We start from the raw sequence: 230,686 nt of genomic DNA on the forward strand, positions 1-230,686 counted from the left end.
AAACATCGAAGCTAAATTCTTTAATCATTATTTAAAAGGAAACTCAAAAAATGCGGTAGCTCTTCCAGAAGCTTATATGTTTGACACTGGAAAAAAAGAATGGGCAGAATTTTCAAATTGGCCACCAAAAAACAATACTAAATTAAATTTTTATCTAAACTCAGACGGAAAAATAGCGAATCAAAAACCTACAAATTCATCATACTCTGAATATTATAGCGATCCAAACAAACCTGTTCCAAGCAGTATCAATTACAGTGATATGACTGGTTTTACACCACGAAATTATATGTCTGAGGATCAAAGATTTGCTTTAAACAGACCAGATGTTTTAACTTTCACAACTGAATACCTAACGGAAGACATCACGCTTGCTGGAGAAATTATGGCTAAATTAAAAATTGAATCAACTTCTTCAGATGCTGATTTTATTGTGAAAGTAATTGATATTTATCCTTCAGATGAACCTCAAAACAAAGACAAACCAAATGTTTTGTACGCTAATTACCATCAAATGGTTAGAAGTGAAGTAATGCCAGCTCGTTTTAGAAACAGCTTTGAAACACCAGTAGCATTAACTCCAAATACAGCTACTGATGTAAATTTCAGATTACAAGATGTTTTACATACTTTTAAAAAAGGACATAAAATTCAAATACAAATTCAAAGTACTTGTTATCCGTTATTTGCAGTTAATCCTCAAAAATTTCTAGAAAACCCTTATTTAGCTAATAAAGAAGACTATACAAAATCATTCATAAAAGTTTTAAATGAGAGTTTCATTGAAGTAGAAATAGTAAAATAATACAAAAGCCGTCCTAATCGACGGCTTTTTATTTACTTGTAAAAGATTGCTTCGTTCTATTCAATAACCTATTTTTGCAATTCGAAAAATGAACTTCGAGTTTAGCATTAAGAAAATGAATTACCTTTCAGTAGAAAACATATCAAAATCATACGGAGAACGTGTACTTTTTAAAGACATTTCTTTCGGAATTAATAAAGACCAAAAAATTGCTTTTATAGCGAAAAATGGTTCGGGTAAAACCACCATTATGAATATTATTAATGGTTTTGATGAACCAGATACTGGGCAAGTTGTAATTCGTAAAGGAATTAAAATGGCATTTTTGAGTCAGAATTTTAATTTACAAGATGAATTAACAATTGAAGAAAGCATTTTTGCATCGGATAATGAAGTTTTACAAGTTATTAGAAACTACGAAAAAGCGTTAGAAAATCCGGAAGACGAAGAAAAATATCAGAAAGCTTTTGATGATATGGATCGTTTTAATGCTTGGGATTTCGAAACACAATACAAACAAATTTTATCGAAATTAAAGTTAGAGGATTTAAAACTGAAAGTAAAAAAACTTTCAGGTGGACAAAAAAAGCGTTTGTCATTAGCGATCATTTTAATTAATAGACCCGATTTATTAATCTTAGATGAGCCAACCAATCACTTGGATTTAGAGATGATTGAATGGTTAGAAGATTATTTCGCCAAAGAAAATATTACGTTATTTATGGTTACGCACGACCGTTTCTTTTTAGAGCGTGTTTGTAACGAAATTATTGAATTAGATAACGGAAAACTATACCAATACAAAGGAAATTATTCGTATTATTTAGAGAAAAAAGAAGAACGTCAAATTTCTGAAAACTCTAGTATTGATAAGGCTCAAAACCTTTTCATTAAGGAATTAGCTTGGATGCGCCGTCAACCAAAAGCAAGAACTACCAAATCGAAATCGCGTCAAGATGATTTTTACGTGATTAAGGAAAAAGCGGAAAGTCGTCGTAAGGAAAATGTGGTGGAGCTTGAGATTAATATGGAACGAATGGGAAGCAAGATTATCGAAATGGTAAAATTGAACAAAAATTTCCCTGACAGAACCATTTTAAAAGACTTTACATACGCTTTTCAACGTGGTGAACGTATTGGAATTATTGGTAAAAATGGAACTGGAAAATCAACTTTCTTAAACATATTAACCAAAACTATGGAACCAGATTCTGGTAAAGTAATTATTGGTGATACGATTAAAATTGGGTATTACACACAAAGTGGAATTAATCCAAAACCGGGACAAAAAGTTATTGATATTATTAAAGAATACGGAGAATATATTCCGTTAACGAAAGGAAAAATTATTTCGGCTTCTCAATTGTTAGAGCGTTTCTTATTTGATGCAAAAAAACAATATGATTTCGTTGAAAAATTGAGTGGTGGTGAATTAAAACGTTTGTATTTATGTACAGTTTTAATTCAGAATCCGAATTTCTTAATTTTGGATGAACCAACTAACGATTTAGATATTGTTACGTTAAATGTATTAGAAAGTTTCTTACTTGATTTCCCTGGATGCTTACTTGTTGTGAGTCATGACAGGTATTTTATGGATAAAATTGTAGATCACTTATTTGTATTTAGAGGTCAAGGTGAAATTGAAGATTTCCCAGGAAATTACTCTGATTTCAGAAGTTATGAAGATTCTGCAGAACCGAAGGTTTTAAATAGCGTTAGCACAGATAAAGGAAGTTGGAAAGAAAAAACGGTTAAAGCGGGTTTAAACTTCAACGAGCAAAAAGAATTCAATAAAATTGAAAAAGAAATTAAAGATTTAGAATACCAAAAGAAACAAATTGAACTAGAATTCGCTGACGGAAAAGTGGCCGATGATAAAATTGAAGCGAAAGCGAATGAATTGCAAAAAGTGATTCAAACTTTGGAAGAGAAAGAAGAACGTTGGTTTGAATTATCAAGTAAAATTGAGTAGTTAGTTGTCATTTCGACGTTAGGAGAAATCTCATAAAGAAATTCAGAATATGGGATTTCTCCTAACGTCGAAATGACAAAACTATTTTTATATTATGTTGAAAATGTTACAACAAATTAAATCCTACATAAAATTCCTTTATCACTCCAAAAACGAACACGGCGTGCATTCGCCATTTGTGTTTAATTTGATTACGAAATGCTTTTACGATAAAGTAAAATTTCCTGAATATTCAACATTAAAAAATTATAGAAATGCGCTTTTAGCAAACAAAAACACGATTGAAGTCACCGATTTTGGAGCAGGTTCACGCGTTTTTAAATCGAATACTAGAGAAATATCAAAAATTGCAAAAAACGCTGGAATTTCTCCAAAAAATGCCGAATTATTATTCAGAATTGTCAAGTATTTTCAACCAGAAAGTATTTTAGAAATTGGCACATCTTTAGGATTGGCGACTTCTGCTCTATCTTTAGGAAAAAAAAATTCTAAAATAATTACTTTAGAAGGTTGTCCGAATACATTGGCTATCGCCGAAAAAATGTTTCAAGTTTCAAGTTTCAAGTTACCAAAAAATACGATTCAATTTGTAAATACAGAATTTTCAAGCTATTTCAAAAACCTGAAACCTGAAACTTTAAACAAACCACAAATCTTCGATTTGATTTACTTCGATGGAAACCATTCTCAAAAAGCTACTTTAGAGTATTTTGAATTATTATTACCAACAATTACAAATGATTCTGTTTGGATTTTTGACGATATTCATTGGTCGGAAGAAATGGAAAACACTTGGGAAACCATAAAAAAACATCCCAAAGTAAAAGTTACTATTGATACCTTCCAATGGGGAATTGTGTTTTTTAGAGCCGAACAAGAAAAAGAACATTTCGTAATAAATCCTGACAAATCCTTTTTATCTAGATTCTACGAATTTTGTAGGTTGTAAATAAATTAAAAGCTCGAATAAAATCGAGCTTTTAATTTATTACTTATTATTTATTTTTTTAAAACTTTATATGTTTTAGTAGCATTCTCTGTTTTAATTTTAATAAAATAAATTCCAGACATAAAATCTGATAAATCAATACTATTATTTTTAGCATCTGAAATTTTCATTTTTTGACCACTAACATTATAAACTTCAATAGAATTTATAAGATTATTATTAAGTCTAGAAATAGTAATATAATCATTTGTTGGATTAGGATAAAGACTAATATCTGACAACCCATCTGTGCTTTCAAGACTTAAAACTGCAATCGTTGAAACTGCTGTATTAGTTACTATTGGAGAATTATAATCAAAAAATATGTTTGCCGTATTTGAAAATGTATCGCCAATATTTAAATCATTTTTCAATTTAATTTTATATACAAAATAACCATCATTATTAGCATCATCAAATGGTAAATTAATTCCGTTAAAAATAAATTCAACTTTATTAACTTCTGAAATTTTCACAACCATAGGATGACTTGAATTCACAGGTTTTAATGTTGAAATATCAAACTTATTTGTATCAATATAATCTAACACTCTTACTGTTTGAGCAGGAAAAGTACCCGTGTTTTCAAAACGTATTAAGTAATTCACGTAGTCGCCAATTTTTTCAGGACCAACAACACTTCCCTCTAAACAAGTTTTATCATTTGGATCGTAAGAATTAACAACCACTTGATTTAAACTAAATTCATTATTATTCGGAGTGAAATCAACGTCATTTGTAATATTAGAAACAAAAGTTAAAACATCATTTGAATTTAATGGAGGATTAGCTGTTGGTGTATTTAGCAAAAACATAACATCAATTGTTCTTTGTTCTTGTGGTAATAAATTAACAAAATTCCATTTAATTTGATTTGGAAGGATTGCAGTTTGAAGAAAATTTGTTGAACTAAAACTCATTAAGTTACCATTAAAATTCAACATAATTTCACCAGTTCTAGGAATTGTACCCTCATTCTTAAAAACTATTCTATAACGAGCTTGAAATCCTGGAATTGCATTATTTAAAGGGATAATTACAATATTTAAATCATTAATAAGTCCATTTACACTACTCAAACAATAGTCTTGATTGAAATATGTATTTTGAGTTGGGAATTGAACAGTAATACTTGGAGGAGAAACAGTAAATTGAGAAGTAACTATTGGTGAAATTGTATAATTACCTGCATTTAAATCTAATTTATAATTACCTGAATAATCTGCAAAAAAATCAAAGTTTTCAATACCATTATTAATATTAAACTTCATATTAGGAAATACAACATCATTCACATCACATCCACCATTGTTATTTACATCTAATTTTGTGCTTCCTGTAACTGAATAATTTCCACCACCAATTAAGCGAATTAAACCAGAAGCTACATAATTATTATAATATGAAAATTGAAATCCTCCTAATAAAATTTTATTATCAGCTTGTATAAAAATTTTATTTACACCTTTATTAGAAAAGCCTTTACCAACATTAAATGAATAATCTAATGATCCGTCTTGATTTAATCGTAATAAACCTTTTGAGTTTAAATTATTATATGATAAAAAATTACCTCCAATTAAAATTTTTCCACCACTTAAACATTTTAATGTGTAGGGCGCACCATTAAATCCTGTACCAACAGATAAAGAATTATCAACTATTCCATTTTCAGTTAATCTAATAACTTTATTAGAAACTATGGAATTTACTTTTCCAAAAGCACCAATTGCAACTATCTTATTATCTTCAGTAATATCTAAATCATATACTGATTCATTATGAGTTGACGTAGTTGTAGTATATGAAAAAAATGGACTTGTAAAAGTTGCATCAGTTGTTCCGTTTTCATTTCTTTTAAATATTCCGCCACTTTCATTACTTAAATTACTCATAAATAAATCTATAAGAAATCCGCATGAATATATAAACTTATCATTTGGTAATACTTTAATTTTAGTTACATTATTTGTTGAAACATTAATTACAGAAAAAGAAGAATCGGTTTGACCATTTGGTAGAATTCTAATTATTGTTCCTTTTCCAGAAGAACCTGTTGTAGATGAACTTTGATAAGAAACACCTATTACAAAATTATTTGTTGATTGTATATCTAAAGCAGTAATAACTTGACCAGTATAATTAATCGTATGTACAAATGTTGGGTCTACACTTCCATCTGAGTTTAAAAGCACTAAATCTTTATAGACAATAGAATTTGAAGTTATTGTAAATTTTCCTCCAATTAATATTTTCCCATCTTGCAATAGTTTAATAACATAAACAAATCCACTAAAATCCCCAACATTAAAACTTGTATCAATTGTTCCGTCTAAATTAAGTCGAATTAAATCCTTAACAGCATTTTCATTATAAAACTGAAAATAATCTCCTCCAATTAATAACTTCCCATCTGTTTGCTGTTCTATTACATTAACCAAAGCATAATAATTAAGCCCTAACATTTTTCTGTTAAAATCATTAGTTAATGCCCCGTTAGAATCTATCTTAGCAATATGATTTATTTGTTTATACGTATTTGCTGCATCCCTTAAATAATCGAAACTACCTACTAAATAAATATTATTAGATGAGTCTAAAGCTATATTATTTATTTTTAAAATATCTGGTGTTAGTTTTGTAGTATTTGTTGCACCAGTATTTGTCAAATAAAACAATCCTTTTGGATTATTATTAAAGCTAGTAATAGAATTATCTGCAGAATATATAATATTTATATCTCCATTTGGTTGAGATAAAATTTTTCTTATATAATTGGAAGAACTATTGAATAAAGTAGTTTCTACGACAAAATCCAAATCTCTACTTCCTGTATTTGTTAACCTTATTAATTTTGAATTATTAGTAGTAATAGAATTATAACTAGTAAACTTACCTCCAACTAAAATTAAACCATTGTTATCAATTTCAATATCATAAATAATATTATTACATCCTGTACCAATGTTAAAAGATGTATCTAAAGAACCGTCTGTATTTAATCGTACTAACCTATTGAAAGTTTGTCCATTAAAAGTAGTAAAATTTCCTCCTACAATTATTTTATCATCTGATTGAACTTCAAGACAATAAATTGCTAAATTAAAACCTGAATTTACTGAAAAACTTGAATCTATTGATCCGTCTAAATTCAATTTAACGATACCATTAACCAACTGATCATTAATATCATAAGAAATAAATCCTGAAATAATTATCTTTCCATTAGACAAAACTTCAACATCAGAAATTGCATTTGATAAATCTGGAGAAACAAAATTTTGATCTAAAGTACCATCTTCGTTGAATACTAATATTTTTTTTATATCAATATTAATATCTGAAAAGGTAAAACTACCAATCATTATTAATTTATTATTGTATTCGATAATTTTTGTTACCGAAATACTTGAAAAAACATCAAAATTTTGGTGAAAACTTTGGTCAACACTACCGTCTGTATTTAATCTTAAAATCTTTAAATCATGAAACTCATTATATCTAAAATTGTTAGGCGAAAGCTGTCTAGAAACAATTACTTTCCCATTACTTTGAAGAAATACCGATTCTGGAAATGAAGTCCCAAAATTATTTTGGGTTGTTGCCAATCCTCCCGAAGGATTAATAACATTATTGATATTAAATGTGTTATCTACACTAGCTGCAAATTGAGCACAAATTAAGTTAGTAAATAAGAAACCAATTAAAAGTAGGAAATTTCTTTTCATTATTTTTTTATACAAATATAACAATTCAAAATTATTACGAGGTTTTTAAAAAAAAATTCGAAAAATTATTCTTTAATAAACTTACAATTTAAAATATTTGAATCTGTTTCCAACTTCATAAAATAATGTCCTGAACTTAGCATTGACACATCAACAGGTTCATTATTTTTAAAATTTGAATTAGTTAAAACTAATTGCCCTAAACTATTATAAATATAAACACCTTTAATATTTACATCATCTTTTGAATAGATTGACAACAAATTTTTGACTGGATTTGGATATATACTAAAAATAGTACTTCTTGAAAAATCTTCAGAAGCAAGTGTAGCAATTGTTGAAGTAGCAGTATTAGTTACTATTGCTGAATTAAAATCAAAATAGATATTTGCAGTATTACTAAAAGAATCTCCAACTTGTAGTGTAGATTTTAATTTAATCTTATACATAACATAACCATCATTATTAGCATCATCAAACGGTAAGTTTATATTATTAAAATAAAATTCAACTTTATTACCATTTGATATTTTAGTAATAAACGAATGGCTCCCATTTAATGGTTCTAATGTAGAAATATCATACTTAGACAAATCTATAAAATCTTCAATTCTAATAAATTCTGCATTTGCAGTTCCGTTATTTTCAAAGCGAATTAAATAATGTACAAAATCACCAATTTTATCAACACCTACAACATCACCTTCTAGACAAGTCTTATCATTAGGATCATATGAGTTTACAACATTTTGATTTAATGTGAAAATATTGTCATTTGGAGTATTATCAGATAGAACATTAATTATATTCGCTTCAAAACTTAATAAACTTCCTATATTTAGTGGCGGAGTTTCAACTGGAGAATTCAAATTAAATTCCACGACAATTGTTCTAACTTCTTGTGGGTTTAAATTTGTAAAATCCCAAGATAAAGAATTTGCACTTTGATTTGAAAAATTAGGGGTTGAATTTACCAAGTCTATAACGTCGTCTTGAAAACTTAAATTAATATTTCCAGATTGAGTAATAATACCTTTGTTTTTATAAACTATTTTATATTTGGCATTAAATCCAGGTCTTGCTGTATTAAGTGGTATAATTTGTACATCTAAATCCGAATAATTACTATTTAGTGGTGTAATACAATAATTTTGTACTAACGATGTAAATTGTGAAGGAAATATTGCAGAAATACTTGTTGGAAGTATAGAAAAATTCGGATTTACAATTGGTGTAATAGTATAACTACCTTGAGCTAATAAAAACGAATAATCTCCTGAATTATTTACAAAAAAATCATAATTAGAAAAGCCATCGTTAAAATTCATTTTTAAATTTGAAAAAGGGAAATCACTACTCTCACAACCATTTAAATTGGTATCAATTTTATTTTGACCTGAAAGATTATAAAATCCGCTACCCAATAATCTTACTAATCTACCAACAGTATAAGTCGCATAATTAACCATTGAACCCCCAACTAAAATTTTACCATCAGACTGTAAACTAACATCATATACAACTCCAATACCCTCTCCAGTATTAAATGAGTTATCAATACTATAATCAACATTCAATTTAATAAGACCTGGTGATACATCAGAAGAATTAAAAGCACTAAATGTTCCACCAACCAATAATTTATTATCTGGTTGTATATAAATGGTATTTACAATTCCATTAAAACCTGTACCTACATTAAAAGTTGCATCAACAGTTCCTGTTGATGTTAATCTCATGAAATTTTTTGAAAGTGTATTAAAATTACCACCTACTAAGATTTTTCCATCAGCAAATGGAATAATTTTTATAAACCCCACTTCATTACCTAAATATGAGTTTATATAACTATTACTATGAATGCAGTTAAATGCCGAAAAAGAACCATTTGCATTAAATCTTTTAATATAGGAAGTATTATTACTAGTGTCATTATAAGCCACTAATAATTTCCCGTCTTGCTGTAAAGCAATTGCAGTTGGCGGATAATTTATTCCTGAAAATGTAGAGTTAAAAGTTCCATCTGCATTTAACCTCACAACTCTAATTGCAGAAGGATGGTTATTATATGTAGTAAATTTACCTGAAACAATTATTTTACCATCTGGCTGAATTAAAACATTTTTTGCATAATTATTTAGTCCCGTACCAATGATAAATGAAGAATCTATAGTTCCATCTTCATTTAATCTTATTATTCTATTTGCAGGAACTCCATTAAACTCAGTAAATTCTCCAACTACAATGATTTTACCATCTGGCTGTATTTCAAAACTATAAACAATCTTATTGAAACCACTCCCGATATTAAATGAGCTATCGATAGTACCATCTTGATTAAGTCTTCCAAAAAATTTAAAAGGAACATTATTGTAAAGAGTAAAACTTCCACATACAAGTATTTTACCTCCACTTGTTTCTTTTACTTTATTTACAATAAAATTAAACCCGACACCCATTGCAAATGATGTATTTACGGTTTCGTCACTATTTAATTTTGCAATACCATTAACTACTGTATTTCCAACTGATGGAAATCCACCAACTAGTATCATTTTATTATCATTTTGAATAGAAATATCATTTATATGATAAGTAGATGTAATAACTGAATTTGATTGAACCTGTCCAAGATTATCTAATTTGATATTAAATAGAAATGTGCTACCATTATATTCGTAAAAAAAACCTAATACAGCAATATTTCCATCAGGCAACAAAAGAATTTTACTGACTTCAGAATCAAACCCCGAACCACTAACAAAAGAATTATCTATACTCCCATCAAGATTAATTTTTACTATTCTATTGTTTGCTACTCCATTATAACTAGTAAAATATCCACCAACATATAATTTATTATCAGATGAAACACATAATGTATTAACATTTGTATCAAACCCAGAACCAGATACAAAACTAGAATCAATAGTTCCATCAGAATTCAACGAAACTATTCTGTTTGCAGTAATAGCATTATAGCTCGTAAAGCTTCCACCAATTATAATTTTATTATTTGGTAATTGTAAAATTGAAGCCACAATTCCATTAAAACCTGTACCTATATTAAATGAAGAATCTACAGATCCATCAGTATTCAATCTCAAAATTCTGTTAAAAGTAACTCCATCATTAACAGTAAAAACTCCACCAATAAGAATTTTCCCATCTGTTTGTACTAAAATTTCGGAAACACTTCCGTTAAGATTTGTTGAAAAAGATGTATCAATAGACGCGTCACTATTTAGCATCACTAAACCAGTAACACTCACGCCATTATATTGAGTAAAACTCCCTGAAACTAAAGCTTTACCATCGGAAAAAAAATGTATATCAGAAATTTTATTATTAAATCCTGAACCTCCAATATTATAAGTTGTATCTAAAGTTCCATCAATATTTAATCTTTCCACTCTTCTAACTAGCACATCATTTAACCAATCACTAGGATAATCAAAATTCAAAATTATCTTTCCATCTAGTTGAGAAAAACACTTTGTCACAGAAAATGAACCTCCGCTTACATTAGATATATTATTGATATTAAAGGTGTTTTCTATAGTTGCACCGTTTTGTGCATTTAATAAAAAAGAGAAAAAGAAAGTAAATAGTAATAAATGATATTTCATTTTTTTGATTTTTTTTCAAATATACTGAAATTTAACAATTTTTAAAGTCTACTGTAACAAATCTATCTTTTCCGCTACTTATTAGAAACATTTAACTGAAAACTGTTTACTAAAATGAGTACTCCAATAATTGACATTAAAGCCATTACACGTGATTTCCAATTAGGAAGTGAAACGGTAAACGTATTAAAAGGAATTGATTTACTAATTAACAAAGGTGAATACGTAGCGCTAATGGGACCATCTGGTTCTGGAAAGTCGACTTTAATGAATATTTTAGGTTGTTTAGACACACCAACTTCTGGAAGTTACATCTTAAACGGAAAGCAAGTTAGCGAAATGCACGATGATGAATTAGCTGCAATTCGTAATAAAGAAATCGGATTCGTATTTCAAACGTTCAACTTAATGCCGCGTACAACGGCATTAGATAACGTAGCCTTGCCAATGGTTTATGCAGGTTTCTCTAAAAGTGAAAGAATCGAACGTGCTACTGAAGTTTTGACTCAAGTTGGTTTAGCAGACAGAATGGATCACAAACCAAATCAACTTTCTGGAGGACAACGTCAGCGTGTGGCAGTTGGTAGAGCTTTGGTTAACAAACCTTCTATTATTTTAGCCGATGAGCCAACAGGAAACTTAGACAGTAAAACTTCTGTTGAAATCATGAAATTATTTGGCGAAATTCATGCGAATGGAAACACAGTGATTTTAGTAACTCACGAAGAAGATATTGCTGATCACGCCCACAGAATTATTCGTTTACGTGACGGAGTTATTGAAAATGATTTCAAAAACGAAAATATCGTTTCTTATTAATTAATTTACAAATAGACTTGAATTTGATGCCGATTTGTAACTATTTCTTAATAATGAAATAACACGCAACTATTTATTGAAGTGTAATATTGCTTTTAAATATTACACCCAGATGAAATCGAAAAAAATCTACTTTATTCTATTCTTATTCAGCGTTTTATTGCTGTTTAGTTTCAAATCTAAATTACAAGGAACTTCCTCTGAATTTGAATCTAATTTTGCTTTAGAATTAAAAAACGAAATTGATGAATTAGAATTCAATTCGAAAGCATTTAGAGAAAATAAAATCACAATTGATTCGCTACAAAAAGTCTTTTTAAACTGTAGAAAAGCGTATAAAAAAGTCGAATTTCAACTGGCCTTTCAATTTCCAGAATATGTTTCTTCAAAAATTAATGGTGCGCCTTTATTGCATATCGAAAAGGAAAACTCCCGACCAATTCTTACCAATCCGGAAGGTTTACAAGTTTTAGACGAACTTATTTTTTCTGATGAAAGCGCTGAAAACAAAAACGAAATTGCCAACTTAGCAATTAGATTAAACAACAATTACAAAACTATTTACAACAAAGTTAGCGTTGCACCTTTAAATGCTACTGATGCCATTTTGGCTATCCGAATTCAACTTATTAGAATTTTCACATTAGGAATCACTGGCTTTGACACGCCAGGTTCACTAAATGCCATTGACGATTCCTGCAATTCGTTAATCGGGATTAAAAACTATCTTGAAAACAGTTCGAATTTAATGCCTGAAAAAGACAAAAACTCAATCCTAAATAAAATTAACAACACAATTGCGTTTTTAAAACAATCCAATTTCGAAAATTTAAATCGATTAACATTAGTTAAAAATCATTTAGACCCAATTTATGCGGAATTATTACCATTTCAAAAAAATCAAGCATTAAAATTTGTCACTTCTTGGAATCCAAATAGCACATCTTTATTTGATAGCGAATTTTTAAATCCGTATCAGTTTACCAATTTAAAAAAAGAAGAGGATTCAGAGGGATTGAGAAGTTTAGGGAAATCACTTTTTTTCGATTCGATGTTGAGTCACGATAATAAAATGAATTGCGCCAGTTGTCACCAACCAGAAAAAGGTTTTGCAGATGGAACTCCAAAATCGATGAGTAATAAAAATGGAATTACTGTTTTTAGAAACTCACCTACTTTATTAAATAGCGCATATGCCGATAGATTTTTTTACGATTTACGAGCGTATACTTTAGAACAACAAGTGGAACACGTTATTTTTAACAATTTAGAATTTAATACTTCGTATGCTGAAATTCTTAACAAATTGAATTCAAATAAAACATACCGTGAAAAATTTAAAACAATCTTTAAGAAAAAATCAATTACTCGAGAAGATTTCACAAAAGCATTGGCTTCTTATGTTTTGTCTTTAAAATCGTATAACAGCTCTTTCGATCAATATGTTAGAGGAGAAACTTCAAAAATTGATGCTTCAGTTGCAAATGGTTTCAACTTATTTACAGGAAAAGCGAATTGCGCTACATGTCATTTTTCACCAACATTTAGCGGATTGGTTCCGCCTTTATATGTAGAAAACGAAAGTGAAATTTTAGGTGTTTTTTCGAAACCCACTTCAAAAGAATTAGATGAAGATGAAGGCAGAAACAATAATGGCGTTTTATATGAAAAATCGTGGATTTATGAAAAATCATTTAAAACCGTAACCGTACGAAATGCAAATGAAACCGCACCTTATTTTCATAATGGCGCTTATACAAATTTAGATGATGTATTAGAATTTTACAACCAAGGCGGTGGCGAAGGAATGGGAGTTGCAACCAGAAATCAGACTTTAGGAAGTGACAAATTAAACTTAACAACTGAAGAAAAAAATGATATCGTTGCGTTTATTAAATCGTTATCGGATAATAAACACACAAGATAACATTTACTTAAAACTGGTAACTTTTTTATAAACATATTATAACTTCAAACGCCAAATTTCATTACATAACCGTGTTAGTTTTGCTTCAAATAATTAAAACAACACACAAATGAAAAAAGGTTTACTTTTAAGTACTCTTTTAATTTCTCTTTTAGGTTTTTCGAAAAACGAGAGCAAATTAAATTCTAAAAATCCGGTTACAGTTCCACCAACTGTATTAATCGAAAAAGGTTCGTCTTGGAAATTCCTTGACAATGGTTCAGACCAAGGTACAACTTGGAAAGACAATGCATTTGACAATACAACTTGGGTTTCAAACTTAGCTCCATTTGGATATGGTGATCCATGTAAAACAACTGTTTCTTTTGGAGGAAATGCTGCAAGTAAGTACACAACTACTTATTTTACTAAAGACATCAATATTGCTGATATTACTTCTTTAACTACTGATTTAGAATTTGGAATTAGAAGAGATGATGGTTTTGTACTTTATGTAAATGGCGTAGAAGTTGTTAGAAACAATATGCCAGCTGGAACTATTACTTCTGCTACTTTTGCAAGTACAGCAATTAGTACAGCTGATGAAAAAAGATATCAAACGTTCTTCATTCCAAAATCATACTTTACAACTGGTGTAAACAGAATTTCTGTAGAAATGCACCAAAGTGATTTATCTAGTTCTGACTTAGGTTTCGATTTATTTTTAAAAGAAAAAGATCCAAGTTATGTTTGTGAAGATGGACATATCGGATGTTTTACTTCAATCAACCCAACAACACAAACAAATGTGTTAATTATGCCAACAGAACAACGTTTCCAAATGTTATTTAAAGAAGGAAGTACTTATGGAGATGGTTCTGGAGCAGTTCCTGGAACACATGATTTTACTGGATATATTCCTTCATTAGGTGTAAACGCAAGTACAATTGGACATTTATCTGTAAACCATGAAAACAATCCTGGTGGCGTTTCTATACTTGATTTAAATTTAAATACAAACACGAGTAATCCATTATGGGATGCTACTAATTCTAAAAAAGTAGATTTATACAACACTAATTTAGTTACTACTATTAGAAACTGTTCTGGAGGTGTAACACCATGGAGAACAATTGTTACAGCAGAAGAAAACACAACTGCTGGTGATGCGAATAGTGATGGATATCAAGATGTGGGCTGGTTAGTTGAAATTAATCCAACTACAGCAAGTGTTGTAGATTATGACAGCAATGGTACTAAAGACAAATTATTTGCCATGGGAAGAATGAACCACGAAAACGTTGTAGTAAGTAACGATGGAACCGTAGCATATTATGGTGAAGATGGTGGAACACACTGTGTTTATAAATTTGTACCAACTATAGCTAATAATTTATCTGCTGGAAATGTTTATGTTTTAAAATTAGATACAGCTTTATCTGATGACGAACCAACTTCTGCAACAGCAACTTGGATTCAAGTTCCAAATACAACTCAAGCAGATAGAAACAACTTGGCATCAAATGCAGGAGCATTAGGAGGAACAAACTTTAATGGTGTTGAAGATTGTGAAATTGGTCCTGACGGAATGGTTTATTTTGCTTCAAAAGGTAAAGATAGAGTTTACAGATTTAAAGATAATGGAACTACAATTTCAAACTTTGAAACTTTTGTAGGTGCAATGACTTACCCAATTCAAACGGCTTCAGGAACTGTAAACGAAGCATGGTCTGACGGAAATGACAATTTAGCTTTTGATGATAAAGGAAACCTTTGGGTAGTTCAAGATGGTGGAAGAAACTACATCTGGGTAGTAAGACCAAACCACAGACAAACTAGCCCACAAGTTTTAATTCATAGTTCTGCGCCAGCAGGTTCTGAACCAACTGGATTAACTTTTACACCAGATTTTAAATACGGATTCTTTTCAATTCAACATCCAAGTGGTTCAAATGCTTTTCAAGCTGATGCAACTGGCTTAAACGTTAAATTTGACAAATCTGCTGCTTTAGTATTTTCACATGAAGATTATTTAGGACAACAACCTCTTTCTAACGAATCATTTACAAATAATAATAACATTAAAATTTACCCAAATCCAACAAATGGAATTGTAACTTTAGATTTTAATGAATTGAATACTTCAGAAATTCAAATTAACGTTTACGACTTCGTTGGAAGAAAATTAATTGATAAAAAAGTAAATTCTTCATTATCAAAAACAACAGAAATTGATTTAACAAATTTCAATGGTTCAAACGTTTACTTTTTTGAAATTATTTCAGAAAATCAAAAACAAACTATCAAAGTTTTAAAATCAAAATAATAAAAATATCAAGTAATTAAGGTCGGATGAAATACTCCGACCTTTTTATATTTTCACTTATGAACAAATATTTACTTTTCATTTTCCTTTTTCCGATTCTAGTATTTTCTCAAAATATAAATCCTAAGAAAGAAAAAATTTTTCAAGATTTAGTTGTTTCATCTCAAACTCCTGATGAAGTCAAAAATTTAAATTTAAGAGCGAATAATTTGTTTGAAATGCCTTCCGAAATTCAAAATTTTAGGAATCTTAGACATTTGAATGTCATGAAAAACAATATTGAGTTTTGGTCAGATTCGGCTACGAATTTTCCAAAATTAGAAGTACTATTATTCAATGAAAATGAATTGAAACAGATTCCAAATTCCATTGATCTATGTCAAAATCTTCGAAAAATTGATTTATCTGCCAATAAACTGAATGAATTACCTGAAAATTTCACCAAACTAAAAAAATTAAAACATCTTACTTTTTCAGTAAATAATATTTCTATTTTACCTGAAGATTTGGGAAGCTGCAAAAATATTGAAGTCATTGAAATGGATAATAACCAACTGAGTTTTTTACCAGCAACCATTTCTAAATTAAAAAAACTGAGTTTTTTAGATATTTCATACAATCAATTTAATGAATTGGATGAAAATTGGCTTCATTTTCCGAAACTGAAACATTTCAATTTAGATTATAATAAATTAAGTACGATTCCTGCAGAAGTATATAACTTGAAAAAGTTAGAAGTGCTTCAAATCAATTTTAATAATTTAAAAGAATTACCAGAATCGATTGTGAATTTACAAAACCTAAACACGCTTACTATTGCGCAAAATCAGATTCAATTTTTACCGAAAGAAATTGGCAAACTAAAAAATTTGAAAACCTTAATTTTAACTGGAAATCCAATTTCACAAGAAGAGTTATTACGTATAAAAAAAGAATTGCCTAATTGTGCGGTTTATTTTTAAAATTATTTGGTTAAATTTGATTGATAATCTACTAATCAAAACATTACAGCAATATGAAAAGAAAAATTTCTAAGAAATGGATTGTCTTCATATTATTTTGTGGCTACTTATTGTTTTCTCAGTCTTGCATGCGAATGCGATTGTCTGTTAAAAAAACGAATGAATTTTTCTCTCAATCCAATACTGCTTTTAAAGATGACACCTTTAAAATTTCTGAAGCACATCAAATCCATTATATAGAAACGGGCGATTCTTCCAAATCCACACTTTTTTTCTTACACGGTTCACCATGAAGTTGGGATGCCTATAAAACTTATTTATCCGACTTAGACTTACAGAAAAAATACCGCTTAATTGCGATTGACAGACCGGGTTTTGGATATAGTAATTTTGGCGAAGCGGAAGATTTAGAAACACAAGCCAATTTAATTTTACCGTTTATACTATCTAAAAACAACAACCAACCAATTACATTAATTGGGCATTCTATGGGCGGACCAGTCGCTGTGAAATTGGCGACAAAAAACCCAAAATTATTTAAAAACTTAGTCATTTTATCGGGTGCAATTGACCCAAAAGCAGAAAATCCTGAAAATTGGCGACCAATTTTACTTTCGAAACCCATTAGATATTTAATTCCAGGCGCATTTAGGATTTCTAATGATGAACTTTGGTGGTTGAAAGAGGATTTAAAAATTATGAAACCTCAGTTAGGAAAAATCACCTCCAACGTAATTATTATTCATGGTACAGAAGATTCGTTAGTACCTTATTCTAATGTGGGTTTTATGAAAAAAGAATTTATAAACGCAAAGAATATCGAGACCATTCCAATAGAAAAGGCCGATCATTTTATTCCTTGGACACATTATGAGATTATAAAAAAAAGTTTATTGAATTTGGAGAATTAAACCTCTAAACTTCCACCAAAAACCAATTCCGCAGGACCAGTTAAAAACACGTTTTTATAGGTATTATTTTCCACATCAAAACTAATGGTTAATTTTCCGCCTAAAACATTAATATTAACTCGTTTGGCATCTGTTTTATAAGTCGAATGCATCGCAATTGCTACTCCAGTCGCACCAGTTCCACAAGAAAAAGTTTCATCTTCTACGCCACGTTCGTAAGTACGAACTGAAAAAGTGTCAGCATCTAATTGTTCTACAAAATTAATGTTGCAACCACTTTCATCGTATAAATCGGAATATCTTAATTTGGCACCAATATTTTTTACATCAAACTGCTGTATATCTTTCACCATTTGCACGTGATGTGGTGAACCTGTGTATACAAATTCGTGCGTGTCAAAATGCTTCACATCCGTCACATCAATCATTTGTAAAGCAATTAAATTATTTTCAATTTTTGCATAATGATAACCATCTGAAGCTTCAAAATGGGCTTCATTGTCAATTATACCTAATTGTTTTGCAAAAGCTACTAAACAACGTCCGCCATTACCACACATCGTGCTTGTGCTACCATCGGAATTATAATACACCATTGTAAAATCGTACTTATCATGATTTTCAAGCAATATTAAACCATCGCCACCAATGCCAAAACGTCGGTCGCATAAGAATTCAATTAGTTTGGTATTATTTTTGGGAAATGTGTTGTTACGATTATCAATCATAACAAAATCGTTTCCGGTTCCTTGGTATTTGAAAAAATTTATTTGCATAGTACAAAGATATTTATTTTTTTGCACAAAATTGCATTAGGGATTGCAGCGGCATCCTTTTTTACAAGTTGACTGAAGCTCGCGAAGGTAACTTGTAAAAAAGATATAGTGGAAAGCCCGACCTGTAAGGAAATGCCCAAATGCTAAAAAGGTGTTAAACATTGTTAATCGTGCGTTAAACGGAATTTGAATTTTAAAAAACCTAGTTATATTTACATTATAAACAAATTAAAAAATGAACAAAATGAAAAATTTAGGAAGTCTATTTATTGTATCATTAATGAGTGGTGCCGTTACTTTGGGTGCCTATAAATTCATTGAAAGCAGAAAAAGCGATTCGGATTCATTTATCACAACATCCCCAAATTATGCCAAAGCCGTGAATTATAACGGTGCGGAAAATGTAGATTTTACAACTGGTGCCGACAAAGCCATTCACAGTGTGGTGCACGTAAAAAATGTTTCGGTACGAACCGTTTATGATCCGTTTGCGAGTTTTTTCTACGGGCAAAGTGGTAGTCAGCAACAAGAGCAAATTGGAACGGGTTCTGGAGTAATTGTTTCGGAAGATGGTTACATTGTGACCAATAATCACGTAATTCAGGATGCAACAGAATTAGAAGTGACATTAAATAACAACAAAGCATACAAAGCCAAATTGATTGGAACCGACAGCAAAATGGATATCGCGTTACTAAAAATTGATGCTGATGAAAAATTGCCATTTATAGTTTTTGGAAATTCAGATAATATTAAAGTCGGCGAATGGGTTTTAGCTGTTGGTAATCCATATCAATTGAATTCTACGGTTACTGCTGGAATTATTTCGGCGAAAGCTAGAAATTTAGATAAAGCAAGTATTCAATCTTTTATACAAACAGATGCAGCTGTAAACCCTGGAAATAGTGGTGGTGCATTGGTGAACACAAATGGAGAATTAATTGGAATTAACACGATGATTTCTTCGCCAACAGGAAGTTATGCGGGATATTCTTTCGCAGTTCCTTCAAACATTACTAAGAAAATCATTGAAGATTTAATGAAATTTGGAAACGTACAACGTGGAATTTTAGGCGTTGAAGGTGGCGAATTAAATGCCGAAGCTGCTAAAAAATACGGAATTAAACAAACAGAAGGATTTTATGTGAGTAAAGTCAACAGAAATTCTGGAGCAGAAAAAGTAGGAATTGAAAAAGGTGATATTATTGTAAAATTAGATGATAAAAACATTGCTTCATCTGCAGAAATGGCAACAGTTATCAACACGAAAAGACCAAATGATATTGTAAAAGTTTCGCTTATTAGAGATGGAAAAAACATGGCTTTAAATGTGCCGTTAACTAAAAAAGAATTAATTACTTATGAATTTAATGGTATTGAATTTGAAGATTTAGATGCCAACGACAAAAAACGTTTCAATTTGAAAAGCGGTATAAAAATCAAAGAAGTAACTAATGCTGATTATGCGGAATATGCGAACGATTTGAAAGGTTCTATTGTAACACAAGTTGATAACATGAGAGCAACAGATATGGAAAGCGTTTCGGCGTATTTAGCTAAAAAAGAAGCTACTGAAAAAACAAGATATCAAATCATTGCCAAAAACGGTCAAATGTATCGTATCTTTTTATAATTAATCTAAGTCATATTTACTTAACCGAAAAATTCGCAAAGCATAATATTATGTTTTGCGAATTTTTATTTTAATTCAATTCATAATATGCACCAATTTCAAAACCAGATGAATTTAAGCCATAGTTTGGTTTTTGTAAATTGGCATTTGAAGCATGTCTGAACATAAATTTCGCATCAAAAGAAAGTTTTTTGATTCTATAATTATATCCAACAGAAAGCACATCACTAAAAGCAAATCCTTTTTTAAGTCGTTCTGTATCGGTATCAATATACATCGGACCTGTATTTAATGTGGCAAAAATCGATGAATTCAAGTTGAAATATCTTCTATAAACCAATCCTAAATGTAAAGCATACTCATTAATTGTTTTTAAACGCATATATTTTGCTCTAAGTTCATCACCATTTTCTTCAGTATGACTAATAAACCAATAATTTATCATTTGATGTTTGGATTGGTAATAACTTGGTTCTACTAAAATTTCCCAGCTGTGTTTTCTTTTTTTCGACCAATTAAAGTGATTGGTAAATTTAACAATCTGATTTTCATAAGTATAATCAGATTCTTGTTTTATAAATGTATTTTGAGAAGCATAACCAATAACGACACCAGTTCGTAGCCATTTAAATTTAGAAATTGTATCTTGAGAATAGGCGAATACTGAGAAAAGCAAACTAATAATGATTAGATATTTTAATTTCATTTTTATTTTTTGATAAATTTTCGGCAAAATTAGAAAAAGTAAATTTATGTAGAAGCATATCTAATTGTCTATTTTACAAAACTAATAGTTAAAAAATAGAAAAAAGTTTTATGAAAACAATTGAAATATCTACTTTTGCATCAAATTAGTAACACAATCTATATTTTCATGAACAACAACACTATTTACGAAAAAGAATTAGCTTTTCAAGCAGACAGAAGAAAAGCATGTGTAGAATTTGTTAGAATTATAAGCGATTTATGGTTCGACAAATCTATTGAACTAGTATTATTTAGAAATCAATTGATTGATAGAAATGTTAGTGACATCATCAACTTACACGAATATGCTGGTGCTTTTGTAGAGAAACCAATTAATATTTTTGATTCGGTTGAAATTGCTAGAGCTATTGAAAATTTAGATTTACCACCATCTCGTATCGATATTGGAAAATTAACTTACGAATTTCACTTAGAAGACGATAAATATAACGATGCAACTGCTTTTGTAATTGACAAATTGAAAAATGCAAAAGATACTTCTGAAATTGTTCCTAAAGATGTAGTTCTTTACGGATTCGGACGTATTGGGCGTTTATTAGCTCGTGAAATGATGAGTAAAATTGGTAAAGGACAACAATTACGTTTACGAGCGATTGTAACTCGTGATAAAAATGATGCGGTTTTACTAGAAAAACGTGCTTCTTTATTACGTTACGATTCAGTTCATGGTGATTTTGAAGGCTCTGTTTCTGCAGATCCAGAAAACAATGCTTTAATTATCAACGGAACTACGGTTCATATTATTACAGCGAATTCTCCAGAAGAAATTGACTATACAGCATACGGAATTAACGATGCTTTAGTAATTGACAACACTGGTGCTTTTACATCTGAAGAAGCTTTAGCAAGACATTTAACTTCTAAAGGTGCAGATAAAGTTTTATTAACTGCTCCAGGAAAAGGTGTTCCAAATATTGTTTATGGTGTAAACCACGAAGATTACAATCCAGATACCGTAAATATTTTCTCTGCAGCATCTTGTACAACTAACGCTATTACTCCAATTTTAGCTGTTGTTGAAGAAACTTTAGGTGTTGTTAAAGGACATTTAGAAACTATCCATGCTTATACTAACGACCAAAACTTGGTTGATAACATGCATAAAAAATACCGTCGTGGAAGAGCAGCTGGTTTAAATATGGTAATTACTGAAACTGGTGCTGGTAGTGCGGTTGCAAAAGCTTTACCAAGTTTAGCAGGTAAATTAACTTCAAACGCTATTCGTGTTCCTGTTCCAAATGGTTCATTAGTAGTTTTAAATTTAGAAGTTGGTAGAGAAACATCTGTTCAAGAATTAAACGAAATCATGAAAAAATATGCTTTAGAAGGAAATTTAGTAGAGCAAATTAAATATTCAATGAACAACGAATTAGTTTCTTCAGATATTGTTGGAACAGCACAACCTTCAATTTATGATAGTAATGCTACAATCGTTTCTGGAGATGGTAAAAATATCGTTTTATACATTTGGTATGATAACGAATATGGTTACAGTCACCAAGTAATTCGTTTAGCAAAATATATTGCTAAAGTAAGACGTTACATGTACTACTAGTAGATAGCAACATCAAATTTAAGAATCCGTCTCGATATAAATTGGGACGGATTTTTTTTATAAAATATTTTGTAACTTTACTTTACTAACTAAAACTATTACATATGAGAATTTTAAAAAAATTACTGATTTTTATTCTGGCATTAGTGGGATTGTTCTTGCTAGCAGGCTTGGTTATGGATAAACAATATACCGTATCACATACGCTAACCATTAACAAACCACAAGAAGAAGTTTTCAATTATATGAAAATGTTCAAAAATCAAGAAAAATATAGTGTTTGGGTAATGGCCGATCCAAATATCAAATTAAAATATGAAGGTGAAGACGGAACGGTTGGCGCTAAAGTTTCTTGGGATGGAAATGATGATGTTGGAGCAGGTTCTCAAACCATCACAAAAATCACCAATGACCGAATGGATATCGATTTACATTTTATCAGACCAATGGAAGGTGATCAAAAAGGTGCTACAATCGTAAAAGCAATTGATGCTAATTCTTGTACAGTTACCGAAGAGTTTTACGGAAACGATCCGTATCCAATGAACGCTTTATCTTTCGTTGGAAAATATTTCATTAAAGATGCTTTCACTAAAAATGGTGAAAATGTAAAGAAAATTTTAGAGAAATAATTATTAAACCTGTCAGGTTTCAAAAACCTGACAGGTTTTTTTTTATCTATTCTGATTTTCTTTGTGTGAAATAATAAATCGGAATTCCTAATAACACAATTCCTAAGCCTAAACCTGTATTTCTTGTATCGTAAATCAATAAAGTAATACAAATTAAAGATGTCATTACGATATATAAAATTGGAACAAATGGATAACCAAAAGCTTTATATGGTCTTTCTGCATTTGGTTCTTTTTTACGAAGAATGAAAATTCCGTAAATGGTTAAGATATAAAACAACAATGATGCGAAAGTCGCGTACGTTAACAAATCACCATATTTTCCCGATAAACACAATACTGAAGCCCATAAACATTGAAACCATAAGGCTTTTTCAGGAACATTATTTTTGTTTAATTCACCAGCTTGTTTAAAAAACAAACCATCTTGACTCATCGCATAAAACAAACGGCCACCCGCTAAAATAATTCCGCTATTGCAACCAAAAGTCGAAACCATAATTAAACCCGCCATTACAAAAACACCCACATTTCCTAAAATGATATTCGCTGCTGCAGCACCTACTCTATCATCTGTGGCAAACATGATTCCTTTTCCTAAAACACTAGCATCTTCTGGACTTCCGCCTACTGGTAACAAAGCCAAATAAGCTAAATTCGCTAAAATATAAATTACGGTTACAATCAAAGTCCCTAAAAACAAACTTCTTGGAATGTTCTTTTTTGGATCTTTAATTTCCGCAGCAATAAACGTTACATTATTCCAAGCATCACTAGAAAATAACGAATTAATTATCGTTGCTCCCATCGCACCTAATAAGGCAATTCCGCTTAATTTAGTTACGGTTAAACTTCCATCTTCTTTTAAAACGGTTTTAGAAGCTTCCCACATATTTTCAAAATTGTGACTTAAAATATCGGTTTGTAAACCCACGTATAATCCCAAAATAATTAAAGCGAACAAAGCAAATAACTTCGCAACTGTAAATAACAATTGAATTTTCTTACCACTATTCACCCCTTTTGTGTTGATGAAAGTCAGCAAAACAATACTAACAATGGCTAAAACTTGTTTTAAATTGATTGTGTACGAACCAACTTCAAGAAGTGTTTTATCTAATTCTGGAATAAAAACGGCGGTATAATTGGCAAAAGCTACAGCAACGGCAGCAATTACACCTGTTTGAATTACTGAGAAAACGGTCCAGCCGTATAAAAAAGACATTAATTTACCATAAGCTCTTTGAATGTAAACGTATTGTCCACCAGCATTTGGCATCATTCCGGCTAATTCGCCATAACTTAATGCGGCCGACATCGTTAACAAACCTGTAACTAACCAAATAACTAATATCCAAGCTGCTGAACCAACATCTCGCGCCATTGCGGCAGTTACAATAAATATTCCGGAACCTATCATTGAACCAGCGACTAAACTGGTTGCATTTAACAATCCTAATTCTTTTTTAAACTCAGTTTTCTCTTTCATTTGTGTTTTTTATTGTTTTAAATTGTCAAATGCAATCGCTTTATAAATTGGATTTGCTTACGCAAACTTTACTTAATGCGATTTCATAGTAAAATTATAGTTTTGCTAAAGATAAAAAAAGAAAACGATTTTCAATGAAGAATATAAACTTGTGTATTATTGAGGAATAACTCGGTTAATTTGAACGAATCGCTTGTCGTAATATTCTTCTGTGATGGAAGAAATTACAACACCCAAACTTGTTGAAGAATGAACAAATTTGATATCATTTTCTGAAACTTCTGTGATTAAACCCACATGATTAATATGAGAAGAACCATTTGTTGCAAAAAAGATTAAATCGCCTTTTTGAGCGGAATTTTTATCAATTTTAATTCCGTAATTTGATTGTTCCGAAGAAGTTCTTGGCAGTGTAATATCAATAGCTTTAAAAGAAGAAAACATCAAACCAGAACAATCAAAACCATCTGAATCTGTTCCACCAGTTCTATATTTTGTACCAATATTATTTGAAGCTGTTGAAATTACCGATTCTGCTTTAGATAAACCTTCTGCTGAAACTATTTTAATTTCTTTTGGAATCATAACTTGCTGTTCAATTCTATCACTCTTTTGAGAAGTTTGAATCACTAATCGCGTTCCAACTGATAATTCGTTTTTGATTTGAGGATTTAGTTGTTCTAAATCGGCAATGCTGATTTTATATTTTTTTGAAAGTCCATATTTGGTTTCCTTTGGTAAAACCGTATGATATACTTCTTGAAGTTCCTGATTTTTTTCTTTTTTCCATTTTGGTTTTTCAACTATCACTTCTTCAGAAATTGAATAATTTTTCGAGTTAGAAAGTTGCAAAACTTGACCAACTTTCAAACCTTCCGATTCAATACTTGGATTCAATTGCTTCAATTTATCAATACTAATATTGTATTTTTTCGATAATCCGAATAACGTTTCTTTTGGCATAACTTTATGCATTTCCACTCCAACTTCTGATTTATTATTTACAGAAATTTGTAAAATGGAATTGACCGATAAACCTTTTTTTGAAGCTGGATTAAGTTGTTCCAATTGAGAAACCGAAACCTTATATTTCTTTGAAATACTATAAAGCGTTTCACCTTTTTGTACAGTATGCGTTAGGTTTTCCTGAGAAAAACCCAAACTTATAAAAAGAGAAAAAAGGACAGTTATAAAAAATTTCATTTTATAGTAACGTAAAAAATCGACAAATAGTATAAAAAATCAGGTGTAAGCATTAATTTTAACACTTACACCTGATTTAAATTATTTTAAAAACTTATCTTTTGTAATTCTGTTTAGCAACCCAATCAGCATATTTTGCTGCAACTTTTAAATGTTCGCTATAGTCTGTTGCAAATTCATGGTAACCGAATCTTTCTACACTTGCACAGAAATATAAATAATTATGTTTTTCTGGACTTAAAACCGCATCAATAGCCGAAACATCTGGCATAAAAATTGGTCCTGGAGGCAATCCTGTATTTCTGTAAGTGTTATAAGGAGAACTTGTCATTAAATCGTTGTGCATCACACGTTTTACGACTAAATCCCAATTGTTTGATTTTTGTTTTAAAGCATAAATTACCGTCGGATCCGCTTGTAATGGCATATTTTTGTTCAAACGATTTAAATATACACCAGCAACTTTTGGTCTTTCGTCTGCTTTTGCTGTTTCTTTATGTACGATTGAAGCTAAAGTATATACTTGAGCTGGTGTTAAATTCAAAGCTTTGGCATTAGCTAATCTGCCGTCATTCCAAAATCTCTTGTATTCTTTTGTTAACTTTTCAGATAATTCTTCAGGAGAAATGTTCCAATAAAATTCGTAGCTATTCGGAATGAAAAACGACATTACGTTGTCTTTATTCAAACCATTTTCTTGTAAAAAAGTATCGTTTGTGAAAATTTCTTTCAATTTTGTAGTATCTGGTTCAATTTGCGAAGCCAATCTCACAAATAAATCTTGCACTTTTTCCTGATTGTTAAAAGCTAATTTCACAGGAACATTTAATCGTAACGCACGAACAATACTGAAACTGCTCATTCCTTTTTTCAATAGAAATTTACCCGCTTTTACATTCGTATCGTATTCTCTTTTTGAAGCCACCCAATCAATTTTATCCTGATTTTTTACATATGGTGCTAAAATTTTCTTTACATCTTCGTATTTAGAATCAGTTGGCACGTATACAAACACTTCCTCTTCTTCAAATTTTGTGTTTCCAGTAAAGGCTTTATATATTACATATCCACCACAAATCATTATGAATATAGCTCCAATAACGATAATTCTTCCGAATAATTTTTTTGCTCCCAAAATTTTTATTTTTTATGTATTAGTTGAAAAAGTACTTCATCTACAAAAGTACCATTTATTTTATTCCAGTCTTTTTTTATGCCGATTTTTTGAAAACCAAAATTACTAAAAAGCAATAAACTAGCTTCATTATTTGTAGTAATATTTGCAAATAATTGGTACAAACTTAAATGTGTGAAAGCGTAATTAGAGATCAACTGTAAGGATTCTTTTCCAATTCCTTGATTTCTAAAGTTTTCAGAAATAATAATTCCAATTCCAGCACGACTATTTTTTGCATCAAAATCGAATAAATCTATTAATCCCACTTTTTCATTGGTTGCAGACAAAACAATCATCAATCGCAATTGCTTGGCTTCAAAAATATCTTGATGAGCATTTTCTAAATATTGCTTCAAAACCCATTTACTATAAGGCGTTTGCGTGTTGCTCACTTCCCAAACCGATTCGTTATTTTCTAATTCGTATAGAAAATCTAAATCTTCGGGTTCGAGTGCTCGCAAATGGATATTTTGTCCTTTTAATGTCATTTTTATTTTTTTAATTACCTAATGCTTCTGCAATTTTTAAAGCACATTTTTCACCATCGATGGCTGCAGAAATAATTCCACCAGCGTAACCAGCTCCTTCTCCGCAAGGATATAAACCTTTAATTTGAACGTGTTCCAAAGTGAAATTATCTCTTGGAATACGAACTGGAGATGAAGTTCTACTTTCTGGAGCATGCAAAATGGCCTCATTAGTTAAATAACCTCGCATGGCTTTTCCGAAAGCCGAAAAACCTTCACGCATGGTTTGTGTTAAAAACGAAGGAAAAACTTCACCTAATTCTACCGAAGTTGTTCCTGGAACGTAAGATGTTTTTGGAATAAATCCAGAAACTTTGGTTTGTGTAAAATCAATCATTCTTTGTGCTGGAACTTTTTGCGTTTTACCCGCTAAATTCCATGCTTTTTGCTCAATTTGTTTTTGAAATTCCATTCCTGCTAAAGGTCCGAATTTTTCAAAAGGTTTAAAATCTTCTAATCGTAATTCGACAACAATTCCAGAATTGGCTGTTGCTTGATCACGTTTACTTGGACTCCAACCATTCGTAACCACTTCTCCATCAGCTGTGGCACAAGGTGCAATTACGCCACCTGGACACATACAAAATGAGTACATTCCACGACCATTGACTTGTTTTACGATTGAATATGGTGATGGCGGCAAAAATTCGCCACGGAAATCGCAAGAATACTGAATTTTATCAATTAATTCTTGAGGATGTTCCGCTCGAACACCTAATGCAAAAGGTTTCGCCTCGATGAAAATATCTTTTCTATGTAATAATTCGAAAATATCACGAGCTGAATGTCCGGTTGCTAAAATGATTTTTTTAGAATGAATTGTTTCTCCGTTTTGAGTCACAATTCCGTCTACTTCATTATTTTTCACTAAAATATCCGTCACACGCGTTTCGAACAAAACTTGTCCGCCACATTCGATAATTTTATCTCGAATATCTTGAATAATTTGTGGTAATTTATTCGTTCCAATGTGCGGATGAGCTTCTACTAAAATTTCTTCCGTAGCACCAAAAGCTACTAATAATTGTAAAATTCTATCTACATCACCACGTTTTTTAGAACGTGTATATAATTTTCCGTCAGAATACGTTCCTGCTCCGCCTTCTCCAAAACAATAATTCGAATCTGAATTTACAATTCCGTCAACATTTATCGCTTTTAAATCTCTTCTTCTGCCACGAACGTCTTTTCCGCGTTCTAAAACTATCGGTTTTAAACCTAATTCGATTAATTGTAAAGCAGCGAATAATCCGGCTGGACCAGCTCCAACTACAATAACTTCTTGTTTATTGGTAACGTTTGGGTAATTTGGTAATTCAATTTTAGAATCTGTAAACACCTCATCTTTAAAGTAAATATTTAATTTTAAATTGAATTTTATAGCTTTTTGGCGGGCATCAATAGAGCGTTTTACCACCACAATTTTTTGTAAATCAGCAACAGAAGTGTGTACTAATTTAGAAACATGTTGGTATAACATTTCTTCGTTATTCGCCATTTCTGGAGAAACTTGAATGAGTAATTCGCGTGGCATACAATAAAAATTTATCCTGCAAAAATAGTCAAAATAGTTTGTTTAGTTAGTAAACCTATTATTTTTCTAATTTGTAAAAGGCTTTATTTATTCTCCAATTAAAATTCCAGAAACATTCCAAGCACTAAAGCTTTCGCCTTCTGGTTTTCCTTGAGGAATTTTCACTTGAATTGTGTATTCTCCTGCAGGTAAATCTCCTAAATCAATATACGTTGGTGTGGTTACCATTCCTGGACACCAATTGGCTCTACTATAATCTGAAGATGACAATCCGTTAGGGAAATTTCCTGAAGCGGGATTATACAATCGATAAGAACCACAATCTTGACGCCATGGCGTGAATTGGAATACTTCTTTTCCATTGACTAAAATGGTATTCTTTTTCGGAACAAACTCATCACCATTTTCCCAACCACCGTGACCAGTAGTGATGTAACGAATTTTAGCGTTTTTTAAAGGTTGTGATAAGTTAATTTTTGTTTCTAAACCCTTTTCTACATCAAACATAGTTCCGTAATCTTGTCCGGCCATTTCCATAATATTTGTGGTATTAAACAACGGAAATAATTTAGTAGGTTTAAATGTTACATCTTCAGAATGTAAAGTAATATTCATGGTAATTTTATGACCGCCTTTATCGTAATTTCCAATAAAAGTACCAATCCACACTTCTCTACCAGCAAATTGTTGGAATACATCTGTAATTTCCTGACGATAAGAAACCTGATTTTCCCATGTTTTATCTTTTAATTCAATATGATTATATTGTTTGATTCCGAAGGGTGTAAAAAATCGCATTAATTCGGTTAATGGCTCATAAGTTGAAGTGGCAACAACACCCTGATATTTTTTTCCATTACCATTTTCATAAATTGGCAAAGCTTCTTTTCCTTTCTCTAAACCAGATAAAAAGGTTTGTTTCGAGTTCGAAATTGGAATGATAAAAACCGAACCTGTTCTATCATAAGCATCGCCGTTAGATTGTTCAATTACATCTAAAAAGGCAAGATTTGATTTGGTTTGATTAGGAACTTTAATTTTCTTTAAAATAATAGTTCCGTTAGCAAATCTTATAATTGAATCATTTGATTTTGCTTCAGACGAAAAATTAATAATTTCATCTTTAAACACTGGGATAGTTGTAAATCGGCTTTTCCACAACAAATCCTTATAGGTTAATACATCAACTGTGTTATCAATTTTAGTATTAGAAGTGTTTTTCGATTTTCTCTTTTGAATTTTGATGGCTTGAGTTGTACTATTACCATTTCTAGTAATTTCCAAAACCAAACCTAAATTTATTCCTAAAACTGTTGGACTCGCTTTTAAATTTAATTCATTCGTATACCAAATTTCAATCGCATTAGAATTAATTACAGTCTTAGCTTTTTTACACAGATAACCCAATATTTTTTTGGTTTCTGGTAAAAATTCTAATTTTTGATTTTTGATAGCTTCATTGTCTTTATAACTAATCACTTTATTGGAAGACAAAGTCGCAACTTGATAAAAACTTAAGTTTTCGGTGTCAATCAACGTTTTCTCAAATGGTAAAGTCGCTTGATTGGCTTCTATTTTTTCAGTGGATAACACAACTTGATTGTGAGTTGCAAAAACTTTTAGTAAATCTTGGTTTTCGATAATTTTTCCATTGAAACTTCTTTGATAAGAAATTTCATAAGAAGTTTCTTGAGCGAATGAAACTAAGGAAAAAAACACGAAAAATTTTAGTAGGTAATACTTCATTTTAATACTATTTTTGCAACGTTACAACATATTTTTTTGATTGGAGTCAAAATTATAAAATCTATAACAAAATGTCTAGGAAAATAAAATTAATCTGGGATTTTAGAGGTCAAGCTGCTCCTAAAACTGCCGAGCATCATGAAATTCACCTGAAAGAATTTTTAGAAAAAGAAAATTATGCGATAAAAATTACGGGTTTTGAAATTTTAAACGAAATGTATGCCATTGCGTATTTAGTTGTTGAAGAAGCTGATATGATTACTTTTAGAGATGCTTTGCGACCACACAGAGGTGAAGTTTTTGAAGAAAAATCAGAATAAAAAAAATCCAAATTCTAGTTTATCGTACAACTGGAATTTGGATTTTTAGTTTGGGTTTATAATTATTATTTTAGTTTGCGACTTCGCTTATAAATTTAATTCTCATTAATCGTAATTCTTCCGTATCGTAATCGCCGTCAAATTCTTTTAGAGCTTTTTCGATACTATCCGATTCGGATTCCATAAAATATTCGTGAATTTCTTCTTGTTGATCTTCGTCTAAAATATCATCAATCCAATATTTTATATTCAATTTTGTTCCAGAAAAAACAATTTGTTCCATTTCTTTCAACAAATCATCGAATTTCAAACCTTTTGCAGAAGCAATATCATCTAAAGCTAATTTTCTATCAATATTTTGAATAATATATAATTTGTTCGCCGAATTCGCACCTGTAGATTTCACTACTAAATCATCTGGACGAATGATATCATTATCGTCAACATATCTTGAAATCAATTCCACAAAAGGCTTCCCAAATTTCTTCGCTTTTCCTTCTCCAACTCCGTGAACATTGCTTAATTCATCAATAGAAATTGGATATTTCAGCGCCATATCTTCCAAAGATGGATCTTGGAAAACTACAAACGGTGGCACACTATGTTTCTTAGCTTCTTTTTTACGTAAATCTTTCAACATTGCCATTAAAGCTTCGTCTGCTGTTCCTGTAGATTTGGCTGCGGCAATGATGTTTTCATCTTCTTCTTCGCTAAACTCATGATCTTCCGCCACCATAAATGAATATGGTTTTTTGATAAAATCGTTTCCAGCTTTCGTAACTTTTAAAACCCCATAACTTTCAATATCTTTTGAGATTAATCCCGCCACTAAAATCTGACGGATTAAAGCCATCCAATATTTCTCGTCGTGTTCTTTTCCACTTCCGAAAGTTTTAAGCGTATCTATTTTTTGAGCTTTAATAATGGCGTTAATTTTACCCACTAAAGCCAATATAACTTCTTTTGGTTTGAATAATTGTTTCGTATCGTTAATAACTTCTAACAACGTAACAATTTGATCTTGTGCTTCGGTTTTTTTCTTCGGATTTCTAACATTGTCATCCATATCTGCACCATCGCCATTTACTTCATCAAATTCTTCACCGAAATAATGCAATAAATACTTTCTTCTAGACATTGAAGTTTCGGCGTAAGCCACCACTTCTTGTAACAAAGCATATCCAATTTCTTGCTCAGCAATTGGTTTACCCGACATGAATTTTTCTAACTTTTCGATGTCTTTGTATGAATAATAAGCCAAGCAAATTCCTTCGCCATCATCTCTACCAGCTCTACCCGTTTCTTGATAATAACTTTCAAGTGATTTTGGAATATCGTGATGAATTACGAAACGAACATCTGGTTTATCAATTCCCATACCGAAAGCAATAGTTGCCACTACCACATCTACATCTTCCATAAGGAACATATCTTGATGTTTGGCACGTGTTTTTGCATCTAAACCAGCGTGATAAGGAACGGCAGAAATTCCATTTACTTGTAAAACTTGTGCAATTTCTTCTACTTTTTTTCGACTTAAGCAATAAATCACACCCGATTTTCCTTTGTGCTGCTTAATAAATCGTATTAAATCGCCTTGAACGTTTTTCGTTTTTGGGCGTATTTCGTAATATAAATTTGGTCTATTGAATGAAGCTTTAAACGTATTGGCATTCGGCATATCTAAGTTTTTCAAGATATCTTCTTGCACTTTTGGAGTAGCCGTTGCGGTAAGCCCAATAATTGGCACATCACCTAATTGTTTGATAATGCTTCTTAAGTTTCTGTATTCTGGGCGGAAATCGTGACCCCATTCTGAAATACAATGCGCTTCATCAATCGCCACAAAAGAAATTTTCACTGTTTGTAGAAACTGAATATAATCTTCTTTCGTTAAAGATTCTGGAGCTACGTAAAGCATTTTGGTTTTTCCAGATAAAATATCTGCTTTTACCTGATTGACTTCTGTTTTATTTAATGAAGAATTTAGAACATGCGCCACACCAATATCTGAACCCATACTTCTAATGGCATCCACTTGATTTTTCATTAACGCAATAAGCGGAGAAACCACAATTGCAGTTCCTTCCAAAACCAAAGCAGGCAATTGGTAACATAAAGATTTACCACCACCAGTTGGCATAATAACAAACGTGTTATTACCAGATATAATACTCGTAACTACTTTTTCTTGTAATCCTTTAAATTGAGAAAATCCAAAGTATTTTTTTAATTCTTTGTATAAATCTATATTTTGTTCTGTCATAAAAAATGGGTTGAACTTATAAACAAATATTTTTAGCCAATTATTATTTGAATTTTGTCTAAATTTGCAATTATAAAGATACAACTATTCTTTAAAAACAAAAATATAATTCATTTAATTTTGAATACAACACAATCTATCCTAGAAAACGCAAAGCAATCTATACTTTCACAGAGCGAAAGTATCCAAAAACTAACAAATTATCTTACTGATGATTTTGCCAAAACCGTGCAACTTATCTTCGAATCAAAAGGAAGATTAGTCGTTACAGGAATTGGAAAAAGTGCCATAATTGCTCAAAAAATTGTTGCTACTTTAAATTCAACTGGAACACCTTCGATATTTTTACATGCTGCTGAAGCGATTCACGGCGATTTAGGTATGATTCAAAATGGCGATTTGGTACTTTGTATTTCGAAAAGTGGAAACAGTCCAGAAATTAAGGTTTTAGCACCAATTATCAAAAGTTTCGGTACGACGTTAATTGGAATGACGGCAAACACTACTTCGTTTTTAGCGACTTCATCTGATTTAGTTTTACATGCACACGTAGATGCCGAATGTTGTCCAATTGGTTTAGCACCAACAAACAGTACAACTGCTCAATTGGTTTTAGGTGATGCGATTGCCGTTTGTTTGATGAAATTGAGAAATTTTCAAGCGGAAGATTTTGCTAAATACCATCCAGGTGGTGCTTTAGGTAAAAAATTATTGTTGCGTGTAAAAGACATGTTAGACAATACACACGCACCACAAGTTGCTCCAGATGCTTCGATTAAGAAAGTTATTATGGAAATTTCCGAAAAACGTTTAGGTGTTACAGCCGTAATTGAAAACGGTGTAGTTATTGGAATTATTACCGATGGTGATATTAGAAGAATGTTGACAGATAGAGAAACTTTTTCTGATTTAACAGCACAAGATATTATGACAAAAAATCCAAAATCAATTGCTTCAACTGTTTTAGTTTCAGAAGCTTTAGATGTTTTGGAAGATTATAAAATTACACAATTGATGGTTATTGATAATGGAACTTACAAAGGTGTGTTGCATTTACACGATATTTTAAAAGAAGGAATTGTATAATGGCAAAAAAGAATAAAAAGAACATTAACGAAATGACTTTTTTAGATCATCTTGAAGAATTAAGATGGTTATTAGTAAGAAGTTCGGCAGCTATATTAATTGGAGCAACAATTGCTTGGTACTTTAGTGATTTCATTTTTAAAACTATTATTTTCGGACCAATGGAAGGTGATTTTATTACCTATCAGTTTTTCTGTGATTTGGCTCATAAATACGATTTAGACAAAAGTTTTTGCGATGCTACATTAAATTTCAGCATACAAAATACAGAAATTGAAGGTCAAATATCTTTGTTAGTTTGGACGTGTATTACGGCTGGATTAATCATTAGTTTTCCTTATATTTTATTGCAATTTTGGAATTTCATCAGTCCAGCTTTGTATAAAAAAGAAAAGAAAAACGCTGTAAAATTCATCGTGATTTCATCATTGTTATTCTTTTTAGGAGTAGCTTTTGGTTATTTCGTATTAACACCGTTATCGTTAAACTTTTTATCTACTTTCTCAGTTTCTGATGTCATAAAAAATGATATTAATGTGAATTCGTATATCGGAACGGTAAAAACCACAACATTAGCGACTGGATTGGTTTTCGAATTACCAATAATTATTTATTTTTTGTCTTCTTTAGGATTAGTAACTCCATCGTTTTTAAGAGAATACAGAAAATGGGCGTATGTAATTATCTTAATTATTGCAGCGATTGTAACACCGCCAGATGTAATCAGTCAAATTATAGTTACGATTCCATTAGTGATTTTATTTGAAATAAGTATTTTCATTAGTGCTTTCATAAATAACAAAAACAACAAAAAAATAACCACTACATAATGAGCGATTTAATTAAAGAATTCAACGATTATCGTGCTAAAATGAATGAAAAATTATTAGCTGATGATAATAAAGTGATTAAAAGAATTTTCAATTTAGACACCAACACCTATATGGAAGGCGCGCTAGATGTGAAAACAAAAGAATTGTTAGGTTTAGTAGCTTCAGCTGTTTTACGTTGTGATGATTGCATTAAATACCATTTAGAAACCGCTTACAAAAATGGAGTAAATCGTACAGAAATGATGGAAGCCATGAGTATTGCGACTTTAGTTGGTGGTACAATTGTAATTCCGCATTTGCGTAGAGCCTATGAATTTTGGGAAGCTTTAGAAAACAAGGCAATTAAATAATTAGCCTATGTGCCAATTATCCGAAAAGTTAAACTAGTAATAATAAAATTTCAACTTCAAATAAATTTAATATTTTTACAAAATATTGAAACATTGGCATATTGCCAAATTGACAATTGACATATTAAAAACGATGAAATTAAGAGCCGAAAATTTAGTTAAAACGTACAAGAAAAGAAGTGTTGTAAAAGGGATTTCAGTAGAAGTAAATCAGGGAGAAATTGTTGGTTTATTAGGTCCGAATGGAGCCGGAAAAACAACTTCTTTTTACATGATTGTAGGTTTAGTTAAACCAAATAGCGGAAATATTTATTTAGACGATATGAATATTACCGATTTTCCGATGTACAAACGTGCACAAAACGGAATTGGGTATTTGGCACAAGAAGCTTCGGTTTTTAGAAAATTGAGTATTGAAGACAATATTTTGTCGGTTTTACAATTGACAAATCTGACCAAAAAAGAACAAGAAGCCAAAATGGAAAGCTTAATTGAAGAGTTTTCTTTAGGACATATTCGTACAAACCGTGGTGATTTATTATCAGGTGGTGAACGAAGAAGAACGGAAATTGCACGTTGTTTAGCAACCGATCCAAAATTCATTTTATTAGATGAACCTTTTGCTGGAGTTGACCCAGTTGCAGTAGAAGATATTCAGCGAATTGTAGCCCAATTGAAAAACAAAAACATTGGAATTTTAATTACCGACCATAACGTACAAGAAACTTTAGCGATTACTGACAAAACGTATTTAATGTTTGAAGGTGGAATTTTAAAAGCTGGAAAACCAGAAGAATTGGTAGAAGATGAAATGGTTAGAAGAGTGTATTTAGGTCAGAATTTCGAATTAAGAAAAACAAAAATTGATTTCAATACACCTAAAACTGATGCAGAAATAGATTTTTAATATGTCAGATTTAATAACTGTTTATAAAGTTTCAAAACAGAACCAAATTAATGTTATAAAAAAATCGAGATTATATTATCTTCTATTTTTTGCCAGTCCTTTTTCGTGTTTTTTTACAGACATTAAATTTTGCATATATTTTACTTTAGTAATTTTTATTCCAATTTTAATCCAATTTATTATTCATTTAGATTATTACATAAATGATAGAAATAAAGAAATTGAAATAAACTTTTCTGACAGAATTATTACAATAAAGAAAAATAACATTAAGGAATCTTTTAGTTTCAATGATGTTAAATCGATTCTTATTCAAAAAGGTCATATTAACGCTTCAAGTGATCCTAAAGCACTACCGTTTTCTTTTTATAATTATTATACAATTAAACTTTTAAATGACAAAGAGTATGTTTTTACAGATTTACTATGTCAAAGATTAAACGTATTCGAATTAAACAAATTAACTAAATCGAAAGTAAATTTCATAAATATCATATAATATGAAAAATCCATCAAAAGAACAATTAGAAGCATGGCACAAAGATCCAAACAATTGGAAATTTGGCGTATTTTATTATAACCCAGAAGACGAAAGATTATTACCACCTAAAAGAGCTGCTTGGATGGGCTGGACAACTAACTTTGCAAATTCAAAATCTGTTGCATTATTAGTTGCGATTATTTTTCTAATTGTATTTCTAATGGCACTTTTGCCAAAAAAATGGGTTATTTAGTTACTTCATATCAATTCAAATCTGCATAACAAAAGTGAAAAATCCATCAAAAGAACAAATAGAAGCATGGCGTAAAGATTCTAATAATTGGAAATTTGGTGTGTTTTATTATAATCCCGAAGACGAAAGTTTATTACCACCAAAAAGAGAAGCTTGGATGGGTTTTACTGTAAATTTCGCGAATTGGAAATCTATTGGATTACTTATTCTTTCTTTAGGTTTTTTCTCTTTTGTAATTTCAATGATACTACACAAGAATTAAGTTTATTTCAAACAGACTTTCTTTAAATCGTCTACATTTCCGTTGAAAACATTGACATCAACTAATTCGTCAACGCCATGAAGTTGGGCTTTTTCTGTAAATTGCCACATCAAATAATCGTCTTCAATTTTTTCTTTCCACGGATTGTAATTCGCTATCCAAAATTGGTAACTTGGAAAATCTTCTTGTAAAAAATCTTCATAGTATTTTTCTCCTGTGTAAATTATCGGTTTCACTCCATAATGTTTTTCTACAATAGATAACCAATTTTGCAAACCTTCTTTCAGTTTGTCCATTGATTGTCCTTTTGGCATTTTTTCGATATCTAAAATCGGAGGTAAATGACCTTTTCGTAATTTTACGGTTGCGATAAAATTATTCGCTTGATCTGTAGAATTTTCATCCGGTCGATAATAATGATAAGCACCTTGAATGTACATGGATTCCGTTAAATTTCTCCAGTTTTTCTTGAATTTCAAATCGATTTTATTACTTCCAGCTGTGGCACGAACGATAACAAATTTCAGTTCAAATTGTTCTTCAATGGCTTCAATATTATCCCAATCTACTGTTCCTTGATACTGCGAAACATCAATTCCGAAAATTTTTCCTTTGTGCTTATCAACAATATCGTTAATACGCTTATCTTCTAATTTTCGTTGATTCGCAGTTAGTTCATTATTTTTGATTTTAAACCCTAAATAATATAAAACCGCATCTTTTTTTTGATACACAAAAATAATCGTACACAATAACAAAAAAAGTCCAACAATCCATTTTACGGATTTCGGACTAATTATAGATTGTTTTTTACTTTTAGAAGGATATTTTCTTCTGGTTGCTGCCATTAAACTTTCTTAAGAAGCGTATTATTTACAACCGATAAAATCACATATAATAAAATGATAATCGGAATCGCAATAAATTCTAAAAGTCCAATTAAAACTACAGAAAGAATCAAAAACACCACTTGCATTTTATATTTTTCCCAGCTAAAACTCTTCACTTTTAAAGAGAACAAAGGAATTTCTGCATTTAATAAATAAGCACTTAAAGCTGTAATTCCAACTAAAACGTATGGATTACTTAATGTATCAATCACAAAATCTACATCAGTATATTGAAACTGAATCATTGGGATACTCATAATCAATAAGGCATTTGCTGGAGTTGGCAAACCAATAAATGAATCTGTTTGACGCGTATCTACATTAAATTTCGCTAATCTGTAGCAAGAAGCTAACGTAATTAGGAAACCTAAATAAGGAACTACACCCATAAAATAAGTGTCTTCCGTTAAATTATATTGTGATTGATTTTCTTGAATATCACCAAGCATTTTATACATAACCAAACCTGGCACAACACCACTGGTAACCATATCTGCCAAAGAATCTAATTGTAAACCAATTGGACTTTGAACTTTCCAAATTCTAGCAAAGAAACCATCCCAAAAATCGAAGAAAATCCCTAAACAAACCAGAGAAAAAGCTTCTCTGTAACTTCCGTTAAATGCGTGAATTAAAGCGCATAAACCAGCAAATAAATTCAATAAGGTAATAACGTTAGGAATGTGTTTTTTTATGCTCATCTTCTTAAAAATTTCTTAAATGTGATAAATTCTACAACAAATGTAAACAATAAAATGAAAGAATTTGAGTTTATTAAGTAAGAAATTATGATATTTGTGTTAGAATTAAATTTGCTTTGAACTCGCCACTAATAACGAGTTTGTTGTAAACAAACACCTTTTAAAAAAAAGCGATAACATTTATGACCGCTAAAAAAGTCTACTTTGCATAAATGAAAAAGATATTACTATTAATTGTCATTTTGGCTTCCACGTCAATTTCGGCACAAACTATTCGTAAATATTCCAACGAATTTTTAAACATTGGGGTTGATGCTGCTGCGTTAGGGATGAGTAATGCCGTAACCGCACAAACTGCCGATGTGAATTCTGGATATTGGAATCCGGCTGGAATTTTGCAATTAGAAGATAAACAAATTGCCTTGATGCACGCAAATTATTTTGCCAATATTGCGCAATATGATTACGCAGCTTTTGCGATGCCTATTGACGACAGAAGTGCTTGGGGACTTTCCCTAATCCGTTTTGGAGTAGATGATATTTTAAACACAACACAATTAATTGATAGCGAAGGAAATATCGATTACAATAGGGTTTCGCTTTTTTCTACTGCCGATTATGGTGTGACTTTTTCTTACGCGAGAAAATTGCCTTTAGAAGGCTTTAATTATGGCGTGAATGCGAAAGTAATCCGAAGAATTATTGGAGATTTCGCTTCTTCTTGGGGATTTGGATTTGATTTAGGATTACAATTTCAAAACAAAAGCGATTGGAAATTTGGTTTAATGTTACGAGATATTACTACGACTTACAACACGTGGAGTATTAACGAAGAAGAATACGAGAAAATTAAAAATGCGGTTCCAGGTGAAAATCAGGAATTACCTGAAACAAGTGAACTTACCTTACCAAAAGCACAATTTGGATTATCGAAAAAATTCGAATTTCATTACGATTATACCTTAACAACTGCAGCAAATTTGAATATGGAATTTGCACAAACGAACGATATTATTTCAACAAGTGTGGTAAGTATAAATCCAGCTGTTGGATTTGAATTTGGCTATATCGATTTGGCTTTCTTACGTGCGGGTGTTGGGAATTTTCAACAAATTACACAAATTGACAATACAAGTAAAGTGAGTTTTCAACCGAATATTGGTTTAGGATTCAAATACAAAGGTATTCAAGTGGATTATGCTTTAACCGATTTAGGAAATCAAAGTGCGGCTTTATATTCGAATGTGTTTTCTGTAAAAGTGGATTTAGGTATTTTTAGAAGATAAATTATAAGTATTCAGTCTCAACAGTATTCAGTTAAATAAAATCAGTTAAATCCGCAAAATCTGCGTACCTATTATGCTAAAAAAATTACTTTTCTTATTACTTCCTATTCTTAGTTTTTCACAAAACATTATTTTATCTGACAATGCCAAAGTGAGTATTTTAACTTGCGGAACGGCGCCAGTTTCTTACGCGATGTATGGTCATACTGGAATTCGAATTACCGATTTTGTTAACCAAATTGATGTGGTATATAATTATGGTGCGTTCGATTTTAGCACGCCAAATTTCATGATGAAATTCGTAAAAGGTGATTTGCAATATTTTGTGACAAGTGATAATTACTACAATTTTGAATTAGGTTATTTACAAGACGGCAGAAGTATTGTAGAACAAGAATTAAATTTATCACCGCAACAAAAACAACAACTTTTAAACGAACTCAACAACAGCTTGACTTCTGATGAGCGTTTTTATACTTATAAATTTATTGATAAAAATTGCACGACTATGGTTGTCGATAAAATCAATAAAATTTTAGGCTCAGAAGTCTTAAAACAACCAAAATCAGAACAATCATATAGAGAAATTTTATATCCGTATATGACGGATTTTTATATGAAATTGGGCATTCAAATTATTTTTGGAACCAAAGTTGACCAACCTGCTACTCGCCTATTTTTACCTTTAGAATTAGAGAAAGTTTTGAATACTGCTACACAAAACGGACAAAAAATTGCACAGCCAACCAAAGTCTTAAATAAACAAGCGGTTACTGTTCCGTTTTCTTGGGTAAATTCTATCTATTCTTTATTAGCCGCGATTATAATTTTGATTTTGTTAAACAAAAAAGGCATACAAATTACCTATTTCATTTTCGCAGGATTGTTAGGTTTGTTTTTCTTTTTAGTCGGATTTTATTCGCTACACGAAGAAATTTTATGGAATTACAACATCTTATTATTTAATCCATTATTACTGGTTTTTGCCTTTTTCTATTGGAAAAACAATATCCGAAAAATAATTTTATTTGGACAAATCTGCATTGCTTTCACACTAATTTACTTGGCATATATTCTAAGCAAAGTGCAATTACTAATTGTACTTCCAATTGTTGCATTGCATTTGTTTTGGTTGATTAGAATTGTGATGAAGGAGAAGAAAAAACAACAAAACTTAAATTAATATTATGAAAAAATTTCTTTTAGTAGCATCTGTAATCCTGTTTTCATTTGGATTTACAATTCAATCAAAAACAGACACAAGATTAATTGGCACGTGGAAAGGTTCTGAAAAAAGCGGTCAAGTCGCAGGAATGCAAAAATCTTGGATTATGACAAGAAAAGGGAATGGAACTTATAAAATTGAATTTTCAGCTAAAGACGATGAAGGAAAAATAACAACTTCATCTGAAAAAGGAAAATGGTGGACTTCAGGAAATCAATTTTATGAGCAATATGAAGGAAATGAAACTCCAACTGTTTATACATACAAAGTACTTGACGCCAAAACAATTTACTTCAAACTAAAATCATCTGAAGATGATTTTGAAAACGAAAATTATGAATTTGTTGATACTAAAATTGATTAGTATTTGAAATACAGTTAAAACAAAAAACTCCAAGTGAAAGCTTGGAGTTTTTTGTTTTTTATTCTCGATACATTCCGACTCATGCTTCATCGGAACACTCGACTCAAGGCTAAGCCGAACAGAGCGAAGCTAATTAACGAAATTAAATTACGCTTTTCCAGCAGCAATTAAATTTAAAGCTGAACCTGCTACGAACCAACCAATTTGGCTTTCGTTGTAGGTGTGATTCGCTAAAATAATATCTTTTGTACCATCTGCGTGAACAAGCTCTAAGGTTAAAGGTTTTCCTGGAGAAAATTCTGTTAAATCTAAGAAATTGATAGTATCGTCTTCTTTAATTTTTTCGTAATCTGCTTCGTTTGCAAAGGTTAATCCTAACATTCCTTGTTTTTTCAAGTTGGTTTCGTGAATACGAGCAAACGATTTCACTAACACAGCCACAACTCCTAAGAAACGTGGTTCCATCGCAGCGTGCTCACGTGAAGAACCTTCTCCATAATTGTGATCTCCCACAACAATTGAAGGGATTCCGACAGCTTTGTACGCTCTTGCTACTGCAGGAACTTCACCATATTCACCAGTTAATTGATTTTTAACTTTATTAGTAGCTTGATTAAATGCATTAACAGCACCAATTAACATATTATTGGAAATATTATCTAAATGTCCACGGAAACGTAACCATGGTCCAGCCATAGAAATATGATCAGTTGTGCATTTTCCAAACGCTTTAATTAACAACTTCGCACCTTCAATATTTTTCCCGTTCCAAGGTGCAAATGGCGCTAACAATTGTAATCTATCAGAAGTTGGCGAAACCACAACCTCAACCGAAGAACCATCAGCAGCTGGTGCTTGAAAACCTGCATCTTTCACATCGAAACCTTTAGTTGGTAATTCGTCTCCTTTTGGTGGGTTTAATTTGATTTCCATACCTGTATCACTCAATAAAGTATCGGTTAATGGATTAAAATCTAATCTTCCAGAAATTGCAATTGCTGCTACCATTTCTGGCGAGGTTACAAACGCGTGCGTATTTGGATTTCCGTCGGCTCTTTTAGAGAAATTACGGTTAAAAGAGTGAATAATTGTATTTTTCTCACCTTTGTCTGCTCCTGCTCTATCCCATTGCCCGATACAAGGTCCGCACGCATTGGTAAAGACTTTTGTTCCCATTTTTTCGAAAGTGGCGATAATTCCGTCTCTTTCAATCGTATATCTAATTTGTTCAGAACCTGGATTGATTCCGAATTCTGCTTTAGGTGTAATTCCATGTGCTACAGCTTGTTCTACAATAGATGCTGCTCTACTCATATCTTCGTAAGAAGAGTTCGTACAAGAACCAATTAAACCCCATTCGACTTTTATAGGCCATCCGTTTTGAGCCGCTTCTTGTTTCATTTTAGAAACTGGCGTTCCTCTATCTGGTGTGAATGGTCCGTTGATATGTGGTTCTAATTCTGATAAGTTAATTTCAATTAATTGATCGAAATAATTTTCTGGATTGGCATATACTTCTGCATCACCTGTTAAATAATCCGCCACTTTATCTGCTGCATTTACTACATCTTGACGACCAGTTGCTGCTAAATATCTTCTCATCGAATCATCATAACCGAAAGTTGAAGTGGTTGCACCAATTTCTGCACCCATATTACAAATCGTACCTTTTCCTGTACAAGACATTGAAGTGGCGCCTTCACCAAAATATTCTACAACTGCTCCAGTTCCACCTTTTACAGTTAAGATATCGGCAACTTTTAAAATGACATCTTTTGGCGAAGTCCAACCGTTTAATTTACCCGTTAATTTTACTCCGATTAATTTCGGAAATTTCAATTCCCAAGACATTCCAGACATTACATCAACCGCATCAGCACCACCAACTCCTATCGCTAACATACCTAAACCACCAGCATTTACTGTATGAGAATCGGTACCAATCATCATTCCACCAGGGAAAGCATAATTTTCTAAAACAATTTGATGAATAATTCCTGAACCAGGTTTCCAAAACCCAATTCCGTATTTATTGGAAACGGATGAAAGGAAGTCGAAAACTTCTTTAGATTGCTTATTAGCGAAAGCTAAATCTGTTGCAGCGCCTTCTTTGGCTTGAATTAAGTGATCACAATGCACTGTTGTAGGAACAGCAACTGTTTTTTTACCAGCGTGCATAAATTGCAATAATGCCATTTGTGCTGTTGCATCCTGACACGCTACTCTATCTGGAGCGAAATCCACATAATCTGCACCTCTTTTAAAAGTTTCGGTAGGTGTTTTTTCCCATAAGTGAGAATATAAAATCTTTTCTGTTAGGGTAAGTGGACGACCAACTAACTCGCGTGCTTTATCTACACGAGCTGCCATATTTGCGTACACTTTTTCAATCATTTCAATATCAAATGCCATAAGATTTATTTTTTGTGTGTTATTCTATTTTTCAACTTACCAAATTACGAAAATTATAGTTGTCATAAAAGAAAAAGCCCGAGTTTATGACTCGGGCTTTTAAATTATATTTCAGTAAATCAATTTATTAGTTTACTAAAAGTTTATGAGAAGGTGCAAATTTAGTTAAGTTGATACCTTCAACAGCAGTTTTATATTCTTCAATTGTTGGCGTTCTACCAAGAATAGTTGACAACACTACAACTGGTGTAGAAGAAAGTAATGATTCTCCTTTTTTACCTTCTGTATCTTCTACTACTCTTCCTTGGAAAAGACGTGTAGAAGTTGCCATAACTGTATCTCCTTTTGAAGCTTTTTCTTGGTTACCCATACATAAATTACATCCTGGACGCTCTAAATACAACATGTTTTCGTATTCTGTACGAGCTGCACCTTTTGGAGCGTTATCGTCAAATTCGAAACCAGAATATCTTTGTAAAACTTCCCAGTCGCCTTCCGCTTTTAATTCATCTACGATGTTATATGTTGGTGGTGCTACTACTAATGGCGCGTTAAATTTAACTTCACCATTTTGAGCTTCCACATTTTTAAGCATTTGAGCTAAGATTTTCATATCTCCTTTGTGAACCATACAAGAACCGATAAATCCTAAATCTACTTTTTTATCACCTCCGTAGAAAGAAAGTGGACGGATTGTATCGTGAGTATATCTTTTAGAAACGTCTTTGTTATTTACATCTGGATCAGCAATCATTGGTTCTGCAATTAGATCTAAATCTACTTCAACCTCAGCGTAATATTTTGCATTTGCATCTGGAGTTAAAGCTGGTTTTTCACCTGATTTAATCTCAGCGATTCTCTTATTTGCTTTATTGATTAATCCTTGAAGAACTTGTGTTTTGTTGTCCATTCCTTTATCAATCATAATTTGGATTCTTCCTTTCGCAATTTCTAAAGATTCTACCAAAGTATCATCTTCAGAAATACAAATTGAAGCTTTTGCTTTCATTTCAGCCGTCCAATCTGTAAATGTAAAGGCTTGATCCGCAGTAAGCGTTCCTAAATGCACTTCAATAATTCTTCCTTGGAATACATTTTCTCCACCAAATTTGTGTAACATTTGCGCTTGAGTAGCGTGAACCACATCACGGAAATCCATGTAACTTGCCATTTGTCCTTTGAAAGTCACTTTTACAGATTCTGGAATTGGCATTGAAGCTTCTCCTGTAGCAAGAGCTAAAGCAACTGTACCAGAATCGGCACCAAATGCTACACCTTTCGACATTCTTGTATGAGAGTCACCACCAATAATGATAGCCCATTCGTCAATTGTAATGTCGTTAAGTACTTTATGAATTACATCCGTCATGGCATGATAAACACCTTTCGGGTCACGAGCTGTAATTAATCCGAAGTCGTTCATAAATTTCATCAATTTAGGAATATTAGCTTGCGCTTTTTTATCCCAAACCGAAGCTGTATGACAACCCGATTGATAAGCTCCATCAACGATTGGAGAAATAACTGTAGCTGCCATAGATTCTAATTCCTGAGCAGTCATCAATCCTGTTGTATCTTGAGAACCAACGATATTTACTTCAACACGAACATCAGAACCAGCGTGTAATGCTTTTTTAGAAATTGTACCTACAGAATTTCTATTGAAGATTTTTTCAACAGCAGTAAGTCCTTGTCCTTCAATTGAAACTTCTTTTGAAGGTGCATAAACTAGAGGCGCTTCAATCCCTAAAGTTTTAGCAGCAAAAGTTTGAATTTTTTTACCGAAAACAATTGCATAAGAACCACCAGCTTTGATGAATTCCATTTTCTGAGGCGTGAATGCTTTAGAAATGTCAATTAATTCTTTGTCTCCGTTATATAATTTTTTTGTTTTTGTATTGATTGTAAGAACTGTTCCTGTAGCAACAGAATACGTTTCTTCTAAAACTGGATCACCACTTTCATTACGAACTACTTCGCCGTTAGCATCTGTCTTTTTTACCCAGTTTTTCAAATCTAGACCAATACCACCAGTTACATCAACAGTTGTTAAGAAAATTGGAGAGATTCCGTTTGTTCCTGCAACGATTGGCATAAAGTTTACGAATGGCACATATGGACTTGCTTGTTTACCTGTCCAAAGCGCTACGTTATTCACACCTGACATACGAGATGAACCTACACCCATTGTACCTCTTTCTGCAATTAACATTACAGATTTATCTGGATGTTGTGCTTGCAAAGCTTTGATTTCGTCTTGAGCTTGAGGTGTAATCATACATTTACCATGCAATTCACGATCTGAACGTGAGTGTGCTTGATTACCTGGAGAAAGTAAATCTGTTGAGATATCTCCTTCACCAGCGATAAAAGTAACAACTTTAATTTCTTCAGCTACTTCTGGAAGTTTTGTAAAAAATTCTGCTTTAGCATAACTTTCTAAAATTTCTCTAGCTACTTCATTACCATTTTGAAATGCATCTTTTAAACGATCCATATCAGCATCATAAAGATACACTTGAGTTTTAAGAACTTTTGCAGCTTCTTTCGCGATAGCGATATCATTTCCTAAAGCTAAATCAAGTAATACTTCAATTGAAGGACCACCTTTCATGTGTGATAATAATTCAAAAGCGAATGCAGGAGTAATTTCATTTACTACAGATTCTCCTAGAATAATTTCCTTTAAGAATTTTGCTTTTTCACTAGCTGCACTTGTAGTTCCTGGTAATGTATTGTAAATAAAAAACTTAAGAGAATCTTCTCTATTTTCGTTATTTACATCTTTGATTTGCGCAACGATTTCGGTTAATAAGTCGGCGCTATCAATTGGTTTTGGATGAAGACCTTGGCCTTTTCGCTCTTCAATTTCTTTGATGTATTCTTTATAAATATTCATTTCCATATCAAAAGTTATTCTATAAATTTATTAATTTGATTGTACTATTTTTCAAAAGTTGCACAAATTTAGCTAATTCTTTTCAAATTAAAAAATTTTTAATAAAAAACGATAATCAAGAAATTATTATTTGTAATTATTCTATTTTACTGAATATAATTCAATAATAGTAGCGAAAACGAGTGTTTTTTTAGGAATTCTTAATTTTAAGATTTTAAACTACGAATTTCGAAAAAAAGAATATAAAATTTTAATAAATTGACAATATTTACTGGTGTTTCAAACACTGTTTTCTGGCAAAAAAGCTAGAAATAATTTTTAAAAATTACTTCACATATTTAAACATCCAATCGTACATGGCGTTTTGGTGAAATAAATTTTCCACATTTCCATGATTTCCACCTTTAATAATTGTTAGAGTTGCGTCTGCATTTGGGTTGCATTTTTTTATTGCATTATAAACTTTTTGAGATTCTGACATTTTTACGATATAATCTTTATCGCCATGTTGAATCCACATAGGAACTTTAGATAAATTACAACCATCAGAAACATTTCCGCCACCACAAATGGCAACAGCTGCTGTTACTCTGTCTGGATATTTACCCACAAAATGCATGGTTCCATAACCTCCTAAACTCATTCCGCAAACATACACGCGTTTCAAATCGGTTTGATAGGTGTTTTGGACATACGTTAGCACTTCTAAGACTTTATCTGGATTCCAATTTCCTGAAGCAATTTGTGGTGCAATGACAATAGCGTTTATCTTTCGTCCTTTTTCCATAGCACGCAACACACCGTAACGTTTTACTCTATTTAAATCAGTACCAGAAAGGCTTTTCCCGTGAAGAAAAATTAAAACTGGAGGCTTTTCGTCAACACTTACAACTTTTGGAATTTGCAACCAAAACGGATAGGTTGTTTTCCCAATAACGGTATGTAATTTTTCTTCTGGTTGTTGGAAAGCAAATATAACTAGTAAAAACAGTGCACTTAATTTTTTCATTTATGGTGAATTTCTAACAACAGAAATGTTGCTAACCTGATTTCACAAAGTTAAAAATTAATTTATTTTTTAATCACTTTGTAACTATCATTATCAATTTTAACAATATATACACCCGAAGCGAAACCACTTAAATCAACAATTATATTGTTTTCAGTCTTTTCAAATTTCGTAATTTGCTGACCAACAGAATCATAAACAACTCCATCAAATGAAAATTTACTATTAATATAAAATACAGAATCTGTTATAGTTGGAAATATAGCAATATTATCTTGAACAAATACATCTGAATTTAACACATTCACCACAATATTTTTCGTAAAAACTTCAGAACATCCATTTTTAGTCACGGTCAATGTGACTGTTTTTGTACCTAATGAGGTGTAAAAATGTTCTGGATTCGTATCTGTAGAAGTTGTTCCGTCACCAAAATCCCAAAGTAACGATGTGAAATTCGTGGATAAATTAGTGAAATTGACCAAATTATCAGTTTGCGCTGTACTAAACTCGGGATGGAGATCAAAGGTATTTATCCGCCATAATGCTTTGTTATTTAAGACAATATTATCTGCAATTCCTTGGAAATATGTTGCATTAGCTGGAGTAACTCCTCCATTAAAAGCGACTCCAGAGACTGGTTCTTGAAAAATGGTACAAAACATCGCGCAAGCTACTAAATAAGAGCCATTTAAATTTGGATGCACATCATTGTAAGAACCATGTAAAAGTAAATCTTGTTGTGCTAAATAATGTTGTCTAGCACATTCTCCAGCCGCAGCAAAAGAAACTTCCATATTGTCTGCCAATTTTGTAATTGAATCTTTTATTTTTGTTTGAATCTGAAAATAATTGGCATAATTATCAGCAGAAGGTACTCCGTAAGGAATTTGATAAAGCAATACTTTGGCACAAGGACTGTATTTTTTAATAGAATCTTGCATTTGATTTCCTCTTTCTGCTGTTGTTGACACTGGCCAAGACACTCCAGCTGATTCTGATGTTCCAGGTTGTAAAACCACAACATCCCAAACATTGTTTTCAAAAAGGTCGTAAACGTTATTATCAACATGGTGATTAACAAAACCTGTTCCGCCAGGAGCATAAAAATCAACATCAACATTTTTTCCTTTTTCGTTAGCAATGGATTCGAATAAAATAGGCATATCGTTAAAATAGGTCATACTATTTCCGATAAATAAAATTTTTTTCTGAGCTTGTGCATTAGAAAACAACACAGCAAATAATAATACTAGTAGGTAGTTATTTTTCATAAAAATTAGGTTTGAGGGCGTGACAAATATAATAAAAAAAATAAAAAAGCCCTGAAAATCAGAGCTTTTTAAAAAAATTAACTTAAAAAAATTACTTAACTAATAACTTTTCGTTCCAAGTTTTATTTTCGGCATTAATTTTAACTAAATATGTACCTTGATTTAAATGTGGTAATGCAATTTGTGGTACATCACTTTCTTTTTCTAAAACCATTTTTCCAGTAACATCATATAATGCGATTGTAAATTTCCCTTTGATATTGGTTAAATTCAGTTTTTCTCCGTTTTTAATTGGATTTGGAAACAAACTAGTTTCAAAATCATTAATTATATCTTCATTTGAAAGCAATTGATTGTACACAATTTTAAATCTATCATTATAAGTTCCTGCTAACAAATTTAAAGTAATTGGGTTTTCTAAACTTTGAACCGTTCCTGTTAAAGTATCTTTTAAGTAAATTCCGTTTGAATTAAAAATTCCTTCTTTTTGATGAATCGAAATTTTATAATCTCCACTTTCTAATACATTAAAACCAATTGGAACCTCATCATTTACATTGAAATTTCCTCTTCCTTGAATTACAAGCGCTTCATTATTTAAAACCGAATACATAATCGTTTTGTCTGTTTCTAGAACTTTACCATCGATACTTTGATCAAAATTCAATGAAGAATTTTCTGTATAACCAATTAAGATTTGATTAAACGGCATACTTTCAGAAGTCAGATTTAACCAATATCTATTTATTTCTGGATTAGTATTGTTTTTGAAAAACTGCGTATCACTTTCTGCTTTTCTTCTTGTAGAATTGTTCAATGCAAAGCTTCCACCTGTTGTTGTTCTTACGAAAAATCCTTGTCCTACACCTATTTTTCCATTTGGAATATTTCCGCCAGCAACTGCAGCCGTTCCGCCTAAAGTGGTGTAAGAAGCATAGTTTGATTGCGCAACATACGCTCCATTTTGAGGAACGTTATGTGTCCAGAAATATAAAGTCCCAACTGATGGATTTAGCATTAACACCTCATTACCATTTATTGGAGAAGGATACGGATTTCCAACTAAATTATACCCAATTCCGATTGGAACAGTAATTGGTCCGTTATTTGGCACGCCTGTAAATTGTCCATTGAAAATGGTTGGAGTTGAAGTTGGCCAATCATTTGCTGAACGAATCATATAACCTTTTCCTAAGCTAAAATTATTAGTTGGAGTAATTGTTTGATAAGCCGTTGCTGTTGTGGTTCCTGTATATAAATATTCGTAGAAACGATTTGCTAAAGTATTTGGCGAAAAAGCTTGTAATTGTTGTCCGGTCACTGGTGAAGTCCACGCCGTATAATCTAAACGTATCATTGGTGCAGAGTTACTTTTTACAATACTATTTCCAATATTCGCATCATCTTTAATTTGAAGAATAGCAGCCTTGTTTTCAACCCTTAAAGTAGCTCCATTATCCACTTGAATTTTACCAGTAACTTGTAAATTCGCGCCTTGTTGTATGGTTACTACCGCATTATTTGTTACCAATACGGAACACACATTTAGATCTGAACTTAATGTGTAATTTCCTGTAAACACTACAGCACTATCATTTGGTAAACCGTTTGACCAAGTTGATCCGTTCCATGTTGTACTTTTTATTTCAAAAATCGAGTTGAATAATTGGTTATAAAACACGCCATTCTTTTTTGCAGATATGGCAATTGAATATTGTCCCATTGGCAATCCGCTTACATTTATTGTCGTTCCACTATAAGTATATACGTTTGTTCCTCTTTGAATGGTCCATTTTAATTCATCAACTGCACTTCCCGTATATGTTAATTGAAATGGTGTGTTTTCACAATAATTTGGATTACTTTGAATAGTTAATGTTGGCGAACCACTATCACTTATTTGAACTAAATAATCTTCCACTTCACCTAGAGTTGTTCCGCAAGCATTACTATAATCGCCCCAATACCCTAAACGAACTCTCATTCTAACATTTCCAGTTACAGCATCAAATGGAACTGTAAAGTTACCCGTTCCTTGTAGTCCAGTATTAAGATCCGAAACCACCTTTTCAGATATTGAAAATGCTCCATCGTTATTGTAATCAATCCATACCAAAAAGTCATTATCACCCCAACCTGTATTAAAATTACCTGTAGCTGTATAATTACTTCCTTTGTCTAATTGAATTGGAGTTGCACTATAATATGTATAACCTCCATAAGCATTTGTTGTATTAGTAAGATTTGCACATAAGAAACTATTAATTCTTAAACTACCATTTGTATTTTCACCGCTAGCAGCACAATAGTCGAATGGTTTTACTTCATACATGAATTTAAATGTTTCTGAAGTATCATTATTAGAACCTGTAACAATTACTTTAAAATACACTTTTGTACCGATTGGAAAATCAGGAATTGCAGCGTTTGATTTCCAAGTATTTCCAGTTACTAAATACATTGGAATGACATCTGTAGCATTAAAAGCAGGATTATCAATTGCCCAAGCCACCTTTGCATTTGATATCGTCCCATCATAATTAATATTTGATGTTACATATTGTGCTACTCCAACTTTAGGTGAATCAAAAGTTACAGGTGAAGTAATATCTGTTTTAACAATTTCAGGGTAATTTTCTTTACCTGCTAATTTTGCTTCCCAAATTCCTCTTCCCCAAGTTGCGGCTTTAATAGTATTTGCTCCGCAATTGATTTCTAATTCTTCAATAGATACATTTGGTAAACTAGCATTATACATTGTCCAAGCTGTAGCTAAAAGTGTTTTTTTATACACTCCTATTTCGGTTCCAACATAAATAGTTGCATCGGCCGAACCTTCAATCACAACAGCTCTTACAGGCATATTTCCTAAGTTATAAGTAATATTTTGCCAAGTAACACCTGCGTCGTTAGTTATAAATACTTTTTGATTATTATTTTGCCAATCGGAATAGGTTACTATAATTCTATCATCATTATTAGGATCAAAGGCAATATCTGAAATTCCAAAATTTGGTAATGTGCTACGTATAGATGAAAAAGTAACACCTGCATCGTTAGACATTTCAATATTAGCACCTCTTGACGCCACTAATCTATTACTATTATTAAATGCTATAGCTGCATTATCAATAGTAGCATTACCAAAAGTTGCTGGAGCAGCTAGAGCGACCCAATTGTTACCAAACTCTGTACTTCTATACACATTTTTGGCAAAAGAATAAACAGTCATTTGATTATTCGGATCATAAAGAATAGGTGCTACCCAGCCCGCATTTCCTGAACCAGATTGCGGTTGAGAACAACCAGAATTTGAAAGACCACCATCAAAAGATCGCTGTCTGCCTCCATATTGTAAACTTCCAATCATCCAATCATCGTTTAAGGGATGAATTAAACCTTCCATACCATCAGCGCCATAATACTCAATCCAGCCATTTTCAGTTTTAACGTTAGTTCCATTATCTTGAGCACCAGTTATTACTCTTTCGTTATTTGATTGTGATATTCCTAAACAATAATTTTCTCTCAAACACGTATCGGCATTTAATCTGCTCCATGTTAAACCATTATCAGCAGATTTACTTAAAAAACCATCAGTGCAAGCATAATACACACCATTTACACAAGTCAAATAATCCATATCTGCATGAACATATACTTGACTATTATTGAATCTGGTTTGCATACTTCCTGCACCATGTTGCGCACTTCCTAATGACCACCAAGTTGCTTGAGAAAAAGTAGCTCCACTATCTGAACTTCTGTACATGTCTAAATAACCACTTACAATTTTTGTTGGATCAGTATCATTCGGAACTCCGTACCAAAGACTTACACCTGCTGGTGCAGGGTTCTGAATAGTTGTGAAATTAGCACCTGTATCTGTAGAATTCCAAATTCCACTATCAGAAATTAAATAAATACATTCTGGGCATGTTGATGAAACTGAAATGTTAATTTCAGCATTTGAATTACCAGCAACGTCAGCTAAAGCAGTATAACTTACCCCTTGATTTATAGATTTGTGTATTTTATTTTTATTACTTCCCCAATAATAATTTTCATATAGATAAATGATATTGTTATTTGTAGGATGAAACTCGATGTCTTTAACATCCCAAGAATTGTTTAACCTTGTAAAAGTTAACAAATCATCTGTTGATCTAAAAACACCTCTATCTGTACCAACAAAAACCAAATTAGCTACTGTGGGATGATATCTTATAACATTGATTTTTAAGTTGGAACCTAATCCACCAAAACCTAGTATACTTGGTTTAAAATTAGTTTCTTGAAAAGTCGCTCCACCATCAATTGAACGATAAATCCCGAAACTATTTCCGGTACTAGACATTCTAACATTAATCAGAACAGAATCGAAATTGGTTGGTTTTGCCGCAATTGCATCTACACCTGAAGCAGGTAAAAAGTCTGTATTTTGTGACCAAGTTGTTCCTTCGTTGTTAGTACGCCAAAGTCCACCACTACGAGAACCCATATAAATTTGTTGTGCATTATTTCTATTCACTTCAACATATTCCATTCTTCCTAAACCAGGAGAATAATGCCCAGTAATTGCGCCAACTAAAGCAGGACCTTCAAGTGTCCAATCTGAAGTATTTGTGGTAGTTTTTTGGCTATTATTTTCTTTTTTTAATCGTTCGAATTCTTTGTATGGTAAATAATGGTCAATCATTCTATTTCCAGAAGGATAATATTTTGATTCGTTATCGTATTTCCAACGTAAAAAGGGTTTATAGCCAAAGCCTTTTTTGTCTTTATCAATAGTTCTAAAAAAAGCTTCTGCCGAATCACAAACTGTATAAAAATTAATTGACATATCATACATCATATGTTTGTATGCTGCTTGTCTATGCGATTTTTGAGCTGGGGTTTTTACTTGTGCTTTGGAAAACAATGCAGCAAACAATAATAGTAGTAGGTAGTTTTTTTTCATAATATTAGTTTTAGTAGGTAAAACAAATATAATAAAAAAAATAAAAAAGCTCTGAAAATCAGAGCTTTTAAAATTTATTTTGATTTTAAATCAATTAAAATAATTTTCTAATGATGTCTTCTTCAGAAATTCCTTCCGCATCCGCTTTGTAGTTTTTTACAATTCTGTGACGTAAAATTCCGAAGGCAACTGCTTGAACATCTTCAATATCTGGAGAGAATTTTCCATTAATAGCCGCATTAGTTTTTGCAGCTAAAATTAAACTTTGCGAAGCACGTGGACCAGCACCCCAATCTAAATAATTTTTAACAAAATCAGTTGCTAACGGATTATTTGGACGTGTTTTAGAAACCAAAGTCACGGCATATTCAATTACGTTATCGGTAACTGGAATTTTTCTTATTAGATTTTGATATTCAATAATTTCTTCAGCAGAAAATAATGGATTAATTGTAACTTTTATATCTGAAGTTGTCGCTTTAACCACTTGAACTTCTTCTTCAAATGAAGGATAATCTAAATTTATCGCAAACATAAAACGGTCTAATTGTGCTTCTGGTAACGGATATGTTCCTTCTTGCTCAATAGGGTTTTGAGTCGCTAATACAAAAAATGGTAAATCTAATTTAAAAGTTTGCCCGGCAACAGTAACCGATTTTTCTTGCATGGCTTCTAATAAAGCCGCTTGGGTTTTTGGTGGCGTTCTGTTGATCTCATCTGCCAAAATAATATTTGAAAAAATAGGTCCTTTTATGAATTTAAAACTTCTATTTTCATCTAAAATTTCACTTCCTAAAATATCAGAAGGCATTAAATCTGGTGTAAACTGAATACGTTTAAAGTTTAAACCTAATGCTTCCGAAATAGTATTAACCATTAAGGTTTTTGCTAAACCAGGCACACCAACTAAAAGTGCGTGTCCGCCAGAAAAAATACTTAAAACAATTTGATTAACTACTTCATCTTGACCTACAATAACTTTAGCAATTTCTTGTTTCAATTGCTTTTGTTTTTGTACTAATTTTTCAATTGCTGCTACGTCTGACATATTTTAAGGTAAAGGGTTAAAGGTATAAGGTAAAATTTTAATCTAAACTATTTTTTTAACCAATTGCTTTCGAAAGCACAATCTTTATATTCATTGTTAACTTTAATATAGTTTTTTTCTATATTTTCAGTTCTCCATTTTATAACTTCATTAAATTGCTTATCTGAAAGTGCCAATTCTTTAATTTTCATATAGTCAGTACCATAATCTGCTTTATGTTCTTCCGTTTTCTTATTTACTTTAAGAATTTTAAAGAATTTTGCTCCTTTTCTTTCTTGATCTAAAAACACTTTAGAAACCTCACCTTGCTTCAAATCTTTAACTTGATTGTATAAAGCTGGATCTAATTTTGAAATTTCGAAAAGTGGTTCAGATGTACGAGGATTTAATAAAAGTCCACCATTTGTTTTAGTATCTTTATCATCAGATGATGCTTTTGCTGCATCTTCGAAAGTAATTTCTCCTTTTTCAATTTTTGCTTTAATATTTTCAATTTCTTCTAACGCATCACTTGTTGCTTTTGAGCTCACTTTAGGACTCATTACAATATGACGTAATTCAATTTCTTGACCAATAATTTTCTCTACGAAGATAATGTGATATCCAAATTCAGTTTCAAAAGGTTCAGAAATTTCACCTTCATTTAAACGGAAAGCGACATCTTTAAATTCTTTTACGAACTGTGTTTTTTTATTAATTTTATAATATCCACCACTCGAAATAGACGCTTCATCTTCAGAATAAATTACAGCTTTGCTATAAAAACTTGCACCATTATTAAGAACATCGTTTCTTATTTCGTTCAATTTATCAATTACTTTTTGTTTGTCTTCTTTAGTAACAACAGGTTTTACAACAATTTGAGATAATTCAATTTCTGCTCCAATTATAGGAACCTGATCTGCTGGAATTTTATTAAAAAACTGTTTCACTTCATCAGGAGTAACTGTAATATCATCAACAATTTTACGTTGCATTTGTTGCGTTAACTTGTTCATTTTGATGATTTCGAAAAAATAACTTCTAAAATCTTCTTCGTCTTTTTTCTTGTAGTATTCAAACAATTTTTCTTTTGAACCAATTTGCTCAACCATTGTGTTCATTTGATTATCCATAAAAGTATTAATCTCTTCGTCTGTAACCACAATACTATCTTGAATAGCTTGATGAGCGTATAATTTGTCCTCTAATTGCTTTCCTAATAATTCGCAACGTGTAATTTTCTCAACATCTATACCTTGAGATTTTAATTCTAAATACATTAAATCAATATCAGAATCTAATACGATATAATTACCAACAACAGCTGCAACACCATCTACTTTTTGTTTCTTTTGCGCAAAAGTTACTACCGAAAACAGGAAGAATGCTAATGCTAAAATGCTTGTTTTATTTGAAAATTTCGAAATCATTGTCTTTAATGGCGTCATTTGTTATTTCTGTTTGAATTTTATTTATTAAATCTGTTTTTCTTTTATTTAAAATTATTTGTTTGATAGTTGGTGAAATGTATGACAAAGGCACCACATTATTTTTCTGGACCATATCTCTTACCTTTACTAACCAAATTGAGGTAGAATCGGCATATTGATACGATATTCCAACATCAATAAATTTGGCAATATTATCTTGATTTACAAAAGGCAATCTTTCGTATACTTGATCAATATCAACCCAAATACTATCATTAAATGCGTAATCTTTAAACTGAATGGCTAAATTTTTTAAGTCTTTTTTATCTTTTGATTTAAAACTTGAAAACTTTGCGCTTATACTAGCTAATTTATTATTTCCTTTTACTAAGTTGATATATCTCAACTTCACTAACGGGCTATTTGCTTTAAAATTGTTTTTGTTCGTGTTATAATACTTTTCAATTTCTTCCTTGGTGATTGCGGTATCAATTTTCGTAACTACCAATTGTTCCAAATAAGCTTTGGAGTATAAATCCATTTTGTATTGATTTATTAATCCGTCTAGCTCAATTTGTTTGCTTTTGCTAATGTTTTTATTGGCATTATTCATGAGCAATTGTTGCGTTGCCCATCTGTTAATAAAATCTTTTACAATCGCAATACTATCTTTTTTTGGTGTACCTGAAGGAACTAAATTTTCTAGATCCGACGGATACAAATATTGATCGTCTACTCGGGCTATGGCTTCTGCTTTATTGTCATTACTTTCTTTACCACAAGAAAACAATAACAGCAAACTACATATGCTACCGAATATTTTCATTCTAATTTTATTTTAATTGTTCTTTGGTTTTTTCGAAAATATTCTGATTTACTTTTACAGAAAATTCTTTTTTCAAATCGTCAACCCAAGTTGATTCTAGATATTGTTGATAATCGTTAATTACTCTGCTCTTACATTCTTCGAAAGATTTAGTTTCTGCAGATTTCATTTTTTTAACATTTACAACAAAACTATAATTCGCGTCTTTATATGTATTATTAGCTCCTTGAGTAATTGTTGACATTTTATCTAAAATATCATAATTTTTTTCAAACAAACCAGATTTTACCATAATGGCAACTTTGTCATTTTTGTTGAATTTAGCTTTGATATCTTCAATTGATTTTCCTTTTAAAAGCATTTTTTGAGCTCCTTCAATAACTTTTCCATCTGTTGAAGATAAAATATCTACATCATATCTTTCTTTCCAGCTATATTTTGATTTGTTTGAATCGTAATATTTTTGCAATCCGATAGTATCATTTTTAGATTTGTTCCAAATTTCCTTTTCCATTAAATCGAACAACAGCAAACCATCTCTGTATTCATCCATAACGTTTTTAAATTCTGGAAATTCGTTTTCTAAATTGTCATTATAAAAAGCAATTAATTCTTCACCTTTCCAAGATTCATATAATTCTGCAACTAACTTTTTAACCGGTTTTGTTGTTAATTTATTTTTTTGTTGTGAGTAAATATAATTTACAAAAGAAGGTGTTCCAATTTTTTTAGTTTTATTAATTGTAGCAACATCACCTTTTATAACATCTTTATTTTTAGGAAGTTCCCAAGTTTGGCTATAAATCTCATCCGTTACAATTTTTTCAACGTTTTGATATTGAGCTTTGTTTGTTTCAAATGTATATTTTGCTTTTAACTTACTTGCTAAAGTATTTGTAATAATAATAGAACGTTCGTCTCTTTTGATTTTAGCTTCTAAATCAACTTTAGATTCTGCTAATGTTTTTATTGGATGATTTTCAATTAATTTCACAATATGCCATCCAAAACCAGATTCAAATGGTTGAGAAATTTCTCCATTTTTACTCAATGAAAAAGCTACTCTTTCAAATTCTTCAGAACTTAATTGACCTGTCCCAAAACGTTGCAAAACACCGCCTTTTACTGCGCTAGATTTATCTTCAGAAAACTGACCTGCTAAAGCTTCGAAATTTTCACCTTGTTGAATTTTTTTATAAATATCATCAATTGTTTGTTTCGCTTTTGCTTTTGCTTCTGCTGTTGCATCAGTTGGATTCAAAATCATAATATGCGCCACTGTAACTTCACCTTTATTGTCTCTAACATCCGTAACTTTGATGATATGATACCCAAAACGTGTTCTTACAGGATTTGAAATTTGACCAATTTTTGTTTTATATGCAGCACATTCAAAAGGATAAACCATTCTAAAAGCAGAAAAATAACCTAAATTCCCTTTGTTATCAGCCACAGATGGATCTTGAGAATTAGCAACTGCTACAGTTTCAAAATTTTCTCCTTTTTCTATTCTTTTCTTTAAATCTAAAGCTTTATTATAAAACGCTAAAGTATCAGCACCTTTAATATTTTCGTCAAATGAGATTAAAATATGTGAAGCTTTCACTTCTTTTAAACTTCTATTATAAGCTTCTTCAACTAATTGATTCGTAACTTTAGAATCGTTTAAATAGGTTTTTGAAAGCTGATTTCTATATGAACTCAACTCATTTTGATATTTAGAATTATTTTGCAGTCCTAATTTATAAGCCTTACTCACTTTTAGTTTGTATCCAATAAACAAATCTAAATATTGATTTAAATCTTTTTGAGAATCGTCTTTTACTAAATCTAAATTTTTTAGATAAATTCTTTTAAACTCATCTGTAAAATACTGATTATCATCAATCGTAAAAAGTACATCTTTAGAATTTTGACCAAATGAATTAAAGCAAAAAGTTAAAAATAATGCTAAAAAAATGTTTTGTATTTTCATCGTTTTTATTAGGTTTTGTTTGCAACAAGCAAAAATATGAAATGATTACAATTAAACAACTAATTGAAGATATATTAACTAAAATTTTAGAAATTGAGCGGCTATATTTTGAAGAAATGTGCATTTTTTTTTAGTTTTTGAAATAAAACTTTCTTTTTTGGTTTTTTTTTATATTTTTGTTATTCTATTAAGAGAACCTCATAATCCAAATATAAAATGAAAAATAACCTACTAAAAGTACACATGACTGTTTTTATAACATTCATGAGTTTCTTAGCAACAGCCCAACCTGTTGACCCACCTGCAGACCCTGACCCAATCCCTGCGCCAATTGACAGCCAAATTATCTGGCTAGTAATTGTAGGAATTGCTTTTGCTTACTACATTATAAACAAAAAGAAAATTGCTTTTTCAAAATAAAAAGTCAAAAGAAAATAAAAAACAACACCCTTAAATAACCTACATTATTTAGGGGTTTTTTATTATAAAAAATTATCATTTAATTTATAGCACTTTATTAATTCTGAAAAAAAAACTATCTTTATAAAATATACAACACATTTGAATTAGGAAGTTAATAAAACATACTTAAATGATTAAAGCTTTTCTAAAAAACAAAGACGTAGTTAAAACCCTAATACTAGTTTACTTCTTAAACTTAGTGTTTTATAGTATTTGTTCTTTTTTAAAATTCACTTCAGCTGAAACTGTTTTTTGGTTTTCCAGAATTCCCTTACTTTTAATTCTCTACTTAATTACTGGAAGAAAAAGCATTATTTACATAACTTCCTTATTATTATACCAAACAGCTTCTATTCTGTTTTCAACTGGAAATCAAGACTTATTTATATACGGTAGCATATCTTCAGTTGGATATAAATTCTTATTATTATTAATTCTGCTACCATTAATTACAAAAGAAAATCGCTTAGCCATAAGTTTAGCTTGCTTACCTTTTTTCGTATTATTTCTTTATATTATTGAATTGGTTTTACACTCGTTAGGCGAATCGTTATTTATTTGGATATTAAATGCGTTAATTACCTCTATTATCGGAGGAATTGCAATTATACACTACATCAACAACTACGATTTGAAAGGTTATTGGTTACTAATTAGTTCTATACTCTTTATCATTCAAATTGGAGCATTTTTCATCAATAAGTTTTATATTAAAAGTGAAGCTATTTACCAGATGGTAATCTTTTTTTATGGTTTATCACATTTTACTTTTTACAAGTTTATGATATTAAAAGAACAAGAAAGATTTAATGTTTCAACTTAAATAAAAAAGTCCCAATTATTTAAAATTGGGACTTTTTATTATAATTCTATTTTTTACTTTTTATTCGCTCTTGCTATTAAAGTGTTTTTTAATAACATCGCAATTGTCATTGGACCAACTCCACCAGGAACCGGCGTAATGTATGATGCTTTTTTAGAAACATTTTCAAAATCTACATCTCCAACAATTTTATATCCTTTTTCAGTTGTATCATCAGCAACACGAGTAATACCCACATCAATAATTACCGCATCATCTTTAATCATTTCTGCTTTTAAGTAATTTGGAACCCCAAGAGCTGAAATAATAATATCTGCTTGTGAAGTAATTTGAGTGATATTTTTAGTATGTGTATGCGTAACAGTTACCGTTGAATTTCCAGGAAAACCTTTTCTTCCCATTAAAATACTCATTGGACGACCCACAATATGACTTCTTCCAATAACAACAGTGTGTTTTCCTTGAGTTTGAACGTTGTATCTTTCTAACAATTCTAAAATTCCGAAAGGTGTAGCTGGAATAAATGTACTCATATCCAACGCCATTTTTCCGAAGTTTTCAGGATGAAATCCATCAACATCTTTTGAAGGATGAATAGCCATAATTACTTCTTGAGTATCAATTTGTGGAGGCAAAGGTAATTGCACAATAAATCCATCAATATTTGAATCTTCGTTAAGTTCCTTAATTTTTTTAAGTAATTCTGTTTCAGAAGTAGTACTTGGCATTTTTATCAAAGTCGATTCGAAGCCTACTCTTTCACATGCCTTTACTTTACTACCAACATAGGTTAAACTCGCCCCATCATTTCCTACAATAATTGCAGCTAAATGTGGTACTTTTTCCCCTTTGGCTTTCATTTTTGCTACTTCAGCAGCAATTTCATTTTTAATGTCTTCCGATACTTTTTTTCCGTCGAGTAGTTGCATTTTCTTTGTATTGTGAGTTGTTGTAATCGTATAAAAAAAGACGCAAATAGTCGCGTCTTTAAATTTTTTATTTCATTCCAGGCATATTTGGCATTCCTTTACCGCCCATCATTTGCATCAATTTTTTTCCGCCACCACCTTGCATCATTTTCATCATTTTGCTCATTTGGTCAAACTGTTTCATCAATTGATTCACTTCTTCAATTTTTCTACCAGCACCTTTAGCAATACGTGTTTTTCTTTTTACATCAATTATAGATGGCTTACTTCTTTCTTTTGGCGTCATCGATTGAATGATTGCTTCAACATGTTTGAAAGCATCATCTTCAATTTCCACATCTTTTAAAGCTTTTCCAGCTCCAGGAATCATTCCGACAAGGTCTTTCATGCTTCCCATTTTTTTAATTTGCTGAATTTGCGCTAAGAAATCATCAAAACCAAATTCGTTTTTAGCGATTTTCTTCTGAATTTTTCTTGCTTCTTCTTCATCATATTGCTCTTGTGCTCTTTCTACTAAAGACACAACATCACCCATTCCTAAAATTCTTTCCGCCATACGAGAAGGATAGAACACATCAATTGCGTCCATTTTTTCTCCAGTACCAATGAATTTTATAGGTTTATTTACAACAGATTTAATAGAAATTGCTGCTCCACCACGAGTATCTCCATCTAATTTAGTTAAGATAACTCCGTCGAAGTTTAACCTATCATTGAAGGCTTTTGCTGTATTTACAGCATCTTGACCTGTCATGGCATCCACAACAAATAAAGTTTCGTGTGGTGTAATAGCTTTATGAACGTTTGCAATTTCGTTCATCATTTCTTCATCAACAGCTAAACGACCAGCAGTATCAATAATTACAACATTGAAACCGTTTGCTTTTGCGTGCTTAATTGCATTTTCAGCGATAGAAACCGCATTTTTATTTTCTGGCTCAGAATAAACTTCTACACCAATTTGATCTCCAACAACATGCAATTGATTAATTGCCGCAGGACGATAAATATCACAAGCAACCAATAAAGGTTTTTTGTTTTTCTTAGTTTTTAAAAAGTTGGCTAATTTACCAGAAAAGGTAGTTTTACCAGAACCTTGTAAACCTGACATCAAAATCACAGTAGGATTTCCTGATAAATTCACACCAGCAACATCACCACCCATTAATTCAGTCAATTCATCCTTAACTAATTTCACCAATAATTGACCTGGTTGTAATGTAGTTAATACGTTTTCTCCAATTGCTTTATCTTTTACACGAGTCGTAAAATCTTTAGCAATTTTAAAGTTAACATCGGCATCTAACAACGCACGACGCACTTCTTTTAACGTATCGGCAACATTTACATCGGTAATTTTTCCGTGTCCTTTTAGTATATGGAATGCTTTATCTAACTTATCGGTAAGATTATCAAACATAATTATTGAGCTTTTTAATGAAGTGCAAATTTAGTAATTTGATTTTTAAGATATCAAATTATTGAAATAAAAAAAACCGCTTATTTTCATAAACGGTTAAATTTTTAAATAAAAACTTATTATTTTTTTGAACAACAAGATTTTTTAGCTGAAGTTGAGCAAGATTTTGCATCTTTTTTATCAGTACAAGCTTTTTCAGTTTTAGCTTTTTTCTTTTCTTTTTCTTTTTCTTTGAAATCAACTACAGAAGCAGAAGAAACCATAAATGCCATTAAAGCAACGATTGATAATACTTTTTTCATGTTATTTATTTTTAAATTAATGTTATAAATTCGTTTCAAGAATTCAAATATATAAAATTTTAAATACCAAAATGATAAATTTTTCTTAATTTTTTTCGAAAGTAACATAATCAGTTCCTCCTCCTCCACCACTAACGTGAATTAATTGAATCTTTGTTGAATTATAAGAAACTATATTCCAATCTTCGGTTAATTCTGCAAAATTTGCTGGTGTAGAAAAAGCGATATTAAAATCTAAATCGTTACTCGGACTATCATCATTACTATTATCTGAAGTTACTGACCAAGTTCCTAAATAAGTATCGACACCATTTGTTGCAGATAATACACTTCCAGCACCAAATGAAAAATTATATCCTGTAAAATTCGAGGTTTCATTGACACCAGAATCGTTAAATAAAGTAATTCTCCAAGTACCATTATTAACAGTATTTATAACTGGTGTAGGATCTACACTAGCATTTACAACAACATCATCGTCTTCATCTGTACATGATGAAACTACACTTAACAGCAATAAAAACACAAAAGCTGAAATTATTTTGATTTTTTTCATAATTATTTAAGTTTAAAAAACATTATAAAGATAACGAAAAAAACAGAAGAATCATTAGTTTATTAATCAACTAATATTTAACTCATAATACAATACTTGAACGCCTATTCTCTAAACATTGCATTTCTGTTTAACAATACTTACAATTTCATTTTTAGAAACAACCCCAGATTGCCTCCACAACATTTTTCCGTTTTGAAATAACATCATTGTAGGCACACCCTTAACCTGAAATTGAGCAGCAATTTCTTGATTCTTATCTACATCAATTTTGATGATACTTACTGCTTCACCTAGTTCTTCTTTTGCATCTACTAAAATAGGCGCTAAAGCTTGACATGGCCCACACCAAGTTGCAAAAAAGTCAATTAAAACAGGTTTATTTCCATTAATTAATTCTTGAAACTTACTCATCTTCATTTTTTTTAGTAGGTAAATTACAACCTCTTGGTCCACATCCTAAATTAAAAATAGCTTGAAACAAAAAGAATATTCCAAAAGCAATAAAAACCCATTGATTTTGCTCGTAAGCTGTGTAAAAACAAAACAAGGCTATGGCTATTCTGAAATAACGCATAAAATGCCAGTTAGCAAACAACAACTTCTTCATCATGTAAAATATTTAAGTAAATGTAAGAAACTTTAAATAACTATTTGTAACAAAGATTACAAACTAAAACTGAAAATAAATAAAAGGTTGTGGCCCAGCTGATGCTGTTGCATAAACCAACCAGAATATCAATCCTAAAACAATTGCTCTTGTAATTAAAGGCATTGCTTTAAACACATTTTGAATTGCAATGGTAACTTTTTCTGGAATATAATGCCAAAAATAGCCCAAAAACATTAGGATAAATACGTTTTGATAGCCTTGAATAATTGTTAACCATTGATTGAAGTCGAAAGTAACTTTTCCAATATTTTCAATTATTTGCAATGCTGTTGTGAAATCTTTTGCACGGAAGAAAATCCAACAAAAAGCCACAAAATGAAACGTCACAAGAATAGCGAAAAACTTTAAAAATGGCGTCAAAAAGAATATTTTACGTTTTGATTCTGGATAATATTCTAAAAATATTTTATGAACTGCTAAAGCCATTCCGTGTAAAGCTCCCCAAATTATAAATCGTAAACTTGCTCCATGCCATAATCCTCCTAATAACATCGTGGTCATTAAGTTGACATTGGTATACATTGTTTTTTCTTTTTCCTTTGAAAATAAGAACGTAAATGCAAAAATTACAGTTGAAGCAATAGCGATAATTAAAGGAATATTACTCGTTTGAGAATACGAAATTCCCCAAACAATTAATCCGAAGAAAAACAATCCTGGGAATAAAAACCCAGCAATTGTTCCGTAACGGTTTCCTCCAACTGAAATGTATAAGAAATCTTTTAACCAAGTGGATAATGAAATATGCCAACGACGCCAGAAATCGGTAATAGAAGTCGATTTATAAGGAGTTCGGAAATTGGTCGGTAATTTGAAACCTAACAATAATGCCACACCAATTGCCATGTCAGAATATCCCGAAAAATCACAATAAATTTGAATGGTATATCCGTAAGAAGCCATTAAATTTTCGAAAGGTGTGTAACTATTTGGCAAGTCGAAAACACGATCAACGAAGTTTAGTGAAATATAATCGGAAATTACTGTTTTCTTAATTAATCCACCAATAATTAATAGAAATGCGCGATTGATATCGTCTTGCGTTACATTTAATTTCTGGTAAATTTGCGGTAAGAAATCTTTCGCTCTAACGATTGGTCCAGCTACTAATTGTGGGAAAAACGAAACGAAAAACAAATAATCAATAAAACGTTTTGTAGGTTCAATTTCTTTTCGATACACTTCAATAATATAACTGATTGACTGGAATGTATAAAACGAAATTCCAACAGGTAAAATCACATCAAAAAATGACATTTTCCCGCCAGTTAAGTTGTTCGTAATATCAACTAAAAAGTTACTGTATTTGAAATACCCTAAAAATCCTAAATTCAGGATAACACTAAAAGTCAAATATAATTTCTTATTAACAACACTTGATGTTCGATGAACTAAACCAGCTAAATTATAATCGACAACGGCAGAACCTAAAAGTAATAAAAAGTAGATTCCGCTTGATTTGTAATAGAAAAACAACGAAAATAAGATCACATAAACCATTCGTAACGTGTCTGCTTTTCTTAGTAAAATATACCAAAAGTAAAACACCAAAAACAAACCTAAAAATAAGCCCGTATTAAAAAGCAACGGTTCTTTTTCGTTATAAACGAACCATTTTTCAACTACTTCAGGAGTAACTTTTCCGATATTTTTATAAAACCATTCTTGTAACACGCTTCTTTATTTTTCAGATTTATAAAATTCGTAAGATTGAATAAAGGCATCGAAAAACAATTCACCTTGTTTTTCATATCCTGCATTTGAATAATGGACTTTATCTCTAGCCATTAATCCCATTCTCGAATTGATATTTATGTTTTTATTTCCACCAAAAACGTCTAATAAATCCCAAACGGCATAGTTTTCAGTTGGTGCCATTTCAATGATTTTTTCAGCATATTTTTCGATGTAAATGTTTTTATGTTTTCTATGTAAAACAGATGGTGGCGAAGTTGTAACCAAAATTGAAGCTTCTGGACATTTTTGCTTAATTCCGTCAATCATTGTTTTTAAATTTCCGAAATAGGTTGCAATATCTTGTTTATCGAAACTTTCGTTTGTTCCTAAAGAAATCACATATAAATCGGCTTCTAAAGCTGGTAATTGTTCGAAAAATAACGGGAATTTATTGTAATCGTTACTTTTCGCACCGTTAACACCAATAGCACTATAAGTTACTCCAGGTTTTTCATTTTCTAAAATCAAACCATTTAAAGCAAAATCAGAAGCATTTTCATCTCCGATAATTGTTATTTTATCAATTGGTTTTGCTGAAGTGTAATTATTAGAAATTGGTGTGTTTTCTAAAGCAATTGGTTCGTAAACATATTTTACTGTAGAAACCGTTTTGTAAGTTGTAACCGATTTTCCACCAGGAATTTTTAAAATTTTTCCATCGCGAATATTGTCTGATTTCAATCCGTTAGCTGATTTCAACTGTTTTAATGAAATGTTGTATTTATCTGCAATTCCACCTAAAACTTCACCTGGCTTTACTTTATGCGAACTTGTTGCAGGTGTTTTTACCGCAACTTTTTCTTGAGTGGTATAACTCTTTTTAGCAAATGCGACATTGAAAATATTTTCGTTTTTTGGAGAAATGACTTTCAATTTTGTAAAATCGAATTGTGCATCTTTCACCAACATGTCGATATGGAAACTTTTTTGTTTTGGTTCGAAAGAAATTCCGCTTAACCCAACAGGTTTTGAAGCATCAGCATATAAATTTCTTGTAGCAGAAAATCCGCCAGAACCTGTAAAACGTATTGGTGAACTATTATTTGTTCCTGCTAAACTATATGGAAAAGTGAATCCGAAACCCGCATTTCCGAATACTTGTTGCATTCTTCTACGGATTTTTGCCGTGTACAAATCGGCTTGAATATGCGAATCGCCAATATGAACAATTCGTACTTTTCTATCTTGATTTTCTTCTAATAAATACAATTTTTCAAAAACATTAGCTAATGCTTTTTCATTAATAATTACGTTACCAAACGCTTCAAAATTTGCCGTATCAATAGCAACTGAAATACTATCTTCTTCTACTTTTAGTGAATCAGTTTGTGAAAAACCAATTACAGAAAAAAGCAATATATATAAAAACTTATTCATCTAAAGTATCGTTAATTACAGGAACAGTATCACTTACAACCGCTTTTGGTTTCGCTTTTTTCTTAGCCAAAGCTCGTAATCTTTTATATTCTTGATATCCTGTATCTATTTGTTTATAAATTAGTTGTGCGATTTCTTTCGCGCCTCTATGATTAAAATGCGTGTAATCTTTATTCGCTCTAGCAGGAACATTTTCTACCCATTTTACCATAGAGCCATCGCCACCCATTAGCGTATATAAATTTACCAAACCAGCTTCCGATTTCACTGCATAACGTTTTTGCGCCATTACTAAAGGTGAAACAGCCGAATCAGATTTCATTTGCATGTCGTATTTTGTAGATTTATCAGCAGTTGTTATAATTAGAATCGCAGCACCAGGAAAACATTCTTTGGCGTGATTCACAACAGAAGCCATTTTTCTTTCGTACCAAGAATAATTTAACGAACCATAATTTAAAACGTTGGTTCCGAATTGTAGAATGATTAAATCGTAACCTAATTTTTGTTGGAATGCATTCATTAAGTCAACATTCAATGAACCTAAAGGCAAACCAGAATTTCCACGAGATGAAAAATTATCTACATGAATTCCTTTTCCGTTATCAAAATTAAATCCGTAAAACGGAATAGAATCTGCATTAATGAAATTTACTTTTACATTTTTGACATCTCCAGCAACTTGCGTGCTATTTAATGTCGAATTTGGATTCAGTTTTTTATAAACCGTATCTTTCCCGAAGATTTGACGTAAACTTCCTTTTTTGTTTTTGGAACTTCCGTAAAATAAGGTCGGATTATTTAAAGTTGTTGAAAAACGATTTCTTCCTGCTTTATATTTTACCCATGTTGGATTGGTTGTATCACGTGCAAAAAACACCGAACCATTTACACCAAAAGAACGCAATGGACTTTTTGTTTTTAAATACGATTGGGCTTTCCAGTTTGGAGAAAATTCGTGAACAATTGAACCTCGTGAACCAGCAGATTCCGATGTGATATTTACAAAACCAACACCTTCTCCACCGAAAATACTTTGAAATTGTGTACGAACATCCTGAACAATCATATCGCCATCTGTCATAGAATCTCCAAAATAGGCAATACGAGCTTTTCCTTTTTTATTGGTTTCTAATTGGTATAATTTTTCGTAAAACGGAATCAAATATTGATAGCCCTTGTATTGTTCGAATTTTTCGCTAGAAAATTTAATTCCAAGAGGATTCGAAACAAATGAAATGGTTTTGTTTGTTAACGTATCTTCTTCTGAAAGATTTCCTCCTTCGGCAACAGCTTCTAACATTAAACTATCTACCACCACATTTTTACTGTTTGCAGTCGCATCTGGAAATAGTTTTTTTGGTAAAAACGATTTAAATCCAATAAAAGAGACAATTGCAATTAATACAATTAGCCACGATTGAAAGAAATATGATTTGTTTTGGTTCACGTTTATTATTTTATAATTTCAAAATTCGTTAATCAAAATTCATTGTTCAACATTTTTAAACTTGGAACACTCAACTTGGAATTTTGAATGTTGAAATATGATTACATTCTCTCAGGAACGCTAATTCCTAATAATCCGAAAGCGTTTTTAATTACGTTGCTTACCGAATTTGACAATTGCACTCTGAATATTTTTTTATCTAAATTGTCTTCACCTAAAATGGATACATTTTGATAGAATGAATTGAATTCTTTTACTAAATCGTAAGTGTAATTCGCCACTAAAGCTGGACTATGATTTTCCGCCGCACTTTGAATTACTTCAGGGAATAATTGTACTTGTTTGATTAATTCTTTTTCTTTTTCGTGTAATTCAGTAAGTGCTGTTTCATTACTATATTCGAAAGTTGCTTTTCTTAAAATCGATTGAATACGAGCGTAAGTATATTGAATGAATGGCCCAGTATTTCCATTAAAATCTACAGATTCTTCAGGATTGAACATCATTTGTTTCTTCGGATCCACCTTTAACATGTAATATTTTAAAGCTCCTAAACCGATTGTGTTGTATAAACTTGCTTTTTCTTCATCAGAATAACCGTCTAATTTTCCTAAATCTTCAGAAATTTGTTGCGCAGTCGCTGTCATTTCTGCCATTAAATCATCCGCATCTACGACTGTTCCTTCACGAGATTTCATTTTTCCAGTTGGTAATTCTACCATTCCGTATGATAAATGGAATAAATGTTTGGCCCAATCGTAACCTAATTTTTTCAGAATTAAGAATAAAACTTTAAAATGGTAATCTTGTTCGTTTCCAACTGTATAAACCATTCCACCAATATCAGAAAAATCTCTAACACGTTGAATGGCCGTTCCGATATCTTGCGTCATATATACCGAAGTTCCATCTGAACGCAAAACGATTTTTTCATCTAAACCATCAGCAGTTAAATCAATCCAAACCGAACCGTCTTCTTTTCTAAAGAAAACACCACGGCTTAAACCATCTTCCACAACATCTTTTCCTAATAAATACGTATTGCTTTCGTAGTAATAACTATCAAAATCAACACCTAAATTATTGTAAGTCACAGAAAACCCGTCATATACCCATTGGTTCATCGTTTTCCAAAGTTCAATTACTTCTGGTTTTCCATTTTCCCAATCTAAAAGCATTTGTTGTGCTTCTAAAATAAGTGGTGCTTGTTTTTTGGCTTCTTCTTCTGTTTTTCCTTGCGCCATTAAAGCAGCAATTTCAACTTTATATGCTTTATCAAATTCTACATAAAAATTACCAACCAATTTATCACCTTTTAAACCTGTTGAAGCTGGAGTTTGTCCGTTTCCGAATTTCTGCCAAGCCAACATTGATTTACAAATATGAATTCCTCTGTCGTTGATAATTTGCGTTTTGTATACTTTTTTTCCCGAAGCTTTGATGATTTCGGCAACCGAATAACCCAATAAGTTATTTCTAACGTGTCCTAAATGCAACGGTTTATTTGTGTTTGGCGAAGAATATTCCACCATGACTGCCTTTTCACCTTCTGTTGGAGCAACAAAACCGAATTTTTCTATATTTTTTATGCTATTGAAATATTCTAAATAATATTTATCTGAAATTACAAGATTTAAAAACCCTGCAACCACGTTAAATTTAGATACCTCAGCCACATTTTCTACTAAATATTCACCGATTTTTGTTCCTATTTCTACAGGATTTCCTTTAATCTGTTTTACTAATGGAAAAACCACCATAGTGATATCACCTTCAAAATCTTTTTTTGTCGATTGAAATTCAACTCGTTCAATTGAAATTTGAAACAGTTGTTCAACGGCATTTTGTATGGGTGCGTGCAGCATTTCTTGTAAAGACATAATCGTATTTTTAATAGCGTGCAAAGATAGAATTTTTAACGAATTGAAAAGTCGATTTGTAACAAAAATGTACAAATTTTGTCTAACCATAAAAATGCGAATATTATTATGAAATTATTAACAAAGAATAAACAATAGTTAAATAGTTTTGCACCGCTTTTAAAAATCATCAATCATCATTAATAATCAAAAAAAAAAATCTAATGAAATTAAGTAAAATTTTTAGCATTTTATTGCTATTTGTCGCCACAACAATGTTGGCACAAGAAACAAAACCTGGAGTAGTTTCAGGGAAAATTATTGATAAAGCAACAAATGAACCTGTTGGTTTTTCAACGGTAAGTGTTTTAGACGGAAACAAACCAGTTGCTGGAGTTTCAACTAAAGAAGATGGAAGTTTTGAAATTAAAAACTTAGAATTAAAAAACTTAACTTTAAAAGTAAATTTCATTGGATATGTTGATGCTTCAAGAACTATCAATTTATCTGAAGAAAATAAAGAAATAAATTTAGGAAATATTACTTTAGAAACCGATTCAAAGATGATTGAAACTGTTTCTATTGTTAAAGAACGTTCTACAATTGAACAAAAAGCAGACAGAAAAGTAATTACAGTTGGAAAAGACTTAATTGCTTCTGGAACAACAGCTTCTGAAATTTTCAATAACATTCCAACAGTAAGTATTGATCCACAAACTAAAGAATTAAGCTTACGTGGAAATAGTAATGTTAGGGTTTTAATTGATGGAAAACCTACAAATATTGATGCTGGTCAATTATTACAACAAATTCCTTCAGCTTCAATTAAGCAAGTTGAATTAATTACAAATCCTTCTTCAAAATACAATCCAGAAGGAAATAGTGGAATTATCAATATCATTTTGAATAAAAACACGCAAACAGGTTTTAACGGAAGCATTACTTCAGGTGTAACTTTTGGTGTAACTCCAAAAACAAATCAATCCTTAAACTTAAATTATAAAGTTGGTAAAGTAAATTTCTATACTACTTATGGCTTCAATCATGGAAAAAATAGCAATTTTGGATTTGTTCATAGTGAAAGAGTAGGTTATGAAAACGATCAAGATTTTACTTTTTCAAATGTAAACACCTCACATTTAGTGAAATTAGGTGCTGATTATTATATCAATGACAACAATACTTTGTCTTTTTTCACCAATTTAAATTTCTTTGATGGAAAAGGAAAATCGAGAACGTCTTCTGATTATTTAAGTATGCCGGACGCTATTCAGGAAAACTGGAACAATAGCGGAAATACGACTAAAACGTATGATTTAGCATTTAAACATAATTTTGAGAAAAAAGGTGAAACTATTGATTTCCAAGTAAATCATTCTATTACAGATAGTGAAGATTTATCTCATTTTGTAAACAATGGAAATTACAGTTTGAATGATATTAATGGAAAATCAAGTTATTCTCAATTTAATATTGATTATGTAAATCCACTTTCAGAAAAAGCAAAATTAGAAATTGGTTACGAAAGTAGAATTCAAGCTGGGCAAAACAAATTTTACGACATTCAAACGACTGAAAACACAACAAATAGTTTTGATTACAACAGAAACATTCACGCTATTTATACCAATTACAGCAAAACTTTTGGGAAATTTAGTGCTCAAGTTGGAGCAAGAGCCGAATTATATAACTTATATGCGCATCCTTTAAAAGACTCAACTGATCCTGCAGAAAACTCAAATATTGTAATTGAAGATGAAATTTTCACTGTTTATCCTTCTACTTATTTGTCTTATAAAATGGATGACAACAACACTTTCAACGTAAACTATACAAGACGTGTTGACAGACCAAGTAACGGACAAATTAATCCAATTAGAGAATGGAGAACTGTAAACATGGAATCTAGAGGAAATCCAGCTTTAGAACCACAATTCACCAACTCATTTGAGTTAAATTACACAAGAACTATGAAAATTGGTTCAATAACTTCTGCAGTATTTTACAGATTAATTAATGCAGAAATTACAAGAGTTATTTTTACAGATCCTAACGATACTAACTTTAACATTATGTCTTTTGCTAATTTCAAAGACAACAATCAATTAGGTGCAGAAGTTAATGCGAATTTAAAATTAACAAAATGGTGGTCAACAAATACTAGTGCTGATGTTTATTTCAAAACAGTAAGAGGAACAGTTTCAAACCTAGACACCGGAGTTATGGAAAATGGAGAAGTTGACGTTGCTACTTTCAATGCTAGAATGAACAATACTTTTACAGCTAGTAAAAACTTGAAATTCAATTTATTTGGAATGTACAGAGGAAGAGATTTGGGACTTCAATTTGAAAGAAAAGCGATGTACAAAATGGATTTAGGTGCAAATTACTCTATTTTAAAAGGAAAAGGAACACTTTCTGCTCGTTTAAATGATGTTTTCAATACAATGCATTTTGGATTTGACGGAAGTATTCCTTACAAAAGTTATGGAGAATTCCACTGGGAAAGTAGAACGTTCTACTTAGGATTAAACTACAACTTTGGTGGTGGTAAAAACCGTGAATTACAAAGAAAACAAAGAGATAAACAAGAAACTCAAAATAGTGGTGGAATGTTTTAATCAAACATCAAATAATAAAAGCAAAAAAGCGTTCAGAAATTCTGAACGCTTTTTTTATTGTCTTTTATAAAAAATATAGTCGGTTGTAATTGAATTTAATCCTAAGTTTTTCAATTCTGTATTAATTTGTGCTCTGTGATAATTAGAATGATTAAGAATATGATATAAAATATCTTGTCGAGTATTACAAAATGGCTCGTTTATCATCGTAACATAATCGATGCTTTCATCTAAATCAAAATTTTCAATTGCTTTTAATGAATTATCATTGTTTTCAATATCTATGCTTATCATTTTTTCATAATCATAAATATCCCAAACTTTATGCACAATTTGCGTATTCAACATTCTTGAATTCCAAATATGATGTGCATTTAAGGTATGCGAAATCAAAGTTAAAATCCTATCATTTAATTTTTCTTTGTTTTCAAGAAGATTTTGAATTATTTTTTGATTAATATTCAAATTATATTTGAATTTATCTTTGTAAAAATCTTTCATTTACCAACGAATTATCACACTTCCCCAAGTAAAACCAGAACCAAAAGCTGCTAAAACAACTAAATCGCCACTTTTAATTTTTCCTTTTTCCCAAGCTTCCGTTAAAGCAATTGGAATAGATGCTGCTGTTGTATTTCCGTAATTCATAATGTTGTTATACACTTGATCATCTGACAATTTGAATTTCTGTTGAATAAACTGTGAAATTCTCAAATTCGCTTGATGCGGTACTAACATATTAATATCAGAAACTTGTAAATTATTCGCTTGCAAGCCTTCGTTAATTACTTCGCTAAAACGAACTACTGCATTTTTAAACACAAATTGTCCGTTCATATATGGATAATAACTTTCGTCATTTGGATCGTTATCAGCAATAATATCTGTTACCCAACGTTTTCCCATTCCTGGTGCTTTAAGTACTAATTCTTCTGCGTGTTGTCCTTCCGAATGCAAATGTGTAGATAAAATTCCTTTCGTTACATCTTCTTCTCTTGACAAAACCGCCGCTCCTGCTCCATCTCCAAAAATCACAGATACACCACGACCTCTATCTGTCATATCTAAACCTGTAGAATGCACTTCAGAACCAATAACTAAAATATTTTTATACATTCCCGTTTTAATATATTGATCGGCAATTGAAATTGCATAAACAAATCCGGAACATTGATTTCTAACATCTAATGCTCCAACCGTTTTTAAGCCTAAATCGCGTTGTACTAAAACTCCAGGTCCTGGAAAATAATAATCTGGTGAAAGTGTGGCAAAAATTACAAAATCGATATCTTCTTTAGCCACATTCGCACGTTGAATCGCAATTTCTGCAGCTTTTACACCCATTGAAGTGGTTGTGTCTTCTCCTCTAATTACGTGACGTCTTTCTTTTATTCCTGTTCTTTCTTGAATCCACTCGTCATTAGTATCCATTAATTTCGATAAATCATCGTTGGTTACAATATTTTCTGGCACATAATAGCCTAAACCTGATATTTTTGAATGATACATAAGTTATAATTTAAAGAACAAATTTAAGAAATTTATCATTAAAACGAGTTTAAGCACTCGATAATTACAAATATGTTAAAATAACGTGAAAAAATTTGACTACTTTACATTAAAGCTTATTTTAGTAGCTTAGAAAACTAACATTAAAATAAATGAAAAAACTACTTACATTCTTGTTTTTAGGCATGAGTTTTTCAGCTGTCAAGGCTCAAGAAAACGTAACTTACCAAAAACCACCCAAGGAAATTTTAGAATTAGCAGATTATCAACGAGCGCCTTCTGTAAACATGGATTCTAAAAAAGAATACCTATTATTAAGTTACAGAAATACGTATAAAACACTTGACGATTTAAATCAAGAAGAAATGCGTTTAGGTGGTTTACGAATTAATCCGATTACGAATATTTCGAGCACTGTTACTTATATTAATAATTTGAAATTAAGAAAAGTAAAAGATAAAAACGAAATTCAAGTAAAAGGTTTACCTGAAAATGCAAGAATTACAAATGTAAGTTGGTCGCCAAACGAAAAGAAAATTGCATTCACAAATACCACAAATTCTGGTGTAGAATTATGGATTATAGATGTGGTTTCTGCAACTGCAAACAAAATTACTTCTGATAATTTGAATGCGAATTTAGGAAGTCCGTTCAATTGGATGAATGACAATGAAACATTATTGGTTAAATTGTTACCAAAAAACAGAAAAGCTTTAATTGACGATAAAAAAAGTTTACCAAAAGGACCAACGGTTTCTACTGCTGATGGTTCAAAATCGCAAAACAGAACTTTTCAAGATTTATTAAAAAACAAAACAGACGAAGCTAATTTCGAATCGTTAGTGACTTCTGAATTATATAAAATTTCAATTTCTGGAAAATCAGAATTATTCAAAGCTGCAGATATTTATGCTGGAGAAAGTTTTTCGCCAGATGGAAAATATTTAATGTTAACTACAATTCAAAAACCTTTCTCATACATTGTTCCATTAAGCAGATTTCCACAAAAAACAACAATTTATGATGTTTCTGGAAAAGAAATTAAAACTGTAAACGAAGTTCCTTTAAACGAAATTATGCCAAAAGGTTTTTCTTCTGTACGAAAAGGAAAAAGAAATATGGGTTGGAGAGCTGACAAAGCTGCAACTTTATCATATGTTGAAGCATTAGACGAAGGAGATCAAGCAAAAGCAGTTCCTTTTAGAGATGAAATTTTTGTTTGGGAAGCGCCTTTTACAAACGCAGCAACTTCTTTCTTTAAAACGAAACAACGTTATGGCGGAATTATGTGGGGAAATGACAATTATGCTATTGTTTACGACAGTTGGTACGATACTAGAAATTCAAAAACGTATTTAGTAAATCCGTCAAATACATCAGCTGAAGCGAAAATTATTTCAGACAGAAATTCGCAAGATATTTATTCAGATCCAGGAGATTTTGAAACGAAAAGAAATGAATTCAACAAATATGTTTTAGCTATTGAAAATGATAATGCCTACTTAATTGGAAATGGTTTCACTAAAAACGGACAATTCCCTTTTATTGATGAATTTAATTTAAAAACACAAAAAACAAAACGTTTATATACTTCAACTTATACAGATAAAAAAGAAGATTTATTATCTGTTGAAGATTTCAAAAAAGGCGAAGTTTTAGTGATGATTCAATCGAAAAATGAATATCCAAACTATTTTATGAGAAACATTAAATCTAAAAATAGTTTAACACAAATTACAGCTTTCGCGAATCCGTTTGTGAGCATTAAAAATGTATATAAAGAAGTTATTAAGTATAAAAGAAAAGATGGTGTTGAACTTTCAGGAACATTATATTTACCAGCAAATTATGATAGAACTGCAAAAAAAGAGAAGTTACCATTATTAATTTGGGCTTATCCAGCAGAATTTAAAGATAAAAACTCGGCAGGTCAAAGTGATAAAAACCCTAATGAATTTACCTTTCCAAACTACGGTTCATTTGTATATTGGGTAACTAAAGGTTATGCCGTTTTAGATGATGCTTCTTTCCCAATTATTGGTGAAGGAACTACAGAACCAAATGATACTTTTATTCCACAATTGGTTTCGAATGCAGAAGCAGCAATTGATGCAGTTGACAAATTAGGCTTTATCAATAGAAAAAAAGTGGCTGTTGGCGGACACAGTTATGGTGCATTTATGACTGCGAATTTATTAACCCATTCTAATTTATTTGCTTGTGGAATTGCGCGAAGTGGTGCTTACAACAGAACATTAACGCCGTTTGGATTCCAAAGTGAGCAACGTAATTTTTGGGATGTTCCTGAAGTTTATGCAGGAATGTCGCCATTTAACACGGCTGACAAAATGAAAACACCATTATTATTAGTTCATGGTGATGCCGATAACAATCCAGGAACTTTTACTTTACAATCTGAGCGTTATTTTCAAGCTTTAAAAGGTTTAGGAGCTCCAGTAAGATTGGTTTTATTACCAAAAGAAGCACATGGTTACGCAGCCAAAGATAATATTTTACACTTATTATGGGAACAAGATCAGTTCTTAGAAAAGTATCTAAAAAACTAAATAATTTAAAAAAAATAGACTTGTAGAAATTTACAAGTCTATTTTTTTTAAGTAAACAATTGAAGTTTTCGAAAGCTCTTTTTCATTTTCAAAAAACACAATTTGATTTTCCGATTTCGTTTCAATTAAATAATTTTTCCCTTTAAAATAAGAAGCAACAACCTCAACTTTCAAATTTGAAGTTTCTACCATTTGAAATTGATGTGGATATATTAATTGAAGTTTCCCTTCTATTTCGATTTCATTCACTTCACCAAATAATGCGGCTGTATATTTATGTTTCGGATGAAAATATAAATCTTTTGGCGTAGCTTTTTCTAAAATTGTTTTGTCTTTTAAAACAATAACCTCATCTGAAAAGGACAACACATCGTTTATATCATGACTGGCAACAATAGTAGTGATTTGTTTTTCTTTTAAATAGGCAAATATTTTTCTTCTTAAATCGTTTTTCCTAAAATTATCAATGTGCGAAAAAGGTTCATCTAAAAGTAATACTTCTGGTTCTTGAGCTAAAACTCTCGCTAAAGCCACACGCTGCATTTGTCCACCACTTAAAAATTTTGCTTTAATGTGTTTAAATTCAGCCATTTCAACCAAATCTAATAATTCATCAATACGATTTTGCTTTTCTTTCGGATAAAAATTTGAAAGAAATTTACCCACATTCTCACCGACAGTTATAAATGGCATCAAATCAAAATCTTGTGCTAAATACTTCATAAATGGCATTCCTGGCACTAAATGAAATTTCGGTCCTAAAATCTGAATATCGTTCCAAAAGAACGTTCCGTTATCGCAATCTAAAAGACCATAAATAATTTTTAACAACGAACTTTTTCCACAACCGCTTTCCCCAATTAATGACAATTGTATGCCTTTTTCAACTTTAAAGTCAATGTTTTCAAGGACTGAATCGTTTAAATAAGAAAAATTATTTAAGTTTATTTTTAGCATTATTTATTTATATTTTTTTTTATCTTGCAGCACCCAAAATTATTAAAAATAAACCAACAATGATTAAAAAAATATTTACGCTACTACTAGTTTCTAGTTCATTTATAGCAAGCGCACAAATTGGAATTGAAGCAAATTACGGTATGAATGGTTGTTACGACCCAAGTTATAACGCCTTTACACATTACGGAGCAGGTATATCTTATGATATTGACGAAACATTTGGTACGAAATTAGATTTCGGAATGGATGAATTTTCAATTCAAAACGATTTAAGAGGACAAAAAACTGGAGTAACTAATTTACGAGTTACTGCTCAGGGAATTGTGAATTTAACCAATTTAGCTAATTCTCGTGCGATTTTCAATAAGTTTAATATTTTAGCCCATGGTGGTGCTGGAGTATCTTTTCTAAACTCAGATATTCCTGATCATCAAAAAACAGACCATTTATTAAATATAGTTTTAGGAGTTACTCCTAGATTTGAAGTTGGTAGAAACTTTTTTTTAACTGCAGATTTTTCTGCTATAGCAAATGTTTCGCAACATTATTTATTTAATGGAGAATATGCATATACTGATACTGTAAATTCTTTTACTGGTTTAATGTATAATGCAACTTTTGGTATTGCTTATAAATTCGGAGAAAGATAATTTTAAAAAATAGTATAAAAAAAAGAGGAACATTGTTCCTCTTTTTTTTATACTTAAATTCTACGAATTAATTTCCGTTTTTAGCGTCTTCAATCATTTTGTCATTGGCTAAAATAGCGAATTCAACACGTCTATTTTTACCTCTTCCTGCATCTGTGTCATTTGTATCAATTGGATCAGCTTCACCCATTCCAAGTATTGAAAAACGAGAACTAGACAAACCTTTACCTGCTAAATAATTTTTCACAGCACCTGCACGTTGTTCAGATAAATTTAAATTATAATCATCTGCACCTTTACTATCAGTATATCCGTAAATTTTGATATCAGTATCAGGATAGTTTTTAAATACTGGAACTAATTTATCTAAATTAGCTTTTGCAGCTGAAGTTAAAGTAGCTTTATTAAAATCAAAACGCACTGCATTTTCTCCTAAAACTAAATGTATTCCTTCTCCTACTCTTTCTACTTCTGCTCCTGGTAATTGTTCTTGAATTTCACGGGCTTGTTTGTCCATCTTTCTTCCAATTAATCCACCAGCAACACCACCAACAACACCACCAATTACAGCTCCTAAAGCACCTTTACCACCTTTACCCAAATTATTTCCAAGTACGGCTCCTAAAACTGCTCCACCAGCCGCTCCAATAGCAGCACCTCTTTGAGTTTTATTTGAATTTTTAACTGCTTTACAACTAGTAAACGCAGAAGAACTTAAGATCAATACACTTAGTCCTATAGCTATTTTCTTTCTCATAATTAAACTTATTATATTTTATCGAATTGATATACTACTTCTGCACTATTGCTTCCAACTGATGCTCTGTCAATTAATTGAAAAGATGTTTCCGTTTGATTCGCAATTTTTAATACATAACCACCAACTGTATGTTTGGCCTTTACACCTTCGCTTAAAAATTTCATAACAAATTTACCGTCTTTATTAATAAACCATGTGATTTGACTTCCAAAAGCAGCACAATTTGTTTTATTTAATACCATTTCACCTGTATTATTGTTTGAAACAAAAGTCCATAAACTTCCTTCAAAACATTTTGCATCAGCAATATTAAATGAAGTAACTTTAAAAACATCAGAACCAACATAATTTACCGAAGAAACTATCCAATCTCCTTTTAAAAACCTTTCAGACTTATTGTCTAATTTGGTGTTTGTAACCGTTTGTTTAGGTTTACATGCCAATGCAAAAACTGACATTACAACAATGAATACAATTTTTTTCATATTTAGTTAATTTAAATTTTAACAAATTTAAAAATAATTTAATCAATATAGATTATATAATTACAAAATAAACTTACAAAATTAATTATGTCAATTTGTCACTTTTAAAAACTTGGTACTTATTTTGACTCTTCGAAACTATAATTTTAAAACACAAATACTATGACATCAGGAAAAATTAATGTTTCGGTTGAAAACATATTTCCCTTAATCAAGAAGTTTTTATATAGTGATCACGAAATTTTCTTGAGGGAATTAATTTCAAATGGAACCGACGCAACTTTAAAGCTAAAACACCTTACCAGCATCGGCGAAGCAAAAACCGAATACGGCAATCCAATTATTGAAATTAAGATTGACAAGGAAGGTAAAAAACTTCATATTATCGACCAAGGGATTGGTATGACTTCAGACGAAGTAGAAAAATACATCAATCAACTGGCTTTCTCTGGAGCGGAAGAATTTTTAAATAAATATGAAGAATCTGCTAAAGATTCTGGAATAATTGGTCATTTTGGTTTAGGTTTTTATTCTGCCTTTATGGTGGCTTCAAAAGTGGAGATTTTCACCAAATCTTTCAAAGATGAACCAGCTGCACATTGGACATGTGATGGAAGTCCAGAATTTACTTTAGAACCCCATTCAAAAACTGATAGAGGAACAGAGATTGTTTTACATATCGCCGAAGATTCATTAGAGTTTTTAGAAGAATTTAAAATTCGTGAATTGCTTACAAAGTATAACAAGTTTATGCCTGTGCCGATTAAATTTGGTACGAAAAAAGAAACGCTTCCAAAACCAGAAGATGCTGGCGATGATTACAAACCAGAATATATTGAGGTAGATAATTTTATCAATAATCCGAATCCAGCTTGGACAAAACAACCAACGGAATTAAAAGACGAAGATTATAAAAGTTTCTACAGAGAATTATATCCTTCTCAATTTGAAGAACCTTTATTCCACATTCATTTAAATGTTGATTATCCATTCAACTTAACTGGAATTTTATATTTCCCGAAATTAGGTTCAGATTTACAAATTCAGAAAGACAAAATTCAATTGTATCAAAATCAAGTATTTGTGACTGATAATGTGGAAGGAATTGTTCCTGAATTTTTATTGATGCTAAAAGGTGTGGTCGATTCTCCGGATATTCCATTAAACGTTTCGCGTTCTGGCTTACAATCGGATAGTAATGTAAAGAAAATCTCAAACTACATTACTCGAAAAGTAGCCGATAAATTAAAATCGTTATTCAATGAAAACCGTGAAGATTTCGAAGCAAAATGGAACGATATCAAAATTGTTTTAGAATACGGAATGCTTTCTGAACCAAAATTTTATGAAAAAGCTGGTGATTTTGTTTTGTATCCAACAACAGAAAACAAACATTATACTTTAGCCGAATTAAAAGAAGCTACGAAGGATTTACAAACAGACAAAGATGGAAAATTAGTTGTTTTATATGCGTCTAACAAAGATGCACAACACAGTTATATCGACATTGCCAAAGAAAAAGGCTACGAAGTTTTATTGTTAGATTCGCCAATTGTTTCACATTTAATTCAGAAATTAGAATCAGATAACGAGAATTTGACTTTTGCTCGTGTTGATGCGGATCATATTGACAAATTAATTAACAAAGAAGAAACTCAAATTTCTAAATTATCGGATAGCGAAAAAGAAACTTTAAAAACATCTTTAGAAGCTGTAATTCCGAAAGCATATTCTGTACAATTAGAATCTTTAGATAGTGATGCGACTCCATTTATTATTACGCAACCAGAATTTATGCGTCGTATGAAAGAAATGAGTCAAAGTGGCGGTGGCGGAATGTTCGGAATGAGCAATATGCCAGAAATGTATAATTTAGTGGTCAATGCCAATTCTGAATTAGCAACTTCAATTTTACAAGCTAAAGATGATGCCCAAAAAGAATTAGTGAAAAACGCTTTAGATTTAGCCAAATTATCTCAAGGTTTATTAAAAGGTGAAGAATTGACTGCTTTCGTAAAAAGAAGTTTTGAAACACTGAAATAATTAGTTCAGCATAACAACAAAGAATCCTGTAAGAATTTAAAACTCTTGCAGGATTTTTTATTATCTTTAACTTCAATTTTAATTGACTTATTATGAAAAGTACATTTATATATCTAGGATTATTATTTGTTGCAGTTAATAGTTGTAAACCTTCAACAAAAACCATTGCTAACGAATTAAAAATCATTTTAGAACCAAAAAGTGGTAGTAAAGTTTCTGGCTATGCGACTTTTATAGAAAAGAATGGTAAAGTAAAATTTCAAGCTAATATTTCTGGATTAACTCCTGGAACACACGCCATTCACATCCATGAAAAAGCAGATTGTTCTAGTGCAGATGCCGCTTCAGCAGGCGGACATTGGAATCCGACATTCAAAAGTCATGGAAAATGGGGTTCAGGCGAATGTCATAAAGGTGATATTGGAAATTTTGAAGCCGATAAAAATGGTTTTGCCATAATTTCTTTCGAAACTGACGAATGGTGTATTAGCTGCGGCGATCAAACCAAAGATATTTTAGGAAAAGGTTTAATTGTTCATCAAAATGCCGATGATTTTGTAACACAACCTACTGGAAATGCTGGTGGAAGAGTGGCTTGTTCGGCAATAATTAGATAATTTAAAATCACCGATAATCCTGCAAGAATTTAAAACTCTTGCAGGATTTTTTTTTATATTTGAGAAAAAAATTCAAATGTCTAATAAACCACTACTCTACTTTAAAAACCATACCGAATGGCGCAATTGGTTGCATGAAAATCATGAAACCCACACGGCAGTGGAATTAGTTTTCTACAGAGTGGATAGCGAATTTGAAAGTATGCGTTGGGAAGAAGCCGTAAAAGTTGCTATTTGCTATGGTTGGATTGATTCTACAGTTCGAAAATTAGACGATGAGCGCAGAAAACAAACCTTTACACCTAGAAAAGACAAAAGCGTTTGGAGCAAAGTCAATAAAAATTACATTGACGAATTGATTGCTAATAATTTAATGCACGAAAAGGGCTTAAAAAAAATTGAAATTGCCAAGCAAAATGGCTCTTGGGAAAGTTTAGATGCCGTTGAAAATTTAGAAATTCCAGAAGATTTACAAACTGAATTCAACAAGAATAAAATGGCTCAGGAGAACTATACTAATTTCAGTAAAACTTATAAAAAAAGCTACTTATATTGGCTTAATCAAGCAAAAAGACCCGAAACCAGACAAAATAGAATTATAGAAATCATTTCGCTTTGCGAAAAAAACATAAAATCGAGATAAAATGCCCAAAAAGAATTCCTTTCTAATCTTATTATTTATTTCTGTAATTGGATTTTCCCAAGAAAAAACCCAACCAATTGCTGCTTTTGATTTTCTAAAAAAATATATCAACGCGAGAGATTTAGCACTTTCTTCAACTCAAGATGAAGTGTATTTTACCATTCAAAATACGAACGAAGAAATTTCTGTAATTGCCTTCTCTAAAAAGGAAAACAAAAAATGGACGGAACCAAAATTGATTTCTTTCACTGGAAAACACAGGGATATCGAACCATTTTTATCTTCAGACGGATTAAAACTTTACTTTTCTTCGAACCGACCAATACACGATTCAATTTCAGCATCAAAAGATTACGATATTTGGTTTGTGGAAAGAGCAAATTTAAAAAGCGAATGGTCTGCTCCAAAAAATTTAGGTGCACCAGTGAATACAACAAACAATGAATTTTATCCATCATTAACTAAATCTGGAAACATATATTTCACTTCAGATGGTTCGAAATCATTAGGAAAAGATGATATATTTTTCAGTAAATGGGAAAAGAATAAATATTCTGAACCTATCACATTAGGATTAAATATTAATTCTCCAGGTTATGAATTTAACGCCTTTGTTTCACCAGATGAAAAATTCTTAATTTTCACAGGATACAACAGAGCTGAAGGTTTAGGAAGTGGCGATTTATATATTAGCCATAAAGATAAAAATGGAGAATGGGAAAAAGCGAAAAATATGGGATCGGAAGTCAATTCACCATCGATGGATTATTGTCCGTTTTACGATGCAAAAACCGAAACTTTATACTTTACGAGTAAACGAAATTCTACTTCAAATTTAGGCTTTAAAACTATAGATGATTTTGAAAAAGAAATTAATAAATATGAAAATGGTTTAAGTCGAATTTATAAATATATTTTGAAATTATAATGAATCTTCAACCTACATTAGCTAACGAATTAGTTCAAATTATTCCTTTAAAAGAAGCTGATTTTGACGAACTATTCGCCATTGCATCAGACGAATTACTTTGGGAGCAACATCCTGAAAAAGATAGATATAAAAAAGAGGTTTTTTTAAAGCTTTTTCAAGAAGCCATTCAATCAGGAACTGCTTTCAAAGTAATTGATGTAAAGACGGGAAATACAATTGGTTCTACTCGATATTATGAATATAATGAAAAAGAAAAATCCGTAGCCATTGGTTACACTTATATTGACAGAAAATATTGGGCAACACCTTACAATCGAGCCTTAAAGAACTTGATGATTAATTATGCTTTTCAATTTGTTGAGCGAATTATTTTCCATGTTGGCGATACGAATTTTCGTTCGCAAAAAGCTGTCGAAAAATTAGGCGCTATTCTTTCGGAAACCTTTTTAAACAAAGAAACTGGCAAAACACATTTTACCTTTTCTTTAACCAAAGAGAATTGGAAATAACACTATGAAAAAGTTTCTAATTCATTTATCTAAAATTATATTTCCAATTCTTTTTTTCTTTTTGGTTTTAGAAATTGCTATTAGAAAAATTCCGAACGATTATCAATTAAAAAAAGAATATTTAGACAAGAACGCGACTAAAATCAATACTTTAATTTTAGGAAGTTCGCATACTTTTTATGGTTTAAATCCTGAATATTTTTCTACAAAAACGTTTAATGCGGCGTATGTTTCACAATCTTTAGATTTGGATTATGAAATTTTAAATGCATACCAATCGAAATTTAAAAATTTAAAAACTGTTATTATTCCGATTTCTTATTTTAGTTTATTTGAAACTTTAGAAACTGATGTTGAAAAATGGCGAATTAAGAATTACGTGATGTATTATGGTTTTAAAAACAAATACCAATTTACGGATAATTTCGAATCACTAAATAACCATATTACACAAAATGTAAAAAAAGCAGTTAAGTACTATGTTTTAGATAAATCTTTCATAACGGCATCCAATTTAGGTTGGGGAACCAATTTTAATTCGGAAAATAAAAAAACTTTTGAAGGAGCATTTACCGCAAAAAAACACACTGCAAAAAACTTTAACTTATACAGTGAAAATTTAAAAAATCTAGAAAAAATAATTGCATTATCTAAAAAAAACAACATCAACATAGTTTTCATAACAACGCCAACACATAAATCATATTATCAAGATTTAAATAAAATTCAGTTAGAAAAAACTACTAAAACAATTTCTAATTTAGTTAAAAATAATTCCAACTGTAAGTATTTCAATCTTTTAAAATCAGATAAATTTACTTCAGAAGATTTTTATGATGCAGATCATTTGAATGAAATTGGCGCAAAAAGACTATCTTTATTATTAGATAAATTAATAACACATTAAACCTTTTATGTTTTTACTCGTCTAAGTAGTAAACCTTTAAAAAACTAATACTATGAAAAATTTAAAAATGTGTTTTTTTGCACTTCTAGTTGTATCTTTTTTTTCTTGTAGTAAAGAAGATGAAAAACCAAATGGAAAAGTTGATAGTGAAATGGTTGGTGTAAATATGACTGCAGATTTCACGAGTGAATTAGATTTTAACACCGGTATTGACGCAGCAAGTAACAATTCTAGTTATTCAAATAAAACTGCAAATGAAGCTCCTACAACTCCAGCTTGTGCAACAGTTACAGTAAACAATACAACTCCAGGTGTTTTTCCAAAAATTTTTACAATTGATTTCGGAACAGGTTGTACACAAAATGGTATTACGCGTTCTGGAATTTTAACGATTACACTTTCTGGTTATGTAATGAATAATGGTTCAACAATGACCATTGAACGAAACAATTACTATGTGAATTTAAGAAAAATTGAAGGAACAGTTGTTTACACAAATCAAACAACAAATGCTTCTATTCCTCAATGGACAAGAACAGTTACAAACGGAAAAATTACTTTACTAAATGGAGCTGTATTTACACATTATGGCACAAGAACTGTTAAACAAACTGCTGGTGTTGGTACAATAACACTAGGTGATAATATCTACGAAGTAATTTCAGGAACTCATACTATAAACAGACCAAATGGATCTACTTTAACTTCAACAGTATTACAACCATTAATTAAAAAATACGCTTGTAATTATATTTCTCAAGGTCAATTGAACTTACAAGGAACTGTGTTAGATGGAATTTTAGACTATGGAAATAACGAATGTGATAATTTAGCAACTTATTTTCATAATCCTAACGGACAAACTTATAATGTGAATTTATAAGAATAGTTAAACTATAAAAAAAGCCATTTGTTATCATGACAAATGGCTTTTTTTTTTAATTTCCAATAACGGTTCCGCCGTCATCTTTTTTCTCTTCTTTTAGCATATTTTGATCCACTTTTGCTGCTTTATTTTTTGTTGGCAATTTGTAGTTAAGAGTAAAACCAAATTTACGAGTATCACTTTTACTGTAAGATAATAAAGGATCATTTACTGGTCTGAAATAACTTCTGTTCATGTTAAAAATATCATCACCAAAAATAGAAACTGTCAATTGATCATTTAAGAATTTCTTGCTAAAAGTCATATCAACATAATTATTAAAAGGCTTGTCAGCAACAAAATAGAAATAATTTCCACCTGAAGTAACAAGACCAAACTCCGTGACAAATTTTATCTTTTTTGGCAATAAAATTTGCGACATTAAATTGAAATTCCAAAATCCTTTAGTGTCCAAATTTGGGACTTGATGTAATTGATAACCCATATAAAAATAGATAAAATTAAGTGTATCCGGATTTACATCAAATTTCATCGTTTCTTTCAAACCCTTTGTAAAAAGCATATATGGCAAAGGAAATGCAAAAGTGAAATTATGAATTTTAACTTCTGAAACATTAAAATTAGTGTTTTCAACTACATTCCCATTTAAACTAACTTGTTGTACCACTTGGTTTTTTGCACTACTCAAATTATAACCAATATAAGCGTAATCAAATGCACTTAACTTGACTTCAAAATTATCAAAAATGGTGGGTTGTAAATTCGGATTACCAAATGTATTGATGTTTTGATTTTGATACGTGGTATTATTCGGATTTAAAGCAGAAGTTGATGGCAATGTAATTTTCTTATTATAATTCACATTGAAGAAAATCTGCGGCGTTAAATTATACTGAATCGTTGCATTCGGGAACCATCGAAATTGTTCAAATGGAATTAAATCTGCTGTTGGTGTTTTTCCTCCAATTTCATATTTTTCAGCACGTGAACCTAAAATAAAATCGAATTTATTGTATTTCGCTTGAAATTCTAAGTAGGTTGCAGCTGTTACTCTTTGATATTCTAAATTTGTAGCATTGAAGTTTTTAGCTTCAAAAAGTAGTTTTTCGTACAAAGCTCCAAAACTCACTTTTCCTTCATCTAAAATTTTTAAACCTTGGGAATAATCGAATTTTCCGTTATAATAATTTTGATTTGAATAGTTGTCTAAAACTGTATTTCCTAAAACATCAGAAAATAAATTAAAATCGTTTTTATTATTGTTATAATTGAAAACGAAATCTAATTTTTGATTTTTGTTATCAAATCTTTTCTGATATGTTATTGTTGCATCTTGTCTTGTATTATGAGATTTCCCTTTGTCGGAAGTCGTAAATCCTAATCCATAACCTTCCGTTTCACTATTACTATTTCCGTAATTTACATCGTAATTTAGTAACAATCTGTCTTTCTTAATATCAAAAGTTAAACCCGATTTTAAAAACTGTGTTCTATTGATTCTATCACTTTGTGTTTTGGACAAAATTGCATTATTATTTGTATTCGAAAACGCTGTCCAAACCGCATTTTCTCTATAATTTTGTCCGAAATTTAATTGCCATCCAAAATATTTATTTTTCGCATTTAACAACACACTATTGTAAGTTCTGTAACGTATCTTATCATAAGAATTAAATGCAGAACTACTTGTGTATGTTGCGCTTAAGTATTTTTTTGCATTTTTATTAGTGATAATGTTCAAAATAGCTCCACCAGAAGTAGCTGGAAATTCAGCTCCAGGTTGCGTAATGACTTCAATTTTATCGACTGAATTTGCAGGCATTCCTTCTAAAAAAGAATTCAATTCGTTACTTGAAATATTTAACGGCCGACCATCTAAAAACACTTCCAATTGCTTTCCTTGATACATCATTCCGGCAACATCTGAAGCAATCAAACCTGGTAATTGCTTGATAGTTTCCATCAAAGTTCCGGTATTTAAATTAGGCTGATCGGCAATATTAAAAATAGTTCTGTCAGGTTTTTGCTCAATGGCTTTTTTGTACTTGACAATCTTTACTTCTTCAATTTGATTTTCTTTTGGAGCTTCTTCCTTTTTAACTTTTGTAGAATCTTGAGCTTGAACAAATGGCACAAAACACAAGGAAAATAAGAAACCTTGAACTATTTTTTTCATAAATTTTAAATAAAAATCTAAAATGATTTCATCAGTTAGTAGTAAAATTCCTAAATTAGTTACACTAAAAGTCTCAGTTAAAATAATTATCTTTAAACATTGTAACTCTGCACTACTAAATTCTAACAAATGAATCTATCTATTGAAACTCCAGCGCTTTTATTTTCAGCTACTTCACTAATTTTATTAGCCTACACCAATCGGTTTTTAACCATTGCTCAAATTGTGAGAAGTTTAAAGAAAAATTACGACCAAGATCATAACAAATCGATTTTAATAGAAATTAAAAATTTAAACAAACGAATTACATTAATTAGATACATGCAACTTTTTGGTGTTTTATGTTTGTTTTTATCCGTTTTTGCCATGTTTTTACTCTTCTTAAATTATGAAACAATTGGAATTTATGTTTTTGGCGTGAGTTTATTATCGTTACTTATTTCATTAGGCATTTCATTTTGGGAAGTCAGCATTTCTGTGAATGCTTTACGTGTGCATTTAAAAGATTTAATGGAAGAAAACTAAACGACTTGAGTCTGTTCTAGTTTAAAATCATATCTTTGTCGGCTTTTTAAAAATGAGAAAATGAGAAATGATATATTAAAAGGAGTTTTTTTAGTGGCTTTAGGTGCAACGAGCTACGGAATGCTAGCCACTTTTGTTAAATTGGCATATAAAGATGGTTTTACAACAGCTGAAGTAACTTCTTCACAATTTATATATGGAATAATTGGTGTGTTAATCATTAATTTATTTCAGAAATTCAACAACAAAGAAAAAGCAGTTCAAGCAAGTACAAAAAACATCGCTCAATTAATGATTGCTGGAACTTCATTAGGGATGACAAGTGTATTTTACTATTTATGTGTACGATATATTGATGTTTCAATTGCCATTGTTTTATTAATGCAAACCGTTTGGATGGGTGTTTTATTAGAATGGTTTTTAGATAAAAAACTACCTTCAACTCAAAAAATAGTTTCTGTTGTAATTGTACTTTTTGGTACTTTCTTAGCCACAAAATTATATGAATTCAATATCGAATTAGATTGGAGAGGAATTTTCTGGGGAATTTTAGCCGCAGCCTCTTTCACTACTACTATGTTCACTGCAAACAAAGTCGCTTTAGGAATTTCTTCTGCACAAAGAAGTTTATATATGCTTTTGGGTGGCGCTGTAATTGTATTTACTTTTTCTGCTTTCACTCAAACTGGTTCATTAAATTTTGAGATTTTCAAAAATTACGGATTATTCTTAGCACTTTTCGGAACTATAATTCCTCCAATGTTACTTAATGCTGGTTTCCCCAAAACAGGGTTAGGGTTAGGAAGTATTGTGGCTTCTTTAGAATTACCGGTTTCTGTAATGATGGCCTATTTAATTTTAAAAGAAGAAGTGGTAATCTGGCAATGGTTCGGTATTTTGTTAATTATATTAGCAATTGTTATTATGAACATTAACTTTTCTAAAAAGAAAATCTAAAATTTCTTGTTAATAAGTTTATTTTCAAAGAATTACTCATCACAATTTTTTCAGTAATTTAGTTATACTAACCATTTTACATTTTTTGTAAAATTAAACTATTTACTATGAGAAAATTATTAGCAGAGTTTTTTGGAACGTATTGGCTTGTTTTTGGAGGTTGTGGTAGTGCATTATTTGCCGCTGGAATTCCCGACTTAGGCATTGGTTTCGCAGGAGTTTCTTTAGCATTTGGATTAACAGTATTAACAATGGCTTATGCTGTTGGGCATATTTCGGGCGGACATTTTAATCCAGCTGTAACCTTAGGTCTATGGGCTGGCGGAAGATTTGAAGCCAAAGACATCTTACCTTATATTATTTCACAATGTGTTGGTGCTATTGCCGCTGCTGGAACATTATTTTTTATTTTATCTGGAAAAGATGGCTTTGCAATTGATAACACAAAAGCCGGTGCATTTGCTTCCAATGGTTTTGGAGCTTTTTCGCCTCAAGGTTATTCTATGTCAGCAGCATTCACTGCAGAATTTGTACTAACGCTGTTTTTCTTATTAATTATTTTAGGTGCAACGGACAAATTCGCAAACGGAAAATTCGCTGGAGTGGCTATTGGATTAGGTTTAACCTTAATTCATTTAATTAGTATTCCAATTACAAATACATCTGTAAACCCAGCACGTTCATTATCTCAAGCCGTATTTACTGGCGGAGAACCACTTTCTCAAGTTTGGTTATTTTGGGCAGCACCAATTTTAGGAGCCATAGTTGCTGGTTTTGTTTATAAAAATTTACTTCAAGATAAATCATAATCTAACAAATAATAAATAAATTAGCGGTGAAACTTTCATCGCTTTTTTTATGCTTAATTTATTTAACGAAGAACCCATCCAATTAAATTTACCCGATGCCGAGTTTATTTATTACCCGAATTTTTTCTCGAAAGAAAAAGCTGATTTATTTTTCGAAACTTTACTGAAAGATACATCTTGGCAACATGATGAAATTACCATTTTCGGAAAAAAAATATTGCAACCGCGCTTGACTTCTCTTTATGGAAACGATGGAAAATCATATGGTTATTCTAACATTGTGATGCATCCACATCCGTTTAATAGTACTTTAACCTTCATTAAAGATGAAATTGAGAATACAATTGAAGAACATTTTACAACAATTTTATTAAATTTGTATAGAAATGAAAAAGACAGTAACGGTTGGCATGCCGATAATGAGAAAGAATTAGGACGAGATCCTATAATTGCATCATTAAGCTTAGGTGAAGAAAGAGTTTTTCAAATTAAACACAATACAAATAAAGAAGTCAAACAATCTATAGTTTTACAACATGGTAGTTTATTAGTAATGAAAAATGGAGCTCAAATTCATTACAAACATCAAATCCCAAAAGCATCAAAATCTAAAAATCCTAGGATTAATCTGACTTTCAGAAAAATTATTTAAAAAAAACACATATTTTTTTGTTCCAAAATATATTTTTTTATTAATATTGGAACATCATTTGATACTAAAAAATTATAACTAATAAATTATGCTTTTCACTAATGAGAAAAAGTAAAAAGATTGAACTAAGTTACGAAGAAACAGAACGCGTAATTAGCATGGCTCAAGAGGAAAAAAAACCTTTTGAAGTAATTAAAGAAGAATTTGGCATTACAGAAAGTGAAGTAACTGAGATTATGCGCAAAAAACTTTCTAAAGACAATTTTGAGCTTTGGAAAAAGAAGGTTGCGGCTGGAAAACCCAAACCAAAAACGTTCAAACCAAATGCTTTAGAAGATGACATTGACGACTTAGATAGTAAATACTATTTTAAAAATAAATTTGATTAAAAGAATCCCGTTCTGAAATTTGGAACGGGATTCTTTTTTTTTGTAACAATTTCGACTGAACATATACTAATTCTATGAATCAATTGAAAAATATAAAATAAAAATGAAAAAAGTATTAATCACACTAAGTTGCGCAATTTTCTTGATGAGTTGTAAAACTTCAAATGTTACAACCGCAGCAAACACAACAAATAATAATGTTGCCGTTAGTATCGATTTAGTAAATGTAATCGACGATAAAGTAAAAGTTACAATTACAAATCCAACAATAACTACTGAAACTACAACTTTCAATATTCCAAAAATTGTTCCAGGAACTTATTCTGAAGACAATTACGGAAGATTTGTAGATAATGTAAAAGCTTTCGACAAAAAAGGAAATCCTTTAAAAATTGCGAAAATGGATGAAAATTCATATACCATTTACGATGCAACAAAATTAGCGAAAGTAACTTATAATGTAAGCGATACTTATGACACTGAAGGTGGCGCAGGTTTTGGCGAAAGCGAAGATATTTTCTCACCAGCAGGAACAAACATTAAAGCGGGTGAAAACTTTATGTTAAATACACACGGTTTTATAGGGTATTTTGAAGGAAAATCTGAAGTTCCGTATACAGTTGAAGTAAAACACCCTGCCACATTATGGGGAGCAACTTCTTTAGTTGATACAAATCCAAGTAATGAAGTTGATGTTTACAATGCTTCAAGATATGGAGAATTGGTTGATAACCCAATGATGTATACTAAACCAGACTATACAGAATTTAATGTTGAAGGAATGGACATTGTAATCAGTGTATATTCTCCAACTGGAAAATTTAAAGCGGCAGATATTACTCCAGAAACTGAAAAGTTCATGAGAGCGCAAAAAAAATTCTTAGGAAAGTTTAATGCAAACAAAAAATACACCGTTTTATTGTATTTATCTGATGTAAAAGCGAAAGACGCTAAAGGTTTCGGAGCTTTAGAGCACATGACTTCTACAACAGTTGTTATGCCAGAAATGATGCCATTAGAAGCATTACAAGAACAATTAAAAGATGTAGTTTCTCACGAATTCTTCCATATTGTAACGCCTTTAAGTGTTCATTCAAGAGAAATTCATTATTTCGACTTCAACAAACCACAAATGTCTGAGCATTTATGGATGTATGAAGGAATTACAGAATATTTTGCTAACTTATTCCAAGTAAATCAAGGTTTAATCTCAGAAGAAGATTTCTACAAAAGAATGGCTGGAAAAATTGAAGAAGCGAATTCAATGAACGACAAAATGAGTTTTACAAAAATGAGTAAAAACGTTTTGCAACAACCATATAAAGACCAATACTTAAATGTATATCAAAAAGGTGCTTTAATTGCAATGTGTATTGATATTCAGTTGAGAGAATTAAGCAATGGGCAAAGAGGAATTTTAAGCTTAATGAAAGATTTATCTAATGAATATGGAAATAACAAACCATTTAATGATGAAGATTTATTTGCTACAATTACAAGAATTACATATCCACAAATTGGTGAATTTTTAAATAAATATGTAGCTGGTGAAACACCAATTCCTTATGATGACTATTTCGCAAAAATGGGAGTTATTAAAGCAAAAACTTCTGTTTCAGGAAATCCATTCTTAAAAGACGGAAGAGTTCCATTAATTACATTTGACAAAACCACTAAACAAATTAAAGCCTTAGAAGATGTTAGTAATAACATTTTTATGACAAGTTTAGGAATTAAAGGTAATGATGTTATAAAATCTATTAATGATAAAGAATACACTGTAGAAAACATTTACGATTTAATTTCTGTTAGTGAATCTTGGAAAGATGGTGATGCTATTTCAGTTACTGTAACTAGAGACGGAAAAGACCAAATTTTAAAAGGTAAAGTTAACTTACCAAAAGAAATAAAAGCTGGATTTATTGCAACCGATAAAACAAAAGAAGCTGTTAAAAATGCTTGGTTAAAAGGTTAATTAAATTTAAAATATAAAAATATAAAATCCTCAAATTACTATTAATTTGAGGATTTTTTTATTTTCTTTGCAGTTCTTAAAATTTGAATATGAAAAAAATTATTGCATTAGCAACTATAGTTTTACTTTTTGCTTGTAGCAAATCGGATAACAAAACTGGAAATGTAGAATTAACAGGAAATGTAGAAGGTTTAAAACAAGGTAAATTATACATTCATCAACTTAAAGATACAAATTTAGTTATTTTAGATAGTATTATTATTGCTGGTGAATCTAATTTTGAAACTAAATTTCAAATTGACGAGCCACAAATGTTATATTTATCTTTAGATCGTGGAACAACTGAATCTAACGACAATAGTATACTCTTTTTTGCTGAACCTGGTAAAATGAAAATTGAAACTACCTTAAATGGTTTTTTTACAAATGCAAAAGTTTCAGGTTCTGAAAATCAAAAAGTATATGAAAAATACTTAAAAATTAAAACAAATTTAAATGATGAGAATTTAGTTTTATTAGAAAAAGAGCTTAAAAACAACACCACTAAAAATGCGGCTATTACTGAAGAAATCAATAATAAACGTGACAAATTAACTATAAGAAAATATTTGTTTACGGCTAATTTCGCTTTAGTAAATCCGAAATATGAAGTTTCACCATATATTGCTTTAACTGAAATTCCAGATGCGAATTTAAAACTATTGGACACTATTAATAAAACATTAAGTCCAAAAGTTGCTAAGTCGAAATACGGAAAACGTTTAGGAGAATGGATTAAAGAAAGAAAAACAAGAGAACAAAATTAACTGAATTATTTGTCATTCTGAACTTGATTCAGAATCTGAATAATCAAAAAATCCAATTTTTGAGATTCTGAAACAAGTTCAGAATGACAGATTTTGGATTTTTTTTTTTATAATTATACGTATGCAACTAATTATCGATTCCACTTTCAATAAAGTAAATTATTCAAACGAGCCATTTGAAATTGCTGAATATGACACTTGTGTTTTTAATTCTTGTAACTTTAGCAGAACTACACTTTCAAAAAGTAATTTTGTAAACTGCGAATTTATTAATTGCAACTTCGAATCGCCAATAATTAGTAATACTTCATTTAAAGAAGTTGTATTTCAAGAATGTACTTTATTAGGAATGCAATTTGAATATTGTAACGATTTTTTATTTGAAGTTTCTTTTGAATCTTGCGTTTTACAAGTCTGTTCGTTTTTCAAAATGAATTTGAAAAATTCAAAATTCAATAATTCTAAAATTATAGATGTTGATTTTTCAAGTTGCAACTTAACTTCTGTAAAATTTTATTCTTGTGATTTATCGAAATCTATTTTCGAAAACACTAATTTAGAAAAAACAGATTTCACTACAGCCATTCATTTCTCCATCAATCCAGAAAACAACAAATTAAGTAAAACGAAGTTTTCAAACGATAATTTAAGTGGGCTTTTAGATAAATATGATTTGGATATTATTTAATTTCTAACCTCGAAATTAAAGGAAAATGATCACTATTATAAAACTCATTTAAAGTTTCAAAACTTTTAACTTGAATGGTTTTATCAGCAAAAATATAATCAATTCGAGCAGGATAATATTTAAAATTATAGGTTTTCCCGAATCCAGCACCGCTTGCTTCAAAAGTATCTTGCATTGAACCTTTTATGGTTCTGTACACAAAAGAAAAAGCGCTATTATTCATATCGCCACAAATAATTTTTTTGAACTTACAATCGCTGTAATGCGCTTTTAACAATAAAGCTTGCTCTTGTTGTTTGGTAAACGCATCGCTTATTTTTCTAAAAATATATTTTGTTTTAGATTCATTTATTTTCTGAATTTTCTCATCCTCAATATCGGTACTAATTTTTATAGATTGCAAGTGCATACTATACACGCGAAGCGTATCTTTTTCTTTAATAATATCTGCATAAACTGCATTATTTGTAGAATTAGGAAAGTTTATTACACCTTTATCAATAATTTTATATTTCGAAAAAATAGCATTTCCAACAATAATATTTTCTCCTTCTTTAAAAATTTGTTGGTATTTATAATCCGAAAACTTCGTCTTTTCTAAATCTGAATATTCTTGAATGCATAAAATATCTGGATTTTTATCTGCTACGAATTGTGCAATTTGTGCTGGAATATTTGCTTTTTGATACCAATTGAATTTGTTAAACAAACGTACGTTATAGCTCATAATGGTAAAATCTTTGTCAGATTTTGGTAATTCCGTTGCTTGTAAATTGTAAAATTTATTGATAAAAGTAATTCCTAACAATAACACCAAACCAGAGACGAAAATGTATTTCTTAAATTGAATTAACCAAAACAAGAAAAACATCAAATTCAACACTAAAAAGAAAGGCAAAAACAAGGTTAAGACGCTTAAAAAAGGAAACCATTTTGGTGCCAAAAAAGGTAATAGATAAGCCATCAATGTAGTAATCGCAAGAACTACATTAAAAAACAACATGGTTTTAGAAATAAATGACAACCCTTTGAACACGCTATTTATTTTCTTTAAAAAGAAATTCTTTTTCCTCTTTTGTTAAACTATCATATCCCGATTTACTAATTTTATCTAGTATTTCATCAATTTGTCTTTGAATAAAATTGACATCTGCCACACGAACAGATTGGTACTTTTTTGCAGGCTTATTTTTGTAAACTTTTTTAAATGTAGTGTTTTTTTTCTTTTTAAAGAGAAATATTTCACTAATATTAATTCCTTTTTTCATCAACATCGCAAAAGCAAAACCAACTACACTTCCAGATAAATGTGCAATATGTCCGCCCGTATTTTCAGATAATAATTGAGCTACATCAATAAAAATATACAAAACGGCCAAATGCCAAATTTTCACATAACCAATTAAGGGCAATCGAAGTGAATAATATGGTGCATATGTCGCAACAGCAATGAAAATCGCCATAATAGAAGCACTTGCTCCTACAATTAAGTTGTTGTAATTGAAGAAAAATCCGTAGGCAACAAAAATTAATCCGGCAAAAAAACTTCCAAAAAAGTAAACCGTTAAAAATTGTCTGGTATTAAAAAATGTATAAAATAAGGTACTGATGTAGTACAAAAAAATCAAATTGAAAATTAGATGAATCGGTTCAGAATGTAGAAAACCATACGTAAGCAATGTCCAAGGAAACCACATCACCTCTTTATAATTGGAAGACAATGCCAACCAATTTGGATATTGAAACTGATTGGAAATAAAATCGAAAAAGAAAGCACTTAGAATGAATACCAAAATATTAATAAAAATTAATTTTTGAGACACATCACCACTTTTATATTGCTGTTTTATTTCGTTTAAGATATTCATTTAAATTCTTTACTTTTTACTTAATTCTTTTTACTTTTTACTTGGCTCTTTAAAAACCTAATTCCACCTTGTATGCGTAAACTTATTATTTCGCCAAAGCATCATTAAAATAAAACCTGTTAAAGCACCACCAACGTGGGCAAAATGGGCAATATTCCCACCACCAGAAAATATAGAGAATCCTGTTGTTCCAGAAAATAAATCTAAACCAACGATAATCGGCACAAAATACTTTGCTTTTATTGGTATTGGAACAAATATCATCATTAATTCTGCCATTGGGAACATAAAAGCAAATGCTACTAATAACCCGTAAATTGCTCCAGAAGCACCAACGCAACTACCATAAATTTGAGATAATTTATCAAAATCTGCTTGTGTACAATGTACTTTTTCTAAAATCTCATTCACTTTTCCAGTTGATCTTCCCGTAGCATCAAACACCTCACTTAATGGTGTGTCAAAAATAACTTGCATATCTTGAGGAGATATTCCTAATTGATTTACAACTTGATGAATTTCATAGTAATTCATTCCGGTTTGAACCAATGCTGCTCCTAAACCACAAGCGATGTAAAAGAATAAAAACTTTTTTCCGCCCCAATAATGTTCCAAAGCGGAACCAAAAGAAACCAAAGCAAACATATTGAATAAAATATGCATAAAATTTGGCATTGGCGCGTGCATAAACATATGTGTAAACGGTTGCCAAAATCTAAATTTTTCACTTTCAAAATAGTATAATGATAAGCTTTCATAATTTTGAGGCAAAACCTGACTCAATAAAAAAACCAAAACATTAATTATCAATAGTTGCTTTACAACCGGTGTCATATTGTTGAACATACTTAAAATCTTTTATCTAAATCTTCTGTGGTTAATGTAATAAATATTTGTTTGTTAAATGGCGAAACATTTGGGTCTTTACAAGCAAACAATCCATTAACAAGGTTTTCTAATTCTATGGTATTTAAATATTTACCTGATTTTACAGCTACACTTTTCGCCATAAATTTTGAAATGCTATCACATAATGAAAAACTATCTTCTGGTAAACTTTCTTGTAAGTTATAAATTAAATCGTGTAAAATTTGGGTGACTTCCGTATCAGCAATTTGCGATGGTAAGCCTGAAATTACTACTTCATCTAATCCCATTTTCTCAAAAGCAAAACCAATTCCTTCTAAATTAGGTTGGATTTCTTTCAAATACATCATTTCATCTCTAGAAAATTGAATTTCTAACGGAAATAATAATTGCTGACTCGACGCTTGATGCACCGTAATATTCGTCAGAAATTGTTCGTACAAAATTCGTTGATGTGCTCTGTTTTGATGAATTACCAACAATCCTGATTTCATACTTTTAATAATATACTTTCTATTGAATTGGTACATTAAAGTCTGACTTTCCACAATTGTTTCATCAAAAAGTTTACTTGCAACCACTTCATTTTCAAAATTCGTAGTTGAAACTTCAAAAGTATCTTGTTTTAAATCGGTATACAAACTTTCCCAATGTGGTTGTGCTGGTGTACTTTTCGCATAGGAAACAGATGAACCAGAATATTTCTTGGTTTCCGTTTCTGTGGCAAACGGATTAAACGTGCTATCAACCTGAATAAGTGGTGTAGACATCGTTTTATCTTTATAATCATACGGAACATCTAAAGTCGCATCGCGTTCAAAATCTAGAACTGGAGCAACATTAAACATTCCTAAACTATGTTTCACTGTCGAACGTAAAATCGCATACAACGCTTGTTCATCATCAAACTTAACTTCTGTTTTAGTCGGATGAATATTAATATCTATCGTGTGCGGTGGCACTTCTAAATATAAAAAATAACTTGGCTGATTATTGTCTCTTAGTAAACCGTCGTACGCATTCATAATTGCATGATGCAAAAATGGACTTCGTATAAATCTGTTATTCACTAAAAAGAATTGTTCCGATCTGTTTTTCTTTGCGAATTCAGGTTTCCCAACAAATCCGCTAATTTTTAAAATTTCGGTTTCTTCAGCAACGGGAACTAATTTTTCATTCGTTTTTCCTCCAAAAATATTTACAATTCGTTGACGATAATTTGAACTTGGCAAGTTAAACACTTCACTTCCATTGCTAATCATTGTAAAACTAATATTTGGATGTGCTAAAGCCACACGTTCAAATTCGTCAATAATGTGTTTTAATTCGACATTATCCGATTTTAAAAAATTACGTCGAGCTGGAATATTGAAAAATAAATTTTTAACCAAAAATGAAGTCCCTTTAGGTAAAACCGCCACTTCTTGAGTGACTAATTTACTGCCTTCAATTATGATATGAATTCCTAACTCTTCCTGATCCTGTTTGGTTTTCAATTCTACGTGAGCAACAGCAGCAATTGAGGCTAATGCTTCGCCGCGAAATCCTTTTGTGTGTAAAGCAAATAAATCTTCTGCATGACGAATTTTTGAAGTTGCATGACGTTCAAAACACAAACGCGCATCGGTTACATTCATTCCTAAGCCATTATCAATAACTTGAATCAGTGTTTTTCCAGCGTCTTTTACGATTAGTTTAATTTCGGTTGCTTTGGCATCAACGGCGTTTTCAACCAATTCTTTTACAACTGAAGCTGGTCGTTGTACGACTTCTCCTGCCGCAATTTGATTGGCTACGTGATCAGGTAATAATTGAATAATTCCAGACATTAATCTGTTTTGATTTTTTATAGTTAAACGACAAATTTAATGAAATTAAGAAGAATAAAAGTTATTAAAATGAGCTTCTTCTATAAAATTACAAACATATTTTTGTAATTTGTAGAAAATTTCAGAAATATGAAAAATTATAGCGATTCTATAGTTCGATTAAAAGAAAAAGATTTAAAATTTAGAGTGCATCTTCTTCAAGAAAATTTACTTTCTGAAGATTATCATGCCGAAATGGAAAAAATTCATATTGATAATGCTATAAAACTGAAACACATTATAAAAGAAATTGGCTTTCCTACGATTCAAAAAGTCGGACAAGAAGCCTATGAAGCCGCTTGGTTGATTATTCAGCACTCGATAAGTTTACCTATTTTCATGAAATCCTGTTTACGATTAATGAAGAAAGAAAAAAAAGACATAAACCCAATTGATATTGCTTATTTAGAAGACCGAATTTGTTTTTTTGAAGGCAAACCTCAACTATACGGAACACAATTTGACTGGGATGAAAACGGAATTTTAATTCCTGCTCCTTTTGATGATTTGGAAAAAGTGAATGAAAGAAGAAAAAAACTCAAACTAAACACTTTAGAACATCAAACCGCTCATTTAAGAACAGAAGCCAAAATGGAAAACGAAAATCCGCCAAGCGATTGGTTTGAAAAACAATTGAAATTTGAAGAATGGCGTAAGAAAATGGGTTGGGTCAAATAAAAAAAGCTGAATATTTCTATCCAGCTTTCTAAAATATATTTTCTATTTTATTTTCTATTCAAATCAATCATTTTAATAGCAGCAATTGCCGCTTCAATGCCTTTATTTCCGTGCTTTCCTCCGCTTCTATCAATTGATTGTTGCATCGTATTATCAGTTAACACGCAAAATATTGTTGGAATATCGTAAAGCAAATTCAAATCTTTCACACCTTGAGTTACGCCTTCGCAAACAAACTCAAAATGCATCGTTTCTCCTTTAATAACACAACCAATAACTATTACAGCGTCTAATTCTAATTTTTCGTGCATTTGACGCGCACCAAAAATTAATTCGAAACTTCCTGGCACATTCCAACGGTTAATATTTTCTGGTAAAGCACCACAATCGGTCAATGCAGAAAAAACACCATTATATAAACCTTCCGTTACGTTCTCGTTCCATTCTGAAACAACAATCCCAAACCGAAAATCTTTCGCGTTTGGGATTGTGTTTTTATCGTATTGAGATAAATTTTTATTTTCGGTTGCCATTATTTTTCCAATGAAGCAATTAAAATATCAACTGAACTTCCTTCTTGAGAAGTTTCGTATTTTTCTTTGATCGTTTTTAAATAACCTAAAGCTTCTTCGTTTTTATTTAAAACAATCGCAATATTAGCTGCTTTTAATAAATATCTTGGCGTTACAAAATCATTATCATCAACGTTAGCTGCTTCAACATATAATTTTAAAGCTTCTTCGTTTTTGTTTAATTCTGCATTTGCATCACCTTTTGCTCCAATTGCTAAAGCTGATAAAACTTTCTCACTAGAAGAAAAATTATCTAAATGCTCAATAGCTTTATCAAATTGTTTTGTATTTAAATACGCCATACCTGCATAATATTCTGCTAAGTTTGCCGCTTTTGTTCCTGAATACTCAGAAATAATTCCTTCGAAACCTAATTTACCTTCACCACCTTTTAAAGATAATTTAAATAATGAATCTTGTTTTTCTGTAGCATCAACAGCTTGTTGAAAATACATTTGCGCTTGATTCATATCTCTAAATGCTTCTTCTTGTTTTGGAGTCGCAATAAATTTATTGAATAAAATATATCCTAAAGTACCAATTGCAACTGCTGCAATTACACCTAAAATTGCTTTTTGGTTTCTAATTACCCACTCTTCTGTTTTGTTTGCAGTTTCGTCTAATGTATTAAATACGCCAGCTGTTGTACTTTCGCTTTCGTTTACATTAACTTCTTCTACAGTTGTATCAAATGCAGGATCTTTTTCTACTTCAGGTTTTGGTGATTTATAACCTCTTTTATTATATGTTGCCATTTAACTAAAATTTTATTAGAGGTGCAAAAATATACTTTTTATTTAAATTTAAAAGTGCTTTTATTTATATTTTTAAAATTTGAACTTACATTTGTACTCGAAAGTGTAATTTTTGCCACTTTTTACTGAAAAATCGTGATTTTAAAAAAACTAACTTTACTCAATTATAAAAATATTACTGAGAATTCTTTTGAGTTTGAAAGTAAGATTAATGCTATTGTGGGAAAAAACGGCATCGGAAAGACAACAATTCTTGATGCAATTTATCATTTAGCTGTTGGAAAAAGTTATTTTAATCCACTTTCCACGCAAAACATCAAACATGGCGAAGAATTTTTTGTCATTGATGGCGTTTTCGAAAAGGAAAACCGAACCGAACAAATTATTTGCAGTTATAAAAAAGCGCAAAAAAAGGTTTTAAAACGAAATGGTAAAATTTATGAGAAATTTTCAGAACATATTGGATTAATTCCGATTGTGATTATTTCTCCAAGCGATACCGATTTAATTATCGAAGGAAGCGAAACCAGGCGAAAATTTATCGATAACGTCATTTCAACTTTCGATGTTACGTATTTGAATACGCTAATCAATTATCAAAAAACGTTACAACAACGAAATGCTTTATTGAAATATTTTGCTTTAAATCAGGTTTTTGATGCGGATAATTTGAGTATTTATAACGAACAATTATCGGAATTCGGACAAATTATTTTCAAGAAAAGAAAAGAATTTTTAGAACAATTCGTACCTGTTTTTCAAGAATTGTATGAAGTCATTTCGGAAAATGCAGAGAAAGTTTCTATTGAATACGAAAGTCAGTTGCATCATGAATCTTTAGATAATTTATTACATCAAAATCTCCAAAAAGACAGAATTACGCAATACACGACTGTCGGCATTCATAAAGATGATATTTTATTTAATATTTCCGATTTTCCAGTGAAGAAATTTGGTTCGCAAGGCCAGCAGAAATCGTTTTTAATTGCCTTGAAATTAGCACAATTCGATTTCATCAAAAAACACACGAAAACCTTACCTATTTTGCTTTTTGATGATATTTTTGATAAATTAGACGCTTTTCGAGTACAACAAATTGTCAATATGGTAAATGATGATATATTTGGACAAATTTTCATTTCCGACACACATCCAGAACGAACAGAAAACATCATAAAACAAACACATAAAAGTTATAAAATATTTAATATTTAAAAAAATGAAAAACTTAAAATCAATTATCGCAACTGCAATTATTACATTATCAATAAGTTGCACAAACAGTCAAAGTTACAAAAGTGTTAATGCTACAGAATTTAAAGCAACTATTACAAAAACGGATGATGCCCAAATTTTAGACGTAAGAACGCCTAGTGAATACGCGAATGGAAAAATTGCAGATGCTAAAAACGTAGATTGGAACGGAGATTCTTTTGATACTCAAGTCGCTAATTTAGACAAAACAAAACCAGTTTTCGTATATTGTTTAAGTGGTGGAAGAAGCAAAAAAGCAGCTAATCATTTAGTCGATTTAGGTTTTAAAAACGTTATCGAATTAGATGGTGGTTATATGGCTTGGGAAAAAGCGAATCCGAAAACTAATGCCGTTTGGTCTGGAATGACACAAGAAGAATACAACAAACTAATGGTTTCAGACAAAACAGTTGTGATTGATTTTTATGCAGAATGGTGTGGACCATGTAAAAAAATGGCGCCTTATTTAGATAAAATGAGTAAAGAAATGGCTGATAAAGTAATCATTCACAGAATTGATGCTGATAAAAACAAATCGTTATTTAACGCGTTAGGTTACCAAGGTTTACCAGTTATAATTGTGATTAAAAACGGAAAACAAACCTTCTTTAAAAACGAATTTGTTAGCGAAGAAGATTTAAGAAAAGCATTATAGTAAAAAGTTTTCAGTCTCAGTTTTCAGTTTTTCAGAAAGCTTCAAAAAATAAAAACATGAATATCGTACAACAACAATCGTTAAAAAAATATAACACATTTGGTATTGAAGCTTTTGCAACTGAATTTTGCGAAGTGAATTCGGTTCCAGATTTAGCTGAAGTTTTACAAGAAAATAAGCATAAAAAACTCTTTATTTTAGGCGGTGGAAGCAACATGCTTTTGACTCAAAATATTGATGCTTTAGTATTACATATTAACAACAAAGGCATTGAAGTTATTGATGAAAACGACGATTTTGTTTGGGTAAAAGGAAATGCTGGTGAAGTTTGGCACGAATTTGTTCAGTTTTGTATCCAGAAAAATTACGGTGGAATTGAGAATTTATCTCTAATTCCGGGGAATGTAGGTGCAACTCCAATTCAGAATATTGGTGCGTATGGTGTAGAAATTAAAGACACTTTTGTTTCTTGTGAAGCTATGAAAATTGACACACAAGAAATTACAACTTTCGATAAAACGGCTTGTAAATTTGGCTATAGAGAAAGTGTTTTTAAAGCCGAATTGAAAAACCAATATGTGATTTTATCAGTTGTTTTCAAACTAACGAAAAACAATCACAAACTAAATACTTCTTACGGTGCGATTGACACAGAATTAGAAAATATGGGTATTGAAAACCCAACTATTCAAGAGGTAAGCAAAGCTGTAATTGCGATTCGCGAAAGCAAATTACCAAATCCGAAAGAATTAGGAAATAGCGGAAGTTTCTTTAAAAACCCAATTGTTCCGATTGAAGTTTACGAAAAAGCGAAAGCAGAATATCCAGAAATTCCACATTATCCTGTTTCAGAAACGCATGTAAAAGTTCCTGCAGGTTGGCTAATTGAACAAGCTGGATTTAAGGGCAAACGTTTTGGCGATGCAGGAATTCACACCAAACAAGCTTTAGTTTTAGTGAATTACGGAAATGCGACTGGAAACGAAATTTGGACCGTAGCACAAAATATTCAGAAAACTATTTTAGAAAAATACGGAATTAGTATTGAAGCGGAAGTGAATGTCATTTAATTTACGATTTGTGATTTACGATTTACGAAGTCAACTTAAACTATAAATAAAATGTACATACCAGATATTTATCTAAACGAAAATCGAAGTGAAATTTTACGTTTTATTGAAGAAAATAGTTTTGCCATTCTTGTCAATCAATCAAATGATAAAATAAACGCGACGCATATTCCTTTGTTTATTGAAGAAAGCAATAACAATCAACTTATTTTATCTGGACATATTTCTAAATTAAATCCACAAAGTGAAAATTTCGCAGAAAACGGAAATGTTTTAGCCATTTTTTCTGGTGCACATTCTTATATTTCTTCTTCTTGGTATGATTATGAAGAAGTGCCAACTTGGAATTACCTAGCCGTTCATGTGGAAGGAAAAATCGAAATACTAAACGAAGAACAAAAGCTTTTACATTTAGAAAATTTAGTCAATAAATACGAGAAAAACAGCGAAAAACCAATTTCGACGAAATCACTTTCTAAAGAAACAATGAGTCAAGCTAACGGAATATTGGCATTTAATATCATTGTACAAAACATAGATGCTGTGAAAAAATTGTCTCAAAATAAAAGCGAGAACAATAAAAAAAGTATCATTTCGCATTTAGAGAAATCAGAAAATGAAGGTGCGAAAAGTATTGCAAACGAAATGAAAAATATTCGATGAGCATATTTAAAATATTTTGTTCAAAAAAGTTTCAAAAAAATGTTGCGATTTATATTTCTGAAAAAAATTCTGAAATAATAATTGCGCCTCTATATCAAGAAGGTATAAATGGAATAATTTTCGAACAAGAAAACTGCATTATAATTCCATTTAATAGTTCTTTTGAAGAAATTGGTGAAAAAGTAAAAACTCAATTTCATCTATTTAAAATTATAAAAAACAGAACTTTAAAAAAATATTGGTCAGCTTTTGAAGCAAGCAAAGAAAAAACTAAAGTTTCTTTTGAAAAAAATTACACAAGAATATCAGTCTCTGGAGCAAATGAATATAATATTATATTTAATTTAGAAACTAATTTCATTAATTTGTCCAAATTAGAAATACACTCAAGTATATCAGCATTTTGCGACAATTATGAACTTGGAAAATTAATTATGAAAATTTACAATTCAGAAATTATCACAAACTAAACCCAAACTCTTTTAAACCTTTAAAATTAAACTTGAAATTCTAAACAAATAAGCCTAAATTTGCACAACTTTTAAAAGGAACATGGAAACAACTTTACTTATACTTTTTATTGCATTTTTAGTTTTTTTTGTCATTCAATTCGTTTATCAATCGTTTGTTTTTACTCGTTTTTCGTTTGTACAATCGAAAAAAGACACACCAAAAAGCATTCCGGTTTCGGTAATTGTTTGCGCTAAAAATGAATTTGAAAACTTAAAAAAACATCTTCCTGTTTTAGTTTCTCAAAACTATCCAAACTACGAATTGGTACTAATTGACGATGCTTCAAACGATGAAACTTTAGATTTATTAGAAGAATATGAAAAACAATATTCGTTTATTAAATTAGTCAAAGTCAAAAACAATGAAGCATTTTGGGGAAATAAAAAATTCGCCTTAACCTTAGGAATTAAAGCCGCAAAAAACGAATACTTATTATTCACAGATGCTGATTGTTGCCCAACCTCAGAAAACTGGATTTCGGAAATGACATCCCATTTTTCATTCAAAAGAACTATCGTTTTAGGTTATGGCGCTTACGATAAAATTAAAGGTTCATTCTTAAATAAAATCATTCGTTACGAAACCGTTTTAACAGCCATTCAATATTTTTCTTGGGCAAAAATAGGTAAACCTTATATGGGCGTTGGTCGAAATTTAGCGTATAAAAAATCAGAGTTTTTCAACGTAAACGGATTTATCAATCACATTAGAGTACGTTCTGGTGATGATGATTTATTTATTAACGAAGCCGCAAATAAATCGAATACAGCAATTTGTTATAATCCTGAAAGTTTCACGTATTCAAAACCAAAAACCACTTACAAAGATTGGTTTAATCAGAAAAGAAGACACGTTTCTACAGCGAAATTATACAAAGGCTTTGATAAATTTCAATTGGCTTTATTTTTTATTTCACAAGTACTTTGTATTACATTGGCAATAATTTTATTATCTTTCCAATACAATTGGATTATTGTAGCCAGCGTTTTAGGATTCCGATATATTTTTAATTGGATTGTTTTCGGTTACGGAGCCGCAAAATTAAACGAAAAAGATGTTATTGTTTGGTATCCGATTTTTGAAATTATTTTAATTATTACACAAATCAGAGTGGCATTTACCAATCTGATTTTTAAACCAGTACATTGGAAGTAAAACAAGAAAAAATACTTAAAAATATACAAAAAGCAAAACTGGGCGATCAAGTTGCTTTTACTTTTCTTCTCGATTTTTATTGGAATGAAGTGTACGGTTATATGCTAAAACGCACGGAAAACGAAACCGATACAGATGATATCGTAATTGAAACTTTCGCGAAAGCATTTGATAAAATCGGGACTTATAATCCAGAATTTGGTTTTAATACTTGGTTAATTACGATTGCTAAAAACGTACATATTGATATGCTTCGCAAGAAAAAATCGACGTTATTTTTAGAAATCACGGATGAAGAAGATAGTTTAGCGAATCAAGTTTTAGATGAAACACCAACCGTTGAAGATAAATTAATTACCGAACAAAATTTATCAAAATTACTACAACAAATTAAACAGCTAAAACCTGCATATCAAGAAGTTATTCAACTGCGTTATTTCCAAGAAATGACTTATCAAGACATGGCAGAACAATTGAATGAACCATTGAATAATATCAAAATTAAACTACTTCGTGCTAAAAAATTATTAGCCGAAATTATTAGTGAGAAATAGATTTTCACTTCATAAAAATTTTCATTAGGTTTGGCAAAACTTAAAAACCAAATGGAAAACTTTACTTTTTCTGAAAAACTAAAACATCTTTTTTCAATTCCTGTTATCATTGCCGCTTTAGGTTATTTTGTAGATATTTACGATTTATTACTTTTCGGAATTGTTCGCGTGCCGAGTTTAAACTCCTTGGGATTAAATGCGGACGAAGTTGGCACAACCATCATCAATTGGCAAATGACTGGTTTATTAATTGGTGGAATTCTTTGGGGAATATTAGGCGATAAAAAAGGACGACTTTCTGTATTATTTGGATCTATTTTAGTGTATTCCTTAGCGAATATTGCTTGCGGATTTTTACCACAATTTCCTCAAGAAAATATCGTAACCATTTACGCTGCATTACGTTTTATTGCGGGAATTGGTTTAGCTGGCGAATTAGGAGCTGGAATCACATTAGTTTCCGAATCGTTACCAAAAAGTTTACGCGCCATTGGAACTTCAATTGTGGCTGGATTTGGATTATTAGGAGCCGTTGTCGCGCAATTAACCGTTCAAATGACTTCAGAATGGACAACTTCTTATTTTATTGGTGGCGCATTAGGCTTGGCTTTACTAGTTTTAAGAGTTAGTGTTTCCGAATCTGGAATTTATAAAGATATTGAGCACGATTCTTCCGTAAAAAAAGGAAATTTTTTCATGCTTTTCAACTCAAAAACACGTTTTATAAAATATTTAAAATGCATTTTAATTGGTTTACCCACTTGGTATTGCATTGGAATTTTAGCTTTAATGGCGAATCAATTTGCAGCAGCCATGGGAATTGAAAACTTAGTTCCAGGAAAAGCAATTATGTGGGGATACATTGGAATTTCTGTAGGTGATTTTGCTAGTGGAATTATTTCACATTATTTAAAATCGAGAAAAAAAGCTATTTTTTATATGCTACTTTTCACCATTATTGGTGTAGGTTTATTACTTTCAGGCTTTGCAAAAACAGAAAATTCTTATTACTTTTTCTGCGCTTGGTTTGGATTAGGAACGGGTTATTGGGCGATGTTTGTTACAGTTGGCGCAGAGCAATTTGGAACAAATATTCGAAGCACAGCTGCAACTACAATTCCGAATATGGTTCGAGGATTATTACCTGTAATGTTAATTGGTTTTGATTTTTTCAAGCCAACTTCTGGCGTGATTAATAGCGCCATCATTGTTGGAATAATTGTTTTTATTCTAGCTATTTACGCCACTTTAACCATTGCAGAAACGCACGACATCGACATGAATTATACAGAATAATTTAACAAAATTATCATTTTATTGAATTTTTGGCACGATTATTTCATAAGGTTTAAATTATACACAAGTACCAACCTTAAAAACTATATATTATGTCAAACTTCAACGTACAAGACGAAAAATGGCTAGAAATTGCCTTCGAAAACAGAAACAAAGCTTACGGTGCTTATCAATTAAGAAAAGAAAGTGACGCTACAACAATTAAAGCGATGCTTATCACTTTCGGAGCTCTTGCTTTTGGAATTGGATTGTTTTCATTTACCACTCCAGAACCAAAACCAATTATTGAACCTAAACCAAATGAGCTACCAGATTTCGTAAGGATTGTAGAATTAACTCCAGTTGCCGAACCAAATCCAATCATAAGAAAAGGAACAGATAATCCAAGGTTAAATTTAACTCCTGATAAAGTTCCGCCAGTTGTAGTAGACAGACCAAATGTTAAACCAATTGAAGAACCAGAAAAACCAGATAATTCAACTCCATTCAATCCAAACGGAGACGTAAATGGAAATCCTGGTCCGATTGGAGATCCAAAAGGAATAGAAATTCCATTACCAGCAAATCCTGGAACAGAAACAGGAACATCAACTACAACAATTTACAGAGGTACATTTGGTGTAGAAGCAAGTTTCCCTGGAGGAATTAACAAGTTCAGAACTTTTATTGCCGAAAACTATAAAGTGCCAAGCTCTTTTAACAAAGATGTTTTATCAATTGAATTGGTTTTTATCATTGAAAAAGACGGTTCAATGACCGATATTAGAATGGTAAGCAAAGGCGACAAAGCATTAGAAAAAGAAGCGATTAGAGTATTAAAAGCCATGAATAAAAAATGGACACCAGGAAAAGTAAATGGTGAAATTGTTCGAAGCGAAAAAAGACTTCCAATACAAATTAGCCTTGTTGAAACTGAAGATTAATATTACAACTACATCTTAATTTTTGAAACCACAAAATGCATTTTATTTTGTGGTTTTTTTATGAATATTCTTTATTACGTTTTGTATATTTGCAACAGATTTTAGATTAAAATTATGGCAACAGAAAGCGTATTTCCTCCTACTCCAAAACCAAAATGGTTACGTGTAAAATTACCCGTTGGACAAAAATATACTGAACTTAGAGGTTTAGTAGACAAATACAAATTAAATACCATTTGTGCTTCTGGTAGTTGCCCGAACATGGGTGAATGTTGGGGTGAAGGAACCGCAACGTTTATGATTTTAGGAAATATTTGTACGCGTTCTTGTGGATTTTGTGGTGTAAAAACTGGTCGTCCTGAAAATGTAGATTGGGAAGAACCAGAAAAAGTAGCGCGTTCAATCAAAATCATGAATATCAAACACGCCGTAATTACAAGTGTGGATAGAGATGATTTAAAAGATATGGGAACCATTATTTGGGCAGAAACTGTGAAAGCTATCCGAAGAATGAACCCAAAAACAACTTTAGAAACTTTGATTCCTGATTTTCAAGGAAGCGAAAAACATCTAGATAAAATTATCGAAGTGGCTCCAGAAGTCGTTTCTCACAATATTGAAACCGTAAGAAGACTTACTCGTGAAGTGCGAATTCAAGCAAAATACGATAAAAGTTTAGCGGTTTTAAAATACTTAAAAGAACAAGGATTAAACCGTACGAAATCGGGAATCATGTTAGGTTTAGGTGAAACTGAAGAAGAAGTAATTCAGACTTTACACGATTTAAAAGACGCAAAAGTTGATGTAGTTACGATTGGTCAATATTTACAACCAAGTAAAAAACATTTACCAGTTAAAGAATTCATTACGCCTGAGCAATTTGAAAAATATGAAAAAATTGGTAAAGAATTAGGTTTCATTCATGTAGAAAGCGGTCCGTTAGTTCGTTCATCTTATCATGCAGAAAAACATATTCACTAAGATTTAATCTTATCAAATAAATAAAATAAAAATTTGAAAATACGTGTCGCTATTAATGGTTTTGGAAGAATTGGAAGAAATTTATTCCGATTATTACTGAATCATCCCAACATAGAAGTTGTTGCTATTAATGATATTGCGGATATAAAAACCATGAGTCATTTAGTAAAATACGACAGTATTCATGGTGTTTTACAGCGTTCAATTTCAGTTGAAAACGAAACTTTAATTATAGACGATTTAAAATTTCAATTTTTCCACGAAAGTGATATTTCAAAATTGCCTTGGAAAGCTTTAAATATCGATTTTGTTATTGAAGCTACAGGAAAATTCAAGACTACAGAAACCGCACAATTACATATTTCGGCAGGAGCCAAAAAAGTAATTTTATCTGCACCACCTGAAGATGAAAAAATAAAAACAGTTGTTTTAGGTGTTAACGAACATATTTTAGACGGTTCGGAAACTATTATTTCCAATGCAAGTTGTACGACTAATAATGCGGCGCCAATGCTGAAAATTATTCAAGAATTATGCGGTATTGAACAAGCATATATTACAACGGTTCACTCCTACACTACTGATCAAAGTTTACATGATCAACCACATAAAGATTTAAGACGCGCTCGCGGTGCATCGCAATCTATAATTCCAACTACAACTGGTGCTGCGAAAGCTATAACTAAAATTTTTCCAGAATTAGATGGTAAAATTGGTGGCTGTGGAATTCGTGTTCCGGTTCCAGATGGTTCTTTGACTGATATTACATTCAATGTCAACCGAAAAGTTTCAATTGAAGAAATCAATTTAGCATTTAAAAAAGCTTCTGAAAATGAATTTAAAAACATATTAGCTTACACCGAAGATCCAATTGTTTCTGTAGATATTATAGGAAACACCAATTCTTGCGTTTTTGACGCACAACTAACATCAGTTATCGATAAAATGGTAAAAATTGTAGGATGGTACGATAATGAAATTGGCTATTCGTCTCGTCTTGTGGACTTAATTCTTTTTTTATCGAAAAAAAATCATTAATTTTAGCCAAAATAATTTCAAGTTTTGAAAGCAAAATAATGAAAAAAATTCTATTCTTACTTACCTTTTTCACCCTATTCTCCTTTTCTCAAAGTAAGAAAAACAAACTTGACAGCATTAATTATTTTTTAGAATTAGCCAACTATTCCTTCGAAGAAAAATACAACTCTAAAGACGCCATAAAATACGTCCAAAAAGCAATACAATATTCGAAAGCCAATAACAATAACGACAAATTATACGATTGCTATTACTTTTTAGGTAGTTTATACTTGGAAAACAATAATTATAATGATGCCATAATTAACTTTATTAAGTGTTCTAATTATTACGAATTAAACAAAATTTCCTCTTCAAAAGTTGCCAAAACAAATTATGCGTTAGGAACTTTATATTTAGAAAAAAAAAATTTCACTATTGCTAAAATGTATTTCGATAAATCCTATGCGATTTACAGCAAAATAAACTCAAGTGATGCGTTTCCTTTATTAGAACTTCAAAAGGGATTGACTTTAAAAGCCAATAATAAATTAGATGACGCAATTATCGTTTTTAAGAAAATTGCAAATACTAACAAAGACATTGAAACCAGTAAAATTGAAGCGATTTATCAATTAAGTAAAATCTATTATTTACAACAAGACTATCAAAAAGCCTTAGATTATTCTAAGAAAGCCTTAGAATTAGTTGAAAATAACTCGGTTGGAATTTCAAAAAAGAAGATCCTAAACAACCTTATTTTAATCAGTGAAAAGCTTGAAGATTATAAATTATCCAATCAGTATTTAAAGGAATATTTAACTTTAAACGAAATTAAAAATAATTCAAGTCAAGAAAATACAGAATTACTTATCAATAAAAAAGAGCACGACAATCAATTAGAAATTGTAGAAAAGCTTGAAAAAGAAAAAAGTGATCAATTAAAATCTATTCGTTTTTCGAGATTAATCAGTATCATGAGTATTGTATTGATTGCCATTTTATCATTACTGAGTTTTTCATTATACAAAAACAACAAAATTAGAACCTTCACATACAAACTTTTACAAGCTAAAAATAAAGAATTAACTGAACAAAAAGAAAAAGCAGAATTCGCTTCTAATGCGAGATCGGAATTCTTATCAACTGTGAGTCATGAGTTAAGAACACCTCTGAATGCCATAAACGGAATTACCTATTTATTGCTTCAGGAAAAACCAAAAGCGAGTCAGTTAAATTATTTGAAATCTTTAGAGTTTTCGGGAAATTATTTACTAAGTTTCATTAATGACATTTTAGAGATTAACCGTTTAGAATCGAATAGTATTCATATCGAAAAAATTAAATTTAATTTAGTGGATTTGGTCAACAACATTAATCAATCTTTTAGTGGATTTATCAGTCAAAACAACATTAATTTCAAATTGGAGTTAGACATACAAAGTAATGAAAACTTGATTGGCGACCCAACAAAACTGTCACAAATTCTAATCAATTTAATTAACAACTCTATCAAATTTACCAAAAACGGAAATGTTAGTTTAATAATAAAAACCGTTAAAGAAATTGACAACAAAGTAACTTTAAATTTCATTGTTGAAGATAACGGAATTGGTATTCCAGAAGATAAAATTGAAAATATTTTCGACAGTTTTTCACAAGGTTCAGTTGAAATAAACAGAACGTATGGAGGAACTGGTTTAGGACTTTCCATTGTTAAAAAAATCATTGAATTATTAGATAGCGAAATTCATTTAGAAAGTAAAGTAAATGAAGGAACTAAGTTTTATTTTGATTTAGATTTTGAAAAATCAGATTTAAAAACCATTTCAAGCATTGAAATGAGTCACGCTATTTCTCACGAAAACTTAAAAGGCAAAAAAGTTTTATTGGTTGAAGACAACAAAATCAACCAAATGATTACCAAAAAAATGGTAGAAAACAAAGGTATGATTTGCACCATTATTGATAACGGAGAAGATTCTATTATTGCGATGCAAGATAATAAATTCGATATCGTTTTAATGGATGTTCACTTACCGGGAATTAACGGAACTGAAGCGACTGCGGAAATTAGAAAATTTGATAATACTACACCAATTGTTGCCTTAACTGCAATTTCTTTAAACGAAAATAGAGAAATGTTACTTTCTTTCGGAATGAATGATGTAGTAACAAAACCTTTTGCGCCTGAACATTTTTACAATGTTATTAGCTCTTATGTTGGGGATTAATTGCTTTAGTCAGAATTGATTGAAATTCATTTTCCGAATTTAAAAACTTCACTTTAATAGGCAAATAAAATAATTTTTTGGTTTTAATTTTTCCATTTAAACGCACGAAATCTTTTTCGGTTGTAACGATAATTTTATCTTGAGCTAAACTATTTAATTCCGAAATTTCTTGTTCTGAAAAATTATGATGATCTGAATAAATCATAACCTTATCATTACCAGAATTCAAATAATCTACAAAATATTTAGGTTTTGCAATTCCCGCAACAATTACTTTTTCTTTAGCAATAATTTCAGAAACATTCATCGAATTATCAGCACCAAAGACTTCTGTATCGTAATCAATTGAAGTAAAGAAAACTGACCCTTTAACTTTCAGTTTTTGTTTTACTTTTGCCTGTTCTTGCTCAGAAAGAGTTGCTGGACATTTTGTTACAATTACCAAATTCGCTCTCTTTTTTCCTATGGCACTTTCACGCAAATTTCCGAAAGGTAAAATATAATCATCCGAAAACAAATCGTCGTAAGCCGTTAATAAAATATAATATTGAGCATTTACTTTTCTGTGTTGAAAAGCATCGTCTAACAAAATTACATCTGGATTTATATTCGAAATTAAGTTTTCAATACCAGTTTGTCGGTCTTCACAAACCGCAACAGAAACATCTGGAAATTTGGTATGAATTTGATACGATTCGTCACCTAATTCGCCAGCAGAAACAGCTTCATTTGCTAAAACAAAACCTTTTGTACTTCTTTTATAACCACGACTTAAAACCGCAACTTTATGACTGTCTTTTAATAATCTGATTAAATATTCGGTATGTGGTGTTTTCCCAGTTCCACCAGCACTTAAATTTCCGATAGCGATTATGGGTAAATTATAACTTTTGCTTTTGAAGAAATTAATGTCATAAAGCCAATTTCTAATAAAAGTCACTAGCCAATATATAAACGCAATGGGAAAAAGTATTTTTCTTAATAATTTCATATGAAGCTAATTATTATTTTATATTTGTCATATCGTATAGCTTTATCATTAATAGGTGTTTATCTCAACAATTTTATTTTCATTTGTTTTCGATGATTTTCAATTGCAAGCAAACGCTTTTTTTGTGGCTATTTCATAGTACGAAAATAAGTTTTTTTATCTTTGAAAATATAAAATTATAAAAAACTCATGCAATTATCTGAAATAACAAAATATTTGGAGCAATTAGCACCATTAGCTTACGCCGAAGATTTCGACAATGTAGGACTTTTGACAAGTCACACCAACGAAATCACAGGAATTCTGGTTTGTCACGATGCTTTGGAAGAAGTTATGGATGAAGCCATTGCGAAGAAATGCAATTTGGTGGTTTGCTTCCATCCTATTTTATTTTCTGGTTTGAAAAAAATCACTGGAAAAAATTATGTAGAAAGAGCTGTCATCAAAGCGATTAAAAATGATATTGCTATTTATTCTGTTCATACGGCTTTAGATAATCATCAAAATGGAGTAAATAAAATTTTCTGTGATGCATTAGGTTTAACAAATACGAAGGTTTTAATTCCTAAACAAAATTTCATTCATAAACTCGTAACTTATACACAACTAGATAATGCTGAAAAGTTAAGAAACGCCTTATTTGATGCTGGCGCTGGAAACATTGGTAATTATGAAAATTGCAGTTTCAATAGTCAAGGTATTGGAACCTATATGGGAAATGAAAACAGCAATCCTGAATATGGTGATCGTTTCGAATTTGTAGAATCAAAAGAGATTAAAATTGAAGTTACTTTTGAAAAACACCTACAAAATAAAGTTTTAAAAGCGCTTTTTTCAAATCATGTGTATGAAGAAGTGGCGTATGAAATTTACAAAACCGAAAACGAACATCAAAATATTGGTTTAGGAATGATTGGCGAAATAGAAAAACCAATGAAACCTGCAGAGTTTTTAAAATTTGTAAAAGACAAAATGGAATGTGGCGGAATTAGACATAGTCAATTTTTATCTGCTGAAATTAAGAAAGTTGCCGTTTTAGGTGGAAGTGGAAGTTTCGCTATAAAAAATGCCATTTCAGCTGGTGCTGATGCTTTTTTAACGGCTGATTTGAAATATCATCAGTTTTATGAAGCCGAAAACAAGCTTCTTTTGGCAGATATTGGACATTTTGAAAGTGAAAGATATACAAAAAACTATATTGTTGACTTTCTTAAAGAAAAAATCACTAATTTTGCAATCATTTTATCAGAATTAAATACAAATCCCGTTAAATATTTTTAACAATATGGCAAATACAAAAGAACTAAGCGTAGAAGAAAAGTTAAGAGCAGTTTATGCTTTACAATTAATTGATTCTAAAATTGACGAAATTAGAAACGTTAGAGGTGAATTACCTTTAGAAGTGGAAGATTTAGAAGATGAAGTGGCAGGATTATCTAAGCGTTTAGAAAAATTAAACGAAGATTTAAATACTATCGATCATCAGGCAAAAGAAAAAAAGAATAATATTGATGAGTTCAAAGCATCTATAAAAAAATATACTGAGCAACAAAAAAATGTGCGTAACAATAGAGAATTTAATTCTTTATCTAAAGAAATTGAGTTTCAAGAATTAGAAATTCAATTGACTGAAAAGCACATTAAAGAAATGAAAGTTACTTTAGAAAACAAAAAAGAAATTGTTGCTCAAACTAAAGAAAAATTAGAAGGAAAGCAAAATCACTTGAAGCACAAAAAAGCGGAATTAAGTGATATTATGGCTGAAACTGAAAAAGACGAAAATTTCTTAATTGAAAAATCTAACGAATTTAGAGGTAAAATTGAAGAGCGTTTATTAGCAGCTTACGACAGAATTAGAAATAGTGTTATCAATGGTTTAGCAGTTGTTTCAATTGAGCGTGGTGCTTCTGCAGGTTCATTCTTTACTATTCCACCACAAACTCAAATGGAAATTGCTGGTAGAAAGAAAATCTTAACAGATGAGCACAGTGGACGTATTTTAGTTGACAGTGTTTTAGCTGATGAAGAAAGAGAAAAAATGGAGAAAATTTTCGCCAAAATGTAATAAAAAAAAATCCCGATGAAAATCGGGATTTTTTAATTTTATCAACCCTTCAAGAGTTCAGAACTCTTGAAGGGTTTCTTAATAAACAACGAATTTTGAATAACGAATTTTGAACCTTGAAACTCTAAACTAAAAATACTACCTTTGCCAAATGGAAGAGCAATTAGTACGCATTAATAAATATTTGTCTGAATCGGGATTTTGTTCTCGTAGAGAAGCCGACCGATTATTAGAAGAAGGTAGAATTACGATTAACGGTAATAGTCCAGAATTGGGAACAAAAGTTGCACCTGGTGACGAAGTTCGTGTCAATGGTGAATTAGTAACCAATGCGAATAAAAAGCCTATTTATTTATCGTTCCACAAACCTGCTGGGATTGAGTGTACGACTAATTTAAACATTCCAGACAATATTGTTGATTATATCAATTATCCAGAACGTGTCTTTCCAATTGGAAGATTAGACAAAGCCAGTGAAGGACTGATTTTCATGACGAATGACGGTGATATCGTAAACAAAATTTTACGCGCTAGAAACAATCACGAAAAAGAATATATTGTTACTGTTGACAAGCCAATTACAGATGTTTTCATTAAGCAAATGAGCAATGGTTTGCCTATTTTAGACACGATTACAAAAAAATGTAAAGTAGAAAAAATGAGTCAGTTTGTGTTTAAAATTGTTTTAACTCAAGGTTTAAACAGACAAATTCGTCGTATGTGCGAATATTTAGATTACGAAGTGACTTCGCTAAAAAGAATCCGAATTATCAATATCACTTTAGATGTTCCTGTTGGAAAATACCGACCGTTAACGGAAAAAGAAATTATTGAATTAAATACACTTATTGAACCTTCAAGTAAAACCGAAGACGCGAGTATTTTGCGTGATAAGAAAACCAATTACGGAAGTAGAAACTACGATAAGAGAAATAGATAAATGAGCAGAGGAAAAGACATCAATAATGAAATTGATAATTATGTCAAAGGAAATTATCCTAAAAACATTGCTACTGAACTTTTAAGAAGAGATGGTTTTTCTGAAAGCGAAATTAACGAACATATTTACAAATTAGACATAGTAGACAAAAACAACACTATGAGTTATATGTTTGTTCCAGGATTTCTTTATCTTCTTTTATTATCATTTTTTTTATTGACTAAAGGAATTTCCTCAGAAGAAAATAGTTACAACACCATTTCATTCATTGGATTTCTACTCTCAATTCCATTAATTTATTTTTATTATAAAGGAGATAAATTTTCTATATTGTTTGCAGGTTTTGCAATTTTATGTTCTGTACTTTTTTTGATTTTGGATTTATTTAATTCATTTACAAATATATTTAGTACACTATTTGTAATATCCATTTCAATACTGATACTAATTTCAGTTAAAAATTATTATAAAAGCTTCAAATTCTAAAACTTCAATTCCATTAGATAATCGCTCATAATGTAGTTGTTCGAGACATCTACAACTTCTTCTTTTGTGATTGTAAAACCGTTTTTATTAGAACAATTTAGTCAACAACTACTTCGTATTTTTCAATAATCTCGTTTTGGTTGTCTTTTGTTACAACAACATAACTACCTAAGCAAAGATTCGTATTAACCAAATTCAATTTGTTTTCTATGACTTTTAAAAAAACTGGAACAGGATTATTAACTTTTTCAAATTCGATTTTATCGTAAACTAATAAAACACTTGGTTTAATTTCATCAGTATTTTTAATACTCAAATTAATATTTTTTGAAGTTCTTAACGAGAAACAATTGTTTTCAATAGGTAACGAATTATTAATATATAAATCATTTTTTGAAATATGTTTTTCAGAAACTACTGATGCTAATTTCATTTTCTTATCTAATTTTCTAAAACCAGCTTGATTAATTGTATAAGGATTTATCTTATACAATTCATTCATTTTATAACCAAGCATAGTGCTTTTAAATTCTGAATTTTCCGAGTTATGACTGAAACCGCAATGAATTAAAACCTTTGCCTTTTCATCAATTTTAAAGGTTTTATTATAAATATTATTCGTTTGATTTGTTTCTCTATCACCTTCAAATTCATCATATTCGAAAACAACAAAACCAATTCGTTTTGCTTCTCTAATAAGATTTGCCATATTTGGTTCAGCTGTATAAAATCCTGAAGCCTGTGTTGGAAAAGAAAATTTTTCAATATCTGAAATATTATTTATAGCTTCTAAACCAAAATACCTAAAACCATTATCGTACAAACCTTGCAATAATGAACCCGTTAAATACCTGTGTCTAGCAGAATGATGCGCTTCATTGATCATTATTAATTTTTCGTTTTTAACTTTATCTAAAATCAAATTTCGGGAAAGAGGTTCATTCTTGTACACTAAATTTTTAAAGCCATCACTAGCAATCGAATTCCAAGTTTCATTTGCTTCAACTTCTTTTTGAGCAAAACTTTGATAAGTCGCTAAAAACTGTGTCAAACTCCATTTTTCATTTTTAGACGTTTTATTTAATCTTTTTTCTAACGGTTTGTAGGTTAAATAATTTCTTAAAGAATCTTCATCAAAGTAAGATTTCGTCAATTTAAAATAATTTTCTTTATCGCAAATTTTATTTTTAATGGCTAACAGATTCGGTTTAATTGTATTAAGTGCACCAATTTTAAAATCAAATTTTTCGATTTCTGCTGCTGTCATTTTTACAAAACCATATTCCAATGTACTAAAATAATTTCCGCTATTTAAGGGATAAACTATTTCTCTTGTCTTATATTTTGGGTCAAACTTAAAATAAGCAAAACCATCAGGAGTTTCCATTTTTTCAAATTTATCTAATGGCACATTTTTTCTTAACGACCCTATGGTAGAAGAATTCTTTCCACTAGAATTAATGGAATGAAATAGAATTTTATCCGTCAATATTGAAAATTGCATCTGCTTCAAAAGTCGTTTTTCAAATCTTTTTAATTTTTGCTTGAAAAAACTTTCGTTAGTTACATTGTAACTATTGAACATATTGTTATAAATACCTAAACTATCACTGCAATAATTCCAAGATTCAGTATAATAAACTTCCCCAGTTTTTAAAAAAAGTTTTTTATCACTAGAACAACTAACCAGAACAAGGTAGGTAATAAAGAAAGCTAATAAACCTTGATACTTCATAAATTATTTTTAAATTAAAACTTTAATCCCATTTGATATTCCTAGATTATTTCTAACCAGATCATTTCTGGTTTTATTCAATTGTTGACATAATTAAAACAAGTCATTTGTAATAAAGTAAATTTCATGAGAAATATTGTTTCTGCTAAATTTTAGTTTTATTTTTTGATTATTTTTTGCTTTATTAAGAATAGAAAAGTCTTTTATATCATTCATACTAACGTCGTTAACATGAGTGATAATATCACCTAGTTTTAATCCCTTTTTTTCTACATCAGAGCCTTCAAATAATGAAGTGACAATAAACCCAACTCCTATATCTGTTCTATCTATATAACTAAAGCCTAGATTATAATTAATTGGTTTTTTGTGATAATTAGCATTTGGTCTTAAATACATGTACTTATTTTCAAAATCTAAGATAACGTCAAAACGTTCAAAAAAACCATTTCCTATTAACCCAACATAGCTTCTATCTGACAAAGCTCCAGTCTTATTATTTGAATAACATATTATTTCTTTCTTAATACCAAAATCACTTAATGAAATTGATTTCGTTGTAAAAAAAGAAAACGAAGCAAAACCACCAATACCTGCATTACTTGAATTACAAATTACTTGATTCACAATTTTATCATCCAAAGCGTTTTGCACAGCCGTTTCATTTGTGATATCTATTACGCATCCAGCACCTAAATCTATCATAAAATCTCCTTCAATAGTTGTGTCTTTAATAGCATTTATTGAGGCATTTACAAAATATCTATTATTAACTTTCCTTATAGAAATCTTTTTAAAATCTTTTACCATTTCTTCATTAAATGATTTAAAAACAAATAGTTTTTGATTAATATAATCTATCAGAATCGTTTTATTTGTAAACGTTGCATTTCCAATGATTCCATCTATTTTTTTTCCAATAATTGGTCGTAATTGTAAAATAGGTGTCATTGGAGATTTTAAATTAAAATTATTTATTTTGTAATAAATACTATCTCTAATAACTCGAATTCTTTCTTCTTTAATACCTACTCCACTAGTTTTCCCATAAGCTAATGCTCCAAATTTCACTTTACTTTTTGCTATAAACACACTATCTAAATACAGTCCGTCTGCTCCAGTATCGAAAAGAAAATTGGCATTAACATTTGCTATATTTGATTTTATATAAATATGTGAATCGTACTCTATGTTTACACTATCAGACAAACTGCTTAAATCAAAACTTGATACAACTTTACGCGATTTACATGAAATGACTAAAAAAGCAATTAGAAATATTATCTTCTTCATAAATAAATTAAAATTTCAATTCCATTTGATAATCGTCCATAATGTAGTTATTTCCGATATCAATTACTTCTTCTATTGTGATTGAAAACCCTAATTTTTGATAGAAAAATTGTGCTTTATTGTATTTATTTACATTTAAAAACACGCCTTTTTGATGATTACTTTTGGCGATTTTAATCACCTCATCAATCATAAATTTTCCAAAGCCTTTTCCTTGGGTTTCTGGTAATAGATAAATTTTATGGATTTTCAACAAACCTGTTTCTTTACAATTGAATTCGTAGGCCACAAATCCAACAATATTATTATCTTCAAAAAGCAATTCTATAATTTGCCCTTTATCCATTTGATTTTCTAAACTTTCAATAGAATAAAAGTTATCTAACATGTAATTTAATTGCTCAACAGATAATATTTCGCCATAAGCGGACGGCCAAATCGCATAAGCCAAATCTTTAATAATTGGCAATTGGTTTTTGTTTATTTTTTCTAAATGTATCATTTGGAAATCCATTTTAAATCGAATCAAATGTAAGAAAAAAAGGACTAATCAAAAGGCCAGCCCATTTTAAAAATTAAAGCATCCAAATTATGTGAAATATATACAATAAAAAAAGACCCTCACTATTTAAAGCAAAGGCCTGATTTGGAGATTTTTAAAACCGTATTAGTAAATAATTTTTCTTACTTCTTCTGTATTATCTTTTAAAGTAACTTTTACAATCAACATCTATTTGTTCTGTTCAAAGGCGTAATTTGATAGTCTTGGTTATTTACATTGTTTTTTTATACTGATGTAAAATTCTATTGTCAAATTTATTTCTGCACTCTTGTGAGTCCAAATGTTTTATCTACTTTCTATTGCAGATATATATTTTGCATGATTTTTAAAACTTAAAGACAGCCTTATATTTCTGCCAAAATTTGTATACGCTTTAATATCTTTAAACTTTACACACTCCTTACCAAGTATTATCTTAATGTTATAAAAATCTAAATTTACATCTAGAATCTTTTCTTTAACACTTTTTATAGAAAAATACACCGTATTATCTATGATTACATATTCAACTCCTTCTTTGAATAGTTTACCTTTTGTGATTTTAGCCATTTATTAAAATTTTTATATTTTGCTTTTAACTAGATCTCATATTAAAGTTAAGATTGGTAAAAAATAATATTAATAAATAATTTTTCTTACTTCTTCTGAATTATCTTCTAAAGTGACTTTTACAACCAACATACTACTGGTTCTGTTCAAATTAGTAATTTGACAGTTTTTATCATTTACATTGTTTTTATTTAATAATAATTTTCCCAAAACATCAAAAACTACAATGTCTTTTATTTTTAATTTCCCAGATTCAACAGTTAATACATTGTTGTCATAAATGGTTAATTGATTCGTAACTTCAGAAATATGGTTTACATCATCATTTTTAGTATACCTTAAAACAAACCTATCTTTAGTTGTTCCTTTATTACCGGTAAATGAATAAGGCGCTTCTTTTAAATTGAAAATCACATTTAATAATTTATCTTCTAAATAAATGTTTTGATTCGTATCTAAAAATAATCCATCCACGCTACTCAAAGCAATTTTGTATACTCCTTCTTGAGGAATAGTTACACCAATATTAATTTTATCATTATTATCGAATGGTAATTTTCTACCTTGAATTAACATATGTTCTTCATCAATTAAAGAGAAGATATTAAAAGAAAGTTTTTCATTTGAGAAAGCATCGAACAATCTATCTTTTTCATTTGTAGCATTTTCAACATAACCTAACAATGATCTTACGTTAGTTCCTGATGACGAAACTAAATCGAACCAAATTCTGTGTTTTTCTAATTCTTTAGCATTTTTATAAAACTGTGAATTATTATACGTTTCGCTTCTCAAAGTATTATTGAAAATTAAGTTTTCAGTTGCACCAGCAGATGTATGTAACATAGAAACAAAGAATCCTTGACCAGCAGCAATTCGTCCATTAAATACTCCATTACCACTAGATGCACCTAATGAGTTATATGTGATATAATCAGTTGGTGTATAGTTATAAGAATAATCACCATAAAACGGGTCATTTGTAGCATTAGAAGGTAATGAACCGTGTGTCCAAATATTAACAAAACCAGCAATATTAGTGTTCAAGATTAAGAAATCAATAGCATTAATTGCAGATGGATATGGGTTTCCAACCAAATTCCAGTTATCGTCGTCTTTAGTTCCAGGAGTTGTTGATGCTCCAGTAGCATAATTTACACCATCATAACTTCCTCTACTAATTGGAATAGTAATATCTCCATTATTAGGAACTCCAGTAAATGTGGCTGTATAATCTGTTAAAGCTGAAAGCGAATAAGAATCTGGAGCTCTTACACAATATCCTTTTCCTAAAACCATCGTTTCATTTGTTAATCTCCAATTTCCAAATTCATTTGTATTTCCTGTAATTGCAGGTATCCAATCATACTGATAACCTAAACTAGTTCCTGGAGAAACAGCAGTACTGGCAAAACCAGCAACTGGAGAAGACCAGTATACATAATCATGTTTTCTAACGTTTGCCGTTCTTTTGTATTGAATATTTCCAACGTTTGTTACATTGTTTATTTGTACGATACTTGCATCATCTTCCACAATTAAAGTTCCGGTAGGATTTACATTAATTACATCAGTTATTTTTAAAGTATTTGTTGCCGTAACATTTAAACTTGCATCGGCATTTACGGCTAAATTTAACCCTAATGCACTATAATTTGTTCCTCCAACAACTGGTTCATTAGCAGTATCTGGAATTACAACGCAGTCTGTACTTACTGGAACTCCAGCTGGTGTCCAATTAGACGGATCGTTCCAATCTGCACTTGTAGTACCATTCCAAACTTTATTTATTCTTACATCTAACGTTTCAGTATGGCGACAATCTTCCGTATAATTGTATACCCCTGTTGCAGTATAGTTGACACCATCTACTGACCAAGTATAATTATCACATGCTGACACTGTAGTTGTAGTATTAGTAGGAGCAATATACGTTCCGTTAAATTCATCCGCGCCAATATCTGGAGTAGTAATATTTCTTGCATCGCCATCAAAATCAGTAGTAATACCAGCAATAGGTGTTCCTCCGCTTTCAATTAACATAGGAACAGTTGTATCAATATGTAAAAAGTTTGGGTTCGTACCTACTGTTGAAAGAAATGTTGGGTCTTCAGTTACAGAGCAAACATCTCTTGGCGTTACTCTCGCTTTATATGCTTTTAAAGTAATATCTGTATTGGTACCATCTGTAAAAATGGTACTTCCGAAAAATAAATTAGTATTAGAAGCCGCATTATAATTTGTTAAATCTGTAGTAGAACGACGGTATGCTGCTGCTAAACCCGTACCATTAGGTGTGGTTTTATTTACGAAAATATTATTTCGCATGGTAACGGTTCCTGCAGAAGCAGAATCATAAACAGCACTAGAACCAAAGTTTGATCCTGCACTCCCTCCACTTAACCATACCGTATTATGAGAAACATCAATAACTCCTCCTGCAGTAGCTGCTACATTAATACCTACTAATGGATTAGCCCCATCCGCATTAGTTGCTCTTAAATCTCCAACAAAATTATTTTGAAGATTAATTGTTGATGCTGTTTCTGCATAAATCCCCGAAACTGATCCTCCAACATTTGTAGCCTCTAAATTATAAATTTTATTTTTGAATATATCCAAAACACCACTATTTGACGAAGTTATAGAAAGGTACAAACCAGTAACTTGGCTTGCTCCTGTAGAACTTAAACCACTAATCGTATTATTTTCAAATCGCTGACTACCACAAGCAGCAGATTCAATTCCTCTTATGGCTCCTCCACCAGTAACGTTTGTAATCGTGTTATTCGACACATTGTTAATCGTATTCATATTAGACCCAAACACCTGCATTATGGCAATATAATTAGTACCTCCCACAATATTGGTAAAGGTATTATTAGACACATTTTTCATAGATCCATAGGGCGCTACTGAACCAAATTGACCACCATCATAATTACGCCAACCATAAACAGTCGTTGCACCAGTTAATGTAATATTGGAAAAATTATTCCCTGTATTGATATCCATTACTGAAGATGGCGAATTTAGGGTAGCTTGGTAAAAAATTAGATTACCTCCAGCACCTGTCTTTGTAAATCCTGTTACAATGGCATTATTGTTTACATTACAAATGGCATTAGCAGGACGTACCACATTATGATTAAAAAAAGTAACACTACCAGTTGTATTCATAGTCATATTGGTAAAAGTGTTGGAATTCATATTTTCCGTCAAATTTCCCACAACATTATTGATAAAGAAAACTTGACCTGTACCTGCAACAGTATGTCCAAAATCATGAAAATCATTATGAGAGATACTCAAACTCGTAGTAGCACTCCCTGTTGTATTTTCAACAGAAACCCCATGTAATACAGTACTAGCAAAACCAGCCTTCATGGAGATGCTATTATAATCAATCACTTGTGTTAAAGTACCAGTTGGTGCATTAGAAAATGATTGCACATAAATTCCTCTAAAAGTACCTGCAAAAGCATACCCACCAACAGAGCTGGTAATACTATTATGAGAAACCGTAAAATTAGCCGTATTTCGCACTAAAATACCATAACATGTACCAGAAACATTTGCAAAAGTTGATAATGAAATATTGGTTCCGAAATCAGTAATAGTATTTCCAAAACCTACACCTCCAATAGTTAGTGTTTGGTTATGATCTATAGCTGCTTTTGGCCCAACTACAACAATACCCATATTCACATTAGAAATGTTATTGGATAAGATACTCAAACCCGTATTACTACCAGTTGTAGCGGTAACATCTGTTAAAGGCGCAGCGTCAGTATGCGTGGAATTACTGTAAATACCATAACTATTACGATACGTTCTGTTTAAAGAAATGGTATTCCCTTGTATGGTGTTATTCTGTGCGCCATTTGTTGTTGTTAAATACAACAAAGCGACACCCCATTCTGTCATAGTATTGGATGCCGCAGGAGTAAGTACAGTATTACCTCCATTTTCCTGCATCGTAAAATTACGAATCGTTATATAATCAGCCCCAACTAATTTGAAAATGGCATTATTCAATTGACCTGCTGTCTGGAGAGAAGCTGTAATAGTACTTGTAACCCCTTCAATAATAATCGTATTTGTGGCATCGCCCTGAGCCGTAATACGAAAACCTCCTGCTGGAGCAGTTTCATTACCTGTTAAAGTAATCACAACTGGACTTGAAATCGTAGCCGCATTTAATGCGGTTATTGCATTTGCTAAACTGGTGTAAGTAGGCGCCAAACCAGAACCACTGTTTGTAGTTACTTGCGCATTACTCCACGCAGTCATCAAAAATAATAAACAGAAAAACCAATTTGATTTTTTAATACTTTTCTGTGTAGAAACTTTATTTTTAAGATTTCGAACACGCTTCTCACCTGAAGGCAACTCCCCTTGGACTTTACCTAACGAATTGTAGTTTTCATTCATAAGTTTATTCTATTTAATTGGTTTCAGATTTGAGTTTGTATTGAGTGTTTATTTACTTTTTTGTTTTTTTAAGATAATTCTATTTTTTTGTTATAAAAATATCAAATAATCTATTTTAATGAACTAATAATACATATATCACAAATATAATAGCATAATAATAAATAATTCTTAATTATACGTAGTAATAAAACTACATTGATGTAGAATTAAGACTACAAACAGATGTGTTATAGAGTAAACATATGATAAGAGGTAAACAAATAAAAAAATGAAGGATAATGAAATTGACTCCCGACAATTTGAAGATTACATCACTAAATACTCTTACAACGTTGGCGTTAATAACCTTTGCAGCAAAGTATTGTAATACCTAAAATAAAATCGTATTAAAGCAACCCCTCAGCTATAATACCATACCTTCAGCAGGAGCCATTTCATTACCTCTTAATATAAACCAGAACAGATATTAGGGCCATTCAATCTAAACCTCTTTTTATTCAATTGGGATTTTAAAAAATAGTCGATTTTTTTTATCAAAAGTTAAATCTTATTTTTATGTTGATGATTTACATTTTTTTTACACTTTATCTTAAATAAAATGCTATTTTATTTATTGTTAATCTGGCGGAAGATAGCCTACTACAACTTTTAACTCAACTATAATTAACCACCAATACAGAAAAGCCTCCCGCCTGATTCAACATTTATTTTTATTCCAATGGAACTGTAATACAAAAAACAAGAAATCATTTAAACTTCTAAACATTAAAAGAACTTACATTACAATTAAGAATGATTAAAATATACTAGCTACCAATAAAAAGGAGCAATAAAACTACAACCATATGGCATTACCACTACATAAGGATAAATTTTGAGTAAAAACATCCATAAAGTGAGAACACAAACAAAATTTCAAATAGTAACTAAATAGGCCCCTACCAATATGAGGAAGGCATTACTAAACACCTTGCATTACTTGCAGTAATAACATTTTCAACATCTTGGATAATAATTATAATACAGCATCCCCCCAGAGCTGCAATACAAAATTCTCCCGCAAGAGCCATATTTAAGTTTACTAAACAAAAGAAATTAAAGTCTTTTCGTTTTTTTTAATATGATTATTTTAAAATCATTCTTTAGATTTTTCTTTTGATGTTTTATTTAAATGAATTAAATAGAATGATATTTTTATTTATTGTTAATCTGGCGGAAGAAATAACCTCTTATAACCCTAACTAGTTTTCCATTCTTCATAACAAATGGAAACAGAAAAGCCTTCCGCCTGATTTAACTTTTTTGATTTTTATAAAAACTATATTTACCTTTCACTTAACTATAACAGAAGTAAAACACTCCTAATAATTTCCTTAAGTATTTAAATAATGTCTGTTACAAATATAGCTGGATAAAATATTTGTTACCATCAATAATATGTAGTAATAAATCTACATTGATGTAGAAATAACACTACAAACGCACTGATTTATAACATAAACCCACTTATAACATAGATATCCTAACAAAAAATGGACTAACCTTTCGATTAGCCCATTTTTAAGATTATTTTACTTGAAATTATTTTTTAAAGATTTTAATTTCAGCTTGCTTATTATCTTCTGATTGTAATTTCACAATATACATTGCAGTTGACAATTCTCTTAAATTAATTTCAACCATTTCAGTATTAGGTTGAATTGATTTAACCATTCTTCCAGACACATCAAATATTTGAACACTAGTAATGTTTCTATTATGTCTCACATTAAATGTTTCAACAACTGGGTTTGGATAGTAATTTAATTCTGCTAAGTCAAAACTCGCATTTCCTAAAACTACTGTTACGGTAACTTGAAATGCAGAACTTACACAACTCCCATTTACTGAAACCGCGAAGTAATCTTCACCATCAACTAATTGCGTACTAGGCGCAATAGGATTTGTTCCATTTGCAGCATCTAACGCCGTTGGATACCAAATAATTCCAGTTCCAGAAACTATGATATCTTCAATTGTTACATCAGAAGCAACACCTCCATTAATCACTTGAGTTGAAGCTCCTGTTGGCGTTGTAGCCGTATTAATAGTTAAGTCTAACGTTCTAGTTAAACAGTTTGTTATTGAAGTATATGTTCCTCCAGTTGTATAAATAGTTCCATTTGCTGACCAAGTGTATGAATCACAAGCTGAAACCACTTCCGTTGGTAATGATGAACTTGAAGTAATTGTTAAATCTAATGTTCTTGTTACACAGTTTGTAGTTGAAGTATAAATTCCACTAGTTGTGTAAACTGATCCATTTGCTGACCAAGTATACGAATCACAAACTGAAACAACTTCTGTTGGCAATGATGAACTTGTAGTGATAGTTATTGTAAAACTATTCTCATCCGTACAGTTTGGCGTTGTTCCTGTTTCTGAATACACATAAATAGTTTGTGTAGCAGTAATATTGTTTCCTGCACTCAAAGCTGTTCCTGTTCCACCAGGAGCTGTGAAATAGTTACCAACTGTTAAAGCTGGAAGTGTATAACTATCACAAGCTGTTACATTTGCTGGAGCATCCGCAACTGGCGTAGTATTGATTGTTACTAGGAAAGAATTCTCATCTGTACAGTTTGGCGTTGTTCCTGTTTCTGAATACACATAAATAGTTTGTGTAGCAGTAATATTGTTTCCTGCACTCAAAGCTGTTCCTGTTCCACCAGCACCTGTGAAATAGTTACCAACTGTTAAAACTGGAAGTGTATAACTATCACAAGCTGTGACATTTGCTGGAGCATCCGCAACTGGTGTAGTATTGATAGTTAAATTTAAGATTTCGGTATAATGACAATCTGCAGAATAATTGTATATCCCTGATGTAGTATAGTTGATGCCATTTACTGACCAAGTATAATTATCACATGCTGACACTGTAGTCGAATTAGTAGTAGGAGGAATATACGTTCCGTTAAATTCATCCGCGCCAATATCTGGAGTAGCAACATTTCTTGCATCTCCATCAAAATCAGTAGTAATACTAGCAATAGGTGCTCCCCAGCTTTCAATTAATGTAGGTATAGTTGTATCAATATGTAAAAAGTTAGCATTCGCACCTACTGTTGAAAGAAATGTTGGATCTTCTGTTACAGAGCAAGCATCTCTTGGTGTTACTCTGGCTTTGTATGCCACTAAAGTAGCATCTGTATTTGTACCATCTGTAAAAATGGTACTTCCGAAGAATAAGTTGTTATTTGAAGCGACTGCATATGTACTCAAATCTGTAGAAGAACGACGGTATGCAGCAGCTAAACCAGTACCGTTAGATGTGGTTTTATTGACAAAAATATTATTTCGCATCGTAATAGTTCCAGTAGTTACAGAAACAGCACTAGTACCAAAGTTTGTTCCTGTACTTCCTCCACTTAACATTACTGTATTATGAGAAACATCTACACTACCTGTTGTAACTGCGATATTAATACCGTTTAATGGATTGAATCCATCTGCATTAGGTGTTCTTAAATCGCCAATCATATTATTTTGAACATCAATTGTTCCGCCAATTAAATTAATTCCATTTATACTTCCTGCAGCATTTGTGTTTTCTAAATTATAGATTTTATTCTTGAAAATTTTTTGTGTTCCAGAGCCACCAATATTCATTCCATTAACAGCAGCCCCTCCAGAAGAAGTTAACCCATTAATCTTATTATTTTCAAATATTTGACTACCATAAAACAAACTTTCAATTCCAGTTATAGCCCCACCTCCTGTTATATTAGTAATGGTATTATTAGCAACCATACTGGTTGTTGAATTAGAAGACCCATTTACAAATAGCAATGTTGTAGCACCAGTACCACCTATAATGTTAGAAAAAATATTATTAGTTATTGTTTTAGTGGAACCTGAAGCTGCACTACCATCAATACATCGCATGCCAGTAATAGCTGTTGCTCCAGATAATGTAATATTAGAAAAATTATTATCACTAAAAGTTTCAGTTACTGAAGCTGGTGAAACTCCACCACTTAAGTAAAATGTTAATGCCCCTCCTGCTGACTTGGTAAATGTCCCTACAATACTATTATTATTCACATTACAAATGGCATTTGCAGGCCTAACTACTAAATGATCAAAAAAAACAACAGTACCTGTTGTATCAATATTTAAGTTGGTAAAAGTATTAGAATTCATATTTTCAGTCAAATTCCCCATTCTATTTACAACACAGTAAAACGCTGCATTACTACTTGCTGTCGTAAATGTTGAATTCGTAAAATTATTATTGGAAATACTCAAACTAGTGTCAGTACTTCCTGTACCAGTTTCTACATGAATAACATACGTCAAAATTGAGGCCGGACGCATAGAAAACGTATTATGATCGATTACTTGAGTCAAAGTACCAATAGGAGCATTAGAAAATGTTGGTATATAAATTGCCTTGAATTGAGCACCAGTTGTTGCAATATATCCCCCATCAGAACTATTGATTGTATTATGTGAAATTGTATAATTAGCCGTATTTCTTACTAAAACGCCATAACTTGAACCAGATACATTTACTGGAGTACCAAAGGGAACATCAGTACCAAAATTAGTAATTGTATTTCCAAAACCTGCACCACCAATTGTTAGTGATTGATTGTGATCAGCAGCAGCCGTTGGTCCAACTACTGCAATTCCCATATTTACATTAGAGATTATGTTAGATAAAATCCTCAAACCTGTATTACTTCCTGTAGCACCAGTTGCTGTAGCATTTGTTCCTTGTGTAGTTTCAGCATGTGTTGAATTACTGTAAATACCAAAACTGCCACGATATAATCTGTTTAAAGAAATGGTATTTCCTTGAATAGTATTATTTTGTGCCCCATTAGTTGTTGTTAAATACAATAAAGCAACACCCCATTCTGTCATTCTATTAGTTGCAGAAGTTGTTAATGAAGTATTTCCTGCATTTTCCTGCATGGTAAAATTACGAATGGTTACATAATCTGCTCCAACTAATTTGAAGATGGCATCATACAAATTACCATTTACACCTATCAATGCAGCCGTAATTATACTTCCAGATCCCTCAACAATAATAGTATTCGTAGCATCACCTTGAGCAGTAATACGATACCCACCTGCAGGAGCTGTTTCGTTTCCTGTTAAGGTAATCACCACCGGACTTGAAATCGTAGCTGCGTTTAGGGCCGCTACCGCATTAGCTAAACTGGTGTATGTAGGCGCTAAACCCGAACCTCCATTCGTGGTTACTTGCGCACTACTCCACACAGCCATTAACAACATAATTAACATTACTAAACTAAAAAACCTATTTGGTCTTTTAACATTAGTATGTTTAAAATCTGTACTTGTCATAAAACTCACATTACTCTCTGTACCTGAAGATAATACCCTTTGGTTTTTACCTAACGAATTGTAGTTTTCCTTCATAAGTCTATTTGTTTTAATTGGGTTACTGAAAAATAGTTGTGTTTAGTGGTATTAAAAATTGACATTATTTGAGGTTGGTACTTTACATTCTCTATCTAAATTCAGTAGATATTTCATACTGTATTCCAATAGCAAGAAGACTATCTAATTTATTTATAGTGTTTTAAAGAACGTCTACTACAAATATAGCAGGATAAAATATCGGCAATTAGTAATATGGTGTAGTAATAAACCTACATTGATGTAGAATTAATACTACAAGACTATAAACAATAGTATAAATCTTTGTAATTTTGGAGAAACAATTAGGCAATAAAAATGAAGATATACCCGTCCTTTTATTACTATTTCATTTTACTTTTGTTATTTATAAACAAAGGGATTGGACAGGATAACCATTCTGCTCGTTGGTATACGTCAGATAATAATGAACTCCCACAAAGTAGTATAAGTTCCATTGTAAAAGACAAATACAATTTTATATGGATGACTACCCAAAATGGATTGGTGAGATATGACGGAAATAATTTTCAAGTATTTAACTCTTCAACCGTAAACTTAATCGGAAATCGTTTTGGAAAAATTTTAGGAAACATAGAAAAAGATAGTTTATATTCTAATACAGAAAAAGAAAACGAATTAGTCTTAATTAATCAAAGAAAAATACAAAAAACAACCAAAAGAAAACTTCCTTATTACCTTACAAGAAATAAGAAACGTTTTTATTTTCATGATGGGCTACCTTCAATTTTATCCATAAACCCAAACGACAGATACTGTATTAGATTAACTAATGGAAATTTTTATTTTGTTAGCACGGAAGGAATAGATTTTTGTGATGCCAAAATGAGAAGCATCTATAAGATTGCATTTAAAAATAATAGCGTTTTTAATTTTTTCACCATTAATGACACGCTTTATTACTTAAATGAAAAAGGGGAATATTTTTGTTTTTCACAAAATAAAAAATCATTTGGAAAACTCGACTCTTCATTGTTTAAAGACAAGTATAAATTGCATTGGAATATTCCTAGCAATCAGGTTTTTTTAAATATTAAAAATAAATTATATCTCATAAAAGCTCAAGATTATAGTTTATCTGCGACGCTAATTATTGACTTCAAAGATTTTGACAAAAGCAATATCACTACTGTTTTTTATGATGACACAAACCAAAAACTGTATTTAGGTAGCGACACAAATGGTTTGTGTATTATTACTTTCCCTTCATTTAAAACAGTGAAAAAAAATTCGTTAAAAATGGATGTTTTCTATGCTTCATCTCCTTTTAATGATAGTTCAATCATCACTTCTGATGGATTGATTATGAATGACAAAAAGATTATTGACAGTATTGCTTTTGAGAAGATTACCTATAATGAAAGGATAACTATGACAAAAGATAACTATCAGAACTTATGGATTGTCAGAAGAATGAAGCTCATGTGTTATTTGAAAGAAACAGGCTATAAAAAACATGTTGAGTATAATTTTAACCAATTTATCAGAACTTTATTTAAAGACCAAAATAATGTGATTTGGATTAATTTAGACCAACATGAAGACCATATGAAAAAACGCTATTATAAGGCGAAACTTTATTATATAACCAAATACAATGAAAAACCAAAACTAGCCACAAACTTAAATACAAATATAAGTTATATTGCACAATATGACACGAAAACATTCTATCTTGGAAGTGAGAAAGGATTGTATAAATATAACATAATTACAAAGAAGTTAACTTTCATTAAGAACACAGAGAAAATAAATATACGTGGTATTTTTATTGATAGTGGTAAAAAAATATGGATAACAACTTATGATAAAGGTTTTTTTCTGTATTCAGATAATACTATATATTCTTTTCCAAAAGATAAAAATGGTTACCTTAATTCTTCTCATTGTATATTAGAAGATAAAAAGGGCTTTTTTTGGATACCTACAAACAAAGGACTTTTTCAAGTATCAAGAAAAATGTTACTAATGTGCTGTACAGATAAAAAGAGCAAGAACACAATATATTACCATCATTATAATAAAGAAAATGGTTTTTTAACTAATGAGTTTAATGGGGGTTGTCAACCCGTTGGAAACTATCTAAAAAATGGCAACATCGCTTTACCATCCATGAATGGTATGGTGTTTTTTAACCCTAACAAAATCAAACCTTTAATCCCTAATAAAGAATTGTTCATCGATAACGTTATTACGGATCAGAAAACTATACATCCGAAAGACACTATTATGTTGGAAAATAATTTTCAAAGGATACAATTTTTTATTGATTATGCCTATTATGGAAATTCGAATAATTTAAATATTGAAGCTAGATTAACGGGTACAACTATTGGTAGTTGGGAAAAAATAGGAGATGACAGATCCATCTCTTTTACTACTCTTCCTCCAGGAAATTACACATTAACCGTAAGAAGTCTTTCCGGTTTTGATTCTGTTTATAGATACAAAACAATGACTCTAATTGTTCCACCTCTTTTTTACCAAACCTTATGGTTTCAAATCTTATGTTTTCTTTTATTCATTGCCTGTATCATCTTTTTATGGTACATGCGTTTGTATTATCTAAAAATGAAGAACAGACAATTAAAAGAACTTGTCATTCAGAAAACACAAAAACTAGCAAAAACTATTGATAAACTAAAAAAAGCTAAAGACAATTTAAAACAAGAAGTAGGTCAACAAGAGCGCTTGGTAAAAAGCATTAGTCATGATATCAAAAGTCCTTTAAAATTTTTATCTTACACGGTTCGTCATTTATTTGATTCTAAAGAAATACAACAGGATGAGAAACTAAAACAGAAGGTTGAATCTTTACATATTTCTTCTAGTCAATTATACGAATATGTAGACAATTTGGTTAGATATTCTACCATATTTATTGAAGGAAAAAAACTGGAAGACAATCCTTATTCATTACATGATCTGATACAGGAAAAAATCTTAATTTTTGAAAAAATAGCAGCGTCTGAAAAAACAGTAATTATTAATAATACTTATGCTGAAAAACACATCAAAACCAACAACAAGGTATTATCTATAATTATTCACAACCTGATAGATAATGCTGTAAAAAACACTAAAAACGGTACAATTGAGCTACGTTCTAAAACAACAGAAAAACAACTTTTCTTAACTGTAAAAGATACTGGAAAAGGTATGAATCAGGATGTTGTTGAGTATTATTTGAATTTTTCTAAAAATCCAACATTAAAAAACTACCATCAAGGATTGCATATGATAATAGAACTTTTGACTATTATTAATGGAGATATTAAAATAACTAGCGAAATCAATGTAGGAACAACTATTGAAATAATAACAGATTACATTTAAAATTTTAATTATAACTTTTATAAATATCGATTAACTCAACTAGATTATTGATTTTAAGCTTTTCGAAAACCCTTACTTTATATGTGCTTACTGTTGACATATGAATATTGAGTTTGTTACAAATTTCTAGATTCCCATTGCCATTTACCAGTAATTCTACAATCTCAAATTCTCTTTTAGACAAATTTACTAAAGGATTCACAACTTTTTTATTCAAACCTGCATTCGCAATTTGAAGAGCTATTTCGGTAGGAATATATTTTCCAGTTTCTAAAATAGAAGTTACAACTGTTATCATTTTTTCTTCACTACACAATTTATTTAGATAGCCATTAGCACCAGAAATAATATATCTGGATGCATATTGCTCTTCTTCATAGGCAGAAAAAACTAATACTTTAACGGTAGGTTGAATAATCTTTATTTCTTGAATCATCTCAGTATTCTTACCACCAGGAATATTAATATCCAAAATAACCAAGTCAAAAACTTGTTTTCGTAACATATTAATAGCTTCAAAGAAATTTTCCGCATTGAATATTTGTAGGTCCTCAATCTTTTCCTTTAAAAGTATAGAAACACCTGTACGCACAACTAAATGATCGTCTATAATCAAAAATTTTTTTACCATGCTTTTTGTTGTTTATCTCGTAATAGCACATTCAAACATTTCAAAAACTAACTAATTTAAATTATAATATTACTTGAATATTACTAAATAAATTAGAGTTTCGATCTCAACTCTTATAAACATTTGCTTTAATAAAAGTAAAAATAATATCTTTTAAATAATGGTTTTTTTGTGTTAAATATTAATTCTATTTATAAGAATATTGTTAGATTTTTTATTTAAAAAACCTTAATATAAAAGAAAAAACCTTCAGTTTTTGAAGGTTTTTCTTAAATCATGCTTGTCCGGTTGGCCCAAAATTTAATGGAATTGGCGGGTGTTCTTCTTCTTTAATTTGTCCGTGTGTACTTTCAAATCTGTGAATATTTTCGTTTAAAGCTTTTAATAATCTTTTAGCGTGTTGTGGCGTTAAAATAATTCTTGATTTTACTTTAGCTTTTGGCACACCTGGCATTAACGAAATAAAATCTAACACAAATTCTGTATTAGAATGATTAATTATCGCTAAATTAGAATACGTTCCTTCTGCAACTTTTTCGTCTAATTCGATATTGATTTGACCTTCTTGATTGTTATTTTCCATTTTTATTTTTTTTAATATATAAGCCCTATCAGTTTTTGAACTATTTACAAACCCATATCGTGTTGTTAACTATACTACAAGATTAAGTATAATTTTGATTAAAAAAAAACCTAACAGAAAAAAATCTGTTAGGTTTTTATAATTATATATGCTTATTGAAATTAGTAGCTGAATTCTTCTTTTCCAGCCATTAACTCACTGTATTCTTCTTTAGAACCTACAAGAATATTATCATAATCTCTCATACCAGTTCCAGCAGGAATTCTGTGACCAACAATTACATTTTCTTTCAATCCTTCTAATGTATCTATTTTACCAGCAACAGCTGCTTCGTTTAATACTTTAGTAGTTTCCTGGAACGATGCTGCAGAAATGAATGATTTCGTTTGTAACGATGCTCTTGTAATACCTTGTAATACAGGTGTTGCAGTCGCAGTAATTACGTCTCTTGCAGAAACTAAGTTTTTATCTTCACGTTTTAATAATGAATTTTCATCTCTTAAGTCTCTTGGAGAAATAATTTGCCCTGGTTTTAAATTAGTTGAATCTCCAGCATCTTCTACAACTTTCATTCCGTACAACTTATCGTTTTCTAGGATAAAGTCTGAAGTATGCGCTAATTGATCTTCTAAGAATAATGTATCACCTGGATCTTGGATTCTTACTTTTCTCATCATTTGACGAATCACAACTTCGAAGTGTTTGTCATTGATTTTCACCCCTTGTAAACGGTAAACTTCTTGAATTTCGTTTACTAAGTATTGTTGAACAGCAGATGGTCCTTGAATTCTTAAGATATCTTCTGGAGTAATTGCTCCGTCTGATAATGGAGTTCCTGCTCTTACGAAGTCATTTTCTTGAACTAAGATTTGAGCTGAAAGCTTCACTAAATATTTCTTAACATCTCCGAATTTAGATTCAATTGATAACTCACGGTTACCTCTTTTCACTTTTCCGAAAGTAACAACACCATCAATTTCAGTAACAACTGCAGGGTTTGAAGGATTACGAGCTTCTAACAACTCAGTAATTCTTGGTAAACCTCCAGTAATATCACTAGCTTTAGATGAACGACGAGGGATTTTTACAAGAATTTTTCCTGCTTTAATTTTCTCACCATCATCAACCATAAGGTGAGCACCTACAGGTAAATTGTATGATCTAATTAACTCACCATCTTTACCATAAATATGTAAAGTTGGAATTAATTTTTTGTTACGTCCTTCAGAAATTACTTTCTCTTGGAAACCTGTTTGCTCATCAATTTCAACCATGAATGATTGACCTTGTTCTAAATCTTCATAAGCAATTTTACCTGTAAATTCAGATACAATTACACCATTATAAGGATCCCACTTACAGATTGTTGCACCTTTTTCAACTACATCTCCGTCTTTAACAGAAATTGTAGAACCGTAAGGAATATTATGAGTACTTAATAAAATACCTGTATTAACATCAACTAATTTTAATTCAGTAGAACGAGAAATTACGATATCAGCAGTATTACCTTCACCATCTTCTCCTTTAACTGTTTTTAAATCTTCGATTTCAAGTCTACCAGCAAAACGAGCAGAAATTCCAGCTTCTTCAGAAATACCTCCGGCAACCCCTCCAACGTGGAAAGTACGAAGTGTTAACTGTGTACCTGGCTCTCCAATTGACTGTGCAGCAATTACACCGACAGCTTCACCTCTTTGTGCCATTTTACCTGTTGCTAAGTTTCTTCCGTAACATTTTGTACAGATTCCTTTTTTAGCTTCACAAGTTAATGGTGAACGAACTTCTACTTTTTCAATTGGCGAAGCGTCAATAGCTTTAACAATTGCTTCCGTAATATGTTCTCCAGCGTGAACTAAAACTTCAGAGTTGAATGGATTTACAACATCTTGCAATGCAACACGTCCTAAGATTCTTTCTCCTAATGTTTCAACAATTTCTTCGTTTTTCTTTAATGCAGAAACTTCTACACCTCTTAATGTTCCACAATCTACAGAATTGATAATAACATCTTGAGATACATCATGTAACCTTCTTGTTAAATATCCTGCATCGGCAGTTTTAAGAGCCGTATCCGCTAATCCTTTACGCGCACCGTGAGTAGAAATGAAGTATTCTAAAATCGATAAACCTTCCTTAAAGTTAGAAAGAATCGGGTTTTCAATAATTTCACCACCACCTGCAGTTGATTTTTTCGGCTTAGCCATTAATCCACGCATACCAGTTAACTGACGAATTTGTTCTTTAGAACCCCTTGCACCAGAGTCAAGCATCATATATACCGAGTTGAAACCTTGTTGGTCTTCACGGATATTTTTCATTGCTAATTCTGTTAATTGTGCATTGGCAGAAGTCCAAATATCAATTACCTGATTGTAACGCTCATTATTTGTGATAAGTCCCATGTTATAGTTCATAGAAATACCTTCTACTTGTACACGAGCATCAGCAATTAATTGCGTTTTTTGTTCTGGAATTCTAATATCACCTAAACTGAATGACAATCCACCTTTGAAAGCGAATTTGTAACCCATATCTTTCATATCATCTAAGAAAGCTGCTGTAGTAGGTACATCAGTTACCGCTAAAATTTTACCAATAATATCTCTTAAAGATTTTTTTGTTAAAACTTCATTTATATATCCTGCAGCTTCAGGTACTACTTCATTAAATAATACTCTACCTGCTGTAGTTTGAATAATTTGGTTAACTAACTCTCCGTTTTCGTTAAAATCTTTTGCTCTAATTTTCACTCTAGCATTTAATTCTAATCTTCCTTCGTTTAAAGCAATATTTACTTCTTCCGCAGAATAGAAAGTTAATCCTTCTCCTAAAATTTTCATTTCTGGAGTTGTTAAACGTTCTTTGGTCATATAGTAAAGACCTAATACCATGTCTTGAGAAGGAACCGTAATTGGCGCACCATTCGCAGGGTTCAAGATATTGTGAGACGCTAACATTAATAATTGTGCTTCCAAAATTGCTTCTGGACCTAAAGGCAAGTGAACTGCCATCTGGTCACCATCGAAATCGGCGTTGAATGCCGTACATACTAATGGGTGTAACTGGATTGCTTTTCCTTCAATTAACTTCGGTTGGAATGCTTGGATACCTAAACGGTGAAGTGTAGGAGCACGGTTTAGTAATACTGGATGTCCTTTGATAACATTTTCTAAGATATCCCATACTACTGGTTCTTTTTTGTCGATAATTTTCTTAGCCGACTTCACTGTTTTAACGATTCCTCTTTCGATTAATTTACGAATAACGAATGGTTTGTACAATTCAGCAGCCATATCTTTTGGAAGACCACATTCGAACAATTTCATTTCTGGTCCAACAACAATTACTGAACGCGCAGAATAATCAACACGTTTTCCTAATAAGTTTTGACGGAAACGACCTTGTTTTCCTTTTAATGAATCTGATAAAGATTTTAATGGTCTGTTTGATTCTGTTTTAACTGCAGAAGCTTTTCTTGTATTATCAAAAAGTGAATCTACCGCTTCTTGTAACATACGTTTTTCATTACGTAAGATTACTTCTGGCGCTTTAATTTCCACTAATCTTTTTAAACGATTGTTACGGATGATTACTCTTCTGTATAAATCATTTAAATCTGAAGTTGCGAAACGACCACCATCTAAAGGCACAAGAGGACGTAATTCTGGTGGAATAACCGGGATTACTTTTAAAATCATCCATTCTGGACGGTTTTCTCTGTTTTTGTTAGATTCACGGAAAGATTCAACAACATTCAATCTTTTTAATGCTTCTGTTTTTCTTTGTTTAGAAGTTTCATTATTTGCAGCGTGACGTAATTTATATGATAATTCATCTAAATCTGTACGAGCTAATAAATCCATAATACATTCAGCACCCATTTTGGCGATGAATTTATTTGGATCTGTATCATCTAAATATTGGTTTTCCATTGGTAAGGTATCCACAATATTTAAATATTCTTCTTCCGTTAAGAAGTCAAGTCTATTTAAAGTTTCACCCTCAGGACCTTTAGCGATACCTGCTTGAATAACTACATATCTTTCGTAGTAGATAATCATATCTAATTTCTTAGATGGTAATCCTAAAACGTAACCAATTTTGTTTGGAAGAGAACGGAAATACCAGATGTGAGCGATTGGCACAACAAGGTTAATGTGTCCTACTCTATCTCTACGTACTTTTTTCTCTGTAACTTCAACTCCACATCGGTCACAAACGATTCCTTTGTAGCGAATTCTTTTATATTTTCCACAAGCACATTCGAAATCTTTAACTGGACCGAAAATTCGTTCACAGAAAAGACCATCTCTTTCTGGTTTGTGTGTACGGTAGTTGATTGTTTCTGGTTTTAAAACCTCACCTCTAGATTCACCTAACATTGATTCTGGCGAAGCCAAACCAATTGTTATTCTGTTAAATCTTTTAACTCCAGTACTTTTGTCTTTATTATTTCTATTATTCATCATAGTTTTTACTATTGATTTATGTGCAATTTAAAATTGATTTTAGTTTTATTATTTATAAAACTAGGACCACGGATTACTTCTCTAAACTTCAATCTCAATATTGAAGTGCTAATTATAAAAATTAAAATTTCTATAAAAAATCGGAACGGATTACGGGACTAAATCCTAAAAACTCTTTAAAATACCAAAGTAGAGAACGTTAAAAACGTCTCTACATTGATAAATTTTATTTATTTATTCTTCTAATCTGATATCTAAACCAAGACCTTTTAATTCATGCATTAATACATTGAATGATTCAGGTAATCCTGGTTCTGGCATAGTTTCACCTTTTACGATTGCCTCGTAAGTTTTGGCTCTACCATTAACGTCATCCGATTTAACAGTCAAGATTTCTCTTAAAGTACTTGATGCACCGTATGCTTCAAGTGCCCAAACCTCCATCTCTCCAAAACGTTGACCTCCAAATTGCGCTTTACCTCCTAAAGGTTGTTGCGTAATTAATGAGTATGGTCCGATTGAACGAGCGTGCATTTTATCATCAACCATATGTCCTAACTTAAGCATGTAAATTACACCTACAGTTGCTGGTTGATGGAAACGTTCACCTGTTCCACCGTCGTATAAGTAAGTATGACCGAATCTTGGAATTCCAGCTTCGTCAGTGTATCCATTAATTTGATCTAATGAAGCACCATCAAAGATAGGAGTTGCAAACTTTTTACCAGTTTTTAAACCTGCCCAACCTAATACAGTTTCATAAATCTGTCCAATGTTCATACGCGAAGGTACTCCAAGTGGATTTAATACGATATCTACTGGCGTTCCGTCTTCTAAGAAAGGCATGTCTTCCTGACGAACGATTTTAGCAACAATACCTTTGTTACCGTGACGTCCTGCCATTTTATCCCCTACTTTCAACTTACGTTTCTTAGCGATATAAACTTTAGCTAATTTTAAAATTCCAGCTGGTAATTCATCACCTACAGAAATTGTAAATTTCTCTCTTCTTAATACACCTTGTAAATCGTTTAATTTGATTTTATAGTTGTGTACTAAATCGTTAATTAATGAATTTGTATGTTCGTCTGTTGTCCATTGTCCTTTTGTTAAGTGAGCAAAATCGTCTACAGATTGTAACATTTTTTTAGTGAATTTTTTACCTTTTGGTAATACTTCTTCACCTAAATCATTGATTACACCTTGAGATGTTTTTCCGTCTACGATTAAGAATAATTTGTCAATTAACCTGTCTTTTAATTCGACGAATTTCACTTCGAATTCCATTTCAAGTTTGTCTAAATCTTCTTTATCTTTAGAGCGCTTACGTTTATCTTTAACGGCTTTAGCAAATAATTTTTTGTCTAAAACTACACCGTGTAATGATGGAGAAGCTTTTAAAGAAGCATCTTTTACATCACCCGCTTTATCACCAAAGATAGCACGTAATAATTTTTCTTCTGGAGTTGGATCTGATTCCCCTTTTGGTGTGATTTTTCCGATAAGGATATCACCAGGTTTCACTTCAGCTCCAATTCTTATCATTCCATTTTCATCTAAATCTTTCGTTGCTTCTTCAGAAACGTTAGGAATATCGTTAGTTAACTCTTCGTTACCTAATTTCGTATCTCTAACTTCTAATGAATAATCATCAACGTGGATAGATGTAAAAATATCATCTCTAACAACTTTTTCAGAAATTACAATTGCATCCTCGAAGTTATACCCTTTCCAAGGCATGAAGGCAACTTGTAGGTTTCTACCTAAAGCTAACTCTCCGTTTTGCGTTGCATATCCTTCACAAAGTACTTGACCTTTCTCCACTCTAGTTCCTTTTCTTACGATAGGTTTTAAGTTGATAGTTGTACTTTGATTCGTTTTTCTGAATTTAATTAAATTATAAGTTTTTTCATCTTCTTCAAAACTTACCATTCTTTGTTCTTCAGTTCTGTCGTACTTAATTGTTACCATATCGGCATCAACGTAAGTTACAACTCCAGAACCTTCAGCATTAATAAGGACACGAGAATCAGACGCAACTTGTCTTTCTAAACCAGTACCAACAATTGGTGCTTCTGGTCTTAATAAAGGTACAGCCTGACGCATCATGTTAGATCCCATCAAGGCTCTATTCGCATCATCATGCTCTAAGAAAGGAATTAATGAAGCAGAAATAGAAGCAATTTGATTTGGTGCAACGTCTGTGTAATGAACTGCAGATGGTGAAACAACTGGGAAATCTCCCTCTTCACGAGCAATTACATTATCAGCAAGAATTTTACCGTTTTCATCCATTTCAATGTTTGCTTGCGCAATCATTTTTCCTTCTTCTTCTTCAGCGCTTAAATAAACTGGAGTTGAAGTTAAATCAACCACACCATCAGTTACCTTACGGTAAGGTGTTTCGATGAATCCCATTCCGTTTACTTTTGCATATACTCCAAGTGAAGAAATCAAACCAATGTTTGGTCCCTCAGGAGTTTCAATAGGACATAAACGTCCGTAGTGTGTATAGTGAACGTCACGAACCTCGAATCCTGCTCTTTCTCTAGATAAACCTCCAGGTCCAAGTGCTGATAAACGACGTTTGTGAGTAATCTCTGCTAATGGATTCGTTTGGTCCATGAACTGAGATAACTGGTTTGTACCAAAGAACGAATTAATTACAGATGATAACGTTTTCGCGTTAATCAAATCGATTGGAGTAAAGACTTCATTATCACGTACATTCATTCTTTCACGAATTGTACGAGCCATACGAGCTAAACCAACACCAAACTGAGCTGATAATTGTTCACCAACCGTTCTAACACGACGGTTAGATAAGTGGTCAATATCATCAATCTCTGCTTTTGAATTAATTAATTCAATTAAGTATTTTACAATCGTAATGATATCCTCTTTAGTTAAAACTTGTTTATCCATAGGAATATCTAAGCCTAACTTTTTATTCATTCTGTAACGACCTACATCACCTAAGTTGTAACGTTGATCAGAGAAGAATAATTTATCGATAATACCACGTGCAGTTTCCTCATCTGGCGGTTCTGCATTACGTAATTGTCTATATATATGTTCTACTGCTTCTTTTTCAGAGTTAGTAGGGTCTTTCTGCAATGTATTGTGGATAATAGCAAAATCTGCTTGATTACTATCCTCTTTGTGTAATAAAATTACTTTTACATCAGCTTCAATAATTTCCTCAACATTATCTTTATCTAAGATAGTATCACGATCTAAAATAATTTCATTACGTTCGATAGAAACAACTTCGCCAGTATCTTCATCTACGAAATCTTCATGCCAAGTGTTAAGAACACGTGCAGCAAGTCTTCTACCAATGTATTTTTTAATACCAGTTTTAGAAACTTTAATTTCTTCAGCAAGGTCGAAAATTTCAAGGATATCCTTATCTCTTTCGAAACCAATAGCACGGAAAAGTGTAGTAACTGGTAATTTTTTCTTTCTATCAATGTATGCATACATTACATTATTGATATCAGTTGCAAATTCTATCCAAGAACCTTTGAAAGGAATTACTCTGGCAGAATATAATTTAGTTCCATTTGCGTGGAAAGATTGACCAAAGAAAACCCCTGGTGATCTATGTAATTGAGAAACAACAACACGTTCAGCTCCATTGATAACGAAAGTTCCGCTTGGTGCCATGTATGGGATTGTTCCTAAATAAACATCTTGCACGATAGTTTCAAAATCCTCGTGCTCAGGATCTGTACAATATAACTTTAAACGCGCTTTTAGAGGAACACTGTATGTTAAACCTCTATCGATACATTCTTCGATAGTATATCTTGGTGGGTCAATAAAATAATCAAGAAATTCAAGAACGAATTGATTTCTAGTATCAGTTATTGGAAAATTTTCCATGAAGGTATTATAAAGACCTTCGTTACCTCTTTCGTCTGATTTGGTTTCTAATTGAAAAAAATCTTGAAATGACTTTACCTGAATATCTAGAAAATCCGGATAATTAGGAATATTTTTTGTCGAGGCAAAATTGATTCTTTCTGTTTGATTAGCAATCATCAATGGATAATATTATGATTAAAAAAAAGTAATTCTTTGTGTATTACACAACATTTAAAATATTTTATACTTTTTTTTTACAACCAATACATCTTTAAAAACAATATAAAATCACTTTTTTTCTTCGTATTGATTTAAAAAAATATTTCTCGTAAAACTATTAAAAAATAGTAGAATTTTATTATACGAAAAATGGTTTAGGTCGTGGAAATGACTTCCAAGACCTAAACCTGTATTATAAACTGGGTGAGATTATTTTAACTCAACAACAGCTCCAGCTTCTTCTAAAGCTTTCTTAAGACCTTCAGCTTCATCTTTAGAAACTCCTTCTTTAACATTAGTTGGAGCAGAATCTACTAAATCTTTTGCTTCTTTAAGACCTAAACCAGTTAATTCTTTAACCGCTTTAACAACTCCTAATTTAGAAGCACCAGCTTCTTTTAATACAACTGTGAACTCAGTTTGTTCAGCAGCAGCACCAGCATCACCACCACCAGCAGCAACTACAACAGCTGCAGCAGCAGGCTCGATACCATACTCGTCTTTTAATATTGTTGCTAATTCGTTAACTTCTTTTACTGTTAAGTTAACTAATTGTTCTGCGAAATTTTTTAAATCTGCCATTTTTTCTATCTTTAATGTGTTTAAAATATGTAATTTATTAAGTGCGTTTTGTTTTGTTATTCTGCAGCTTCACCTTTAGTTTCAGCGTTGTTTAATAAAGCTGAAATAATACGTTTAGCTGGAGATTGTAATAATCCGATGATTTCACCGATAACTTCTTCTCTAGATTTAATAGCTACTAAGCTATCTAAAAGTTCGTCACCAATGTAAACTTCTTCATTAATATAAGCTCCTTTTAATACAGGTTTTTTACCTTTTTTACGGAATTCTTTAATAATTTTTGCAGGTCCATTAGCTGTATCTGCGATCATTATAGAAGTATTTCCTTGTAAAGTAGTTGATAAATCTCCGTAGTCGTTTGGAGAAACTTCCATAGCTTTTGCTAATAAAGTATTCTTTACAACTTCTAATTTGATTCCTGCTTTAAAACAAGCTCTTCTTAAGTCTGAAGTAGTTCCTGCATCAAGTCCAGAAATGTCTGCTAAATACACAACATTCACATCTGCTAACTGTGCAGTCAAATTTTCAATAGCAATTGATTTTTCTTCTCTAGTCATACTAAATATATTTAACTACCAATTATACTGCTTTAGGATCTAAAGCGATAGCAGGGCTCATAGTACTTGTTAAGTGAATAGACTTAATGTAAGTACCTTTCGCTGCAGTTGGTTTTAATTTGATTAATGTTTGAACAATTTCGTGTGCGTTGTCATAGATTTTATCAGCATCAAAAGATACTCTACCTATTCCTGCATGAACGATACCAGTTTTATCAACTTTAAAGTCAATTTTACCAGCTTTAACTTCTTGAATTGCTTTAGCAACATCCATAGTTACAGTACCTGTTTTAGGGTTTGGCATTAAACCTCTTGGTCCTAAAACACGTCCTAATGGACCTAATTTACCCATAACAGCTGGCATAGTGATAATTACATCAATATCAGTCCAACCATCTTTGATTTTTTGAAGGTAGTCATCTAAACCAACGTGGTCTGCACCTGCTGCTTTAGCTTCCGCTTCTTTATCTGGAGTAACAAGAGCTAGAACTCTTACATCTTTACCTGTACCGTGTGGTAATGCAACCACACCTCTTACCATTTGATTTGCTTTTCTTGGATCAACTCCAAGTCTAACAGAGATATCAACTGATTCATCAAACTTTGCAGAAGCAATTTGTTTGATTAATACTGACGCATCTTTTAAAGAATATAATTTATTCTTTTCAATTTTTGCAGCAGCTTCTTTTTGCTTTTTTGTCAATTTTGCCATATCTCTTATTTTAGAGGAGAATCTCCAGTTACAGTTATACCCATAGATCTAGCTGTTCCAGCAATCATACTCATTGCAGCTTCCATTGTGAATGCATTTAAATCTGCCATTTTATCTTCAGCAATTGCCTTAATCTGATCCCAAGTAACACTAGCCACTTTTTTACGATTAGGCTCTCCTGAACCAGACTTTAATTTTGCAGCATCCATTAATTGAACTGCAGCAGGTGGAGTTTTTACAACGAAGTCAAAAGACTTGTCTTTATATACAGTAATTTGTACTGGACATATTTTGCCAGGTTTATCTTGTGTTCTAGCATTAAATTGCTTACAGAACTCCATGATGTTAACCCCAGCAGCTCCCAAAGCAGGTCCAACCGGTGGCGACGGGTTCGCAGCACCTCCCTTAACTTGTAGTTTAACTACTTTACTAACTTCTTTAGCCATTTTTTAAAATTTTACATTAATCATTGGAAGCGATTAATGCGGGTTTATATATATGTAACAAAAATTATACTTTTTCAACTTGCATAAAACTCAATTCTAATGGCGTTTTTCTTCCGAAAATTTTAACCATTACTTCAAGTTTACGCTTTTCTTCGTTGATTTTTTCAATAGTTCCGTTGAAACCATTGAAAGGACCATCAATAACTTTAACCGTTTCGTCAATAGAGAAAGGAATGTTCACATTTTCTGTTTTCACAGATAATTCATCAACTTTACCTAACATTCTATTTACTTCAGCCATTCTTAATGGAACTGCGTCACCACCTTTAGTTTCACCTAAAAATCCGATAACACCTGTAATCGATTTAATAATGTGAGGAATCTCACCTGTTAAGTTAGCTTCAATCATAACATAACCAGGGAAATATACTCTTTCTTTTGATATTTTTTTACCGTCTTTTACTTGCACTACTTTTTCAGTAGGCACAAGCACTTGAGAAATGTAATCACCCATTCCAACACGATTAACTTCTTGCTCAATATAAGCTTTAATCTTGTTTTCCTGCCCGCTTACCGCTCTAACGACATACCACTTCTTTACGTTATTATCAGCCATTTTGTATTAACCTTTTAACAAATTAAAGAATCCAGTTAACACCTTAGTGAACGTTAAATCAACACCCCAAGTTGCTAAAGCAAATATTACTGAAAACAAAGCCACAATAATAGTATATTTTTGAACTTCAGCCCAAGCTGGCCAAGTTACGTTTGATTTTAATTCTTCGAATGCTTCAGAGAAATATTTTAACATGATATTTACTTTATTTTGCACGAGCGGAGGGATTCGAACCCCCATCAATGGTTTTGGAGACCACTATTCTGCCCTTGAACTACGCTCGTAAGTTAAAATCAGTACCGATTAACTGGTACTGATTTAAAATATTATTGACTTATAATTAGTCTAAAATTTCAGTTACCTGTCCAGCACCTACTGTTCTACCACCTTCACGGATAGCAAAACGTAAACCTAAAGACAATGCAATTGGAGATAATAATTCAACATCAATAGTTAAGTTATCACCTGGCATTACCATTTCTCTTCCTTCTGGTAACATAATAGTACCAGTTACGTCAGTTGTACGTACATAGAACTGAGGACGGTAGTTATTATGGAATGGAGTATGACGTCCACCTTCTTCTTTTTTCAAGATATAAACCTCTGCTTTGAATTTAGCGTGTGGTTTTACTGAACCTGGCTTAATAATAACCATACCTCTTTTGATATCAGCTTTATCAATACCTCTTAACAATAAACCTACGTTATCTCCAGCTTCACCTCTATCTAAGATTTTACGGAACATCTCAACTCCAGTAATAGTAGAAGTTAATTTTTCAGCACCCATACCGATGATTTCAACTGGATCTCCAGTGTTTGCAATACCTGTTTCGATACGACCTGTAGCAACAGTTCCACGACCAGTAATTGTAAATGAATCCTCAACTGGCATTAAGAATGGTTTTTCAACGTCACGAACTGGTAATTCAATCCAGTTATCAACAGCATCCATTAATTCCATGATAGTAGCTACCCATTTTGGATCTCCATTCAAACCTCCTAAAGCAGAACCTTGAATAACTGGACCATTATCTCCATCATATTGGTAGAAAGATAATAAATCTCTGATTTCCATTTCAACTAACTCTAACAACTCAGCATCATCAACCATATCCACTTTGTTCATGAATACAACCATTCTAGGCACACCTACTTGACGACCTAAAAGGATATGCTCACGAGTTTGTGGCATTGGACCATCTGTAGCAGCAACTACTAAGATAGCACCATCCATTTGCGCAGCACCTGTAACCATGTTCTTAACGTAATCCGCGTGACCTGGACAGTCAACGTGAGCGTAGTGACGGTTAGCAGTTGAATACTCAACGTGCGACGTGTTAATTGTAATACCTCTTTCTTTTTCTTCAGGTGCATTATCAATTTGATCAAATGATTTTGCTTCTGATAAACCTGCATCTGACAATACTTTTGTAATTGCAGCTGTTAACGTAGTTTTACCGTGATCTACGTGTCCGATAGTACCAATATTCAAATGGGGCTTCGAACGGTCGAATGTTTCCTTTGCCATGATTTTAAAATTTAATCTTAGTTATTTATTATTAGTGTTCAAAAATTATTTCTATTTTGAGCCAATGTCGGGAATTGAACCCGAGACCTCTTCCTTACCAAGGAAGCACTCTACCCCTGAGCTACACCGGCTGTTGTGAGTTCAGAAGTCAAAAACAAACCTAAATTTGTTTTCAATTCTCATTATTCTTCTTTTTTAATGAATTTACTTGAAAATAAATTTCCAGATAAATTCTTGAAAAAAGTTTGTGGGGAGAGCAGGATTCGAACCTGCGAAGTTTTCACAGCAGATTTACAGTCTGCCCTCGTTGGCCGCTTGAGTATCTCCCCTAACCTTACTTTTAAGTCTAAAATTTAATAAATTAATTCCGATAAAAATATCAGAATATTTCTTAAAAATTAGAACTTTCAAAATTTCAAAGAGCCAGTGGAGGGACTCGAACCCACGACCTGCTGATTACAAATCAGCTGCTCTAGCCAGCTGAGCTACACCGGCATTTCTATATATAGAAAAAGTCCGCTATTTCTAACGGACTGCAAATGTATGTAATTTATTTATTAATCAAAACTTTTTTAAATCTTTTTTTCAATTAACTATGTGCTCTTAACTTTTCTTTTCTTTTTACTAACAAACGCTCTAAAGATTCTACAGCCAAATCCGCCGCTTCTTCAAAAGTTTTACTTTGTTTTTTTACAATAAAATCATCACCAGGAACCAACACTTTTAATTCAACAATTTTATTCTCTTTTTCACTAATATTTTCAACCTTTAAAAAAGCATCAGAAGAAACTACCTTATCGTAATATTTTTCTAATTTCGTCATTCTCTCATCTATAAAATCAACTAGTTTTTTGTCGATATTAAAATTAACCGCGTGAACATTAACTTTCATAATAATAATTGGTATTAAATTAAACATTACTTATTTGTTTCTTGGATGTGCGTTATTATACACTTTCTTTAACTCAGACAAACTACTATGTGTATAAATCTGAGTAGATGACAAACTTGCATGACCAAGCAACTCTTTAACTGAATTTAAATCTGCACCGTTATTTAACAAATGTGTCGCAAACGAATGCCTAAGAACGTGAGGGCTTTTTTTTACCTTTTCGGATACAGTACTAAAGTAATCATTTATTAATCGATACACAAACGTTTCACTTATTTTATTTCCTTTTTTAGACAATATTAACTTTTCATTATTAACGTTAATTTCAATTTCTTTTCTTTTACTTAAATATAAGGTAACAATTTCTAAAGTTGAAGTTAACAAGGGAACAATTCTTTCTTTATTTCTTTTTCCTAAAATCTTAATTGTTTTTCCATAAAAATCAATTGCGTTTAATTCTAAATTAATTAATTCGGCACGACGCATTCCTGTAGAATACAACAACTCAACCACCAACCTATTTCTAACACTTTCAAAATCTGTTTCTAGAAATTGAGTTTCGAACAATTGATTGATTTCTTTTTCAGAAAAAGGAATTTGAACTTGCTTTGGAGTTTTTAAAGATTTGTGTTTTACAAAAGGATTAATTTCTATTTGTTTGGTTTTCAATAGAAATTTGTAAAACGATTTTAAGGATGCCATTTTTCTATTTATAGAAGAAGGAGACATTTCAGAATCTGACAATTGCACAATCCAACTTCTAATTAAAGGATAATTTACTTCTTCTAGTTTACACGAATCGTGACTTTCATTTAAAAAGAGTTGAAACGACACAATATCGTTGTAATAGGCCTTCACAGTAAGTGGTGAATATTTTTTCTCTTTTTCGAGATATTCTGTATGTGACTGTAAATTATTGCGCATAAAAAAACCGTTAGACACAAATTTATAATTTATAATCTAACGGTTATAGTATTTAATCAAAAAATGATAGATTAACTTTCTAATTGATCTCTCATGTTTTGGATGTAAGCCGCTTTTTGAATTTTAATTCTGTTTGTCACAGAAGGCTTAATGAAAGCTTGACGTGCACGTAACTGACGAACAGTTCCTGTTTTATCAAATTTTCTTTTATAGCGCTTTAATGCTCTATCGATATTTTCTCCGTCTTTAATTGGTATAATTAACATAATATTGACACCTCCTCTCGTTAAGTGTGCAAAAGTATATTTTTATTTTCAATTATGAATTATAAATGATGAATTATTTTTTAAACTAATTTTAATTAAAAAAAAACTCAGTCGTTCGAGTTATTGTTGCATTAAAATTAAGTGCTGGCGGACCATTAACATAAGAGTTAGATTTTAAATGATAATAATTAGAAGGATAAACTTCATAAGTAGCTTCCAGCAATTCATCATTAGTTAAGTTTTTAGAATACTCTAAAACCCCTTGAAAATCATCAAAAGGAAAAGCTTCTATACCTACAATTCTTCTATTTTTTTTACCATATGAATTATCATTTAAAACATTCATATTATTAATCACATCAGAGTGATTAAAAGACAAGGATTGAGTAGCATTATTCACTGCTACTAAATTTCCATTATTGTATTGAAAATGATTCACATTATCCATTATACCATCTAAATCATAATCCCTACCCGCCTGAACAATATCATCGCCTTCAAAAACAGCAATATATCTTCTTAATATTTGAGTATTAGGATCATTATAAGGTAATGAAATTTTTTCAAAATAAATTAAATCGTTTGAAACATATACAAATCTATAATACAACTCCTCAGCACTGACAATCCTTGTCGCTCCAATTAATTTTGAATTTGAATCGTAATAATAATTTCGAACTCTAGGTGATCCATCTACAGAATTATGATCCATATGCGAAACCAACAAGCTACCTTGATAAGTTAGGCTCGAATTCACACTCACACCTTGGCTAACCCCATTAAGGAGAAATTCTTCATTTACCTCCATTAATTTACCATTCTGAACAACACCATTTATGATAGTTTGCCCTACATAAGGGAAACTTGAATCGGTTGACTGACTATTTATGGTTACCTTATAACCGCTGATTTGAATTTCTGCATTCGTATTTTCTGTTTCATTATCAGATGAACAAGAAAATAAAAACAACACCACAATTGAAAACACGTATTTCATAAAAATTTATTTTTTATTTAATAACGAAAAATTACTTACAATATTGTTCAAAACAAAAAACCAAGATACAATTTCTCATATCTTGGTTTTACATATTAATAAAGACTTAGTCAAGCTCAGTCTGACAAAACTATTATTTAACCGCTGGTTTGTAATTTTGATTATCGATAATCATTTTTGATAAGATTTCTTTTAAAATTTCAGAAGTTCCACCACCAATTGGCCCTAAACGACTATCTCTTAATAAACGAGCTAATGGATATTCTTCCATATAACCGTAACCGCCAAGCATTTGTAAACAATCGTAAATAGCTAAATCAGCCATTTTTGTAGATTTCAATTTCGCCATTGTAGCTTCTTTCACTACATATTCACCTTTATCTAATCTGGCAGCCGCAGCGTAATTGAACAATTTACAGTGCTCCATTTCCGTAGCGTGCTCTACCATTGTATGTCTTAAGGCTTGAAACTTATTAATTGTAGCTCCAAAAGCTTCACGTTGAGACATATATTCAATTGTATAATCAAGTGCATATTCTGCTCTAGCATGCGCATTGATAGCCATAATTAATCTTTCGAAAGCAAAATGTTGCATAATATAAGGAAATCCTTTTCCTTCTTCACCCATTAAATTTTCTGCAGGAATTTCTACATTATCGAATGCGATTTCAGCAGTATCCGAAGCTCTCCAACCTAATTTATCTAATTTTGTAGCAGATATTCCTTTAAGATTTGAATCCATCAAAAACATACTGATTCCTTTATTTCCAAGTTCTGGACTTGTTTTCGCAGCTACTACATAGTAATCGGCATAAACACCATTAGTAATAAATGTTTTAGAACCATTAATAATATATTTATCTCCTTGTTTAACAGCTGTAGTTCTCATTCCAGCCACATCACTACCACCAAAAGGTTCAGTAATACATAAAGCTCCAATTTTTTGACCTAAAATACTTGGTGCTAAATAATCTTGTTTGATTCTTTCATCTCCTTCAGCATTTAAATGTGTCATCGCTAAATATGCGTGAGCCCACATAGCAGCAGCAAAACCAGAAGATTTAATTTTTTGAAGTTCTTCTAAAAAAACAACAGTATAAAACAGATCTAAACCTAATCCGCCATAAGCTTCTGGATATTTTAATCCAAAAAAGCCCATTTCACCGAATTTTTCCCAAATAAAACGTTCAATTGTACCTGTTTTTTCCCATTTTTCAATGTGTGGTACAACTTCTTTATGCAAAAAACTGCGTAAACTTTCTCTGAACAATTCGTGTTCTTCTGTAAAATATAATGAATTCATATAACTAGGGCTATGTTTTGTTTGGTTTTTATTGATTTAATTTAAAATTCCAAATATACGGCGATTATTTTTAATTTTTCAACAGGAAACTGCTTAATTTTTGTTAAATCATCAATATTTTTAATTTCTCCATTCATACTTCTGTAGGTTACAATGTTTTTAGCAATATAATAATTGAAGTAAGGAAATTGCTGTAACTCCTTAATTGGCAGTTCATTAATTTTTATTCTCTTCAAAATTCCTGCAGATTTAATTTGGAATCTTTTATTCAAATCGGCAATAGCTTCTGGTGAAATTCCCCAAATAAAACCAAGTTGTTCCATATTAACAAAACCTCCAAATTTTTCTCTTTCTGCAATAATTTTAAGCGCTAATTTTTCGCCAATCATATATACTTTTTCCAACTCGACTTGATTGGTCGTATTGATATCTTGAACTACAATTTTAGTTTCTTTTTTCTCGAATTTTTTATATTTATTTTCGAAATTCGATTGAAATTTATTTGCAGTTTTATTCGTAACCCAATCTGGAAACTTAAAATAAATTGCATATTTCTTCATCCAATCGTTTGAAACACCGGTTAGCTTTTGAAACTCGGCTTTAGAATTCACATATTTATTTTGCTTTCTTAAATTATGAAGTCTATCAATTTGCTCAATCGTCATTCCGAGTTTATACCCTTTATAATCGGTAATAAAATTAGGATTGAATGGGTAAATTTTATTTGCGTTTTCTTTATTGACTTCTTTAATACTATCAACATTGTTTTGTTGCAATAACCATTTTTTTTCACTTGAAGACAACTTAACTTCATCGGAAGAAGACTCCTTATTAAACCAATAGAAACTTAATTGCATTAACCCAATTAGGGCTAGCAATATGGCAATACCGAAATAATGCCCTTTAGAAAATTTTAGCATGGAACTATTTTTATAAATCAAACACAGAACTGCGTTTGGTGTAAATCATATCTTTTAATTTTAACAAAAAAGCCAATGTTAAATAAAATCCGAATCCCAAACCCACTGTGATAAACGAAATGTACACGAAAAACAAACGAACTTGCGTAGCTCGCATTCCCAATCTGTCCGCCAGACGAGAAGCTACATAAAAGCCGTTTTTTTCGAAAAAATGAAGTAAGTTGTACATTTCTAATTTATAAAGGGTAAAGATACTTAGTTTTTTAACAACTGCAAACCCACAGCGCATTTGAGACATTTATTTGTTTTACAATATTCATTTTTGAGCTCTAACAACGATTGCGAATGAAAAGCATTTTCAGATTTTACTTTGAATTCTGAAAATTTTTCCAGAATGGAATTTTTCTCAGGAGGAATGGCTTCTAAAAGTAAAACCAACTCTTCAAAGTTTAATTTTCCGAGATTTTTCTCATAACAAAACTTGATTGGAATCACTGTATTTATAATCAGTAAATCAATAAATTGAGAAGTCAAAATTTTACTTTTCGTTTTGCAGGTTTTTGAAAAATTATAATGGCTTTTCCAATACTTTGAAGTCTCACTTTTCAACAAGTCCTTAATTTCTGAATAGGAATTTGCTAAAATGAGTTGTGAAAACATATTCTGTTTATTTGAAATCAAGTGAACTAATTGAGATAATCTTATTGTTGGAAAATTATCTGGTCGGAGTTTAAAAAATTGTGGTTGCAAACCGAATTCTTCTTGTAAATTGTATTTTAGTTTGAGGTATTTCCAATTGCTTTTTAATTTGGAATAATATTCGTCTTCTAAATCTTCATCTAACAAATTTAATTTTCCAAAAAGTAAAGCTTCTAAGTTTTCAGTATTAAAACTTTCTTTTCTAATAATCGAAAACGGAATAGATTGTGCCAATTGTAGAAAACAATCTCCGTTTGTGTTGAGTCCGAAGTTTTTGGCTAACATTTCGAAAAATACGGCTTCCCAATTATAATTGGTTTCTTGTAATCTTTTATCAATTACTTCCGATTTTCTTTCTAATCGGTTTAAAAACAGACTTTCTAACCAATTGTTCCAGATGAAATCATCAATTTCCGTGATCTGATTTTCGCAATTGATCCACGATTTAGAAGTAATTAATGATTTGTATTTATTGATTTCAGAAAGTGAGACGTACTTTTTTAATTCCAAAGTTGGAATTTCCGAATTGTCTTTTCTGAAAATTGGCGTGTCGTTTTCCCAAACTACATGTAGAATTACGTTGTCGTAATTGGCGTCTTTTTCATGATTGTGCAAATACCAATCGGAAGATTTGATATGAATTTCAATATTTCCAGCCCATTTTTGCTGGTTGATAGAAATTTGAGCATTAAAAATGTCTGGTCCAGCATTTTGTAAATACTGTCCGAAATGATTGATTTCTAAATTCTCGTTGAGATGTGTTTTGAGTTGGGTAAATGGCAGTTTCTTATTTACCCATAAATAATGGAGAAATTCTTCTTGCATGGCGTGTAAAATTTAATTCGGCGTTTAATAAAAACAAATATAAAAAAAACGGATAACATTTTGCTATCCGTTTTTAAAATTTAATATTTATTTTTTTCTATTTAATAGAACTAATAATATCGTGTTTGGTAATGATATGGTGTGTTCCGTTTCCTAAATCAACTAAAACTGCTTGATTGTCTTTGCTAATTAATTTAGAAACTTCATCAATTGAAGCTGAAGCTGCAACGATTGGAAATGGTTTCCCCATTACGTCTTTGATTGGTAAATCGGCGATGTCTTTGTTTTCGAAATAGCTTCTAAACAAATCTGACTCGTCTAAACTTCCTACGAAACCTGTTGTGTCGATTACAGGAATTTGAGAAATTTTATATTTTTTTAATCTTTCAATTGCGTGTGAAACCAATTCTTCTGTACGAACAATTACTAATGGTTTGTCTTTATGATCTTTGATTAAATCTTCTGCTTTTGTTAATTCTTCATCTAAGAATCCACGCTCACGCATCCATTCGTCGTTGTACATTTTACCTACATATCTACTTCCAGAATCGTGGAATAAAACCACTACAACATCTTCTGGCTTGAAGTGTTCTTTTAATTGTAACAATCCTTTAACCGCTGCACCAGCAGAATTTCCACAGAAAATCCCTTCTTCTAATGCTAATTTACGTGTGTAAACCGCAGCATCTTTATCAGTTACTTTTGTAAAACCATCGATTAGAGAAAAATCAACGTTTAATGGCAAAATATCTTCTCCAATTCCTTCTGTGATGTACGAATAAATTTCGTTCTCGTCGAAAATACCTGTTTCATGATATTTTTTAAATACTGAACCGTATGTGTCAATTCCCCAAATTTTTACGTTTGGATTTTTTTCTTTTAAATATTTAGCTACACCAGAAATAGTTCCACCAGTTCCTACTCCAACTACGAAATGCGTAATTTTTCCTTCTGTTTGTTCCCAAATTTCTGGACCAGTTTGTTCGTAATGTGCTATAGCGTTACTTGGATTGTCGTATTGATTTACGTACCAAGAATTTGGAATTTCTTCTCCTAATCTTTTAGAAACTGAATAATAAGAACGTGGATCTGTTGGTTCAACATCTGTTGGACAAACAATTACTTTTGCACCAACGGCACGAAGAATATCTGATTTTTCTTTAGATTGCTTATCCGAAATAACAAAAATACATTTGTAACCTTTCACGATAGCTGCTAAAGCTAATCCCATTCCTGTGTTTCCAGAAGTTCCTTCAATGATTGTTCCGCCTGGTTTTAAACGTCCGCCTGCTTCTGCATCTTCGATCATTTTAACCGCCATACGGTCTTTTACTGAATTTCCTGGATTAAAAGTTTCAAGTTTTCCTAAAACTAAACAAGGGATTTCTGCTGTAATTTTATTTAATCGTACTAATGGTGTATTACCGATAGTTCCTAATATGTCTTTTGCGTAGTTCATTTCTTAATCTATTATTGATTGCAAAGTTAGTTTTTTTTGTTTCAGGTTTAAACTTTCCTTGTAAAAAGTTAAGTTAAATTACATTTTAAATGAAAATATACTTTTGAAATGCGAATGCGTGAGTGATGGTAGCGGCATCCTTTTTATCTCGTTTTTAAGAACGAAATAAAAAGATATAGCGGACAGCACGACCTGTAAGGGCACGCCCAAATTTTATTTAAAGAAATTCCATTCTAAACCAAAACGAACGTGAAAGTCGCGGAATGGTGAGTTTGGAGCATTATAATAATCGACTTTATTGGTAAACAATGCGTTAAAATGCTCTGCTTTCAAATAAATTCTACATTGTTTCACACGAGCATTCACGAAGAAATCTAACACTGGAAAACCACCAACTTTAGTTTGGTCTTGTACAAAAAACTCACCTAAAACCCCTACGTAATCATCTGCGTAATAATTACTGAAATAATTTACAGTGATCCCAGTTTGTAACAACATTGCTTTCTTGAAAACAGGCTTTGTATAGTACAGTGTGTTTCTCAGCACAAGATAAGGTAAGTTTAAAATTTTCTCATCTTGTTGTACTTCTTGAACTTTAATTCTATTGTCAAGAGCCCAATTTTTATATTTAATTTCTTTAGCGATTTCAGCACTTATATACTGAATTGATTTATCGTATTGAAAAGGTTTCACCACTAAACTATCAATTCTTTCTTCTGTATTAAAAAAGTATAAGTGGTCATTTAAATTTGTCAATTGAACATATGCTTCAAACCATTTGTTTTTGGTTTCTGCTTTTAAAATACTGATTTTTTCATTTTTAAAACTTGTGTTCCAATTATAATTTACATAATCGCTCTGATTGAAAATAAAAATATTATCTGGAAGTTTACTGATTTGTTGAGCCGAAATTTTTACGAAATTATCTTCTGAAAATTTATATTTTGCAAAGGCTTCGTAATTTGAAGTCGGTTGATTTGAAATCGCATTTTGAAGTAAGATATTAAAGTTCCATTTATTTTGATTGAATTCATATTGCCCACCAACATTGTTAATTCGGTTATGCAAACTGTAATTAATACTTGGATTGAAAGATGCATCCTCTGGAACATTATAAAATTGATTGTACGAATAATTATCGATAAAGAAATTAATCTCGCCTAAATTTTTAGTTTTGAAACTAACACCTACTTTATTATAAAACACATCAAAACGCGTTTTGTTATTAATAGATGAGTTCGGTGAATCACCTAATCTAGGACTTTCAGTTGCCTGAATATATTCATAAAATTTATTCTCGTAATATGCCTGATGCTTTAACACTAAAGAATTTCCAGTAGAAAATTGATACGAATGATCTAAAAAATAACGATTCCCTTTTAATTTAGAAGAAGCATCGTTGAAATACACATCAACTCTTTCCCGCTGACTAAAAGAAGGATTTGTTCCGTCTAATTGCTCAATAAATTTAACTCCACCATTTTCTTGGTTATAAATATCTTGTCCGACAAAATTAACTTTTAGGAAATATTTTTTATTGATGGAATTGTAATTCGTTATAAACCTAAAATGTCCTGAGCTGGTTAAGTTATTGAAATAATCTCCAATTGAACGAATAGATTTATAAGCAACAGTGAAATTTAAATTGGGTTTCGTGTTAACAGAAATTAAGGCGTCTAAACTTTGTCCTTGACGCATAACTGTTTTAAAATACAAATCGGTTAATGGTGTTGGAACAGAATAGTAAAAAATATCGCTGTTATCTAAATAAGTACTATGCTTGGCGTTAAAACCAAATTGTGGCAAAGTAGTTGTTCTTTTACGCGAAAAATCTAATTGATTGAAAAGATAGCCTTCATTTGAAAAAGAAAATAATCCGAAATTATCTTTTTTCAAATAATTGTATTTGTATTCGTCTTGAATTGTTAATGATGTATCTATATAAATGGTGTCTTTCTCAGAATTGAAAGTTTTATATAATTTAATATCTGCTTTTAGTTCTACAACTTTTGTTGAATCTGATTCTTGTGCATTTAGGGAAAATGACAAAAAGAAAAGCAACACTATAAGGTTTCTCATTTTTACAATTTAAAAGGCAAATGTAATGAGAATTTGTGGAAATAAAAAAACCCCGATAAAATCGGGGTTTTAATTTATTAAAAATTAAATTTTTAATTATTGTAACCAGAATGGTGAAGTTGAATTCACTGTGAATAATTGAGAAGTTGATAATGCAGGAACATTAGCAGAATTCGCAACATATTCAGAAACTGGGTAATTTAAACGTTTTGGTTTGTTTGCTTGTTCAGCACCAATTGCTAAAGGAGTTGAAGGATAACCAGTTCTTGTGTATTCAATAAATGGTTCAATTCCATGAAGAGAATGTAAAGCCATCCATTTTTGATACATAATAGCTTCTAATCTTTCAGCATCATTAGTAGCAGCTCCAAATCCAACACCAACAATAGTGTTAGCAGCAGCAATATAAGCTGCAGGATTGATAGCAGCAATACCAAAAGGGTTACCAACTGTACTGTAATAATCATAAGATGCAGTAATACCTTGATCAAATAATCCTTGAGCAAAACCAAAACCAGCATCCAAGAATACAGCAGCTTCAGCTTGTAAGAAATAACTCTCAGCAGCTAACATAATAACTCCAGATTGAGCAGAAGCCCATTCCATAGATGGTTTGTAAACAGGGTTAGCAGTTAATGAATTAGAAGTATAAGGGTATTTAGTAATACCAAAACCTAATCTAGAAACTTGAGTAGTACCAGCACCTTGAGTATCAGAAGTTGAAGAACCTTGAAGAACACCTCTTACTTTAGCAGGAGTACCAATTCTAAAGAACATTCTTGCACCACGTTGATCTACAGCAGCTCCAGTACTATTTAAAGGAGTATATTTAGCATATGCAGGATCTGCAGTTACCACATTATTAACAGGAGTATTACCACCATTTAAAATTCTAGCAATGTGACCAGAAGCAACAACTAAAGTTCTGTTTTGAGCAGCTAGAGTTGGAGAGAATACATAAGCATTAAAGAATGGATTTTGCTTGTCATCAGCTGAACCATCATAACCAGGATTAATAGTTACGTCAGTACTAATAAATGATTGACCAACTAAACCAGGAACTCTTGAAGCAACATAAGCAGCAACTCCAGGATAGTTAGAAGAACGCATTCTTAATAACATTCTTAATTCTAAAGTATTAGCAAAGTTATACCACTCATTTAAGTCTCCACCCATCATAATATCAGATGAACCTAAACCTAGTTCAGTACCAGTTAAGCCATTCATAATAGCTCTAGCATCATCTAAATTTTGAACAAGTGCTTTGTAAATTTCAAAATCATTATCATATTTAGGATACAAATTTTCTTGATATTGAAATGCTTCAGAATAAGGCGCTTTACCATATAAATCCACAATATACTGCATATAATATGATTTCATAATTTTAGCAACCGCTACAAACTGATCTTGAGAATGATCCGCATTTGGATATTTCGTAATTAATTCAAAATTTGCCATTGAACGGTATAAACCATCCCAAATACCAGAATAAAATGAATTATCAACTTGCAATTTATATTCACGAGAATATGGAGAAGCGAATGAATTCACGTTACCAGCCCAAGCATTTGTTAAAATACTACCTAATGCATTCATTGTAGTCGCCTGAGTTCTGAATGTTTGAGCCATAGCTCCTGGCAACATTAAACGCGGTGGAACATCTTCGAGTTGAACAGCGTTTGGATTAACATCATTTATCTCGAAGTAATTATCACAAGATGATAAAAAACCTAAAGCAACAAATGATAAAATAAATTTAATATTTTTCATAGTTATTTAATTAAAAAGTTATATTAATACTTCCTCCAATTGTTCTACTTGAAGGATATTGACCAGCATTAGCAAAACCTTGAGCATTACTTGTAGAAGAAATACTAGCTTCAGGATCAGCAAAATGTTGGTTTTCACCACCGTTTTTAGCTTTTAAGAATTTACCATCAGCTAAGAAAATAAATGGATTACGAGCATTTACACCAAATGTAAAGCTGTTGATTCCAGAATTTTTTAACATCTTTTTAGGTAAAGTATAAGATAATGATAACTCTCTAATTTTTAAAGAGGTAGCATCAATTAAGAAAGCTTCACCTGAACGGTAAGATGTACCACCATAGTAATCAACAACCCCAGGATACAATCCTAAAGCACCACCATTAGATCCATTACCAGTACCAACCGGAGTAGTATTAGCAGTGTAAACACCTGGAGCAGATTCGTAAACAGAACCAGGAATTACAAATGATTCATAACGGTCAAACTCAGCAGACTCTTCTAAGTGTCCAGCAAAACCTAAAGTTGATTTAGTTTCAGAATAGAAAGAATGACCTGTTCTATAATCAGCAACAACTGCTAATCTTAATCCTTTGTACTCAAATGAGTTAGTTAAACCTAAAATATAATCTGGAGTAGATTTTCCAATATTAACTAAACCTGTTTTTAATGGTGTACCAGTTGCAGGATTAACAACAATATTTCCGTTTGGATCTCTTTCATAAGTAGTACCTTTAATTAAAGGAAACTCTTCACCTTCTTCAGCAACAATAGAAACGTTAGCATTAGATAATAAAGTAACAGATTTTGAATCATCAGTAACTTTGTCAATAATAGTTTTATACGTTGAGTATGAAGCTTTAATATTCCATTTGAATGATTCTGTTCTTACAGGCGTTAACCCTAAATCAATTTCGAAACCATCAGTATGTAATCTACCTGTATTGTCTTGGAAAGCCGACATACCAGTAGCAGAAGATGTTGTAGCAAACGTGATTAAGTTTTTAGTATTCGTTCTGTAAAGAGATCCATCTAAAGTAATTCTATCATTAAAGAAACCTAATGCTGCAGAAACTTCAAAAGTTGTAGCGATCTCAGGGTTAATATTTTTATTAACTTGACGTTGATTTGAAATATAAGAACTTAATGACCCGAAAGGGAAACCAGTTGGAAATACTCCAATTTCATCAGTAGCATAAGCAGCAACAGCAGAAGCATTACCCACTTTAGTATAATTCGCAGATAATTTAGCGAAATTTAATACTTTATTATCTTTTAATGCATCAAAAGCTTTAGTAGGAATAAATGACATACCTACAGATGGGTAGAAGAACCATTTTGCAATAGTTGATCTTCTTTCTTCTCTAGCCGTAACGTTTAAGAATAAATAATCTTTATAGTTAAAGTCAAAGTTACTAAATAAAGCAAAATCTCTTGTTCTTGTTTCAGTGTTAGCTAATGAATAAGCTGGATCTGGATTTAAAACATTATTGATATGATACCAACCGTCAACATCTAAATTAGTACCACCTTGAGTAATTACTTTGAAGTAAGAATCTTGAATATTGTTACCAATATTAGCTTTCATACCAATATTATCAGTTAACTCATAATCAAAGTTAAACATTAAATCTCCATAGAAATTTCTTTGTCTTGATTGATTACCATAGAAACTAGATGTAATTCCATGCCCACCGTAATCAACATAAGAACCACCCATAATATCATAATAATAATCTTCAAAACCATTAACATGAGATTGAGCCTCAGTAGATCTTAATTGAATGTTACCATTATAAGTTACATTGATATTTTTGTTTAATTCATAACCTAAACTAATGTTACCATTAACAAAATCAGAAGCAGAATCATTTCTATTGTTTTTAATAGTCCAGTATGGATTATCAATATAAACAGACCAACCATGTTGAATTTGAGCATTGTTAAAGTTTCTAACAGGAATGTTTGATGCAATTTGCATTAAATCATCATACAATTCAGAACTAGTTGTAGAAGTTCTTTGGTTAATATAACTTACGTTACCATCAGCACGGAACTTACCTAACTTTTTACCGAATTTAATATTAAAGTTATTTCTTTTTAACTCATCATCCTGAACCATGAAGCTAGTATTTTGTCTACTGAAAGACACACCAGCATAAGAATCAGCACCACCAGCATTAACAGAAATACCATTTTGGAAAATAGTTCCTGTTCTGAAGAATTTCTTAATATTATCTTTATCACCTTTCCACTCTAACATTTGGAAATTTCCATCAGCTTGCGGTAAACCAGTTTCAACTAATTGACCAGCATACGCAGGATCATCAAAAGCAGGACCCCATGCACCATTTTCCCACGGCACATGCCCTGAAGCGTTAAACGTAGGGTCATAAATCCAACCTTGACCATATTTAGTTTGTCTATCTGGAACAAATGAAACAGTTTCAAAATCCACTGATGAATTGATACTTACTGATAATTTGTCAGATTTAGAACCTTTTTTAGTAGTAACAATAATAACTCCATTCACACCTTGAGCACCATAAAGAGCACCCCCTTGAGCACCTTTTAAAACGTTCATGTTTTCAATTTCACTTGGTGCAAGTTGACCTAATATTGCTGCAGAAGATATTGCGTTATCAATAACTACTAAAGCCTGGTTATTACCAGTAATTGTTCTAGCCCCTCTTAACACAATACGAGTACCAGCTGGAACACCATTTGAAGTTGTATTAATTTGTAAACCAGAAACTTTTCCAGTTAATGCAATAATTGCATTTGGCTGAGCAGCTTGTGTTAACTCCTTATTAGTAACTGTTTGTTGTTGATTTGTAACTGCATCAGGTTTACGTTTAATACCCATTGCTCCTACAATTTGAACTACTTCAATACTTGTAGAACTAGTAGCCAAAACCACATTAACAACATTACTAGCACCAACAGTAACAGTTTTAGTATCTTTTCCTAAGAAAGAAATTTCTAAAACATCACCTTCACTAGCTTTGATTGAGAATTTACCATTCTCATCAGTTTGAGTACCTTGTTGTGTACCCGCAATACTTACAGTAGCACCTGGCAAATTTGCGCCATCACTTTTTACTGTACCTGTAACAGTTTTCTGTTGTGCGAAAGAAAACTGCATTGTAAACGCTACTAAAAGCGTAAAAATCCATTTGAACTTCGATCTCATATTAATTTTATTTGAGTTAGTTATTCCGCAAACTTCTTAATAATTTCTTAAATAAACAAATAATACTTCGGAATATTATCAATTTATTTGTGTTAAATTTTTTTAGCTAAAAAAAATAGATTGCCGAAACAACTATATAATAGATGCAAAAAAGTGTTAAAGGTTGCGTGAAAATAATTTATTTTTGCAAAAAACAAATTATGTTAAAGAAATGTTATAGTGAATTTTTAATTGAGTGTGGTACTGACGAAGCTGGTAGAGGCTGTTTAGCTGGGCCTGTTACAGCAGGAGCAATTATTTTACACAACCCTAACCTTGTCTTAACAAAAGAAAAGAAAAAGTTAGAACAATTATTATTTAAATCTATAAATGATTCCAAACAACTGACTGAAAAAAAGCGTTTTGAGTTAAGACCAATTATCGAAGAATTGTTTGATTTTGCTTTTATTCATATCAATAATGATGAAATTGACGAAATAAACATCCTTAACGCTTCCATGAAAGCAATGCAAGAAAGTATTTTGAACCTAAAAACACAACCAGAATATATTATTGTAGACGGAAACAGACCTTTAAATGGAAAACTGGGCATGAAACAGACTAAAGGAAAGATTTTCACATCTGAAGAAATTGAAATTTTAAAATCTATTCCAAATACTTCAATAATAAAAGGTGATGCAAAATATTTAAGCATCGCCGCAGCTTCTATTTTAGCAAAAACATATAGAGATGATTTTATGGATAAAATCCATGACGAGTTTCCAATGTACAATTGGAAGAAAAATAAAGGCTATCCTACAAAAGAACACAGAGATGCTATTAGAAAACATGGGATAACAAAATACCATCGAAAAACATTCAGACTGTTACCAGAACAGCTAACTTTAGAACTATAAAAATCTAAACGAAAGAATTTTCGAATAAAACCGAAAAATGTTTTAGAATTTTTTCTTTTACTTCTTGCTCATCAACTGGCTTTCCTAATTCCACATGCATTGAAGTAACGGCTTTTCCTCGAATACCGCATGGAATAATATTATCAAAATATCCTAAATCGGCATTGACATTTAGTGCGAAACCATGCATAGTTACCCAACGTGAAGCTCGAACTCCCATCGCACAAATTTTTCTAGCAAAGGGAGTTCCAACATCAAACCACACACCTGTTTCACCAGGACTGCGTTCTGTTTTCAATCCATATTCCGCTAAAGTTAAAATAATTGCTTCTTCTAAAAAACGAAGGTATTTATGAATATCTGTAAAAAAATTTTCCAAATCTAAAATTGGATAACCTACAATTTGTCCAGGACCGTGATAGGTAATATCTCCTCCTCTATTTATTTTGTAAAAAGTCGCGCCTTTTTCTGTCAATTGTTTTTCCGAAAGTAATAAATTCGAAAAATCACCACTTTTACCTAATGTATAAACATGTGGATGTTCTACATATAAAAAATAATTTGGCGTAACAATTTCTGGAGCATTTCTTTTCTGAATTTTTAAATCGACTATAGCCGCAAATAATTCTTCTTGATAATCCCAAGTATCTTTATAATCTTTATTCCCTAGATCGAGAAGTTGAATTTTTTTGTTCATAATTTAAAGGCGTTATTTTTCGCCACGAAGACACGAAGTCACAAAATTTATTTTCATCCCACTAATAATTCAACTGAAGTTAAAAAAATGGAAGTTGTTTTCATTTATTCGAATTCAATATTTAAATTCAACTCTTTGATTTTTTTAGTAAACTCATCAAATTTATATTTAATAAAAATTGTTTTTTTATCGTCGCTCAATTTATAATTCGATTTTGGTAAAGAAACTTTTTTTATTTTTTTAGCAAATGTATATTGAAAATCAAAAGTAGAATCTTCCAATCCTTCCTTCATCATTTCTCCCATTTTCTCAAATTCTTTATTCATTTTCTTAATTTCTTCCTTAGACATTTCCTCTTCTTCCTCAGAAACCTCTTCATCGTATTCCATATCATTAACTTCATCACTTTGAGAAACTTCACTGCTTTCTATTTCTTTATCTTTCAAATTTAAAGTATCCATTGACTCATAATCAAAATCTACAATCTCAGCAGCAGAATCAATTACTTCTTCATCATATTGTGATTCTACATAAGGTTTTTCAACTACAGTTCTAGAAAAACTTTTCGCATCAAATACATATTTTACTTCTGTGTTTCCTCCAGGATTTGCTGCGTCTAATGCACCTGTTTTTTTTCCTGATAAATCTTTCATAGTTGAAAGTACAGAACCAACATTTCCAGCTTCAGAAATCGTTTTAAAATCGGTATACATAATGTACTTCATTTCACTTTTAGCTTTATTAACAACTATTCGCATCGAATAATTCTTCATTTGCTCATAATGAGCTAATTGCTCTGCAGTTGCTTTTTTTCCTTCCTTTTCATATTTCGCAGCCATATCTTTAAAAACGATTGTGCTGTCCATATCTTTATCAGTACCTTCAGTTAATTCTTTAGTCATTTTATTAGACTTATCTAAATCTTTAGTGATAACCAGCATTTTTGACATATCAACTGTGTAAGCTAATTTACCCGAACCATCTGCATTAAAGATAATTTGCTCAGAAATGGAGCAACCAATCAAAGAAAATCCAACAACAAAAGCAAGTAGTGTTTTTTTCATTTTTGTAAAATTTATTTATTGCGATTTCAAAGATACAATTTTGAATTAATTCTGCTAACAAATTCCCACTTTGAAACTTTATTTCAATTACCTATCTTTGCACTCTTAAAAATATAAAACATTATGCAACTTTCCGAACAAGAAATCATTAGAAGAGAGAAATTACAAGCCTTAAGAAATTTAGGCATAAACCCTTATCCTGCAGATTTATATCCTGTAAAAGACACTTCAAAAACCATAAAGGAAAACTTTGAAGAAGGTAAGAAGGTGGTAATTGCTGGTCGATTAATGAGTAATCGTGACCAAGGAAAAGCATGTTTTGCAGAAATTCAAGATAGCGAAGGTCGTATTCAAGCGTATTTTAACAGAGATGTTATTTGCGAAGGTGACGACAAAACTTTATACAACCAAGTTTTCAAAAAACTTACCGATTTAGGTGATTTTATTGGAATTGAAGGTGAATTATTCACTACGCAAGTTGGTGCAAAATGTATTCGTGTTTCCAACTTTACTTTTTTAAGTAAAACATTACGTCCATTACCATTTCCAAAAACGGATGAATCTGGAAAAGTGTACGATGAATTTAACGATGCAGAATTACGTTACCGTATGCGTTATGTAGATTTAGTTGTGAACCCACAAGTGAAAGAAGTTTTCGTAAAAAGAACAAAATTATTCTCTGCCATGAGAACTTTCTTTAACGAAAGTGGTTACATGGAAGTGGAAACACCAATTTTACAATCGATTCCTGGTGGAGCTGCGGCTCGTCCGTTTATGACGCATCATAATAGTTTGGATATTCCTTTATACATGAGAATTGCGAACGAATTATACTTAAAAAGATTAATTGTTGGTGGATTTGATGGAGTGTACGAATTTTCTAAAAACTTCCGTAACGAAGGAATGGACAGAACGCACAATCCAGAATTTACAGCAATGGAAATATATGTAGCGTACAAAGATTACAATTGGATGATGGAATTTACCGAAAACCTTTTGGAATATTGTGCTACAAAAGTAAATGGAACTCCAGATACTACTTTTGGAGAAAACAAAATTAGTTTTAAAGCGCCATACGCAAGAGTTACGATGACGCAATCTATTATTGATTTCACTGGTTTTGATATTTCTGGAAAAACAGAAGCTGAATTATTTGCAGCGGCAAAAGGAATGGGAATTGATGTGGATGAAACGATGGGTAAAGGGAAATTGATTGATGAAATTTTCGGAGCAAAATGTGAAGGGAATTATATTCAACCTACATTCATTACAGACTATCCAAAAGAAATGTCGCCTTTATGTAAAGAACACCGTGATAATCCTGAATTAACGGAGCGTTTTGAATTAATGGTTTGTGGAAAAGAAATAGCAAATGCATATTCTGAATTAAACGATCCAATTGATCAACGTGAGCGTTTTGAAGCACAAATGGCTTTAGCCGAAAAAGGTGACGATGAAGCGAACGGAATTATCGACGAAGACTTCTTACGTGCTTTAGAATACGGAATGCCTCCAACTTCTGGTCTAGGAATTGGAATGGACCGTTTGATTATGTTTTTAACGAACAACGCATCAATTCAAGAAGTTTTATTCTTCCCACAAATGCGTCCAGAGAAAAAAGTGACTTATGAATTAACTGAAGATGAAAAATTCATTGTTTCATTATTAGAAAAAGAAAACAGTCAACCAATTGGAGCATTGAAAGACAAATCGGCGTTAAGCGGAAAAAAATGGGATGCCGCGATGAAAGGTTTAGCAAAACACGGCTTAACTACAGTTGTAGTTGATGGTGATAATAAATTAGTTGTTTTAGGATAAAAATCCTTAGAAATAACAAAACAATATGACATCATATTGTCATTTCGACGTTAGGAGAAATCACATAAAGATTTTGATTATGAGATTTCTCACTTCGTTCGAAAAGACAAAAAACAAAAAACCTCGAAGCAATTAAGTTTCGAGGTTTTTTTATATCTATTATTTTCTGTTTAATTTCTTAAAATTTCAATCCGAACATTAAGCCATCACCAACAAATCCGCCTTGGTAGCTACGAATATAATCAATACGGAAAATTTTAAACTTACCAAAACCAATTCTATCAAAACCAACAGTAACTTCTTGATAGGGTTTGTTATCTGAAGTAGCTAATTGATGAAATCCTCCAACTAAATTCCAACCTAATTTATTCAACAATGGAATTTTATTCATGAAATAACCATTATCGTTATAATTTACGTGTGTTTCAAAATATTGATTATTGGTCGATTGCGTATAATATGGCAATAAATTAAAACTTGAATTGTACTGACCGTCAATTTTAACGTGCGTTTGATTTCCATTAAAATGTTTGTAATCTGCAAATGAAATATTGTTGGCATTAAAGAATTTACCTGCTTTTATATTTAAGTCTAAATCGCCTTTATTAGCCAATGTTTTACTGTAATTCAACCTAGCTTCCAAAAAGTCATATTCATAGCCTTTAGCAGTCGCTAAAAACGCTTTTGTGTACGTAAAACCAAGTGTTGGATATTTTCCTTCGTTCATGTTCATTTTTCCATCTGGTCTGGTAATGTATTTTTGACCGAAAACAATTCGTGAACTTAAACTAAACTTCGTTAAATGATGTTCTTCAATTGCTGCAAACTCATCAGAACTTGGATTTAACGGATTATTTGAACTGTAAACATCATCTGTTTTTACCCAAGATTGATCCGTTGTGTTAAATAATGGCTTTCTGTTTTCGTAAGCTAAATTAGCATTTAAAAACAATCCGTTTACCACTTCTCTACCTGTTCCAATTTCTACAAATTCTTTTTCGTATAATTTCATGAAATTATTTTTAAAAACTAACGAACTTACAGAATTTACAATTCCAGAAATAGGTTCTGAACTATTAAATTGGTTGACTTTATTTCCTCCAGCAATACGAATAAACGCATCATTAGTATTGTTGAATTTATGATAAAAAGCAGCAGTTGGTCTTAATCTTTTATCTGAAAATCCGTATTGAAAATCGGAATTAATTGTCGTATATTTTCTTTTTTCTTCATTAAAATTAGAATACGAAAATCCAGAACCAATTCGGTAACCTTGAACCGTATTAAAATTTAAAGAAGACAAATTAAACAAACCTTGATAATTAAAACGTTTGTTTTTAAAACTGTTTTTATACGAATATCCAGTGATAATTTTAGTTAACTTGAATTTGTTAGATTTAGCATCAACAGAATCCATATAAACTTGAGAATTTCGAACTTTATAAACACTATCTTTTTTTACATAATTGGTTGTTTCCTCTTCTGTTAAAGGTACAGGACGATTTTCTAACCAATAAGAATCTTCTTTTTTATTCGATTTTTCTGCAAAAGTAACTACTTCGCTTCCAAAGGTTTTCTTCTCAAAACTATCCACAAAATTATAATTACTAAAAACATGTGTATATTTCCCATTGAATTTCATCATGAAAATTCCCGCTTTAAAATCGAACGATTGCAAACTTTTTACCCACATTTTATTATCGGGATTAAAGTTGAAATTCTGCACTAATTTTAATGATTCTAAAAACTCTTGTTGCGCTCTATAGCCTTGAATATCTAAATCTACAGCATAAATCGCATACGTTTCATCAACAATATAAATATAACCTTCAAAAACAGGTTCTTTATCACGTTTTGGTGTGACTTTAATTTTATAGATATAATTATTATAACTATCTGTAAAAGTATCTTCTAATTTATATTTGTAATACGTAAAAGCATTTGAAGCAATTGGCGAAATCATTGGAATATTAAAATCAATTGTATTCTGATAGAAATCGTAATTGGTATTTATCGCCGTGTTAAAACTAAATCCGTTATCATCACCAGCAATTTTACTTGCGATAATTTCTTCTTTTAAATTGTTTGGTTTTTCGAACTTAATTTTAGAAACCGTTTCCGATTGATAAATAATTCCAGCACCTGTAGAATCAACATTTCCATCTAAATCACCTATTTCAATACCCATAAATTTCTTAGGAATATCTTTCACTCTAAAAATTCCTCTAGAATAAAAATCGGCTTCAAATTTATCTGTTTTTTCGGTATTTTTTGTACGATTTGCAATTGCGTTTTTTATAATCCCGATGGCTGGATTTTCGCCACTTTTCACAACAACTTCTTCAATAGAATATTCTTCATCTGATAAAGTTGCATTAATAACAGCTGGAAAAGAGTTGATTTCTTGTGTAACCGTTTGGGTTTTATACCCTAAAATTTTAAAAACTAAAGTATATTTTCCTGTTTTTTTAACGTTCAACTCGTATTCTCCATTTTCATTTGAAGAAGTTCCGTTATATGTTTTTTCAACAGTAACACTAGCGTAAGGTAAAGCATTTCCTTTTGAATCTGTAACCTTTCCTCTAATTTGAGCAATTGTAAAACTTGAAAATAATGCTAAGGCAAATAATAATTTAAATTTCATAAGTGGCTTTAATTGTTAATTTGATTTTTATATTATTGGTTTGCAAATATTATTATTTATTACAGAAATTTCTTATAATTTATGCTTTATTTAACTTGTTCTACTGAACCTGAAGTACTTTCAGTAATTTTTACTTTTTCTAATTTCCCGTAGTATTTTACAGATGCACTCGTAGAAGCTGTTGCATCTAAACTTTTTACAGCTACCACATTTACATCTGAAGAAGTACTTGCAGAAACTTGTGCCACATTTGAGATTAACTCTTTTGCATCACAATCAGATGAACTTGAAGCATCAATAGCCAAATTGTTTGTCTTCCCTTTTAAATCTACAGTAGAACTACTACTTAAATTCACAGCTACATCTTGTGTTGACATATTTAAAGCTACATTTGAACTCGATGAAGCATCAATAAAAATAGAGTTACAAGTCACGGTTCCAGAAAAATCTGCACTTGATGATGTATTAATTTTCAATAAACTCACGTTCAAATTATTTTTGATTGAAAAAGTAGCAGATGAACTTACTGTAACACTTCCAATTCCTTTATTTGTAACAGAGACAAGTAGTTTACTCGTGTCGATATTTTTAAAATATTTGTCGTTATCTATATAAATTCTTAGAATATTATTTTTTGCTTCTACCTTTAAATATTTCATTAAATCTTTTTCCCAACTTACCACAACACTTTGTGTTGTTCCTTGCGTATACACTACATTTACACTTGTTGAAGCCTTAATAGCAGTAAAATTACCAACTACTCTAGTTTCTTTAACTTGGGCATAAGAAGTGCCAATCATTGCAAAAAAAGCAATAATAAATACGTGAATTTTCTTCATTTTTTTATAGTTTTAGATTGTAATTTTATAGACGATTTTTAAATCAAAAGAGTTGCATCAGTTATAAAAAACTTTGCAAAGCCAAAGTATAACTTTGTAAACCAAAACCAATAATTACACCTTTTGCATTTGGCGAAATATAAGATTGGTGACGAAAAGTTTCTCTTGAAAAAGTATTTGAAATATGTACTTCAATTACGGGTGAAGTTATGGCTTTTATACAATCGCCAATAGCCACAGAAGTGTGCGTATAAGCTCCTGCATTTAAAATTATGCCGTCATAAGAAAAACCTACTTCTTGTAGTTTATTGATAATTTCTCCTTCTACATTAGATTGAAAATACTCTAATTGTAGCGTTGGAAATTGAGATTTCAATTCATTAAAAAACGAATTGAAATCTTGATTTCCGTATATTGAAGTTTCTCTTTGTCCTAATAAGTTTAAATTAGGCCCATTCAGAATTAATAACTGCATTATTTTCCGTCTTTGTCAACTACAATTTTATTATCTCTGTTTGCTAATTCCCAAGCTAAAGTAAAGGCTAATTTTCCTCTCATAGCTAACAAATCGTATTCTATTTTATCAGCTGTATCGTTTGGTCCATGATAGTCTTCATGCACACCATTGAAAAAGAAAATAGAAGGAATTCCTTTTTTAGCAAAGTTGTAATGATCAGAACGGAAATAAAATTGATTTGGATCGTTTCTAGCATTAAAAGTATAATCTAAATTTAATCCAACATATTTAGTATTCATTTCTTCGTTTATAGAATGCAATTCAGAGCTTAATCTATCAGAACCAATTACATACACGTATTTTCCGTCTGTTTTGTGACTTCCAATTGTATCTCTACGACCCACCATATCAATATTAATATCGGCTACCGTATTTTTAATTGGGAATAATGGATTTTCAGAATAATATCTAGAACCATGTAAACCATGCTCTTCACCTGTTACGTGTAAGAATAAGATAGAACGTTTTGGCCCATGACCTTCTTTTTTAGCTTCAGCGAAAGCTTTAGCGATTTCAATTAAAGTAACTGTTCCAGAACCATCATCATCAGCTCCATTAAATACTTCACCATTTTTCATACCAATATGATCATAATGAGCAGAAATAATCACTACTTCTTCTGGTTTTTCAGCACCTGGAATAAAAGCCCAAATATTTTCAGAATCACCTAATTTTGGAGAAAATCCTTTTTTCATAAATTCTGAAGGAACTTTTTGATAATAATCAGTTGAACCTGGAGGGTTTTTAATCCCTAAAGCTTTATATTGTTCAATGATGTACAAACCAGCTTTTTTCTGACCTTCTTCACCAGTATTTCTTCCTTTCATTTCGTCGGAAGCAATAACATGAAGATTTTTAGATAAACTAGCCTCGTTAATGGTGTTCATGTATTTTGCAACATCAACAACTTTTCTCGAACTAACAACTGTTTTTTTCGGAGAACAACTAAGCAAAAATGCTGCTGTTGTAAGTAGTAGTAATAACTTTTTCATATATGGATAATTTGTTTTTTTGTTGTCATATATGCTATCGCTATTTAAATATTGGCTTTGCTTCGCAAACTTTAACCAATAGCGATTTCATCTGTAATTGTTAAAAACATTACAAATCTAACTAAAAAAGTTTTATACCAATAAATTTTATAAGAATTTTAAGAAGGAAAGTGAAATAAAAAATGGCAAGCGACCTACATCGCACCGCTACAACCACATACCTTTGCTGCGTTCCCACCCTGGAGGATTTTGAGGGAGCTGGTCGTGTAGGACTTGCCGGTGCAAATATACAATCTTTTATTATTTTTACAAATCAAAAATTAGTTTAAAATAAATTGTATTATTGTAGTATTAATTATTACTGAAATGAAAAAAATTAACTTACTTATAATCACATCATTAAGCGCGTTTTTATTAAATTGTGGAGAATCAAAAGATTTGTTTTCTATCGCTTCAAAAGACTTAAAACAAGTATATAAACCAAATGAGAGTGTCAATTTAAGTGTTGAAAACGCAGAAAATACCACAATAGATTCTGTGGTTTATTATTCAAACGATGTTAAATTAGGAACATCTGCAAACAATAAAGTGTTAAACTTCAAATTAGACAACTTACAATTTGGCATTCAGGATATAAAAGCAGTCGTGTTTTACGAAGGTCAAAAAGCAGAATGCATAACTTCTTTTGAATTGGTATCTAACATTACACCGAAATTATACGAAACTAAAGATTATACGATTTTAAACACCTATAATCACGATGCTAATGCTTACACTCAAGGTTTAGAATTTTATAAAGGTATTTTATTAGAAGGGACAGGTCAAAATGGCGAATCAACTTTAAGAAAAACCGATTATAAATCAGGAACCGTTTCAAAATCAATTCCACTTTCTCAAGAATATTTCGGAGAAGGAATTACTGTTTTTAATGGCAAAATTTACCAATTGACTTGGCGAAATAAAGTCGGATTTATTTATAATGCAGAAACTTTAGTTCAAGAAAAAACGTTTAATTATTTTGCAGATATTGAAGGCTGGGGATTAACTCACAACGACAAACATTTGATAATGAGCGACGGAACAAATAAAATTTACTTTTTAGATCCACAAACTCAAAAAATGGTGCGTTCTATAAATGTGTATTCTGACACAAATGCCATTCCAGAAATAAACGAATTAGAATGGATTGATGGAAAAATTTGGGCTAACATTTATCAAAAAGATGTTGTAGTTATTATTAATCCCGAAAATGGTGCTGTTGAAGCTGTAATTAATTTTTCAGCATTGAAAACAAAAAATAAAAAAATATTAACAGATGGAGATGAAGTTTTAAACGGAATCGCCTACAATCCTGCTACAAAAACCGTTTTTATTACTGGAAAAGATTGGGATAAAATGTTCGAAATTAAATTGAAATAATTTTCCTGAAATTATTTAAACAATCAAAACTACTACTATGAAAAAAATTATAATTGCGTCAGTATTTCTGATGTTTAGCATACAAATACATTCACAAAACAAAAAGAAGAAAATGAATACTATTCAACCGCCAGTTGCGAAAATAATTCCAAAAAAACTGGAAAAACACGGAAATGTAAGAACCGATAATTACTATTGGTTAAATGAAAGAGAAAATCCAGAAGTTATTGATTATTTGAATAAAGAAAACGACTATTACAACCAATCAACCGCACATACCAAAAAATTTCAAGATGATTTATTCTTAGAAATGAAAGCTAGAATTAAGGAAGACGACAGTTCTGTTCCTTATTTTTACAACGAATATTGGTACATCACACGTTTTGAAACAGGAAAAGATTATCCAATTTATGCCAGAAAAAAAGGAAGTTTAGACGCAAAGGAAGAAATTTTATTCGATTGTAACGAAATGGCAAAAGGTCACGCCTACTTCAATTTAAGCGGAATGAGCGTGAGTGGCGACAATAAATTGGTCGCTTTTGGTTTAGATTTAGTTTCAAGAAGACAGTATACCATTCAAATCAAAAATTTAGAAACCGGAGAAATCCTTTCTGATAAAATTGAAAACACAACTGGTGGTTCATGCTGGTCAACAGACAATAAAACCATTTTTTATACTGGAAAAGACGCACAAACCTTACGTTCAGATAAAGTTTTCAAACATAAATTAGGGACAAATGCGTCAGAAGATGTTTTAGTTTTCCATGAAAAAGATGACACGTACAACACGTTTGTTTACAAAGAAAAATCAAAAAAATATATTATAGTTGGTTCTGGAAGTACGCTTACAACTGAATATCAAATTTTGGAGGCGAATAATCCTGATGGAAAATTCAGAATTTTTCAACCAAGAACACGTGGTTTAGAATATTCAATTTCTTTCTATAAAGATAGTTTTTACATCTTAACCAATGCCGACAAAGCAACCAATTTCAAATTAATGACAACACCTGAATATGCGACATCAAAAGAAAATTGGGTAGATTTAATTCCACATAGAAAAGACGTTTTATTAGAAGGAATTGAAATTTTCAAAAACTATTTAGTAGTGGAAGAACGTTCAAACGGATTAAACAAAATTCAAATTAAACCTTGGGATGGTTCTGGTGATTATTACTTACCATTTAACATTGAAACATACACATGTTACACAACTTCAAACGTAGATTTCAACACAGATATTTTGCGTTACGGATATCAATCTATGGCAACTCCGTCTTCTGTGATTGATTTCAACATGAAAACCAAAGAAAAAACGGTTTTAAAAGAGCAAGAAGTTTTAGGTGGAAAATTCGACAAAAATAACTACACAGAAGAAAGAATTTGGGCTACAGCAGCAGATGGAACAAAAATTCCAATGAGTATTGTTTACAGAAAAGGCATCAAAAAAGATGGCAAAAATCCATTATTACAATATGCTTACGGTTCTTATGGTTCTTCAATGGATCCTTATTTTTCTAGCACTCGTTTGAGTTTAATGGACAGAGGATTTATATATGTAATAGCACACATTCGTGGTGGAGAAGATTTAGGAAGAGAATGGTACGAAAACGGAAAGCTATTAAAAAAGAAAAATACATTTACTGATTTTATCGATTGTAGTAAATACTTAATCGCTGAAAAATATACTTCTGCAGAACATTTATATGCTGAAGGTGGTTCTGCTGGTGGATTATTAATGGGTGCGATTGTAAATATGGCTCCAGAATTATACAATGGTGTCATTGCACAAGTTCCTTTCGTAGACGTTGTTACAACGATGTTAGACGATTCAATTCCTTTAACAACTGGGGAATATGACGAATGGGGAAATCCGAACGAAAAGAAATATTATGATTATATGTTATCTTATTCTCCTTACGATCAAGTAAAAGCTCAAGATTACCCAAATATGTATGTTTCAACAGGCTTACACGATTCTCAAGTACAATATTTTGAACCAGCAAAATGGGTTGCGAAATTAAGAGTGATAAAAACAAACAACAAACAATTATTTTTAGATACAAATATGGAAGCGGGTCACGGAGGTGCATCAGGTAGATTTGAAGCTTTGAAAGAATTAGCTAAAGAATTTGCTTTCTTATTTGATTTAGAGAAAATTAAAAAATAAATTAAAGAATGATTTGTCAATCTGTCCCGAAATTTCGGGACAGATTGACAGATACAATATTTAAAGATATGATATTGAACATGAAGAAGGAAATAACAGCATATAACTCTGTTTTAGAATTAGTTGGAAACACACCAATTATTAAATTAAATAAAGTTTCAGAAGGATTAAAAGGAAATTTTTACGCTAAAGTAGAAGCTTTCAATCCTGGACATTCAGCAAAAGACAGAATTGCATTGCACATTATCAATAGCGCGGAAGAAAAAGGCATTTTAAAACCTGGTGCGACCATTGTGGAAACTACATCTGGAAATACCGGTTTTAGTTTGGCTATGATAAGCATTATTAAAGGTTACAAATGTATTTTAGCAGTAAGTGATAAATCGTCGCAAGATAAAATTGACATGCTAAAAAGTATGGGCGCAAAAGTGTATGTTTGCCCTGCAAGTGTAGCTGCAGACGACCCAAGAAGTTATTATGAAGTGGCAAAAAGAGTTCATGAAGAAACGCCAAATTCTATTTACATCAATCAGTATTTTAACGAGTTAAATATTGACGCACATTATTGCAGTACGGGAAAAGAAATTTGGGAACAAACCGACGGATTGGTAACTCATGTAGTAGTTTGTAGCGGAACTGGCGGAACTATTTCTGGAATTGGACGTTATTTAAAAGAGCAAAATCCGACGATAAAAGTTTTAGGAGTGGATGCTTTTGGATCTGTTTTGAAAAAATACCATGAAACTAAAGAATTTGACGAAAAAGAAATATTTCCATACAAAATTGAAGGTTTGGGCAAAAACCTAATTCCTACAGCAACCGATTTTGATATTATTGACCAATATGTAAAAGTAACAGATAAGGAAAGTGCTATTATGGCAAGAGAAATTTCAAGAACTGAAGGTTTATTTGTTGGTTATACATCAGGAGCTGCTTTTCAAGCAGTAAAACAATATGCTGAACAAGGTGAATTTGACGAAAACAGCAATGTAGTAGTTATTTTCCCTGATCATGGTTCTCGTTATATGAGTAAAATTTATAGCGATGAATGGATGCAAGAACAAGGTTTTTTAGATATTGAAAACATAGATGAATCACTAAAAATAGAGATTATTAGATAACCTCATTTTATAAAACAATACCAAAAATCCTCATTTTAAATTAATTTGAGGATTTTTTTGTAGGAATTTAATATATTTACAAGCAAATGTTATAAAACTACTGTTTTATAACTGAAAAGTTTACATCTTTAGGAGTTGACAAACATCAGCTACAAACCAAATTTAAAATACCAAAAATGAAAAAAATAGTACTCGTACTTATCTTAATAACAAATCATTTATTATTTGCTCAAGTTCAACATATAAATATTGGTCAAGAATCTTCAAACCAATTTATTGAAGTAATGAATCAGTTCAGCCCAAAAAATCATCCTGGTTCTGGCACAAAAAAGCAAATGGTTTGGAAATCACAAGACAACATTTATTTATATGGCAATGACAGCCAAAGCAATAATTATGGGAATTCATCTTTTTGGGTTTACAATTTAGCTATTAAACAATGGAAATGTTTACAAGACAATAATATTACCGCAAATTTTGGCACAAAAGGAGTATTTAACAACACTAATACCCCTGGTAAAAGATCTCAAAGTATAACATTTGTTGACAATAGTGGAAATTTATATCTTATGGGTGGAACTTATATTACCTATGTTTCAAATAGTGTTGAATATAATGATTTATGGAAATATGATATCACTTTACAACAATGGGCTTGGATTGGCGGATATAACACTCATGCTGCTGGAATTGCAGGTAATTACGGTCCAATTGGAGTTGAATCACAAAATTATTATCCTTCTTCAAGAATTTTTTCAAATCCACTAGTATCAAATGACGGAATGATATACATTTATGGTGGTCATGCTCCAACATATGATGGTTATGATAAATATGATTTGTGGAAATATAACCCTAACAACAACTCATGGACTTTACTTTATAAACCTACAAATAATTCGCAAAACATCGGAACAGTTGGTGTTGAAGACATAAACAATCGACCTGGTTGTTTATTAGGTTATACTTCATGGTTTTTTGATAATAGCTTATGGTACTATGGAGGTTCATCTGAAAACAACACAGCTGAAACTTCAGTTCAGAAAAAAGTTTGGAAATTTAATTTATTAACTCAAAAATGGACTTGTGTAAAAAATCCAAGTACAGTTGATGCTATATATGGTATACAAAACACAAGTGATATTGTTAATACTCCTCCATCCTTAATCCATATGTCAAACTCAATAGTTTACAATAACGAAGCTTATTTTATTGGTGGCTATGAATTAGGCGGAAATACTACTGATGAATTAAATAGAGAATATCACGGTAGTCTTTGGAAGTATAATATGCTCACAAATCAATGGACTTGGCTAAAAGGAAAACAACTAACAAAACATCCAGGTTTTTATGGAAAAAAAGGCGTTGAGCGAAGTGAAAATTTACCTTCATCAAGAGTACATTCTTTTTTATGGATAGATAACAGTAATACTATTAATTTATATGGAGGACATTCATATAAAGATGATGGAATAATTCCTACGCAAGAATTTTGGGAATACAACATTTCATCAAACAATTTCATTTGGACAGAAGGCTTAAGTAGTATTGGTAAAGGTTATTATTTTGAAAATTTAAGTAATCCTTCTGTTTATAATATTGTTGGAGCAACAGAATTAAAATGGGCAGAAAAAGGAAATAAACTTTGGTTTTTCAGCACATTAAACAATCAGCCTTTTCTTGGAAGCTCTTTTTTGGGCGGAATGTTTGAATACGATATTGCAACTTCAACTTGTTATAAAATAAAAGAGTTTAGTTCAACCCCATACAATTATGGTGTTTATGGTCAAATAAATGTAACTGACGCTTCAAACATCCCACCATATAGAGAAAATGGAAGTTTATGGGAAACTGATACTAAATTATATTTAATGGGTGGCTTCGGTATGACAGGTAATACTTATTATTATAATGATTTTTGGGTATTTGATAAAGCTACAAAAAATTGGACTTGGATTGGTGGTTCAAAAAACAATGACACACCCTATTCTTTTTACTCAAATATCGGAGAAGCAAATTCAAACAATTACCCTAGAAGTCGCGCAAATGCTCAAACTTGGGTAGATGCTCAAGGCAATCTTTGGCTATTCTCTGGTGTGAATGATCAAGGTTATTATTTAAATGATTTTTGGAAATTTGATACTACTATTAATCAGTGGATATTAATGGGTGGAAATCAAAATAACTGCACAAATAGTACAACCTATTTTTTAGATACTTACCCACCATTTGTCCATAGCGCAGCTGCTTGGTCAAAAGGAAATGATTTGTATTTTTATGGAGGTAATGGTTTAGGCAAAGCAAACACACTATTTACAGCTGGGTTATTAAGTGATATTTGGAAATATTCAACCACAAATAACGTTTGGACAAAAGTACTTGGTAATAGAAAAATTGACATTAATGGAAATTATGGAGTAAAGGAATATGGATTTATTACTAATGTTCCCGGTTCACGAAAAGATTTTGTAACATGGTCAGACAATTACGGTAATTTATGGTTGTATGGCGGATTTGGAAGAGGAACTTCTGGAAATTCTCAAGGCTTTTTATTTGATTTTTGGAAATATGATCTTTCATTAAATCTTTGGATTTGGATGGATGGATTAAACAATCAACCAGTCGCTTATGATCCTTTATTCGATGCCAATAACTACAATTTACCCAAAACAGTAAACAACTATTCTGTTGCTTATAAAGGAAATGGAAAATACTATTTAGCATCTGACGGCTTGTTCGAGATTGATTTTAATTCATATCAAAAAGATTATAATAGTATTGAAGGTGTTGCAAGATTCGACAATAATAATAATTGCGATTTAAATGATATCACAGCACCAAATTTAAAACTTAAGATAAATAATTCAACTGAAAATCAGTTTTACACAGATTTAAATGGTTACTACAAAATATATACTCCGTTACAAAACAACACATTAGAGGTTGTAGGTTTCGGTGAAAACAGTAGTTATTATAATGTAAACCCAACTACAGCAACAATAAATTTTTCTGGATTTAATAACACTCAAATTCAAAACTTCTGTGTTTCTCCAAACGGTTTACATAATGATGTGGAAATAATTATAATTCCAATCAGTGATGCGCGTCCAGGATTCAACAACCAATATAAAATCATCTATAAGAACAAAGGAAATGCAACAATCTCTGGATCTTTACAATTCAATTATAACGATAATATAAATGATTACATTAGTTCTTCTGTTCCTCCAACATTACAAAGTTTTGGATCATTAGAATGGACTTATAACAATCTAGTTCCTTTTGAAAGTAGAAGTATTATGGTAACTTTAAATCTAAACACGCCAATAGAAACACCAGCAGTTAATGGCGGCGATTTAATCAATTTCACAGGTACAATTTTGCCTTTATCAGGAGATGAAAACTCTAATGATAATACTTTTGCATTAAGTCAATTAGTAGTAAATTCATTTGACCCAAATGATAAAATATGTTTACAAGGTAATTTGGTAGAAGCAAATAGCATTGGAAATTATGTTACTTATAAAATCAGATTTGAAAATAATGGAACTTCAAAAGCTCAAAATATCGTTGTCAAAGACTATATCAACCCTAATAAATTCGATATCGAAAGCATTATAACTTTAGATGCAAGTCATAACTATAGAAAACTAATTACATCAACTAATAATTTAGAATATCATTTTGATAATATTAATTTACCTTTTGATGACGCTAATAATGACGGTTATGTTGTTTTTAAAATCAAAACAAAATCAACGCTAGTTGCAGGTGATACTTTCAGTAATTTGGCGTCCATTTATTTTGATTATAATTCGCAAATAGATACAAACAATTACATTACAACTATTCAAAACCTATTAGGTTTTCAAGAAAACGAGGTAATAAATACGATTTCAATTTATCCAAATCCAGTAAAAGATATGCTACATTTTCAAACAAAAGAAAATGTCTTGAAAATAGAGGTTTATGATGTTGCCGGTAGAATAGTAAGTTCAAAAGCAATACTTGAAAACAAAGTGAATTTAAGTGAATTAAAAACTGGAAATTATTTCCTTAAACTTTATACAGAAAAAGGAATAACAAATACTAAAATTATAAAAGAATAGAAACACAACTATACAAAGACTCCCGACTTTGAACTATTAAAAATACAGATTATTAAATAACACAATCTTACCATACAACATCTAAAACCCTCATTTTGAACTAATTTGAGGGTTTTTTTACAGGAATTAATTAACTTTACAAGAGAACAAGTCTTGATCTTGATAAATATTTTAATCTGTAACTATAAAAATTAGATAATAATGAAAGCAATTACATTTTTTAAAAGTCTATTCATTTTGACTTTACTACTAATTACTTTTAGCTGTCAAGAGAAGAAAGTTGACACAAAAGAAGAAAGCGAAAAACTAATGCAAGCAAGTCGCGATTGGTCTGCAGCAGCAAATTCGAGAGATATTGAAAAGATCCTAAGTTATTGGACAGATGATGCCATACTAATTTCTGCAGGAGAACCAGAATTAAAAGGGAAAAAAGCCATTCGTGAGATGGTTGAAGCTTCTTTGAAAAATCCTGGCTTTAGTATAAGTTGGGAACCAATTAGCGCTGAAGTTTCAGAAAGTGGCGATATGGGCTACATAATAGAAAAATCAAAAATTATTGAGAAAGATTCAACCGGAAAGGAAAAGATTATGACCTTTCAAGTAGTTAATATCTGGAAAAAACAAAAAGATGGATCTTGGAAAAACGCAGTTGACATTATGAGTCCAGACAGTCTTAAATAAACAGAAACATCAAAACAGCATGAATCACAATAAAAGATGCCAAAATTCGTTCTTATTCTAAGAATCTAAAAAAACTTTAATTTATGAAAAGAATATTTTTGAACATCTTAGCTACTGCTGCAATTCTTACAACAATTGCTTTCCTAATGGATGGCGACATTAAAGAACCAAGTATGTTAATGCGATTTGTAGAATTTTTTGGAATGATGGGAATTCTATTTGTCTTAATTTCAACATTTTATTTTACATCAAATTTAATTTTTAAAAATCTCCAGAGAATTTAAAGTATTATAAAGTCTAAAATCCTCATTTTAAAACTAATCTGAGGATTTTTTGTAGGATTTTTTTATATTTACTGTGATAATTAAAATCAAATGAACCAACTAAAAAAAGGAGAATTTTACGGAACACATTACCAAAAGTCTACTTTTGAAAATATCATCATTACTGATACGGAATACACACATAGTAAAGTGGATTGGCATTATCACGAAAACCCTTATTTCACCTATTTACTTGAAGGGAAACTCTTCGAATCTAACAAAAAAGAATCATATTATTTAGAACCTGGGAATTTACTATTTCACAATTGGTAAGACGCACATTATAACATAAAACCGCCTGTATTTACAAGAGGATTCCATATTGAACTAAATGAAAATTGGTTTTCAAATTACGACATTCAAATCGCAGATTTTGAAGGAAGCATCAACATAAAAAATCCGTTGACAAAAAACTTAATGAATAAAGTATATGTTGAGTCAAAAATTAACGACTTATATTCAAATTTAAGTATCGAGTCATTAATGATTGAACTTTTTAGCACCATAAAAGAAAATCGAAAAACAAGTTCTAAAAAACCAGAATGGGTAAACAAACTTCAAGAACTTTTTTTAGAAGAACAAATGGATTATTCCTTACACAATTTAAGTTCAATTTTAGGAATTCACCCCATTCACCTATCAAGAGAGTTTACCAGATATTTCGGCACAAGTTTGGGAAACTACATTCGGTTATTAAAAGTCAATAAAGCCTTTCATTTAATCGCATCCAATAAATTTTCAATGACAGAGATTTGTTATCAATGCGGATTTTACGACCAAAGTCATTTTATTTCAAGTTTCAAACGAATTTACAATACAACACCAACAAAATTATTTAGAAAAATTTGATGATGTTAATTTTATACAATTTTGACGATTTTAAAAATCTCATCTTTACATCTTACTATTAAATTAATCAAAAAATGAGATTTCTAAACAATCTATCCTTATTCTTAATTCTTTTTTCGTTCTCAGTCAATGCACAAGATATGGCTGAATATACTGACAATTGGGAAGGAAAAATTGAAAATTCTAAAACATTCTGTCTGAAAGTAGCAATTGAAAACTTCGGACTTGAAAAAGCGATTTTCAAAATTTATAACAACAAAAGCATAATCAATCAATCTTTTAATGCTAAAAATGCTCAGCAGATAACAATCCCCATTTCTGAAAATTTATTTTTTGAAGGAAATCTCTCCAAAAACGGGAAGGAAATTAATGGTTTTATAAAATCTGGCTTACTACTTTATCATGTAAAATTATCTAAATCAAAAAACAATTCTTTTATTGGCAATTGGAATGTTTTAATGGTGGACGAACTCAAATCACAAGATTTTTATTTAAGTGTAGAAAATGGTTCAAATAATGACTATCAAGCGTATCCGTTTTTAGCTGATAATCGTTTTACTGGAACTTGGTGTGACAATTTTCAAAAAGAAAATAACATCATAACATTTTCCGACTTTAAAACAGGATTGCAATTTAAAGGAAAATTAGAATCAAATAAAATTGAATTAGAAATACTTTTAGGAAATCACTCAATCACAAAAGTAGATTTAAAAAAATCGAAAACTGATTGGAAAATTGGTGGTTTTAAAACAGAAAATTCAACTTCCATTCTTCCACTTATCAAAATGGAAAATCTTATTTCAAAGGATTCATTACCTAACACACATTCTGTTTTAATTTCGAGAAATGGCAAACTCATTTATGAAAATTATTTTGATGGTTATAACGCAAATGTCCCACACGATATGCGTTCATCTGCAAAAAGTATTTCATCAGCTATAGTTGGAATTGCAAAAGATAAATCCTTATTTAAGAGTGTAGAACAATCCATTTTTGATTTTTTACCAGCAAAATATCAACCTTTAAAAGACAGTTTAAAATCGAAAATAAATATTCAAAGTCTCTTAACAATGAGTTCCGGATTAGATGCGATTGATTATGGTATAAATGCGAATCCAAAATCTCCAGCAACGGAAGAAAATTTTCAAAGAGCGAAGGATTGGATACAAACCATTTTGGCTGTTCCAATGATTAACAGTCCAAATACAAAAGCGAATTATGGTTCTGCAAATCCGTATTTACTTGGAATTGCGATGGATTCTTTAGTTTCTGAACCTTTAGAATTATTTATGGATACGAATTTATTTCAAAAACTAGAGATTTCAAATTACATTATTCAGGCTGATTTGAATGGAAACCCTTATTTTGGTGGAGGAATGTATCTTACACCTAAAGATATGCTGAAATTTGGAGAGCTATATCTTAACAAGGGAAAATGGAACTCAAAACGTATTTTATCTAAAAGTTGGATAGAAAATTCATTTACAAATTATCGTGCTTTAGAAAACACCAAAGATAAAAATGGATATGGTTATTTATGGTGGCATCATACCTATCAAATTAATGGCAAAAATATTGCATCTATTGAAGCTAGAGGAGCTGGTGGACAATATATTTTCATTATTCCTCAATTGAAAACCGTCGTTGTTATAACATCTGGAAATTATCGAAATGGAAAAACCCAACAGCCAGAAATGATTTTTGAAAATTACATCTTGCCTCAACTTGAAAACTAAGAAGTTAAATAAATCCCAATTCATTAAACCTTTTCGAAATTATACTGTCCAATACTAAACTTTAAAATTTTATATTATGAAAAATGTGGTAAAGAAATTAGTATTCGTAATGACGTTATTAGTTACATTCGGAGTTTCGGCTCAAGATAGAAAAGAAAAACTAAAAAATGCCTCTCCAGAAGAACGTGTAGCGATGAGAACCGAAAAACTTTCTGAAAAATTAAGTTTAGACGAAAATCAGAAAAGGAAAGTCAAAGAAATTTTTGCAGCGGAACAAAAAGAAAACATGGCGGCTAGAGAAGAAATGAAAGCCGAAAGAGAAAAAATGAAAGCCGAAAGAGAAAAAATGCTAGCTGAGAAAAAAGCTACGATGAAAAAACAACACGAAGAATTGAAAGCAAAGCTAAAACCAATACTTACAGACGAGCAATTTAAAAAATGGGAAGCGATGCAAAATGAAAATATGGAAAAAAGAAAAGAGGGAAGAAAACACAAAAAAGAATAATTATTCATAAAAAAAGCTTCAATATTGAAAATATTTTTTATTTTTGATAAAACTATTAAACAAATTACAATGAAAAATTTATTAGGCGCTCTTGTATTATTCTTAGCTTTCACAGTAAATGCTAGTGCTCAAGAGACATTTAAAAAAGTGGACGAAAAAGTTGAAGCAAAAAGTAATTTAGCAGCTCTTTCTGAAGTTGTTCCTGTTCAAGGTACTTTAAGCGAGGATTTATTCAGATTATTTGAATACAAACACAGAAATTTAAATGGAAATCTTTCTGCAGAAAGAAAAGCGGAATTAGCTAAAATTATTGAATTAAAGTTAAGAGCTACACTTTCTCAAGAACAAATGCAAAGCATTGAAAGTAAACCAGGTTTGTTGAAAAAATTAACAAACTAAAAATAAAAAAATCCCGTCAGTTAAACTAGACGGGATTTTTTTTTACTAATATTTTCTCACTATAATATCTTAGCCACTTCGTTGATACATTTTATAGTATAATCTAAATCTTCATACGTTAACGCATCAGTAATAAACCACGTTTCATAAGCAGATGGCGCAATATAAATTCCTCGTTTTAATAATTCATGAAAGAATTTTTTAAAGGTATCATTATCGCCATTTTTCGCTGTTTCAAAATCGTACACTTCGTTTTTATCAAAATGCACTGAAATCATTGACCCTACTCTATTTATAGTAAACGCGATATTATTTTCAGATAAAACTTTGTCGATTCCTTTTTCTAAGTAAGCTGTTTTTTCTTCTAATCGTTTAAAAATTTCTTGATCAGAATTTAATTCTAATAACATTTGGTATCCTGCAGCCATTGCTAAAGGATTTCCTGACAATGTTCCCGCTTGATACACTGGACCAAGTGGCGACAACATATTCATAATTTCATTTCTTGCAGCAAAAGCACCAACTGGTAAACCTCCACCAATTACTTTTCCAAAACAAACAATATCTGCATCTACATCAAATAATTCCTGAACACCACCTTTTGCTAAGCGAAATCCAGTCATAACTTCATCAAACACTAACACTGCGCCGTTTTCTGAACAAAGTTGCTTTAAACCAGATAAAAATCCACTCTTTGGAGGAATACAACCCATGTTTCCTGCAACTGGTTCTACAATAATGGCAGCAATTTCATTTTTGTTCGCTTCAAAAAGTGCTTTCACATTTTCGAGATCATTATATTTTGCTAATAATGTGTCTTTTGCAGTTCCTTCTGTAACTCCAGGACTATTAGGCACACCAAAAGTACTTAAACCGCTTCCAGCTGCAATTAGAAACGAATCGGAATGACCGTGATAACAACCTGAAAACTTAATAATTTTATCTCGTTTTGTATAACCACGTGCTAAACGAATCGCACTCATACAAGCTTCTGTACCCGAATTTACAAAACGAATTTTATCTATATTTGGCACCATTGAAACTGCTAATTCAGCAATTTTTGTTTCCAATTCTGTTGGTGTTCCAAATGAAGTTCCTTTTTTGGCTTTTTCAATAATGGCGTTAATTACAGGTTCGTGTGCGTGACCTAAAATCATTGGTCCCCACGAGTTGATATAATCAATATATTTATTTCCGTCTTCGTCATATAAATAAGCTCCTTTTGCTTCTTTTATAAAAATTGGAAATCCACCAACTCCTTTAAATGCTCTTACTGGCGAATTTACACCACCAGGAATTACTTCATTAGCTTCAATAAATAACTGACTACTTCTTTGATATAACATTATTTTTTTACTTTTAATTTTTGACCTATTGAGATTCCAGAATCTGGAATATTATTTAAATTTTTCAATTCATCAACTGACAAATTATATTTTTTTGATAACGAATACAACGTATCACCTTGTTGTACAGTATGTTCACCATCGAGTTGAGTTATCACTCTGACTTTAGGAACAAAATTTCTTCCTAAAACTTCGTTATCAATTTTATACAATTCATAACGTTCGATAATTCCAATTAATTTTGATGGATATAAACTATCTGTTGCATAACCCGCTTTTTTTAAACCATTTGCCCAAGCTTCATAATCACCTTTATCAAGCTTAAACAAACCTTCATATCTTTTTCTTGAAGATAAAAATGCCGAATGATCTTTATAAGATTCTGCAGGATCTTTGTATTTTCTAAAACATTCTTGTGCGGCGTCATCATCATATTTTATTGATTCACCCATCCAACCCGTATGACATTTAATTCCGAAGTGATTATTAGCTTGTTTTGCTAAATCTCCAAAACCAGCACCAGATTCTAAAATTCCTTGCGCCATAGTTATACTTGCAGGAACGCCGTGTACTTTCATATTGCTTTTAGCCGTTTCTTTAAAATCAGCAATGTATTTTTTTACATCTTCCGTTGTGGCTTTTACTTTTGAAGTAGCTACCAAAACTTCACTTCCAGAAGAAGGTTTGGTTTCTTTTGGAACAGTTGAAACATTAGGTTTTACAGTTGGAGCTGTTTTCACAGGATACCTTTTAGTTACTGGATAACTTTTGGTACTTGGAGTTCTTTTAGCCGTTCTTATTTTTGAACTTCCACAACTTATAAAAAGTAGAGAAATAAATACTATTAAAATCTTCTTTATCATATTATTATCTTCGTTTTTCCTTTTTTTTCTAATGCGTTATTCATTCCTGCAATGCCTTGCAAACCACCAGTATGAATGGCTAATATTTTTGAATTGGCTGGAAAATAATTACTCTCAATTAAATTCAGAATCCCAAACATCATTTTTCCGGTATAAATTGGATCTAAATGAATATCATATTTCAAATAAAAATCATTTATAAAATGGATTAATTCCTCTGTTACTTTTCCATAACCTCCAAAATGGTAATCACAATTTATGGACCAATTTTGTTTGTTTGCAAATTTAGCAATATCATTTTGTAAAAAATCACCTTTTAAGGAAGAAAATCCAATAATTTTTTGAGTTATAGATGAACTATTTATTATTCCTGAAATTGTTCCTCCCGTTCCTACAGAAGAACAAATGTGTGTAAATTCTGAATCGGAATTAGATAAAATTTCTTCACAACCTTTTATTGCCAATTCATTGGTTCCGCCTTCCGGAATTAAATAAAATTCGCCAAATTCAGTTTTCAAATTTTTGATGAAATCTGAATTCTCTTTTTTACGATATTGTTCTCTAGAGATAAAAACGAATTTCATTCCAAATTGTTGTGCTTGTACTAAAGTAGGATTGTCTGCAATTTTGTTTTGTAACTCTTCTCCTCTTATAATCCCGATAGTTTGAAAACCATACTCAGCTCCTGCACCAGCAACCGCAACAATGTGATTAGAAAATGCGCCACCAAAAGTTAATAATACTTTCTGATTTTTATTTTTAGCTTCTTCAAGGTTATATTTTAGTTTTCTAAATTTATTCCCTGAAATTATAGGATGCAGTAAATCTTCTCTTTTAATATGAAGAGAAATACTATTTGGAAAAACTATATTTATAAGTTGATTAGCAGACATAAAAAATCCCGAATAAGATTTACCTATTCGGGATTAAATATAATTATTTATTTTATTAGTTTCCTACAATAATTTTCTTTTCAACAGAAACGTTATCGGCAGTATTTAATTTTACAATGTAAACACCATCACTTAAAGCATTTGTTGGTAATTCAATTAAATTGTTGCTTCCTAAATTTTTCTTAGTAATTACTAATTTCCCAGTTACATCATAAACTGAACAATTTGAAATTTCTTTTCCTAAAGTGTTCACAATAGTTAACATTGCATTTTCATTGTTTTGAAAAACATTAAATGAATTAGCTACTAAATTGTTATTGTCATTAGACAACACATCAAAGTTTTTAAATGTTACTTCAAAACGAGAAGCGTTTTCTCCTGCTGGTAAACTTGTATTGAAGTCTCCATTTTTAATATCATGATATATTCCTGTTTCTTTATCGAAAATATATACATTTTCAGAACCAGTAAAGTTGATAACATCAGAAACTTTAACTTTAAAAGTAGACGCTGCACCACATTTAAAAGCAATTGGAATTCTTTTTTCCATTGCAAATGGCAAAGTAGTAATCACACATTTTTTGTCATTATTATTTTGACCGAAATACACCATATCTGGAGCATTTACATAAACATCTGGTGAAACACCATCGTAGCCTAAATCATAATCATCAGTTGTATTAGGATTAAAAGCCATAGCAACTTCAAGAGATTTTGCATTATTCATTATTGTCAATAATTTTATTTGAGGTACTGGTAATTTTGATAATTGTGTATAATCAACACCAGCAACATTAGGAATTTCATCCCAATTTGACCCTCCTAAATTTTGACTAGGAGCAGAATTTTTCTCAAAAGTTGAATTATTAGCAACACCTTCTCTAACGAAAACTCTATATTTATTTCTCATTACAGAAGAACCAGCCGCGATACCTTTAACCATAAAACCTTGTCCAATTGGAGAAAACTGTCTTTTAAAAGTAGAACCTGACGAACCTCCTGTAGAATTTAAAGTACCATCAGGATAATATGTATTCCAAGTTGCAGCAACCCATGTACCAGGTGTACCTACAGTTGCTCCGTTAGCAACATAAGTTCCATAACCTCCAACATATCCAGCTAAAACGTGTGTATTAGCTGTTTTACTGTGTTCCCAAAAATAAGCAGAACCATCAATAACATTTGGATTACCTCCAGCAGAAACATTACCAGCGCCATCATAAGATCTTCCAGTATGCTCTACTAAATACATATTTAAATTAATTGCACTAGAATATGGATTACCAACTAGCGTTAAATTTCCATTTGAAACAGGTACGGAAATATTCCCATCATTTGGTCTTCCTCTAAAATCGTAACGTTGCGCTAAACCAGTTTTATTAGCAACTGCTTCTGCTGCATCTGCAACAGTTCCATCAGTTCCAGAAGTTCCTTTCATTGAAAATCCTTCACCAGGATTTAAAGTAGAAGCTGAACCAACATATTGCCAGTTAGCATAAACTGGAGATAGAGAAACAAATTTCCAAATCCAATATGGTGCAATTTGCATTGTACCACCAACACCACCTGTAGTAGTACCATTATAACTACTTGTTGGTAAAATTTCAGCAGCAGTAGAACTGATTAAACCTGACGGTCTGTTTAACATTGTAATCCCAAAAGGATTCCCTGCAGCACCAGAACCAACTGGTGAACACCAATAGTTATATTGAAAATTATTTACAGTTCCTTCTTGAAAAACAGATAATTTTCCTGTTCCCGTATTAACAGAAGATCCAGAACCTTTTTGTAATAACTGTGACGTATTTCTTAAATAGAAATTACCTGTATTATTTAGGTTGACGTCATTTGTGACAGTCATATACTGATTTGTCATAAAGACATAAGAACCATCTTTTACAAATAATTGTGCATTTACAATCCCTGTAAAAACAATTAATAAATTGGCAAGTAATATTTTTTTCATAAAAACAAGATTTTATAGTCTAAGAAAATCGACAACCAAAGTTAATGCGTTTTTTTGTTAAAAAAAAACGTTTTTTAGACTTATTTGTTAAAAAAACAAAGGTACAAAAAAAAAGCAAACTTCAAAAAAATACCACACAAAAAGCTTGAAAACTAGATAAATAACATTTTTTTATGTGATTTTAGCTATTTTAACAAAAAAACCTGCGTTTTATCGATAATATTTCAATTTAACTTTTCTAATTTTTCATAAATTTAACAAAATTTCTAACAATTAATACTCATTTTTTGATTTTATTTTATTAAATTTGATTTTATCATTAAAAACAAACATGAAATAAACAATAATATAACAAATAGTTAAAAATAAACAACCCCTGTTTTATGAAGCAAAATTACAATCTATCAACTTATGTTGATTACACACTTAGTGCGTGGAATTTATTTTCTCGCAAAAGTAAAACCAATTTGGTATTTGCTTTTCTTTTCACCTTTTTAGGTTTTTCTGATGCTTTTGGGCAAGTAACTATTAATACTGCTAATGGAAATATTAATAGTTGTGTTTACCCAACTAACTATGTTACTTTAGGAAATATTTTTTTAGAGGAAAATCAAAATGCTAATTTTAGCATCACTAACGTAAACACTGATTATACGTTAATTATTACTGCTCCAACAAATTTTGAATTTAATCCTGGTGTTGGCTCAGTGGCATTTAGAGCAACTGGTGATATTACAGCAGCATCAATTAATGTAACCGCGACTACAATTACTGCAACCTACAGAAGTAGTGATGGTAACAGAACTAATGACGATGACCGTTTAACGATAAGCGGTATTCAATTTAGAGGTATAACCGCTCCTTCATCTGGAAACATGACAAGAACTGGCGGAACCGGGGTTATCAATGGAGCAGCTATTGCAGGTCCTTCATACGGAACATTAACATCTACAAATAATCCACTTGGAGCTAATGGTGGTGGCGCCGCTTCGGTATGTGTTGGTGCCACTACTCCTGCATTTACAAATGCAACAGCAGGAGGAACATGGTCTATCACACCTGGTACAGGAACCGCAACAATTTCTGCAGGAGGTGTTGCTACAGGAACATCACCTGGTACAGTTACAGTTGTTTATACTTTAAATGGATGTGTATCAAATAGAGCATTAACAGTTTCCATTACACCTGCAGCAATTACTGGTGGAGCAGCATCAGTTTGTACTGGAGCTACTACTCCGGCATTCGCAAATGCAGTCGGTGGCGGAACATGGTCTATCACAAACGGAACAGGATCAGCGACAATTTCTGGCGCAGGAGTGGTTACAGGAGTTACACCAGGTAATGCAACTGTAGTTTACACTATCGGAACCTGTTCCACATCAACAGCAATAACCATTATTACAACACCTAGTATCACAACAAACCCATCAAACACAAGTGTGGCAGCTGGAGCAAATGCTTCGTTCACTGTTGTAGGATCTAACTCACCAACAAGTTATACTTGGCAAGTGAGTACCAATGGTGGTGGAATCTGGACTACCATTACAAATGGAGGTATTTATAGTAATGCTACAACCGCAACATTAAACATCACTGGTGTGACTATGGGTATGGACGGATATTTATACCAAGCTTCAGCAACAAACAGTTGCGGAACATCTACTTATTCTGCAAATGCGATTTTAAATATTTCATTAGTATATTGTGCATCAGTACCAAATACCAACTTTCCTGACGGTATCACTAATGTTCAATTCAATACTATTAATAACACAACAGCAACAACAGCTGCTATTCCATATACAGATTACACTGCTACTCAAAGCACAACAGTTACTCAAGGTCAATTTCACAATATTAATGTTAGAGTAAACACAGATGGTGCTTTTACTATGGCGCAAATAGTATGGTTTGACTGGAATAGAGATGGTGATTTTGACGATTCAGGAGAAGGCTATGATTTGGGAACTGTTACAAACAATGCTAACGGATTAAGTTCAGCATGTCCTTATTCAATATTAATTCCTGTAACTTCAGCAATTGGAACTACAAGAATGAGAGTTGCCTCACGTTTTACAACAGTTTCAACTCCATGTGCTAATGGATTTGATGGTGAAGTTGAAGATTATAGTGTAACTATTTTAGCCGCACCTGCATGTACTGAACCTACAGGACAACCAACCACATTGGTATTAACTCCAGGAGCTACATCTATAGCTGGTTCATTTACTGCTGCAGCACCTGTACCTCAAAACTACTTAGTAGTAATGAACACAACAGGCACAGCGCCAACAGGATTAATTATGGACGGAACTACTTATGCTATAGGAACAAGTATAGGTGTAGGTAATACCGTTATAGACACAGATATAAATACAACATTTACGGCAACTGGTTTAAATACGACTTCTACTTACTATTTCTTCATTTATTCAATGAATGCATTATGTAGTGGAGGGCCATTATACAACACAAACCCAACTGTATTAATTGGAAACGCTACAACAGTTGGCGCAGCTCCCGCACCTTGTATCCCACAAACTAATACAGCTGTAAATCAAGATAGATATATTAGTAGAGTTGCCTTTATTGGTACTTTAGTTGAAACCAACAATACGAGTACTTATTCAGAAATTACTCCAGGTTATCAAGATTTTACTGGCTTAGCTTTAAAAGCACAACAAGCTCAAGGAGAAGGAGTAAATATGATTGTAGAATCTATTGGAGGAAGAACAAAACTTTTTGCTTGGGTGGACTGGAATAAAAACGGAACATTTGAAACAAGTGAAAAAGTGTATGGACCTCCTGCTGCAGGTATTTCAAGCACATTTGGTTTTGTTATACCAACTGGAACAGTTCCTGGTGATTACAGAATCAGATTTAGAACTTACAACGCATATAGAGGAGTCACAGAAAATTTTAGTTATAATTATGATGCCTGTGAATTATTTAACACGATTTTAATTGGTGGATTAACTTATACTCAATACGGAGAAGCCGAAGATTATTTATTTACTGTAATTCAAAGATGTGATGCGAATATTACTTCAGTAACAGACGGAAGTGTTTGTGGATCTGGAATCGTAGATTTAGTTGCTAACGGAACTGCTGGAACAACTCAAATCAGATGGTATGATGCACTTACAGGTGGAACTTTACAAGGAACTTCAACAAGCGGAGGAACATTTGAAACTCCATCAATATCAAGCACTACAACTTTTTATTGTACTGCATGGAATGGAACTTGCGAGTCATTTGTAAGAACTCCTGTTGTAGCTAGAGTAAACCCTACTCCAACATTAACTTTCACACAATCATCACCAGACGTTTGTGGAGAAAATGCCATTGTTGCTTTAACTGCAGGCGGAGATAAACAATTAACAGATTTATTATACGAAAGATTTGAAGGCGGAGCATTAGGAACTTTTACAAATGTTAATTCAGACACAACTCCAGCTGCAATTAAAAATGATACAAAATTTACTAACAGAGCTAGTACTTTTGTCCCTACAGTTGGATTATCATGGAAACCAGCTATTTCAAGTGGCCTAGCACCTAACCTATTCGCTTTAGCTACTTCAGATGCTGGAACACCTCCAGATGTATTAGTAGAAAACTCATTGGTTTCAGCAACATTAAATTCAGCAACTTATTTGAATTTAACTATGACAATGAATTTTTATTATTCTCGTTATTATCCAGACAACACAAATAATGCAGATGAATTTGTTACAATTGATATTTCAACTAATGGTGGAGGTGCATGGACAACTTTACAAACATTTACAGCTGATACAGGTATTGGAACAAAATTTGTAAATTTATCATACAATCTAAATGGATATATCAACCAAACAAACCTAAAAGTTAGAGTTTTACACCATTCACTTGGAACAGTAACAGGATATTTACCTGATGGTGTTGCTGTAGATGATATTAGAATTTTTGGAGATTTACCATTAAATACAGCATTTGTTTGGAGCGGTGCTTCATTACCAGATGTTTACACCAACCCTGCAGCTACAACTCCTTATATAGCAGGAACTCCTGTTGTAACTGTTTATGTAAAACCAACATTAGCTCAATTAGAAATGGATAGCTATACATTTACTGCTACTGCAGTATTATCAAATGGATGTACTGCAAGTCAAGATGTTACAATATTAAATAAATCAAAAATATGGAAAGGTGCCGTTGATAATAACTGGTATAATGCTAACAACTGGAACCCAATAGGAATTCCTGACGCTAACAGTTGTGTAATTATTCCAGACATTGCAACAACAGCAAACAGACCTTCAGAAATAAACACGGTAGGTTCTAGTGCATTCGGGAAAAGCCTAAATGTAAAAAACAATGGAGTATTAAAATTATACCCAAGCAATAATTTAACAATTACCAATGCAATAACTGTAGCTGGTTCTGGATTAATAGACGTGCAAAACAGTTCTAATTTAGTTCAAATTGCAAACATTGCAAATACTGGTAACATTAACATGAAACGTACTGCAAATATCAGAAGACAAGACTACGTGTATTGGTCTTCTCCTGTTGCAGGTTTTGGGAATAGCGCAGTATCACCAGGGACAAGTTTAGGATACCAATACAAATGGCTTCCAACAACCGGTGGTACAAATGGATTTGGAAATTGGGCATTTGCAAATGAAACAATGGTACTTGGAAAAGGATATTGTTTAAGAGCTCCAGATTCTTTCTCACTTTCTGCTTTAACAAATTATACAGCATCATTTGTAGGTGTACCAAATAATGGAGATATTTCAATTCCAATAAGTAGAGGTTCTTGGAATGGTGGTACATATTCAACAGGAGTTTCAACTACACCAGGAACAAATGCAGATGATAACTGGAATTTAGTCGGAAACCCTTACCCTTCAGCAATTAATGCTATTAAATTCTTAACATTAAATACAAATATTGCTGGTTTTGTAAATATTTGGACACATGGTAATTTACCATCAAATGCAGTTATAGACCCATTTTACAATGATTATGCATATAATTACACTGCAACTGATTATATAACTTATAATTCTTCTGGAGTATCAAGCGGACCAGGTGTGTTTAATGGATTTATTGGTGCAGGACAAGGCTTCTTTGTTTCAATGCTTCATGGAACAGCAGCTACAACTGAAAACTTAATCTTTAACAACGATTTAAGAAGAGATATTCCAACTGGTAACACATACAACAATGGTCAATTTTTTAAGAGTACCGATGCCAATAAAGATGTTAACGATTTAGAAAGACACAGAATTTGGCTTGACATAGTAACACCTTCTGGAACAAGTGCAAGATCATTAATAGGCTATATTGAAAACGCAACAAATGATAAAGACAGATTATTCGACGCTTTTTCAAACGAAAAATTATCATTCAATATTTTCTCATTAGTTAATGACGAACAAATGTTAATTCAAGGTAGAAAACTACCGTTTGATACTAATGATAAAGTTAATATTGGAGTAAGTATTCCTCAAGATGGTTTATACAGAATCGCTATCGGATCTGTTGACGGGCTATTTTTAAATAAAAATCAGAACATTTATTTAGAAGATAAATTATTAAATATAACTTTTAATTTAAAAGATGCGCCATATTCATTTATGGGTAACAAAGGAATCATAAAAGATAGATTTGTTTTAAAATTTGCAAAAGACATTAAAAACACTATTGAATTAACAAATCAATTAACTGTTTATGACAATAATGTTTTAACTGTAGAATCTGGTAAGTTAAAAATTAAAAACATTCAAATTTTTGATTTATTAGGTAAAGAGTTATTAAGCAAAAACAATGTAAATAACACGACTTACATAGCTAATAATTTAGACAGAACAAATAGTTTAATGATTGTAAAAGTAACTTTAGAAGACAATACTGAAGAAGTAAAAAAAGTTATGTACTAGCAACAATACGAAATAAAAACCCAAAAAAGACCTTTACTTTAATTAGTAAAGGTCTTTTTTTTAATTATCAATATGGCATTTCAGATTAAACACCCCTTGATATAGCAATAAAACAAGATACAAATCAAATTTCACCAACAAAAAAATGTTATAATATTTGAAATATTAGTCTTTTTTGTAGAATTATAACATTTTAAGTATATATTTGCAAAAAATTACACATTATTATGATTAAAAACTTAACATTCAGCCTACTACTAATTTTCTCATCAATTAGTATAAACGCACAAGTTGGAGTTGGTACTACTTCACCTGCAGGTGCATTAGATATTAATTCAAGTACAAATGGATTAATATTACCTAGAGTTGCATTAACCGCATTAAATGTAGCAGCGCCCGTTGTTAACCCTCAAGGTGGCGGATTAGTTGTTGGAACTTTAATTTGGAATACTGCCACAGCTGGTTCAATCCCAAATAATGTTGTTCCAGGAATGTACTACTGGGAAGGATCAAAATGGATATCACTTGCTGGTTCTCCAGGAGGATTAGATTGGTCTTTATCAGGAAATACGGGAACAAATCCTGCAACAAATTATGTTGGAACAACAGATAATGTGCCATTAATTTTGAGAGCTAACAGTATTGAAAGAATTAGAATGGGTACTACAGAAACTGTAGTTAATGAAGACGCACAAAATTATAATTTCAGAGTTGAAGGAACTGGTGAATCACAAATGTTTTATGTTGATGCGGCAAACAATCACGTACACATTAGAGCAGCTTCCCCATTCCCAACAATTGACATGTTTACATCTGTTGGTGTAGCTGGCGATTATCCAATAAATGGATATGCAACTGGTCAAAATAATGCAGGAATTTACGGAAGATCTAACACAACTGCCACAGGAGCGAATATGAATACAGGTGGGTCATTTGATGGTGCAGGAAATGGTTTTTCGTCACAAGCAGGATGGAATATTGGTGCTGTTGGTACTGGATTACAAGCAGGTATCTACGGAACAGCCACTAACCCAACAAGTAATAGCGATGCTCGACAAGGTGGATTGTTTTCAATAACAGACACAGGAAATACAACACAATCGATTGCTAGTATAGCTGGGTTCGGTTCAGGACCAAATTCAACTCGCTACTATGGTGGTTATTTTGATGCAAATCAAGGAACAAATGATTATGCTTATGTTGGATATAGGTCAGGTGGAGGTACAGACTATGGTATTTTATCAGCAGGTACAAAGTCAACAATGGTAAAAGATGATGAAGGTAAAAATAGAGTTATGTATTGTACAGAGGCTCCAGAAGTTTTATTCCAAGACTTTGGTGAAGCGGAACTAAAAAACGGAAAAGCTACGATAGTATTAGAAGATGTATTAAGTAAAAACATCTCTGATAAAAAACCAGTAAAAGTTTTTATTCAATTAGAAGGTGATTGTAATGGAGTATACATTACTAATAAATCAAATAAAGGATTTACTGTAACTGAATTAAACAAAGGAAAATCAAATACAAAATTTTCTTGGCAAATTATCGGAAATAGAGCAGATTCAGTTGACAACACAGGAAAAGTTACTTCAGAATTTGATGATGTTAGATTCCCAATAGGTCCAGAAAAAATAAATTTTCCTAAGCCTGGAACTTCAAAATCAGAAAAAAGAAAATAATTATAAATACGACGATTTTTAAAAATTTATTAAAAACATTTAGGTGTTTTTGATAAATTTAATATCTTCAAAAAGCCTCACAAATTTGTGAGGCTTTTTTTTGTTTAAAAGCTTCAAAAAACAATTATTTAACAAAAAAATAATGTCTGCGAAGAAATTAAACTTTTGTGTTTTTTATCGAATAAGGATGCTTTTCATCGATTATTAATGTTTTGCATCGAATATTTTGAACATTTCGTATGGAATTTGTTTAAAATTTATATATTGCTCAACAATATCACATATTCGTTTAATAATGTGAAATTAACACGGCAATTTTCAAACAATTATTACAATAAAACCAAAAAACTACTACAAAACTACTACAAAATGAACTACAAGGCTTACAAACCAAACACCAAGCTATTATTAAATTTAAAAAAACAAATCATTAATAATACTTATTTATTACTAATTACTTTTTTTACATTATTTACAAATCAATTATCCGCTCAAACTACTGACACTTATACAGCTTCAGGCAGTTGGGTTGTACCTGCTGGAGTTACCTCAGTAACAGTACAAATATGGGGCGCTGGCGGCGGCGGCGGCGGGTCAAACTCTAACAACAACGGAGGTTCTGGAGGAGGTTCTGGGGCTTATGTCACACGAACTGTAACAGTAACTCCAGGAACGTATCCATTTACAATAGGCACAGCAGGTACAGCAGGCACTAATGCCGGAGGTACTGGAGGTGCTGGAGGAAATTCAACAATAACAATTGGTGGATTTACTCTTGCTGCGAATGGCGGAACCGGTGGTGTTGGTAATGCTGGAGCTATTGGAACAGGAGGAACAGCAAGTGGAGGATCAACAAATACAAATGGTAATCCAGGACAAGCCGGAGGAGGATCTGGTGGTAACGGAGGAAGCGCACCTAACGGTGGTACTGGAGGTACTGGAAATTCTGATGGTGCCGGAACAGCTGGAAGCACACCTGGTGGTGGTGGTGGTGGTGGTGAACGAGGTGGTGGAAATCAAACCGGAGGTGCAGGAGCACGTGGAGAAATACGTTTTACATATATAATTCCTGGTAGCTATTGCACACCAACGAATACCTCTTCAACATCTTACTATATTAGTGGCGTAACTTCTACAGGAGGTATTGCCAATTTCAACAATACTCCTACAGCATTTTCAGCATATACAAATTACTCTTCACTATTTGTTAGTCAAATAGCAGGAAATAATTTTTCACTTACTGCAACTCATCCAAGTAGTACTTATGGGTACAATGTTTGGGTAGATTGGAACAATGATACAGATTTTAATGACGCTGGAGAAAATGTAATTTCAACAGGTTATCTTTCTACACCAGCAAGTTTAGGGACTATAACTATCCCAGTAGGACAAGCAGCTGGAGATTACAGAATGCGAATTAGAAATGCTTATTTAAGCAATCCAGCACCAGCTTGTGGTTCATTTGATTATGGAGAAGCAGAAGACTATACAGTAAGAGTTATTGCTCCTGCTGCTTGTTCTGGAACTCCAACTGCTGGAACAGCTTCAGCTTCACCAGTATCTGGTAACCCAGGATCAACTTATATTGTTTCTGCAACTGGATTTACTAATGCTACAGGACTTACTTTTCAATGGCAATATAGTACAAATGGAGGCGGAACTTGGACAAATCAAGGTGCTGCTACTGGAACATACGCTAACTATACTGCAACCGCTCCTGCTTTAGGAACAACTGTATTATGGCATTTAATTGTAACATGTACAAGTAGTGGTCAAAGTGGAACATCATCTAATGGAACATTTACATCAGTTTCTACACAAAACATTCCTGCTACAGGAAATAACTCCGTTACTTGTGGAACCAACATAGTTTTATATGACAATGGTGGAGCTTCAAGCGACTATGTTAATAGTTCGAATGGATATACGATTTTAGACGCAGGTCTTGGCGCAACAATTAACATTTCAGGAAACTACACTACTGAAAGTGTTGATTATATTAAAATTTACAGTGGATCTGGAACAGGTGGCACATTACTAGGGACTTATTCAGGAACTGGTTCAATAAATTATACTGGTACTGTCGGACAAACTTTAACAGTTCAATTTACATCAGATAGCTCTGTTGTTTATTCAGGCTTTTCTCTTTCTGTAACTTATAGTGGAGTTTGTTACCCTGCATGTAGTGGAACACCAACTGGAGGAACCGCAGTAGCAACACCAGCGTCTTCTTCACCAGGATCAAGTTATACTGTTTCTGCAACTGGATATACAGGAGCAACAGGACTAACATTTCAATGGCAATATAGTACAAATGGTGGTGGGACTTGGACAAATCAAGGTGCTGCTACTGGAACTTATGCTAACTATACTGCAACTGCTCCTGCTTTAGGAACAACAGTATTATGGCACTTAATTGTAACTTGTACAGCTAGTGGCCAAAGTGCAACTTCTTCTAATGGTACTTTCAATTCGGTTTCAACACAAAATATTCCAACAACAGGAAATACTACAATTACTTGTGGAACCAATATAGTTTTATATGACAATGGTGGTGTTTCAGGTGACTATGCAAATAGCTCATCTGGTTATTCTGTTATAGAAGCAGGACTTGCAGCAACAGTAACAATTTCAGGAAACTATACTACTGAAAATGGTCTTGACTATATTAGAATTTACAACGGAACTGGAATTGGTGGAACTTTATTGGCTTCATATACAGGAACAGGAACAATTAATTACACAGGAACTGCAGGACAAACTTTAACTGTTCAATTTTACTCTGACAGTTCATCCGTTTATTCTGGTTTCAGTTTATCCGTATCTTATAGTGGTGTTTGCTATCCAGCTTGCGCAGGAACTCCAACAGCAGGAACTGTTTTAGCTAATCCTAATACAGGATGGCCAGGTTCATCTTATTCAGTTGTCGCATCTGGTTACACACAGGCATTAAACATGACTTACCAATGGCAATATAGCTCAAGTGCTGGAGGGCCTTGGACAAATGCAGGTGCTGCTACAAGTTCTTATGCAAATTACAGTGCAATTGCACCTGCAAGTGGATTAGTTTATTGGCATTTGGTTGTTACTTGTACAAACAGTAGTCAAACCGCTACTTCTTCAAATGGTGTTTTTACTGTAATGGCTGTTAGTAATGTAGTAACTGGATGTCCAAACGTAGTGTCTGGTGGTTTAGGACTAAATGGAGCAGATCCAGCTGCAATTAACTGTACAGCTTCTTCAACTTGTGTGGATCTTGAAGCTACTTATTTAGATTTAGGAGAAACAACTGATTATATTGTTGAACCAATTGCTTACAATCCTCCTCGCAGTTTTACAGGATTAGCTAACCCTGTAAGTGTTAACACAGATGATGTTTGGTCACCTGTTGTAAACCTACCTTTTGATTTTTGCTTCTATGGAAACACTTTCAACAAATGTGTTATTGGATCTAATGGAATTTTAAGTTTTAACACTACTCTAGCTGGTACAGCCAGTGGATATAGCTTTAGTGATAATATTCCAATCAGTGGACATTCACAATTAAAAGAGAATTCAATTTTTGGAGTATTTCACGATATAGACCCAGGAGTTGGAACTTTAAAACAAGTAGGTTGGGAATTAATCACATTACCTACTGGATGTAGAGCTTTAGTTGCATCATGGTCAAATGTGCCTATGTTCGACGAAAATGCTATTCTATATACTGGAATGATGGTTCTTTATGAAAATTCAAACATTATTGAGGTTTATATTAAAGAAAAAAATATCGACAACTTTGGAGCTGGAACTTGGAATGATGGTAATGCCATTGTTGGTATTCAAAATGCAACCGGAACATTAGCGTCTGTTCCACCAGGAAGAAATGGGCTTGATGCCAACTGGACTGCAACAAATGAAGCTTGGCGTTTTGTACCAAATGGAAATTCAATCGCTTCAATAAAATGGTATGAAGGTGCTGGAACTACGGGTCCAGTGGTAGGAACTACACCAACAGTAACTGTTTGCCCTACCTCAACAACAACTTACACTGCAGAAATCACTTACACGCTTTGTGATGGAAGAACAATTAAACAAGCAGATCAAACTACTGTTACTATTAATGGTGCAAAAGTTTGGAATGGCTCTGTAAGTACAAACTGGAATGTTGCTAACAACTGGACACCAACTGGAGTTCCAACAGCTTTAGACTGTGTTGTAGTACCAGATACTGCAAATGATCCAATTATTGGCGGAACAAGCTTCAGTGGTTTAGGTTTAAACTTAGCTGTAAATACAAATGCAGTTTTAAATATCACTGCTACAAATACTTTAAAAATAACTGACATAATTAATGTAAATGCAACTGGAACAATAATTGTTCAAGATGATGCAAGTATCGTACAGACTAACAATGTTACTAATATTGGAAACATTCAATATCAAAGAGCTGCAAATGTTAGAAGACAAGATTATGTATATTGGTCATCACCAGTATCTAATTTTGCAAGTACTGCAGTTTCTCCTGGAACAAGTTTAGGATTCCAATATAAATGGACACCTACTATAGCAGGAAATATAAATCAATTTGGAAATTGGGCATTTGCTAACGAAACCATGGTTAATGGTAAAGGATACTGTTTAAGAGCTCCAAACTCCTATTCACTTTCAGCTTTTGCCAATTATACTGCTACATTTGTTGGGGTTCCAAATAACGGGAACATATCAATTCCAATTAGTAGAGGAACTTTTAATGGAGCCAATTACTCAACTGGAGTTTCTACAACACCTGGAACTAAGGATGACGACAACTGGAATTTAGTTGGAAACCCATACCCTTCTGCAATTCACGCTGTTAATTTCTTAACATTAAACCCAAACATTGCAGGTTTTGTTAATATTTGGACACATGGCTCATTACCTTCTAGCGCAACAGCAGATCCATTTTATAATGATTATGCTTATAACTATACTCCAACTGATTATATCACCTATAATTCTGTAGGCGCATCTAGTGGTGCAGGTACATTTAATGGTAGAATCGCAGGAGGACAAGGATTTTTCGTATCAATGCTTCATACATCAGCCGCAACAACGGAAAATTTAAATTTCAATAACACACTGAGAAGCAATACGTATGACAACACTGTGTTTTACAAAAATTCTAAGGAAAATAAAAACGCTGACGAATTAGAAAAACACAGAATTTGGTTCGATTTAGTTACCCCTTCAGGAACTAATATTAGATCTTTATTAGGATATGTTGAAAATGCAACAAATCAAAATGATAGATTATTCGATGCATTTTCTAACGAAAAACTGTCATTCAATATTTTCTCATTAATTGGAGATGAGCAAATGCTAATTCAAGGTAGAACACTTCCTTTTGATGTTAATGACAAAGTTAGTATCGGAGTAAGCCTTCCTCAAGATGGATTATACAAAATTGCTTTAAGTGAGGTTGATGGACTATTCAAAGATCCGAAACAAAACATCTTTTTAGAAGATAAATTATTAAACGTAATTTTCAATTTAAAACAGGCTCCATATTCATTTATGGATAAAAAAGGAATAATTAAAGATCGATTTGTTTTAAGATATACTAAATCAGATAATATAACAGAAGTTGCAAACCAATTAACCGTTTATGACAACAATGTATTAACTGTAGAATCAGGTAAATTGAAAATAAAAGACATTATAGTTTTTGATACTTTAGGAAAATTATTATTAAACAAAAACAATGTAAATAGTAAAAACTTTCAAATTACTAACTTAAACAGAACAAATAGTATGTTAATTGTAAAAGTTACTTTAGAAGATAACACAGAAGAAGTAAGAAAAATTATTTACTAATACTATTTTAAAAAATTCCAAAAAAGACCTTTGCTTTAAATAGTAAAGGTCTTTTTTTTTATCTTTTTTATAAAAAATAAATCGTGAAAGTTCAAAAATACTTTTTAACAGCTAAACAACTGATTAAATGTATTTTATCGACAATATAATTCCATTCAACAATTATTAATTCAATCATAAATTTATACAAAAAATATAAAATAACTTTATAACATATTGGCCCCAAAGCTTCATTTTTTTGGTTTAAAATTTTAATCATTTAAAAGAAAACAATATGAATCAGACAAAATTACTTCAACAACTAGGATGTTTACTATTCCTAATACAAATATCATACTCACAAGTAGGTATTGGCACTACAACTCCAGAAGGAGCATTAGATATTATTTCTACAAATGATGGTTTACTAATTCCAAGAGTAGCGTTAACAAACACATCAACAGCAACAATTACAACACCTATAAAATCAGAATTAGTATATAATACTGCAACCGTTGGCGATGTTACTCCAGGTTATTATTATTGGGAAACCACACCAACTGTAGCTTCAGACAGATGGATACGTTTAGTCGCAACTGGTAGTAATTGGTCAATTACTGGAAATTCAGGTACAAGCCCTGGCACCAATTTTATAGGCACAACAGATGCACAAGATTTCAGAATTAAAACTGGTGTGGGTGGCATTGATCGCTGGAATATTTCAAATACCAATAATGGTCAATTGCAATCCTATTCTATAGGAACTGCAGCTGTGCCAACCTATTCTTGGCAAACAGATCCAAATACAGGAATTTTTAGCCCTGGGATAAGCATATTAGGATTCTCAACAAACAGTAATGAAAGAATGAGAATTGAATCCGATGGTGATGTAGGTATTGGAACTTCATCAGCAGCTTACAAACTTTCAGTACGACACGATCAAGACGGATATGGAGTAATGTCTGTTGACAACGCCACAGCTGGAGGATTTTCAGGCATTTATCTTCTTCAAGGAACAAGTTACAGAGGTCACATCGGATATGTAAACACAGGAGGTGTCTCAACCTTTGGAGGTAAAGGATCTTATCAGCTGGCCTCAGGAAATCGACATATGCTATTCAGCACAAACTCGGGAGCTGAAACATATTTGGAACGAATGATTATAGCACAAGACGGAAGAGTCGGTATCAATACAAACCCAACAAACTTATCGGCAACTATACAACCAACATCCAATTTACAGGTAAACGGATCTGTCGCAGTTGGAGTTATTAGAGTAACTGTTGGTGCAGGAAACGTAACTTACACAGTACCAAGCACCATCAGCAAATTAATCCTCGATGCTAGTGGTGGAAGCACCTTAACCGTTGAACTGCCTGACCCAACTACATGTACGGGTCGATTGATAAGTGTTTCAAGAGGAACTGGTACAAAAACCATAACCATTGATCCTGTAGGTGCAAATAATATACAAAACTTAGATGGTACAATTACCAGCACCACTTCGCTCCCAGCACATTCCGCAGCCGGAGCTGGTATCAATATTCAATTTTGGTCGGATGGTGTTAATTGGTATCGCTAATCAAAAATACTTCAAAAATCTCCAAAAAGACCTTTGCTTTAAATAGTAAAGGTCTTTTTCATTAGCATAAGCTTCACGCTCGAAAGAAATATTTCTATATGCTAATTGCCAGTTTTTATATTTTAAATAACCAATTAAAAATTCTGTAACATAAACAACAAAAAAAGGCAATACTAACATTTCTAATTGTTGTCTGATATGTATTCTTTCATGATTCAACAAAACAGCATTATTCCTATCCGATTTCTCAGATAAAACAATAAAAGGAAACAAAGTTATTCCTCTCACCCATTTTGGCGTTAAATATTTAAAAACTATTACAATCATTTGATACAAAGTTGCTAAATTTGCCCTTATGAACAATGAATTAAATCCAAATAATTTAAAAGAAGGTGAAGATTTTTATTACACACCTGAAGGATATAAATGTTTTACTGAAAAATATCACTTAAAACGTGGTTATTGCTGTAAAAGCGGATGCCGTCATTGCCCATACGGATTTGATAAAAAAACCGGCACCAACAAAAAATAAAAAATGGACATTCAATTATTCAAATATCGAATCAAAATTCACAAATCCTATCATAGGTCTGACATTCGTTACCCTTAGTTTTTCTATATATTCAAAATTCAGAAAAATAAACCAAACGAATTAAAAACAACAAAGATGACTTTCAAAGAACAAATACAACAAGGTATTCCTTCGGTTTTACCACAACCAAAAGTATACGAAACCTCAATAAATCACGCGCCAAAACGCAAAGAAATATTATCTACCGAAGAAAAAAAATTAGCATTAAAAAATGCATTGCGTTATTTCGATGCGAAACATCATGCGGAATTACTTCCAGAATTTAAAGCGGAATTAGAAAGCTATGGTCGAATTTATATGTACCGTTTTCGTCCAGATTATGAAATGAAAGCCAGACCAATTTCTGATTATCCAGGAAATTCTGAACAAGCTAAAGCAATTATGTTAATGATTCAGAATAATTTAGATTATGCTGTAGCGCAACATCCTCACGAATTAATTACTTATGGTGGAAATGGTGCCGTTTTCTCAAACTGGGCTCAATATCTATTGACGATGAAATATTTGTCTGAAATGACAGACGAACAAACTTTGTCAATGTATTCTGGACATCCAATGGGATTATTTCCTTCTCATAAAGAAGCACCAAGAGTAGTTGTAACAAATGGAATGACTATCCCAAATTATTCGCAACCAGATGATTGGGAAAAAATGAATGCTTTAGGAGTTTCTCAATACGGACAAATGACTGCTGGAAGTTATATGTATATTGGTCCGCAAGGAATTGTACACGGAACTACTATCACTGTTTTAAATGGTTTCAGAAAAATTAAAAAATCAACAACTGGCGGTTTATTCGTAACTTCAGGTCTAGGTGGAATGTCTGGCGCGCAACCAAAAGCAGGAAATATCGCAGGCTGTGTAACGGTTTGTGCCGAAGTCAACCCAAAAATTACACACATTCGCCATTCTCAAGGTTGGATTAACGAAATTGTAGAAGACATTACACTTTTAGTAGCTAGAGTTCGTAAAGCTTTAGACAACAAAGAAGTTGTTTCAATTGCTTATTTAGGAAATGTCGTAGATGTTTGGGAACGTTTTGACCAAGAAAATTTACATATCGATTTAGGTTCAGATCAAACTTCGCTTCATAATCCATGGGCTGGAGGCTACTACCCTACTGGATTTTCATTTGAAGAATCAAATGAAATGATGGCTAATAATCCAGATAAATTTAAAGAGGAAGTTCAGAAAACATTGCGTCGTCATGCGGCAGCAATAAATAAACATACTGCAAAAGGAACGTATTTCTTTGATTATGGAAATGCTTTCTTATTAGAAGCTTCACGAGCTGGAGCGGATATTATGGCAGAAAACAATATCGATTTCAAATACCCAAGTTACGTGCAAGACATTATGGGACCAATGTGTTTCGATTATGGATTTGGACCATTCCGTTGGGTTTGTGCTTCTGGAAATCCAGAAGATTTAGCTAAGACAGATAAAATTGCTTGTGATGTTTTAGAAGAAATGATGAAAAATTCGCCAGTTGAAATTCAACAACAAATGGCAGATAATATTCAATGGATTAAAGGCGCTCAAGAGAACAAATTAGTAGTTGGTTCTCAAGCTCGTATTTTATATGCCGATGCTGAAGGTCGTATTAAAATTGCCGAAGCCTTCAACCAAGCGATTGCTCGTGGAGAAATTGGTATGGTTGTTTTAGGTCGTGATCATCATGATGTTTCTGGAACAGATTCACCTTATAGAGAAACTTCAAACATTTATGATGGATCTCGTTTTACTGCGGATATGGCCATTCAAAACGTAATTGGAGATAGTTTCCGAGGTGCTACTTGGGTTTCTATTCACAATGGTGGCGGTGTTGGCTGGGGAGAAGTTATAAACGGAGGTTTTGGCATGCTTCTTGATGGAACTAAAGAAGCGTCTAAACGTTTGGAAATGATGTTGTTCTGGGATGTAAATAACGGAATTTCAAGAAGAAATTGGGCACGAAATGAAGGAGCTATTTTCGCAATAAAACGCGCTATGGCAACACAACCTTTATTAAAAGTAACCCTTCCAAATTTAGTTGACGAGAATTTATTAACTTAAATATACCGCTATGAAGACTATTAAATTACTATCACTTTTAGGATTTTTTATCCTAGCCTCATGTTCATCTGTGTCCGTGAATACTGATTATGACAAAAAAGCAAATTTTGCGTCATACAAAACATATGCATATAGCAAAGCTAGTGTGGATAAGCTTGAAATTTCAGATTTAGACAAAAAACGAATCTTATACGCTATTGATGATGCGATGCCAGCAAAAGGATTTTCAAAATCTGACAATCCAGATGTTTTAATTAGCATTTTCACTAAAGAAAGAGAACGAGTTAATGTGTACAACAATATGGGTTGGGGATTTGGCTATGGCTGGGGACCAAGTTGGGGAATGGGTTACACTAGAACCTCAACAACTCCTGAAGGAACTTTATACATTGACATCATTGATGCTAAAACCAAGGAATTAGTATGGCAAGGTATTGGAACTGGCTATTTAACAACCGATTCTGAAAAGAAAGATGAAAGAATTGCAGAATTCGTAGCAAAAATTTTAGAGAAATATCCGCCAGTAATAAAATAAAGTTACCTTAAAATAAATACATTATAATCCTGATACGTTTTTAAAACATATCAGGATTTTTATTTTGCATGATAAAAATCATTATTTGATATAAAATTTATTGTAATTTTACATCAAACAACGTAAACACAATTATGGAATCAAATTTTGAAAGTAATCCACTGATAGACAGGTTACCTAAACATTTAAAACAATTCATAATCCCACAAGATTATAACGATTATACGCCTATAAACCAAGCGGTTTGGAGATATGTAATGCGTAAAAACGTAGATTACTTATCAAAAGTCGCTCATAATTCTTATTTAGAAGGTTTAGATAAAACGGGTTTAGAAATAGACAATATTCCGAATATGTATGGTATGAACCGTATTTTAAAGGAAATTGGCTGGGCTGCCGTTGCTGTTGATGGGTTTATCCCACCAAGTGCATTTATGGAGTTTCAAGCCTATAATGTTTTAGTAATTGCTTGCGACATTCGTCAGTTAGAACATATTGAATACACACCAGCTCCAGATATTATTCACGAAGGTGCTGGCCATGCTCCTATTATTGCAAATCCAGAATATGCAGAATATTTACGTCGTTTTGGAGAAATTGGTTGCAAAGCTATTTCTTCGGCTCGTGATTATGAATTATATGAAGCGGTTCGTTTATTATCGATTGTAAAAGAAGCTGAAGGCACTCCTGCTGAAGAAATTAAAGCTGCTGAAGACCAAGTTGATTTCCTACAAAACAACATGGGAGAACTATCTGAAATGTCTAAAATTAGAAATTTACATTGGTGGACTGTTGAATATGGTTTAATTGGAACTGTTGAAAATCCGAAAATATATGGTGCAGGTTTACTATCATCGATTGGTGAAAGCGCTTGGTGTATGACAGATAATGTAAAGAAAATACCTTATGATATTTCAGCTGCAGATCAAAGTTTCGACATCACAAAACCACAACCACAATTATATGTAACACCAGATTTCGCACAATTAAGTTCTGTTTTAGAAGAATTTGCAAGTAAAATGGCCTTACGTACTGGAGGGTTATCTGGAATTCAAAAATTAATCACTTCAAAAAATTTAGGAACTGTAGAATTAAGCACGGGTTTACAAATTTCTGGGGTTTTCACCAATGTTATTGAAAACGAAGGAAAACCAGTTTACATTCAAACGACTGGAAAAACAGCTTTATCATATAGAGAAAAAGAATTAGTAAGTCACGGAACAGATGCACACGCAGAAGGATTTGGCTCACCTGTTGGAAAGCTAAAAGGAATCAATTTGGCTATTGAAGATATGGGACCAAGAGATTTGCGCGCTTATGACATTTACGAAGGCGAACAAATTACTTTAGAATTTGAAGGAAACATCAAAGTTTCTGGAGAAATTGTAACAGGAACTAGAAACTTACAAGGTGAAATTTTATTGATTAAATTCAAAAATTGCACCGTTACTCAAGGTGAAACCATATTATTTGCTCCAGAATGGGGGATTTATGATATGGCTGTTGGTAAAAAAATAACTTCAGCCTTTTCAGGACCAGCAGATGTAAATAGTTTTGATATGATTAGTCACGTACCTTCAAGTCATACTATCAAACAAAAAAAATCAGCAGAAAGAGAAGAGTTAGAAGGTTTATACAGAAATGTTAGAAATTTAAGAGAAGGAAAAGCTGCAGAAATTACTTTAAAAGAAGCATTTGGAGCTGTAACCGCAAATCATAAAAACGATTGGTTACTTTCTGTAGAAATTGCCGAATTAGCTAAAAAAGAAAACAATACCGACTTAATTGACAAAGTGTTAAATCATTTAGAAAAAGTAAAAATTAATCGTCCAGAAGTGGCTCATTTAATTGATGGCGGTTTAGAATTAATTTTCGAAAAAGCTACAAATTTATAATAATCATCATTTTTAAAAAAAATATGATACTAGTAACATTTGTTACAAACTAAAATCTATCATTCCCATATATTTGCGAAAACAAACGAATATGGGAATTTTAGATTTTTTAGGTTTTGATGATAAATCGAAACAAATTGCAGAATTTATTGAAAAAGAAGCCGTAATTATTGATGTGAGAACGTATGAAGAATTTGCTGGCGGACACATTAAAAATTCAAAAAATATTCCTTTACAAATTATCGAAACAAAGATTAACGATATTAAAAAGCTAAACAAACCAGTTATTGTTTGTTGCAAAAGTGGGATGCGAAGCAGTCAAGCTGCTTCAATTTTAAAACGCAACGGAATTGAAACAATGAATGGTGGCGGTTGGCAAAGTTTACAATTAAAGTTATAGAACCTCAGACAACACAACAAAACTTGAGGAAATCGAATCCATCTCAATTATTTTATTGAGATGGTTTTCTTTTTTAATCCAAAAACTTCTGTTTCACTTCTTTATCCGAAGTAATTATTTCATCTTTATATTTCAACGTCCAACCCAAGTTTTTGGTCACTATAAACAAACTATTTAATTCTGATAATAATCTGTTTTTAGCATTTGTTTTTAATGTCGAAGCTTGAATTTTTTTAGACAAATTCGCTCTAGCAATTTTATTGATCTTATTATAATCTTGACCTGTAAATTCATTAAAAGTACTCGACTCGGTATTATAATATTTAAAATCTGGCGCGATTTTTATTTCTTCTTTTGGAATTTCAACAACCGTAATGACTTTATTTATCGAATCAATATCGTATTTCATTTTACTCAAATCGAAACTCACGGTAACATCTGCATTAATTACCACAATGGCTTTTTTCTCGAAAGAAATAAAATCACCTAAATATTTTTTGGAATCTTTATACGTAATCACCTCAGCAAAATGTCCTTCTGTAACAACTAATTTTCCAACATTTTTAATTTGTTCCTGAATTAAAGCCGTGTCATATTCTACAACCAAAGTATCACCTTTTGAAGAAAAATACTTGTATCCGAAAAACAATACTAATGCTACAAGAATGAGCATGATCCATTTTCTAAATTCAGTAATTATTCCGAAAAAAGTAGTTTTTTGTACTGATAAACTCATAAATTAAAATTGAATGTGTGGTTGTTTTTTTACTAATATATTCATTTTCTGATTCAAATTGGCTAAAAATTTTAAATGACTTTCAGAATTTGGATTGAAAGGTCTATGATGTAACGCTTTCTGAATATCACAAACTTGTTGCATGGTTTCAAATTCTTTTTCGTCCACATAATTTTCGAAAAACTTAATCCAAATGTAATCAATTGCGGTTTGATTCGGATGCAACATATCTTCCGCATAAAAACGATAATCGCGTAATTCGTCCATCATGATTTCATAGCTCGGAAAATAGTTCGAAACTGGAAATTGGAAGTTAGAAGAATACAAAGCGGAAATCAAATGCGCTTTACTTACATTATTTTCCACAAAACCATCTTTAATATGTCGCACTGGCGAAACGGTAAAAATGAAGTTACAATTCGGATTCACCACATGAATTTCTGAAATTATATTCTCTAAACTTGTTTCAATTTGAGCAATCGAAAGGATTTCTTTAACAAATTGTTTTTGCGGCACTTTATGGCAATTTGCTACAATTTCATTACTTTCAATATGTCTGTAAACCCACGAAGTTCCTAAAGTAGTAATAATGTGTGTAGAATTTTTAAGTTCTTCATTTGTGGAATCTACTAATTGATTTAATGCTTCCAGAAATTCTTCTTTATTAGAATTTGAAAGCTCCGAATGCACTTCATAACAATGCCAAGCTTCATTATGAAAGAAAATGTCTTTTCCCGAAAAATACTTTTTATGAATACTTCTAAGAATTAATTTTTCTAAAGAAACAGAATTAAAAATAATTCCAAACGGATTTACAGTAGTTTGAAATTTAAAATATTCGAATTTCTCCGCCATATTTTCAGCAAAACAGGAACCTAACAACATAATTTTCGATTGATAATCCATCGGAAAATCAGCTTTTTGAATAGGTATTTGCGTTTGAAATTTCATCGTTTTTTTTATCTTAAACCAAAAATACAAAAACAAGTTAAATAGTTGCTAAAATTTATAGTAAGACTTTTTATTCCGTATTTTTGTACGATAAAATTTTCGAAATGAAACTACTGTATTCTTATCTACAAAAACATAAATTACTCCTATTTTTCGCCTTATTAATGGCAACTATCAATATCTGTTTTAGTTTATCCGACTCCATTATTACGGGTAAATTAATGCAAGATTGTGGTGTGGGAATTGCCAAATATAAAGGAAACGAAATTGGTTTTATCAAAGCCGTTGGTTTCTGGTTAGGACTTTCGCTTGGTGCTGCGATGATTTCGCGAATTACTAAAAATTTTCAAGATTATTTTACCAATATCGTCATTCAAAGAACAGGTGCAGAAATGTATACTGACGGAATTAAAAAATCGTTAGATTTACCTTATGTTGATTTTGAAGACCAAAGTAGTGGGCAAACCTTAAGCAAATTACAAAAAGCCAGAACCGATTCTGAAAAACTAATTACGCTTTCTATTTCATTAATCTTTCAAACCATAATTGGGTTTATTTTTGTGATTGTTTACATCTCAAGAATCGATTACAGAATTGCTTTCGTATTTGTAATTACAGCGCCAATTATTGCGTATATTAGTTCGTTTTTAGGTAAAAAAATCAAAGTCGTTTCTCGAACCATTGTTACACAAACCAATTCATTAGCAGGTTCCACAACAGAAAGTTTACGAAACATCGAATTAGTAAAAAGCTTAGGCTTAACGGCTCAAGAAGAAGGACGATTAAATTCGAACACACATAAAATTTTACAATTAGAAATTCAAAAAATCCGTTTCATCAGAAGTTTGAGTTTTATCCAAGGAACAACCGTTCATTTTATGAGAACTTGCGTGGTTTTTGCTTTGTATTATTTCTTATTTAGCGAAAAAATTGTCGTGGGTGATTTATTAACAATGGTATTCTTCACGTTCTTTATCTTCAATCCATTGCAAGAATTAAGTGCATTTATAATTGCAAAAAACGAAACCAAAGTTTCAATGGAAAATTTTGAACAATTATTAAATGCCAAATCGGAACACAAACCAGAAACTCCAGAACATTTTGGAAAAATTAACTCTTTAGTGTTTTCTAATGTGAGTTTCCAACATAAATCGGCGAAACAACCTGCTGTTGAAAATATTAATTTCAATATAAAACAAGGTGAAACCGTTGCTTTTGTTGGTCCGTCTGGCGCAGGAAAAACAACTTTAGTAAAATTATTAGTGGGTTTATATCAGCCTGCTATTGGAAACGTTTTATACAACGGAATTGATTCTAAAGCCATAGATATTTTAGAATTGCGAAAACAATTAGGATTCGTAACTCAAGATGCACAATTGTTTTCAGGAACAATTAGAGAAAATTTATTGTTCGTAAAACCAGAAGCAACCGACGAAGAAATATTAAACGCTTTACGAAGAGCGAGTTGTAATAATTTATTGGCTAGAGCCGAAAATGGTTTAGATTCTACAATTGGTGAAGGTGGAATTAAAATTTCTGGTGGAGAAAAACAACGTTTATCTATTGCTAGAGCTATTTTGAGAAATCCGAATTTATTAATTTTTGACGAAGCAACTTCTGCTTTAGATTCAATTACCGAAGAAGAAATTAATAGTACGATTAGAAATATTTCGGATGAACATAGAATTACAGTTCTAATCGCACACCGATTGTCAACCATCATGCACGCAGATAAAATATTTGTGTTAGAACAAGGAAAAATTATTGAACAAGGAAAACACAACGATTTACTTGATGAGAAAGGCTTGTATTATGCAATGTGGCGACAACAAATTGGAGAAAGAAAGTAATTTCGCACTCAAAATAAGCTAACATTTTGCGTTTGTTCTTTTTTATTATATTTGTGATGAAACCGAAACTCACAATATGCAAATAACTTGTAAAAATTGCAATCAAACTTTCAAAGGTCATTATTGTAATAATTGCGGACAATCTGCTGAAACACATAAATTGGATGTTCACTTTTTGTGGCACGACATTCAACATGGCTTATTGCATTTTGATAAAGGTATTTTGTATTCTGCTAAAAAACTTTTTACAGAACCCGGAATAACCATCCGAGAATATATAGAAGGAAAAAGAATTCATCATTTTAAACCTATTTCGTTAGTCATTGTTTTAGCAACCATTTATGGTCTTTTGTGCCATTTATTTGGTATTCATTTAATTGTTGCTGAGAATAACATTGAAAAAGCAAATCTTTATAATGAATGGTCAACTTCTCATTTTGCTTGGATAACTTTATTAACCATTCCGTTTTACACAATTGGAACTTTCGTATTTTTCAAAAACCAGGGTTATAATTTCATTGAGCTTTTAATACAAAATACGTTTAAAGCAAGTCAACGTTTATTTGTACACATATTGCTTTTTCCAGCAATTTATTACTATAACGAAACGCCACAAATAAATAAAGTCAGATTGATTTTATATCTTTTGGATGTAGCTTTAATTTTTTGGACGAATATTCAATTTTTTGACAAATTAAGTAAACCCAAAGTGATTCTGAAATCAATTTTAAGTCATTTGTTATTTTTGGTTTTATTTACTTCATTCATTGCTATTACAATGTATATCTTAGGAATACTTAAATTTTGATTTTATGTTTCAAAAAGACTATTTACACACAAACGAAGGCTTTTCACAAGTTGTAGTTATAGAAACTGAAGAAACCAAAACTTTATATATTTCAGGTCAAATTGGCGAAGGAAACGATTTAGAAACTCAAACTATTGCCACGTTTAAAAATTTAGAAACGCTTTTGAAAGAATGTAATTCAAGCTTTCAAGATGTGGTAAAAACGAATACGTATATCGTAAATTTTAATCCAGAAGTCGATTTACCCATTTTCAGAAAAGTCCGAAAAACATTTTTAGGCTCTGAAAATTATCCAGCAAGTACTTTAGTTGGTGTTAGCGTTTTAGGAAATAGAAATTGGCTAATTGAGATTGAAGCTACGGCGGTGATTGATAAAAAAGCTGTTTAAAAGAAAACCTCCAAGAGTTTGAAACTTTTGGAGGTTTTTAAATTAATAAATTCTTTTTAATTGAATCGCTAAATTTTTGGCCAGTTTTTCAAAAGCACCAACGACTCTTTCATGTTCATTAACCACAACAACTACATTTTTCTCAAAACCAATCACTTTATCAAAATGAACGACAAGTAATTTTTTCGAAGTCGTTGTGTCAATAAATTCAATTGTTGTAGATAACTTAGCAGGTTCTACTGCATATCCAGGATAAATCCAAGTTAAATTCACTTTCATTAAATAAGGTGAATCATCAACAATTTTGCATTCTCCTTTTTTGAAATACGTATTAAAAAAATTAATAAAAGCTGGATTGTAATATTTTTCTCTATTTAAAAACCAATCTTTCTTGAAATTTTCTGCTTTTTCAGGATTAGCTTTTCTTTTTTCCATTTTTTCTTTCAAAAAAGCTTCTTCAGAATCAAAACCATGAACTTCGATGTTTTTATAGTTAAATTCAACTTTAAATGAATTGATAGCACTTAAGTTTTCAAATTTACCTTCAAGTTCTTTAAATCTTTGTGAATAGCCAAGCGTTGTGAAAACAAGTGAAATAACAAGAGACTGCAATAGTTTTTTAAACATTTTTTATTTTTTTAGTAAAGTTTCCAATTCTGTATATTTTTCAAAATTAAAATCAGGCAAATTTTCTCCTATTGAACAATATTGATGGCAACCAAAACAGATTTTAACAACACCTACAATTTTATTATTTCTTTGAAAAACTAAAATATCTCTATAAGTAGTTAAACACCTTGATGTTCCAATCTTAATATTAAATTCATATTTTAAAATATCCTTTAATTTAGAAAATTTTGCTTTGTCAATTTCACTTTTTTTGAATCCAACTTCAGTTAGCTCTTCATGAAATTTAAAATCTAGATTATAAGGATAATCATCATATATTATTGCACTTTGTAAATGAGAATAATTATCATTAAGTAAATTCTCATCTCGAACGTCTTCATCGGCGATAGCGTAATGACTAACCGAATCAAACTCTAAATTTTTACTACTAAAATGTTTATAACCAAAATAGGATAACAACAATAAAACAAGTGATAAAAAAACAATAAAAAAATTCTTCATTACTTATTTCACAAAATTAATTGCATTCTCTAAAACTGCAGCAATTCCGTTCGTGTTTTTACCTTTTCCTGATGCAAAAAACGGTTGTCCTCCACCATTACCATCGATGTGTTTTCCTAATTCACGAATGACATTTCCAGCGTTTAAACCTTTTTCTGCGACTAATTCTTTAGCAATATAACAGTGAATATTTGGTAAACCATCTTCAATTGAAGCTAAAACTACAAATGAATTTGGTTTTGAAGTTCCGATGGCTTGCGTTAAATCTTTAGTAGAACTCATTGACAAATCAACTTGTTTCACTAAGAAATTAATTCCGTTTACATCCGTAAATTCAGAAACTAAACTCGCAGATAATCCGTCGATTTTTTCTTTTAATAATTGCTCAATTTGTTTTTTCAATTTCGCATTATCATCTTGTAAAGAAACCACAGATTTTAAAATATCTTGAGGATTTTTCAATGTTTCCTTAATTTCTGCTAATGTATTTTCTTGATTTGTATAGAAATCTTTTACTGCATCACCAGTAATAGCTTCAATTCTTCTAATTCCAGCTGCAACTGCACCTTCTGAAACTATTTTGAATTGCCAAATATCAGCCGTATTGTTCACGTGAATTCCTCCACACAATTCCATACTTTCACCAAACTTAATCGCACGAACATTGTCTCCGTATTTCTCACCAAATAATGCCATCGCACCTTCGTCTAAAGCTTGTTGGATTGGAATACTCCTTCTTTCGATTAATGGCAATTGAGCCGCAATTCTTGTATTTACGAAATCTTCTACTTGACGTAATTCTTCATCAGAAACTTTCGAAAAATGAGAGAAATCGAAACGTAAATAAGTCGGATTCACTAATGAACCTTTTTGTTCTACGTGTGTTCCTAAAATCGTTCTTAAAGCCAAATGCATTAAATGCGTTGCTGAGTGATTTTTTGAAGAAGCACTTCTTAAATCTGTATTTACTTTTGCTGTGAAAACCGCATTTACATTTTCTGGCAATTGCTTCGCGAAATGTAAAATCAAGTTGTTTTCTTTTTTCGTATCGATGATATCAATCGTTTCATTTGCTGAAACTAAAGTTCCTTTATCTCCTACTTGTCCACCACCTTCTGGATAAAAAGGCGTATTATCTAAAACGATTTGGTATAAAATTCCGTCTTTTTTAGAATCTACTTTTCTGATACGAGTTATTTTTGCTTCATTTTCTGTTTGATCATAACCAACAAACGTTTCCACATTTCCTTCAATTAAAACATTCCAATCTTCTGTAGAAACTTCTGAAGCGGCACGAGAACGCGCTTTTTGTTTTTGTAATTCTGTTTCGAAACCTGCTTCGTCTAAACTAAAGCCTCTTTCTCTAAGAATCAAGGCTGTTAAATCGATTGGAAATCCGAAAGTATCGTATAATTCGAATGCTTTTTCTCCAGAAACTTCTTTTCCTGAAGTATTTACCATTACGTTTTCTAACAACTGAATTCCCTGTTCTAAAGTTCTTAAGAAAGAAGCTTCTTCTTCACGAATTACATTCGTAACCAATTGTTGTTGCGATTTAATTTCTGGGAAAAATTCACCCATTTGATTCGCTAAAACAGCAACTAATTTATTGATAAAAGGTTCTTTTGTATCTAAGAAAGTAAACCCGTAACGAATCGCACGACGTAAAATTCTACGAATTACATAACCAGCTCCTGTATTGGATGGCAATTGTCCGTCCGCAATAGCAAAAGCCACCGCACGAACGTGATCTACAATTACACGAATGGCAATATTCGTTTTGTTTTGCTCTTCTGATATATTTTTTACTTCGTTTGAAGTATATTTTAATCCTGTAATTTCTTCCACTTTCGCGATAAGCGGCGTGAAAACATCTGTATCGTAATTTGAAGTAACATTTTGCATTGCCATACACAAACGCTCAAATCCCATTCCAGTATCTACATGTTGTGCAGGTAATTTTTCTAAAGAACCATCCGCTTTACGGTTGAATTCCATGAAAACGTTGTTCCAAATTTCCACAACTTGCGGATGATCTGCGTTCACTAAACTTCTTCCAGAAACAGCTGTTCTTTCGGCATCAGTACGCAAATCGATATGAATTTCTGAACATGGACCACAAGGACCTTGATCGCCCATTTCCCAGAAATTATCTTTTTTATTTCCTAAAATGATTCGGTCTTCTGGTACGAATTGTTTCCAAATATCCCAAGCCTCTTGATCGAAAGGCACATTATCTTCTTTGCTTCCTTCGAAAACAGAAACATATAAACGGTCTTTGTCTAATTTCAACACTTCAGTTAGAAATTCCCAAGCCCAAGGCAACGCCTCTTTTTTGAAATAATCACCAAATGACCAGTTTCCTAACATTTCGAACATGGTGTGGTGATACGTATCAAAACCTACATCTTCTAAATCGTTATGTTTTCCAGAAACACGTAAACATTTTTGTGTATCAGTAATTCGTGGACTTTTTGGCGTACCATTTCCTAAGAAAAACTCTTTAAATTGAGCCATTCCCGAGTTGTTAAACATCAGTGTTGGATCATCTTTTAAAACAATTGGCGCAGAAGGAACAATAGTATGTCCTTTGCTTTCAAAAAATTGTAAATAAGCTTTTCTTATGTCTTGTGATTTCATTTTTATGGTATTGAATCGAATAATATAATTGACTGAAATTTTAAAAAAAATGTTTCCAAATATGAAACAAATTTTAAGTTCTTTCGTATAATAATTGTTACTTTGTGATAACGAGCACAAAAATAGTAAATTTTAATGAAATCGTTAACAACAAAAAGTTTCTAAAAGGGAACTTTTTCAAATATGAAGAGAGTAAAATATTATTACGACGCAGAGAAATTAGCATTCAAACGAATTGTTACTAAAAATAGTACCAAAATCGGATATGTGATGTTGTTTTTACTAGCGAGTGCGTTGTTTGGATTTTTATGTTTTTTTATTCTAAGTAATACGAGTTTTTTTGAAACACCAAAATCTAAATTACAAGCGCGAGAATTAGAAACGATGAAATTGAATTACAATTTATTGAACAGAAAAATTGCGTTAATGGACGAAGGTTTAGCTGCGATTGAAGAACGTGATAATAATTTGTATCGCGTATATTTTAATAGTGCTGCCATTTCAAACGAAGAAAGACGTGCAGGTTTAGGTGGTGTAAACAGATATAAGGATTTAGAAGATTTTAATAATAGCGATTTGATAATTGGTTCGTCAAAAAAAGTAGATGAAATTATGAAAGCCATGGCAATTCAATCGGTTTCATTGGACGAAGTTACAAAATTAGCCAAGCAGAAAGCCAATTTATTAAAAGCGATTCCAGCCATTCAGCCTGTGAAAAATGAAGAATTAAAACACATGGCTTCTGGTTTTGGATACAGAAGTGATCCGTTTACCAAAATTAGAAAGTTTCATAAAGGAATGGATTTTACTGCCAAAACAGGAACTCCAATTTATGCTACTGGAGATGGTGTGGTGAGAAAAGCAGATGCAAGTTTATCAGGTTATGGAAATCACATTGAAATATCTCACGGTTATGGATATTTGACTTTGTATGCGCATTTGAGTAAGTATAAAGTCAGACCAGGGCAAAATGTAAAACGTGGCGATATTATTGGATATGTAGGAAGTACAGGACGAAGCGAGGCACCACACTTACATTATGAAGTACATAAAAATGGTGAGGTAGTGAATCCTTTAAATTTTTATTATGGCAGTATTTCTGCTAAAGAATATGTTTTAATTACTAAATTAGCGAATCAGGAAAATCAATCATTAGATTAATTTTGTTTCAGGTTTCAAGTTTCAAGTTAGCACAATAACCTGAAACTTGAAACAAAGAAAACAAAACAAACAAAAAAACAATGCAATTAAACTTACCAGAAAAAAGATATTATGGAATTGGCGAATTAGCGAAAGCATTTGATGTGAACGCGTCGTTAATCCGTTTTTGGGATAAAGAATTTGATGAAATTAATCCCAAAAAAAATGCCAAAGGCGACAGAATGTTTCGTCCGGACGATGTTAAAGTATTACAAATGATTTACCATTTAGTAAAAGAACGCGGTTTCACATTGGAAGGTGCAAAAATTCATTTAAAAGAAGGAAAAAAGAAAACCTTAGACAATTTTGAAATCATTAGTAAGTTAGAAGGCATAAAAAATCAATTACTAGAACTAAAAAAAGGACTTTGATTTAGACACAGTCGCAGTTTTCAGAAAAAAGAAAAAAATCAACAACTAAATAAATTAACTTAAACAATAAAATTATGAGAAAGTGGATAATTCCAGTAGCAATTATTGGTGTATTAGTATTATTAGCAATTAGTTCATACAACGGATTAGTTGGTGTACAAGCAGATGCAAAAACAGCTTGGTCAAAAGTAGAAAGTTCATACCAAAGAAGAAGTGATTTAATCGGTAACCTTGTAAAGACGGTTCAAGGTGCTGCAGATTTTGAAAAAGGAACTTTAACTGCTGTAATTGAAGCTCGTGCAAAAGCAACTGCGGTAACAATTGACCCAACAAACATTACACCAGAACAAATGGCTCAATTTCAACAAGCTCAGTCAGGCTTGTCATCATCTCTAAGTAGATTATTAGTGACAGTTGAGCAATATCCTGATTTAAAAGCAAATCAGAATTTCTTAGAATTACAATCTCAAATTGAAGGAACTGAAAACAGGATTAACGTTGAAAGAGATCGTTTTAATGATTCTGTAAATATTTATGACAAAAAAATTAAATCATTTCCTTCTGTAATTTTCGCAAAGATATTTGGATTTAATGAAATAGCTCGTTTTAAAGCTGATGCTGGTGCTGAAAAAGCTCCTAGTGTAGAATTTGATTTCGATAAAAAATAATTAATATGTCTAAAACCGAAGAATTTTTAAGCAAAGCGGAAGAAAAAGAAATTGTTGAAGCTATTGTTGTTGCCGAAAAAAACACTTCGGGAGAAATTCGTGTGCATATTGAAGAAAATAATACAAAACCTCCTGTTGAAAGAGCACAGGAGGTTTTTCATCTTCTAAAAATGGATGAAACCGAATTGAAAAATGGTGTGTTATTCTACATATGTATGCTTTCCAAAAGTTTTGCTGTTATTGGCGATAAAGGCATCAATGACTTAGTGGATTCTAATTTTTGGAATTCTACAAAAGACCATGTAATTGAAAAATTCAAAGAAGGCAAATATAAAGAAGGTTTAGTGAGAGGAATTATTGAAGCTGGAGAACAACTAAAAAAGTACTTTCCATATAATCACGAAGACGATACCAATGAATTATCTAATGAAATATCAAGAAATTAAGATGAGAAAATTAGTCCTATTCATTGCATTATTTTTGGGTTTTGTGTCGCAAGCACAACTAAACATCCCTGAAAAACCATCTTTTATTCCTCCAGTAATTGATAGTACAAATACGTTGTCTAGTCAAGAAAAAGAGGATTTATATAAAAAATTGGCTATTTATTCCGACAGTACCTCAACAGAAATGTTTGTGATGATTGTTTCTACCACTCAAGGAGAAGAAATCAAACGATATGCTACAGATTTAGGTCAGAAGTGGCAAATTGGTCAAAAAGGGAAAGACAATGGAATTATTTTATTGATTGCCAAAGATGACCGAAAAATGGCAATACAAACTGGTTATGGTGTAGAACATTTATTAACGGATGCTTTATCTAGAAGAATAATTGAAACTGTAATTAAACCTAGTTTTAAGCAAGATCAATATTACCAAGGAATTGACGAAGGAACCAACGCTATTTTTAGAGTTTTAAAAGGTGAATTTAAAAACGATAAATCTGATAAAGAAGGAAGCATTATACCAATCTTAATTGTAATCGCATTTGTGATTATATTTTTAATAATCGCTTCTAAAAACAAAGGAAACAGAGGGAATTCAGGTGGATTTGGCGCTCCAGATTTAATGGACGTTATTATTTTAAGCAGCATGGGTCGCAGTGGCGGATTTGGTAGCGGAGGTTTCGGTGGCGGTTCATCTGGTGGAGGATTTGGAGGATTCGGCGGTGGAGGAAGTTTCGGTGGTGGCGGTGCTAGTGGAAGCTGGTAAGATTTAACTTATGTTATTTTTAGCACTTTTTACAACATTAATTCCACTTTGGAGTTTTGCACCAATATTCAAAAATCTAAGAGATAAAAACCTTTATAGCAGCTTAATTGTTTTCAGTATAATTATTATTATTATTAATTTTTAGATTTTTAGATTTTACAGGTTTATATAAAGATTCAAAAGCAGAATCCTATTATGAATTTACTTTTTTAGTATTTTTAATTCTGTTCAAGCTACTAAATAAGTTATCATTATTAATACAAAAACGAGATTTATATTTTTCCTGTAGCAATAGCTTTATTGAATGTGAAGAATCAAAAAAAGCCAATGCGTTAGATTTTTTACTTCAAACTATTTTATCTTTAAGTGTATTTATAATTATGTTTTTGAAACATAATTATAAATAATAACATAAAAAAACCCGATAAGTGATTATCGGGTTTTTTTATGTTATTATTATTTCTGTCTAAAGTAAATATCAATTGGCACACCACTAAAATTATAGTTTTCACGCAATTTATTTTCAATAAAACGTTTGTACGGATCTTTTACATATTGCGGTAAGTTAGCGAAAAACACAAACTGTGGCACCGGAGTTGGTAATTGCATGCAATATTTAATTTTCACATACTTCCCTTTTAACGCTGGTGGCGGTTGGTTTTCAATAATTGGCAACATTAAATCGTTAAATTTAGATGTCGACACTTTTTGTTTTCTGTTTTCGAAAACTTCTACTGCTGTTTCTAAACCTTTTAATAAACGTTGTTTTTCTAATGCTGATACGAATAAAATTGGCACATCAGTAAATGGTTGAATTTGCTCACGAATTTTACGTTCGTAATCTCTAGCAGTCATCGTATCTTTTTCAACTAAATCCCACTTGTTAACTAAAATTACAATTCCTTTTCTGTTTTTTTCGGCTAACCAAAAAATACTTTGATCTTGTCCTTCGAAACCACGAGTGGCGTCAATAACTAAGATACAAACATCTGAATGCTCAATTGCACGAACCGAACGCATTACAGAATAGAATTCTAAATCTTCTTTTACTTTCGCTTTTCTTCTAATTCCGGCAGTATCTACCAAATTAAATTCGAAACCAAAACGGTTATATGTGGTATCAATTGCATCACGAGTTGTTCCTGCAATATCAGTAACTACAAATCTATCTTCACCAATTAAAGCATTAATAATTGACGATTTTCCAGCGTTAGGACGACCAACAACTGCAAAACGTGGTAATGGATTTTCATCCTCAACTGCTTCTGGCAATTCTGGTAAAACTTCCACTAATTTATCTAATAATTCACCAGTTCCACTTCCATTCATGGCACCAATAGTAAAATATTCGCCCAATCCTAAATTGTAAAACTCTAACGCATCAGTCACACGTTTTGAATTATCTACTTTGTTTACTGCTAATATAACTGGCTTAGTAACTTTACGTAGTAATTTCGCAACTTCATCATCCATTGGCGTAATACCTTCTTCCACATCTACCATAAAAATGATAGCGTCGCATTCGTCAATAGCTAATTCTACTTGTTTTCTAATTTCGCCTTCAAAAATATCATCAGAACCTTTAATGTATCCACCTGTATCAATTACAGAAAATTCTTTTCCATTCCACTCACTTTTTCCATAATTTCTATCACGCGTAACTCCGCTCACAGAGTCAACAATGGCGTCTCTACGTTGGATTAAACGATTAAAAAGAGTAGATTTTCCTACATTTGGTCTTCCTACTATGGCTACAATATTATTCATTCTTCTTATATTTTGTGCAAAAGTACGTTTTTTTATTTTAGAAGCAGACATTTTGAATTTCAAAACACTTGCTTTCCCGCTTTTCGCGCTACATGGTAGCTTGCTACAATCGGGGCTAAAATAGAACGACTTTATACTATTCACTAATCACTATTGATTAGTCATTCATTATTTTTGGTTATATCCGAATCTTCGTAATTGATAAGCGTTACTTCGCCAATCTTTATTCACTTTCACGAAAATTTCAATGTGTATTTGTTTGTCGAAAAACAATTCTAAATCGGCACGAGCCTGCATTCCTACTTTTTTCAGTGCAGCACCTTTGTGACCGATAATAATTCCTTTCTGCGTATCGCGTTCCACCATAATAACAGAACGGATTCTTATAATTTTCTCCTCTTCTAAAAACTCTTCCGTTTCCACCTCAACAGCGTATGGAATTTCCTTATCGTAATTTAATAAAATCTTCTCACGAATGGTTTCATTTACGAAAAAACGCTCTGGTTTGTCTGTTAAAGCATCTTTTGGATAATATGGAGGAGAAACTGGTAACAACTCAACAATTCTGTTCAAAACTTCTTTCACATTGAAGTTTTCTAATGCTGAGATTGGAAAAATCTCTGCATTTGGAACTTTTGCTTGCCAAGTTTGTACTTGTTCTTCTAGCATATCCTGATTTGACTTGTCGATTTTATTCAACAAAAGTAAAACCGGAATTTTAGCGTGAATGATTTTATTGAAAAACTCTTCGTCTTTTAATTCTTTCTCCCCAATTTCAACCATATAGATTAAAATATCGGCATCAGAAAAAGCACTTTTTACAAAATCCATCATACTGGTTTGTAAATCGTAAGCTGGTTTGATAATCCCTGGCGTATCAGAAAACACAATCTGATAATCTTCATCATTCACGATTCCGAAAATTCTGTGACGAGTAGTTTGTGCCTTACTTGTGATAATAGACAACTTCTCGCCTACCATGGCATTCATTAAGGTTGATTTCCCTACGTTCGGGTTTCCGATAATATTTACAAAACCTGCTTTATGTGTCATGTTTAATTTTTTAAATTATATATGTCTTACCTAATGTCCACTGGACATTCTCCTCTTAATATCAAATCTATTATATTTACAAAACCTGCTTTATGCGACATATATTTATTTTTTTGCAAAGGTACATAAAAAAAGCCACTCGTTTCAGAATGGCTTTTTGCTATAATCTGATTAAAACTGTTTCTCGAAATACTCGAAATACTGTTTTAATTATTCTGCAGCTACTAATTTACTAGCGCTACGGTATGTGAATTCGTTATAAATGTGACGACGAGCAAAACGACCTGGTGATTCTGCGTTTACCATTTTCACATACGTGTTTCTTGGTACACCAAAATATTCGAATTTACTTCCATCTACAAAGCTGATGTATAAAACGCCTTTATCCATATAAAAGTCAGAAATTTGAGAAGTTGTAGTAGTAGCCGTGTATTCTGCTTTTACTTTTTCTCTAGTTTCTGGAGCTATACTTACTAAAAAGTGGTAG

At 31.4% G+C, this 230,686-nt stretch carries 182 protein-coding genes, 4 tRNA genes, 1 other RNA gene and 1 pseudogene (2 of these 188 only partly in view); 90 read left to right on the forward strand and 98 right to left on the reverse strand.

Annotated features, from left to right (window positions below; all coding sequences use genetic code 11):
• The 3 genes from BMX42_RS03865 to BMX42_RS03875 form a co-directional block, all read left to right on the forward strand.
• A protein-coding gene (locus BMX42_RS03865; RefSeq protein WP_091309005.1) for a CocE/NonD family hydrolase crosses the window boundary here: on the forward strand, positions 1-805 show its 3' end. 1,046 nt of this gene lie to the left of the window's left edge; only the last 805 of its 1,851 coding nucleotides appear in the window; its start codon lies off the left edge, out of view; it ends in the stop codon at positions 803-805.
• 115 nt (positions 806-920) lie between these two features.
• Complete coding sequence (locus tag BMX42_RS03870) at positions 921-2,780, forward strand: ABC-F family ATP-binding cassette domain-containing protein (protein WP_091310844.1); 1,860 nt, start codon at positions 921-923, stop codon at positions 2,778-2,780.
• 103 nt (positions 2,781-2,883) lie between these two features.
• The gene (locus tag BMX42_RS03875; RefSeq protein ID WP_177169115.1) at positions 2,884-3,729 is read left to right on the forward strand and encodes an O-methyltransferase; all 846 of its coding nucleotides are present in this window, start codon (positions 2,884-2,886) and stop codon (positions 3,727-3,729) included.
• 50 nt (positions 3,730-3,779) lie between these two features.
• On the opposite strand, the gene BMX42_RS03880 is transcribed toward BMX42_RS03875, so the two are convergent.
• Both BMX42_RS03880 and BMX42_RS03885 read right to left on the reverse strand, forming a co-directional pair.
• Positions 3,780-7,496, reverse strand: a complete 3,717-nt coding sequence (locus BMX42_RS03880) for a DUF7619 domain-containing protein (RefSeq protein WP_091309009.1) — start codon at positions 7,494-7,496, stop codon at positions 3,780-3,782.
• Positions 7,497-7,561: 65 nt separating this feature from the next.
• Complete coding sequence (locus tag BMX42_RS03885) at positions 7,562-11,125, reverse strand: DUF7619 domain-containing protein (protein ID WP_091309011.1); 3,564 nt, start codon at positions 11,123-11,125, stop codon at positions 7,562-7,564.
• Positions 11,126-11,239: 114 nt separating this feature from the next.
• Between BMX42_RS03885 and BMX42_RS03890 the strand changes: the two genes are divergently transcribed.
• The 5 genes and pseudogenes from BMX42_RS03890 to BMX42_RS03910 form a co-directional block, all read left to right on the forward strand.
• A complete protein-coding gene (locus BMX42_RS03890; protein ID WP_091309013.1) occupies positions 11,240-11,944 on the forward strand; it encodes an ABC transporter ATP-binding protein in 705 nt (234 codons plus the stop codon).
• A 112-nt stretch (positions 11,945-12,056) separates the two neighbouring features.
• Positions 12,057-13,871, forward strand: a complete 1,815-nt coding sequence (locus tag BMX42_RS03895; RefSeq protein ID WP_091309015.1) for a cytochrome-c peroxidase — start codon at positions 12,057-12,059, stop codon at positions 13,869-13,871.
• A 109-nt stretch (positions 13,872-13,980) separates the two neighbouring features.
• Entirely contained in the window at positions 13,981-16,176 is a 2,196-nt protein-coding gene (locus BMX42_RS03900) for an alkaline phosphatase PhoX (RefSeq protein ID WP_091309018.1), read from the forward strand.
• Between the two features lie 59 nt (positions 16,177-16,235).
• Positions 16,236-17,138, forward strand: coding sequence for a leucine-rich repeat domain-containing protein (locus BMX42_RS03905; protein ID WP_177169116.1), 903 nt, complete (start codon positions 16,236-16,238; stop codon positions 17,136-17,138).
• Positions 17,139-17,461: 323 nt separating this feature from the next.
• Positions 17,462-18,049, forward strand: a pseudogene (locus tag BMX42_RS03910) (alpha/beta fold hydrolase); the annotation flags it as partial.
• On the opposite strand, the gene dapF reads toward BMX42_RS03910, so the two are convergent.
• Positions 18,046-18,825 carry a diaminopimelate epimerase gene (gene dapF, locus BMX42_RS03915; protein ID WP_091309024.1) on the reverse strand — a complete coding sequence of 260 codons (780 nt, stop codon included), beginning with the start codon at positions 18,823-18,825 and terminating at the stop codon, positions 18,046-18,048. The pseudogene BMX42_RS03910 and the gene dapF sit on opposite strands and share 4 nt — an antisense overlap.
• A 244-nt stretch (positions 18,826-19,069) precedes the next feature.
• On the opposite strand from dapF, the gene BMX42_RS03920 reads away from it, so the two are divergent.
• Positions 19,070-20,458 (forward strand): S1C family serine protease, encoded by a 1,389-nt coding sequence (locus BMX42_RS03920; RefSeq protein WP_091310848.1) that lies wholly within the window; start codon positions 19,070-19,072, stop codon positions 20,456-20,458.
• Positions 20,459-20,528: 70 nt separating this feature from the next.
• On the opposite strand, the gene BMX42_RS03925 is transcribed toward BMX42_RS03920, so the two are convergent.
• Positions 20,529-21,164 carry an acyloxyacyl hydrolase gene (locus BMX42_RS03925; protein WP_091309027.1) on the reverse strand — a complete coding sequence of 212 codons (636 nt, stop codon included), beginning with the start codon at positions 21,162-21,164 and terminating at the stop codon, positions 20,529-20,531.
• A gap of 168 nt (positions 21,165-21,332) precedes the next feature.
• On the opposite strand from BMX42_RS03925, the gene BMX42_RS03930 reads away from it, so the two are divergent.
• The gene (locus BMX42_RS03930) at positions 21,333-22,781 is read left to right on the forward strand and encodes a glyceraldehyde-3-phosphate dehydrogenase (protein WP_091309032.1); all 1,449 of its coding nucleotides are present in this window, start codon (positions 21,333-21,335) and stop codon (positions 22,779-22,781) included.
• 104 nt (positions 22,782-22,885) lie between these two features.
• Entirely contained in the window at positions 22,886-23,413 is a 528-nt protein-coding gene (locus BMX42_RS03935) for an SRPBCC family protein (RefSeq protein ID WP_091309036.1), read from the forward strand.
• A 46-nt stretch (positions 23,414-23,459) separates the two neighbouring features.
• Here BMX42_RS03935 and BMX42_RS03940 read toward each other — a convergent pair whose 3' ends face one another.
• The 6 genes from BMX42_RS03940 to BMX42_RS03965 form a co-directional block, all read right to left on the reverse strand.
• Positions 23,460-24,902 carry an APC family permease gene (locus BMX42_RS03940; protein ID WP_091309040.1) on the reverse strand — a complete coding sequence of 481 codons (1,443 nt, stop codon included), beginning with the start codon at positions 24,900-24,902 and terminating at the stop codon, positions 23,460-23,462.
• Positions 24,903-25,058: 156 nt separating this feature from the next.
• Positions 25,059-26,105 carry a C40 family peptidase gene (locus BMX42_RS03945; protein WP_091309044.1) on the reverse strand — a complete coding sequence of 349 codons (1,047 nt, stop codon included), beginning with the start codon at positions 26,103-26,105 and terminating at the stop codon, positions 25,059-25,061.
• Positions 26,106-26,199: 94 nt separating this feature from the next.
• The gene (mltG, locus tag BMX42_RS03950; RefSeq protein WP_245748231.1) at positions 26,200-27,240 is read right to left on the reverse strand and encodes an endolytic transglycosylase MltG; all 1,041 of its coding nucleotides are present in this window, start codon (positions 27,238-27,240) and stop codon (positions 26,200-26,202) included.
• 5 nt (positions 27,241-27,245) lie between these two features.
• Complete coding sequence (locus BMX42_RS03955) at positions 27,246-27,770, reverse strand: GNAT family N-acetyltransferase (protein ID WP_091309047.1); 525 nt, start codon at positions 27,768-27,770, stop codon at positions 27,246-27,248.
• A 10-nt stretch (positions 27,771-27,780) separates the two neighbouring features.
• On the reverse strand, positions 27,781-29,343 hold the full coding sequence (locus tag BMX42_RS03960; protein WP_091309050.1) for an NAD(P)/FAD-dependent oxidoreductase: 1,563 nt from the start codon (positions 29,341-29,343) through the stop codon (positions 27,781-27,783).
• 87 nt (positions 29,344-29,430) lie between these two features.
• Positions 29,431-31,089: a PNGase F N-terminal domain-containing protein gene (locus BMX42_RS03965; protein WP_091309053.1), complete on the reverse strand. Its 1,659-nt coding sequence runs from the start codon at positions 31,087-31,089 to the stop codon at positions 29,431-29,433.
• A gap of 71 nt (positions 31,090-31,160) precedes the next feature.
• Between BMX42_RS03965 and BMX42_RS03970 the strand changes: the two genes are divergently transcribed.
• Positions 31,161-31,409, forward strand: coding sequence for a hypothetical protein (locus tag BMX42_RS03970; RefSeq protein ID WP_091309056.1), 249 nt, complete (start codon positions 31,161-31,163; stop codon positions 31,407-31,409).
• Between the two features lie 70 nt (positions 31,410-31,479).
• Here BMX42_RS03970 and recQ read toward each other — a convergent pair whose 3' ends face one another.
• Positions 31,480-33,675 (reverse strand): DNA helicase RecQ, encoded by a 2,196-nt coding sequence (gene recQ, locus BMX42_RS03975; RefSeq protein ID WP_091309059.1) that lies wholly within the window; start codon positions 33,673-33,675, stop codon positions 31,480-31,482.
• A 120-nt stretch (positions 33,676-33,795) separates the two neighbouring features.
• Between recQ and BMX42_RS03980 the strand changes: the two genes are divergently transcribed.
• The 7 genes from BMX42_RS03980 (at position 33,796) to BMX42_RS04010 (ending at position 37,847) form a co-directional block, all read left to right on the forward strand.
• The gene (locus BMX42_RS03980) at positions 33,796-34,761 is read left to right on the forward strand and encodes a KpsF/GutQ family sugar-phosphate isomerase (RefSeq protein WP_091310857.1); all 966 of its coding nucleotides are present in this window, start codon (positions 33,796-33,798) and stop codon (positions 34,759-34,761) included.
• Positions 34,761-35,591 carry a twin-arginine translocase subunit TatC gene (gene tatC, locus BMX42_RS03985; RefSeq protein ID WP_091309064.1) on the forward strand — a complete coding sequence of 277 codons (831 nt, stop codon included), beginning with the start codon at positions 34,761-34,763 and terminating at the stop codon, positions 35,589-35,591. Before BMX42_RS03980 ends, tatC begins: the two co-directional genes overlap by 1 nt.
• Positions 35,591-35,944, forward strand: coding sequence for a carboxymuconolactone decarboxylase family protein (locus BMX42_RS03990; RefSeq protein WP_091309067.1), 354 nt, complete (start codon positions 35,591-35,593; stop codon positions 35,942-35,944). Before tatC ends, BMX42_RS03990 begins: the two co-directional genes overlap by 1 nt.
• A 133-nt stretch (positions 35,945-36,077) precedes the next feature.
• Positions 36,078-36,851, forward strand: coding sequence for an LPS export ABC transporter ATP-binding protein (gene lptB / locus BMX42_RS03995; protein WP_091309071.1), 774 nt, complete (start codon positions 36,078-36,080; stop codon positions 36,849-36,851).
• 1 nt (position 36,852) lies between these two features.
• Positions 36,853-37,350, forward strand: coding sequence for a PH domain-containing protein (locus BMX42_RS04000; protein ID WP_091309074.1), 498 nt, complete (start codon positions 36,853-36,855; stop codon positions 37,348-37,350).
• 1 nt (position 37,351) lies between these two features.
• A complete protein-coding gene (locus tag BMX42_RS04005) occupies positions 37,352-37,585 on the forward strand; it encodes a DUF5808 domain-containing protein (protein WP_091309078.1) in 234 nt (77 codons plus the stop codon).
• A gap of 34 nt (positions 37,586-37,619) precedes the next feature.
• Positions 37,620-37,847 (forward strand): DUF5808 domain-containing protein, encoded by a 228-nt coding sequence (locus tag BMX42_RS04010; RefSeq protein WP_245748233.1) that lies wholly within the window; start codon positions 37,620-37,622, stop codon positions 37,845-37,847.
• Between the two features lie 2 nt (positions 37,848-37,849).
• On the opposite strand, the gene BMX42_RS04015 is transcribed toward BMX42_RS04010, so the two are convergent.
• Both BMX42_RS04015 and BMX42_RS04020 read right to left on the reverse strand, forming a co-directional pair.
• A complete protein-coding gene (locus BMX42_RS04015; protein ID WP_091309085.1) occupies positions 37,850-38,695 on the reverse strand; it encodes a GH25 family lysozyme in 846 nt (281 codons plus the stop codon).
• Positions 38,695-39,438 (reverse strand): CDP-alcohol phosphatidyltransferase family protein, encoded by a 744-nt coding sequence (locus tag BMX42_RS04020; RefSeq protein WP_177169117.1) that lies wholly within the window; start codon positions 39,436-39,438, stop codon positions 38,695-38,697. The genes BMX42_RS04015 and BMX42_RS04020 overlap by 1 nt, the downstream gene beginning before the upstream one ends.
• Before the next feature lie 212 nt (positions 39,439-39,650).
• On the opposite strand from BMX42_RS04020, the gene BMX42_RS04025 reads away from it, so the two are divergent.
• The 3 genes from BMX42_RS04025 (at position 39,651) to BMX42_RS04035 (ending at position 42,313) form a co-directional block, all read left to right on the forward strand.
• Positions 39,651-40,724 carry a putative type IX sorting system protein PorV2 gene (locus tag BMX42_RS04025; RefSeq protein ID WP_143055602.1) on the forward strand — a complete coding sequence of 358 codons (1,074 nt, stop codon included), beginning with the start codon at positions 39,651-39,653 and terminating at the stop codon, positions 40,722-40,724.
• 73 nt (positions 40,725-40,797) lie between these two features.
• Positions 40,798-41,907 carry a lipoprotein N-acyltransferase Lnb domain-containing protein gene (locus BMX42_RS04030; protein WP_091309089.1) on the forward strand — a complete coding sequence of 370 codons (1,110 nt, stop codon included), beginning with the start codon at positions 40,798-40,800 and terminating at the stop codon, positions 41,905-41,907.
• 4 nt (positions 41,908-41,911) lie between these two features.
• Positions 41,912-42,313, forward strand: coding sequence for a lipocalin family protein (locus tag BMX42_RS04035; protein WP_091309093.1), 402 nt, complete (start codon positions 41,912-41,914; stop codon positions 42,311-42,313).
• A 147-nt stretch (positions 42,314-42,460) separates the two neighbouring features.
• Here BMX42_RS04035 and BMX42_RS04040 read toward each other — a convergent pair whose 3' ends face one another.
• The 9 genes from BMX42_RS04040 to BMX42_RS04080 all read right to left on the reverse strand — a co-directional run bounded on the left by BMX42_RS04040 (position 42,461) and on the right by BMX42_RS04080 (position 60,128).
• Positions 42,461-44,725: an aconitate hydratase gene (locus tag BMX42_RS04040; RefSeq protein WP_091309097.1), complete on the reverse strand. Its 2,265-nt coding sequence runs from the start codon at positions 44,723-44,725 to the stop codon at positions 42,461-42,463.
• 127 nt (positions 44,726-44,852) lie between these two features.
• Positions 44,853-47,624, reverse strand: coding sequence for a bifunctional aconitate hydratase 2/2-methylisocitrate dehydratase (locus tag BMX42_RS04045; RefSeq protein WP_091310869.1), 2,772 nt, complete (start codon positions 47,622-47,624; stop codon positions 44,853-44,855).
• Between the two features lie 325 nt (positions 47,625-47,949).
• Positions 47,950-48,633, reverse strand: a complete 684-nt coding sequence (locus tag BMX42_RS04050; RefSeq protein ID WP_091309101.1) for a carboxylesterase family protein — start codon at positions 48,631-48,633, stop codon at positions 47,950-47,952.
• Between the two features lie 62 nt (positions 48,634-48,695).
• Positions 48,696-49,907, reverse strand: a complete 1,212-nt coding sequence (locus BMX42_RS04055; protein ID WP_091309103.1) for a PKD domain-containing protein — start codon at positions 49,905-49,907, stop codon at positions 48,696-48,698.
• A 91-nt stretch (positions 49,908-49,998) separates the two neighbouring features.
• Positions 49,999-54,867: a GEVED domain-containing protein gene (locus tag BMX42_RS04060; protein ID WP_091309107.1), complete on the reverse strand. Its 4,869-nt coding sequence runs from the start codon at positions 54,865-54,867 to the stop codon at positions 49,999-50,001.
• Between the two features lie 94 nt (positions 54,868-54,961).
• On the reverse strand, positions 54,962-55,915 hold the full coding sequence (locus BMX42_RS04065) for an AAA family ATPase (RefSeq protein ID WP_091309110.1): 954 nt from the start codon (positions 55,913-55,915) through the stop codon (positions 54,962-54,964).
• A gap of 47 nt (positions 55,916-55,962) precedes the next feature.
• A complete protein-coding gene (locus BMX42_RS04070; protein WP_245748235.1) occupies positions 55,963-57,345 on the reverse strand; it encodes a peptidylprolyl isomerase in 1,383 nt (460 codons plus the stop codon).
• Positions 57,305-58,153 carry a hypothetical protein gene (locus BMX42_RS04075; protein ID WP_091309117.1) on the reverse strand — a complete coding sequence of 283 codons (849 nt, stop codon included), beginning with the start codon at positions 58,151-58,153 and terminating at the stop codon, positions 57,305-57,307. The genes BMX42_RS04070 and BMX42_RS04075 overlap by 41 nt, the downstream gene beginning before the upstream one ends.
• Before the next feature lie 7 nt (positions 58,154-58,160).
• Positions 58,161-60,128, reverse strand: a complete 1,968-nt coding sequence (locus BMX42_RS04080; protein ID WP_091309120.1) for a peptidylprolyl isomerase — start codon at positions 60,126-60,128, stop codon at positions 58,161-58,163.
• A gap of 216 nt (positions 60,129-60,344) precedes the next feature.
• Here BMX42_RS04080 and BMX42_RS14460 point away from each other — a divergent pair, with 216 nt between their 5' ends.
• A complete protein-coding gene (locus BMX42_RS14460; protein WP_143055603.1) occupies positions 60,345-60,548 on the forward strand; it encodes a hypothetical protein in 204 nt (67 codons plus the stop codon).
• A 172-nt stretch (positions 60,549-60,720) separates the two neighbouring features.
• Entirely contained in the window at positions 60,721-61,413 is a 693-nt protein-coding gene (locus tag BMX42_RS04085; RefSeq protein WP_091309124.1) for a hypothetical protein, read from the forward strand.
• 53 nt (positions 61,414-61,466) lie between these two features.
• On the opposite strand, the gene BMX42_RS04090 is transcribed toward BMX42_RS04085, so the two are convergent.
• The 10 genes from BMX42_RS04090 to argS form a co-directional block, all read right to left on the reverse strand.
• The gene (locus BMX42_RS04090) at positions 61,467-62,342 is read right to left on the reverse strand and encodes a bifunctional 5,10-methylenetetrahydrofolate dehydrogenase/5,10-methenyltetrahydrofolate cyclohydrolase (protein WP_091309127.1); all 876 of its coding nucleotides are present in this window, start codon (positions 62,340-62,342) and stop codon (positions 61,467-61,469) included.
• A 67-nt stretch (positions 62,343-62,409) separates the two neighbouring features.
• Entirely contained in the window at positions 62,410-63,762 is a 1,353-nt protein-coding gene (gene ffh / locus BMX42_RS04095) for a signal recognition particle protein (RefSeq protein WP_091309130.1), read from the reverse strand.
• 119 nt (positions 63,763-63,881) lie between these two features.
• Entirely contained in the window at positions 63,882-64,064 is a 183-nt protein-coding gene (locus BMX42_RS04100) for a hypothetical protein (protein ID WP_091310874.1), read from the reverse strand.
• 85 nt (positions 64,065-64,149) lie between these two features.
• On the reverse strand, positions 64,150-64,620 hold the full coding sequence (locus BMX42_RS04105) for a hypothetical protein (protein ID WP_091309133.1): 471 nt from the start codon (positions 64,618-64,620) through the stop codon (positions 64,150-64,152).
• 111 nt (positions 64,621-64,731) lie between these two features.
• Entirely contained in the window at positions 64,732-65,034 is a 303-nt protein-coding gene (trxA, locus tag BMX42_RS04110) for a thioredoxin (protein ID WP_091309137.1), read from the reverse strand.
• Entirely contained in the window at positions 65,027-65,233 is a 207-nt protein-coding gene (locus BMX42_RS04115; protein WP_245748237.1) for a hypothetical protein, read from the reverse strand. Before BMX42_RS04115 ends, trxA begins: the two co-directional genes overlap by 8 nt.
• Positions 65,234-65,293: 60 nt before the next feature.
• Entirely contained in the window at positions 65,294-66,967 is a 1,674-nt protein-coding gene (locus BMX42_RS04120) for an MBOAT family O-acyltransferase (protein ID WP_091309145.1), read from the reverse strand.
• A 6-nt stretch (positions 66,968-66,973) separates the two neighbouring features.
• On the reverse strand, positions 66,974-68,407 hold the full coding sequence (locus BMX42_RS04125; RefSeq protein ID WP_091309149.1) for a GDSL-type esterase/lipase family protein: 1,434 nt from the start codon (positions 68,405-68,407) through the stop codon (positions 66,974-66,976).
• Positions 68,400-69,857 (reverse strand): SGNH/GDSL hydrolase family protein, encoded by a 1,458-nt coding sequence (locus tag BMX42_RS04130; RefSeq protein ID WP_091309154.1) that lies wholly within the window; start codon positions 69,855-69,857, stop codon positions 68,400-68,402. Before BMX42_RS04130 ends, BMX42_RS04125 begins: the two co-directional genes overlap by 8 nt.
• A 101-nt stretch (positions 69,858-69,958) precedes the next feature.
• The gene (argS, locus tag BMX42_RS04135; RefSeq protein WP_091309158.1) at positions 69,959-71,737 is read right to left on the reverse strand and encodes an arginine--tRNA ligase; all 1,779 of its coding nucleotides are present in this window, start codon (positions 71,735-71,737) and stop codon (positions 69,959-69,961) included.
• A gap of 203 nt (positions 71,738-71,940) precedes the next feature.
• On the opposite strand from argS, the gene BMX42_RS04140 reads away from it, so the two are divergent.
• Positions 71,941-74,337 carry a TonB-dependent receptor gene (locus BMX42_RS04140; RefSeq protein ID WP_091309162.1) on the forward strand — a complete coding sequence of 799 codons (2,397 nt, stop codon included), beginning with the start codon at positions 71,941-71,943 and terminating at the stop codon, positions 74,335-74,337.
• Between the two features lie 54 nt (positions 74,338-74,391).
• On the opposite strand, the gene BMX42_RS04145 is transcribed toward BMX42_RS04140, so the two are convergent.
• Positions 74,392-74,838: a DinB family protein gene (locus tag BMX42_RS04145; RefSeq protein WP_091309166.1), complete on the reverse strand. Its 447-nt coding sequence runs from the start codon at positions 74,836-74,838 to the stop codon at positions 74,392-74,394.
• Positions 74,839-75,846 (reverse strand): 3-oxoacyl-ACP synthase III family protein, encoded by a 1,008-nt coding sequence (locus tag BMX42_RS04150; protein WP_091309170.1) that lies wholly within the window; start codon positions 75,844-75,846, stop codon positions 74,839-74,841.
• 152 nt (positions 75,847-75,998) lie between these two features.
• Between BMX42_RS04150 and BMX42_RS04155 the strand changes: the two genes are divergently transcribed.
• Positions 75,999-78,413 carry a S9 family peptidase gene (locus tag BMX42_RS04155; protein WP_091309174.1) on the forward strand — a complete coding sequence of 805 codons (2,415 nt, stop codon included), beginning with the start codon at positions 75,999-76,001 and terminating at the stop codon, positions 78,411-78,413.
• 30 nt (positions 78,414-78,443) lie between these two features.
• On the opposite strand, the gene BMX42_RS04160 is transcribed toward BMX42_RS04155, so the two are convergent.
• Positions 78,444-79,370 (reverse strand): ABC transporter ATP-binding protein, encoded by a 927-nt coding sequence (locus BMX42_RS04160; protein ID WP_091309177.1) that lies wholly within the window; start codon positions 79,368-79,370, stop codon positions 78,444-78,446.
• 59 nt (positions 79,371-79,429) lie between these two features.
• Here BMX42_RS04160 and BMX42_RS04165 point away from each other — a divergent pair, with 59 nt between their 5' ends.
• Positions 79,430-80,023 carry a hypothetical protein gene (locus BMX42_RS04165; protein WP_091309182.1) on the forward strand — a complete coding sequence of 198 codons (594 nt, stop codon included), beginning with the start codon at positions 79,430-79,432 and terminating at the stop codon, positions 80,021-80,023.
• A gap of 67 nt (positions 80,024-80,090) precedes the next feature.
• On the opposite strand, the gene BMX42_RS04170 is transcribed toward BMX42_RS04165, so the two are convergent.
• Both BMX42_RS04170 and BMX42_RS04175 read right to left on the reverse strand, forming a co-directional pair.
• The gene (locus BMX42_RS04170; RefSeq protein WP_091309185.1) at positions 80,091-80,780 is read right to left on the reverse strand and encodes a YiaD family glycine zipper/OmpA-like lipoprotein; all 690 of its coding nucleotides are present in this window, start codon (positions 80,778-80,780) and stop codon (positions 80,091-80,093) included.
• 11 nt (positions 80,781-80,791) lie between these two features.
• Positions 80,792-81,268: a lipocalin family protein gene (locus BMX42_RS04175; protein WP_091309188.1), complete on the reverse strand. Its 477-nt coding sequence runs from the start codon at positions 81,266-81,268 to the stop codon at positions 80,792-80,794.
• A gap of 162 nt (positions 81,269-81,430) precedes the next feature.
• Here BMX42_RS04175 and htpG point away from each other — a divergent pair, with 162 nt between their 5' ends.
• The 7 genes from htpG (at position 81,431) to BMX42_RS04210 (ending at position 87,801) form a co-directional block, all read left to right on the forward strand.
• A complete protein-coding gene (htpG, locus tag BMX42_RS04180) occupies positions 81,431-83,311 on the forward strand; it encodes a molecular chaperone HtpG (protein ID WP_091309192.1) in 1,881 nt (626 codons plus the stop codon).
• A gap of 92 nt (positions 83,312-83,403) precedes the next feature.
• Positions 83,404-83,928 carry a superoxide dismutase family protein gene (locus BMX42_RS04185; protein WP_091309195.1) on the forward strand — a complete coding sequence of 175 codons (525 nt, stop codon included), beginning with the start codon at positions 83,404-83,406 and terminating at the stop codon, positions 83,926-83,928.
• A 76-nt stretch (positions 83,929-84,004) separates the two neighbouring features.
• Complete coding sequence (locus BMX42_RS04190) at positions 84,005-84,571, forward strand: YdeI/OmpD-associated family protein (protein WP_091309198.1); 567 nt, start codon at positions 84,005-84,007, stop codon at positions 84,569-84,571.
• Between the two features lies 1 nt (position 84,572).
• Positions 84,573-85,499, forward strand: coding sequence for a TolB-like translocation protein (locus BMX42_RS04195; protein WP_091309201.1), 927 nt, complete (start codon positions 84,573-84,575; stop codon positions 85,497-85,499).
• Complete coding sequence (locus BMX42_RS04200; protein ID WP_218141440.1) at positions 85,499-86,011, forward strand: GNAT family N-acetyltransferase; 513 nt, start codon at positions 85,499-85,501, stop codon at positions 86,009-86,011. The genes BMX42_RS04195 and BMX42_RS04200 overlap by 1 nt, the downstream gene beginning before the upstream one ends.
• Before the next feature lie 4 nt (positions 86,012-86,015).
• Positions 86,016-86,918 carry a hypothetical protein gene (locus tag BMX42_RS04205; RefSeq protein ID WP_091309208.1) on the forward strand — a complete coding sequence of 301 codons (903 nt, stop codon included), beginning with the start codon at positions 86,016-86,018 and terminating at the stop codon, positions 86,916-86,918.
• Between the two features lie 52 nt (positions 86,919-86,970).
• The gene (locus BMX42_RS04210; protein WP_091309211.1) at positions 86,971-87,801 is read left to right on the forward strand and encodes a hypothetical protein; all 831 of its coding nucleotides are present in this window, start codon (positions 86,971-86,973) and stop codon (positions 87,799-87,801) included.
• A 55-nt stretch (positions 87,802-87,856) separates the two neighbouring features.
• Here BMX42_RS04210 and BMX42_RS04215 read toward each other — a convergent pair whose 3' ends face one another.
• Positions 87,857-89,980, reverse strand: coding sequence for an outer membrane beta-barrel family protein (locus tag BMX42_RS04215; protein ID WP_091310878.1), 2,124 nt, complete (start codon positions 89,978-89,980; stop codon positions 87,857-87,859).
• 129 nt (positions 89,981-90,109) lie between these two features.
• Here BMX42_RS04215 and BMX42_RS04220 point away from each other — a divergent pair, with 129 nt between their 5' ends.
• The 8 genes from BMX42_RS04220 (at position 90,110) to BMX42_RS04255 (ending at position 96,781) form a co-directional block, all read left to right on the forward strand.
• The gene (locus BMX42_RS04220; RefSeq protein ID WP_091309215.1) at positions 90,110-90,505 is read left to right on the forward strand and encodes a DUF2721 domain-containing protein; all 396 of its coding nucleotides are present in this window, start codon (positions 90,110-90,112) and stop codon (positions 90,503-90,505) included.
• A 60-nt stretch (positions 90,506-90,565) separates the two neighbouring features.
• Positions 90,566-91,462: an EamA family transporter gene (locus tag BMX42_RS04225; protein WP_091309218.1), complete on the forward strand. Its 897-nt coding sequence runs from the start codon at positions 90,566-90,568 to the stop codon at positions 91,460-91,462.
• A gap of 107 nt (positions 91,463-91,569) precedes the next feature.
• Entirely contained in the window at positions 91,570-92,271 is a 702-nt protein-coding gene (gene aqpZ / locus BMX42_RS04230; RefSeq protein ID WP_091309222.1) for an aquaporin Z, read from the forward strand.
• A gap of 49 nt (positions 92,272-92,320) precedes the next feature.
• Positions 92,321-92,923, forward strand: a complete 603-nt coding sequence (locus tag BMX42_RS04235) for an alpha-ketoglutarate-dependent dioxygenase AlkB family protein (protein WP_091309225.1) — start codon at positions 92,321-92,323, stop codon at positions 92,921-92,923.
• 101 nt (positions 92,924-93,024) lie between these two features.
• Positions 93,025-93,312 (forward strand): TIGR03643 family protein, encoded by a 288-nt coding sequence (locus BMX42_RS04240; RefSeq protein ID WP_091309229.1) that lies wholly within the window; start codon positions 93,025-93,027, stop codon positions 93,310-93,312.
• Positions 93,313-93,415: 103 nt separating this feature from the next.
• Entirely contained in the window at positions 93,416-95,287 is a 1,872-nt protein-coding gene (locus tag BMX42_RS04245) for a M61 family metallopeptidase (RefSeq protein WP_091309233.1), read from the forward strand.
• Positions 95,288-95,376: 89 nt separating this feature from the next.
• Positions 95,377-96,093, forward strand: coding sequence for a DUF4369 domain-containing protein (locus tag BMX42_RS04250; protein WP_091309235.1), 717 nt, complete (start codon positions 95,377-95,379; stop codon positions 96,091-96,093).
• A 121-nt stretch (positions 96,094-96,214) separates the two neighbouring features.
• The gene (locus BMX42_RS04255) at positions 96,215-96,781 is read left to right on the forward strand and encodes a pentapeptide repeat-containing protein (RefSeq protein WP_091309238.1); all 567 of its coding nucleotides are present in this window, start codon (positions 96,215-96,217) and stop codon (positions 96,779-96,781) included.
• Here BMX42_RS04255 and BMX42_RS04260 read toward each other — a convergent pair.
• The 4 genes from BMX42_RS04260 to mutL are packed head-to-tail and all read right to left on the reverse strand — an operon-like array spanning position 96,774 to position 101,345.
• Positions 96,774-97,784, reverse strand: coding sequence for an endonuclease/exonuclease/phosphatase family protein (locus tag BMX42_RS04260; RefSeq protein WP_091309241.1), 1,011 nt, complete (start codon positions 97,782-97,784; stop codon positions 96,774-96,776). The genes BMX42_RS04255 and BMX42_RS04260 overlap by 8 nt on opposite strands.
• Positions 97,785-97,818: 34 nt before the next feature.
• Positions 97,819-98,649: a rhomboid family intramembrane serine protease gene (locus BMX42_RS04265; protein WP_091309244.1), complete on the reverse strand. Its 831-nt coding sequence runs from the start codon at positions 98,647-98,649 to the stop codon at positions 97,819-97,821.
• 57 nt (positions 98,650-98,706) lie between these two features.
• A complete protein-coding gene (locus BMX42_RS04270) occupies positions 98,707-99,483 on the reverse strand; it encodes a rhomboid family intramembrane serine protease (protein WP_245748239.1) in 777 nt (258 codons plus the stop codon).
• Between the two features lie 14 nt (positions 99,484-99,497).
• The gene (mutL, locus tag BMX42_RS04275) at positions 99,498-101,345 is read right to left on the reverse strand and encodes a DNA mismatch repair endonuclease MutL (RefSeq protein ID WP_091309250.1); all 1,848 of its coding nucleotides are present in this window, start codon (positions 101,343-101,345) and stop codon (positions 99,498-99,500) included.
• 129 nt (positions 101,346-101,474) lie between these two features.
• Here mutL and BMX42_RS04280 point away from each other — a divergent pair, with 129 nt between their 5' ends.
• Entirely contained in the window at positions 101,475-102,062 is a 588-nt protein-coding gene (locus BMX42_RS04280) for a DUF6624 domain-containing protein (protein ID WP_091309253.1), read from the forward strand.
• 47 nt (positions 102,063-102,109) lie between these two features.
• On the opposite strand, the gene ribH is transcribed toward BMX42_RS04280, so the two are convergent.
• Entirely contained in the window at positions 102,110-102,595 is a 486-nt protein-coding gene (gene ribH, locus BMX42_RS04285) for a 6,7-dimethyl-8-ribityllumazine synthase (protein ID WP_091309256.1), read from the reverse strand.
• Positions 102,595-103,389: a tetratricopeptide repeat protein gene (locus BMX42_RS04290; protein ID WP_091309259.1), complete on the reverse strand. Its 795-nt coding sequence runs from the start codon at positions 103,387-103,389 to the stop codon at positions 102,595-102,597. The genes ribH and BMX42_RS04290 overlap by 1 nt, the downstream gene beginning before the upstream one ends.
• 135 nt (positions 103,390-103,524) lie before the next feature.
• On the opposite strand from BMX42_RS04290, the gene recF reads away from it, so the two are divergent.
• From recF to BMX42_RS04350, 12 genes are all read left to right on the forward strand, one after another.
• Positions 103,525-104,604: a DNA replication/repair protein RecF gene (recF, locus tag BMX42_RS04295; RefSeq protein ID WP_091309262.1), complete on the forward strand. Its 1,080-nt coding sequence runs from the start codon at positions 103,525-103,527 to the stop codon at positions 104,602-104,604.
• A gap of 4 nt (positions 104,605-104,608) precedes the next feature.
• Complete coding sequence (locus tag BMX42_RS04300; protein ID WP_091309266.1) at positions 104,609-105,298, forward strand: thioredoxin domain-containing protein; 690 nt, start codon at positions 104,609-104,611, stop codon at positions 105,296-105,298.
• Positions 105,295-106,368: a UDP-N-acetylmuramate dehydrogenase gene (gene murB, locus BMX42_RS04305; protein WP_262487627.1), complete on the forward strand. Its 1,074-nt coding sequence runs from the start codon at positions 105,295-105,297 to the stop codon at positions 106,366-106,368. The genes BMX42_RS04300 and murB overlap by 4 nt, the downstream gene beginning before the upstream one ends.
• A 51-nt stretch (positions 106,369-106,419) precedes the next feature.
• Positions 106,420-107,031, forward strand: a complete 612-nt coding sequence (locus BMX42_RS04310) for an FMN-binding negative transcriptional regulator (RefSeq protein WP_091309273.1) — start codon at positions 106,420-106,422, stop codon at positions 107,029-107,031.
• Positions 107,028-107,501 carry a hypothetical protein gene (locus BMX42_RS04315; protein WP_091309277.1) on the forward strand — a complete coding sequence of 158 codons (474 nt, stop codon included), beginning with the start codon at positions 107,028-107,030 and terminating at the stop codon, positions 107,499-107,501. The genes BMX42_RS04310 and BMX42_RS04315 overlap by 4 nt, the downstream gene beginning before the upstream one ends.
• A gap of 82 nt (positions 107,502-107,583) precedes the next feature.
• A complete protein-coding gene (locus BMX42_RS04320; protein ID WP_091309281.1) occupies positions 107,584-108,699 on the forward strand; it encodes a glycosyltransferase in 1,116 nt (371 codons plus the stop codon).
• Positions 108,690-109,253, forward strand: a complete 564-nt coding sequence (locus tag BMX42_RS04325) for an RNA polymerase sigma factor (protein WP_091309285.1) — start codon at positions 108,690-108,692, stop codon at positions 109,251-109,253. The genes BMX42_RS04320 and BMX42_RS04325 overlap by 10 nt, the downstream gene beginning before the upstream one ends.
• A 51-nt stretch (positions 109,254-109,304) precedes the next feature.
• Positions 109,305-110,549, forward strand: a complete 1,245-nt coding sequence (locus tag BMX42_RS04330) for an MFS transporter (protein ID WP_091309289.1) — start codon at positions 109,305-109,307, stop codon at positions 110,547-110,549.
• 92 nt (positions 110,550-110,641) lie between these two features.
• Entirely contained in the window at positions 110,642-111,472 is an 831-nt protein-coding gene (locus BMX42_RS04335; RefSeq protein ID WP_091309292.1) for an energy transducer TonB, read from the forward strand.
• 114 nt (positions 111,473-111,586) lie between these two features.
• Positions 111,587-112,453 carry a lipoyl synthase gene (lipA, locus tag BMX42_RS04340; RefSeq protein WP_091309295.1) on the forward strand — a complete coding sequence of 289 codons (867 nt, stop codon included), beginning with the start codon at positions 111,587-111,589 and terminating at the stop codon, positions 112,451-112,453.
• A gap of 33 nt (positions 112,454-112,486) precedes the next feature.
• Positions 112,487-113,491: a type I glyceraldehyde-3-phosphate dehydrogenase gene (gene gap, locus BMX42_RS04345; RefSeq protein ID WP_091309299.1), complete on the forward strand. Its 1,005-nt coding sequence runs from the start codon at positions 112,487-112,489 to the stop codon at positions 113,489-113,491.
• A gap of 38 nt (positions 113,492-113,529) precedes the next feature.
• Positions 113,530-115,704: a tetratricopeptide repeat-containing hybrid sensor histidine kinase/response regulator gene (locus BMX42_RS04350; RefSeq protein WP_091309302.1), complete on the forward strand. Its 2,175-nt coding sequence runs from the start codon at positions 113,530-113,532 to the stop codon at positions 115,702-115,704.
• On the opposite strand, the gene lpxK is transcribed toward BMX42_RS04350, so the two are convergent.
• Positions 115,682-116,695 (reverse strand): tetraacyldisaccharide 4'-kinase, encoded by a 1,014-nt coding sequence (gene lpxK, locus BMX42_RS04355; RefSeq protein WP_091309306.1) that lies wholly within the window; start codon positions 116,693-116,695, stop codon positions 115,682-115,684. The two genes, BMX42_RS04350 and lpxK, sit on opposite strands and share 23 nt — an antisense overlap.
• Before the next feature lie 189 nt (positions 116,696-116,884).
• On the opposite strand from lpxK, the gene BMX42_RS04360 reads away from it, so the two are divergent.
• From BMX42_RS04360 to BMX42_RS04375, 4 genes are all read left to right on the forward strand, one after another.
• Entirely contained in the window at positions 116,885-117,976 is a 1,092-nt protein-coding gene (locus tag BMX42_RS04360) for a Nif3-like dinuclear metal center hexameric protein (protein ID WP_091309309.1), read from the forward strand.
• A 4-nt stretch (positions 117,977-117,980) separates the two neighbouring features.
• The gene (locus BMX42_RS04365; RefSeq protein WP_091309312.1) at positions 117,981-118,760 is read left to right on the forward strand and encodes a zinc ribbon domain-containing protein; all 780 of its coding nucleotides are present in this window, start codon (positions 117,981-117,983) and stop codon (positions 118,758-118,760) included.
• Between the two features lie 151 nt (positions 118,761-118,911).
• Positions 118,912-119,700, forward strand: coding sequence for a 23S rRNA pseudouridine(2604) synthase RluF (rluF, locus tag BMX42_RS04370; protein ID WP_091309315.1), 789 nt, complete (start codon positions 118,912-118,914; stop codon positions 119,698-119,700).
• Positions 119,701-120,186 carry a hypothetical protein gene (locus BMX42_RS04375; RefSeq protein ID WP_091309319.1) on the forward strand — a complete coding sequence of 162 codons (486 nt, stop codon included), beginning with the start codon at positions 119,701-119,703 and terminating at the stop codon, positions 120,184-120,186. It begins immediately after the preceding gene.
• A 97-nt stretch (positions 120,187-120,283) separates the two neighbouring features.
• Here BMX42_RS04375 and BMX42_RS04380 read toward each other — a convergent pair whose 3' ends face one another.
• From BMX42_RS04380 to BMX42_RS04405, 6 genes are all read right to left on the reverse strand, one after another.
• A complete protein-coding gene (locus BMX42_RS04380; protein ID WP_091309322.1) occupies positions 120,284-121,921 on the reverse strand; it encodes a hypothetical protein in 1,638 nt (545 codons plus the stop codon).
• A 93-nt stretch (positions 121,922-122,014) separates the two neighbouring features.
• Positions 122,015-123,214: a PDZ domain-containing protein gene (locus tag BMX42_RS04385; protein WP_091309325.1), complete on the reverse strand. Its 1,200-nt coding sequence runs from the start codon at positions 123,212-123,214 to the stop codon at positions 122,015-122,017.
• A 7-nt stretch (positions 123,215-123,221) separates the two neighbouring features.
• On the reverse strand, positions 123,222-123,716 hold the full coding sequence (locus BMX42_RS04390; RefSeq protein ID WP_091310882.1) for a GNAT family N-acetyltransferase: 495 nt from the start codon (positions 123,714-123,716) through the stop codon (positions 123,222-123,224).
• A gap of 345 nt (positions 123,717-124,061) precedes the next feature.
• Positions 124,062-124,325: a hypothetical protein gene (locus BMX42_RS04395; RefSeq protein ID WP_091309328.1), complete on the reverse strand. Its 264-nt coding sequence runs from the start codon at positions 124,323-124,325 to the stop codon at positions 124,062-124,064.
• Between the two features lie 69 nt (positions 124,326-124,394).
• The gene (locus BMX42_RS04400; protein ID WP_091309332.1) at positions 124,395-128,759 is read right to left on the reverse strand and encodes a T9SS sorting signal type C domain-containing protein; all 4,365 of its coding nucleotides are present in this window, start codon (positions 128,757-128,759) and stop codon (positions 124,395-124,397) included.
• Positions 128,760-130,343: 1,584 nt separating this feature from the next.
• Positions 130,344-134,198, reverse strand: coding sequence for a T9SS type A sorting domain-containing protein (locus BMX42_RS04405; RefSeq protein WP_091309335.1), 3,855 nt, complete (start codon positions 134,196-134,198; stop codon positions 130,344-130,346).
• Between the two features lie 318 nt (positions 134,199-134,516).
• On the opposite strand from BMX42_RS04405, the gene BMX42_RS04410 reads away from it, so the two are divergent.
• Positions 134,517-137,555, forward strand: a complete 3,039-nt coding sequence (locus tag BMX42_RS04410) for a ligand-binding sensor domain-containing protein (RefSeq protein WP_091309339.1) — start codon at positions 134,517-134,519, stop codon at positions 137,553-137,555.
• A 4-nt stretch (positions 137,556-137,559) separates the two neighbouring features.
• Here the strand turns inward: BMX42_RS04410 and BMX42_RS04415 are convergent, their stop codons facing one another.
• The 27 genes from BMX42_RS04415 to BMX42_RS04545 all read right to left on the reverse strand — a co-directional run bounded on the left by BMX42_RS04415 (position 137,560) and on the right by BMX42_RS04545 (position 167,098).
• Complete coding sequence (locus BMX42_RS04415; protein ID WP_091309343.1) at positions 137,560-138,186, reverse strand: response regulator; 627 nt, start codon at positions 138,184-138,186, stop codon at positions 137,560-137,562.
• A 274-nt stretch (positions 138,187-138,460) separates the two neighbouring features.
• The gene (locus BMX42_RS04420; RefSeq protein WP_091309347.1) at positions 138,461-138,769 is read right to left on the reverse strand and encodes a DUF3467 domain-containing protein; all 309 of its coding nucleotides are present in this window, start codon (positions 138,767-138,769) and stop codon (positions 138,461-138,463) included.
• A gap of 161 nt (positions 138,770-138,930) precedes the next feature.
• Complete coding sequence (rpoC, locus tag BMX42_RS04425; RefSeq protein ID WP_091309352.1) at positions 138,931-143,241, reverse strand: DNA-directed RNA polymerase subunit beta'; 4,311 nt, start codon at positions 143,239-143,241, stop codon at positions 138,931-138,933.
• 234 nt (positions 143,242-143,475) lie between these two features.
• On the reverse strand, positions 143,476-147,288 hold the full coding sequence (gene rpoB, locus BMX42_RS04430; protein ID WP_091309356.1) for a DNA-directed RNA polymerase subunit beta: 3,813 nt from the start codon (positions 147,286-147,288) through the stop codon (positions 143,476-143,478).
• A gap of 252 nt (positions 147,289-147,540) precedes the next feature.
• On the reverse strand, positions 147,541-147,912 hold the full coding sequence (gene rplL, locus BMX42_RS04435; protein WP_091309359.1) for a 50S ribosomal protein L7/L12: 372 nt from the start codon (positions 147,910-147,912) through the stop codon (positions 147,541-147,543).
• Positions 147,913-147,968: 56 nt separating this feature from the next.
• Complete coding sequence (rplJ, locus tag BMX42_RS04440; RefSeq protein WP_091309363.1) at positions 147,969-148,469, reverse strand: 50S ribosomal protein L10; 501 nt, start codon at positions 148,467-148,469, stop codon at positions 147,969-147,971.
• Between the two features lie 22 nt (positions 148,470-148,491).
• Positions 148,492-149,181 carry a 50S ribosomal protein L1 gene (gene rplA, locus BMX42_RS04445; protein WP_091309366.1) on the reverse strand — a complete coding sequence of 230 codons (690 nt, stop codon included), beginning with the start codon at positions 149,179-149,181 and terminating at the stop codon, positions 148,492-148,494.
• A gap of 5 nt (positions 149,182-149,186) precedes the next feature.
• The gene (rplK, locus tag BMX42_RS04450) at positions 149,187-149,627 is read right to left on the reverse strand and encodes a 50S ribosomal protein L11 (RefSeq protein ID WP_091309369.1); all 441 of its coding nucleotides are present in this window, start codon (positions 149,625-149,627) and stop codon (positions 149,187-149,189) included.
• 64 nt (positions 149,628-149,691) lie between these two features.
• Positions 149,692-150,243, reverse strand: coding sequence for a transcription termination/antitermination protein NusG (nusG, locus tag BMX42_RS04455; protein ID WP_091309372.1), 552 nt, complete (start codon positions 150,241-150,243; stop codon positions 149,692-149,694).
• A gap of 6 nt (positions 150,244-150,249) precedes the next feature.
• Positions 150,250-150,438, reverse strand: a complete 189-nt coding sequence (secE, locus tag BMX42_RS04460) for a preprotein translocase subunit SecE (protein WP_245748242.1) — start codon at positions 150,436-150,438, stop codon at positions 150,250-150,252.
• Positions 150,439-150,456: 18 nt separating this feature from the next.
• A tRNA-Trp gene (locus BMX42_RS04465) sits at positions 150,457-150,527 on the reverse strand.
• Positions 150,528-150,583: 56 nt separating this feature from the next.
• The gene (gene tuf, locus BMX42_RS04470; protein ID WP_091309379.1) at positions 150,584-151,771 is read right to left on the reverse strand and encodes an elongation factor Tu; all 1,188 of its coding nucleotides are present in this window, start codon (positions 151,769-151,771) and stop codon (positions 150,584-150,586) included.
• A gap of 59 nt (positions 151,772-151,830) precedes the next feature.
• A tRNA-Thr gene (locus BMX42_RS04475) sits at positions 151,831-151,902 on the reverse strand.
• A gap of 117 nt (positions 151,903-152,019) precedes the next feature.
• Positions 152,020-152,100: transfer RNA gene (locus BMX42_RS04480), tRNA-Tyr, on the reverse strand.
• Between the two features lie 92 nt (positions 152,101-152,192).
• Positions 152,193-152,266: transfer RNA gene (locus BMX42_RS04485), tRNA-Thr, on the reverse strand.
• 94 nt (positions 152,267-152,360) lie between these two features.
• Positions 152,361-152,663, reverse strand: a complete 303-nt coding sequence (hpf, locus tag BMX42_RS04490; protein ID WP_091309383.1) for a ribosome hibernation-promoting factor, HPF/YfiA family — start codon at positions 152,661-152,663, stop codon at positions 152,361-152,363.
• A gap of 30 nt (positions 152,664-152,693) precedes the next feature.
• Positions 152,694-153,587 (reverse strand): tyrosine-type recombinase/integrase, encoded by an 894-nt coding sequence (locus tag BMX42_RS04495; RefSeq protein ID WP_091309388.1) that lies wholly within the window; start codon positions 153,585-153,587, stop codon positions 152,694-152,696.
• 71 nt (positions 153,588-153,658) lie between these two features.
• On the reverse strand, positions 153,659-153,853 hold the full coding sequence (gene rpsU, locus BMX42_RS04500) for a 30S ribosomal protein S21 (RefSeq protein WP_091309391.1): 195 nt from the start codon (positions 153,851-153,853) through the stop codon (positions 153,659-153,661).
• Positions 153,854-153,944: 91 nt separating this feature from the next.
• A complete protein-coding gene (locus BMX42_RS04505; RefSeq protein ID WP_091309395.1) occupies positions 153,945-154,850 on the reverse strand; it encodes a hypothetical protein in 906 nt (301 codons plus the stop codon).
• A gap of 133 nt (positions 154,851-154,983) precedes the next feature.
• On the reverse strand, positions 154,984-156,153 hold the full coding sequence (locus tag BMX42_RS04510) for an acyl-CoA dehydrogenase family protein (RefSeq protein ID WP_091309397.1): 1,170 nt from the start codon (positions 156,151-156,153) through the stop codon (positions 154,984-154,986).
• Between the two features lie 41 nt (positions 156,154-156,194).
• Positions 156,195-157,073: a helix-hairpin-helix domain-containing protein gene (locus BMX42_RS04515; protein ID WP_091310886.1), complete on the reverse strand. Its 879-nt coding sequence runs from the start codon at positions 157,071-157,073 to the stop codon at positions 156,195-156,197.
• A 10-nt stretch (positions 157,074-157,083) separates the two neighbouring features.
• Positions 157,084-157,302: a PspC domain-containing protein gene (locus BMX42_RS04520; protein ID WP_091309403.1), complete on the reverse strand. Its 219-nt coding sequence runs from the start codon at positions 157,300-157,302 to the stop codon at positions 157,084-157,086.
• Between the two features lie 26 nt (positions 157,303-157,328).
• Complete coding sequence (locus tag BMX42_RS04525; protein ID WP_091309407.1) at positions 157,329-158,597, reverse strand: DUF2851 family protein; 1,269 nt, start codon at positions 158,595-158,597, stop codon at positions 157,329-157,331.
• Positions 158,598-158,694: 97 nt separating this feature from the next.
• On the reverse strand, positions 158,695-160,056 hold the full coding sequence (locus BMX42_RS04530; RefSeq protein ID WP_091309412.1) for a pyridoxal-phosphate dependent enzyme: 1,362 nt from the start codon (positions 160,054-160,056) through the stop codon (positions 158,695-158,697).
• A gap of 213 nt (positions 160,057-160,269) precedes the next feature.
• On the reverse strand, positions 160,270-162,135 hold the full coding sequence (locus BMX42_RS04535) for a putative porin (protein ID WP_091309416.1): 1,866 nt from the start codon (positions 162,133-162,135) through the stop codon (positions 160,270-160,272).
• 96 nt (positions 162,136-162,231) lie between these two features.
• Positions 162,232-163,908: a SusD/RagB family nutrient-binding outer membrane lipoprotein gene (locus tag BMX42_RS04540; RefSeq protein ID WP_091309420.1), complete on the reverse strand. Its 1,677-nt coding sequence runs from the start codon at positions 163,906-163,908 to the stop codon at positions 162,232-162,234.
• Positions 163,909-163,918: 10 nt separating this feature from the next.
• Positions 163,919-167,098: a SusC/RagA family TonB-linked outer membrane protein gene (locus BMX42_RS04545; protein WP_091309424.1), complete on the reverse strand. Its 3,180-nt coding sequence runs from the start codon at positions 167,096-167,098 to the stop codon at positions 163,919-163,921.
• A 200-nt stretch (positions 167,099-167,298) separates the two neighbouring features.
• Here BMX42_RS04545 and BMX42_RS04550 point away from each other — a divergent pair, with 200 nt between their 5' ends.
• Positions 167,299-167,994 (forward strand): ribonuclease HII, encoded by a 696-nt coding sequence (locus BMX42_RS04550; RefSeq protein WP_091310890.1) that lies wholly within the window; start codon positions 167,299-167,301, stop codon positions 167,992-167,994.
• A 4-nt stretch (positions 167,995-167,998) separates the two neighbouring features.
• Here the strand turns inward: BMX42_RS04550 and lipB are convergent, their stop codons facing one another.
• Complete coding sequence (gene lipB, locus BMX42_RS04555; RefSeq protein WP_091309427.1) at positions 167,999-168,691, reverse strand: lipoyl(octanoyl) transferase LipB; 693 nt, start codon at positions 168,689-168,691, stop codon at positions 167,999-168,001.
• A 104-nt stretch (positions 168,692-168,795) separates the two neighbouring features.
• Entirely contained in the window at positions 168,796-169,755 is a 960-nt protein-coding gene (locus BMX42_RS04560; protein WP_091309430.1) for a hypothetical protein, read from the reverse strand.
• A gap of 123 nt (positions 169,756-169,878) precedes the next feature.
• Between BMX42_RS04560 and lysS the strand changes: the two genes are divergently transcribed.
• Positions 169,879-171,573 carry a lysine--tRNA ligase gene (lysS, locus tag BMX42_RS04565; protein WP_091309433.1) on the forward strand — a complete coding sequence of 565 codons (1,695 nt, stop codon included), beginning with the start codon at positions 169,879-169,881 and terminating at the stop codon, positions 171,571-171,573.
• Between the two features lie 178 nt (positions 171,574-171,751).
• Here lysS and BMX42_RS04570 read toward each other — a convergent pair whose 3' ends face one another.
• The 5 genes from BMX42_RS04570 to ffs form a co-directional block, all read right to left on the reverse strand.
• Positions 171,752-174,217, reverse strand: coding sequence for a DUF5686 and carboxypeptidase regulatory-like domain-containing protein (locus BMX42_RS04570; RefSeq protein WP_091309437.1), 2,466 nt, complete (start codon positions 174,215-174,217; stop codon positions 171,752-171,754).
• An 86-nt stretch (positions 174,218-174,303) separates the two neighbouring features.
• Positions 174,304-175,056, reverse strand: coding sequence for a head GIN domain-containing protein (locus BMX42_RS04575; protein ID WP_091309440.1), 753 nt, complete (start codon positions 175,054-175,056; stop codon positions 174,304-174,306).
• 61 nt (positions 175,057-175,117) lie between these two features.
• Positions 175,118-175,531, reverse strand: coding sequence for a type II 3-dehydroquinate dehydratase (gene aroQ, locus BMX42_RS04580; protein WP_091309443.1), 414 nt, complete (start codon positions 175,529-175,531; stop codon positions 175,118-175,120).
• Positions 175,531-176,565 carry a M28 family metallopeptidase gene (locus tag BMX42_RS04585; protein WP_091309447.1) on the reverse strand — a complete coding sequence of 345 codons (1,035 nt, stop codon included), beginning with the start codon at positions 176,563-176,565 and terminating at the stop codon, positions 175,531-175,533. Before BMX42_RS04585 ends, aroQ begins: the two co-directional genes overlap by 1 nt.
• Positions 176,566-176,746: 181 nt before the next feature.
• Positions 176,747-176,844: signal recognition particle sRNA small type (gene ffs / locus BMX42_RS04590), an RNA gene on the reverse strand.
• A gap of 87 nt (positions 176,845-176,931) precedes the next feature.
• On the opposite strand from ffs, the gene BMX42_RS04595 reads away from it, so the two are divergent.
• The 11 genes from BMX42_RS04595 to BMX42_RS04645 all read left to right on the forward strand — a co-directional run bounded on the left by BMX42_RS04595 (position 176,932) and on the right by BMX42_RS04645 (position 189,877).
• Positions 176,932-177,984, forward strand: a complete 1,053-nt coding sequence (locus BMX42_RS04595) for a glutaminyl-peptide cyclotransferase (RefSeq protein WP_091309451.1) — start codon at positions 176,932-176,934, stop codon at positions 177,982-177,984.
• Between the two features lie 37 nt (positions 177,985-178,021).
• Positions 178,022-180,154: a S9 family peptidase gene (locus tag BMX42_RS04600; protein WP_091309455.1), complete on the forward strand. Its 2,133-nt coding sequence runs from the start codon at positions 178,022-178,024 to the stop codon at positions 180,152-180,154.
• Between the two features lie 80 nt (positions 180,155-180,234).
• Complete coding sequence (locus BMX42_RS04605) at positions 180,235-181,275, forward strand: cysteate synthase (protein ID WP_091309458.1); 1,041 nt, start codon at positions 180,235-180,237, stop codon at positions 181,273-181,275.
• Between the two features lie 176 nt (positions 181,276-181,451).
• Positions 181,452-185,384 (forward strand): DUF7619 domain-containing protein, encoded by a 3,933-nt coding sequence (locus BMX42_RS04610; RefSeq protein WP_091309462.1) that lies wholly within the window; start codon positions 181,452-181,454, stop codon positions 185,382-185,384.
• 201 nt (positions 185,385-185,585) lie between these two features.
• Entirely contained in the window at positions 185,586-186,065 is a 480-nt protein-coding gene (locus BMX42_RS04615) for a YybH family protein (protein WP_091309466.1), read from the forward strand.
• A gap of 83 nt (positions 186,066-186,148) precedes the next feature.
• The gene (locus BMX42_RS04620) at positions 186,149-186,349 is read left to right on the forward strand and encodes a hypothetical protein (protein WP_091309470.1); all 201 of its coding nucleotides are present in this window, start codon (positions 186,149-186,151) and stop codon (positions 186,347-186,349) included.
• A 90-nt stretch (positions 186,350-186,439) separates the two neighbouring features.
• Entirely contained in the window at positions 186,440-186,661 is a 222-nt protein-coding gene (locus BMX42_RS04625) for a hypothetical protein (RefSeq protein WP_091309473.1), read from the forward strand.
• Between the two features lie 144 nt (positions 186,662-186,805).
• The gene (locus tag BMX42_RS04630; RefSeq protein ID WP_143055604.1) at positions 186,806-187,237 is read left to right on the forward strand and encodes a helix-turn-helix domain-containing protein; all 432 of its coding nucleotides are present in this window, start codon (positions 186,806-186,808) and stop codon (positions 187,235-187,237) included.
• A 74-nt stretch (positions 187,238-187,311) separates the two neighbouring features.
• Entirely contained in the window at positions 187,312-188,973 is a 1,662-nt protein-coding gene (locus tag BMX42_RS04635) for a serine hydrolase domain-containing protein (protein WP_091309478.1), read from the forward strand.
• A gap of 76 nt (positions 188,974-189,049) precedes the next feature.
• Entirely contained in the window at positions 189,050-189,478 is a 429-nt protein-coding gene (locus BMX42_RS04640; protein ID WP_091309480.1) for a hypothetical protein, read from the forward strand.
• Between the two features lie 69 nt (positions 189,479-189,547).
• Positions 189,548-189,877: a hypothetical protein gene (locus BMX42_RS04645; RefSeq protein ID WP_091309482.1), complete on the forward strand. Its 330-nt coding sequence runs from the start codon at positions 189,548-189,550 to the stop codon at positions 189,875-189,877.
• 59 nt (positions 189,878-189,936) lie between these two features.
• On the opposite strand, the gene hemL is transcribed toward BMX42_RS04645, so the two are convergent.
• The 4 genes from hemL to BMX42_RS04665 are packed head-to-tail and all read right to left on the reverse strand — an operon-like array spanning position 189,937 to position 194,945.
• A complete protein-coding gene (hemL, locus tag BMX42_RS04650) occupies positions 189,937-191,223 on the reverse strand; it encodes a glutamate-1-semialdehyde 2,1-aminomutase (protein ID WP_091309486.1) in 1,287 nt (428 codons plus the stop codon).
• Complete coding sequence (locus tag BMX42_RS04655; protein WP_091309490.1) at positions 191,223-192,086, reverse strand: glucosaminidase domain-containing protein; 864 nt, start codon at positions 192,084-192,086, stop codon at positions 191,223-191,225. Before BMX42_RS04655 ends, hemL begins: the two co-directional genes overlap by 1 nt.
• Positions 192,083-192,979, reverse strand: coding sequence for a 1-aminocyclopropane-1-carboxylate deaminase/D-cysteine desulfhydrase (locus BMX42_RS04660; RefSeq protein ID WP_091309494.1), 897 nt, complete (start codon positions 192,977-192,979; stop codon positions 192,083-192,085). Before BMX42_RS04660 ends, BMX42_RS04655 begins: the two co-directional genes overlap by 4 nt.
• Positions 192,980-193,034: 55 nt before the next feature.
• Positions 193,035-194,945: a T9SS sorting signal type C domain-containing protein gene (locus tag BMX42_RS04665; protein WP_091309498.1), complete on the reverse strand. Its 1,911-nt coding sequence runs from the start codon at positions 194,943-194,945 to the stop codon at positions 193,035-193,037.
• A gap of 383 nt (positions 194,946-195,328) precedes the next feature.
• Here BMX42_RS04665 and BMX42_RS04670 point away from each other — a divergent pair, with 383 nt between their 5' ends.
• The 4 genes from BMX42_RS04670 (at position 195,329) to BMX42_RS04685 (ending at position 209,947) form a co-directional block, all read left to right on the forward strand.
• Positions 195,329-200,872, forward strand: a complete 5,544-nt coding sequence (locus tag BMX42_RS04670) for a GEVED domain-containing protein (protein WP_091309502.1) — start codon at positions 195,329-195,331, stop codon at positions 200,870-200,872.
• A gap of 227 nt (positions 200,873-201,099) precedes the next feature.
• On the forward strand, positions 201,100-202,551 hold the full coding sequence (locus BMX42_RS04675) for a hypothetical protein (protein WP_091309505.1): 1,452 nt from the start codon (positions 201,100-201,102) through the stop codon (positions 202,549-202,551).
• Positions 202,552-202,920: 369 nt separating this feature from the next.
• Positions 202,921-208,386, forward strand: a complete 5,466-nt coding sequence (locus tag BMX42_RS04680) for a GEVED domain-containing protein (RefSeq protein WP_143055605.1) — start codon at positions 202,921-202,923, stop codon at positions 208,384-208,386.
• Positions 208,387-208,660: 274 nt separating this feature from the next.
• Entirely contained in the window at positions 208,661-209,947 is a 1,287-nt protein-coding gene (locus BMX42_RS04685) for a hypothetical protein (protein ID WP_091309511.1), read from the forward strand.
• On the opposite strand, the gene BMX42_RS04690 is transcribed toward BMX42_RS04685, so the two are convergent.
• Complete coding sequence (locus tag BMX42_RS04690; protein ID WP_091309514.1) at positions 209,948-210,274, reverse strand: hypothetical protein; 327 nt, start codon at positions 210,272-210,274, stop codon at positions 209,948-209,950.
• Positions 210,275-210,302: 28 nt separating this feature from the next.
• On the opposite strand from BMX42_RS04690, the gene BMX42_RS14510 reads away from it, so the two are divergent.
• The 5 genes from BMX42_RS14510 to BMX42_RS04710 all read left to right on the forward strand — a co-directional run bounded on the left by BMX42_RS14510 (position 210,303) and on the right by BMX42_RS04710 (position 215,424).
• Positions 210,303-210,479: a C1orf53 family protein gene (locus BMX42_RS14510; protein WP_177169118.1), complete on the forward strand. Its 177-nt coding sequence runs from the start codon at positions 210,303-210,305 to the stop codon at positions 210,477-210,479.
• Positions 210,480-210,614: 135 nt separating this feature from the next.
• On the forward strand, positions 210,615-212,594 hold the full coding sequence (locus BMX42_RS04695) for a urocanate hydratase (RefSeq protein ID WP_091309518.1): 1,980 nt from the start codon (positions 210,615-210,617) through the stop codon (positions 212,592-212,594).
• Between the two features lie 10 nt (positions 212,595-212,604).
• Positions 212,605-213,129 (forward strand): DUF4136 domain-containing protein, encoded by a 525-nt coding sequence (locus BMX42_RS04700; protein ID WP_091309521.1) that lies wholly within the window; start codon positions 212,605-212,607, stop codon positions 213,127-213,129.
• Positions 213,130-213,263: 134 nt separating this feature from the next.
• The gene (locus tag BMX42_RS04705; protein ID WP_091309525.1) at positions 213,264-215,024 is read left to right on the forward strand and encodes an aromatic amino acid hydroxylase; all 1,761 of its coding nucleotides are present in this window, start codon (positions 213,264-213,266) and stop codon (positions 215,022-215,024) included.
• Between the two features lie 91 nt (positions 215,025-215,115).
• Positions 215,116-215,424 carry a rhodanese-like domain-containing protein gene (locus BMX42_RS04710; protein ID WP_091309529.1) on the forward strand — a complete coding sequence of 103 codons (309 nt, stop codon included), beginning with the start codon at positions 215,116-215,118 and terminating at the stop codon, positions 215,422-215,424.
• Positions 215,425-215,497: 73 nt separating this feature from the next.
• Here the strand turns inward: BMX42_RS04710 and BMX42_RS04715 are convergent, their stop codons facing one another.
• Both BMX42_RS04715 and BMX42_RS04720 read right to left on the reverse strand, forming a co-directional pair.
• On the reverse strand, positions 215,498-216,160 hold the full coding sequence (locus tag BMX42_RS04715) for a DUF4230 domain-containing protein (protein ID WP_245748244.1): 663 nt from the start codon (positions 216,158-216,160) through the stop codon (positions 215,498-215,500).
• Between the two features lie 3 nt (positions 216,161-216,163).
• Entirely contained in the window at positions 216,164-217,111 is a 948-nt protein-coding gene (locus BMX42_RS04720) for a GSCFA domain-containing protein (RefSeq protein WP_091309533.1), read from the reverse strand.
• A 104-nt stretch (positions 217,112-217,215) separates the two neighbouring features.
• On the opposite strand from BMX42_RS04720, the gene BMX42_RS04725 reads away from it, so the two are divergent.
• From BMX42_RS04725 to BMX42_RS04735, 3 genes are all read left to right on the forward strand, one after another.
• Positions 217,216-218,961, forward strand: coding sequence for an ABC transporter ATP-binding protein (locus tag BMX42_RS04725; protein WP_091309537.1), 1,746 nt, complete (start codon positions 217,216-217,218; stop codon positions 218,959-218,961).
• Between the two features lie 76 nt (positions 218,962-219,037).
• Positions 219,038-219,769: a DUF3667 domain-containing protein gene (locus BMX42_RS04730; RefSeq protein ID WP_091309541.1), complete on the forward strand. Its 732-nt coding sequence runs from the start codon at positions 219,038-219,040 to the stop codon at positions 219,767-219,769.
• Positions 219,770-219,773: 4 nt separating this feature from the next.
• Positions 219,774-220,157: a RidA family protein gene (locus BMX42_RS04735; RefSeq protein WP_091309544.1), complete on the forward strand. Its 384-nt coding sequence runs from the start codon at positions 219,774-219,776 to the stop codon at positions 220,155-220,157.
• Between the two features lie 42 nt (positions 220,158-220,199).
• On the opposite strand, the gene BMX42_RS04740 is transcribed toward BMX42_RS04735, so the two are convergent.
• Genes BMX42_RS04740 through alaS form a run of 3 tightly spaced genes read right to left on the reverse strand, consistent with a single transcriptional unit; the run spans position 220,200 to position 223,928 of the window.
• Entirely contained in the window at positions 220,200-220,784 is a 585-nt protein-coding gene (locus tag BMX42_RS04740) for a hypothetical protein (RefSeq protein WP_091309548.1), read from the reverse strand.
• Positions 220,785-220,787: 3 nt separating this feature from the next.
• Entirely contained in the window at positions 220,788-221,288 is a 501-nt protein-coding gene (locus BMX42_RS04745; RefSeq protein WP_091309552.1) for a hypothetical protein, read from the reverse strand.
• Between the two features lie 3 nt (positions 221,289-221,291).
• Positions 221,292-223,928 (reverse strand): alanine--tRNA ligase, encoded by a 2,637-nt coding sequence (gene alaS / locus BMX42_RS04750; protein WP_091309556.1) that lies wholly within the window; start codon positions 223,926-223,928, stop codon positions 221,292-221,294.
• A gap of 183 nt (positions 223,929-224,111) precedes the next feature.
• Between alaS and BMX42_RS04755 the strand changes: the two genes are divergently transcribed.
• The 5 genes from BMX42_RS04755 (at position 224,112) to BMX42_RS04775 (ending at position 227,379) form a co-directional block, all read left to right on the forward strand.
• Positions 224,112-225,089, forward strand: a complete 978-nt coding sequence (locus tag BMX42_RS04755) for a M23 family metallopeptidase (protein ID WP_091309560.1) — start codon at positions 224,112-224,114, stop codon at positions 225,087-225,089.
• Between the two features lie 80 nt (positions 225,090-225,169).
• Positions 225,170-225,499 (forward strand): MerR family transcriptional regulator, encoded by a 330-nt coding sequence (locus tag BMX42_RS04760; protein WP_091309564.1) that lies wholly within the window; start codon positions 225,170-225,172, stop codon positions 225,497-225,499.
• Positions 225,500-225,573: 74 nt separating this feature from the next.
• Entirely contained in the window at positions 225,574-226,167 is a 594-nt protein-coding gene (locus BMX42_RS04765) for a LemA family protein (RefSeq protein ID WP_091309567.1), read from the forward strand.
• A 5-nt stretch (positions 226,168-226,172) separates the two neighbouring features.
• Positions 226,173-226,613, forward strand: a complete 441-nt coding sequence (locus BMX42_RS04770; RefSeq protein ID WP_091309570.1) for a TPM domain-containing protein — start codon at positions 226,173-226,175, stop codon at positions 226,611-226,613.
• Between the two features lies 1 nt (position 226,614).
• The gene (locus BMX42_RS04775; RefSeq protein WP_245748245.1) at positions 226,615-227,379 is read left to right on the forward strand and encodes a TPM domain-containing protein; all 765 of its coding nucleotides are present in this window, start codon (positions 226,615-226,617) and stop codon (positions 227,377-227,379) included.
• Between the two features lie 456 nt (positions 227,380-227,835).
• On the opposite strand, the gene der is transcribed toward BMX42_RS04775, so the two are convergent.
• The 3 genes from der to BMX42_RS04790 form a co-directional block, all read right to left on the reverse strand.
• Complete coding sequence (gene der / locus BMX42_RS04780; protein WP_091310895.1) at positions 227,836-229,146, reverse strand: ribosome biogenesis GTPase Der; 1,311 nt, start codon at positions 229,144-229,146, stop codon at positions 227,836-227,838.
• Between the two features lie 168 nt (positions 229,147-229,314).
• Positions 229,315-230,199: a GTPase Era gene (era, locus tag BMX42_RS04785; protein ID WP_091309578.1), complete on the reverse strand. Its 885-nt coding sequence runs from the start codon at positions 230,197-230,199 to the stop codon at positions 229,315-229,317.
• Positions 230,200-230,409: 210 nt separating this feature from the next.
• Positions 230,410-230,686, reverse strand: the 3' portion of a protein-coding gene (locus BMX42_RS04790) for a KTSC domain-containing protein (protein ID WP_091309582.1). Its footprint extends 176 nt past the window's final position; the window shows 277 of its 453 coding nt (coding positions 177-453); its start codon lies off the right edge, out of view; its stop codon occupies positions 230,410-230,412.

This window comes from Flavobacterium terrigena, assembly GCF_900108955.1.
Lineage (GTDB): Bacteria > Bacteroidota > Bacteroidia > Flavobacteriales > Flavobacteriaceae > Flavobacterium > Flavobacterium terrigena.

Bases quoted from the DNA above. Each gene is read 5' to 3' on its own strand.
- BMX42_RS04615 (WP_091309466.1), top strand. From the start codon at position 185,586: ATGAAAGCAATTACATTTTTTAAAAGTCTATTCATTTTGACTTTACTA.
- BMX42_RS04090 (WP_091309127.1), bottom strand. From the start codon at position 62,342: ATGCAACTACTCGACGGAAAAAAAGTATCGGAAGACATTAAAAATGAA.
- BMX42_RS04205 (WP_091309208.1), top strand. From the start codon at position 86,016: ATGAAAAAGTTTCTAATTCATTTATCTAAAATTATATTTCCAATTCTT.
- BMX42_RS04020 (WP_177169117.1), bottom strand. From the start codon at position 39,438: ATGAGCATAAAAAAACACATTCCTAACGTTATTACCTTATTGAATTTA.
- BMX42_RS04655 (WP_091309490.1), bottom strand. From the start codon at position 192,086: ATGATAAAGAAGATTTTAATAGTATTTATTTCTCTACTTTTTATAAGT.
- BMX42_RS04730 (WP_091309541.1), top strand. From the start codon at position 219,038: ATGCAAATAACTTGTAAAAATTGCAATCAAACTTTCAAAGGTCATTAT.
- BMX42_RS04495 (WP_091309388.1), bottom strand. From the start codon at position 153,587: ATGCGCAATAATTTACAGTCACATACAGAATATCTCGAAAAAGAGAAA.
- argS (WP_091309158.1), bottom strand. From the start codon at position 71,737: ATGTCTTTACAAGAAATGCTGCACGCACCCATACAAAATGCCGTTGAA.
- ffh (WP_091309130.1), bottom strand. From the start codon at position 63,762: ATGTTTGATAATCTTACCGATAAGTTAGATAAAGCATTCCATATACTA.
- lysS (WP_091309433.1), top strand. From the start codon at position 169,879: ATGCAACTTTCCGAACAAGAAATCATTAGAAGAGAGAAATTACAAGCC.
- rplK (WP_091309369.1), bottom strand. From the start codon at position 149,627: ATGGCTAAAGAAGTTAGTAAAGTAGTTAAACTACAAGTTAAGGGAGGT.
- BMX42_RS04630 (WP_143055604.1), top strand. From the start codon at position 186,806: ATGAATAAAGTATATGTTGAGTCAAAAATTAACGACTTATATTCAAAT.
- BMX42_RS04515 (WP_091310886.1), bottom strand. From the start codon at position 157,073: ATGCTAAAATTTTCTAAAGGGCATTATTTCGGTATTGCCATATTGCTA.
- BMX42_RS04045 (WP_091310869.1), bottom strand. From the start codon at position 47,624: ATGAATATTTATAAAGAATACATCAAAGAAATTGAAGAGCGAAAAGGC.
- BMX42_RS04035 (WP_091309093.1), top strand. From the start codon at position 41,912: ATGAAAAAATTTCTTTTAGTAGCATCTGTAATCCTGTTTTCATTTGGA.
- BMX42_RS03885 (WP_091309011.1), bottom strand. From the start codon at position 11,125: ATGAAATATCATTTATTACTATTTACTTTCTTTTTCTCTTTTTTATTA.
- BMX42_RS03890 (WP_091309013.1), top strand. From the start codon at position 11,240: ATGAGTACTCCAATAATTGACATTAAAGCCATTACACGTGATTTCCAA.
- BMX42_RS04310 (WP_091309273.1), top strand. From the start codon at position 106,420: ATGTACATACCAGATATTTATCTAAACGAAAATCGAAGTGAAATTTTA.
- BMX42_RS04270 (WP_245748239.1), bottom strand. From the start codon at position 99,483: ATGACACCGGTTGTAAAGCAACTATTGATAATTAATGTTTTGGTTTTT.
- BMX42_RS04360 (WP_091309309.1), top strand. From the start codon at position 116,885: ATGCAATTATCTGAAATAACAAAATATTTGGAGCAATTAGCACCATTA.
- BMX42_RS04715 (WP_245748244.1), bottom strand. From the start codon at position 216,160: ATGAGTTTATCAGTACAAAAAACTACTTTTTTCGGAATAATTACTGAA.
- rluF (WP_091309315.1), top strand. From the start codon at position 118,912: ATGGAAGAGCAATTAGTACGCATTAATAAATATTTGTCTGAATCGGGA.
- BMX42_RS04085 (WP_091309124.1), top strand. From the start codon at position 60,721: ATGATTAAAGCTTTTCTAAAAAACAAAGACGTAGTTAAAACCCTAATA.
- BMX42_RS04030 (WP_091309089.1), top strand. From the start codon at position 40,798: ATGCTAAAAAAATTACTTTTCTTATTACTTCCTATTCTTAGTTTTTCA.
- BMX42_RS04610 (WP_091309462.1), top strand. From the start codon at position 181,452: ATGAAAAAAATAGTACTCGTACTTATCTTAATAACAAATCATTTATTA.
- BMX42_RS04125 (WP_091309149.1), bottom strand. From the start codon at position 68,407: ATGAATAAGTTTTTATATATATTGCTTTTTTCTGTAATTGGTTTTTCA.
- der (WP_091310895.1), bottom strand. From the start codon at position 229,146: ATGAATAATATTGTAGCCATAGTAGGAAGACCAAATGTAGGAAAATCT.
- BMX42_RS04000 (WP_091309074.1), top strand. From the start codon at position 36,853: ATGTCAGATTTAATAACTGTTTATAAAGTTTCAAAACAGAACCAAATT.
- nusG (WP_091309372.1), bottom strand. From the start codon at position 150,243: ATGGCTGATAATAACGTAAAGAAGTGGTATGTCGTTAGAGCGGTAAGC.
- BMX42_RS04065 (WP_091309110.1), bottom strand. From the start codon at position 55,915: ATGTCAGACGTAGCAGCAATTGAAAAATTAGTACAAAAACAAAAGCAA.
- secE (WP_245748242.1), bottom strand. From the start codon at position 150,438: ATGTTAAAATATTTCTCTGAAGCATTCGAAGAATTAAAATCAAACGTA.
- BMX42_RS04155 (WP_091309174.1), top strand. From the start codon at position 75,999: ATGAAAAAACTACTTACATTCTTGTTTTTAGGCATGAGTTTTTCAGCT.
- BMX42_RS04660 (WP_091309494.1), bottom strand. From the start codon at position 192,979: ATGTCTGCTAATCAACTTATAAATATAGTTTTTCCAAATAGTATTTCT.
- BMX42_RS04015 (WP_091309085.1), bottom strand. From the start codon at position 38,695: ATGGCAGCAACCAGAAGAAAATATCCTTCTAAAAGTAAAAAACAATCT.
- BMX42_RS03960 (WP_091309050.1), bottom strand. From the start codon at position 29,343: ATGCCACGCGAATTACTCATTCAAGTTTCTCCAGAAATGGCGAATAAC.
- BMX42_RS04190 (WP_091309198.1), top strand. From the start codon at position 84,005: ATGTCTAATAAACCACTACTCTACTTTAAAAACCATACCGAATGGCGC.
- BMX42_RS04595 (WP_091309451.1), top strand. From the start codon at position 176,932: ATGAAAAAAATTAACTTACTTATAATCACATCATTAAGCGCGTTTTTA.
- BMX42_RS04540 (WP_091309420.1), bottom strand. From the start codon at position 163,908: ATGAAAAATATTAAATTTATTTTATCATTTGTTGCTTTAGGTTTTTTA.
- BMX42_RS04505 (WP_091309395.1), bottom strand. From the start codon at position 154,850: ATGAAATACGTGTTTTCAATTGTGGTGTTGTTTTTATTTTCTTGTTCA.
- BMX42_RS04530 (WP_091309412.1), bottom strand. From the start codon at position 160,056: ATGAACTACGCAAAAGACATATTAGGAACTATCGGTAATACACCATTA.
- BMX42_RS04420 (WP_091309347.1), bottom strand. From the start codon at position 138,769: ATGGAAAATAACAATCAAGAAGGTCAAATCAATATCGAATTAGACGAA.
- BMX42_RS04550 (WP_091310890.1), top strand. From the start codon at position 167,299: ATGTTAAAGAAATGTTATAGTGAATTTTTAATTGAGTGTGGTACTGAC.
- BMX42_RS04070 (WP_245748235.1), bottom strand. From the start codon at position 57,345: ATGACGCCATTAAAGACAATGATTTCGAAATTTTCAAATAAAACAAGC.
- BMX42_RS04695 (WP_091309518.1), top strand. From the start codon at position 210,615: ATGACTTTCAAAGAACAAATACAACAAGGTATTCCTTCGGTTTTACCA.
- rplA (WP_091309366.1), bottom strand. From the start codon at position 149,181: ATGGCAAAATTGACAAAAAAGCAAAAAGAAGCTGCTGCAAAAATTGAA.
- BMX42_RS04060 (WP_091309107.1), bottom strand. From the start codon at position 54,867: ATGAAAAAAAACTACCTACTACTATTATTGTTTGCTGCATTGTTTTCC.
- BMX42_RS04040 (WP_091309097.1), bottom strand. From the start codon at position 44,725: ATGGCATTTGATATTGAAATGATTGAAAAAGTGTACGCAAATATGGCA.
- BMX42_RS04050 (WP_091309101.1), bottom strand. From the start codon at position 48,633: ATGAAAAAATTAAGTGCACTGTTTTTACTAGTTATATTTGCTTTCCAA.
- BMX42_RS04410 (WP_091309339.1), top strand. From the start codon at position 134,517: ATGAAGATATACCCGTCCTTTTATTACTATTTCATTTTACTTTTGTTA.
- BMX42_RS04390 (WP_091310882.1), bottom strand. From the start codon at position 123,716: ATGATACATTTAGAAAAAATAAACAAAAACCAATTGCCAATTATTAAA.
- BMX42_RS04395 (WP_091309328.1), bottom strand. From the start codon at position 124,325: ATGGCTAAAATCACAAAAGGTAAACTATTCAAAGAAGGAGTTGAATAT.
- BMX42_RS04235 (WP_091309225.1), top strand. From the start codon at position 92,321: ATGCTTAATTTATTTAACGAAGAACCCATCCAATTAAATTTACCCGAT.
- alaS (WP_091309556.1), bottom strand. From the start codon at position 223,928: ATGAAATCACAAGACATAAGAAAAGCTTATTTACAATTTTTTGAAAGC.
- BMX42_RS04605 (WP_091309458.1), top strand. From the start codon at position 180,235: ATGAAGAAGGAAATAACAGCATATAACTCTGTTTTAGAATTAGTTGGA.
- BMX42_RS04765 (WP_091309567.1), top strand. From the start codon at position 225,574: ATGAGAAAGTGGATAATTCCAGTAGCAATTATTGGTGTATTAGTATTA.
- rplL (WP_091309359.1), bottom strand. From the start codon at position 147,912: ATGGCAGATTTAAAAAATTTCGCAGAACAATTAGTTAACTTAACAGTA.
- BMX42_RS04200 (WP_218141440.1), top strand. From the start codon at position 85,499: ATGAATCTTCAACCTACATTAGCTAACGAATTAGTTCAAATTATTCCT.
- BMX42_RS04335 (WP_091309292.1), top strand. From the start codon at position 110,642: ATGTCAAACTTCAACGTACAAGACGAAAAATGGCTAGAAATTGCCTTC.
- BMX42_RS04415 (WP_091309343.1), bottom strand. From the start codon at position 138,186: ATGGTAAAAAAATTTTTGATTATAGACGATCATTTAGTTGTGCGTACA.
- lipA (WP_091309295.1), top strand. From the start codon at position 111,587: ATGGCAACAGAAAGCGTATTTCCTCCTACTCCAAAACCAAAATGGTTA.
- BMX42_RS04635 (WP_091309478.1), top strand. From the start codon at position 187,312: ATGAGATTTCTAAACAATCTATCCTTATTCTTAATTCTTTTTTCGTTC.
- BMX42_RS03990 (WP_091309067.1), top strand. From the start codon at position 35,591: ATGAGCGATTTAATTAAAGAATTCAACGATTATCGTGCTAAAATGAAT.
- trxA (WP_091309137.1), bottom strand. From the start codon at position 65,034: ATGAGTAAGTTTCAAGAATTAATTAATGGAAATAAACCTGTTTTAATT.
- BMX42_RS04170 (WP_091309185.1), bottom strand. From the start codon at position 80,780: ATGAGAAAGAAAATAGCTATAGGACTAAGTGTATTGATCTTAAGTTCT.
- BMX42_RS14460 (WP_143055603.1), top strand. From the start codon at position 60,345: ATGAAAAATAACCTACTAAAAGTACACATGACTGTTTTTATAACATTC.
- BMX42_RS04320 (WP_091309281.1), top strand. From the start codon at position 107,584: ATGGAAACAACTTTACTTATACTTTTTATTGCATTTTTAGTTTTTTTT.
- BMX42_RS03925 (WP_091309027.1), bottom strand. From the start codon at position 21,164: ATGAAATTAAAATATCTAATCATTATTAGTTTGCTTTTCTCAGTATTC.
- BMX42_RS03895 (WP_091309015.1), top strand. From the start codon at position 12,057: ATGAAATCGAAAAAAATCTACTTTATTCTATTCTTATTCAGCGTTTTA.
- BMX42_RS03900 (WP_091309018.1), top strand. From the start codon at position 13,981: ATGAAAAAAGGTTTACTTTTAAGTACTCTTTTAATTTCTCTTTTAGGT.
- BMX42_RS04670 (WP_091309502.1), top strand. From the start codon at position 195,329: ATGAAGCAAAATTACAATCTATCAACTTATGTTGATTACACACTTAGT.
- BMX42_RS04260 (WP_091309241.1), bottom strand. From the start codon at position 97,784: ATGTTGTTTTTTAATGTAGTTCTTGCGATTACTACATTGATGGCTTAT.
- BMX42_RS04585 (WP_091309447.1), bottom strand. From the start codon at position 176,565: ATGAAAAAGTTATTACTACTACTTACAACAGCAGCATTTTTGCTTAGT.
- BMX42_RS04220 (WP_091309215.1), top strand. From the start codon at position 90,110: ATGAATCTATCTATTGAAACTCCAGCGCTTTTATTTTCAGCTACTTCA.
- BMX42_RS04525 (WP_091309407.1), bottom strand. From the start codon at position 158,597: ATGCAAGAAGAATTTCTCCATTATTTATGGGTAAATAAGAAACTGCCA.
- BMX42_RS03935 (WP_091309036.1), top strand. From the start codon at position 22,886: ATGAGAATTTTAAAAAAATTACTGATTTTTATTCTGGCATTAGTGGGA.
- BMX42_RS04280 (WP_091309253.1), top strand. From the start codon at position 101,475: ATGAAAAATTATAGCGATTCTATAGTTCGATTAAAAGAAAAAGATTTA.
- htpG (WP_091309192.1), top strand. From the start codon at position 81,431: ATGACATCAGGAAAAATTAATGTTTCGGTTGAAAACATATTTCCCTTA.
- BMX42_RS04600 (WP_091309455.1), top strand. From the start codon at position 178,022: ATGAAAAAAATTATAATTGCGTCAGTATTTCTGATGTTTAGCATACAA.
- BMX42_RS04315 (WP_091309277.1), top strand. From the start codon at position 107,028: ATGAGCATATTTAAAATATTTTGTTCAAAAAAGTTTCAAAAAAATGTT.
- BMX42_RS04760 (WP_091309564.1), top strand. From the start codon at position 225,170: ATGCAATTAAACTTACCAGAAAAAAGATATTATGGAATTGGCGAATTA.
- BMX42_RS03870 (WP_091310844.1), top strand. From the start codon at position 921: ATGAATTACCTTTCAGTAGAAAACATATCAAAATCATACGGAGAACGT.
- BMX42_RS04265 (WP_091309244.1), bottom strand. From the start codon at position 98,649: ATGAATATCTTAAACGAAATAAAACAGCAATATAAAAGTGGTGATGTG.
- BMX42_RS04215 (WP_091310878.1), bottom strand. From the start codon at position 89,980: ATGAAAAAAATAGTTCAAGGTTTCTTATTTTCCTTGTGTTTTGTGCCA.
- BMX42_RS04645 (WP_091309482.1), top strand. From the start codon at position 189,548: ATGAAAAATTTATTAGGCGCTCTTGTATTATTCTTAGCTTTCACAGTA.
- BMX42_RS04115 (WP_245748237.1), bottom strand. From the start codon at position 65,233: ATGATGAAGAAGTTGTTGTTTGCTAACTGGCATTTTATGCGTTATTTC.
- BMX42_RS04245 (WP_091309233.1), top strand. From the start codon at position 93,416: ATGAAAAAAGTATTAATCACACTAAGTTGCGCAATTTTCTTGATGAGT.
- BMX42_RS03945 (WP_091309044.1), bottom strand. From the start codon at position 26,105: ATGAAATTTTTTATAACTGTCCTTTTTTCTCTTTTTATAAGTTTGGGT.
- BMX42_RS04700 (WP_091309521.1), top strand. From the start codon at position 212,605: ATGAAGACTATTAAATTACTATCACTTTTAGGATTTTTTATCCTAGCC.
- ribH (WP_091309256.1), bottom strand. From the start codon at position 102,595: ATGGCAACCGAAAATAAAAATTTATCTCAATACGATAAAAACACAATC.
- BMX42_RS04210 (WP_091309211.1), top strand. From the start codon at position 86,971: ATGAAAAATTTAAAAATGTGTTTTTTTGCACTTCTAGTTGTATCTTTT.
- BMX42_RS03940 (WP_091309040.1), bottom strand. From the start codon at position 24,902: ATGAAAGAGAAAACTGAGTTTAAAAAAGAATTAGGATTGTTAAATGCA.
- BMX42_RS04535 (WP_091309416.1), bottom strand. From the start codon at position 162,135: ATGAGAAACCTTATAGTGTTGCTTTTCTTTTTGTCATTTTCCCTAAAT.
- BMX42_RS03955 (WP_091309047.1), bottom strand. From the start codon at position 27,770: ATGACATTAAAAGGACAAAATATCCATTTGCGAGCACTCGAACCCGAA.
- dapF (WP_091309024.1), bottom strand. From the start codon at position 18,825: ATGCAAATAAATTTTTTCAAATACCAAGGAACCGGAAACGATTTTGTT.
- BMX42_RS04735 (WP_091309544.1), top strand. From the start codon at position 219,774: ATGTTTCAAAAAGACTATTTACACACAAACGAAGGCTTTTCACAAGTT.
- BMX42_RS04165 (WP_091309182.1), top strand. From the start codon at position 79,430: ATGATTAAAAAAATATTTACGCTACTACTAGTTTCTAGTTCATTTATA.
- rpoB (WP_091309356.1), bottom strand. From the start codon at position 147,288: ATGATTGCTAATCAAACAGAAAGAATCAATTTTGCCTCGACAAAAAAT.
- recQ (WP_091309059.1), bottom strand. From the start codon at position 33,675: ATGACAGAACAAAATATAGATTTATACAAAGAATTAAAAAAATACTTT.
- BMX42_RS03905 (WP_177169116.1), top strand. From the start codon at position 16,236: ATGAACAAATATTTACTTTTCATTTTCCTTTTTCCGATTCTAGTATTT.
- rplJ (WP_091309363.1), bottom strand. From the start codon at position 148,469: ATGACTAGAGAAGAAAAATCAATTGCTATTGAAAATTTGACTGCACAG.
- BMX42_RS04145 (WP_091309166.1), bottom strand. From the start codon at position 74,838: ATGAAAGATTTTTACAAAGATAAATTCAAATATAATTTGAATATTAAT.
- rpsU (WP_091309391.1), bottom strand. From the start codon at position 153,853: ATGTTAATTATACCAATTAAAGACGGAGAAAATATCGATAGAGCATTA.
- BMX42_RS03880 (WP_091309009.1), bottom strand. From the start codon at position 7,496: ATGAAAAGAAATTTCCTACTTTTAATTGGTTTCTTATTTACTAACTTA.
- BMX42_RS04255 (WP_091309238.1), top strand. From the start codon at position 96,215: ATGCAACTAATTATCGATTCCACTTTCAATAAAGTAAATTATTCAAAC.
- BMX42_RS04755 (WP_091309560.1), top strand. From the start codon at position 224,112: ATGAAGAGAGTAAAATATTATTACGACGCAGAGAAATTAGCATTCAAA.
- BMX42_RS04080 (WP_091309120.1), bottom strand. From the start codon at position 60,128: ATGAAAATACAAAACATTTTTTTAGCATTATTTTTAACTTTTTGCTTT.
- BMX42_RS03920 (WP_091310848.1), top strand. From the start codon at position 19,070: ATGAAAAATTTAGGAAGTCTATTTATTGTATCATTAATGAGTGGTGCC.
- BMX42_RS04725 (WP_091309537.1), top strand. From the start codon at position 217,216: ATGAAACTACTGTATTCTTATCTACAAAAACATAAATTACTCCTATTT.
- mutL (WP_091309250.1), bottom strand. From the start codon at position 101,345: ATGTCTGGAATTATTCAATTATTACCTGATCACGTAGCCAATCAAATT.
- BMX42_RS04330 (WP_091309289.1), top strand. From the start codon at position 109,305: ATGGAAAACTTTACTTTTTCTGAAAAACTAAAACATCTTTTTTCAATT.
- BMX42_RS04350 (WP_091309302.1), top strand. From the start codon at position 113,530: ATGAAAAAAATTCTATTCTTACTTACCTTTTTCACCCTATTCTCCTTT.
- BMX42_RS04290 (WP_091309259.1), bottom strand. From the start codon at position 103,389: ATGGCAACATATAATAAAAGAGGTTATAAATCACCAAAACCTGAAGTA.
- BMX42_RS04250 (WP_091309235.1), top strand. From the start codon at position 95,377: ATGAAAAAAATTATTGCATTAGCAACTATAGTTTTACTTTTTGCTTGT.
- BMX42_RS04075 (WP_091309117.1), bottom strand. From the start codon at position 58,153: ATGAAAATATTCGGTAGCATATGTAGTTTGCTGTTATTGTTTTCTTGT.
- hpf (WP_091309383.1), bottom strand. From the start codon at position 152,663: ATGAAAGTTAATGTTCACGCGGTTAATTTTAATATCGACAAAAAACTA.
- BMX42_RS04570 (WP_091309437.1), bottom strand. From the start codon at position 174,217: ATGAAATTTAAATTATTATTTGCCTTAGCATTATTTTCAAGTTTTACA.
- BMX42_RS04675 (WP_091309505.1), top strand. From the start codon at position 201,100: ATGATTAAAAACTTAACATTCAGCCTACTACTAATTTTCTCATCAATT.
- BMX42_RS04400 (WP_091309332.1), bottom strand. From the start codon at position 128,759: ATGAATGAAAACTACAATTCGTTAGGTAAAGTCCAAGGGGAGTTGCCT.
- BMX42_RS04740 (WP_091309548.1), bottom strand. From the start codon at position 220,784: ATGTTTAAAAAACTATTGCAGTCTCTTGTTATTTCACTTGTTTTCACA.
- BMX42_RS03930 (WP_091309032.1), top strand. From the start codon at position 21,333: ATGAACAACAACACTATTTACGAAAAAGAATTAGCTTTTCAAGCAGAC.
- BMX42_RS04620 (WP_091309470.1), top strand. From the start codon at position 186,149: ATGAAAAGAATATTTTTGAACATCTTAGCTACTGCTGCAATTCTTACA.
- BMX42_RS04175 (WP_091309188.1), bottom strand. From the start codon at position 81,268: ATGAAAAAAATTGTATTCATTGTTGTAATGTCAGTTTTTGCATTGGCA.
- BMX42_RS04055 (WP_091309103.1), bottom strand. From the start codon at position 49,907: ATGAAAAATAACTACCTACTAGTATTATTATTTGCTGTGTTGTTTTCT.
- BMX42_RS04385 (WP_091309325.1), bottom strand. From the start codon at position 123,214: ATGAAGAAGATAATATTTCTAATTGCTTTTTTAGTCATTTCATGTAAA.
- BMX42_RS03965 (WP_091309053.1), bottom strand. From the start codon at position 31,089: ATGAAGTATTACCTACTAAAATTTTTCGTGTTTTTTTCCTTAGTTTCA.
- BMX42_RS04240 (WP_091309229.1), top strand. From the start codon at position 93,025: ATGAGAAAAAGTAAAAAGATTGAACTAAGTTACGAAGAAACAGAACGC.
- BMX42_RS04575 (WP_091309440.1), bottom strand. From the start codon at position 175,056: ATGAAGAAAATTCACGTATTTATTATTGCTTTTTTTGCAATGATTGGC.
- BMX42_RS04405 (WP_091309335.1), bottom strand. From the start codon at position 134,198: ATGAAGGAAAACTACAATTCGTTAGGTAAAAACCAAAGGGTATTATCT.
- BMX42_RS04775 (WP_245748245.1), top strand. From the start codon at position 226,615: ATGAGAAAATTAGTCCTATTCATTGCATTATTTTTGGGTTTTGTGTCG.
- BMX42_RS04375 (WP_091309319.1), top strand. From the start codon at position 119,701: ATGAGCAGAGGAAAAGACATCAATAATGAAATTGATAATTATGTCAAA.
- BMX42_RS04510 (WP_091309397.1), bottom strand. From the start codon at position 156,153: ATGAATTCATTATATTTTACAGAAGAACACGAATTGTTCAGAGAAAGT.
- hemL (WP_091309486.1), bottom strand. From the start codon at position 191,223: ATGTTATATCAAAGAAGTAGTCAGTTATTTATTGAAGCTAATGAAGTA.
- BMX42_RS04665 (WP_091309498.1), bottom strand. From the start codon at position 194,945: ATGAAAAAAATATTACTTGCCAATTTATTAATTGTTTTTACAGGGATT.
- BMX42_RS04640 (WP_091309480.1), top strand. From the start codon at position 189,050: ATGAAAAATGTGGTAAAGAAATTAGTATTCGTAATGACGTTATTAGTT.
- BMX42_RS04380 (WP_091309322.1), bottom strand. From the start codon at position 121,921: ATGAAGTATCAAGGTTTATTAGCTTTCTTTATTACCTACCTTGTTCTG.
- aroQ (WP_091309443.1), bottom strand. From the start codon at position 175,531: ATGCAGTTATTAATTCTGAATGGGCCTAATTTAAACTTATTAGGACAA.
- BMX42_RS04720 (WP_091309533.1), bottom strand. From the start codon at position 217,111: ATGAAATTTCAAACGCAAATACCTATTCAAAAAGCTGATTTTCCGATG.
- aqpZ (WP_091309222.1), top strand. From the start codon at position 91,570: ATGAGAAAATTATTAGCAGAGTTTTTTGGAACGTATTGGCTTGTTTTT.
- BMX42_RS04690 (WP_091309514.1), bottom strand. From the start codon at position 210,274: ATGATTGTAATAGTTTTTAAATATTTAACGCCAAAATGGGTGAGAGGA.
- BMX42_RS04160 (WP_091309177.1), bottom strand. From the start codon at position 79,370: ATGCTAAAAATAAACTTAAATAATTTTTCTTATTTAAACGATTCAGTC.
- BMX42_RS04520 (WP_091309403.1), bottom strand. From the start codon at position 157,302: ATGTACAACTTACTTCATTTTTTCGAAAAAAACGGCTTTTATGTAGCT.
- BMX42_RS04105 (WP_091309133.1), bottom strand. From the start codon at position 64,620: ATGAAAAAAATCAAAATAATTTCAGCTTTTGTGTTTTTATTGCTGTTA.
- BMX42_RS04685 (WP_091309511.1), top strand. From the start codon at position 208,661: ATGAATCAGACAAAATTACTTCAACAACTAGGATGTTTACTATTCCTA.
- BMX42_RS04710 (WP_091309529.1), top strand. From the start codon at position 215,116: ATGGGAATTTTAGATTTTTTAGGTTTTGATGATAAATCGAAACAAATT.
- BMX42_RS04300 (WP_091309266.1), top strand. From the start codon at position 104,609: ATGAAAAACTTAAAATCAATTATCGCAACTGCAATTATTACATTATCA.
- BMX42_RS04100 (WP_091310874.1), bottom strand. From the start codon at position 64,064: ATGAAAAAAGTATTATCAATCGTTGCTTTAATGGCATTTATGGTTTCT.
- BMX42_RS04745 (WP_091309552.1), bottom strand. From the start codon at position 221,288: ATGAAGAATTTTTTTATTGTTTTTTTATCACTTGTTTTATTGTTGTTA.
- BMX42_RS04005 (WP_091309078.1), top strand. From the start codon at position 37,352: ATGAAAAATCCATCAAAAGAACAATTAGAAGCATGGCACAAAGATCCA.
- BMX42_RS04150 (WP_091309170.1), bottom strand. From the start codon at position 75,846: ATGTATCATTCAAAAATATCAGGTTTAGGCTATTATGTGCCAGAAAAT.
- BMX42_RS04680 (WP_143055605.1), top strand. From the start codon at position 202,921: ATGAACTACAAGGCTTACAAACCAAACACCAAGCTATTATTAAATTTA.
- lptB (WP_091309071.1), top strand. From the start codon at position 36,078: ATGAAATTAAGAGCCGAAAATTTAGTTAAAACGTACAAGAAAAGAAGT.
- BMX42_RS04625 (WP_091309473.1), top strand. From the start codon at position 186,440: ATGAACCAACTAAAAAAAGGAGAATTTTACGGAACACATTACCAAAAG.
- tuf (WP_091309379.1), bottom strand. From the start codon at position 151,771: ATGGCAAAGGAAACATTCGACCGTTCGAAGCCCCATTTGAATATTGGT.
- BMX42_RS04195 (WP_091309201.1), top strand. From the start codon at position 84,573: ATGCCCAAAAAGAATTCCTTTCTAATCTTATTATTTATTTCTGTAATT.
- BMX42_RS04365 (WP_091309312.1), top strand. From the start codon at position 117,981: ATGGCAAATACAAAAGAACTAAGCGTAGAAGAAAAGTTAAGAGCAGTT.
- BMX42_RS04185 (WP_091309195.1), top strand. From the start codon at position 83,404: ATGAAAAGTACATTTATATATCTAGGATTATTATTTGTTGCAGTTAAT.
- BMX42_RS04225 (WP_091309218.1), top strand. From the start codon at position 90,566: ATGAGAAATGATATATTAAAAGGAGTTTTTTTAGTGGCTTTAGGTGCA.
- BMX42_RS14510 (WP_177169118.1), top strand. From the start codon at position 210,303: ATGAACAATGAATTAAATCCAAATAATTTAAAAGAAGGTGAAGATTTT.
- BMX42_RS04140 (WP_091309162.1), top strand. From the start codon at position 71,941: ATGAAATTAAGTAAAATTTTTAGCATTTTATTGCTATTTGTCGCCACA.
- BMX42_RS04560 (WP_091309430.1), bottom strand. From the start codon at position 169,755: ATGAAAAAAACACTACTTGCTTTTGTTGTTGGATTTTCTTTGATTGGT.
- BMX42_RS03970 (WP_091309056.1), top strand. From the start codon at position 31,161: ATGTCTAGGAAAATAAAATTAATCTGGGATTTTAGAGGTCAAGCTGCT.
- BMX42_RS04025 (WP_143055602.1), top strand. From the start codon at position 39,651: ATGAAAAAGATATTACTATTAATTGTCATTTTGGCTTCCACGTCAATT.
- tatC (WP_091309064.1), top strand. From the start codon at position 34,761: ATGGCAAAAAAGAATAAAAAGAACATTAACGAAATGACTTTTTTAGAT.
- era (WP_091309578.1), bottom strand. From the start codon at position 230,199: ATGACACATAAAGCAGGTTTTGTAAATATTATCGGAAACCCGAACGTA.
- BMX42_RS04545 (WP_091309424.1), bottom strand. From the start codon at position 167,098: ATGAGATCGAAGTTCAAATGGATTTTTACGCTTTTAGTAGCGTTTACA.
- BMX42_RS03875 (WP_177169115.1), top strand. From the start codon at position 2,884: ATGTTACAACAAATTAAATCCTACATAAAATTCCTTTATCACTCCAAA.
- BMX42_RS04770 (WP_091309570.1), top strand. From the start codon at position 226,173: ATGTCTAAAACCGAAGAATTTTTAAGCAAAGCGGAAGAAAAAGAAATT.
- rpoC (WP_091309352.1), bottom strand. From the start codon at position 143,241: ATGATGAATAATAGAAATAATAAAGACAAAAGTACTGGAGTTAAAAGA.
- BMX42_RS04705 (WP_091309525.1), top strand. From the start codon at position 213,264: ATGGAATCAAATTTTGAAAGTAATCCACTGATAGACAGGTTACCTAAA.
- lipB (WP_091309427.1), bottom strand. From the start codon at position 168,691: ATGAACAAAAAAATTCAACTTCTCGATCTAGGGAATAAAGATTATAAA.
- lpxK (WP_091309306.1), bottom strand. From the start codon at position 116,695: ATGAAATTATTAAGAAAAATACTTTTTCCCATTGCGTTTATATATTGG.